The sequence below is a fragment of the Desulforhabdus amnigena genome (assembly GCF_027925305.1).
GTDB lineage: Bacteria > Desulfobacterota > Syntrophobacteria > Syntrophobacterales > Syntrophobacteraceae > Desulforhabdus > Desulforhabdus amnigena.
Genome location: NZ_BSDR01000001.1, coordinates 1,197,742 through 1,428,427, shown reverse-complemented (window position 1 = coordinate 1,428,427; position 230,686 = coordinate 1,197,742). Strand labels below are relative to the sequence as shown.

174 protein-coding genes, 3 tRNA genes, 1 other RNA gene, 4 pseudogenes and 1 riboswitch (2 of these 183 running past the window's edge) are annotated in these 230,686 nt (G+C 51.7%); of the genes and pseudogenes, 103 read left to right on the top strand and 79 right to left on the bottom strand.

The annotated features are described in order from the left end of the window. On the top strand, positions 1-508 hold the final stretch of the coding sequence (lnt, locus tag QMG16_RS06145) for an apolipoprotein N-acyltransferase (protein ID WP_281793015.1). 1,013 nt of this gene lie to the left of the window's left edge; 508 of the gene's 1,521 nt are visible here — the last part of the coding sequence; the start codon falls outside the window, past its left edge; its stop codon occupies positions 506-508. Between the two features lie 19 nt (positions 509-527). Beyond that, a protein-coding gene (gene prfB, locus QMG16_RS06140) for a peptide chain release factor 2 (RefSeq protein WP_373878659.1) occupies positions 528-1,659 on the top strand; the annotation gives its coding sequence in 2 pieces (ribosomal slippage) (positions 528-605 and positions 607-1,659; 1,131 coding nt in all). 128 nt (positions 1,660-1,787) lie between these two features. Here prfB and QMG16_RS06135 read toward each other — a convergent pair. Beyond that, positions 1,788-3,113 (bottom strand): ammonium transporter, encoded by a 1,326-nt coding sequence (locus QMG16_RS06135; protein WP_281793011.1) that lies wholly within the window; start codon positions 3,111-3,113, stop codon positions 1,788-1,790. Between the two features lie 805 nt (positions 3,114-3,918). On the opposite strand from QMG16_RS06135, the gene QMG16_RS06130 reads away from it, so the two are divergent. Continuing rightward, positions 3,919-4,257 carry a P-II family nitrogen regulator gene (locus tag QMG16_RS06130; RefSeq protein ID WP_281793010.1) on the top strand — a complete coding sequence of 113 codons (339 nt, stop codon included), beginning with the start codon at positions 3,919-3,921 and terminating at the stop codon, positions 4,255-4,257. Between the two features lie 154 nt (positions 4,258-4,411). Then, positions 4,412-5,677, top strand: coding sequence for an ammonium transporter (locus tag QMG16_RS06125; RefSeq protein WP_373878713.1), 1,266 nt, complete (start codon positions 4,412-4,414; stop codon positions 5,675-5,677). 148 nt (positions 5,678-5,825) lie between these two features. Here QMG16_RS06125 and QMG16_RS06120 read toward each other — a convergent pair whose 3' ends face one another. Genes QMG16_RS06120 through mutS form a run of 3 tightly spaced genes read right to left on the bottom strand, consistent with a single transcriptional unit; the run spans position 5,826 to position 12,366 of the window. Then, complete coding sequence (locus tag QMG16_RS06120; protein WP_281793006.1) at positions 5,826-7,868, bottom strand: ribonuclease catalytic domain-containing protein; 2,043 nt, start codon at positions 7,866-7,868, stop codon at positions 5,826-5,828. After that, positions 7,865-9,637, bottom strand: coding sequence for an N-acetylmuramoyl-L-alanine amidase (locus tag QMG16_RS06115; protein WP_281793004.1), 1,773 nt, complete (start codon positions 9,635-9,637; stop codon positions 7,865-7,867). The genes QMG16_RS06120 and QMG16_RS06115 overlap by 4 nt, the downstream gene beginning before the upstream one ends. An 11-nt stretch (positions 9,638-9,648) precedes the next feature. Further along, complete coding sequence (mutS, locus tag QMG16_RS06110; RefSeq protein ID WP_281793002.1) at positions 9,649-12,366, bottom strand: DNA mismatch repair protein MutS; 2,718 nt, start codon at positions 12,364-12,366, stop codon at positions 9,649-9,651. A 304-nt stretch (positions 12,367-12,670) separates the two neighbouring features. On the opposite strand from mutS, the gene uvrA reads away from it, so the two are divergent. The 8 genes from uvrA to QMG16_RS06070 all read left to right on the top strand — a co-directional run bounded on the left by uvrA (position 12,671) and on the right by QMG16_RS06070 (position 24,179). After that, entirely contained in the window at positions 12,671-18,484 is a 5,814-nt protein-coding gene (uvrA, locus tag QMG16_RS06105; protein WP_281793000.1) for an excinuclease ABC subunit UvrA, read from the top strand. 234 nt (positions 18,485-18,718) lie between these two features. Continuing rightward, positions 18,719-19,114, top strand: a complete 396-nt coding sequence (locus QMG16_RS06100; RefSeq protein ID WP_281792998.1) for a GNAT family N-acetyltransferase — start codon at positions 18,719-18,721, stop codon at positions 19,112-19,114. A 307-nt stretch (positions 19,115-19,421) separates the two neighbouring features. Further along, complete coding sequence (locus tag QMG16_RS06095; RefSeq protein ID WP_281792997.1) at positions 19,422-19,943, top strand: nitrous oxide reductase accessory protein NosL; 522 nt, start codon at positions 19,422-19,424, stop codon at positions 19,941-19,943. A 116-nt stretch (positions 19,944-20,059) separates the two neighbouring features. After that, positions 20,060-20,533, top strand: coding sequence for a nitrous oxide reductase accessory protein NosL (locus tag QMG16_RS06090; protein ID WP_281792995.1), 474 nt, complete (start codon positions 20,060-20,062; stop codon positions 20,531-20,533). Continuing rightward, entirely contained in the window at positions 20,533-20,841 is a 309-nt protein-coding gene (locus QMG16_RS06085; protein WP_281792994.1) for a hypothetical protein, read from the top strand. Before QMG16_RS06090 ends, QMG16_RS06085 begins: the two co-directional genes overlap by 1 nt. 4 nt (positions 20,842-20,845) lie before the next feature. Next, complete coding sequence (locus QMG16_RS06080) at positions 20,846-21,979, top strand: ABC transporter permease (RefSeq protein WP_281792993.1); 1,134 nt, start codon at positions 20,846-20,848, stop codon at positions 21,977-21,979. Between the two features lie 249 nt (positions 21,980-22,228). Continuing rightward, positions 22,229-22,912 carry an ABC transporter ATP-binding protein gene (locus QMG16_RS06075; RefSeq protein WP_281792992.1) on the top strand — a complete coding sequence of 228 codons (684 nt, stop codon included), beginning with the start codon at positions 22,229-22,231 and terminating at the stop codon, positions 22,910-22,912. Positions 22,913-23,180: 268 nt separating this feature from the next. After that, entirely contained in the window at positions 23,181-24,179 is a 999-nt protein-coding gene (locus tag QMG16_RS06070; protein ID WP_281792991.1) for a hypothetical protein, read from the top strand. Positions 24,180-24,315: 136 nt separating this feature from the next. On the opposite strand, the gene ffs is transcribed toward QMG16_RS06070, so the two are convergent. The 3 genes from ffs to QMG16_RS06055 form a co-directional block, all read right to left on the bottom strand. Further along, positions 24,316-24,573: signal recognition particle sRNA large type (gene ffs, locus QMG16_RS06065), an RNA gene on the bottom strand. Positions 24,574-24,706: 133 nt separating this feature from the next. After that, entirely contained in the window at positions 24,707-25,495 is a 789-nt protein-coding gene (locus QMG16_RS06060; RefSeq protein WP_281792990.1) for a hypothetical protein, read from the bottom strand. 7 nt (positions 25,496-25,502) lie between these two features. Further along, positions 25,503-26,171, bottom strand: coding sequence for an HAD family hydrolase (locus tag QMG16_RS06055; RefSeq protein ID WP_281792988.1), 669 nt, complete (start codon positions 26,169-26,171; stop codon positions 25,503-25,505). Positions 26,172-26,635: 464 nt separating this feature from the next. Between QMG16_RS06055 and nadB the strand changes: the two genes are divergently transcribed. Then, on the top strand, positions 26,636-28,315 hold the full coding sequence (gene nadB, locus QMG16_RS06050; protein WP_281792986.1) for an L-aspartate oxidase: 1,680 nt from the start codon (positions 26,636-26,638) through the stop codon (positions 28,313-28,315). Here the strand turns inward: nadB and QMG16_RS06045 are convergent. The 3 genes from QMG16_RS06045 to QMG16_RS06035 form a co-directional block, all read right to left on the bottom strand. Beyond that, positions 28,312-28,770: a hypothetical protein gene (locus tag QMG16_RS06045; protein WP_281792984.1), complete on the bottom strand. Its 459-nt coding sequence runs from the start codon at positions 28,768-28,770 to the stop codon at positions 28,312-28,314. The two genes, nadB and QMG16_RS06045, sit on opposite strands and share 4 nt — an antisense overlap. Positions 28,771-28,800: 30 nt before the next feature. After that, positions 28,801-29,610 (bottom strand): hypothetical protein, encoded by an 810-nt coding sequence (locus QMG16_RS06040; RefSeq protein ID WP_281792983.1) that lies wholly within the window; start codon positions 29,608-29,610, stop codon positions 28,801-28,803. A gap of 615 nt (positions 29,611-30,225) precedes the next feature. After that, entirely contained in the window at positions 30,226-30,987 is a 762-nt protein-coding gene (locus tag QMG16_RS06035; RefSeq protein ID WP_281792066.1) for an IS5 family transposase, read from the bottom strand. A gap of 94 nt (positions 30,988-31,081) precedes the next feature. Here QMG16_RS06035 and QMG16_RS06030 point away from each other — a divergent pair, with 94 nt between their 5' ends. Then, complete coding sequence (locus QMG16_RS06030) at positions 31,082-32,218, top strand: IS630 family transposase (protein WP_281792982.1); 1,137 nt, start codon at positions 31,082-31,084, stop codon at positions 32,216-32,218. A gap of 263 nt (positions 32,219-32,481) precedes the next feature. On the opposite strand, the gene QMG16_RS06025 is transcribed toward QMG16_RS06030, so the two are convergent. Beyond that, on the bottom strand, positions 32,482-33,267 hold the full coding sequence (locus tag QMG16_RS06025; protein WP_281792980.1) for an SPOR domain-containing protein: 786 nt from the start codon (positions 33,265-33,267) through the stop codon (positions 32,482-32,484). Between the two features lie 28 nt (positions 33,268-33,295). After that, entirely contained in the window at positions 33,296-34,978 is a 1,683-nt protein-coding gene (gene argS / locus QMG16_RS06020) for an arginine--tRNA ligase (RefSeq protein ID WP_281792978.1), read from the bottom strand. A 197-nt stretch (positions 34,979-35,175) separates the two neighbouring features. Here argS and QMG16_RS06015 point away from each other — a divergent pair, with 197 nt between their 5' ends. From QMG16_RS06015 to tgt, 3 genes are all read left to right on the top strand, one after another. Then, positions 35,176-35,406, top strand: coding sequence for a DUF2065 domain-containing protein (locus QMG16_RS06015; protein WP_281792976.1), 231 nt, complete (start codon positions 35,176-35,178; stop codon positions 35,404-35,406). Further along, complete coding sequence (gene queA / locus QMG16_RS06010; RefSeq protein WP_281792975.1) at positions 35,396-36,472, top strand: tRNA preQ1(34) S-adenosylmethionine ribosyltransferase-isomerase QueA; 1,077 nt, start codon at positions 35,396-35,398, stop codon at positions 36,470-36,472. Before QMG16_RS06015 ends, queA begins: the two co-directional genes overlap by 11 nt. Positions 36,473-36,548: 76 nt before the next feature. Then, complete coding sequence (gene tgt, locus QMG16_RS06005) at positions 36,549-37,667, top strand: tRNA guanosine(34) transglycosylase Tgt (RefSeq protein ID WP_373878658.1); 1,119 nt, start codon at positions 36,549-36,551, stop codon at positions 37,665-37,667. Positions 37,668-37,809: 142 nt separating this feature from the next. On the opposite strand, the gene QMG16_RS06000 is transcribed toward tgt, so the two are convergent. Continuing rightward, on the bottom strand, positions 37,810-38,466 hold the full coding sequence (locus QMG16_RS06000; RefSeq protein WP_281792973.1) for a hypothetical protein: 657 nt from the start codon (positions 38,464-38,466) through the stop codon (positions 37,810-37,812). Between the two features lie 589 nt (positions 38,467-39,055). Between QMG16_RS06000 and QMG16_RS05995 the strand changes: the two genes are divergently transcribed. After that, positions 39,056-39,265 (top strand): hypothetical protein, encoded by a 210-nt coding sequence (locus tag QMG16_RS05995; protein WP_281792972.1) that lies wholly within the window; start codon positions 39,056-39,058, stop codon positions 39,263-39,265. Between the two features lie 71 nt (positions 39,266-39,336). Here QMG16_RS05995 and QMG16_RS05990 read toward each other — a convergent pair whose 3' ends face one another. Then, positions 39,337-40,140 (bottom strand): crotonase/enoyl-CoA hydratase family protein, encoded by an 804-nt coding sequence (locus tag QMG16_RS05990; RefSeq protein WP_281792971.1) that lies wholly within the window; start codon positions 40,138-40,140, stop codon positions 39,337-39,339. An 854-nt stretch (positions 40,141-40,994) separates the two neighbouring features. On the opposite strand from QMG16_RS05990, the gene QMG16_RS05985 reads away from it, so the two are divergent. Together QMG16_RS05985 and QMG16_RS05980 are read left to right on the top strand one after the other, a co-directional pair. Beyond that, entirely contained in the window at positions 40,995-41,183 is a 189-nt protein-coding gene (locus QMG16_RS05985) for a CooT family nickel-binding protein (RefSeq protein ID WP_281792969.1), read from the top strand. A 117-nt stretch (positions 41,184-41,300) separates the two neighbouring features. Then, positions 41,301-41,612 (top strand): hypothetical protein, encoded by a 312-nt coding sequence (locus QMG16_RS05980; RefSeq protein WP_281792968.1) that lies wholly within the window; start codon positions 41,301-41,303, stop codon positions 41,610-41,612. A gap of 41 nt (positions 41,613-41,653) precedes the next feature. Here the strand turns inward: QMG16_RS05980 and QMG16_RS05975 are convergent, their stop codons facing one another. Continuing rightward, entirely contained in the window at positions 41,654-41,824 is a 171-nt protein-coding gene (locus QMG16_RS05975; protein WP_281792967.1) for a hypothetical protein, read from the bottom strand. A gap of 359 nt (positions 41,825-42,183) precedes the next feature. Here QMG16_RS05975 and QMG16_RS05970 point away from each other — a divergent pair, with 359 nt between their 5' ends. From QMG16_RS05970 to QMG16_RS05890, 17 genes are all read left to right on the top strand, one after another. After that, positions 42,184-43,470, top strand: a complete 1,287-nt coding sequence (locus QMG16_RS05970; RefSeq protein ID WP_281792965.1) for an ATP-dependent 6-phosphofructokinase — start codon at positions 42,184-42,186, stop codon at positions 43,468-43,470. Positions 43,471-43,595: 125 nt separating this feature from the next. Further along, on the top strand, positions 43,596-44,633 hold the full coding sequence (gene fbaA, locus QMG16_RS05965) for a class II fructose-bisphosphate aldolase (protein WP_281792963.1): 1,038 nt from the start codon (positions 43,596-43,598) through the stop codon (positions 44,631-44,633). 30 nt (positions 44,634-44,663) lie between these two features. Continuing rightward, positions 44,664-47,162, top strand: coding sequence for a glycogen/starch/alpha-glucan phosphorylase (locus QMG16_RS05960; RefSeq protein WP_281792961.1), 2,499 nt, complete (start codon positions 44,664-44,666; stop codon positions 47,160-47,162). 13 nt (positions 47,163-47,175) lie between these two features. Beyond that, a complete protein-coding gene (locus QMG16_RS05955; protein WP_281792959.1) occupies positions 47,176-49,299 on the top strand; it encodes a glycogen debranching protein in 2,124 nt (707 codons plus the stop codon). Next, the gene (locus QMG16_RS05950; RefSeq protein WP_281792957.1) at positions 49,296-49,739 is read left to right on the top strand and encodes a 4Fe-4S binding protein; all 444 of its coding nucleotides are present in this window, start codon (positions 49,296-49,298) and stop codon (positions 49,737-49,739) included. Before QMG16_RS05955 ends, QMG16_RS05950 begins: the two co-directional genes overlap by 4 nt. Beyond that, positions 49,736-51,490 carry an aldehyde ferredoxin oxidoreductase N-terminal domain-containing protein gene (locus QMG16_RS05945; protein ID WP_281792955.1) on the top strand — a complete coding sequence of 585 codons (1,755 nt, stop codon included), beginning with the start codon at positions 49,736-49,738 and terminating at the stop codon, positions 51,488-51,490. Before QMG16_RS05950 ends, QMG16_RS05945 begins: the two co-directional genes overlap by 4 nt. 32 nt (positions 51,491-51,522) lie before the next feature. After that, entirely contained in the window at positions 51,523-53,916 is a 2,394-nt protein-coding gene (locus QMG16_RS05940) for a mechanosensitive ion channel family protein (RefSeq protein WP_281792953.1), read from the top strand. 302 nt (positions 53,917-54,218) lie between these two features. After that, positions 54,219-56,942 (top strand): MGH1-like glycoside hydrolase domain-containing protein, encoded by a 2,724-nt coding sequence (locus tag QMG16_RS05935; protein WP_281792952.1) that lies wholly within the window; start codon positions 54,219-54,221, stop codon positions 56,940-56,942. 127 nt (positions 56,943-57,069) lie between these two features. Continuing rightward, positions 57,070-58,152 carry an AI-2E family transporter YdiK gene (ydiK, locus tag QMG16_RS05930; RefSeq protein WP_281792950.1) on the top strand — a complete coding sequence of 361 codons (1,083 nt, stop codon included), beginning with the start codon at positions 57,070-57,072 and terminating at the stop codon, positions 58,150-58,152. A 252-nt stretch (positions 58,153-58,404) separates the two neighbouring features. Further along, a complete protein-coding gene (locus QMG16_RS05925; RefSeq protein ID WP_281792948.1) occupies positions 58,405-59,877 on the top strand; it encodes an alpha-amylase family glycosyl hydrolase in 1,473 nt (490 codons plus the stop codon). A 170-nt stretch (positions 59,878-60,047) separates the two neighbouring features. After that, positions 60,048-61,133, top strand: coding sequence for a hypothetical protein (locus tag QMG16_RS05920; RefSeq protein WP_281792947.1), 1,086 nt, complete (start codon positions 60,048-60,050; stop codon positions 61,131-61,133). A gap of 25 nt (positions 61,134-61,158) precedes the next feature. Further along, complete coding sequence (locus QMG16_RS05915; RefSeq protein WP_281792945.1) at positions 61,159-62,403, top strand: cation:proton antiporter domain-containing protein; 1,245 nt, start codon at positions 61,159-61,161, stop codon at positions 62,401-62,403. 138 nt (positions 62,404-62,541) lie between these two features. After that, the gene (locus tag QMG16_RS05910) at positions 62,542-63,240 is read left to right on the top strand and encodes a potassium channel family protein (RefSeq protein ID WP_281792943.1); all 699 of its coding nucleotides are present in this window, start codon (positions 62,542-62,544) and stop codon (positions 63,238-63,240) included. A 436-nt stretch (positions 63,241-63,676) separates the two neighbouring features. Further along, a complete protein-coding gene (locus QMG16_RS05905; RefSeq protein WP_281792942.1) occupies positions 63,677-64,945 on the top strand; it encodes an efflux RND transporter periplasmic adaptor subunit in 1,269 nt (422 codons plus the stop codon). A gap of 5 nt (positions 64,946-64,950) precedes the next feature. Continuing rightward, entirely contained in the window at positions 64,951-68,118 is a 3,168-nt protein-coding gene (locus QMG16_RS05900) for an efflux RND transporter permease subunit (protein WP_281792941.1), read from the top strand. 2 nt (positions 68,119-68,120) lie between these two features. After that, positions 68,121-69,563, top strand: coding sequence for an efflux transporter outer membrane subunit (locus QMG16_RS05895; RefSeq protein ID WP_281792940.1), 1,443 nt, complete (start codon positions 68,121-68,123; stop codon positions 69,561-69,563). Between the two features lie 203 nt (positions 69,564-69,766). After that, positions 69,767-70,219 (top strand): EipA family protein, encoded by a 453-nt coding sequence (locus QMG16_RS05890; protein ID WP_281792938.1) that lies wholly within the window; start codon positions 69,767-69,769, stop codon positions 70,217-70,219. Between the two features lie 91 nt (positions 70,220-70,310). Here the strand turns inward: QMG16_RS05890 and QMG16_RS05885 are convergent, their stop codons facing one another. After that, complete coding sequence (locus tag QMG16_RS05885) at positions 70,311-71,987, bottom strand: DUF6909 family protein (protein WP_373878657.1); 1,677 nt, start codon at positions 71,985-71,987, stop codon at positions 70,311-70,313. 339 nt (positions 71,988-72,326) lie between these two features. On the opposite strand from QMG16_RS05885, the gene QMG16_RS05880 reads away from it, so the two are divergent. From QMG16_RS05880 to QMG16_RS05840, 9 genes are all read left to right on the top strand, one after another. After that, positions 72,327-74,837 carry an ATP-binding protein gene (locus QMG16_RS05880; protein ID WP_281792935.1) on the top strand — a complete coding sequence of 837 codons (2,511 nt, stop codon included), beginning with the start codon at positions 72,327-72,329 and terminating at the stop codon, positions 74,835-74,837. Further along, positions 74,834-75,460 carry a response regulator transcription factor gene (locus tag QMG16_RS05875; RefSeq protein WP_281792934.1) on the top strand — a complete coding sequence of 209 codons (627 nt, stop codon included), beginning with the start codon at positions 74,834-74,836 and terminating at the stop codon, positions 75,458-75,460. Before QMG16_RS05880 ends, QMG16_RS05875 begins: the two co-directional genes overlap by 4 nt. Before the next feature lie 320 nt (positions 75,461-75,780). Next, positions 75,781-76,179, top strand: coding sequence for a response regulator transcription factor (locus tag QMG16_RS05870; RefSeq protein ID WP_281792932.1), 399 nt, complete (start codon positions 75,781-75,783; stop codon positions 76,177-76,179). A 71-nt stretch (positions 76,180-76,250) separates the two neighbouring features. After that, positions 76,251-77,693 (top strand): patatin-like phospholipase family protein, encoded by a 1,443-nt coding sequence (locus QMG16_RS05865; protein WP_281792930.1) that lies wholly within the window; start codon positions 76,251-76,253, stop codon positions 77,691-77,693. A 435-nt stretch (positions 77,694-78,128) separates the two neighbouring features. Then, positions 78,129-78,800, top strand: coding sequence for a DUF3313 domain-containing protein (locus QMG16_RS05860; RefSeq protein ID WP_281792928.1), 672 nt, complete (start codon positions 78,129-78,131; stop codon positions 78,798-78,800). 244 nt (positions 78,801-79,044) lie between these two features. Continuing rightward, positions 79,045-79,860, top strand: coding sequence for a DUF2092 domain-containing protein (locus QMG16_RS05855; RefSeq protein ID WP_281792926.1), 816 nt, complete (start codon positions 79,045-79,047; stop codon positions 79,858-79,860). 102 nt (positions 79,861-79,962) lie between these two features. Beyond that, positions 79,963-80,190 carry a hypothetical protein gene (locus tag QMG16_RS05850; RefSeq protein ID WP_281792924.1) on the top strand — a complete coding sequence of 76 codons (228 nt, stop codon included), beginning with the start codon at positions 79,963-79,965 and terminating at the stop codon, positions 80,188-80,190. After that, entirely contained in the window at positions 80,160-80,729 is a 570-nt protein-coding gene (locus tag QMG16_RS05845) for a hypothetical protein (protein WP_281792922.1), read from the top strand. The genes QMG16_RS05850 and QMG16_RS05845 overlap by 31 nt, the downstream gene beginning before the upstream one ends. 75 nt (positions 80,730-80,804) lie before the next feature. Continuing rightward, the gene (locus QMG16_RS05840) at positions 80,805-80,975 is read left to right on the top strand and encodes a hypothetical protein (RefSeq protein ID WP_281792920.1); all 171 of its coding nucleotides are present in this window, start codon (positions 80,805-80,807) and stop codon (positions 80,973-80,975) included. A 686-nt stretch (positions 80,976-81,661) separates the two neighbouring features. Here QMG16_RS05840 and QMG16_RS05835 read toward each other — a convergent pair. From QMG16_RS05835 to QMG16_RS05805, 7 genes and pseudogenes are all read right to left on the bottom strand, one after another. Beyond that, positions 81,662-82,504: pseudogene (locus QMG16_RS05835) on the bottom strand (DMT family transporter); the annotation flags it as partial. A gap of 150 nt (positions 82,505-82,654) precedes the next feature. Continuing rightward, positions 82,655-82,936, bottom strand: a pseudogene (locus tag QMG16_RS05830) (integrase core domain-containing protein); the annotation flags it as partial. A 558-nt stretch (positions 82,937-83,494) separates the two neighbouring features. Beyond that, positions 83,495-83,593, bottom strand: a tRNA-Sec gene (locus QMG16_RS05825). Between the two features lie 182 nt (positions 83,594-83,775). Next, complete coding sequence (locus QMG16_RS05820; protein WP_281792918.1) at positions 83,776-84,921, bottom strand: DUF362 domain-containing protein; 1,146 nt, start codon at positions 84,919-84,921, stop codon at positions 83,776-83,778. A gap of 266 nt (positions 84,922-85,187) precedes the next feature. Beyond that, a complete protein-coding gene (locus QMG16_RS05815) occupies positions 85,188-85,865 on the bottom strand; it encodes a DUF1614 domain-containing protein (protein ID WP_281792916.1) in 678 nt (225 codons plus the stop codon). 17 nt (positions 85,866-85,882) lie between these two features. After that, positions 85,883-87,484, bottom strand: coding sequence for a phosphoenolpyruvate carboxykinase (ATP) (gene pckA / locus QMG16_RS05810; protein ID WP_281792914.1), 1,602 nt, complete (start codon positions 87,482-87,484; stop codon positions 85,883-85,885). A gap of 265 nt (positions 87,485-87,749) precedes the next feature. Further along, positions 87,750-88,355 (bottom strand): D-glycero-alpha-D-manno-heptose-1,7-bisphosphate 7-phosphatase, encoded by a 606-nt coding sequence (locus tag QMG16_RS05805; RefSeq protein WP_281792912.1) that lies wholly within the window; start codon positions 88,353-88,355, stop codon positions 87,750-87,752. Between the two features lie 347 nt (positions 88,356-88,702). On the opposite strand from QMG16_RS05805, the gene rnc reads away from it, so the two are divergent. The 3 genes from rnc to era all read left to right on the top strand — a co-directional run bounded on the left by rnc (position 88,703) and on the right by era (position 91,709). Then, on the top strand, positions 88,703-89,440 hold the full coding sequence (rnc, locus tag QMG16_RS05800; RefSeq protein WP_281792911.1) for a ribonuclease III: 738 nt from the start codon (positions 88,703-88,705) through the stop codon (positions 89,438-89,440). Next, complete coding sequence (locus QMG16_RS05795) at positions 89,437-90,603, top strand: elongator complex protein 3 (RefSeq protein ID WP_281792909.1); 1,167 nt, start codon at positions 89,437-89,439, stop codon at positions 90,601-90,603. The genes rnc and QMG16_RS05795 overlap by 4 nt, the downstream gene beginning before the upstream one ends. Before the next feature lie 185 nt (positions 90,604-90,788). Continuing rightward, a complete protein-coding gene (gene era, locus QMG16_RS05790) occupies positions 90,789-91,709 on the top strand; it encodes a GTPase Era (protein WP_281792907.1) in 921 nt (306 codons plus the stop codon). 17 nt (positions 91,710-91,726) lie between these two features. Here era and QMG16_RS05785 read toward each other — a convergent pair whose 3' ends face one another. The 5 genes from QMG16_RS05785 to QMG16_RS05765 all read right to left on the bottom strand — a co-directional run bounded on the left by QMG16_RS05785 (position 91,727) and on the right by QMG16_RS05765 (position 98,254). Then, a complete protein-coding gene (locus QMG16_RS05785) occupies positions 91,727-92,458 on the bottom strand; it encodes a lysophospholipid acyltransferase family protein (RefSeq protein WP_281792905.1) in 732 nt (243 codons plus the stop codon). A 272-nt stretch (positions 92,459-92,730) separates the two neighbouring features. Beyond that, complete coding sequence (locus QMG16_RS05780) at positions 92,731-95,493, bottom strand: DUF2339 domain-containing protein (protein WP_281792903.1); 2,763 nt, start codon at positions 95,491-95,493, stop codon at positions 92,731-92,733. Positions 95,494-95,574: 81 nt separating this feature from the next. Then, positions 95,575-96,393, bottom strand: coding sequence for a CheR family methyltransferase (locus QMG16_RS05775; RefSeq protein ID WP_281792901.1), 819 nt, complete (start codon positions 96,391-96,393; stop codon positions 95,575-95,577). A 173-nt stretch (positions 96,394-96,566) separates the two neighbouring features. Next, positions 96,567-97,331, bottom strand: coding sequence for an amidohydrolase family protein (locus QMG16_RS05770; protein ID WP_281792899.1), 765 nt, complete (start codon positions 97,329-97,331; stop codon positions 96,567-96,569). A gap of 47 nt (positions 97,332-97,378) precedes the next feature. Then, on the bottom strand, positions 97,379-98,254 hold the full coding sequence (locus QMG16_RS05765) for an alpha/beta fold hydrolase (protein WP_281792898.1): 876 nt from the start codon (positions 98,252-98,254) through the stop codon (positions 97,379-97,381). Between the two features lie 380 nt (positions 98,255-98,634). On the opposite strand from QMG16_RS05765, the gene QMG16_RS05760 reads away from it, so the two are divergent. After that, positions 98,635-98,844, top strand: coding sequence for a hypothetical protein (locus QMG16_RS05760; protein ID WP_281792896.1), 210 nt, complete (start codon positions 98,635-98,637; stop codon positions 98,842-98,844). 187 nt (positions 98,845-99,031) lie between these two features. Here QMG16_RS05760 and QMG16_RS05755 read toward each other — a convergent pair whose 3' ends face one another. The 3 genes from QMG16_RS05755 to QMG16_RS05745 all read right to left on the bottom strand — a co-directional run bounded on the left by QMG16_RS05755 (position 99,032) and on the right by QMG16_RS05745 (position 101,716). Continuing rightward, complete coding sequence (locus QMG16_RS05755) at positions 99,032-99,763, bottom strand: hypothetical protein (protein ID WP_281792894.1); 732 nt, start codon at positions 99,761-99,763, stop codon at positions 99,032-99,034. A 254-nt stretch (positions 99,764-100,017) separates the two neighbouring features. Beyond that, positions 100,018-100,398: a DNA-binding transcriptional response regulator gene (locus QMG16_RS05750; protein WP_281792893.1), complete on the bottom strand. Its 381-nt coding sequence runs from the start codon at positions 100,396-100,398 to the stop codon at positions 100,018-100,020. 991 nt (positions 100,399-101,389) lie between these two features. Beyond that, the gene (locus QMG16_RS05745) at positions 101,390-101,716 is read right to left on the bottom strand and encodes a hypothetical protein (protein WP_281792892.1); all 327 of its coding nucleotides are present in this window, start codon (positions 101,714-101,716) and stop codon (positions 101,390-101,392) included. 93 nt (positions 101,717-101,809) lie between these two features. Between QMG16_RS05745 and QMG16_RS05740 the strand changes: the two genes are divergently transcribed. Continuing rightward, the gene (locus QMG16_RS05740; protein WP_281792890.1) at positions 101,810-102,706 is read left to right on the top strand and encodes an SGNH/GDSL hydrolase family protein; all 897 of its coding nucleotides are present in this window, start codon (positions 101,810-101,812) and stop codon (positions 102,704-102,706) included. 368 nt (positions 102,707-103,074) lie between these two features. After that, positions 103,075-103,999 (top strand): annotated as a pseudogene (locus tag QMG16_RS05735) (IS110 family RNA-guided transposase); the annotation flags it as partial. 209 nt (positions 104,000-104,208) lie between these two features. Here QMG16_RS05735 and QMG16_RS05730 read toward each other — a convergent pair. Further along, a tRNA-Arg gene (locus QMG16_RS05730) sits at positions 104,209-104,285 on the bottom strand. A gap of 236 nt (positions 104,286-104,521) precedes the next feature. Here QMG16_RS05730 and murJ point away from each other — a divergent pair. From murJ to QMG16_RS05715, 3 genes are all read left to right on the top strand, one after another. Continuing rightward, positions 104,522-106,090, top strand: coding sequence for a murein biosynthesis integral membrane protein MurJ (gene murJ, locus QMG16_RS05725; protein ID WP_281792889.1), 1,569 nt, complete (start codon positions 104,522-104,524; stop codon positions 106,088-106,090). 280 nt (positions 106,091-106,370) lie between these two features. Then, on the top strand, positions 106,371-106,949 hold the full coding sequence (locus QMG16_RS05720; protein ID WP_281792887.1) for a hypothetical protein: 579 nt from the start codon (positions 106,371-106,373) through the stop codon (positions 106,947-106,949). Positions 106,950-107,385: 436 nt separating this feature from the next. After that, on the top strand, positions 107,386-107,859 hold the full coding sequence (locus QMG16_RS05715; protein ID WP_281792886.1) for a CBS domain-containing protein: 474 nt from the start codon (positions 107,386-107,388) through the stop codon (positions 107,857-107,859). A 170-nt stretch (positions 107,860-108,029) separates the two neighbouring features. On the opposite strand, the gene recJ is transcribed toward QMG16_RS05715, so the two are convergent. Next, positions 108,030-109,703: a single-stranded-DNA-specific exonuclease RecJ gene (recJ, locus tag QMG16_RS05710; RefSeq protein ID WP_281792885.1), complete on the bottom strand. Its 1,674-nt coding sequence runs from the start codon at positions 109,701-109,703 to the stop codon at positions 108,030-108,032. Between the two features lie 902 nt (positions 109,704-110,605). Here recJ and QMG16_RS05705 point away from each other — a divergent pair. From QMG16_RS05705 to QMG16_RS05655, 11 genes are all read left to right on the top strand, one after another. Then, positions 110,606-111,169, top strand: a complete 564-nt coding sequence (locus tag QMG16_RS05705; protein ID WP_281792883.1) for a class I SAM-dependent methyltransferase — start codon at positions 110,606-110,608, stop codon at positions 111,167-111,169. 192 nt (positions 111,170-111,361) lie between these two features. Continuing rightward, entirely contained in the window at positions 111,362-111,994 is a 633-nt protein-coding gene (locus QMG16_RS05700; protein ID WP_281792882.1) for a class I SAM-dependent methyltransferase, read from the top strand. A 162-nt stretch (positions 111,995-112,156) separates the two neighbouring features. Further along, complete coding sequence (gene atpD / locus QMG16_RS05695; protein ID WP_281792880.1) at positions 112,157-113,557, top strand: F0F1 ATP synthase subunit beta; 1,401 nt, start codon at positions 112,157-112,159, stop codon at positions 113,555-113,557. Then, entirely contained in the window at positions 113,554-113,934 is a 381-nt protein-coding gene (locus QMG16_RS05690; RefSeq protein ID WP_281792878.1) for a F0F1 ATP synthase subunit epsilon, read from the top strand. Before atpD ends, QMG16_RS05690 begins: the two co-directional genes overlap by 4 nt. Before the next feature lies 1 nt (position 113,935). After that, positions 113,936-114,253, top strand: a complete 318-nt coding sequence (locus QMG16_RS05685) for an AtpZ/AtpI family protein (protein ID WP_281792876.1) — start codon at positions 113,936-113,938, stop codon at positions 114,251-114,253. Between the two features lie 67 nt (positions 114,254-114,320). Further along, a complete protein-coding gene (locus QMG16_RS05680) occupies positions 114,321-114,581 on the top strand; it encodes an ATP synthase subunit I (protein WP_281792874.1) in 261 nt (86 codons plus the stop codon). A gap of 46 nt (positions 114,582-114,627) precedes the next feature. Next, on the top strand, positions 114,628-115,323 hold the full coding sequence (locus QMG16_RS05675) for a F0F1 ATP synthase subunit A (protein ID WP_281792873.1): 696 nt from the start codon (positions 114,628-114,630) through the stop codon (positions 115,321-115,323). A 59-nt stretch (positions 115,324-115,382) separates the two neighbouring features. Further along, positions 115,383-115,658 carry a F0F1 ATP synthase subunit C gene (locus QMG16_RS05670; protein ID WP_281792872.1) on the top strand — a complete coding sequence of 92 codons (276 nt, stop codon included), beginning with the start codon at positions 115,383-115,385 and terminating at the stop codon, positions 115,656-115,658. Positions 115,659-115,661: 3 nt separating this feature from the next. Beyond that, the gene (locus tag QMG16_RS05665) at positions 115,662-116,426 is read left to right on the top strand and encodes a F0F1 ATP synthase subunit B family protein (RefSeq protein ID WP_281792870.1); all 765 of its coding nucleotides are present in this window, start codon (positions 115,662-115,664) and stop codon (positions 116,424-116,426) included. Between the two features lie 131 nt (positions 116,427-116,557). Beyond that, positions 116,558-118,108, top strand: coding sequence for an alternate F1F0 ATPase, F1 subunit alpha (locus QMG16_RS05660; protein WP_281792868.1), 1,551 nt, complete (start codon positions 116,558-116,560; stop codon positions 118,106-118,108). Beyond that, a complete protein-coding gene (locus tag QMG16_RS05655; protein WP_281792866.1) occupies positions 118,095-118,985 on the top strand; it encodes a F0F1 ATP synthase subunit gamma in 891 nt (296 codons plus the stop codon). The genes QMG16_RS05660 and QMG16_RS05655 overlap by 14 nt, the downstream gene beginning before the upstream one ends. 763 nt (positions 118,986-119,748) lie before the next feature. On the opposite strand, the gene QMG16_RS05650 is transcribed toward QMG16_RS05655, so the two are convergent. Both QMG16_RS05650 and QMG16_RS05645 read right to left on the bottom strand, forming a co-directional pair. Next, a complete protein-coding gene (locus QMG16_RS05650; RefSeq protein ID WP_281792864.1) occupies positions 119,749-120,408 on the bottom strand; it encodes a response regulator in 660 nt (219 codons plus the stop codon). Further along, the gene (locus QMG16_RS05645) at positions 120,408-123,011 is read right to left on the bottom strand and encodes a PAS domain S-box protein (RefSeq protein ID WP_281792862.1); all 2,604 of its coding nucleotides are present in this window, start codon (positions 123,009-123,011) and stop codon (positions 120,408-120,410) included. Before QMG16_RS05645 ends, QMG16_RS05650 begins: the two co-directional genes overlap by 1 nt. Positions 123,012-123,521: 510 nt before the next feature. Between QMG16_RS05645 and QMG16_RS05640 the strand changes: the two genes are divergently transcribed. Further along, a complete protein-coding gene (locus QMG16_RS05640) occupies positions 123,522-124,700 on the top strand; it encodes an MFS transporter (protein ID WP_281792860.1) in 1,179 nt (392 codons plus the stop codon). A gap of 172 nt (positions 124,701-124,872) precedes the next feature. Here the strand turns inward: QMG16_RS05640 and QMG16_RS05635 are convergent, their stop codons facing one another. Further along, positions 124,873-125,196, bottom strand: coding sequence for a phasin family protein (locus tag QMG16_RS05635; protein WP_281792858.1), 324 nt, complete (start codon positions 125,194-125,196; stop codon positions 124,873-124,875). A gap of 279 nt (positions 125,197-125,475) precedes the next feature. Between QMG16_RS05635 and QMG16_RS19730 the strand changes: the two genes are divergently transcribed. From QMG16_RS19730 to QMG16_RS05625, 3 genes are all read left to right on the top strand, one after another. After that, positions 125,476-125,760 carry a transcriptional regulator gene (locus QMG16_RS19730; RefSeq protein WP_444979686.1) on the top strand — a complete coding sequence of 95 codons (285 nt, stop codon included), beginning with the start codon at positions 125,476-125,478 and terminating at the stop codon, positions 125,758-125,760. Positions 125,761-126,113: 353 nt separating this feature from the next. After that, the gene (locus QMG16_RS05630) at positions 126,114-126,686 is read left to right on the top strand and encodes a hypothetical protein (RefSeq protein ID WP_281792856.1); all 573 of its coding nucleotides are present in this window, start codon (positions 126,114-126,116) and stop codon (positions 126,684-126,686) included. A gap of 209 nt (positions 126,687-126,895) precedes the next feature. Beyond that, complete coding sequence (locus QMG16_RS05625; RefSeq protein ID WP_281792854.1) at positions 126,896-127,255, top strand: hypothetical protein; 360 nt, start codon at positions 126,896-126,898, stop codon at positions 127,253-127,255. Between the two features lie 49 nt (positions 127,256-127,304). Here QMG16_RS05625 and QMG16_RS05620 read toward each other — a convergent pair whose 3' ends face one another. The 5 genes from QMG16_RS05620 to QMG16_RS05600 form a co-directional block, all read right to left on the bottom strand. Beyond that, the gene (locus QMG16_RS05620) at positions 127,305-129,269 is read right to left on the bottom strand and encodes an OPT family oligopeptide transporter (RefSeq protein WP_281792852.1); all 1,965 of its coding nucleotides are present in this window, start codon (positions 129,267-129,269) and stop codon (positions 127,305-127,307) included. 312 nt (positions 129,270-129,581) lie between these two features. Continuing rightward, a complete protein-coding gene (locus QMG16_RS05615; RefSeq protein WP_281792850.1) occupies positions 129,582-131,561 on the bottom strand; it encodes a DUF6785 family protein in 1,980 nt (659 codons plus the stop codon). Positions 131,562-131,615: 54 nt separating this feature from the next. Continuing rightward, complete coding sequence (locus QMG16_RS05610) at positions 131,616-136,349, bottom strand: FtsX-like permease family protein (RefSeq protein WP_281792848.1); 4,734 nt, start codon at positions 136,347-136,349, stop codon at positions 131,616-131,618. A 5-nt stretch (positions 136,350-136,354) separates the two neighbouring features. Beyond that, entirely contained in the window at positions 136,355-137,089 is a 735-nt protein-coding gene (locus tag QMG16_RS05605) for an ABC transporter ATP-binding protein (protein ID WP_281792846.1), read from the bottom strand. A 294-nt stretch (positions 137,090-137,383) separates the two neighbouring features. Continuing rightward, positions 137,384-138,040 (bottom strand): ABC transporter permease, encoded by a 657-nt coding sequence (locus QMG16_RS05600; RefSeq protein WP_281792844.1) that lies wholly within the window; start codon positions 138,038-138,040, stop codon positions 137,384-137,386. A gap of 378 nt (positions 138,041-138,418) precedes the next feature. On the opposite strand from QMG16_RS05600, the gene QMG16_RS05595 reads away from it, so the two are divergent. After that, positions 138,419-141,904 (top strand): response regulator, encoded by a 3,486-nt coding sequence (locus QMG16_RS05595; RefSeq protein WP_281792842.1) that lies wholly within the window; start codon positions 138,419-138,421, stop codon positions 141,902-141,904. After that, positions 141,897-144,524 carry an EAL domain-containing protein gene (locus QMG16_RS05590; protein ID WP_281792840.1) on the top strand — a complete coding sequence of 876 codons (2,628 nt, stop codon included), beginning with the start codon at positions 141,897-141,899 and terminating at the stop codon, positions 144,522-144,524. Before QMG16_RS05595 ends, QMG16_RS05590 begins: the two co-directional genes overlap by 8 nt. A 58-nt stretch (positions 144,525-144,582) precedes the next feature. Here the strand turns inward: QMG16_RS05590 and cas6 are convergent, their stop codons facing one another. The 4 genes from cas6 to QMG16_RS05570 all read right to left on the bottom strand — a co-directional run bounded on the left by cas6 (position 144,583) and on the right by QMG16_RS05570 (position 151,518). Next, on the bottom strand, positions 144,583-145,620 hold the full coding sequence (gene cas6, locus QMG16_RS05585) for a type III-I CRISPR precrRNA processing endoribonuclease Cas6 (RefSeq protein WP_281792838.1): 1,038 nt from the start codon (positions 145,618-145,620) through the stop codon (positions 144,583-144,585). After that, entirely contained in the window at positions 145,580-146,464 is an 885-nt protein-coding gene (cas10i, locus tag QMG16_RS05580) for a type III-I CRISPR-associated protein Cas10i (RefSeq protein ID WP_281792836.1), read from the bottom strand. The genes cas6 and cas10i overlap by 41 nt, the downstream gene beginning before the upstream one ends. Next, positions 146,448-149,693 carry a type III-I CRISPR-associated gRAMP effector Cas7-11i gene (cas7-11i, locus tag QMG16_RS05575; protein WP_281792834.1) on the bottom strand — a complete coding sequence of 1,082 codons (3,246 nt, stop codon included), beginning with the start codon at positions 149,691-149,693 and terminating at the stop codon, positions 146,448-146,450. The genes cas10i and cas7-11i overlap by 17 nt, the downstream gene beginning before the upstream one ends. Positions 149,694-150,396: 703 nt before the next feature. After that, entirely contained in the window at positions 150,397-151,518 is a 1,122-nt protein-coding gene (locus QMG16_RS05570) for a glycosyltransferase family protein (protein WP_281797036.1), read from the bottom strand. 399 nt (positions 151,519-151,917) lie between these two features. Here QMG16_RS05570 and nifH point away from each other — a divergent pair, with 399 nt between their 5' ends. From nifH to nifB, 9 genes are all read left to right on the top strand, one after another. After that, complete coding sequence (gene nifH, locus QMG16_RS05565) at positions 151,918-152,742, top strand: nitrogenase iron protein (RefSeq protein ID WP_281792832.1); 825 nt, start codon at positions 151,918-151,920, stop codon at positions 152,740-152,742. Positions 152,743-152,783: 41 nt separating this feature from the next. Next, positions 152,784-153,140 carry a P-II family nitrogen regulator gene (locus QMG16_RS05560; protein WP_281792830.1) on the top strand — a complete coding sequence of 119 codons (357 nt, stop codon included), beginning with the start codon at positions 152,784-152,786 and terminating at the stop codon, positions 153,138-153,140. After that, positions 153,137-153,517: a P-II family nitrogen regulator gene (locus QMG16_RS05555; protein WP_281792828.1), complete on the top strand. Its 381-nt coding sequence runs from the start codon at positions 153,137-153,139 to the stop codon at positions 153,515-153,517. The genes QMG16_RS05560 and QMG16_RS05555 overlap by 4 nt, the downstream gene beginning before the upstream one ends. Before the next feature lie 31 nt (positions 153,518-153,548). Further along, the gene (nifD, locus tag QMG16_RS05550) at positions 153,549-155,210 is read left to right on the top strand and encodes a nitrogenase molybdenum-iron protein alpha chain (RefSeq protein WP_281792826.1); all 1,662 of its coding nucleotides are present in this window, start codon (positions 153,549-153,551) and stop codon (positions 155,208-155,210) included. 22 nt (positions 155,211-155,232) lie between these two features. Next, positions 155,233-156,609 carry a nitrogenase molybdenum-iron protein subunit beta gene (gene nifK / locus QMG16_RS05545; protein WP_281792824.1) on the top strand — a complete coding sequence of 459 codons (1,377 nt, stop codon included), beginning with the start codon at positions 155,233-155,235 and terminating at the stop codon, positions 156,607-156,609. 208 nt (positions 156,610-156,817) lie between these two features. Next, complete coding sequence (locus QMG16_RS05540) at positions 156,818-157,036, top strand: (2Fe-2S) ferredoxin domain-containing protein (RefSeq protein WP_281792822.1); 219 nt, start codon at positions 156,818-156,820, stop codon at positions 157,034-157,036. A gap of 167 nt (positions 157,037-157,203) precedes the next feature. Continuing rightward, a complete protein-coding gene (nifE, locus tag QMG16_RS05535) occupies positions 157,204-158,574 on the top strand; it encodes a nitrogenase iron-molybdenum cofactor biosynthesis protein NifE (protein ID WP_281792821.1) in 1,371 nt (456 codons plus the stop codon). A 76-nt stretch (positions 158,575-158,650) separates the two neighbouring features. Next, a complete protein-coding gene (locus tag QMG16_RS05530) occupies positions 158,651-160,021 on the top strand; it encodes a nitrogenase component 1 (RefSeq protein ID WP_281792820.1) in 1,371 nt (456 codons plus the stop codon). Between the two features lie 38 nt (positions 160,022-160,059). Beyond that, entirely contained in the window at positions 160,060-161,331 is a 1,272-nt protein-coding gene (gene nifB, locus QMG16_RS05525; protein WP_281792819.1) for a nitrogenase cofactor biosynthesis protein NifB, read from the top strand. 73 nt (positions 161,332-161,404) lie between these two features. Here the strand turns inward: nifB and selD are convergent, their stop codons facing one another. The 9 genes from selD to QMG16_RS05480 form a co-directional block, all read right to left on the bottom strand. After that, the gene (selD, locus tag QMG16_RS05520) at positions 161,405-162,451 is read right to left on the bottom strand and encodes a selenide, water dikinase SelD (RefSeq protein WP_281792817.1); all 1,047 of its coding nucleotides are present in this window, start codon (positions 162,449-162,451) and stop codon (positions 161,405-161,407) included. Positions 162,452-162,498: 47 nt separating this feature from the next. After that, entirely contained in the window at positions 162,499-163,122 is a 624-nt protein-coding gene (yedF, locus tag QMG16_RS05515) for a sulfurtransferase-like selenium metabolism protein YedF (RefSeq protein ID WP_281792815.1), read from the bottom strand. 193 nt (positions 163,123-163,315) lie between these two features. Further along, a complete protein-coding gene (locus QMG16_RS05510) occupies positions 163,316-163,744 on the bottom strand; it encodes a hydrogenase iron-sulfur subunit (RefSeq protein WP_281792814.1) in 429 nt (142 codons plus the stop codon). A gap of 54 nt (positions 163,745-163,798) precedes the next feature. Further along, positions 163,799-164,590, bottom strand: a complete 792-nt coding sequence (locus QMG16_RS05505) for a 4Fe-4S dicluster domain-containing protein (protein ID WP_281792813.1) — start codon at positions 164,588-164,590, stop codon at positions 163,799-163,801. A gap of 50 nt (positions 164,591-164,640) precedes the next feature. Continuing rightward, a complete protein-coding gene (locus tag QMG16_RS05500) occupies positions 164,641-165,084 on the bottom strand; it encodes a hydrogenase iron-sulfur subunit (RefSeq protein WP_281792811.1) in 444 nt (147 codons plus the stop codon). 70 nt (positions 165,085-165,154) lie between these two features. Then, positions 165,155-168,196 carry a CoB--CoM heterodisulfide reductase iron-sulfur subunit A family protein gene (locus QMG16_RS05495; RefSeq protein ID WP_281792809.1) on the bottom strand — a complete coding sequence of 1,014 codons (3,042 nt, stop codon included), beginning with the start codon at positions 168,194-168,196 and terminating at the stop codon, positions 165,155-165,157. Positions 168,197-168,209: 13 nt separating this feature from the next. Next, positions 168,210-169,649: an NADPH-dependent glutamate synthase gene (gene gltA / locus QMG16_RS05490; protein ID WP_281792808.1), complete on the bottom strand. Its 1,440-nt coding sequence runs from the start codon at positions 169,647-169,649 to the stop codon at positions 168,210-168,212. Between the two features lie 156 nt (positions 169,650-169,805). Then, complete coding sequence (locus QMG16_RS05485; RefSeq protein ID WP_281792807.1) at positions 169,806-170,651, bottom strand: sulfide/dihydroorotate dehydrogenase-like FAD/NAD-binding protein; 846 nt, start codon at positions 170,649-170,651, stop codon at positions 169,806-169,808. A 5-nt stretch (positions 170,652-170,656) separates the two neighbouring features. Continuing rightward, positions 170,657-173,362 carry a molybdopterin-dependent oxidoreductase gene (locus QMG16_RS05480; protein ID WP_281792805.1) on the bottom strand — a complete coding sequence of 902 codons (2,706 nt, stop codon included), beginning with the start codon at positions 173,360-173,362 and terminating at the stop codon, positions 170,657-170,659. A gap of 1,045 nt (positions 173,363-174,407) precedes the next feature. On the opposite strand from QMG16_RS05480, the gene QMG16_RS05475 reads away from it, so the two are divergent. Then, positions 174,408-176,000, top strand: a complete 1,593-nt coding sequence (locus tag QMG16_RS05475) for an FMN-binding glutamate synthase family protein (RefSeq protein ID WP_281792803.1) — start codon at positions 174,408-174,410, stop codon at positions 175,998-176,000. 286 nt (positions 176,001-176,286) lie between these two features. On the opposite strand, the gene QMG16_RS05470 is transcribed toward QMG16_RS05475, so the two are convergent. Beyond that, on the bottom strand, positions 176,287-176,427 hold the full coding sequence (locus QMG16_RS05470) for a hypothetical protein (protein WP_281792802.1): 141 nt from the start codon (positions 176,425-176,427) through the stop codon (positions 176,287-176,289). Positions 176,428-176,639: 212 nt separating this feature from the next. Here QMG16_RS05470 and QMG16_RS05465 point away from each other — a divergent pair, with 212 nt between their 5' ends. From QMG16_RS05465 to QMG16_RS05450, 4 genes are all read left to right on the top strand, one after another. Beyond that, positions 176,640-176,927 (top strand): hypothetical protein, encoded by a 288-nt coding sequence (locus QMG16_RS05465; protein ID WP_281792801.1) that lies wholly within the window; start codon positions 176,640-176,642, stop codon positions 176,925-176,927. A 603-nt stretch (positions 176,928-177,530) separates the two neighbouring features. Then, the gene (locus tag QMG16_RS05460; RefSeq protein ID WP_281792800.1) at positions 177,531-178,253 is read left to right on the top strand and encodes a superoxide dismutase; all 723 of its coding nucleotides are present in this window, start codon (positions 177,531-177,533) and stop codon (positions 178,251-178,253) included. Positions 178,254-178,346: 93 nt separating this feature from the next. After that, the gene (gene rfbB / locus QMG16_RS05455) at positions 178,347-179,423 is read left to right on the top strand and encodes a dTDP-glucose 4,6-dehydratase (protein WP_281792799.1); all 1,077 of its coding nucleotides are present in this window, start codon (positions 178,347-178,349) and stop codon (positions 179,421-179,423) included. Positions 179,424-179,518: 95 nt separating this feature from the next. Next, positions 179,519-180,328, top strand: coding sequence for a ZIP family metal transporter (locus tag QMG16_RS05450; RefSeq protein WP_373878712.1), 810 nt, complete (start codon positions 179,519-179,521; stop codon positions 180,326-180,328). A 160-nt stretch (positions 180,329-180,488) separates the two neighbouring features. Here QMG16_RS05450 and QMG16_RS05445 read toward each other — a convergent pair whose 3' ends face one another. The 10 genes from QMG16_RS05445 to QMG16_RS05400 form a co-directional block, all read right to left on the bottom strand. Continuing rightward, positions 180,489-181,292, bottom strand: coding sequence for a PEP-CTERM sorting domain-containing protein (locus QMG16_RS05445; protein WP_281792797.1), 804 nt, complete (start codon positions 181,290-181,292; stop codon positions 180,489-180,491). A gap of 324 nt (positions 181,293-181,616) precedes the next feature. Beyond that, on the bottom strand, positions 181,617-182,117 hold the full coding sequence (locus QMG16_RS05440) for a PilZ domain-containing protein (protein WP_281792795.1): 501 nt from the start codon (positions 182,115-182,117) through the stop codon (positions 181,617-181,619). 45 nt (positions 182,118-182,162) lie between these two features. Next, a riboswitch (cyclic di-GMP riboswitch) is annotated at positions 182,163-182,243 on the bottom strand. Positions 182,244-182,361: 118 nt separating this feature from the next. Further along, entirely contained in the window at positions 182,362-183,660 is a 1,299-nt protein-coding gene (locus tag QMG16_RS05435; RefSeq protein WP_281792793.1) for a helix-turn-helix domain-containing protein, read from the bottom strand. Positions 183,661-184,067: 407 nt separating this feature from the next. Next, a complete protein-coding gene (sfsA, locus tag QMG16_RS05430; RefSeq protein ID WP_281797035.1) occupies positions 184,068-184,745 on the bottom strand; it encodes a DNA/RNA nuclease SfsA in 678 nt (225 codons plus the stop codon). 302 nt (positions 184,746-185,047) lie between these two features. Next, complete coding sequence (locus QMG16_RS05425; protein WP_281792791.1) at positions 185,048-185,611, bottom strand: DUF4412 domain-containing protein; 564 nt, start codon at positions 185,609-185,611, stop codon at positions 185,048-185,050. A gap of 559 nt (positions 185,612-186,170) precedes the next feature. Beyond that, entirely contained in the window at positions 186,171-187,337 is a 1,167-nt protein-coding gene (locus QMG16_RS05420) for an iron-containing alcohol dehydrogenase (RefSeq protein ID WP_281792789.1), read from the bottom strand. 468 nt (positions 187,338-187,805) lie between these two features. Continuing rightward, the gene (locus QMG16_RS05415; protein ID WP_281792788.1) at positions 187,806-189,152 is read right to left on the bottom strand and encodes a sigma-54-dependent transcriptional regulator; all 1,347 of its coding nucleotides are present in this window, start codon (positions 189,150-189,152) and stop codon (positions 187,806-187,808) included. Positions 189,153-189,225: 73 nt separating this feature from the next. After that, positions 189,226-190,440, bottom strand: coding sequence for a two-component system sensor histidine kinase NtrB (locus QMG16_RS05410; RefSeq protein ID WP_281792786.1), 1,215 nt, complete (start codon positions 190,438-190,440; stop codon positions 189,226-189,228). Continuing rightward, complete coding sequence (locus QMG16_RS05405; protein ID WP_281792785.1) at positions 190,440-191,585, bottom strand: iron-containing alcohol dehydrogenase; 1,146 nt, start codon at positions 191,583-191,585, stop codon at positions 190,440-190,442. The genes QMG16_RS05410 and QMG16_RS05405 overlap by 1 nt, the downstream gene beginning before the upstream one ends. 483 nt (positions 191,586-192,068) lie before the next feature. Further along, complete coding sequence (locus tag QMG16_RS05400; RefSeq protein ID WP_281792784.1) at positions 192,069-193,805, bottom strand: aldehyde ferredoxin oxidoreductase family protein; 1,737 nt, start codon at positions 193,803-193,805, stop codon at positions 192,069-192,071. A 290-nt stretch (positions 193,806-194,095) separates the two neighbouring features. Between QMG16_RS05400 and QMG16_RS05395 the strand changes: the two genes are divergently transcribed. From QMG16_RS05395 to QMG16_RS05380, 4 genes are all read left to right on the top strand, one after another. Then, positions 194,096-194,428, top strand: a complete 333-nt coding sequence (locus QMG16_RS05395; RefSeq protein ID WP_281792783.1) for a DUF167 domain-containing protein — start codon at positions 194,096-194,098, stop codon at positions 194,426-194,428. A 105-nt stretch (positions 194,429-194,533) separates the two neighbouring features. Continuing rightward, entirely contained in the window at positions 194,534-195,709 is a 1,176-nt protein-coding gene (locus tag QMG16_RS05390; protein WP_281792780.1) for an acetyl-CoA C-acetyltransferase, read from the top strand. Between the two features lie 43 nt (positions 195,710-195,752). Beyond that, positions 195,753-196,604: a 3-hydroxybutyryl-CoA dehydrogenase gene (locus tag QMG16_RS05385; RefSeq protein WP_281792779.1), complete on the top strand. Its 852-nt coding sequence runs from the start codon at positions 195,753-195,755 to the stop codon at positions 196,602-196,604. Positions 196,605-196,616: 12 nt separating this feature from the next. Next, positions 196,617-197,765 (top strand): acyl-CoA dehydrogenase family protein, encoded by a 1,149-nt coding sequence (locus tag QMG16_RS05380; protein ID WP_281792778.1) that lies wholly within the window; start codon positions 196,617-196,619, stop codon positions 197,763-197,765. Positions 197,766-197,855: 90 nt separating this feature from the next. On the opposite strand, the gene QMG16_RS05375 is transcribed toward QMG16_RS05380, so the two are convergent. After that, positions 197,856-198,623: a 3',5'-cyclic-nucleotide phosphodiesterase gene (locus tag QMG16_RS05375; protein ID WP_281792776.1), complete on the bottom strand. Its 768-nt coding sequence runs from the start codon at positions 198,621-198,623 to the stop codon at positions 197,856-197,858. Between the two features lie 1,173 nt (positions 198,624-199,796). Between QMG16_RS05375 and QMG16_RS05370 the strand changes: the two genes are divergently transcribed. From QMG16_RS05370 to QMG16_RS05355, 4 genes are all read left to right on the top strand, one after another. Next, the gene (locus QMG16_RS05370; protein ID WP_281792774.1) at positions 199,797-200,204 is read left to right on the top strand and encodes a 4Fe-4S dicluster domain-containing protein; all 408 of its coding nucleotides are present in this window, start codon (positions 199,797-199,799) and stop codon (positions 200,202-200,204) included. A 9-nt stretch (positions 200,205-200,213) separates the two neighbouring features. Next, positions 200,214-201,092: a CoB--CoM heterodisulfide reductase iron-sulfur subunit B family protein gene (locus QMG16_RS05365; RefSeq protein ID WP_281792772.1), complete on the top strand. Its 879-nt coding sequence runs from the start codon at positions 200,214-200,216 to the stop codon at positions 201,090-201,092. A 96-nt stretch (positions 201,093-201,188) separates the two neighbouring features. Beyond that, a complete protein-coding gene (locus tag QMG16_RS05360; RefSeq protein ID WP_281792770.1) occupies positions 201,189-201,992 on the top strand; it encodes a 4Fe-4S dicluster domain-containing protein in 804 nt (267 codons plus the stop codon). Between the two features lie 79 nt (positions 201,993-202,071). Continuing rightward, the gene (locus QMG16_RS05355) at positions 202,072-203,745 is read left to right on the top strand and encodes an FAD-binding protein (protein ID WP_281792768.1); all 1,674 of its coding nucleotides are present in this window, start codon (positions 202,072-202,074) and stop codon (positions 203,743-203,745) included. Positions 203,746-203,859: 114 nt separating this feature from the next. Here QMG16_RS05355 and QMG16_RS05350 read toward each other — a convergent pair whose 3' ends face one another. After that, the gene (locus QMG16_RS05350; protein WP_281792766.1) at positions 203,860-204,312 is read right to left on the bottom strand and encodes a thioredoxin family protein; all 453 of its coding nucleotides are present in this window, start codon (positions 204,310-204,312) and stop codon (positions 203,860-203,862) included. Between the two features lie 22 nt (positions 204,313-204,334). After that, positions 204,335-204,616: pseudogene (locus tag QMG16_RS05345) on the bottom strand (AF1514 family protein). A 567-nt stretch (positions 204,617-205,183) separates the two neighbouring features. Here QMG16_RS05345 and QMG16_RS05340 point away from each other — a divergent pair. The 4 genes from QMG16_RS05340 (at position 205,184) to QMG16_RS05325 (ending at position 209,225) form a co-directional block, all read left to right on the top strand. Continuing rightward, a complete protein-coding gene (locus QMG16_RS05340) occupies positions 205,184-205,837 on the top strand; it encodes a DUF3786 domain-containing protein (protein ID WP_281792764.1) in 654 nt (217 codons plus the stop codon). A gap of 21 nt (positions 205,838-205,858) precedes the next feature. Beyond that, positions 205,859-206,644 (top strand): ATP-binding protein, encoded by a 786-nt coding sequence (locus tag QMG16_RS05335; RefSeq protein ID WP_281792762.1) that lies wholly within the window; start codon positions 205,859-205,861, stop codon positions 206,642-206,644. 23 nt (positions 206,645-206,667) lie between these two features. Then, positions 206,668-207,441, top strand: a complete 774-nt coding sequence (gene folE2 / locus QMG16_RS05330) for a GTP cyclohydrolase FolE2 (protein ID WP_281792761.1) — start codon at positions 206,668-206,670, stop codon at positions 207,439-207,441. 188 nt (positions 207,442-207,629) lie between these two features. Further along, positions 207,630-209,225: a bifunctional aminoglycoside phosphotransferase/ATP-binding protein gene (locus tag QMG16_RS05325; protein WP_281792759.1), complete on the top strand. Its 1,596-nt coding sequence runs from the start codon at positions 207,630-207,632 to the stop codon at positions 209,223-209,225. 83 nt (positions 209,226-209,308) lie between these two features. Here QMG16_RS05325 and QMG16_RS05320 read toward each other — a convergent pair whose 3' ends face one another. Next, positions 209,309-210,244, bottom strand: coding sequence for a D-alanine--D-alanine ligase family protein (locus tag QMG16_RS05320; protein WP_281792757.1), 936 nt, complete (start codon positions 210,242-210,244; stop codon positions 209,309-209,311). Continuing rightward, a complete protein-coding gene (locus QMG16_RS05315; protein ID WP_281792755.1) occupies positions 210,186-210,830 on the bottom strand; it encodes an HD domain-containing protein in 645 nt (214 codons plus the stop codon). The genes QMG16_RS05320 and QMG16_RS05315 overlap by 59 nt, the downstream gene beginning before the upstream one ends. An 869-nt stretch (positions 210,831-211,699) precedes the next feature. On the opposite strand from QMG16_RS05315, the gene dnaA reads away from it, so the two are divergent. After that, positions 211,700-213,055, top strand: coding sequence for a chromosomal replication initiator protein DnaA (dnaA, locus tag QMG16_RS05310; RefSeq protein WP_281792753.1), 1,356 nt, complete (start codon positions 211,700-211,702; stop codon positions 213,053-213,055). A gap of 216 nt (positions 213,056-213,271) precedes the next feature. Here dnaA and QMG16_RS05305 read toward each other — a convergent pair whose 3' ends face one another. Both QMG16_RS05305 and QMG16_RS05300 read right to left on the bottom strand, forming a co-directional pair. After that, positions 213,272-213,559, bottom strand: a complete 288-nt coding sequence (locus QMG16_RS05305; protein ID WP_281792751.1) for an integration host factor subunit alpha — start codon at positions 213,557-213,559, stop codon at positions 213,272-213,274. A 173-nt stretch (positions 213,560-213,732) separates the two neighbouring features. After that, positions 213,733-213,809, bottom strand: a tRNA-Met gene (locus tag QMG16_RS05300). 220 nt (positions 213,810-214,029) lie between these two features. Here QMG16_RS05300 and QMG16_RS05295 point away from each other — a divergent pair. The 3 genes from QMG16_RS05295 (at position 214,030) to QMG16_RS05285 (ending at position 215,932) form a co-directional block, all read left to right on the top strand. After that, positions 214,030-214,197 (top strand): hypothetical protein, encoded by a 168-nt coding sequence (locus tag QMG16_RS05295; RefSeq protein WP_281792749.1) that lies wholly within the window; start codon positions 214,030-214,032, stop codon positions 214,195-214,197. An 81-nt stretch (positions 214,198-214,278) separates the two neighbouring features. Then, positions 214,279-214,662 carry a 6-carboxytetrahydropterin synthase QueD gene (gene queD / locus QMG16_RS05290; RefSeq protein ID WP_281792747.1) on the top strand — a complete coding sequence of 128 codons (384 nt, stop codon included), beginning with the start codon at positions 214,279-214,281 and terminating at the stop codon, positions 214,660-214,662. 40 nt (positions 214,663-214,702) lie between these two features. Then, positions 214,703-215,932 carry a DUF2333 family protein gene (locus QMG16_RS05285; RefSeq protein ID WP_281792745.1) on the top strand — a complete coding sequence of 410 codons (1,230 nt, stop codon included), beginning with the start codon at positions 214,703-214,705 and terminating at the stop codon, positions 215,930-215,932. Between the two features lie 113 nt (positions 215,933-216,045). Here QMG16_RS05285 and QMG16_RS05280 read toward each other — a convergent pair whose 3' ends face one another. Continuing rightward, positions 216,046-217,881: a M48 family metallopeptidase gene (locus tag QMG16_RS05280; protein WP_281792743.1), complete on the bottom strand. Its 1,836-nt coding sequence runs from the start codon at positions 217,879-217,881 to the stop codon at positions 216,046-216,048. A 141-nt stretch (positions 217,882-218,022) separates the two neighbouring features. Here QMG16_RS05280 and tsaA point away from each other — a divergent pair, with 141 nt between their 5' ends. After that, on the top strand, positions 218,023-218,529 hold the full coding sequence (gene tsaA / locus QMG16_RS05275; protein WP_281792742.1) for a tRNA (N6-threonylcarbamoyladenosine(37)-N6)-methyltransferase TrmO: 507 nt from the start codon (positions 218,023-218,025) through the stop codon (positions 218,527-218,529). Between the two features lie 93 nt (positions 218,530-218,622). On the opposite strand, the gene QMG16_RS05270 is transcribed toward tsaA, so the two are convergent. The 6 genes from QMG16_RS05270 to QMG16_RS05245 all read right to left on the bottom strand — a co-directional run. Beyond that, positions 218,623-221,265: an ATP-binding protein gene (locus QMG16_RS05270; protein WP_281792741.1), complete on the bottom strand. Its 2,643-nt coding sequence runs from the start codon at positions 221,263-221,265 to the stop codon at positions 218,623-218,625. A 352-nt stretch (positions 221,266-221,617) separates the two neighbouring features. Next, positions 221,618-222,856, bottom strand: coding sequence for a coiled-coil domain-containing protein (locus QMG16_RS05265; protein ID WP_281792740.1), 1,239 nt, complete (start codon positions 222,854-222,856; stop codon positions 221,618-221,620). Positions 222,857-222,864: 8 nt separating this feature from the next. After that, entirely contained in the window at positions 222,865-224,430 is a 1,566-nt protein-coding gene (locus tag QMG16_RS05260; RefSeq protein WP_281792739.1) for a coiled-coil domain-containing protein, read from the bottom strand. Between the two features lie 122 nt (positions 224,431-224,552). Further along, a complete protein-coding gene (locus tag QMG16_RS05255; protein ID WP_281792738.1) occupies positions 224,553-226,028 on the bottom strand; it encodes a response regulator in 1,476 nt (491 codons plus the stop codon). Between the two features lie 60 nt (positions 226,029-226,088). Then, entirely contained in the window at positions 226,089-229,784 is a 3,696-nt protein-coding gene (locus tag QMG16_RS05250; protein ID WP_281792737.1) for a CHASE domain-containing protein, read from the bottom strand. A gap of 530 nt (positions 229,785-230,314) precedes the next feature. Further along, on the bottom strand, positions 230,315-230,686 hold the 3' end of the coding sequence (locus tag QMG16_RS05245) for a KpsF/GutQ family sugar-phosphate isomerase (RefSeq protein ID WP_373878711.1). It continues 648 nt past the right edge of the window; only the last 372 of its 1,020 coding nucleotides appear in the window; its start codon lies beyond the right edge, outside the window; it ends in the stop codon at positions 230,315-230,317.

The following is a 230,686-nucleotide window of genomic DNA, read 5'->3' as shown; positions in this document are numbered from 1 at the left end:
TGTTCCGCTCCAGAAGGTCTTGTTTTTTGTGAATCGGCTCGTTGAAGCTGCAGGAGATTTTGTGCCCGGCCATGACTCTGAGCCTCTTGTGGTGAATGGCAAGATGTTGGGGGTTTTGATCTGCTATGAAGGCATTTTCCCCGACCTGGCGCGGCGTACCGTGCAGGAGGGGGCGCTGTGTCTGGTTAATATCACCAACGATGCGTGGTATGGAAATACGGCTGCACCGTATCAGCACCTGGAGATAGAACGTTGGCGAACCATTGAGTTTCGGGTTCCCATGATTCGCGCAGCCAACACGGGAATCAGCACTGTATTTGATGCGACGGGAACGCCATGCGGCAAGATCCCCCTCAATGAGCAGGGCGAGTTGGTTTGCAGTGTGCGACCTGTGAGACAGGAAACTCTTTACGCCCAATGGGGCGATCTTTTTAGCTGGCTTTGTATATTGATCAGCATCGGCGGGTTACTGTACTCGAGTTGGAACCGGCACGTTCCAAGGAATTGAAATAAAGGAGGAGATTCAAATGAATATCGATAGTGGTGAAATCAAGGCGACCCTCAAGGACCTTTCCGAACGTTTTCACACCCTCGGGGGTTATCTTTGACATAGAAGCCAAACAAAAGCGCTTTTCTGAACTGGAAAGAATTCTCGCCAAACCTGGTTTCTGGGACAAACCGGAGGAGGGGAAGCCCATCCTGAAGGAACGTTCGGAAATCAACGCAATACTGCAGATCTGGCAGCAATTTTCGGAGGGATTGGAAGAGAGTGAACTGCTTCTGCAGATGGCTCTGGAAGAAAACGACGAGGAGACTTTCAAAGAAGTTTTCGAGAAGATTCAGGCCCTCAAGAAAAATATGAGGGATCTTGAACTCCAGCAGATGCTCAGTGATGAAAACGACGACAAGAACGCCATTGTCAGCATCAATGCGGGGGCAGGAGGGACTGAAGCGCAGGATTGGGCGGAAATGCTTCTTCGTATGTACCTGCGCTGGTGTGAGAAGAAGAATTTTTCCATTCAAATGGTCGATCTTCTGGAGGGGGAAGAGGCCGGGATCAAGAGCGCCACATTCACTGTGGCGGGCCCATACGCTTTCGGAATGCTCAAATCCGAATCTGGGATCCATCGGTTGGTGCGAATATCCCCCTTCGATGCGAGCGGCCGCCGTCATACATCCTTTGCCGCTGTTCTCGTCTATCCCGAAGTGGATGAAAAGATCGAGATCGACATCAAACCGTCGGACTTGAGGGTGGATACCTACCGGGCAAGCGGTGCCGGCGGACAGCATGTCAACAAAACCAGTTCGGCTGTCCGCATCACGCATTTGCCGACGGGAATTGTAGTCCAATGTCAAAACGAAAAATCACAGCATCGAAACCGTGATATCGCAATGAAAATCCTGCGATCCAGATTATACGAACGGGAACAGCACGCACAGCAGGAAAAACTTCAGGAGGCTCACGACAATTTGGATGAGATTTCCTGGGGGAGCCAGATCCGTTCTTACGTGATGCAGCCCTATCGGCTGGTCAAGGATCATCGTACGGGGTTCGAGAAGGGCAATGTGGAAGCGGTGATGGATGGTGATCTGGATGAATTTGTGGAAGCTTATCTCATGAACCTGATGAATTCGAGGGAGCGGACTTCTGCCGTCTGATCCTGTTTGTGAGTAGCGCCGCCTTTCTCATGGCGGCGCTACCGCATTGCCGCTAGGTTAAAAAGATTTGCCTTTGAAACAAAGAGCTTGCTGCCGTGGGTGACTCTATAGGATGGTTTCACAATCCCTTACAGATTGTAGCCCACCTCTCCGTGCAATTCACGATCCAGTCCGATGACTTCCTGGTCCTCATCCACCCTCAGTCCCATGATCTTATCCAGAATCCACGCCAGTGAATAGGTGAGAACATAACAATAGATCCCTACGGCGACCACCGCGAGCACCTGCACCTGCAATTGTCCGGGGTTTCCGCTCAAGAAACCCTGCCCCCCTACCGTAGCAAAAATACCGGTCGCGATGGGCCCCCAGACGCCGCCGACACCGTGAACCCCCACTACATCCAGAGAGTCGTCGTATCCCATTTTGAATTTCATTCTCACACCATAAAAGCAGAGCACTCCGGCTACCAGACCGATGAAAAGGGCGGCTGCGGGTGTCACAAAACCTGCTGCAGGAGTGATGGACCCTAGGCCGGCTACGATACCCGAAGCAAGCCCCAGAGCACTTGGTTTCCCCAACAGCCACCATTCCATCAGCATCCATGACGTTGCTGCGCTTGCACCGGCAATCATAGTGGTGGTGAAAGCGAGGGCCGCATTGGCGTTGGCGGCCAGAGCGCTCCCCGCGTTGAACCCGAACCAGCCGAACCAAAGCAATCCCACTCCCAGCACAGTCATGGCGAGGTTGTGGGGAACGAATTGTTCGCCGGGATATCCCTGCCTTTTGCCGATGAGGGCAACGATGGCCAGAGAAGAAACGCCTGCGGTGAGATGAACAACGATACCGCCGGCAAAGTCCATTACGCCCATTTTTGCAAGCCATCCTCCTCCCCAAACCCAATGTGCTACAGGGTTGTAGATGAGAAGAGACCACAAAAGGATAAATACCACATATGTGCTGAATTTCATCCGCTCCGCGATGGTCCCGCTGATGAGGGCGGGGGTGATGATGGCAAACATTCCCTGAAACATGATGAAAGCGTAGGTCGGAATGCTTCCCGTCACTGAATCCGGGCTTATACCTATGAGAAGGATCTTGCTGAAGTCTCCAATCCAGGCATTTCCGGTTCCAAAAGAAAGTGAATAGCCTCCCAGGACCCACAGAATTCCCACCACGGCGAGGGCGACCAGAGAATGCATGTGTGAGCTCAGCACATTCTTGGTCTGCACCATTCCACCATAAAAAAGAGCAAGGCCGGGAAGCATCAGCATCACGAGGGCTGAAGAGATCAGAATCCATACGGTGTCGGCAGGATTGGCCGATGGCGCATCGACAGCAAGGGCCGTTTTGCACCGCAGCAGCATCGCAAGGAAAAGAAGACCCGGAATGAATGTTTTATAAAACCGATGCATTGAGGTACATGCCGACCTGCCTTTTGACAGAACAAGAATCATGTTAGCTTTCTCCCTGCGAATAGAGTTGACAATTTCTAAAAGCTTTTTACTCGTCGCATGCCTTCAGCAAGTTGCATACCAATGAGAATTATAATTTTAAGTATTTAATATACATAAATATTATTGAACCTATTTGGTTCATGAGATCTTTAAAATGGAACATAAATGTCTGTTTTCTTTTTTTGAGCATATTATTATTGACAATTATGTCCTACAATTGGATTCTCAAAGAAAAGAGTGCACAAGTTGAGGCTTCATAAATTCGTAACGGTCTGCTTTTTTTGTATTCTTCTGTTTTACACTTTGGGATGCAGTGGAAAAAATGAAAGCTTTCGCTTTCCTTTATGGTGCAAAAATGTCCATCAAGTATCTTCCTTTGAAAAATTTCAAGGGTACAATCGCTTCAAAATTTTTTAGTGCATCAAATTAGATTAAACAAAAATGTAATCAATTTAGTCTGTGATCGTTTGAGATTACAATCTTGTCACCCCCTGCATCCTCTTTTTCATCGTGTTCACCGATTCGTTGGCTTCGAAAATAATATAATAAAAATAATATCTTAAACTTGTATGCTCTCTTTGCTTTCTCCCAGTTGGCACGGCCTTTGGTATTAAAGTCCTACGAGTTCATGTGCTGCAAAGATGATGACCTCACAATTTTGAATGAGATGAGTGTTCCCATTGTGCTCAAACAGAGAAGGGACATTCTGTGCGGCCACATCGGAAAAAGATTTTTTTAAGTAGAAATGTGAATAAACAAAAACGGACAAAATTGAATCCAACAGGAAGAATCAGGAGGACAGGCAATGGTAAAGATCGAGGCAATCATTAAACCCTTTCGCCTCAATGAAGTGCAGGAGGCTCTCGTAAACCTGGGCATCCAGGGTATGACTGTGACCGAAGTCAAAGGTTTCGGACGTCAGAAGGGGCATGTGGAGCTCTATCGCGGTGCTGAATATCAGGTCAATTTTGTTCCCAAACTCATGATCATGGTGGTAGTGGGTGACGAACAGGCGGAAAAAGCCGTTGCGGCGATTCAAAAGGCGGCTTGCACCGGTAAGATTGGAGATGGGAAGATTTTTGTGTCTCGCATCGAAGAAGCTATGAGGATTCGAACCAGCGAGACAGGTGCGGATGCCATTTAAGTGACTGAAGAGTCACACTCTCATCGATATCTTATACACTCATATCCTTATTAGAACGGCCAATATTTTGGAGGATACAATGTCCATGGAATTCTTACTCAATGCATTCAGGTCCAAATTCCTGCGCATTCCTCGGCGTCCCAGCAAATATCATCTGGCTTGGGGAATCGCGCTCGTATTGCTTTTAACCGAAGGCATGGCCCTGGCTGAAGAAGCCGCGGCGCCGGTATTGAGCGCTGGGGATACCGCCTGGGTTTTGACTTCATCGGCCCTCGTCATGCTCATGACTCCCGGCCTGGCGCTTTTCTATGCGGGCATGGTTCGCAAGAAAAATGTGCTGAGCACGAGCATGCATTCTTTTGTCGCTCTTGCGGTGATCGGTATTCAATGGGTGGTATTGGGTTATTCCCTCGCCTTCGGGGCCGGAAATACCTTCATCGGAGATTTGAGCATGCTCTTTCTTTCGGGGATCACGCCCGAATCCCTCAGCGGCACGATTCCCACCTATGTTTTCATGTGGTTCCAGGGAATGTTTGCCATCATCACGCCGGCACTCATCAGCGGTACCATCGCGGAACGGATGAAATTCAGCACATATGTGGTTTTTATTCTGCTCTGGGCGACTCTCGTTTACGATCCCGTTGCACACTGGGTTTGGGGCGGCGGCTGGATTCAAAAGATGGGAGCCCTGGACTTTGCCGGTGGAACGGTCGTCCACCTCTCTTCCGGGGCATCGGCGCTGGCCATGGCGTTTCTTTTGGGAAAAAGAAAGGGATTCCCCGGCGAAGATTTTGTCCCCCATAATCTGACCATGACGCTTCTAGGGGTTGGACTGCTCTGGTTCGGATGGTTCGGTTTCAATGCGGGAAGTGCTTTGGGAGCCAATGCGACCGCTGGTCTGGCGTTTACCACGACCATGATCGCTTCCGCCGCCGCAGGGTTTTCCTGGATGATGATGGAATGGATTTTTCACAAGAAACCCAGTGCACTGGGCTTGGGCTCCGGCGTTTTGGCCGGCCTGGTTGTGATCACGCCCGCCTGTGGTTTCGTAACACCTTTCTGGGCTATCGTGCTGGGCCTCATAGCGGGAGTTCTCTGCTACTATGGCATTCGCATCAAGGGGCTGGTCGGTTTTGATGACTCCCTGGACGTCGTCGGTATTCATGGCGTTGGTGGAGCCTTCGGGGCCATCGGAACGGGTATTTTTGCATCCATAGGAGGAAGCGGATGGATCGCCGGGGATCCCGCCATGGTGGGAAAACAATTCCTCAGCGTCCTGGTGGTTGCTGTTTATGCCTTCGTCGTGACTTATGTCATGGGATGGGTCCTGGATAAGATCATGGGCTTGCGGGCTGACGAAGAAGCAGAAGTAATGGGGCTTGACCGGGAGCTCCACGGAGAGGTCGGCTACACCCTCTAAAATTTACCCATTCCAGGGAAAGCGGAACCCCTGCTTCCCTGCCTTGTTACAGTGGCCCTTGCCGGCGTTTCTTGCCGGTAAGGGCCACTCTTTTGTTTGTATATACTTTTTTTTAGCGTCAACCTTCCCCACCCGAAATCACATATTCTCACCTGGCAAAATCGGGAAGCTGCACTCTTAGAATATCTTCGCGTGGATTCAGCCGTTCAATTTTCACTCGAAGCATTTCGCCCCGCTGAAGGCGGCCCTTCTCTTGAATGGGGACGTTTGTTTCAATCAGGAAATCGGGAATGAGCAAGTGGGCGAATCGTTCATTCATATCCAGCACCAATGCGTTCAGCGCCTGCAGGTCCTCCTGTTCCATGTACTTCAGAATCCAGTAGCGCGTCCACTTTCGCTGTATCAGGGAGATCTTGGCTTGCATCACTCCCAGCTTGGTGATGAGTTGACTCAGTTCCGTTTCCGTATAAAGGGGAGATTCGCTGACCATGAGGTGTTTGAGCTGCCTCTGAACCACCAGGTCGGAGTAGCGCCGGATAGGGGAAGTGGCGGTTGTGTAGGGGGACATTCCCAAACTGCAATGATCTCCGGGGGTCGTGTTCAGTTCAGCCCGTGCGAAAAGGCGCCTCTGCCTGTAGATTCGGAAGATTTCATGTTCACTCTGAGTGAAATCCGTTTCCGGTTTACACTCTGCCTGACTCCGATAAATGGATGGAATCCCGTGGGCTGCGAGGTGAGTCGCGGCCGCTCCATTGGCGGCGATCATCCACTCGGATACCAGGAGTTGACTGGGAGTCTCCTTTTCGTACCGGGAGACTTGAATCATTCCCATGGGGCTCACATAGACCTGGATTTCGGGCAGCGGGAGTATGACTGCTCCCCTTGCGAGACGCCGTTCCTTGAGTTTCACCGCCAGTTCATGGAGAGTTCGATAGGGTTCCTGCGAGACTTTTCCATTAGCCTCCTGGTAAGTCAATTGCTCCCGGACCCTCACGATGCTCGGAACAATTTCATAACCCTGCAGTGCTCCCTCTGAATCCACTTTCAGCAGAAAGCTCAGGGCGAGCCGGTCTTTTCCGGCACAGAGGCTGCAAATTCCTTCGGAGAGGGCCGTGGGCAGCATGGATATCCGTGCATCCGGCAGGTAGATGGAGCTGGCTCTTTCCTGTGCGTCCAGATCCAGAGGATCGCCCTGCGTGACGAATTCCGCTGCATCGGCTATGTGGATTCCCACCTGATAAAGGCCGTTTTCGAGCACTTCGAGACTCAGGGCATCGTCGTAATCGCGGGTTTGTGCACTGTCGATGGTAAAAGTATGAAGATGCCTCAAGTCCCGGCGCTGATTGACGTCCCACTGCGCAACGATGGCAGATTCAGCTCTCTCATTGGCCAGGTCTTCGACCTCTTTTGGAAATTCCGGAGAAATATTCTGTTCGAGGAGATACAGGTTCTCGTTTTCGTGCCAGATCCCCAGTCGTACGAGCAGACGAAAAGCCGATTGGGGCAGGGGAGGGATGTTCGCCCTTTTGAAGAGTTCTTTTATGAATGCATAAGAGGGGGATTCCTGGTTGAAGAGACAAAAGCTTTTCAAATCCTCGATGAGGCTGGTCCATTGCTCAATGGTATTGGAAGGAGTCCGGGTTTTTCGATTCCACAGGCTTTGCAGCCACTGAGAGCCTTTTTCGAGCTGCGCCTCTTTTTCTTCTTCGCGTTGTATTTCCAGGCGGCGCTGCTCCACCTTCTCCTGCGGACGAGGATAAAACTTTCCGTCCTTGAATTGAAAGAAAGTTTTGTCCTGGAGCAAAGCGCGCTGAGCAGCGGCCACGTGGTTTTCTGTGATGGCGTCGCTGAAGATGAATTCCGCCGAATCCCTTGGGTCGAATCCTTCCTCTTCCCCTTCCACAAGGGACCAAAATTCTTCGATGTCCACGTCGCGCATCAGGCTCTTGCGCAATGCCCCAATGGTAACGAGCTTTTGAATCAATTCATCGCGGCTCTGCTTCAGGTTGAGGGTTTGAGAGCTTACGTGAATCACGCGACTCTGTGCCAGGTTGATTTCCTTGTTTTGCTCGGTAAGGACGGTCAATCGGTGGGTCTTCGTTGCAAGGCAGACCCCACAGAGGATTTCTCTGGATTCGAAGAATTCAACAACGGAGCCTGCAACAATCTCCTGAGAGGGTTGCCGGCTCATGATGGGTCTCCCGCCTTGGCGAAACCTTTGATCTGCTGTATGTAGGATTGAATGCCAGAGCTGATGGCTATGGCCAGGTTTTCCTGAAAACGCTTGTCTCTCAAACGATTTTCCTCCCGTTCATTGGTAATGAATGCTGTTTCGATGAGTATACTGGGCATCTCCGCTCCAAGCAGCACGTAAAAGGGGGCCTGCTTTGTGCCCAGGTCTCGAATGCTTTCGTAGTTTGCCTTGAGCTTATCGACGACATGTTTTTGGACTTGCCGCGCTAGTTGTGCGGATTCGTTGAGTTTCGTGTTGAGCATGAGATCATGCAAAATGGTTTCGAGGTCGCTGACTTTTTTGGTGGATGTGGCATTTTCAAATGCAGCGACGCGGGCTGATTCCGCATCCTTGGACAAGTTCAGAAAATAGGTTTCCGTTCCATAGAGGTTTCTGTCTTCATGAGCATTGGTGTGGATGGAAACGAAAAGGTCTGCTTTTTTGGCATTGGCGATGGCGGTACGCTCTTCAAGGGAGAGGTAAACGTCCCGCGTGCGCGTGAGAATGACTTCACAGTCCGTGTTTTTCTCTAGAACGTGTTTGAGGGATTTGGCAATGGCCAGGGTGATGTCCTTTTCATGAATGCCGTTGGGACTGGTCGCCCCTTTGTCTTTTCCGCCATGTCCCGGATCCAGGACGATCCGTCGTACTTCCAGAGCCAGCTGCTTGGCCAAACTGGGCACAGATGGGTTGGTGGGGGGAGTGACCTGGGGTGGAGCGGGTCTGTCATTTTCCGAAACCTTGCCCCGTACGTCGACGATGACGCGAAAGGGATCCGACATGGAAAAGATACGGTAACTGTCGATGGCCTCGGTGTTCAGAACGACACGGGTTTGCCGGGAATTGTTCTGTTGCGCCCGTACATCCTGGAGAAAAGAGTCCATGATGGGGATCTTGGTTTTTATTTTTGGATTCACGATGCAGTTTTCAAGATCCACATAGATTTTTCCGGACTCGCGCTTTTTCGGGTCCGGCGGGATGGCAGTTTCCTTGAATTCGACGGGGTTGTCTATATAGAGGGCTACGCGGGTGTAATCGGGACCGGACCAATGCTTGATTTTTGTCAACCGGTTGATTTTGGGACAGGAAGGGGACGCAGAGGGTACCGATCCTGCTGGCTTTGCGGATACGGCGTTTTCTTTCGCTCTGGAAGCTTTATTGTTGTCCTTTGCCTCCTTTTTGGATTCCGACCCGGCGCAACCCAACTTCTGATTGAGGACGTTCAGTTTTTGAGCAGCCTTGGCCCGCATATCACTCTGGGGGTAGAAGAGTTCTATTTTTTTGAACTCGATGTAAGCCTGGGCTGGATCTTTTGATTCATAAAGGATTCCCGTCAGATACTGCGCGTCGTCGGCAAGAGCGCTCTGAGGGTATCTCGAAATCACCGAGCGGTACTTTTCAATGGCGGATTTCAGGTCAGCGGGGCTGTGGTTGATATCGTGAAGCTGATGATAGCAGCGAGCGATGAGGTAATATGTTCTATCCGCATATTTTTCACCGAAATCGACCTCCAGAAACTGCTGTAAATGCTGAATGCACTGGCGCAGCGCTTCGGACTTTTGCTCCTTTTGAGGAATCGCGAGAGCGGCCCGGTATTCATTGGATACATCCTGGTAATTTTGATCGATCGTCTCCGCCAATACGAGAGGCGGGAAAATGAAACCGGCAAGGATAAGGAACATGATCCCAACGCGAAAACTATCCCGAAAATGTTGCAATTTTTTCATTGTAAACCAAATCATCTTTTCTTGCTTATCTCTCTTAGAACCTGACCGGCCGTTTCATGGGGAGCAATCTTCTTCTCCGGCTCCATGCCGCCGTTTCGTATCTGCTCTTTGAGAGCATACAGTGTTTGCAGGGCGGTAAAAGGAGTCACATGATCGAGGTCCAGCGCCATGATCTGGTCCCGCAGCCATTGCAGGGATGGTTTGAAAAGGCTGAGCTGAATCGCCGTGTCTTCTTCCTTGAATCGTCGGCTCCTTCTTTGTTCCGGCCCCGGCCTCGGAACGAGAGATGTCTGCCCGCTTTCCAGACCCGCAAGGATTTCTTTGGCACGCTGGGTCACCTCCTGGGGCATGCCTGCCAGTTGAGCCACCTGGATACCATAGCTTCTGTTGGCCCCTCCAGGGAGCAGCTTGTGGAAAAAGAGGATCTCATTCTGCCAGTCTTTGATTGCCACGTTGAAATTTTTTACCCGCGGGCGGGTCTCCGACATGGCCGTGAGCTCATGGTAATGCGTGGCAAAAAGAGTCTTTATACCAACATCTTTGAAATCGTGCAAATGCTCTGCTACGGCCCATGCGATGCTCAAACCATCAAAGGTGCTCGTTCCCCTGCCGATTTCGTCCAAAATGATCAGACTCCTGGGGCTGGCCTGATGGAGAATGTTGGCGGTTTCCTGCATCTCCACCATGAAGGTGGAGCGTCCCCGGGCGAGGTCGTCCGATGCGCCCACGCGGGTAAATATCCTGTCTACGAGACCGATCCGGGCGGCTGAAGCCGGGATGAAACTCCCCACTTGAGCCATAAGGACTATGAGCGCCACCTGACGCAGGATAGTGGATTTTCCAGCCATATTGGGGCCGGTGAGGATAATGATCTGCTGTTTTTCCTGATCCAGGTGAATGTCGTTAGGAACGAAGCTGCCTTCCTGCAGGAACTGTTCGATAACGGGATGACGCCCGTCGCGTATGGAAATGACCTCTCCCCCGTCCAGGACCGGCCGGCAGTAGTCATTTTTAGCAGCCGCTTCCGCCAACGATGCCAGAGAGTCCAGCCGTGCCACATTCCCGGCCATGGACTGGATACGTTCGCTTTCCTGCACGATCGCCTGACGAAGCTCCACAAAAAGCTGCTGTTCCAGTTCCTGTCGCTTTTCATCCGCTTCCAGAACCTGCGTTTCAAAGGTCTTGAGCTCTTCGGTGATGAAGCGTTCTGCATTGACCAAGGTCTGCTTCCTGAAATAGTGAGAAGGGACCGCGGAGAGATTTGACTTGGAAAGCTCGATGTAATATCCGAAAACCTTATTGAACCGGACCTTGAGGGAGGAAATGCCCGTCTCTTGACGTTCCCTGGCCTCGTATTCAGCCATCCAGCTTTTGGCATCCCGGCTGAGGCGCACGTAATGATCGAGTTCCTGGTGAACTCCCTGCCGGATTACCCCTCCCGCAGCCAAAGTGAGGGGAGGCGGGTCGGTGAGAGTCGCCTCGAGGAGTTCCGCCACATCGCTCAGTTCATCCCATGATTGGTCGAGCTCTTGGAGCAGGGGACTGCGGCACGAGTGGAGCATCTTTTTCAAGGCGGGCAAAACCTGGAGGGACTTTTTCAAAGCCACCAGGTCGCGCGGTGTGGAGGTCCCCGTGCAGTTTCGACTGTTGAGTCTCTCTATATCGTTCATCCCCTCGAGACAATTCAAAATCTCCGTTCGAAGCTCGGCATGTTCTACAAGCTCCGCCACCGCTTCCTGCCTTGCTTTGATCCGGTCCAGATCCAGCAGGGGATAGCGCAGCCATTGTTGAAGCTTGCGGCCGCCCATAGAAGTGCGTGTTCGATCCAGAACGGAGAGAAGTGAACCCTGGCGTCCCTGAAAGCTTGAAGATTGGAAGACTTCCAGATTGCGTACGGTGGCTTCGTCCAGAATCATGTAGTCCGAGCGGCTGTAGGGAAGGAGCTTTCGTATGTGATCGCATTTTCCCAGGAGATTGGCTTGCATGTATGCAAGGATGGCCCCAGCCGCCTCGATCCCCTGTTCCATGTTCTGTATTCCGAATCCTTCCAGAGAATGAACCTGAAAATGTTCCACCAACCGCTCTTCGGAACGGTGTCTGTCGAAGTCTATCCGGTCGAGGGAGGTCAGGGTGAAATCCATTCTCCTCTGAAGCTGATGCACCCAGAGGGGATCTTCTCCGTCGGGGATCAGCAGCTCCCTGGGAGAAACTCGAAGGATCTCTTCCTGCAGCGCCTCTTCTGAATCGACTTCCACGACTCTGAATTCTGCCGTGGAAACATCGAGATAAGCGAGTCCGAAAACCATCGCGCGCTTTGACCTGGAGACGGCTGCAAGAAAGTTGGGCTTTTTGGCGGAAAGATTTTGACTTTCAAGGATGAGTCCGGGAGTGATGACCCGCGTCACTTCACGGCGAACCAGCCCTTTTGCCTTTTTGGGATCTTCGATCTGGTCGCAGATGGCGACCTTCCTTCCCGAGGCCACCAGCCTGGCCACGTATCCCTCGGCCGCATGATAGGGAACGCCGCACATGGGGATGGGATTTTCGGAATTCTTGTCGCGGGAAGTGAGGGCAATTTCAAGAATGGGAGCGGCTGTAACCGCATCGTCCATGAACATTTCATAGAAATCCCCCATGCGGTAGAGCAGCAAGGCATCGGGATACCGGGCCTTGATTTCCAGGTATTGCTGCATCATAGGGGTCGGTTTGGTGGTGGTCTCGTTTTTCATGAATTCCTTTGGATCTGAGTTAAAGAATCTTCATGCGTTTTTTGGATGATGTGAAGAATTCTTATCCGTTGCAAGGTGCAAGATCAAGGAATAGTTTCGTTCAGTAGGCAGTCGGATGTAGACGGCAAGGAAATGCTTGCTCGAATTCGTAAGCCTGCAAGCAATATTCTTTAACATTCACGGGATATCTTCCGGGAATCTTCCACCCGTTCCCAACGGGAAAGACATGAGTTAAATTGAAAAGCTCAAGAAGCGATGCCTGCCTGCTTACGGCGTATTTTTTTTCGGAATGGAGTCAGTAGAGTTGAATAACGATCGAATCATTCGTTTGCGTGGAGTCTGCCAGCACAACCTCAAAAACCTGAATCTGGATGTGCCTCTTTTTAAGCTGATCGCTGTGAGCGGAGTGAGCGGTTCCGGCAAGTCAAGCCTTGCACTTCACACGCTTTACGCCGAGGGGCAGAGGCGCTACGTCGAAACATTCTCCCCCTATGCCAGGCAGTTTTTGGAACGCATGGACCCGCCCGAAGCCGAGCTCATCGAGGGAATTCCCCCGAGCATCGCCATCGAATCGGGAACGGCCGTGCGCAGTTCGCGCTCCACCGTGGGGACCATCACGGAAATCAACGACTATCTCAAAGTGCTTTACGCGCGACTCGCCGTGCCCCATTGTCCTACCTGCCGGCAGCCGATCCTTCGGGACACGCCGGAAAGCATTTTTCAGCATCTGAAGAGTACTTCCGAGGGCAGTCGGGTGCTCATCACTTTTCCCTATACGCCCCCAGACTCGAAAGATTGGCCGCAACACCTCATTGCTGAAGGATTCATGCGTTTTTATTCTCAGGGGAAGACCCTGGACCTGGAGTCCTTGAAACCGGCCGAGATAAAATCGTTGAAGGGCCGTGAAATGCTGGTGGTCGTGGACAGACTTTCCTGGGGAAAGGCCGCGCAGGAGCGTGTGATGGACTCCCTTTCCACCGCTTTCAGAGCGGGGCGGGGGCGGCTGGCCGTCATTATCCTGCCCGACGAAGAACGATGGTTCAGCAGCGACCTCACCTGTGCCCATTGCCGAACGCGGACGGTGATTCCACCTCCCACCCCCAATCTTTTTTCCTTTAACAGCCCTCTCGGGGCATGTCCTCAATGCAAGGGTTTCGGCAGGACCATCGGTGTGGACATGAACCTGGTCATACCGGATGTAAAGAAATCCTTGCGTGATGGAGCCATCAAACCCTGGGGGACGGACCGGACGGAATACGAGGAATTGCTGGACTTTTGCCGCGCGGAAGGAATTTCCGTCGATGTCCCCTTTGAGGAGCTGGACGAAGAGTCGCGCCGGAAGATCGTTGCGGGAACGAAGGATTATTATGGTGTTCAAGGTTTCTTCGAATGGTTGGAGACCAAAACTTACAAAATGCACGTGCGTGTTTTCCTCTCCCGCTACCGGGCCTATGCGCCGTGCGAAGCCTGCGGGGGCACGAGGTATCAGGATGCGGCGCTTCTCTATCGCCTGCGGGGAGTGGATATAGGGACCCTGGGAGCCTGGTCCATAGAGCGCTGCCATGCTTTTTTCTCAAAGCCCTGGCCCGAACTGGAATCGGACCCGGCTGCAGCGCTTCTGGTGAGTGAAATCCAGAGCCGCCTCCAGTTCCTGCGTTCGGTGGGGCTGGAATACCTTTCCCTGGACCGGCAGTCCCGCACCCTTTCTGGGGGCGAAGTGCAGAGGGTGCACCTCACGCGCGCCCTGGGGTCGGCGCTGGTGAATGTGCTCTATGTGCTGGATGAGCCCAGCGTGGGGCTACATCCCAGGGATCAGAAGCGCCTCATGACCCAGCTGCACCGCCTGGTGCAACTGGGCAACAGCGTGGTGGTGGTGGAACACGATCCAGACATGATCCGGTTTTGCGATGAAGTGATCGATATCGGACCGGGCGGCGGAGAAAAGGGCGGGGAAGTCATCTATCAGGGCCCCCCCATGGGATTGGCCGCATGCGAACGCAGTCTCACGGGAGGATATCTGGGGGGGCGACTTGCCGTCGGTTCCTCTCGAAAACGCCGCTCGCCGGACTGGCGGAAAGCTCTTGTAGTCAAAGGGGCGAGCGAAAACAACCTGAAAAATATCACCGTCCGGTTTCCCCTGGGATTGCTCGTGGGAGTGAGCGGCGTGTCAGGCTCCGGGAAGAGCACGCTCATGGAAAAAACCCTCTATTACAACTGGCTGCGGTCCGTCGGCAAGCCTACCGACACTCCGGGCGCCTGTGAAGGTCTGGAGGGAACCGGGGAGATCGACGAAATGGTCCTGGTGGATCAGCAGCCCATCGGGCGGACTCCGCGAGCCAATCTTCTGACTTACACGCGGGTCCTGGATCCATTGCGAAAGCTTTTGGCTCAGACTCCCGAAGCTGCTGCGCGAGGCTATTCCGCTGCGCACTTCTCCTTCAACGTGCCCGGAGGCCGCTGTGAACTCTGCAAGGGCGAAGGGTTCGAACGTGTGGAAATGCAGTTCCTGGCGGATGTCTTCATCCGGTGTCCCCAGTGCGGGGGCCGCCGCTTTAAAGAGGAAATTCTCGACATTCGCATCCAGGGGCTTTCCATTGGCGACATTCTGGAATGCACCGCTCAGGAACTCCTGGAACGTTTCGCCGATCATGAACCCCTGGTGAAAGCGTTGGAACCCATTGTGGCCATCGGGCTGGACTATCTGCGGCTGGGCCAGCCTTTGAGCACCCTTTCCGGAGGAGAGGCCCAGCGGTTGAAGCTGGTCCACTACCTCGCATCCGGCAAAACCCGGTCCACGCAGAGAGGAAAGAGGAATCACAATCTTTTTCTTCTGGATGAACCCACCACGGGGCTGCATCCCCATGACATGCAAAAGCTGCTCGATGTGCTTCAGAGACTGGTGGATATGGGAAACACCGTGCTGGTTGTGGAGCACAACCTGGATTTGCTCCAGGCATGCGACTGGCTCATTGACCTGGGTCCCGAAGGCGGTGAGGGGGGAGGAACGGTGGTGGTGGAGGGGACGCCGGATGTGGTGTCGGTTCATCCCGAGAGCCGCACCGGCAAATTCTTGAAGCAGCGTTTTGAAGAAATTGGACCTTCCCGGGAATTTTCCGCAGGCCCCGCGATCTTCGATCGTTCTTCCAGCAAGCACGATCATGGAACGGAAATCGGTGAAGCTCATGAAACCTATCCTGAGGAGGTGATCCGCGTTCACGGCGTTGGAGAATCGTCCCTTTCCGTCGAGCCGTCTTGCATGGGACCGGCCCCTTCAAACAGTCCTTTTCCCGTATTTCCCGATTCCATCATTATCCGGGGAGCTCGTGAGCACAACCTTCAGTTGGAAGAAATTCGCATTCCCAGAGATGAGATGGTAGTTCTGACGGGTCTGAGCGGTTCCGGCAAATCCACACTTGCCTTCGATGTTTTGTTTGCCGAAGGGCAGCGCCGCTACCTGGAATGTCTTTCCAGTTATGTCCGGCAGTATTTCAAAATCCTGGAAAAGCCGGATGTGGACCAGATCCTGGGGTTGCCTCCCACCGTCGCCATCGAGCAACGGACAAGTCAGCTCAATCGGCGCTCCACGGTGGCCACCGTCACGGAAATTTATCATTTTCTGCGGCTTCTCTATTCCAAGCTGGGGCGCCAGCACTGCCCCGACTGCGGCCGGGAATTGACGGCTCTCACCTTCGATCAAATCCTTTCCATGGTGGAGGAGGAAGCCGCAGAAAGGGAAATCCGACTGGTGGCTCCCTTGATCCGGGGCCGAAAGGGCATCTACCGGGAACTTTTCCTGCGGTTGAAGAAGATGGGATTTGACGCGGTCCGTGTGGACGGAAAATGGCTTCCCCTGGAACCCCTGCCCGTTCTGGCCCGGCACCGGGAGCATGACATCGAGGTACTGGTCGCGGCAGTGGGGCCCTCGGAAGATCCCAGGGGCAAACTGGCTGAAAAAGTGAGGCAGGCTCTTGCTCTCGGGGGAGGCTCCCTGCACCTGGAAGGGGAGAGTCACAAGGTCTACAGCGAACATCTCTTTTGTGCCCATTGCCGGAAGGGACTGGCTCCTCTCGATCCCCGGCTCTTTTCCTTCAACAGCCGCCACGGAGCTTGTCCCCAATGCAATGGAATCGGCACGGACAGGCGTCTCAATCTGGAGAGGCTCCTGGGGCCGGAAGAGACTCCTCTGAAGGACGGACTTCTCAAGTTCCTCAGATCTTTTGTCTGGTGCAATGATTTCAAGGCCCCGGGGCGCAGGATGGAGCGGTACTGGATCGAAAACCTCGGGGTGGATCCCGAAAAGCCCCTTCGCGAGATCGACGCGAAGACGCGAAATGTCATGCTGAATGGAGATAAGGGAAAATCCCAGGGCCTTCTTGCCATGATTGCCGAAATGACGGAAATGGATAAGGCCCCCGGCGCGTTGGAACCTTTATATGATGATGTTCCCTGCTCTTCCTGCGGAGGAGAGCGCCTCAATGCCCAGGCCCGGTCCGTCCGGTTCAAGGGATGGACTCTCGGGAAACTGGTACGGCTCAGCATTTCCGATTTTCAGAAGCAATGGCAATCGTTCCTGTTTGAACCCCACGAATCACCCATTGCGGGGCCTATCACCAAAGAAATCCTGGACCGAATCGCTTTCCTGCGGGAAGTGGGGCTCGACTATCTCTCCCTGGACCGCTCGGGAGACACCCTCTCGGGCGGGGAAACCCAGCGCATCCGGTTGGCGGCTCAGCTGGGTTCCAATTTGCGGGGCATCTGCTACATCCTGGACGAACCGACCATCGGACTGCATCCCAGCGACAACAAGCGGCTGCTGACCAGTCTGCAGCAGCTCAAAGAGAAAGGGAACACCATCGTGGTGGTGGAGCACGACGCCGAAACCATGAAACGGGGAGATACCCTCATGGAATTGGGGCCCGAAGCGGGAAAGGGAGGCGGACGACTGGTGGCTCAGGGGGATTTTTCCGATTTGTGCGGCGATCAGCAGACGCTCACGGGGCAGTGGTTCGGGCATCCCCTGGAAGAGCTTTTCGAGATAAGCGGAAAAAATGTGCCCGGCAGCTCGGGATGGCTGGAGTTTTTCGGAGTAAAAGCGAGAAATCTTAAAAACGTACACGTGCGTATTCCCCTCGGCACCCTGACCTGCGTGACGGGAGTCTCGGGGGCCGGCAAGAGCACGCTGGTACACGAAGTGATCTATCATGGGCTTCTGGAACAGCTCGGAAGGCGGTATGCAGGAAAATCCGATGGTTGGGAGAGTATGGCGGGTTTCGAAGCGGTTCACCGCGTCCTCGAGGTGGATCACAATCCCATCGGGCGGACTCCAAGGTCCATTCCCGCAACCTATGTCGGGGTATGGGATGAAATCCGCAAGTTGTTCGCCATGCTCCCCGAAGCCAGGGCGCGAGGGTTTTCTCCAGGGCGTTTTTCATTCAATGTCAAGGGCGGACGCTGCGAAGATTGCAAAGGGCAGGGGGAGTCCCGGGTGGAGATGCATTTTCTGCCTGACGTCTTCGTGCCCTGCGAAACCTGCCGGGGATCGCGTTTCAATGCCGAAACCCTGAGTATCACCTACAGGGACAGGAATATTTCGGACGTCTTGTCCATGAGCGTCGAAGAAGCGGCCCAGTACTTCGAGGCTTATCCGAAGATTGCAAGGCCCTTGCAAATTTTGAGCGATCTCGGATTGGGATACCTGACACTGGGGCAGCCCAGCCCGACCCTTTCAGGGGGAGAGGCTCAAAGGATCAAGCTGGCGGGGGAACTGGGAAGCAACAGAATTCCCACCCTTTACATCCTGGATGAACCCACCACCGGTTTGCATCGCGCCGACGTGAAGCGACTCCTGGATGTGCTGCATGCCCTCACAAGGCGGGGGCACACCGTCGTGGTCATCGAACACAACATGGATCTCGTCTGGGCGAGTGATTATGTCATCGACATGGGGCCCGGCAGCGGGCAAAGCGGGGGGCAAATCGTTGCCGAGGGGACTCCGGAAGAGATCTTGAAAGATGCGGAACTCTCAGTTACGGCAAAAGCCCTGCTGCACTACGGAAGCCGGGAAGAGGCATTCTGCCCTTCAGTTCTGTCTTCCCTCGAGGGGGGCAGGGGGGTGTAGGTTTTTCAAAATGAGAATTGCTGTCGGCTTGCTTTCTTGTTTTCGATAACGGTAAGAGTTCCGGAAAAAAACAAGGGGAATGCTCGTAATAGAAGACGCAAATGCAAATATTGTTGGCATAAAAGTGCAGATAAGTGCATATATGAACAGTGAAGTGACATGCACTGGCGTTTGTAAGTTTTTCAACAGCCTGCTGATTCATGTTTGCGTGGCCGGTGGCAGCGGGGAGGAGGAATGATTCGAGTAGCAAAGCGTAAAGATGTTCCGGCAATTCGCGAACTGATGGAGTCAGAGCCAGGTTTTTGGCAGGGTGACTGGTCTGATGAGATTTTGGTCAAGGCTATCGGTACCGCAGCCGGTCTGGCGCTCGTATGGGAAGAGAACGCGCATATCCTCGGCTTTGCGTGTGCCCATGATCTCGGCTTTCGGGCATACCTCAGCGAACTGATTGTCGCGCCAACCGAAAAAGGGCGAGGCATCGGAAAGGGACTTCTGAAGCACATCGAGATGCAGCTCGCGGACCGAGGCGTTCACATCCTGATCGCTGATGTGTGGCATGACGCTGTGCCTTTCTACCGTGCCCTTGGATGGGAGCCTCCCGGTGTTGTCCTTCTCAGGCGCAAGCTATAGTCAGACGACCCGGAAAGCTCATATTTTGGCAGGGCCGGGTCATTGAAACCTTCTATTTTGCACTATGCACCATGGCAACATGTTCTGTTTTCTAGAGGATCACTATTTTCAATGTCCCTAACTCCCATGACCGGAACGTTCACAACGAAAAATGAAAAAGGCAAATAGATGCTGGCAATAGGGAAAGCGGGATGAACGTTGAGAGTGGAAAGGCTGCATTTTCGAACGAAAAAACCGCCTTGTGGCATCTCGTTTTCGATTCCAGGAGGGATACTTCGATTTTTACAAAAAGAAGGAGGACTTCGAAGTGAAAAAAGGAATTTTTGCTTTTTGCATTATGTTTGCGTTCTTTGTCACCAGTTCGGGAGCGTTCGCTGAAGAATCGGCCGACATCCAGATGTATCCCTCTTGCATACACTGTGGAATGGACCGAAAGATGTTCGCTCACAGCAGAATCTTCATAGAGTTTGATGATGGAACCACTCTCGGTACTTGCAGCGTTCATTGTGCGGCGATTGACCTGGCGGAAAAAATAGACAAAACTCCCCAATCGATTCAAGTGGGAGATTATAACACCAGGAAGCTCATCGATGCCGAAACCGCTTTCTGGGTCATCGGCGGGAACAAACCGGGGGTCATGACCAGGAATGCCAAATGGGCGTTCGCGACGAAAGAGGACGCTTTAAAATTCATCGAAGAAAACGGTGGCGTTCCGGCTTCTTTCGATGACGTAATGAAAGCGACCTACGAAGATATGTATTCGGATACGAAGATGATTCGCGAGAAGAGAAGAATGAGGAAGATGCAGATGGAACAGAAAAAGCAGTAGGGGGAAATCTCTGTGCCAGTGGAGATAACTTGCGGCAATGGTTCGGAAGCTGGGGTGGCTTTTCCGGGTGGCTTGCAAGATAAGGGCGAATCGCATTACGAAGGAAAGGAAAATCGGTGAAAATTTTATGGATCGTCGTTTTTGCTCTTCTGATGGCAGCTCCGGGTGGATTGGCCGGCGACATGAAGCCCATCACGCCCACCGAACGGGATAAATGCCCGGTTTGTGGGATGTTTGTTCACAAGTATCCCGATTTTGTCGCAGAGATCCTTTTCCAGGACGGGACTTATGCCATGTTCGATGGTGTCAAGGATATGCTCAAATATTACTTCCATATAGAGAAATACAACCCATCCAAAAAAAAGGCAGATATCGGAGCTCTCTACGTGACGGATTATTATTCTTTGAATCTGATCGACGCCTTCAAGGCTTGTTATGTCGTGGGAAGCGATATCTATGGCCCCATGGGCAAGGAACTGATCCCCTTTGAAAAGGAAGAGGATGCCCGGGAATTCATGGTGGATCATAGTGGTAAGGCACTGTATAAATTCGATGAAATCACCCATGATATCTTAAAGAGTCTGGACTGATGTTCGAAAGGAAGTCTCACGTCCTTTTTATCTTTTTCATAGTGAATTGCGTCTTGATGGGGCTGATGTTCGCTCATGCGTCCATCACGCAAAAAAAGAGCGCGCCTCTTTTCGACGAAAAGAGGGAACTGGTTGGGAAACTTCAGTTGACCGATTTGTGCCTTTTTACAGATGCGCGCTATACCCGCCATCCCACCATGGCCGACTTGAACACTCCGTTTCAGGATCATCCCCTCTCCTTCGAACACTTTCCGTCCGGTTCCGTAATGCCACTGCCTCCGCATTTGAAACACAAGAGTATTCGGTGAGAGCATGCCTTCTTTCGAAAAACAAAAATACATCATCGATTACACGCTTTCTTCCCTCCTGAGAAGAAAAGGCAAGAATATCTCGCTCTTGGTGGTCTATACCTTTGTCATATTCCTGGTGGCATCCGTAATGTTTCTTACGAATTCCATGAAGAGGGAAGCGGCCCTGGTTTTGACGGATACTCCCGAGATGGTCGTCCAAAGACTGGTCGCAGGCCGGCATGATCTGATACCCGTCAGCCATATGGACGCCATTAAAGAGATCAGAGGAGTTCAGTCCGTAAAATCCAGGCTCTGGGGTTATTACTACGATGCGACCAACGGCGCCAACTATACACTGGTTGTCAAGGAGGACATCCACGATACGCCCGGGTTGATCTCCGTTGGAAACGGCGTGGTGCGAAGCCTCCTTGTGAAGGAAAATAAAGCCATCCCTTTCAAGACTTATGACGGCTCGTATCTTTTTCTGAAGATCAAGGATGTTTTTTCAGCGGAATCGGAACTGGTCTCTTCCGACCTCATATTGATTTCAGAGGCCGATTTCAGAAAGATCTTCTCTCTGCCGGAAGGTATGGCCACGGATTTGGTCCTGACCGTGAGGAATACGCGCGAACTTCCTACCATTGCGACTAAAATCAAACAGCTTTTTCCGGACACGCGTCCCATACTGAGAGAGGAAATATCCAGGACCTACGATGCTGTTCTTGACTGGCGGGGAGGGCTCTTGATCGTCATTCTGTCCGGGGCCGCCTTTGCTTTCGTCATCCTGGCCTGGGACAAGGCGACAGGACTCAGTGCGGAGGAGAAAAGAGAGATCGGCACCTTGAAAGCATTAGGATGGGAAACCTCCGATATTCTGACCATGAAATTCTGGGAAGGGGTCTTGATATCTTCCTCCGCTTTTTCCCTTGGGATTTTATTGGCTTATGTTCATGTATTTTTCGGGTCTTTCATCCTTTTTGAATCCACTGTCAAGGGGTGGTCCACCCTTTATCCTCATTTTCGACTCACCCCCTTCATCAACTTGCACCATCTTTCATCCATGTTCTTCCTCACTGTCGTTCCCTATACGGTGACGACCATCATTCCCTCCTGGAGAGCGGCCACGATCGATCCGGATTCAGTGATGCGGGCATGAGATCGATGCCGGGGGATATGGAAACCGACCATGTGTGATCCATAATGCCCTGTACGGATAAAATCGGCTTCCTGGGAGCGCGGCTGTCCCGGCCGCATTTTACTGAAAGCCTGCGCGGGAATCCATCAAGTGAGAGGCCCCCTGAAGGGGGGAATCGAAGCAGGTTCGGCTCCCAAGCAGAGGAATTTTCAGACAGCCTCTGAAGCAAAGTTTTAATCCAGCCCACTCATCATAAAAGGGAAACATACTATGATTCACCTGAATGCCGTCAGGAAAGTGTTCAACGCGGGGAAACCCAACGAGTTTGTTGCGCTTCGAGGAATCACCATGTCTATTGATGCCCATCAGGTCATAGCTTTGACGGGACCGAGCGGGTCGGGAAAAACGACCCTTCTGAGCATCCTGGGGTGCATGGCAAGACCCTCCGCGGGACGCATTACGCTCATGGATAGGGAAATCACCAGCCTTCCTGAAAGGTTTCTCGCCGAGATCAGGCGCGGGACCTTTGGCTTCATCTTCCAGCAGTACAATCTTATCAAGGGGATCACGGTTCTTGAAAATGTCATGATACCCGCTTATCCCACAGGGGAACGCTATGCTTCTCTCAAGATTAGGGCACTGAAATTATTGGATATTTTTGGGCTGGTAAATAAATCAAGTTCTAAAATCGAATGGCTCTCGGGAGGGGAGGCACAGCGGGTGGCCATTTCAAGGGCGCTGATCAACGATCCGCCGGTGATCATCGCCGACGAACCGACAGCTCACCTGGATACGAAGCTTTCCAGGGAATTCATGGCAATCCTCGGTGATCTCAAGGAGGAAGGGAAAACCATCCTCATTGCGAGCCATGACCCCATCGTCCACGAAGCAGCCGTAGTAAACCGGGTCGTCGCCATGAGGGATGGAGAATTGGTCGATTCAAGACTTTCTTAACTTGACATTGTCAGATTTTATGTGAACCACGGGGAACAAGGAAATTTCATCCGAGAGTCTGTCTTTGCACCCTCTCTGTCTCAGTGATTAATATGACCATGTCGCAATTAAGAGCCTGTCCGAAAATTTATCCTTGGCGACGGAGAGCCCCCTTCAATTTCCTTCTCCGTGAGGGAGCTAAAGAGTGTTCCAAAATCCATTTGAAGTGTCCTGATAGGCTCTTGGCGTATTTTTTTTGAGAGAAAATGGCTTTTGAAAGGAATTTCTCATGGTGTTTCATGCTCCCATCCTGGGGCTTCTCATGGGTTCTTTTGGAGTCGGTCTCATGCTGCTTTACTCAGCGTTCCATGCGGTGCGGATCGTCAGGAATTGGGATATCCAAAGCGGCAGCGAACTTCAACTCAACCTCGAGAGAAGAACCTATCTCATCTCCTCATTGATCAGCCATTCTTTCGCTTTTCAGCTCTTTTCGTTCTTCCTGTTCATTTATACGGTCGACCGTCTGGCGCCTCTTTTTGTCGGAGCAATGTGCGCTGCGGGGTCTCTCAATGTCAATCGATGGGGGTATCCAACCATCATATTGAAAATATTTAATTTTATTCTTGCGGGCCTCTGGTTGGTGCTGAATTTTACGGACAACAGGGCGTACGACTATCCCCTCATTCGCAAGAAATATGCTTTACTGCTCTTCATCACCCCGTTCATCGTTGCAGAAACAATTCTGCAGGCGGCCTATTTCTTCGGTCTGCAGCCGAATATCATCACTTCCTGCTGCGGCACGCTTTTTACTTCCGATGCCGAAGGGGTGGTCTCGGGTATCATTGCTTTGCCTCCCCTCGCGGTTGAAACGGTTTATTACCTCTGCATGGCCATTACCATCGGTTTGGGAATTCACTTTTATAAAAGGGGAAAAGGGGCCTATACCTTTTCTTTCGTGGCCTTTTTGAACTTTCTGGCCGGCATAGCCTCCCTGATTTCTTTCATTGGCCTCTATTTTTATGAACTGCCCACACATCACTGTCCCTTCTGCCTCCTGCAAAAGGAGTATCTCTATGTGGGATATCCGCTCTATATCGCTTTTCTTGCGGGGGGGGTATCCGGGTTGGCGGTGGGAGTGATCGGTCCTTTTTCCACTATAGAGACTCTCAAGGGGGTGGTTCCATCCCTTCAACGCAGGTTGACGCTGGTTTCCCTGCTTTCCTACTCTGTTTCCCTGTTGATCGTGATTTACGGAGTCATGACATCGAACCTCACCCTGAGAGAATGAACCGTCGGATATCTCATCCTGGCAGGCAGAAGTATTTCAGGGTGACCCCTTGAAAAACAAAAGTTTTCTACTATGCGGTCGGCTGTTCTTGGCGAGAATGATAGGAAATCTGAAGGAAGGGATATAGAGTCCCTGGCCGTGCACCCTTTGTCGAACCGAGTGGAAATCAACCGCCCACCTTCTGGCATCTGATTAGAGTAGACCACGACACAGCCGGGGATACTTACCGCTGCTTCCTTCCGGACCTGACGGGGTTCATATTCGTCTGTTGCGCAGTGTCCAATCGACGCCAAAATTAGAAACGGCTGTACCAGCCCACGCCCTTCAAAGGGAATTCAGCCCCGCTAAGCGGATTTCGGGTTACAAGGCACCGCTAACTCCCCACCTAGCACGACCAAGGGCATTTTTGTGAATCAAAATGAGGTTTGTTAAGTAACACCTTTTGGCAAAAAAAGCAATCGGCATTGCTGTCTTCAGATATAAGGAAAGGAATCAAAAGCCTCCTCACAGGGTTCAGGGTTCCTGATCTACCTGTTTGTAGCGATGTGCGACCGGTCCAACAAAAAGCATTTGGAAGGTTCTACTCCGAGGAAATCCCGCAGAGTGGAGGTCGGGCCGCCCGAGGTAAGATGCCACCATCCACCCAGATAAACCGGATTTTTGGGAGAAAAGGCGCGCAATACATGGATGATCCGCATCGCCATGTGGTACTCTCTCTCGGCCCATAAAGGATCTTTTTCACTCTTTTGAAAAGTCGTTTCATAGAATATTGATGGAGAGGCATTTTTTTTCATGGAGCGTGCAGCCAGGTCATAAATAGTGGAAATGGATCGAGTGGTCGACGGTTGGGTGAGGAGTATGCAGAGGTTCCGGGGAGAGAGGAGTTCCGGCCAGGTAGCGATCCATTTGCGACTGAAAAGGGAATAATCCACCGGAAACACGCCGCTCAACCCTGTTTGGGCGTAAGATGCAGCAGCCCTGTATTCCATAGGTAAGCTGATCTGCCTCCTGATGGCCGCTACCTCCGGGTGCTGAAAGGCCTCGATCAGAGGAACGTTGGATTCTGCAGCCGCACTTCTGAGGTTCCGGGTCAGAGTCTTATGCAAATAGCGCTGGTGGCGTAAACGGTATCTCAGAGCATAAGGGCTGAGTTCGACAAGGATGCAATCGGGTTTTTCCCTTTCAAGAAATTCCCTGAGCCTTTTGAATCCCTGCGGATCATTATGAACGGTGCCGAGAAGAATGAGCCTGGAGAGATTTTCCTTGTTTTCCCGTACAGATTGAAGAATGCGCAGAGGTATCCCGCGTGCTTTCACTGTCTTTTTAACCTCCTGAAACGGGCCTTTGAGACAAGAGCACCGGCTGGAGTTCCTGAAAATGGTGGATATGCATATGCGCCTTGAGATTTTCGTTCTTGTATGCCACGAAAAAAACTCCGGTAGCTTCCGCTAGTGCCTCGTCCACCGCAGAATCTCCCACATAGAGGACCTGTGCCGGCGAAATTCGGAAAGTTTCAAGTATCTTTTCCATGGTTTCGGGATGCGGCTTCGGATAACGCACGTCCGACGCGGAAACCACGAGGTCGAAATATTTTTCAATATCGAAATGGGCCAGGAGTTCCCGCGTAGAGACCATTCTATTGGTGGCAAGAGCCGTCCTGAAGTTGGCTTTTGCCATTTCCAGAATTTCCACCAGGCCGGGTTCACGGCGCAGGTACGAATTGAAAGCCCCGAAATCGATTTGCCTGAGATAGACCCATGCCGCTTGGAAATCTTCTCCTTCTCCGAACAAATACTTCAGGGATTCCCGCACCGGGTACATGTGGATGAAATCTTCCTGTTCGTGACTGACCGGCGGACGCCCGAATCGCTCGAGGATGTGGCTGTAAAACTTGACATTGGCTTGTTTGGAATCGAAAAGCACACCATCACAATCGAATACGATGGCCTGGAGTGGAGCCGTGAATTGGAGCTTTTGAAAAACACGCTTCATGAACGGAATCCCTGAATTAGAATTTTCGGTTTATCTCACCTAGCTTGTTCAAATTTTAAATATACTTAGAACCTATCCAGAAACCACCTGTGGACTTTGCGACACCCCCCTTGGTCCCCCCTCGAGGGGGGAATTAAAGGGGGGTGTCCACTGCCGAGGTAGGTTTTTGGATAGGTTTTTATTATAAATGAAATGACATGGAATTTTTAGTCCCAGTCACGATCTTGCGTGAAAAAGTGGATGATGGGTTCCCTTGCCCTCGGTTACAACCTCGTTACAATAATGTGAAAGAGCGAAGTTTGAAGTCTTTACAAGCTCTTCCGTATGGAATAGAGTGACTTTCCGTCAATGAATCATCAGTATGGATCCTGGTTTTCAGCCATTCAGCGCCAGGGAAAATTAACCTTCACGGGGCGCTCCTTCCTGTGGGTGACGCCTTTCGTGTTCTCGATGGGAAGCTCATAATGAACTACCAGTTTGATTATCTCGTGATTGGAAGTGGCATCGCCGGACTTTCTTTTGCTCTCAAGGCAGCGCGCACCGGTACTGTCGCCATTGTAACCAAAAAGGACAAGCTGGAAACCAGCACCAACTATGCCCAGGGGGGAATTGCCTCGGTTCTGGGTCCGGATGACTCATTCCAGCTCCATATTCAGGATACGCTGACTGCCGGCGACGGACTCTGCCATGAGGACGTGGTCCAAATGGTTGTGCGATGTGGACCTGAACGGATCCAGGAACTCGTGGAAATGGGGGTCGCCTTCAACCGGGGGACCGTCAAAGCCGATGCATTCGACCTCGGCAGAGAGGGAGGGCATAGCCGCAATCGTATCGTCCATGCTCAAGACCTTACGGGACAGGCGGTGGAAAAGGTTCTCATCGCCAGGGCCGAAGAGAACCCCAACATCCATATCTTTGAAAACCACCTTGTCCTGGATCTTCTCATTCAACACCAATCCATCAGGTCGGGTTCCATTTCCATTCAACAGCAGGATATTTGCCGGGGAGCATATGTTCTGGAGAGTGAGACTCAGGAAATACACAGCTTTCTTGCCAATGCCGTCCTGCTCTGCACAGGAGGAGCCGGCAAGGTTTATCTCTATACGAGCAACCCGGATGTGGCTACGGGCGATGGGCTAGCCATTGCCTACCGGGCCGGCGCCCGCCTCGCAAATCTTGAGTTTGTCCAATTTCATCCCACCTGCCTCTATCATCCCCAGGCCAAGAATTTTCTGATTTCCGAAGCCGTTCGAGGGGAAGGGGGGCGATTGATCGACAAGCGCGGACGGGCTTTCATGCAGAACTATCATCCTCTCAAGGATTTGGCTTTCAGGGATATTGTCGCCCGGGCCATTGACACAGAAATGAAAAAGACGGGTGACGACTGTGTCTTCCTGGATATCAGCCACAAGGATGCAGACTTTCTGCGCCGGAGGTTCCCCAATATTTATCAAAAGTGTCTGTCTCTGGGGATCGATATTACCACTGATCCCATTCCGGTAGTTCCGGCGGCCCACTATATGTGCGGGGGGATTCTGACAGACAAGAAAGGCAGGAGCAGCATTGAAAGTCTCTATGCCATAGGGGAATGTGCCTGCACCGGGCTTCACGGGGCCAATCGACTGGCCAGTAATTCTTTGCTGGAAGCCATGGTGTACGGGCATGAAGCCGCCATGGATTGTGCCGGTCAGATCGATTCATGGCGTAAAAGAAAACTTCCCGAAATACCGGAATGCTTCGCCGGCAAGGGAAGCCAGAATGAACCCATGCTCAGCGAAATGGTTCTCATTGCACACAATTGGGATATCATTCGGCGGTTGATGTGGAACTACGTAGGGATCGTGCGAACAGACAAAAGACTGACTTTGGCTCAAAACCATATTGCCCAGATCCGCATGGAAATCCGGGAACATATGCCAAACATTCCCATCAATGCGGATTTGCTGGAATTGCAGAACCTGGCGCTAGTAGCGGACCTCATCATTCGGTGCGCCATTCAACGAAAAGAGAGCCGAGGACTGCACTACAACCTGGACCATCCTCTGAAGGACGACGAAAACTGGCTGAAAGACACTGTCGTCGTGCGGCGTGACGCAGAGGAATTCGTATGCGCCCTTCCCAGCAAAGAAGGGGCTGGTTCCTAATGGGCCGATGGCGGTTCGATCGTTTCCGCCTCCAGAACCGGTGAACTGGGGGGAGCTTCCAGAAGAGGGCGTTCGTTTTGTTCCACCCGCATGGTGAAGACCCCCCCCATGAAACTGATTTCGTAATTGCTGTTGGAGAGATTCACATTCCTGAATGCTTCCTTGAACTTCAGGAACTTCTGCTTTGCTTTGCGATAAACATAAACAATACCGGCTACCCCCAGCCCCAGAGTTCCCAGGTAAACCCACATGGGAGTCATGATCACCGTTCCGAATGCGGTGATCACCGCAACAAGTCCCAGTACGAAAAGAACCTGTGCCCCGATAATCAGGTAGAGATAGTAGATGCCCTGATTGATGGTTTTTTGTTCTGCTTCCCGCGGATCTTGCTGAGCCACATTTCCGCTTTCCTCCACGGGTTTCTGACGACCTTTAAACAAACGACGGAACCACATATGCAGTATTTCCTCTCCCGACGGGCGAATTTACCTGGGGTCTTGAATCTCATTCATTTGGTTCATTTGACTGGGCAACAGAGGCGGCGTTTCACGCTGCATGAGAAGCTGCTGTTCTACTCGATACTTTTCGAGATGCAGTTGATTTTCCAACATCTGCTTGGACAACTTGTAACGCAGGTAAATGATCCATGTGATGATCAGAGCCAAAAAAATGGAACTGCCGAGAAAGAACCATTTGTATTCCCGTATGGCTGTGATCGTAACTTTTGCGAAATCTCCCAGGAAATTGGGAACCATCCAAAGAAGAAGAACTCCCAGGACGACCAGGAATCCCAGGTGAAAAATGGAAATTCCATGAAAGGATTGAAATGAATGGAGGACGGATCCAAACCGGTTCTTCTTGAGATCCCCTGCCCCCTCACTGGATGGGTCCGGTTTTTCTTTTTCCTCGCCGTACAACAGGGACAAATAAACACGCACCAGAAAGGAAACCAGGAGGATCAACCCCACAGGAATGCCCACGGCAGCGGAAACCCAGGCGCGGAATGGAAAGGGCAAGGCCTCTGTCTCCAGGTTGACCTGGTAATTGGCCAGGGAACCAAAGTTGTTTTCGAAAACCAGTTTTTCGTAACTGGTAAGGGCCGTGCCGGCTGTTTCATAGACTTTCTTGCCGGCGGTGTCTGTGATGATCACACGGGATTTTTGTCCTGCCTGGCTGGCTGAGGCCATATAAATGAGCAATTCCAAAACAAGGAATGCCAAAACGCTTATGGTCAGGACGATCTTTTGATAACGCGTTCCCTCAAAAAGGTCTTGAAGACGTAATTTCTGTGACATGGCTCCCGATTCGCAAGTAGAACGAATAAAGTTATTGGGTGGACCTTACGGTCATTGCCTGAAACACTCAGTTCTGTCTCACTGAAAGCAGGCTGCCTGAAGCGCCTTAACGTATATACCTATTGCCTTGTAACGCTACCATCGGCCTTTACTGGAGTCAAATGAAAATGCCCCCCACCTTTCCATGGGTGTCTTCCAGACACCGCAATGGCTCGAAACGGCCACAGATCACATCTCTTTACACTGCTCTGCTTACCAACATGACAACGTTTGTAAAATACTAACCTCAACAACCTCAATTTTAAAGCCTATAAATAAATTTTACTCTCAAGGAATTGAATTTCATAGGATTAGCTTGAACCGAAGGGGAGAAAAACGGGCTAAATTGATCCACAGATCATGCAGATTGTACAGACTAATTGTACAGACTAAAGGGAGTAAGAACCTATCCAGAAACCACCTGTGGACTTTGCGACCCCCCCTTTAATTCCCCCCCTCGAGGGGGGAATTAAAGGGGGGGGCCCGCTGCCGAGGTAGGTTTTCGGATAGGCTCTAAGTACTCCAGCGCGATAATTACGCAACCAGATTTGTTCAACCCTAGGTTCTGTTGACATTTCACCTCAACCAGATGAGAGCTGCGACAAAGCCAAGAAAGCCCAAGAAGCTTCTGTCGAGCTTGTCGAATCTGGAGAAAATGCGTCTGAAATGTTTGATCTTGCTCATAAAGCACTCGATCAGATGTCGTTCGCGGTAGCGGCATTGGTCGTATTCGCGGGGCTCTTTGCGATTGGACCGGGGTGGAATCACAGCAGTAGCTCCAGATTGGGTGATCGCCTGGACGAAGGCATCCGAATCATAGCCCTTGTCTCCCAGTGCATGAGCGAAGGTGAAGCCCTCGATAAGAGCCGGTCCCTGTTCGATGTCACTCTTCTGACCGGGAGTGAGAATGAACCTCAGGGGATTTCCCAAGCCATCTACCGCTACGTGGATCTTGGTGGAAAAACCTCCTCGGCTGCGCCCGAGAGCCTGTGTCTCTTGTCCACCGGATCTTTTGAGGGCTCCGGCAGCACAGGGATGGGCACGAACAATGGTGCTGTCAAACATGAAGTTCTCCATATCGGGATCATCTATGAAGTGCTCGTGCATTCTGGAGAAGATACCCTTGTTACACCAGCGGGCGAATCGTTTATAGACACTGTTCCAGTTACCGAATTTCTCCGGGAGCAGTCTCCACTGAGCACCACTTCGTGTAATCCAAAGGAGTGCCTCAATGAAAAGACGGCAATCACCTTCTTCTCCTACGTAAACATCCACACAGGAGCGAAGGAATTGGAGGATCTTCAACCATGTTTCATCTTGTAGTAGTGCTGTTGACATCTATTAATTAGAACCCAAATGTCAACAGAACCTAAGAGGTTCCAGGCATGTTAAAATTAAATAAGAAGGCAACAAACAGGAGAGGAGTACAACCATGCCTGGACCTCAACACAAATACTGCATCTACATTCCTCCAGAGAAACGGAAAGTATTGAAACATCTGAGAGTGAGCTACACAAAACCCTATGCGGAGGTTGTAAGGGCTCGTATCCTCCTCCTATCGCATGAGCACCCGGAATGGAGCATCCGGCAGATCGCTGATGAAGTCGGATGCAGGCCATCCACCGTTAAGAAGTTCCGCAACAGATGGGTCAATGAAGGTAGCCTCAAAAACCACCCCCGACCCGGAGCCCCAAGAAAGCATCCTTCTGCCGTGAGGGCTCAGATCACCTTGTTGGCCTGTTCGAAACCGTGTGATCATGGCAAGCCATGGCAACGCTGGTCTGGAGAGAAGCTTTGTCAAGTCGCCAAAGAAAAAGGAATCGTCAGCCACATTGCCCCGAGCACTATTCGTCTTTGGCTGAAACAGGACAAGATCAAACCCTGGCAATATCATCTATGGCAAAAATCTCCTGATCCAAAATTCGTTGAGAAAGCGTCTCCAGTCCTGGATCTCTATGAGAACGCTCCCCAGTTGTTCCAGCAGGGTGAAGCTTCCGTTTGTATCGATGAGAAGACCTCCATTCAAGCAAGAAGACCTCTTCACGAGACCAAACCCGCCATAGCCGAACACCCCGTTCACGTGGCATCCCGATACAAACGGATGGGAGCATTACAGCTGTTTTGTGCTCTTATCGTCGCCAATGGAATCACCTTCGCCCGTACCTTCGCTCGCAAGCGCTTCGCGGAGTTCAAAACCTTTCTTCTGAGTTTCTTTTCTTCAGCCATTGTCAAGGGATTCAAGGTTATTGATCTCATTCTGGACAATGGCTCTACGCATGCACCCAAACAACTGGGCAAATGGATTGCTTCTCTCAACCTTTCTTTTAATGTTCGTATCTACTGGCTTCCCACATATGCCAGTTGGCTCGATCAGGTTGAGATCATCTTCAGTAAGGTTACAAGGGATGTACTCACTCCCAACGACTTCAACGACAAAAAGGAGCTTTCACAAATGCTTATGGGTTACTTTGATGAGCTCAACAGACATCCAAAACCCATAAAGTGGACCTATACGAAAACAAAGCTCGTGGCCAAGTTCGCTCCAAAATCCGTGCAAATGGCCGCGTAATTAGTGCGTTGGGGTACTAAGTCTCTCTTGAAATCCCCATTCGCCACGAAGGCACAGAGATTGCGAAGGAATTCCATCAGAATTCCAAAATCCTCTCGGTGCCCTCCGTGTCTCCGTGGTGAATAACGGGATATTAGAATCCGCCGACTCCCTAAATAAACTTCACCCAAGATAAAAATGTTTCTCAATCTGCGAAAATCTGCGGCTTGAACCATGTGCCGGTATTCGGCATTCGAGGTGGAACAAAACCCCGTCCTCACGGCTTAATTCGATTCGCGAATGACCAGGCCTTCCATGTGTTCCTTGCGGTTGAATTCGGTGGCAAAGCGCAGTGCTTCTTCACGGGTGGCGAAGGAACCCACCAGCACGCGATTCCACCGGCCGCTGTCGCTCAGATCAAGGGCTTCCATTCTTGAATCATACCCCTTGGCTTTGAGTTGATCCAGCAACCTCTGAGCGTTTTCCGGTTCACGCAGGGAAGCAATGAGGAGTGTAAAATGCTCCCCCGTGCTACCGGCTGGATTTGTCTCCTGAAACCCATTGGAAGAATCGGCCTTTTCGCCATTTGTAGTAGAAATTTCCTGCGCTGCATTTTGTGCCGATACATCAGGTTTTGACTTGGCGGCGGTAGCTTCCGAAGCCGACTCCCTGGCTGACGATTTGTTGGAGTCGGGAGAGTCTTTATGTATTTTGGACGAAGAAGAAGAGGGCTTTCCTCCGTCGGCCAGGTCCTGGTAGTACCTCAGTGATTCGAGCATTTTTCTCGGGTTTTCCCATGTTTCGGCGGCGTTTTCAGGCGGAGGAACCACCTCGCGCCCCAAGCCCATAAAACGAAGCAGGGCTGCCCGGTAGGAGCCGTCCTTCTTATCGACCAGCGGGAGTCCTCTTCCCACGAGGATGCCGAAAACGAACATCCACGTGAGAGTCAGAATCATCCCGAGGGAATAGAGAACCAACTGCGAGAAGCTCAGCTCAAACCGAAAGCGTCTGGCTTTCTTTTCAGCACCGTTTTCCCATGATTGATTGTCTTTCAGTCTGGATTGAACCATGAATCACATTTCCTGTGGGAGCTGTGCATCACATCTTCTGCGGTGCGGCGACTCCGAGGAGTTCCAAAGCATTTCGTATGACTTCGCGTACCGCTCCTGCCAGGTACAATCGGGCTTTGGTCAGTTCCATGTCCTCTCCCAGAATGCGGTTTCGATTGTAGTAACTGTGAAAGAGCGAAACCAGTTCATGGAGATAGTAGGGTATGAAATGAGGCTGCAACGCATTCGCACAGTTGGCCAGAACCGCGGGATATTCACCCAGAAGCTTCATGAGTTCCAGCTCCTGAGGCTCCATGAGGCGATCCAGATTGCAGAAGATATCTTGCGGTGAATCCTTCTCGATAATACCACGTTCCCTGGCCACTTCGAAAATACTGCAAAGCCTCGCGTGCGCGTATTGTACGTAATAGACCGGGTTGTCGTTGCTCTGCATTTTGGCTACGTCCAGGTCGAAATCAAGCTGACTGTCGGACCGGCGCGTGAGAAAAATGAATCGCGATGCATCTTTTCCCACTTCGTCCAGGACTTCGCGCAACGTGACGAATTCTCCGGATCTTGTAGACATGGCTACCGGCACACCACCTCGCAGAAGGTTGACCAGTTGTACGAGGATGATCTTGAGATCGCTCCGCTGACGGCCCATGGCCTCGATTCCCGCAAGCATCCTTTCGACATAACCGTGGTGATCGGCGCCCCAAATGTCGACCACGATATCGAAACCGCGGTTGAACTTGTTTTTGTGATAGGCCAGATCCGCCGCAAAGTAGGTGCTGATGCCGTTGGCGCGAATAACGACCCTGTCTTTTTCGTCTCCGAAAGCAGTACTCCGGAACCACTTGGCCCCTTCTTCTTCGTAGATGTATCCACGGGCCTCCAATTCTTCGATGGTGGTACGAATGGCGTCTTCGTCGTGGAGGCTCTGTTCGCTGAACCATTTGTCAATAGTGACACCGAAGATTTCCAGGTCTTCCTTGATTCCTGAAAGAATACGGTCTCCTGCATAGCGGGTAAAAACCGGGAGAACTTCATCCAGTGGAGCCAAGTGATATTTCCTGCCCACCTCTTCTGCAAACTCGCGGGCCAGATCGCGCATGTAGTCGCCCTGATAATGTCCCTCGGGAAACTCAATGGTTTCACCCATAACCTCCTGATAGCGATAGTAGAGGCTTCGGCCAAGGGTGTTCATCTGGTTGCCGGCGTCGTTGATGTAATATTCCCGCTCCACTTCGAAACCGCATGTTTTTAAAATGCGGGCCAGAACGTCTCCCGTTGCGGCTCCGCGTCCGTGCCCGATATGGAGAGGCCCCGTCGGATTGGCACTCACAAACTCCACCTGGACCTTTTTGCCTCGCCCAAAATCCTGATGTCCATAGGTTTGGGGATCACGGAAGATTTCTCTCAGGACTGCATGCCACGCGCGGGGCTGAACAAAAATATTGATAAAGCCCGGCCCTGCGATGTCAATCTTTTGGATGATTTGGTCCGTGTCTTTCAGATTATTGACGATCTGGTTCGCTATTTCCCTCGGGTTGCGTTTCAACTGACGCGTCAGGCTCAGAGCGACGTTTGTGGCGTAATCCCCATGCTGAGACGCTTTTGGAATATCCAATTCGATGCTTATACCGGTTGATGCGGTCTCTTCGGCTGCACCCAACAGGGGGGAGATCGCCTCGGCAAGCATTTCGATGATCCGGTTTCGAACAATGGTCATGAGTAGGGTTTCCTCCTTCTATTATCTATTTCAAGTTGCTCACGGTTATATATCACCCTTACGGGTGGTGCAAGTTTCTCGTGAGCCGAAAGATTACTGTGGGTAAGGGCGATAAGCGTGCCCCGATAAAATGCGGCCGTTGATTGATCTCTTTGCAACAAAACAAAAATATGCTAGGCCATCTGAGCACTGGATACATGGAAAAAATATTGGAGGGAAAATACGGGATGTCAGAGGGCTATTTTTTTACCGTTGCGGGACTCATCTGTTTCTTCGAGGGGCTGCCTTATTTTGCTTCTCCCGATCATTTGAAGGCCTGGCTGCTGAAGGTCTGTACCATGTCCAACCGGCACATTCGCATCCTGGGAGGAGCCATGATGGTTCTGGGACTTCTCCTGGTCTATTGGGGGAGACACCATGGGGGGTAATGGCGGCATCGCCTATCATCTTCGGGACTATTCCTACAATCTGCCCGAAGAATTGATCGCCCAAGTTCCGTCAAGCACCCGCGAAGCTTCACGCCTTCTGGTCCTGGACCGTTCCAGGGACGTGGTGGAACACCGCTGTTTCAACGAAGTCTCCCGCTATTTGCGGCCGGGCGACCTGCTTGTCGTCAACGACACCCGTGTCGTTCCGGCAAGGCTTCATGGAAACAAGGAAACAGGGGGAAGAGTCGAATTGCTGGTGCTTGATCCCTATAAGTCTCCCGAGCGGGGAGAGGCGGAAGGCTACAGATGTCTTGTCAAGGCGGCCAAGCGAACCAAACCGGGTAGCGTCATCGAGCTGGAGGGTGGAGAGCGGGCAAAAGTTCTTACGCCGTTGAATGAGGGCAAGGCGATGGTGCGCTTTCTCAGTTCCGAACCTCTTCTGACTCTTTTGGACCGCATCGGTGAGGTGCCCCTTCCACCCTACATCCGTCGTGATGATGGTATAGCTCCCGTGAATGATTCAGCCTCTTATCAGACGGTTTATGCCAGCAGTCCGGGAGCCGTGGCGGCCCCGACGGCCGGCCTTCATTTCAGCGATGCCATGCTGCAGGAACTGAAGGAAGGCGGAATCGAACAGGCCAGAGTGACGCTCCATGTGGGCTATGGAACTTTTGCTCCCATCCGCGTGGAGGATATCCGGGATCATGAGATGCATTCTGAATACGTGGAAGTGAGCCCCAAGGCGTCGGAACGCATCGGCAAGGCCAGAAAGGAAGGGCGTCGGGTTGTGGCTGTTGGAACCACCGTGGTGCGCACTCTGGAATGGGTTGCCTTGAAATGCGGCGCCCTGCGCCCCTATTCCGGGCTCTGCAACCACTATATCTATCCGGGATACCGGTTTCAAATGGTCGATGCCATGATCACCAACTTCCACCTGCCACAGTCGACCCTTCTGCTCCTGGTTTCGGCTTTCGCCGGTCGGGAAAGGATTTTGAAGGCTTATGGCGAAGCCATCGACAACCGGTATCGTTTTTTCAGCTATGGTGATGCCATGCTGATTCTTTGAGGCAGGCGGAGAATCCTTTCTGCCTCATCTGCTCATCCGCGGATATGCAAGTGATGGTGAAAGATTACAAAAGAGGATGCAAACAGTGGACTTTGAAGTCATTGCTCATGACCCTTCTTCCGGAGCACGGCGCGGAAGGTTTGTCACAAGCCACAGTACGGTGGAGACGCCTGTCTTCATGCCCGTGGGAACCCAGGCAACAGTGAAAAGCCTTTCTCCCGATGAACTGAAAGATCTCGGCGCCCGCATCATTCTCGGGAATACCTATCATCTCTATTTGAGGCCTGGATCGGAGCGGGTGAGCCGCCTGGGCGGTCTTCACTCCTTCATGGGCTGGGACGGTTCCATTTTGACGGACAGCGGCGGATTTCAGGTTTTCAGCCTGGCCAGGATCAACAAGATCGAAGAAGATGGGGTTGTGTTTCAGTCGCATATCGATGGTTCCCGCCACATGATCCGGCCCGAGACCTCCATGGAGATCCAGATGCATCTCGGTTCCGACATCGCCATGTGCTTCGATGAGTGTACCACTTATCCGGTGGCCTACGAATATGCCCGGGAATCCATGGAGCGGACGGTCCGATGGGCCCGGCGCTGCAAGGATGCACACACCCGTGAGGATCAGGCTCTCTTTGGCATCGTTCAAGGAAGTGTTTTCATGGATCTACGGGAAGCCTGCCTGGAAAAACTCGTGGAAATCGGTTTTGACGGATATGCTCTGGGGAGCCTCTCCGTCGGGGAAAGCAAGGAACAGATGCTCGAAGTTCTGGAAACCATGGCTCCACGACTCCCCGCATCCCACCCCCGCTACCTCATGGGCGTAGGAACTCCTGAAGATCTCGTGGAAGGGGTACGACTGGGGGTGGACATGTTTGACTGTGTCATGCCCACCCGCAACGCACGGAACGGAATGCTCTTCACCTCATGGGGCAGCATTCAGATCAAGAACAGCGGCTATGCCGAAGACCGGAATCCCATAGAACCCGGATGCACTTGTTACACCTGTCGGCACTTCTCGCGAGCCTATCTGCGCCATCTTTTCATGGCTCGGGAGCTTCTGGCCTATCGCCTCAATACCATTCACAATCTTCACTATTATCTGAATCTTATGGCCGGTATGCGAAAAGCCATCGAACAAGGCCGTTTTGAAGAATGGCGAAAGGAATTTTACGCAGTAAGAAGTGGAGACTACTAGCCCACAGTGCATGGAAAGCTTGGGATGTGTCGATCAATAAGCCGTGGTGTTCTAGGTTCCGGCCAAAAGCGTGCGGGAATGACGAGAGGCAGCTCGCAAAGTCATTCCCGCGAAGGCGCATCATCTATTTTCTATCCGGAGATCAAATGCCGCTGCGGGTAGATGCGACTTTGAAGAGAACCTGTTTTTCCTCGCCACACCAGTGTGTCTCGAGAAGCTTTTGCGGTTTGACTTTGCTGCCGTCGAGTTCGATTTCTTCACACCCTTCCCAGAAACTCTCCGCTTGTCCTTTGAAAAAATCCTGAAGCACCTTGCCGTCGATCCAGATGCCTTTTTCAAGAAAGCCACGGCCCAGTTCGTCAATGAGCAAATTGAAGAGCTTCAGTTTGAACATTGCTTCCCCTTCCGATGCACACTCTTCACCGGCTGTGTAGGTGATTTGTGAACGCAACGCGGCGTAGAAACCTCCGCGCCGCAATGTCGCGCCGACCAACCCCGGCATGGCTGCTGAAATCGCTATGGTGGCCCCATCCGCAGGGATGGCCCGTTCAATGTTGTCCACGGCTTTACCATCGATGAAAATGGTTTGGATCCTTTCTTCCAGGTATTCAGAGCTGATGCCGGGTTGTTGGCAAAGAAGACTCTTGAGACTGCATCCCCTCCGAGCCTTTACCATGAAACCCCGTTGGAGGAGTTGGAAGAAACGGGGAATGTATTCTTCCTGGAAAATAAGATTGAGGGTTTGATGTTGCAAAATATTTGAAGTGTTTTCTACTTGCGGTGTTCCGGAACCAGCCATGATATCATTTCCTTTTGAAGGTTCGTCGCTCTATTTTCTTCACGCAAAACTCTATGAAATATATTCCATCCCGTTTTCAAAACAACCTCTCGAAGTCGTTTTTTCTGTCATGTGCGGTATCAAAAGCATTTTATAAATAAAATCCAATAGTAAAATAAATAATGACAAAAATATGTGTTTGGTTGACAAATAATTGAAACGACTTACTGTTATTTACGAAAGGGCTTTCGGTAAAGGAGTAAGCCCATGAAAATGACGAGAATATTTACAACGATTGTAATGGCATGGTTGATGATTGCTGCAACCACAGTTCGGGTCAGTCCGATCAATCCGCAGGATCCGGTGAGGGGACCGACGAACAGTTCACCTCAAGTGCATATAGCTCCTAACGGTGATAGGGTCGGGCATTATCCTCCCTATTTCTATCCCGGCAATTAACCCCGGAGATGGATAGAGGGTTTGAGGAATGTGAACGGTACATCTGAGCGAGCGAAGTGTAGCTCACCGCCAAAAATAAGAAAGAAAAAGGGGTAAAAACGGGAATCTTGACCTGTTTTACCTTTTGTCACTTTATTGAGGAGGTAATGGAATGAAAAGCAAAGATACTTCGCCGATGGTGTGGGCGAAAGACAAGACCGGTCATAGGTACTTGTGTGAAGCCGGCTCCTTGAGCGATGTCAACACAGTGTATGAGGATGAAAAAGGGTTTTGTATAGACGATGATTCCCGCCTGGGATCCAGGAACCGGGTGCCCGGTGATGGCAAGATCAGGTTTGCAGAATCAGTCAGTCTGAACTGATAACTGAGTGTTTGTAACGAGGAGAACCGGGAAGGAGCATTAATCCTTTGGTTCTCCTTGTTTTTTGGTTTCTACTCCTTTCTGCGATTTTGATTCTGTCTGGAAATGAAAGCTTCCAGCGCCGTCCGATGTTCGGGAGTATGATGGCAGAGGGCTTGAAATGAAGCGGACAGTTCAAGAGTTTCCTCCAGGGTTTTGCCCTGTGCGAAATGGAAAAGCCGCTTGGTCATGCGCAAAGTGGCGGAGGGTTGCCTGGCAATTTCCGAGGCAATTTCCATGCAGCGTTCCAGGAGTTTTTCGTGCGGGGTCACTTCGGTCACAAGCCCGATGCGCAGGGCCTCATGGGCATCGATAATGCGGCAGGTGAAAGCAAGCTCGCAGGCCTTTGAAAAACCGACGATTCGAGGCAGGAAAAAAGCTCCCCCGTCTCCAGGGATCAAACCCAGTGAAGCGAAGGTTTCTCCGAAACGAGCCTTATCGCTTGCAATGCGTATGTCGCACATGCAGGAAAGATCGCAACCGGCGCCTATGGCCGGTCCGTTCACGGCGGCAATCGTCGGGACATCCAGACGGTGAAGCGCCAAGGGAATTCTCTGGATTCCCCTGCGATAGTTTTCCCGTATTTCCGACGGATTTCCTGAAAACATTCCTCCCTTCCTTTCCATATCCTTGATGTTGCCGCCGGCGGAAAAGGCGGGCCCTGCGCCGGTAAGAACAAGGACGGAGAAGCTAAAGTCACGCTGAACAACCTGGCAGGCATCCTCGATTTCTCCTATGATTCCCTCGTCTGTCAGTGCATTTCGAATGTCAGGCCGGTTCAATGTGAGAACTGCAATAGATCCTTTCCGTTCGAAAAGAATTTCTTGATACGCCATTTCATCGCTCCTCATATTTTTCCAAAAATTGAGAGATTTTCCTTTTAAAATATATCATTCTTTTAAACTATGGCCGTTCTTCATTTTTGGGTTTGTAGAGGGGTGCAAAATCATCGGAGAATAACCATGGTTCCTTCTCTGTGCAATATTTTTCATGTTTCGTTGTGACCGCTCCGGTCATGGAGGTTAAACAGGAAAAACCGCCGACGTAAGCCAGACCGATCATTTTTGCCGCTCCGAATGTAACTCGTGTACAGACTGTCTCTATTGGCATTTGAGTAAAAGTTACCGAGGATTGCCTGGATCCCAAGTCCCCCGACCTTACGAGGATCATCCAAAATGAGAATTGCCGGAATATCCGTCTCGTTCTTGACAGCCCGATCGTTGCGGGGTATTGAATACTTATAGACGATCTCGGGAATTTACTTTGCAGTAAGAAGCTGCAGTGGTTTTTTGATTCGGGATCAGTTTAAGCAAATAAAGCCAGGAAGGCTTTGACGGGGGAGTTATCCGTCGGTCGTTCCCGGCTTTTTTGTTTGTTCGGAACCAACTCCCGATGTCCCTTTTTATTTGACCAAGTGATCCTTTCTTCTTTCTGTCAAGGGGAGCCGTATGGATCTCCAGCCGAAGCATTGAGAGCGGTATTCTACGACGGGCTGAACTATATTCAAGGGATGGTAAGAATGGATTTCGACAATCGGTTTTGTCATTGTTATAAATGAATTTTGCAGGGGAATGCAGATTGGTGAAGTTCACTCTGGAAAAGCGGCATGTGTGTCCGGAAAAGGCCGAGCACGGTTAAGCCGCCAAAGGACGAAGTTTTTGGGACTGCTTTCTTTGAGGGAGGAGACGAAATGTGTGAAGCCAATGCATATCTGCTCAAGGGTGATCAGCAAGAACTCATCATGGAAAGTGTCGATATCCTCAGGCCGGAAGAGGGAAAGGTCTACATTCAGGATATTTTCGGTGGACAGCGATGGGTTGAAGGCAGAATAAAAGAAATGAATCTTGTCCAGCATCGAATTTTGCTGACTCAGGACTGATGTGACAAACGAGAAGCGGGACAGATCTCTCATGGAAGAATTCGCCCCGGCAATGGCGAGGCGGATGCATCGATGCATCCGCCTCTTCGGGTCATCCCCGGGACGTACAGAACCTAAATGTTAATGACCGTGAACATGGGGTTCTGCCTCATGGCCGGGATGGTCATGATCGTGAGGCCCGTGTTCCCCCGTGTGCTCATGATCATGTACCTGGGAAGCGCCGCCATGGGTGTGCTCATGGAGGTGTTCATGCAGGTGCTCATGAGCGTGGGAATGTGTGTGTTCATGAGTGTGAACCTTCCCGTCATGGGAATGCTCATGGGAATGCGTGTGCTCGTGTGTATGAGCATGCAGATGCTTGTGTTCGTGTTTTCCTTCCATGATAATCCTCCTTCTCCTAGTTCTTTAGGTTTTCGGTGCTCTTCATGAGCCCATTTAAGCCTATATGCTAAGCTGCAACCCAGGAATTGTCAATCATTACAGTTGATCTTTGTTGGTTCAATGGCACCGATGACGATAGTTTTTACGACGGATTGATTCAAATCAGAAGCATCCCGCCAGCGGGTTTTCCAGCTCTTGCCACCGCTTTCGGTGGTCAGCAGGCCTTGCCCTCCAGAATTTATGAATATGATCCATCCCATTTGGCTCATCAGGTTTTGTTGACCGCTCTGAATCTTTAACTATTGGACCAAAGTCCAATATCGATCCCCACATTGTTTTTGTATAAATTATAACGAGTTCTCCCGGAAGACGTCACCTGCCGGATCTTCAAACCCCGGCTGACACCGGAGCTTGCTACAAACGTTTTTTCGCTTGATCGACTTTTGTAGGCGTTCCACGCAGGGGGCCGGGATGTGCTGTGCAGACGTTGCAGTGCAATTTTCTAACGCCGTAGAAAGATAAGATGCCGGCCCTTGCGCTCCAGGAGGACCACCTTACTTGTTCAGTCTTTCGGTCTTAAAATTTGGACAGTCTACGAAGACGACCAAGGAGACGTGCTATGCAGGAAGGTAAGTTGGATCTTACTATATCCCGATTGGGCGAGTGTCGAATCCCGTCCCCCATGCCCGGTACGCATTTCGTCGACGACGAAGACCATGTGCTCTATGACAACAACCTGCGGAAAATCCAAGAGTATTTGAAGGCAAGCAAGACGCCGCCGTTCTTTGAAAAGGCCGGTCCCAGAGCCAAGATCTATTTCGATCCCGCCAAACTGAAATGTGGGATCGTGACGTGCGGCGGCCTCTGCCCTGGTTTGAATGATGTTATTCGGGCGATCGTGATGAGCCTTTTCCACCATTACGGAGTGCAGAACATATTTGGCTTCCCTTACGGATATGAGGGGCTCAGTTGTCGGCACAAGCACGTGCCCGTGGAGCTGACTCTAAATTCGGTGGCAAGGATCCATGAGCAGGGAGGAACGATCCTGGGTTCTTCCCGCGGACCTCAAGATGTCTCCGAAATGGTGGATACGCTGGAACGGATGAAGATAGGGATCCTCTTTACCATAGGAGGGGACGGCACCTTGCGGGGAGGACAGGCGATCGCGGAGGAAGCCGGGAAGCGCGGGCTGAAGATCGCCGTGATCGGAGTCCCCAAGACCATCGACAACGACATATCCTATGTGCAGAGGTCCTTCGGTTTTGAAACGGCTGTTACGGAGGCCGGAGCCGCAATAGTTTCAGCCCATACAGAGGCAAAAGGAGCGAGGAACGGTATTGGTCTGGTAAAGCTGATGGGACGCGAATCGGGCTTTATTGCAGCATTCGCTGCCCTAGCTTACAATGATGTGAACTACTGCTTGATTCCGGAGCTTCCATTTACGCTGAAGGGCTTTCTTGAGGCCCTTGAAAAGCGGTTGGACGAAAAAGGGCATGCCGTCATCGTGGTGGGAGAAGGGGCGGGCCAGGATCTCATGCAAAAGACGCAACAGCTGGACGCTTCAGGAAATATCCGCTTTGGAGATATCGGGAGCTTCCTGCGCGATCAGATCAATGCCCACTTCAAAGGACTCGGAAAAGAGATCAACCTCAAATACATCGATCCCAGTTACATCATACGGAGCGTGCCGGCCAATGCTCACGACTCGGCGTTCTGCCTGCTTCTCGGTCAAAACGCAGTGCATGCGGGCATGGCCGGGCGGACCAACATGGTGGTAGGCGACTGGGGTGGCGCATTCACCCATGTCCCCATCCCTATGGCTGTCTCCAAGCGAAAGAAGATCGATCCGGATGGAAGGTTGTGGAACATCGTCCTGGCGTCAACAGGCCAGCCGGCAAGGATGTGATCATCGCATGAGCGTGGAGGTCGGGAGCCAACATTGCTCTCGCTGTGCCCGCAGCCTTTCACGCCTCGGGCGCCGGCCGCATCGGCCGGATTGTTAACCGTGTTTCCCAGTGAACAGGAGGCCCTATGCCAATCGCTGATTATGAAACCTATTGCAAGATGCTCGATAGAGCCAGGGAAAACCACTTTGCCTATCCGGCGATCAACGTCAGCTCCCTCACTACCGCCAATGCCGTTTTAAAAGGACTGGCCGAGAGCCGAAGCGATGGAATCGTTCAGGTTTCGACAGGGGGAGCGGCTTTCGCCTCCGGGTCATCAGTGAAGGACATGGTGCTGGGGGCCATTTCCATAGCGGAGCATGTCCACAGGGTCGCCGACCGCTATGACATATACGTCGCTCTGCACACGGACCATTGCCAGGCCCAGCTGCTGGATAGTTTTCTCATCCCTCTTGTGGAGGAAACGGAGAGACGTCGGAAGGCCGGGCTTCCCAACCTTTTCAACAGTCACATGTTTGACGGAAGCGCTCTGCCCTTGAAGGAAAACCTGGACATTGCCGTTCCGCTTCTCGATCGCTGCCACCGAAACGACTTGATTTTAGAGGTCGAGGCCGGAGTGGTCGGCGGCGAGGAGGATGGAATCAAAGCGGAAGGCGCACCCGCCGAGAAGCTCTACACCACGCCTGAAGACATGCTGCAGGTCGCCCGACGTCTGGGAGCCGTCAAGGGATCACGGTTTCTTCTTGCCGCCACTTTCGGCAATGTTCACGGAGTTTATAAACCCGGACATGTGAAGCTTAAACCGTCTATCCTCAAAGATGGCCAGGATGCCGTTGAAAAAGAATATGGCAAGGATGCGAGGTTCTATCTCGTATTCCATGGCGGTTCCGGTTCGCTTCCGGAAGAGATTCATGAAGCCATCGATTACGGCGTCGTGAAGATGAACATCGACACGGACACCCAGTATGCCTTCACACGGGCCATAGTCGACCACATGTTCAAGAACTACGACGAAGTGCTCAAGGTAGACGGTGAAGTGGGCAACAAGAAGAAATATGATCCCCGGTCTTACCTTGCCATGGCTGAGGCGTCCATGGCCGAGAGGGTCAAAATGGCTGTGACCGCCCTCCGCGGGGTAGGCACCACCCTCTGTGCCGTGAAGTGATTTTCATCCAGAGCATCATGGAGCTGCAAAATGGTCAAGAGATTCGAAGCCAGGCAATCAGCAGCGGATGTTTGTGTCGGTGGTCGTTCAGACATGAGTCTTGAAGGCTTGAGGCGCACTTTTCGCGAACACGTCTTTTACACCCAGGGCCGCTTTCCAATGGGTGCCAGCAGGAACGATCTCTATATGGCTCTTGCCTACACGGTCAGGGATCAGCTTCTGCATCGCTGGATCAGGACCGTTGAGCAACTGGGGAGGGAGGACATCAAGATCGTCAGTTATCTCTCGGCTGAATTCCTTCTGGGTCCCCACTTGGAAAACAATCTGATCAACCTCGGCCTTTACGAGGATGTTCGAAGGACTGCTGAGGAAGAGGGGCTTGATATTCAGGTCCTATTCGACCAGGAGGAGGAGCCCGGGCTTGGCAATGGGGGGCTGGGCAGGCTGGCGGCGTGCTATCTCGATTCCCTTGCAACACTCGAGATCCCTGCCATGGGATATGGCATCCGCTACGAGTTCGGTATTTTCGACCAGGAAATCCGGGACGGCTGGCAGGTGGAGCACACGGACCAGTGGCTCCGACTGGGCAACCCCTGGGAGATCGCTCGACCGGAGATCACCTATCACGTGAATTTTGGGGGGCGCACCGAGCCCTATGAAGACGAGCAGGGCCGCTACCGGGTTCGATGGATTCCCTACAGGACCGTGAAGGGGGTCGCATACGACACTCCCATCCTGGGATACCGTGTGAATACCTGCAACCTGTTAAGGCTCTGGAAAGCCGAGGCGGTTGAATCCTTTGAGTTCGAGGCCTTCAATGTGGGGGACTACTATGGGGCCGTGGATCAGAAGATTTATTCGGAAAACATCACCAAGGTGCTCTACCCCAATGACGAACCCATCCAGGGCAAACAGTTGCGGCTTGAACAACAGTATTTTTTCGTTTCCTGTTCCCTCCAGGACATGGTGCGGATTTACAAACTGCTCGGAGGTGACCTGAGCCGGTTTTCCAGTCACTTCGCCATCCAGCTCAACGATACCCATCCCGCCATAGGCGTTGCCGAACTGATGCGTCTTCTCGTGGACGAAAACGGTATGGACTGGGAACCGGCATGGGAGGTCACGTGCAATACGTTCGGCTATACCAATCATACCCTTCTTCCGGAAGCCCTCGAAAAGTGGCCGGTTGACCTGTTCGCCGGACTTTTCCCCAGGCACATGGAAATCATTTACGAGATCAACCGGCGTTTCCTCGATGAGGTCAGGAATCGGTTCCCCGGGGACGAAGATCGGGTGGCCAGGATGTCCCTCATCGACGAGAGCGGTGAACGCTACGTGCGCATGGCGCATCTGGCCTGCGTCGGCAGCCATGCCGTCAACGGGGTGGCGGAGCTCCATACCCGCTTGCTCAAAGAAGAGGTTCTGCGCGATTTCTACGAGATGATGCCTGAAAAGTTCAACAACAAGACCAATGGGGTCACACCGCGCCGCTTTGTGGTTTTGAGCAATCCTGGACTCAGCCGGCTCATTACCGGAAAAATCGGTGAGACCTGGGTCAGCAGGCCGGAGGAGCTCAGGCGACTCGAGAAGTTTGTCGACGATCCCGCTTTTCGCGAGGAGTGGCGCCGGGTGAAGCTCGAGAATAAGAAAAATCTCGCCCGGCTGATCCGCGAACGCACCGGGATCGAAGTGGATCCTTCTTCGATGTTTGACATCCAGGTGAAACGTCTCCACGAGTACAAACGTCAGCATCTGAACGTTCTCCACATCATAGCCTTGTACAACCGGATCAAACAGGATCCCGCATATGATGTATGTCCCAGGACTTTCATCTTCGGGGGGAAAGCCGCTCCCGGGTATTTCATGGCCAAGCGGATCATCAAACTGATCAATTCCGTGGCCGATGTGGTCAACCATGATTCCGATGTGAACGGGCGGCTCAAGGTCGTCTTCTTTCCCGACTTCAATGTCAAGAACGCAAAATTCATCTATCCAGCCGCGGACTTGTCTGAACAGATTTCCACCGCCGGGAAAGAGGCCTCTGGAACGGGAAACATGAAGTTTTCCATGAATGGGGCTCTGACCATCGGAACCCTGGATGGGGCCAACGTCGAAATCAGGGAGGAAGTGGGTGCCGAGAACTTCTTCCTGTTCGGACTGACGGCTGAGGATGTGACCTCGCTTCAGAAGAACGGATACCAGCCCATGGAGTATTACCGGAGCAACCCGGAGCTCCAGGCGGTCATCGAACGCATCAGTTCGGGCTATTTTTCCAACGGCGACCAGGAACTGTTCAGCCCCCTGGTCGATTCGCTCCTTTTCCACGATACGTTCATGTTGTTGGCCGATTTCGGAGCCTATATGGATGCCCAAAGGCAGGTCGAAGAAGCCTATCGCGACCAAGAACGCTGGACCCGCATGTCCATCCTTAACGTTGCTCGCATGGGCAAGTTTTCCTCCGACCGGGCAATCCGTGAATATTGCAAGGACATCTGGAAGGTCGAACCCGTTCCTGTAACTTTGGAGTAATCGAGAAGAAGAAATGGGACCTTTGCGCGCAACGGATGAATGGCAACGAGTCGAGGGGGCTCCATGGCCGCTTGGGGCGAGCTGGGTGGAATTGGAGAAGGCGTATAATTTTGCCCTGTACTCGCGCAACGCCACGAGTGTCACTTTGCTGCTCTACACCGAGCGGGATCCCGTCTGCCCGGTCCACCACCGTGTTCTTGATCCCATCCTCAACAAGACCGGCCTGATATGGCATTGCCGAATACCAGAGGAAGAGCTTCGCGGCGCCACTCTCTATGCGTACCGGATCGACGGGCCTTACGACCCGTCCAACGGCCACCGTTTCGATGCTCGGAAGGTGCTCCTCGATCCCTTCGCGATTTCCGTCTATTTCCCGCCGCAATACAGCCGATCCTCAGCTTCAAGGCCGGGTTCCACCGATGGGATGGCGCCTCTCGGAAGGCTTTCCAGGGATCCAATGTCCTTCGACTGGAGCGGGCACTGCCGTCCTCGCCATACCCACGATCTCATCGTTTATGAGCTCCACGTGAAAGGGTTCACCGCAAGGCCCAACTCGGGTGTGAGCCCGGAAAAACGAGGGACCTTTGCCGGGCTGATGGAGAAGATCCCTTATCTCCAGGAGCTCGGAATTACCGTGGTGGAGCTCCTTCCCGTCCACCAGTTCGATCCACAGGAGGGCAATTACTGGGGTTACATGACGCTCAATTTTTTTTCACCCCACCATGACTACGCCTCGGGCGACCCGTACCGGGAATTCTGCACCATGGTGAAGGCTTTTCACACTGCTGGAATCGAGGTGTGGCTTGACGTGGTCTACAACCACACCAGCGAGGCCGGCGATGGTGGTCCGACCTACAGCTATCGCGGTATCGACAATAAAAGCTACTACTTTACCAGGCAGGATACCGGCGAGTATATCAACGACACCGGCTGTGGCAACACACTGAACTGCGCGCATCCCATCGTTCGGGCGCTTGTCCTGTCCAGTCTGCAACACTGGGCGGGGAAGATGCACGTGGACGGGTTCCGCTTCGATCTGGCCTCGATATTTGCGCGCGCACTCGATGGCTCCATGAACACCCTGGATCCGCCGCTGATCGGTGAAATCGGTCTGCTCGGGTATTTGCGTGACGTCAGGCTCGTCGCCGAGGCATGGGATATCGGCAGTTACCTGCTCGGTCGAAGCTTCCCCGGTCTCACGTGGCGGCAGTGGAACGGGAAATTCCGTGACGATATCCGCGCCTTTGTGAAGGGGGACGCGGGCATGATCGGGGCTCTGATGCAACGCCTGTACGGCAGTGACGACCTTTTTCCGGACGGTCCCGTGGAGGTTTACCGCCCCTACCAGAGCGTGAATTTCATTACCGCCCACGACGGTTTTTGCCTCTACGACCTGGTGGCGTACAACCAAAAGCATAACGAAGCCAACGGCCACAACAACACGGATGGAACAGACGACAACCTGAGCTGGAACTGCGGCTGGGAAGGCGATTCGGGGGCTTCCCGGGAAGTTATGGCATTGCGGAAGCAACAGATCAAAAACTTCTTTTGCCTGCTCATGCTCGCCAACGGCACACCCATGTTCTGCGCCGGTGATGAATTCATGAACACTCAGCAAGGGAATAACAACCCTTACAACCAGGACAACGAAATCACCTGGCTGGATTGGGATCTCCTCGAGCACAACCGGGATATGTTCCGCTTTTTCAGATGTATGATCGCATTCCGAAAGGCCCACCCGTCTATCGGGCGCGGTCGCTACTGGCGTGAAGATGTCCAGTGGTATGGAACAACCGGGAGAGTGGACTTTTCCTCCGACTCACGGTCTCTCGCCTACTTCCTGCGTGGGGAGAGGCTCGAAAACAGCGACCTTTATGTGATGATCAACGCCCATTGGGAGGACCTGGTTTTCACCATACGGGAAGGCCGGGCGGACCAGTGGCGCCGCGTTGTGGATACCAGCCTTTCAAGTCCCGATGACATTGCTGAGACAGGAAAGGGACATCCTCTCTCCAGTCTCCGGCATTTGGTGAAAGCCCGGTCGATCGTGGTGCTGGAGCGGTTAAATTCAGTCCGTTCGCGACGGCGAGCGGCGCATCCCCAAACAAAAGGACCAGATGTAAGGAGGCATGTATGAAAATACTCACGGCACCAAGAATGGAGCGGTGTATCGGTTGTCATTCGTGCTCCCTGGCTTGTGCCCGCCTCGTGCACAAGAACCTCTCATGGGATACGGCAGGAATCCGGATATCGTCATCCGGGGGCCTCTCCACGGGATTTGAAGCCAGAACCTGTCTTGCCTGCCTGCCTGCTCCATGTGCGGCGGCTTGCCCCACCGGTGCCTATTCACAGCGGAAAGGAGGAGGAGTAATCGTGAAAAAGAGCCTCTGCATCCGGTGCGGAGAGTGTGCCCGGGCCTGCCCGGTAGATGCTGTTTTTCTCGATTTTACGGGAGAGCCGTTCGTGTGTATTCACTGCGGGCGTTGTGTCCCATTCTGCCCGCATGACTGTCTCGAACTGATGGACGTGGGAGCTGGAGGAACGGAATACAACGACGCTCAGGAGGGTGCATCATGATCAGGGACCATTTCAGGATATTCTCAGTCGACCTTGCCACGGGGCGCGGCAGCATTGAAAACCTCGAGGGCCGGGATACCGTGGGGGGCGGGAGCGGGCTAGCGGCCATGCTCTTTGAGAAGTACGGGCTTTCGGACCGGCCGTGGGACGATCCCGAACAGCCGCTTATCTTCGCCATAGGCCCGCTCACCGGGTACTTTCCGCTCATGAGCAAGACCGTTTGCGCCTTCAAGTCTCCTTACCATGATCAGTACGCCGAAAGCCACGGCGGGGGGCGCTCCGCTCTCTCACTTCGGTTTGCGGACCTCGACGCACTGGTGATCCGGGGCAAGGCACCCACGCCCTCCTGCCTGTCAGTGGGCTCACGCCACCTGGATCTCAGGGACGTTCACTTCCTTTGGGGCATGGATCTAATCAAAACCGGCAAGATGCTCCGGCGCATGTATAAGGGGTCGGGGCACCGGAGTATCCTGAGAATCGGGCCGGCGGGCGAGAACCGCTCAGCCATGGCCTGTATCAACGTGGACACTTATCGCCATTTCGGAAGGCTCGGGTGCGGCGCGGTGATGGGTGCAAAGAACCTCAAGGGCATCGTGATCATGGGGGACGGTGCGTTCCCGCTTCCCGAGGGGAAAGAATATCCGAAGCTCTTTGCCGAGGTGCATCGGAAAATGACGGACACCGATATGATGGAAAAGTACCACAACTTCGGCACCCCCATCAACATGGCGGTCTTGAACGGCATCCACGCTCTCCCCATCCGGAACCTCCAGAAGACTAGCGACCCGGATATCGAAGGGATCACAGGTGAGACCTTTGCCCGGGACACTCTGCTGCGCAACGCAGCCTGTGCCGGCTGCCCCGTCGGATGCATTCACGTCGGATTTGTCCGGGAGCGGTTCAGAGAAGAGAACCGTTACCTCTATCGGCAGGTTTCCTACGACCATGAACCGATCTTTGCCGCTGGCGCGATGCTCCATGTGACCAATGCCTTCTCCGTGCTTGCTCTCCTCGATACGGTTGAGAGAGAGGGGCTCGATATCATGTCCGCCGGGGTCGCCCTGGCGTGGGCCACAGAGGCCCTTGAGAAAGGCATCATTTCGACTAAGGAGACCATCGTCCCCCTTAGGTTCGGTGATGAGACTGCCTACCGGGAAGCGTTCCAACACCTTGGTGCGTCTTCCAACGATTTTTACCGGATTCTCGGACAGGGGACCATGAAGGCCGCCGAGCACTACGGGGGAGCCGATTTCGCCTGTGTGCTCGGTCAGGAGATGGCAGGCTATGCCACCGGTGAGGTCTTTTTCGTCTCTCAGGCCCTTGGCCTTCGGCATTCTCATCTGGATACAGGCGGTTACTCTTACGATCAGAAAGATAAAGAACCGGATGTAGCCGGTGCGGTCCGGTTTCTGGTTGAAGACGAGCGGGCGAGAGTGCTTCTTACTTCCCTGGTGAGCTGCTTATTCGCCAGAGGCGTTTACAAAGAGCAGGTCATCTCCGATTGCCTGCGCTCCGTCGGCTATACGACGCTTTCCGACCGGATCGGCACTGTTTCCGGCGAGGTCCAGAAACTCCGATGGCGAATGCGTCTCCGCACGGGCTTCGATCCGCATACCGTTTCGATACCCAAACGTTTCCTCGAAGTCGAGACCTGGAGGGGGCGGATAGACGGGATTTACCTGAATGAGATCAAGGACGCCTACGCAGAAGCGATCCTGGCTCTTGCTCGCGATGAGTGTGAGACTTACTAATAATGAAGATAACTGCCAAGGGGAGTCAGAGTATGGCCTTCATGCCATGGAGGAAGATCGGATGCATTGTGTTTCTCGGAAGCCTTTTTTTCACGAGCGCTACCATCGGGTGGGCGCAAGGTTTTGGGAAGGTAAAGTCAAAGGCTCCGCCCAAGGAAGAAAAAATCCCTGCAAACCTCACCCCGGAACAGGTCGACGGCTACCTTGCCGGAATCAGCGACGAACAGGCCAGGCGGTTGCTTGCCGCTGAGCTCAAAGAAAAGGCAACCGAGAAAAGCAGCAAGGAATCCACGGAACAGGTGGTAGGGAAAGAGCCGGCACTTGTCCTCGGCTTCTTTGCGGCACAGAGTGATCTGGCCGCTCTTTCCGATCAACTTGGCAGGATTGTTGCCGGTGCTCATATGGCAGCGGAGACGGATGTATGGGAGAAACTCGTAGGAGGCAAAGGACTTGATGCATTCCTTACGGCCATGGCTTTGCTCGTCTTCATCATTCTCATGGGCTGGGCCGCGGAACGTGTTCTGCTGCGTAAGACCGAAAAACTCCGGAGCCAGTTGCTCGCAGGGATCCCACGCTTCGGGTGGGAGAAGGCGGGCGTCTTCCTTTCAAGGCTGGCACTGGACATTCTTGGGCTTGCTGTGTACGTGCTGGTCACTTTCCTGACGTATTTCATCATCTACGGGCAGAAACAAACCGCATATATTGTCTCAAGCGCTGTCGTTCTCACCTATTACTTCCGGATCGTTGAAATAACGGCTCGGGTGATTGCATCTCCCAAGGCCCCCGAACTGCGGCTGTTATTCATATCCGATTCCGATGCGCGGTTCCTCTACAATTGGATCATCTGGATAAGCGCATCCGTCATTCCGGGGTCCGCCCTGGCTCTGGCCCTGCAAAAATCCGGAGCAAACCGGGATTTGTTCCTGTTCGTCTATTCCACCGCCGGCCCCATCGTGAGCATCCTTCTCGCCGTGATGATCTGGCAGGTCCGGCATCGCGTGGCAATGGCGATTTGTCCGCTCGGAACCCCGGACTCCATTTCTGCGCAACTGCTTCGTCGAAGCTGCGCCAACTATTGGCACTATCCGGCGGTCTTCTTTGCACTGGCGGTCGGCGGATACTGGTGGGTGAGGGTTCTCACCTACGCCGACGCAACGATTCGCAAGCTCATCTTGAGCCTCTTCCTCGTTCCCCTCTGCATCGGCATGGATCAGTGGTTGCAGCAGATACTTACATGGTTGAGTGGAAAGCCTCGAGAGGTGATCGATCTCTCGACGCCGGATGAAAGTGCAGGTGCAGGGTCGGGAAAGTCGTTGGGAATGTCCTCGGATCGTCGTGACAAGAAATCGGGAAGAGACATGAGCATCTACTTCCCTGTGATTCGCAAGGCCTTTCGGGCGGTGCTCCTGATCTTCCTTTTCTTTGCGGCCCTTGAACTCTGGGGCATCGAGTTCGACTTCGGATGGATCTTCGCCAGAAACGTTCTTGGCGTCGTTATCGCGCTGGTTCTGGGGTTGATTGCCTGGGAAGTCGTGAAGGCCCGCATCGACCAGAGGATAAAAGAGGAAATTCCGTTTGAGAGCGATGAAGGCGAAGAGGGAGGCGCAGGAGGTTCAGGAGGTTCCCGCAGCGGCACACTCCTTTTGCTGCTTCGTAAATTCATTATGGCTTTCCTTTTTATCGTCATCGGTTTCAGTATCCTCGCCTCCCTTGGCGTGAACATCGCGCCTCTCCTTGCCGGTGCCGGGGTAGTAGGTCTTGCCATCGGCTTTGGATCCCAGACACTGGTGAAGGACATCATCGCCGGCGTCTTTTTTCTGATCGACGACGCCTTCCGGGTAGGAGACTACGTCGAGGCCGGTACCGCCAAGGGCACAGTGGAGCATATATCCCTCCGTTCCATCAGGCTCCGGCATCCGCGTGGGCAAATTTTCGTCGTCCCCTTCGGGGATCTCAAAATGGTGCAAAACTTCACCCGCGATTATATCATCGAAAAAATCGACATCCGGGTCCGTTTCGATACCGATCCCGACGCAATCCGCAAAATCATCAAGAAGATCAACAAGCAAATGAAGGAAGAAGAGTTCGGAAGCGTTTTGCTGAGCGACATCAAGTCGGTTGGGGTGCGGGCCATGGACGACTCCGCCATGATCATGCGTGTGAAATTCAAATGTATTCCCGGCGAGCAATTCATTCTCCGCCGCGAGGTCTTCCACCGGATCCAGAAAGCCTTCAAGGAAAAAGGAATCGAGTTCGCCCAGCGAAACGTGACCGTCTACCTGCCGCCGCAGCCTGCCTCCGGCCCTGAATCTTCTGGAGGACAGGGCACGTCCCTGGCGGCTGCCGGGGCTGCCGCCGCTGCTGCCATCGCTCAGGCTGAGGCCGAGGCGCTGGCTCAATCGACTGAAAAGAAAAAGCCTGAGTAGTCCCATTCGTTGCGAGCCTTCTATAGATTCTGGTGAACTGTCTGCCGTGCGGTCCGTTATCCGGGGAATCACTGTTCTGAGGTCAATGTTCATGAATTTTTACCGGGATGATAAAAAGATGGATTTTGCTCGAATCAGTGTAGTATAAGTTTTTTATTTCAATACCTTGGCGGTTGAAGCCTGCTGACTGCAGAGAATATCGTCGATCCTTTAACCGACCTGTGAAACAGTCCTTGAATCGAATTCCGGGAAAACGAGAGCGTGTGATTGGCCACCTGCTTTTGTTGAAAGGAGAGTACGCCATGACTGCAGAACACAAAAGACTTGAAGAGGCTCGGGATGAAAAGATTTCCTGGAAGAAGTGGGGACCCTACCTGAGCGAACGCCAGTGGGGAACGGTTCGCGAAGATTACAGTGACAATGGGGATGCCTGGAACTATTTCAGCCACGACCAGGCCCGCTCCCGTGCCTACCGCTGGGGTGAGGACGGCCTGGGGGGAATCTGCGACGACCACCAGGTGCTCTGTTTTGCTCTGGCCCTCTGGAACGGAAGGGACCCCATTCTCAAGGAACGGATGTTCGGGCTCACCAACAGCGAGGGGAATCACGGGGAAGACGTCAAGGAATACTATTTTTACCTCGACAGCACGCCCACACACTCTTACATGAAATTCCTCTACAAGTATCCCCAGCAGGCTTTTCCGTACTCGAACCTGGTGGAGACCAACCGCGGGCGCTCACGGCACGAGATGGAGTATGAGCTTCTCGACACGGGGGTCTTTGACGGCGACCGGTACTTCGATGTTTTCGTGGAGTATGCCAAGGCGGCTCCCGAGGACGTGTTGATCAAGATCACCGTCTGCAATCGCGGGCCCGATGCGGCTCCCATTCACGTTCTGCCTACCCTCTGGTTCCGCAACACCTGGTCTTGGTCGGACGGAGGCTCAAAGCCCGTTCTCCGTCGCATTGAAGGCGCAAAGCACAGTGTCATCCACGCTCACCACACCGACCCCCTCTTCCAGGAATCGCTCCAGGACTACACCCTTAGCTGTGAAGGGGAACCGACTCTTCTGTTCACGGAAAACGAGACAAACAACGAACGCCTTTTCGGGACACCCAATGCCGGTCCCTACGTGAAAGACGGGATCAATGACTATGTGCTTCACGGGAATCTGCAGGGGGTGAACCCGGAGCAGACGGGGACCAAGGCGTCCGCCCATTACGCTCTCAGCATCGGCGCCGGGGAGACAGCCGTCATCAGGTTGAGGTTTTCGGATGCGTCAATGAATCTGAAGGGCAGTCCCTTCGGAAAGTCCTTCGATGAAGTTTTTGCGGCCAGGCTTCGTGAGGCCGACGAATTCTACCGGTCCGTTACCCCTCCATCTGTCGGCGAAGACGAGGCCAACGTCATGCGCCAGGCCCTGGCCGGTATGCTCTGGACCAAGCAGTATTACTACTTCGATGCCGACAAATGGCTCGAAGATCACCATGCTCATCCCCTTCACGGTCATGCCCGCCAGCTCCGGAACCGGGAGTGGTTTCACATGGTCAACGACCACGTTATCTCCATGCCGGACAAGTGGGAATATCCCTGGTATGCCGCCTGGGACCTGGCGTTTCACACGATCGCTCTTTCGGTGGTCGATCCGGATTTCGCCAAGGACCAACTGAATCTCATGCTCCAGGAAGTCTACCTCCACCCAAGCGGCCAGATCCCCGCCTATGAGTGGAATTTCAGCGACGTGAACCCGCCGGTTCATGCATGGGCGACGCTCTTCCTTCACTCGACTGAGCAGGCCCTGCACGGCAAGGCGGACATCGATTTCCTGAAGCGTGCCTTTGCCAAGCTCATGCTGAACTTCACCTGGTGGGTGAACCGCAAGGACCGGTTCGGTAAAAATGTGTTTGAAGGCGGATTCCTGGGGCTCGATAACATCGGGGTTTTCGACCGGAGTGCGCCCCTGCCCACGGGAGGGTATCTTGAACAGGCCGACGGCACGGCCTGGATGGCCCTCTTTTGTCAGAACATGATCGAGTTGAGCGTCGAACTGGCTGCCCACGATCTGAGCTATCAGGATCTCTGTTCCAAGTTTGTTGAACACTTTGCCTGGATTGCTTCGGGAATAAACCGCATGGGGCAGGATGGTATGTGGGACGAAGAGGATGGATTCTATTACGACATCCTGAGACTTCCCGATGGGAGTGCTCAGCGGCTCAAGGTGCGCTCCATGGTGGGGCTCCTCCCCCTCTGTGCGACGACGGTTATCGAAGAGTGGCAGAGAAAGCAGGTGCCTCGTGTTACCGAGAGCTGGCTCAAGCGTGTCAAACGCATGCCGGAGCTTCTCGAGAGCTTGCACGCCACGGGGCCGGGCCATTGGGGTGTCGCGAATCGCGGCATTCTCGCTCTCGTAAACCAGGAAAGACTGCGGCGGATCCTCACCCGGATGCTCGATGAAAACGAATTCTTAAGTCCCTTCGGCATACGGGCTCTCTCCCGCTACCACATGGATCATCCTTACGTCTTTTCCGTGCACGGGGAGGAATACCGGGTCCAGTACCTGCCGGCGGAATCGGACAGCGGAATGTTCGGCGGAAATTCCAACTGGCGGGGACCCATCTGGATGCCCGTCAACGCTCTCATCATCAGGGCGCTTCTCTCCTACTATCTCTATTATGGGGACAATTTCAAGATCGAGTGCCCCACGGGTTCAGGAAAGATGATGAACCTCTTCGAGGTGAGCAAAGAGATCGCCAGCCGGCTTACCCGCATCTTCCTTCGGGATGAAAAAGGAAGACGACCGGTGTATGGGGGGACGGAGAAGTTCCAGAGCGATCCCCTCTGGCGAGACCATATCCTTTTCTATGAATACTTCCATGGTGACAATGGAGCGGGGCTCGGTGCGAGCCACCAGACCGGCTGGACGGGATTGGTTGCCAGGATGATCGAGCTTTTTGGCCGGCTCGATCCCCAGAAGGTCCTGGAGGCCGGCAAACGCGGGGCTTTTGTAGGCATCCAACGCCCCTGAAGCTGGGAGAAGTTTGCATCTCCTTCATTCACCGCCAGGTACATTCTGCGGTTCCTTCTTTTTGCCTGGTTTTGCTTTGCTTTGACGCAACGGCCGGATGGCGAGCACTTTTCGAAAGGAATTTCCCATGACCAAGCCCCGGGATGACATCACCCGTATCTTTCTCGCGGTGCTCTTCCTCGGAGCCCTGATCGGCACGTCGCTCTGGATTTTCAAACCGTTCCTGGGGGCTGCGATTTGGGCGGTGACGATCGTGACGGCGACCTGGCCGTTGATGATCTTAATCCAGGGCCGGCTCTGGGGACGGCGCTCATTGGCAGTGGCGGTGATGACTGTGGTCCTTCTCTGCGTCCTGGTGGTACCTCTCTGGTTGGCCATCAGCACCATTGTGTCCAACGCCGATCGGATAGCCGGGTGGGTCAGGTTTCTGTCCGAATTTGAGGTGCCGCCTCCGCCTGCCTGGGTGGGTAAGGTGCCTTTCCTTGGTTCTAACCTTATGGTGGCATGGGAAAAGGCTGCCGTGATGGGAATACAGGAGTTCATGAGGAAGCTGGCCCCATACGGGGGCAGCGCCATCCGGTGGTTCATCACGGAAGTGGGTGGCTTCGGGAGCCTGGTCCTGCAATTCCTCCTGACCGTGGTGTTTTCAGCACTTCTTTATGCCCGGGGTGAGCATGCGGCATCGAGGATGAGGCGTTTTGGACGCCGCTTAGCGGGAGCACGGGGGGAGAATATGATCCTTTTGGCTGGTCAAGCCGTGCGAGGCGTCGCTCTTGGAGTCGTTGTGACCGCCCTGGCTCAGTCGGTCCTGGGCGGTATAGGACTCGCCATCGCCGGAGTTCCTTTTGCCGCCATCCTCACGGCGTTGATATTCATGACGGCTATCGCCCAGGTCGGTCCGCTGCTCGTGATGATCCCTGCTGTGATCTGGCTCTACTGGACCGGCAGCACAGGCTGGGGCACACTTCTTCTCGTCTGGGCTCTGGTGGTCGGAACCATGGACAATTTTTTGCGCCCCGTTCTGATCAAAAAGGGTGCCGATCTTCCTCTGCTGTTGATTTTCTCCGGTGTGGTCGGCGGCCTGATCGCGTTTGGTCTGATAGGCATCTTCGTGGGCCCGGTGGTGCTCGCCGTAGGCCACACCTTGCTATCGGCATGGATTGATGAGGAAATCGTCGAAGGTGATTCGTCTCCCGAGCAAGAATCATGACAGGCTCTCAGACGAAAACCTCTCAGAGGATGTCCGAAAATTCCCCCCTTGATGGAGGTAGGGGGGTGTCAAGATTTCGTGAACCAGAAAAACACCCCCCTTGGCCCCTCCTCAAGGGGGGAATCGAAGCAGGTTCGGCTCCCAAGCAGAAGAATTTTCAGACAGCCTCTCAGAGTCAAAGTCCTTGCGTAGAAGAGAGAAAAGCGCAGTTTATGAACAAACTTTATCGAGGGATGGAAAGGAGGGTGCATCATGGGATCCTGGCCAAAACATCCGCTCATTTACGAGATCAACACCTGGGTCTGGCTTGACGAGCTCAGCCGGAGGGAGCGGCGTGCACTGACCCTCGCTTCGGTTCCCGATGCCGAGTGGGATCAAATCGCCGCTCTCGGTTTTGACGCCGTCTGGCTCATGGGGGTCTGGGAGCGCAGTCCCGAGGGCATCCGGATTTCCATGGCAAACGATGGACTTCTGGCCGACTTCAGGCGGGCTCTCCCCGACTTTACGGACCGAGACAACGTGGGTTCCCCTTATTGTGTGCGCCGCTACGAGGTCGATCCACACCTTGGAGGCCCCAAGGCTTTGGAATTGGCCCGAAAGAAGCTTGCTCAGCGGGGAATGCGCCTCATCCTCGATTTCGTGCCCAATCATGTGGCGCCCGATCACCCGTGGGTGGAAGAACAACCCGCATACTTCATCCTGGGGAACGAGGAGGATCTGAAGACCGATCCACGGTCCTTTGTTTCGCTTGCAGGAAGGATCTACGCCTGCGGCCGCGATCCGTATTTTCCCGCCTGGCCTGATGTGCTTCAGTTGAACGCGTTTGACAAGGGATTGCGCTCGGCCGTCATCGAAACCCTCTCCGGCATCGCCGAGCAATGTGACGGAGTGCGCTGCGATATGGCCATGCTCCTGATGAACTCCATTTTCGAGAGGACCTGGGGCAATCGTGCCGGATCCAGGCCCGAGGCCGACTACTGGTCCGAAATCATCCCCGCCGTCAAGAAGAGACAATCCGGGTTCCAATTCATCGCCGAAGCTTACTGGGACCTGGAATGGGAACTGCAGCAGCAGGGATTCGACTACTGCTACGACAAACGGCTCTACGACCGCCTGGAGCACGACCCTGCCGAGAGCGTGCGGCTGCACTTGTGTGCGGACCTCGCCTACCAGGAAAAACTGGTCCGCTTTATCGAGAACCATGATGAGCCCCGGGCTGCCGGCACATTCACGCCCGAAAAGCACCGGGCTGTGGCAGTGACGGTTCTGACGCTGCCGGGAGCCAGGTTGATCCATGAAGGGCAACTGGAGGGGAGGAAAGTGCGTCTGCCCGTCTTTTTAGCCCGGCGTCCGGAGGAGACGCCCGATGCCGCATTGCTTGCGTTCTACCGTCAGTTGCTCGATGCGTTGCGCAGGGGAGATTTCCTCCAGGGGGCTTGGAGCCTCTGTGAACGCACGGGCTGGCCGGACAATCCAGGCTACCTGAACCTGGTTTCCTGGTGCTGGCACAAGGGGGATTCGCGTTGTCTCATTGTAGTGAACCTCTCTGATGTGCCTTCGCAGGGGAATGTGAGGGTCCCGTGGGAGGATCTCAAAGGCAAAATGTGGCGGTTGAAAGACATTTTCACGACCGAAGTCTACGAGCGTGATGGAGAAGAGATGTACGGTCAGGGGCTTTACGTGGATCTTCCGGCCTGGGGATTCCATTTTCTGGAATGGCTGTAACGGAGTGAGTCGCTCTTGAAATCCCCATTCACCACGGAGCGGAAGCACAGAGATTACAGAGAAATTCCATAAGAATTCCAAAATCTTATCCATGTAATCCGTGTCTCCGTGGTGAATAACGGGATATTAGAATCCGCCAAAGATCTTTGCTGCGAAAGGAGCGCCGGGGGATGACTGTTAAGAAAAAGTTCAAAACGGCTGTTCTCATCAGCCTCCTTTTCTCTCTCATGGGGTGTGCGGGCGTCGGGCCGTACACCGTTGCTCGCGACCGGTTCGACTATACCTCCGCCATTTCCGATTCCTGGAAGGCTCAGATGCTGGTCAACATGGTCAAGCTCCGCTACGGGGATACTCCCACCTTCCTCGATGTTGCCTCGGTCATCAACCAGTATTCCGTCGAGAGCCAGGTAGACCTCCGACTGACCTGGGCAGATCCTATCACCGCCGGTCTAACAAATAGTCAGACCGCAGGGGGCGCTGCCCGCTACATTGATCGTCCTACCATCACTTACAGTCCGATTACAGGAGAGAAGTTCGCCCGGAGTCTCATGACCCCGATCCCTCCTGCAGCGATCCTGAGCCTGATCCAGGCCAATTACCCTGTCGATCTGGTGCTGAGACTCTGCGTTCATTCCATAAATGGGATCAGGAACCGCTACGGAGGTGCGGCACGGGCACGTCCCGCAGATCCCGAGTTCTACCCGCTGATCGAGAGACTTCGAAGGCTTCAGGTTTCAGGGGCCATCGGCCTGCGGGTTCAGAAAACGAACGAGAAGGAAGCTACGCTCATGACCTTCCGCAGTAAGCTGGATCAGGCTACCGAAGAGGACAGCCTTGCCGTAAGAAAGATGCTGGGTCTTGACGCCAAGGCACAGGAGTTTGCCGTCGTGTATGCATCTATAGCGAAAAACGACCGGGAATTGGCGATTCTGAGCCGCTCCATTCTCGAAATCATCGTCGATCTCGCCTCCTATATCGAGGTCCCTGATATCCACGTAGAGGAAAAGCGGGTCAACCCAACGAACATAGAAGAGGCTGACCCTGGTAGTCCTTTGATCCCCCTGATCCGAATTCACAGCTCCCGCGAAAAAATCACCGATGCGTTCGTCGCGGTGCCCTACCGTGATTACTGGTTCTGGATCGATGACCGGGACCTGCCATCCAAGCGCATGTTTTCCTTCCTCATGTTCATATTCACTCTTGTGGAAACGGGTGGCAAGGAGGGGGCGCCGATCGTGACGATCCCAGCGGGATAAAGTGCCGGCTTTGCAGGAGTGAACCATGCTCATCATGGCCATATTCGTTTTGCTGGTTTTTATCTACAGCCTGGTCTCCAGACGTCTGGAGCAGACCGTCTTCACTGCGCCCATCGTCTTTACCGCTGTAGGGATTCTGCTCGTTCGCGCCTTGCCTGTACTGGGCGAACTTGAAGCAGACCGGAAAACTTTTCTTTTGATCGCCGAAATTGGGCTGGTGCTGACTCTCTTTTCCGATGCCACCCGGATCAATCTCCAGGTTCTCAAGAGCAACGAGAGTTTGCCCGTCAGATTGCTGAGCATCGGTATGCTGCCGACTATCCTGCTTGGCGCGATCGGGGCGGTCATTATTTTCCCTCAACTGTCGCTCTGGGAAGCGAGTATCCTCGCAGCCATCCTCGCTCCGACCGACGCCGGCCTGGGGGAGGTGGTGGTGAGCAGTCCGCGGGTACCGGTGCGCATTCGACAGGCCCTCAGCGTGGAAGCCGGTCTCAACGATGGCTTGTCGGTTCCCTTCCTGATGTGCTTTATCGCCCTGGCCGAGGTGGGCACAGAGGGCGCGGGTGCTGTTTTGATGCGCTTCGTTATAGAGCAGCTCGGCTTCGGCGCTCTGGTCGGCGCACTGATCGGCCTGGCGGGTGGGTGGCTTTTGGGACTGGCGAAACGCAAGGAGTGGATGTCTGAGTCCTTACAGCCACTGGGGCTCGTGGCGCTGCCGATCCTTTGTGTGATAGGGAGCGAGCCCATCGGTGCGAGCATGTTCATCGCCGGCTATGTCGCCGGAATGGCCGTTCAGATCGGTTTCAGGGAGGCCGCGAAACAGAGCGTCGAGTTCACCGAAGGTTGGGGGCGGCTGCTTGATTTTTTTGTGTTCTTTCTTTTTGGCATGCTTACAGCCCGTGTATTGGAGCAATTCAGCATGCCACTCGTGGTTTATGCTGTCATGAGCCTGACAGTGGTGAGGATGCTTCCCGTGGCGATTGCCCTCATCGGGATGCGCCTGAGCATGGCCACAACGGTCTTCATGGGTTGGTTCGGCCCGCGGGGGCTGGCTTCCATCGTGCTCGGTCTGGTGTATTTGGAGCAGGAGTCGCATCTGCCGGGAGAATCCACGATCAGGTTGGCAGTGATGGCGGCGGTTTTACTGAGTATCTTCGCCCACGGGTTGAGTAGTTTGCCGGGGATCGGACTCTACGCCCGAAAGATCGCGACGCTGGATGCCACCGCACCTGAACATCTGGAGGTGGTCGCTCCCGAACCTTTTTCCTAGATCGGCGGCAGGGAGAGGTTCCGTTTCCTGAACATGAGTATGTTGTCGAATCGGATCCAGGGGAATGATGCTTCATCCACAATCGTTCTTCCGGCCGAAGGCGAAATGGGGCGATGACCACGAGGAGAACGATGACCAATGTCCATCATTCGCAGTCTGACGAATCGTTACAGCCGGCGACGTTTTGCGTGTCTCTTCTTTTCGTTGCTCATTACCATGGTGGCCGCGCCGGTGTTTGCGGCGAAGGGGCTCAGTACCAGATTTATGGAGGTCTTCCTGGCTCTCAACATCCTGGCGGCGGTTCTTATCACACTGTTCAGTTTCGGGACCTATGTAGGGCTGGGGCTTCTGGCGCTGGTTCTTGTTGCGAGGGGGGGGCATGCCCTGCTGGATTACGAACCGCTCCTTGCGACCAGCCAGGGAATCGGCGCAGTCATTTGCCTGGTATCCGTCTGTGTCATGCTTCGTTTCATACTGAGCGAGGGATCTGTCACCTCCGAGCGCATTTTTGCCGCCCTCGATTTGTACCTTATTCTCGGTGTCATGTGCGGGCTGCTCTTCTGCATCCTCGAGGAAGAGTGGCCCGGATCGTTTTCCTTTCAGAGTTTGCCTCTTGCTGAAAGCAGACAGAACCCGCTGGCACATACGATCTATTTCAGCTTCGTGACACTGGGAACGCTGGGCTATGGAGACATCATACCCGTCGGTGGCCCCGCTCGTGCGCTGGCCGTGGCCGAAGCCATAAGCGGTCAGATGTACCTGGTTGTGGTGGTGGCACGGTTGGTGAGTCTGTACAAAGGGGGAAGTTGTAGGAATGAAGGTAATGAACAGGGATGAAACCACCCGCGCATATACGAACCTGCAACCATAAAGAACAAAGCAGCGTTCCCGTCATCTCTGCTTTCACGTTCTGTCAGGCATATTGGACTAAGGTCCAATATTGTTTCCTCTGCTTTCCAGGTAATAGTCTTACCGTCAGCTGTGTCGTTGCGACTCTCTCAAAGTTCTCCAGGGTTGCAGTGCAATGTTTACTCTGGAATTTAGAAGCTATCTCAAAACGGTCCGAATACCCTTGATCGTCATTCCAGTGAAAACCGGAATCCAGGCATTCCCGATAGAGCTGGACCCTGGCTTCCGCCAAGGTGACGGTATGAGCGAATTTTGAAATAATTTCTTAATATTTGCATTCCTGTCCTTACCTTCGTTTGGGAAAATCAATCCTGTCTTTTTGGCATGTTAACTCTTTAAATCGGAACTGTTCAGGAGCGATCATATGCGAGAGGAAAAGCGGTTTGAAGTACAACCTTGGCGGAGTGAGCGCGGTCTGTTCCGGCTGTTTCCCGCAGGGAATGGCTTGCTCGGGATATTTCTGGCCGGTGTCTTGTTCGTTCTTGTTGGCGGGTTGGTGGGGAATGTGACGGCACAGACACCACCCGTTCCTGAAGTCGAGGTCGTGACCGTTACGCAAAAGGATGTACCCGTTTATTCCGAATGGGTTGGAACCACCGAGGGGCTGGTGAATGCGAAAATTCGGGCACAGGTGACGGGATATCTCTCCAGGCAGGCCTACAAAGAAGGCGCATCGGTGAAAAAGGGCGATCTTCTTTTCGAGATCGATCCACGGACGTTCAAAGCGGCATTGGACCAGGCCGAAGCCCAACTTGCGATAGCCAGGGCGAGATTGGGAAAAACCGAATTGGATGTCAAACGCTACCGGCCCCTCGCCAAGGAGAGCGCCATCAGTCAAGAGGAGCTCGATGACGCGGTCCAGGCCAATCTTGCCGCCAAGGCAGGAGTTCAGGCTGCGGAGGCAACCGTCGAACAGGCCAAACTGAATCTCAGTTTCACCAAGATCACTTCGCCCGTCGACGGCATTGCCGGCAGCGCCAACGCCCAGGTGGGCGATCTGGTCGGTCCGACCCAGACCGGGGATCTCACCACCGTTTCCACTGTGGATCCTATCAAGGTCTATTTCCCCATCAGCGAGCAGGAATATATGGCGTTGGCCCGGGATCTCGCCAAAACCGGGGCTAAGGCCGACATCGAACGCCCGAAGCTGGATCTTATCCTGGCAGATGGCAGCGTATATCCTTATAAAGGAGAGTTTTCCTTTGCCGAGAGGCAAGTGGACGTAAAGACCGGCACGATTCGTATTGCGGCTCTTTTCCCCAATCCCGGGGATATCCTGCGGCCGGGCCAGTTCGGTCGGGTACGCGCCGTTACCGACACTAAGAAAGGCGCCATCATGGTTCCTCAGAGGGCTGTCATGGAGCTTCAAGGGAGCTATCAGGTCGCGGTGGTGGGGCCGGAAAACAAGGTCAGCATTCGGTCCGTTAAAGCCGGCGAGCGTGTGGACAGCCTGTGGGTCATCACCAGCGGGCTGCAGCCGGGTGAACGTGTGATCGTGGAGGGGCTTCAGAAGGTCAAAGAGGGTATGCTGGTCAATCCCAAATCCGTGGAAGCTGAATCTACGCCCCAGTCGGTTTCGTCTCCCAAGCCCGAGGCAAAGCCTGTACCAACCCCAGCACCCAAGAAGGATTAGGACCCATGGCCAGATTCTTCATCAATCGCCCCATCGTGGCCATGGTGATTTCCATCCTGATGGTCATCATCGGCCTGGTGGCGATGTCGGTCCTGCCCATCGCGCAGTTTCCCAACATCGTTCCCCCGGAAATCCAGGTCAAAACCACCTACACCGGTGCCGACGCGATCACTGTCGAACAGTCCGTAGCGACCCCCATCGAGCAACAGATGTCCGGTGTGGACAACATGAACTACATGTATTCCCTCAACGCCAACAATGGGCAGATGACCCTTTACGTCAACTTTGACGTGAAGACCGACCCGAGCACGGATCAGATTCTGGCACAGATGCGCGAAGGGCAGGCCGAATCCCAATTGCCGTCGGACGTTCGTGACTATGGTGTTACGGTGCAAAAGTCCACTTCCGCTCCGCTCATCATGTTCGCTCTCTATTCACCCAACGGCACCTACGACGGCATCTTTCTTGCCAATTACTCTTACATCAACATCAACGACCAGATGACTCGCGTGCCGGGGATCGCCAGCGTTACGGTCTTTGGTGCGGGCCAGTATTCCATGCGTTTCTGGGTAAAACCCGACCAGCTCGCCAAGCTCAACATCACCATTCCCGAAATCGTCAAGGCCATCCAAACGCAGAACACCGTGAACCCCGCCGGCCAGATCGGCGCGGAGCCGGTGCCCCCGGGACAGGAATTCACCTATGCGGTCCGTGCCCAGGGCCGTTTGGAAAACGAGCGGGAGTTTGGTGAAATCATAGTACGGGCGCAGCCGGATGGGTCCTTCGTGCGCCTCAAAGACGTCGCCCGCATCGAATTGGGAGCCCAGACCTACAACCTTATCGGCCGCCTCAACGGCAAGCCGGCGGCCCTTGTGGCGCTCTACCAGCTGCCTGGGTCCAACGCCATTGAAGCTGCGGAGGGGGCGAAAAAGCTCATGGAGCGGCTTAAAGAGAGCTTTCCTCCGGATCTCGATTACGCGGTCGCCCTCGACACAACCCTGGCCGTCACCGAGGGTATGAAAGAGATCGAGCACACCCTTGTAGAAGCCCTGGTGCTGGTCATTATCGTGGTCTTCCTGTTCCTGCAGGGCTGGCGTGCCACCTTGATCCCTCTTTTGGCGGTGCCCGTGTCCCTGGTGGGTACTTTCGCCCTGTTTCCCCTGTTTGGTTTCTCCATCAATACCCTGTCGCTTTTCGGCCTGGTGCTCGCCATCGGCCTGGTGGTGGATGACGCCATCGTGGTGGTCGAAGCCGTCGAACATCACATCGAGCACGGAATGTCGCCCAAGGATGCTACTCTCAAAGCCATGGAAGAGGTATCCGGGCCTGTCATCGCCATCGCCATTATCCTTTCGGCCGTTTTTGTGCCGACAGCGTTCATCCCCGGCATCACGGGCCGCCTCTATCAGCAATTCGCGGTTACCATTGCCGTATCGGTGGTCATCTCCGCATTCAACGCTCTCACCCTGAGTCCCGCCCTGGCGTCATTGCTGCTGCGACCGAAAAAAGAGTCACGAGGCCCCCTGGCCATATTTTTTCGCTGGTTCAACAAGGTATTCGACCGCGCCACGGGAGGCTATGTCAGCACCTGTAGTCTGCTCATCCGCAAAAGTGTCGTATCGCTGCTGCTCCTCGCAGGCATCACCATGTTTGCGGGTTTTCTCGGCAAGGGAATCCCGACAAGCTTCCTGCCGGAAGAGGACCAGGGGTACATGTATGCGGGGGTGCAACTGCCCGATGCGGCATCACTGCAGCGCACCGACGAAATCATGAAGCAGGCTGAAGAGATTTTGAGCAAGACGCCTGGAGTGAAATATTATTCATCCATTGTCGGCTACAGCATGCTGAGCCAGGTGCAGAACACCTACAGCGGTTTTTTCTTCATCACCCTGGAGGATTGGGGAAAGCGCAAGAAGCCCGAGGAAAAGTACGAGGCCATCATGACCCATCTGAATCAGAAATTTCGTGACATTACCGGGGCCGTTGGCTTTGCCTTCTCGCCGCCGGCCATTCCGGGTATCGGTGCCTCCGGTGGAGTGACCTTCATCCTCGAGGATCGCGTGGGCAGGGACATCGGCTTCCTGGCCGAAAATGTGCAAAAATTCGTTGCCGCCGCCCGCGAACGCCCTGAGCTGGCAAGCGTCTCCACCACGTTTCGTCCCGTGGTGCCGCAGGTGTCCGTGGACGTGGACCGCGACAAGGTGTTGAAGCAGGGCGTGCCGCTCAAGGATGTTTACCAGACGCTCCAGTGTTTCATGGGTGGTATCTTTGTGAACTACTTCAACCGATTTGGCCGCCAGTGGCAGATTTACGTGCAGGCGGAGGGCGACTACCGCACCCGTGCCAGCGACATGGGGCAGTTTTTCGTGCGCAACAGCGCGGACAACATGGTGCCGCTCTCGGCCGTCACGGCCACAAACCCAACCGCGGGTCCTGAATTCACCATGCGCTACAACCTGTACCGCTCCGCCCAGATCAACGCCTCCGCCAAACCCGGCTTCAGCTCCGCCCAGGCCATGAAGGCGATGGAGGAGGTCTTCGCTCAGACCATGCCGCGCGAGATGGGCTTTGACTACCTGGGGATGAGCTACCAGGAAAAAAAGGCCCAGGAAGGCGTCTCACCGGCCGTCATCTTCGGTTTCTCGCTGCTTTGCGTCTTCCTGATTCTCGCCGCCCAGTATGAGAGCTGGAGCCTGCCGTTCAGCGTGCTGCTCGGCACGCCCATTGCCGTGGCCGGAGCGTTTATGGGTTTGTGGATCGGCAGTTTCGAAAACAACGTGTATGCACAAATCGGTCTGGTCATGCTCATAGGGCTTGCCGCGAAGAATGCCATTCTCATCGTGGAGTTCGCCAAGATGGGCTACGACCAGGGCAAACCGCTTGTGGAAGCGGCCCTGGAAGGCGCACGCCTGCGCCTTCGGCCCATCCTGATGACGTCCTTTGCATTCATCCTGGGATGCGTCCCGTTGGCCAGGGCCAGCGGCGCCGGGGCACTTTCCCGCCAGGTCATGGGGTTTGTCGTCATTGGCGGGATGATGATGGCGAGCTTCATTGCCATCTTTCTCATCCCGGTGACCTTCTATGTGGTCGAAAAGTTGTCTCATCGTGGCGTAAAGCATGAATCACCCCCAATGGATGAACCGACAACTCACGGTTCCGGTGGAGGGCACTAGCGATGGAAAGGCTTACAAAGCAACTGTCCCTCTGGATTCTCTTGTTTTTTTGCGTGTCCGGCTGTGCTCTCGGACCCAACTACAAACGCCCGGCCGTCAATGCTCCCGAGAACTTTCGGAGTGCCATGACACCGGCAGAGCAACATTCTCTTGCGGACCTCCCATGGTGGCAAATTTTCCAGGATGAGACCCTCCAGCGACTCATCACTGAAGCGCTCGAAAACAATTACGACCTGCGCGTGGCCGCGACTCGTGTCGAGCAGGCGCGCCAGATTGCCGCCCAGGCACGGGGGCAGTTTTTCCCCCAGATCGCTTACGATGGAATCGTTGCCAAGGGTAAGAACAGTTTCCTCACCACCCCCAGCCCCAATGGGGGCAGCACGGAGGATTCCGCTCTCCTTGGCCTGAATGTGTTCTGGGAAATGGATTTCTGGGGTCGAATCCGCCGCCTGAATGAAGCCGCCCGGGCACAATACCTGGCCACCGAAGAAGGCCGCCGGGGTGTTGTGGTTTCTCTTGTGAGCGCCGTGGCTCAAGCCTACTTCGAGCTGCTCGAACTCGATCTCGAACTGGAGATCAACAAAAAGACCACACAATCCTTTGAGGATACCTTAAAGATTTTCACCCAGCGGCTCGAGGGCGGGGTCGCGTCCAAGCTGGAAACATCCAGCGCCGAGGGTTTACTGGGTACGGCTGCGGCCAATGTTCCCGAAGTAGAACGCCTCATTGTACTTAAGGAAAACCAGATCAATGTCCTCCTGGGGCGCAATCCCGGTCCCGTCGAGCGCAACGCCACCTTGCTGGAACAGGTCAGTCCACCGGAAATTCCCGCCGGCCTGCCATCGGCATTGCTGGAACGGCGCCCGGATATCCGCCAGGCGGAACAGAATCTGCGGGCCGCCAATGCGCAGATCGGTGTCGCCATGACCAATTTTTTCCCCCAGATTGGCCTTACCTCACTGCTCGGCCAGGTCAGCCCGGAACTCTCCGCGTTCACATCCGGCACCTCCAACCTGTGGGCTGTCGCCGGTGCGATGACGGGTCCCCTCTTCCAGGGCGGCACGCTGATCGCCGAGTATCGGCAGGCGAAAGCGGCTTGGGAAGAAGCCAAACTGGTCTACGAACAAACGGCCCTGAATGCTTTCCAGGAAGTATCCAACGCTCTCATCTCCCGGCAGAAGCTCGCAGCGAGCCGTGCCGACCAGGCCCGCTCGGTGAAAGCCTATGAGGAGGCAGTCAAGGTTTCCATCAAGCGCTACGTGGCCGGGAAAGCGAGCTATTACGAGATCCTGCAGAACCAGCAAAACCTTTATCCGGCAGAGACGACCCTCGCCCGGACCGAGCTCAACCAGCTCCTTGCCGTCGTCCAGCTATACAAAGCCCTTGGCGGTGGCTGGCAGGAGACCGGAACCTTCACGACCTCTCAGAAGCATGCTGACGATTGAGCTCCGGGCGGAATAATTGCCCGCGGAAGCCAGGCAGGGTGCTTTTGCCCGAATACAACAAGCGCTTCAATGGTAGATGAAATCCTTAAGGTTTTAATCATCCATCGCTACCGGATGATTTGTTGGGGTGGGTGTTGCCCCTTTTCATTCCCATAGAAGGTTCCAACTTCGATATGGTGGTTGGGCCGGAAAGGAGAGATGCTATGCAAAGAGTCAGCTTACGTTGTTCAATAGTTTTTGTCGTTGTTGCAGCCTTCTTGGCGTTCGTTCCTGTGCCGGGTTTTACTGCAGAGGAACAAACGCCGGATGCCATAATCAACTTTGAGACCGGCAGTGTCGCAGCGGGTATTGGATTCAGTTGGGGCGGTGGAACCCTCAGTTACAAGGGAAAGTCTTACCCATTGAAAGTGGACGGAATGAGTGTTGGCAAAGTGGGTATCACCAAGGCAACCGCTACCGGCACAGTCTACAATCTCAAGAAGCTGGAAGACATCAACGGTAACTATGTGGGCGTTGGCGCAGGTGCTTCGCTGGGTGGTGGAGCTGGGGCCGTGACGATGAAAAATCAAAATGGCGTGGTGATTGAAGTGGTGGCGACCACAAAGGGATTGGGTATAACCCTGGGCAGTGGGGGGGTGAATATTAATCTCAAGTAATGAGTCACTCAGAAAGAGAGACTGCGGGCAGAAGGTCAAAGACCCGTGGTCTCCCACGCCCCTTGGAAGGTTCCAACGTCCTCGTCCGAGCCTACAAGATCTTCTCCAAAATACGCTTCGTAATCATGTAGGTCGGCTTGATCCCTTCAATTCCCAGACTGCCCGAAGCGAGGGTTTGACCGCTCTTGAGCGGGTTATCAGAGGCATAATAGGCATATCGGACTTTCACGTCTTTTGAGATGTGCTCACGGATCATGGCCGCATTGATGGCGCGGTGGTAGTGCCCGCCTTCCATTTCCAGACCTACGGCTTTCCAGCTCGTGGTTTTAAATGTTTCGAGCACATCCCGGTTCTGCAAAGAGGTTCCGAGCACCGTTATCATCGGACCCACAAAGACATCCTTGTAACCATCGAAATCTTCTTCCGTCAGATCATTATCTAGAATGTAATTGTGCGCGGAACCTTCGAGCACGTGGGCTGTGGGTATCATTATATCTCCCTTCTTTCCCCGCAGCGTTCCCGCCTTCCCCATAACGGATATGGAGCGAAGGTTCAGGTTCTTTTCCTCTCCCTCGATCATCATAGGCTGCAATAATGAATCAATCAGTTCAAAGGCCTGCGTTCCAAAAGCATAATCCATTACGAGAACAACCGGCTTTTCATCCTGCACAACTTCCACGTTGATTCGCAGATCGGGATGCAAACCCTCGAAATTCAGATTGGCAGTATCGATGATCTGACAATCGATATGCGCACCGCTTTTATCAGGGACCTCGTAAAAACCATGATTCCTGGCATATTCTCTGATTTCATCACTTCTATTCCGTAATTCCTGGACAAATGTGTAGAGATCCTGAGTAAATTTTTTATCTGTGCCGGTTCCAACCGCTGCGTATCCGTATAAAAGATTAACGACGCTGTGGAGATTTGAGCTTATTATATGCAACGGACGATTCTCTAAATTCAGTTTCAACAGTTTGTCCGTGATCCCGGCGGCCCATCTCTTTCCATACATTTGATGCAGGATAACGTGGCTCAAATCCGGTGTGAACTGGATCTCAACGTCAGCCTGATTATCAACTATGTATCCCATCCCGGTTCCGAGGCTGTGGATAATTTTAAACAGACCATTGCTGGCATTCATTTCTTTCTTGGATCTGTCAAAATATTCGTATGTGTCTTTCGTTTCGTGAAAAGTCCTGCCAAGAATGATACTCAAGTTCCAGATTGCGCGATTTAGATGTTCACTATCAAGCTCATCCTCGGTTTCCATGAACTTATCGAATTCCTTCCATTCCGTAGTCAAATTCCCTTCCTGGTCTCTCATTTTGCTGTGAATATTCTTTGCCTCGATGTACAAGAATGTCAGGTGCGTTAAGATGTCGTATATCTCACTAAAACCGCGTGTTATCACGAAGCACATTTCCTTCTCATTGATGCGATAAGAAGTTCTCCTGCGCTTCAGTGGTTGCAGCATTACAAATGGAGTGTCTCCCAAATCTTCTTCCGAGGTCATCACGAAACGGCAGCATTCTTCGATTCCCCGCGGCAGTCTGTCCATGACGTATTCTAGTCCCTTCAATTCTATGCTCTTGGGATCGTTCATGGTTCCATAGATTTCAGGGCTGAGGGTCTTCAGAGAATCCTGCAGAACCTGGCCGGAACGTCCCTCCATTTTGAAGCGACCGATCAGCAGGAGAGCATCGGCTGCAATTCTGAAATTACGAATCGCCAATCTTGCCGCATGTGATCTTGTTGTTTCTTCCATGAGTTAACCTCCGTGGAAACTCTTCACCTGTTTACCGCACACGCCCTATATACCCATTCTAAAAAAGAGGATTGCTCTTGATGATCTATCTGAATTTATTTTATAATAAAAAAATAGGGAAAAAAAACACAATTCCAATTTACCAGATTACTTATATATAGGTATGGTGAGCTGGAATATCCTACTCTGGTCCTACCCGGAAAGCATCTTATGAGACCCATGAGTCGCACGATAAAATCAGCCTTGTTTTTTGGGCTGTTGCTTTTCGCCATTCCTCACGACTCATCGGCGTCGGTACCCTCTAAGAGGATCCTGATCCTCTTCCCATATGAGAGCAATATGCCCGGGTTCGTCAGTTTTGATGCCGCTTTTCGATCAACATTGACGGACTCGAAGGATTACGAGTTCGAATTCTACGTCGAATGCATGGACCTGACCAGATTTCCGGACGAACTTTACCATGATAAGTTGATGGATCTATACCGTGAAAAATACTCAGGCCTTAAGATTGATCTCATTGTTGCCGACCTGCGCGCATCCCTCGAATTCTTGGCGGAATACGGTCCCGAATCCTTTCATAATATTCCTATAATTTACTACGAGCAGGACCCTAAGCTACTCGTTGATCCAATGCCTTTGCCCGTTGCGGCCGTGCTGGCGGGTGAACTGGATATGGCGGGTACTTTGACTTTGGCCATGCGCCTTCATCCGGATGTCCGCAGGGTTTTTGTCGTGACCGGAGCATCCCGGTATGATCAATCGTTGGAAGGCATGGCCAGGAAAGTCTTTCGTGGTTTCGAAAACCAGGTGGATCTCCAATATCTTTCCGGGCTCCCAATAGAGGAACTCCTCCACCGTGTTTCAACTCTCCCCGAACACTCCCTGGTGTTTTATATCTCTATTTTTCGAGATGGTACCGGAAGATCTTTCAAGTCCCCCGATGCCCTGGCCCTCATTTCCGGGCAGGCGAACGCACCGATTTACAGTGTTTCTGAAACGTACATCGGTTCAGGGATTGTGGGCGGTTCCCTGCTCAGTCACTCCGCCCAGGGAGCCAGGACGGGCCGGGTGGCGCTTCGCATACTCGCCGGGGAAAAGCCGGACAACATGAATTCTCTCGGGGAAAGTGGGAGTCAGTATATATTCGATGCGCGTCAACTCAAACGTTGGGGGATCCGAGAGGGGAATCTGCCTCAGGGCAGCGATGTGCGTTACAGGGATTTTTCCATATGGGACACATACCGTTGGCAGGCCGTTGGAATCGCTTCGATTCTAATCATCCAGACACTTCTCGTATCCAACTTTATCATCAGTCTTCGGAAGCGACGCCGGGCCGAACGTGCCCTTCGGAAAGCCGCTGACGAGTGGCGGACTACTTTTGACTCCATTCCGGATCTGATCATGGTCCTCGACAACGAATTGCGAATAGTCCAGGTCAATGCGGCCACTGTGCCGTTCCTTGGGTTCCCTATGGACAGAATCCTGGGCAAACGCTACTACGAGGCGATGTATGCAGCCGGCGCGCACCTTGATGATTGTCCTTTGTCAAGGATGTTGGAGACCAAAAGACATGAAGATGCGGTTCTTTATGATGAGAAAAGGGATGCGTGGCTCTTTGTCTCCGCTGACCCGGTCCTCGATGACAAAAAGGAAATCACGGGCGTCGTTTACACCGTCAAGAACGTCACCGAGTACAAACGTGCTCAAGAAGCCATAAAGGCTTCCGAAGAATTCAACCGGGCTGTTCTGGCGTCCCTGAAGAATTATGTTGCAATCCTGGACAAGAACGGGACGATCCTCGCCGTGAATGAGGCATGGGAGAAGTTTGCCCACCAACAAAGCGGCGTCACTTCGCTTGCTGGATTGGGTCCCGGAGTCAACTACCTGGAGGAGTGCCGGCGATCTATCCAATCGCCTGGGGATTTTGCCGCCCAGATCCTCGATGGCATCCAGTCTGTCCTGGACGGCAAGGGCGATACTTTCTCGCTCGAATATCCCTGTGATTCACCCTTGGAATCCCGATGGCTTTTGATGAAGGCGGTGCCCTTCAGGAATCCGGGTGGAGGTGTCGTGATCTCCATCACGGATATCAGCGGACGAAAAGCTGCCGAGTTGGAGGCCCAGTTGCGCAGGGAAGAGCTTGCCCACATCACACGGATCGTCACGGTGGGGGAGCTGGCCACGTCGCTGGCCCATGAAATCAACCAGCCTCTGACGGCTATCCTTTGCAACGCCGAAGCCGCGCAACGGTTCCTCTCCAGGGGTACTCCGGACCTGGACGAGATCCAAAAGATCCTTGATGACATCATCCAGGATGACAGGAGGGCCGGCGAGGTGATCCGGAGGATGCGGGCTCTTGTCAAGAAAGAGACTCCTCGCCGCGAAACGGTGGACCTGAACGATACTGTTCGCGAATCCATAGCGCTCGTTCGCAGCGCATCTTCTCTTGAAGGGTTTTCCCTCACGACTGAGCTGGATTCCGAACTGTCTACCGTGGAAGGTGATCGCGTGCAGTTGCAACAGGTCATTTTGAACTTGATGCTGAATGCGACCGCCGCCATGAGAGAGACCCCTCCGGCTCTGAGGAAACTGGTCATCAGGACAGCCGGGCAGGGCAGTCGGGCTGTCATGGTTTCCATCAGGGACACGGGCACCGGCATCCACAAGAAGGACATGGACCGCCTGTTCGAGCCTTTTTACACAACGAAAGCGGACGGCCTGGGAATGGGGTTGTCGATCAGCCGGACTATTGTCAGTGCCCACGGCGGGACGATAGGGGCTGAGAACAACCCGGAAGGCGGAGCCACCTTTTATTTTACCCTGCCGGTGGACCGGGGAGAGCAGCCGTGAGGGATCAAAGGTCCGTCGTATACGTAGTTGATGACGATCCATCCGTGTTGAAATCCCTGGAGCGGCTGCTTCGATCAGAAGGTTATGACGTCAAGACCTTCACTTCAGCCCTCGATTTCCTGGATTTCCAACACCCGGATGTGCCGGGTTGCCTCGTTCTCGACGTTAAAATGCCCGAACTGGGTGGTCTCGAATTGCAGGAGCGTCTGGCCGAGAAGGAAATTGCGTTTCCTATCATTTTCATTACCGGACATGGGACCGTTCCCATGAGCGTCCGGGCCATGAAAGCCGGCGCGGTTGATTTTCTTGAGAAGCCTTTTTTGGACAAGGACTTGCTGGATGTCGTTTCCAGGGCTGTCGCGGCGGACCGGCAAGCGAAACAGGAGCAAAGAGAACTGAGGAAGCTCCGTGAGCGGCTGAAAACTTTGACCCCACGTGAACATGAAGTCTTCGGGCTTGTCGTTACCGGCATGCTGAACAAGCAGATCGCTTACGATCTTGGAACCAGCGAAAAAACCATCAAGGTGCATCGTGCCCGCATCATGGAAAAACTGGGCGCCGGATCCCTGGCGGATCTTGTCCGTTTTGCCGAAAAATTGTGTATTCGTTCCCCAGAGATTTGACCTGCCGTATTGGACCAAAGTCCAATATTTCCCCCCCTTCAATTGCGTTAAAGTCCGAACACGTGGAGCATGTGTTGCTCCGCCCTGTCATTTTTTTCGCGGGGTTCTTCCCGCGGAGAGAAACACTTAGGGACTTTCGAAAAAATAATGAGCCTATTGGGGCCTTTCATCGTCATTCCGGCGAAAGCCGGAATCCAGGAAATTCGTTGTACGGCTAGATTCCGGCTTTCGCCGGAATGACGGGAGGGGATGATTTATTTTGTGAAAGTCCCTTATTTGACCAATCGCTCGGATAACTTCTCGGTAAAGGTGAGAGCCTCGTGGATGAGAAACCCTTGACTGTGCTTGTTGTGGATGATGATGAGTCGGTGCGAAGGGCTATGAAGAGGTTGCTCATGTCTAACGGGTATCAAGTTCTTACCTTCGAATCCGCCGAAAGCCTGCTGCAATCCAGTTTATCGTGGGACAAGGTCTGCCTCCTCCTGGATATCCGCCTTCCGACCCTATCGGGTCTTGAGCTGTATGCCCACCTTGCTTCCACCGGAGTCAATTGTCCGGTGATTTTCATGACTGCCCACGATGACTTACAGTGGATGGAAAGGGCTGAGGAAGCGGGGGCCGTCGCCTTCCTGCGAAAACCTTTTGGTGAGCAGTCCCTGCTCAGCGCCATTACCCTTGCCTGCAGCAGAAAGAAGGGGACGGATGCTCCCCCTGGCTGAGGAGCCGTTCTTTCCCGGGCAGGCTTCAGACCAACGCTGCGATACATTGCTCTCTCAAAAGGAGGTTTGGAATGCACTGGTCGTTTTGGGATACCTTGCCGGTCGGAGATACTTTTCCGAAAGAACTCAGACGTCTTCCAGCCTGTATCTTCTTGGTGGTTTTGCTTTTTGCCGCGGCCGGCTGCGCCCATTACCCCATAAACAGGGGATTGATGCAGTACGATCCCCAGGCGGGTTATCAGGCCAGAAACCTCAATGATGCTGAAGATGATAAGGAAGTGTTGATCTTACTCACCTTCTCCGGCGGGGGGACCCGGGCTGCCGCTTTTTCCTATGGTGTGCTTGAAACGCTGAGAGATATGGAGGTATCCATCCACGGTCGGAAGCAGCGTCTGCTGGATCAGGTGGACATGATTTCCGGTGTATCCGGGGGGAGCTTCACGGCAGCGTATTACGGTCTGTTCCGGGAGCGTATTTTTGAGGATTTCGAGAGTAAGTTCCTGAAAAAGAACATCCAGGGCGATCTCGCGAAGGCCACACTCTTCAATCCCTTCAATTGGGGAAAGCTCGCATCCCCGTATTATGACAGGAGTGATCTCGCCGCGGAATATTACGACAAGCACATCTTCGACGGCGGAACCTTCGGCGACATGCTCGCTCACAAGAAACCCATGATCGCCATCAACGCCACGGACATGGTTCATGGAACCCGGTTTACCTTCAACCAGGATTCATTCGATGTGATCTGCTCGGACTTGACCACTTTTCCGGTTGCCCGTGCATGTGCGGCGTCTTCAGCGGTGCCCATTGTCCTGACGCCGATTACCTTGCGCAACTATGCCGGCAAGTGTGGCTACGACATGCCCGAAGCCCTCGAACAGGCCATGCAGCCCCCCAGGGACATTTCCTCACGTCGTTTCGACCTTGCAAACAGCATGTTGCCTTTCCTGGATTCAAAAAAGAAACCCTTTATCCATCTGGTGGATGGAGGAGTTGCCGACAACCTGGGTCTTCGGGCCGTTCTGGAGCGGGTCACGCTGATGGGTGACCCCTGGACCACATTGAAATATGCCAACGTGGAAAACGTGCACAAGATCGTTTTCGTGGTCGTGAATGCCGAGACCGAAATCGATGATAAGTGGGATCGACGTGAAAAGATTCCTCCCTTCAGTGCCATGCTCGAATCGTACTCTTCTATAGCCATTGCCCGCTATAATGTGGAGACGGTGGCGCTTCTGAGGGAAAGCTTCGCCCGCTGGAGCGACGAGATTCGAAAGGGGCGCTGCGGGTCTGGGAAGGTCTCCGTGGAACCGGGCTCCTGCGGTGATATCGAATTTTACCTTGTGGAGGTGAATTTCGAAGCTTTGGACGATGAGGCCGAACGCAACTACTTCAAGAAGCTTCCCACCTCTTTCGTGTTGAAGCCTGAAGAAGTGGACAAACTTAAGGATGCTGCCCGTCGCATCCTCGCCAATTCCAGGGAATTCCAACAGCTGATGAAAGATTTGCAGTAAAATTGAAGGTCTGCGCAGTTCCCCGCAGACGGCGGGCGTCCGGATGGAGAAAAAGGTCATCCCTGGGGAAAATGCGTTCCGGGAATGGGGCGCATCTGGAGGGTAACCCTTAGTATTGGTCTTCGTAGTTACGCAGCCGTTTACCCATACGTTTTCGTAGGAGCGGCATCCTGCCGCGACAAGGTGTGCGGTTGCCGGTTTCTGTCACGGCTGGAAGTCATTCCTACAAAGAAGTGGCCACGTATTTACAATCTTCGGTACTTAGCGTCCCGAAGGAACATAGGCGGATCGTTACGGTAAGGGCGAGATACTCATGTGAAGTGGTTGACGAGTCACGGAAGGGAAAGACGGATGAGAACGGTGAGAAGAGATTGGTTGTGGATGCTGTTTGCTTCGGTCGTAGTAGTATGTTTCGGTCTTACTGGTTGCACATCGATGAAGGCGAAGCCTTCCGAAGGGGCGGGGTTCGTTCCCGTGCAGGAGATGACAAAGCGTGAGGACCTCCCTTTCCACAAAACATGGGTGAAGGCAGGGGTGGACTGGAAGAAGTACAAGACGCTGTACATCAAGGATGTCAATACTCAGTACCTGCTTGAGGCAGAATGGTGGCAGCAAAGTATGCGTCAGGATAAAATGGAAGCAGACGTGCAGGAGATTGCAACGTACATGAAACAGCAGTTTGAGACGGCTTTTCGAAACGATCCCCAGAACCGTTTTGAAGTAGTGGAATCTCCTGCAGCAGGTTCTCTCCTCCTGGAAATGGCCCTTACCGAATTGGTGCCGAGCAAGCCGGTCCTGGAGGCTCTGTCTATCGTCGCTCCCTATGGTTCCGGGATTGCGGTGCAGGCTGCGGCGAAGGAATCGGGTGCTAAGGGGACGGTCGCTTTTGAGGCGAAAATCGAGGATGCGGATACGGGTGAGGTTCTGGCCATGGCTGCGGACCGGGAGCAGGGGAAGGCCGCACCCATCAACCTGAGGGCACTTACCTGGTACAAGGAGGCGGAAGGTATCATTGATGAGTGGGCCGCTCAGTTTGTGCAGATCGCCAACAGGCGCCCGGGTGAGATCGTCAAGGATTCGAGTCCCTTCACCTTGAAGCCCTGGTAGCGACAAGAGCACTCGGCAGACCCCGGACGACAGTACACGACAGTACATTGCGGGTTAATCAAGCGCCTCGTTTCAGGGGATGTTGCACACTGGATGCAGCACTCATTTCATATAGATCGACTCTATCGGAAATCCGGCATCCGGCATCGATCACCAAAAGATACCTGATTTGTGCTGCGTCCCGGATCTGGTTGATTGTTGATGTGCGTTGGATAGGAGAACCCCTAAACTGCAGGAGGTTTGGATGAACTTACGAAAACTTTTTCAATTAGCGGTGTTCATGCTGAGTGCGTCTCTGTGCGCGGTCCCTGGATTCGCGGCGGAGGAACCGGTTTCGGGCGCTCCTGGCTCCCAGACTGATGCCAAGGCTGTGCTGACGAAGATGTGTGACTTTCTCGCCCAGGCGAAGCAATTCAGCGTCAGTATTCACGCCGGCTATGATGTGCTCCAGGAAACGGGTGAGAAGATAGAGTTCGGAGAACTTCGCAAACTTACCCTGGTTCGGCCTGACCGTATTCGAGTGGATGTCGAACGGAGCGATGGGGAAACGGGCCTCGTGTTGTTCGATGGACAAGAAATCACTGTTTTCAGTCCCAAAGACAAAGCATTTGCCAGAGCGGCCAAGCCCGGTGACGTGGATCACGCGATCTTCTATCTTCTCAACGATCTTCAGCTTCGGCTGCCTCTTGCCATGATGTTTGTCACCAGGCTGCCCTCGGAAATGGAACGCAGAGTGCGCTCAGTCGAAGTGGTGGAACAGGACACGATCATGGACGTCCCCTGCACTCACCTGGCGGCACGCACCGATGAGGTGGACTTTCAGGTTTGGATTCCATCACAGGGGGATCCACTGCCGCGACGCGTTGTGATCACTTACAAGAAGGCGATGGGACAGCCTCAGTTCAGAGCAAATCTCAGCGACTGGAATCTTTCCCCCAACCCACCCGAAGATTTCTTTGTCTTCACGCCTCCAGAAGGAGTTCAGCGGATTCCATTCCTCGCCGAGCTGGAAGTGGCCAAGCCTGATGTCAAAAAAGTGAAGAAGGGAGGCAAGCAATGAGATACGGCTCACTTCAAAAAATGATTTCTGTGGTTTCAATCCTCTTCTTTATACTGTTCATGATGGCCATCGAGGTCGAAGCCCGGGGAGGCGGGCGCGGCGGTGGCGGCCGTGCAGGGGGTGGGGGATTCTCTGGCGGTGGAAGCCGTGGGGGAGGTGGGGGCTTCTCCCGCTTCGGACCGGCCAGTGGCGGTGGCTTCTCCTCCAGATCCTCTGCGAGAACCCGCAGTCAGGGGTTCGGAGGTGCCGGCGGCGTGTCGATGTCACAGCGAGCCGGAGCACGCCAAGGTGGACAAACAATGGGTGCGCAGGAGCGCCGGGCAGGCATGACGGGGAGGTCCGGACAGCGCTCTGAGATGCGCATACAGGGCCAGGCACAGCGTACTGAACGGGCTCAGGGACGCGCAGATACCAGGCAGGCACGCCAGGATACACGTACCGAGAGGTCGGGAGAGCGAAGTGGCGTGCGCTCGGATCGCCAGGAGGGGAGGACTGAAAGGCAGGGAACCCGCCAGGAGCAACGCACTGAACGCCAGGGAACCCGCCAGGAACAACGCACAGACAGACAGGGACAGCGACAGACAGCAGTAAATGAGGCCTATGACAACCGGTATCATGATCATGACGACTGGGACGACGACTGGGACGACTACTGGGGAGCTGCAGCGGTCGGAGCAGCGGTTGCCGTCACGGCTTATGCCATTGGTACAACAATAACCGCTTCGGCCTTTGCCGCGCTTCCCTGTACGAGCACCACAATAGTGGCGGGTGGAGTCACCTACTATCAGTGCGGCACCACCTGGTACCAGCCGGCGTACTCTGGAGGTGGAGTCACCTATGTCGTCGTCAATCCTCCTGCCGGATACTGAGAGCTATGCCGGCAATGCTATCGCATGGTTGAAGGAATGGACAGGCTGGAGGTTTTGTCTCTCAGAAAGAAGGGCATGTCGATATTGGTCGGTGAGGCGGTAAAATCGACTCCAAGGCATGCAACGTCACTGACTCCGTCGCCTGAGGGTACGGAGCCGGTGACGTGCCACCTGAGATCGAAAGGAATCTACGCTGTCGGTGTTGCCGGGAACGGCATAGTCGTTTATGTGGCCCTGCACAACTAGAGGCAGGCTATTTGCTCATTTCCATCCCAGGAGGGCTCAGGCTGTATCGCTTAAACTCCAATTATTACAAGGACAAACTCTTCCGACAGGGAAAAAGGCGGTGCAGAGTGCCCCAGCTGCAAAACGGAGAAAGTGGCTGTGATTCGTACCCTTCCCTGGGAGGGGATATCCGGATCAGGTATCATCATTGTCGGAGCTACGGGATGCGTTTTAAGTGCATCGAGGAAGACGGCTTTTGAGAGATTCCGCATATCCGTCCTCTTAGAAAAAACCAATCTAACTTACCCTCAAGTTTTCCATCCATCCTGCCGATCACGCCTAACGTTGCTGATGCAATGAACCAGCGGAAATCATGGTTTTCTGTTAGGTTCTGTTGACATTTCACGTCCGAGCATCGTCTTGAAAGCTTGTTTGTGAAAGATTTTGGCGGATAGTCCATCAAAGATAAACACTCTGCTATCCAATTGAAAACACAGTCAATCCGTCAAATGTCAACAGAACCTAGTACAGTGAATCATAAGTAACTGTTGAAAATGGACCTTTCAAAGCAAGGTGCTTACGGGCTGATGTTTCTTACGGTTATTTCTGCATAGATGTACTCGTCGATCTTGAGGATCGGATGTTTGAAGACCGGCTCGTCCATCAGGATGCGTCGTGGTGAAGCGGTCGTTCAAAATCCGAATTTATCATTGCACCGGTCGGGATTGCCCGGACCTGATCATCGGCAGGAAGACAACCCCCAAAATAACCAGTCCACCAAGTAGGGTTCTCAGAGAGGGTACTTCCCCCATGAGCAGAAAGGAAAAAATTATCCCGTAAACGGGCTCCAGTCCCGTGGTTATACTGGCAGAGCGAGCTTTGATATGCTTCAGGCTGCCTATAAAAAGAGCGTGGGCAAGGGCCGTGCAGATTGTTCCGAGGACGAGTAAAAGCAGGATATCTCTTGCCGAAGGTAAGACTCCATCAAGGATTACGAATGGCAGATTAAACAGGGTCGCAAATCCGAGCTGGTAAAGGGTTATGGTCAGAAAAGGGTGTTTGTTGACATGCATGCGGTTCAGCACTGAGAGCACGGCAAAAGTAAAGCCGGATAGCACTCCCCAGAATATGCCCTGAGTTACATTGTTTGAAAAATCGAAAGAAGGAACGAGCATCGCGAGTCCAGCCGCAACTATAATTGAGACTGCCACATCGGATTTTTCCAGTTTTTCCCCGAACAGGAACGGTTCCATGAATGTGACAAAAATCGGGAAAGTTGAAAAAGTAAGAAGTCCGATCGCCACGGAGGACACTTTGATGGACTGAAAGAAGGTAAACCAATGGATTGCCAGAAGAAGCCCGGAAAGGCAGAGTGTGATGAGATCCGATCGCTTCCGAATGGCAAGGCTTCGGCCTGTTGCAATGAATCCGAACAGCAATGCGAGCGCGGCAAAGAAGGTCCTGCCGAAGGTTATGACTGCCGGACCCGCATTGATGAGCTTTCCAATCAGTCCCGCGAATCCGAACAGAAATACCGCAGAGTGTATCAGGATGAGACCGGGTCTTTGACCGAAGGTCGGCTCCGTTGTTGAGTTAGCGTGCATCTTCTTTGAGTTTCTGTTAAATACATGTACCTTAACCACGTTCATGATCTTCCCCCATTTTTCTGGAGAGGGGTCAAGCGGTCGATTGACCGCCTTCGACTCGAACTCGGCAGGGCTGAGATAGCCGAAAGTGGAATGGCGACGCTTCCGATTGTACCAGACCTCGATGTAGTGAAAGATATCGGCTCTGGCCTCTGCTCCTGTCCGATACCGCCGATCCTGCACCCATTCCCGCTTCAGTGTCGAGAAAAAGCCCTCCACCACGGCACTATCCCAGCAATTTCCTTTGCGGCTCATGCTGCACGTGATGCCGGCTTTCTTAAGCATCTGCTGATATTCTTTGCTCGCATACTGGCCGCCCCGATCGGAATGGTGAAGGGAAGACCAGCATTATAGTGGCGGTTTGTTAGACTGCCAAAGTGATTCATAACCCGACAGGACAATCGGGTTTTCGTTCCGTGCCATAGTTTACGACCCACCAGTTCCGGTGGGTCATAACGGGTGAGATTCACGACCCTTTATAGCGAAATGAGCAAAAGCCGGCCAAAACCGCACTGACACTCAAAGTGGTGTGGGACGTGTGTTTACCCCTACCAATGGTCGTGAATCGCACCCTGCAGAAAGTTGTACGATTGAATAGCGATGGTAAGAAATCACTTTTCGAACGAACCGTGATTCGAAAATGCGGAATGAAATGACTTGGCTTTAAAATGAGAATTCTGGAGAAAGAGGAATATGCCGAAGGGAGATAGCCTCTCACTCAATTAACCTTTCGGCTGACGAGTTGACAGCTTGTCGGAAAACTGCGTTATTAAAGGGCAGAAAGGGCATGGCGGACAAAAGTTGGGGATAGAGAGCCTGATGGGAAGTCCTGAACGAAAAACAATTCAATCCAGTTATCTGGAAGGGATAAGCTAACCTTTTGATTTTACTGGGTGGCGGAAGCGCATGGGAATCGAACCCACCTAGGAACGCCTTCACGCCCCTACACCGGATTTGAAGTCCGGGAGCCCCACCAGTGAGCTTGGCGCTTCCACCCGGTGAATGTACTCAATGGACTTCCTTTTGACAAGCCCTTTTTCTGAAGTGGTTTATTCCTGGCAAATGTGCACGGCTGTTTCAGTGTGATCTTGAAGATCTGTGCGGGATATTGGCGGGAAAGGATTGGAAAAGTTACAGGGAGGGCTCGCTCGCGAGCCCTCCGTATAGAGTGCTGTTTATAAGCGGATCAGTTCGTATGATTTGCTTCCCAATCCCACTTCTTCCGCATAATCCAGTTGATGCTGCCAATCGATGTGTGGGTAGACCGCTTTTACCTTGTCCGAGTCCTTGTATGGTGAATCCTTGATGCAGGATGAGTGAAGGGGGGGCTGAGCGTTCACCAGGTCCATGGATGCCTGGTCGATGGCCACGGGGTCTCTAGATGCGAGAATGCCAATGTCCGCCACAATGGGAGCGTCCGCATAGGAGTGGCAGTCGCAGGCGGGTGAGATCTGCGTCAGGAAGTTCACGAAAAGAGAGCGCTTTTCCTTTCCCTTGAGTGCCCCCACGGTGTATTCCACCATCCGCTCCATGAAACGGGGCAGGTCTGTTTTCCAGTTGATTCCAAGTGCTTCCTGAGGGCAAGAGTGGATGCAGCCGGCGCATCCCACGCAGAGCTTTTCGTCGATATGAATCACCTTCTTTGCTTCGGGGAAAGGACGGGGGGCATCCTCGGGGCGGTCCACCAGGCTCATGGCCCCGTGGGCACATTGTTCCATACACGTTCCGCAACCGATGCATTTCTTGACGTAGATTTCCGGGGCGACTTCGGAATGCTGAGCCATTTTTCCGCGCCGAGACGCTGCTCCCATACCCACATTCTTGATGGCGCCTCCGAATCCGGCAGCTTCATGGAGCTTGAAGTGCGCCAGCGAGATGAGTGTGTCCGCCTTCGCGATGGCGGATCCCACGTAGGCCTCATGGCAGAGTTTCAGGCCGAGAGGCACCACCACATCATCCCTGCCGTCGATTCCATCGGCAATGATGAGGGGAGCGTCCACGACAGAAGGGGAAAAACCGTTCAGAATGGCCGTGGTGAGGTGGTCCACGGCATTGCCGCGAGTTCCCACGTAGAGCGTATTGGCGTCTGTGAGGAAAGGTTTTCCCCCGGCCTGCTTGACGGCGTCCACAACAGGCCGCACCAGCAAGGGCCGAATGAAGGCGGTATTGCCCCGTTCCCCGAAATGGATTTTTATGGCTGTGAGCCCCCGCTTCTTGACGACCTTTTTCAGTCCTGCCTTTTCGATGAGATGGACAATTTTTTGCAAGAGACTCTGAGCATCCGTCGCTCTGAGATCCGTGAAGAATACCTGGCTGTTCATATCTTATCATTCCCTGAGTGTGAGGTTAGTATATGAAATTAACTCCCATGACTGAAACGGTCACAACGAAAAATGAAAAAGGCAAAGAGATGCAAGCCAATATGGAAAGCGGGAAACGCTCTTGAAAAGCGATGTTATCATGAGCCATGAGCTATGAACCATGAGCCTTTTTCATATAAAAGCATCCAATGAATGCTGCCAGTAAATACCGCAAGATTTTGTTGAGCACAATATGGATCCATGTCCATCCGGGTGCGGGACCGTCCTCATGACATGGACAATAGGACGGCGAGTATCCCGGTGAGGAAAATACCGTCAAAGGTGCCAGCTCCTCCTATAGAGGCGACGGGCGCTTTGAGATGCTTCAAGTCATCCAGATGGAGCAAATCCGCACCAATGAGGGTGCCCAGCGTCCCCGCCACATAGGCCGTGGGGGCGGCCCATTCTCCGTTGATGATCATGGCGGTGAGGGCTGCGGCGATCGGCGGGATGAACATGGGAGTGGCAATTCCGACCCCCGGAATGGGCCGAGCCAGCCGGTACACTATGAAAGTAACAACACCCAGGGCCAGGATCATTCGAAAGGGGTTTTCCGCGTGGGTCAAAAGATAGATCGAAAGACATGAAGGAATGACGGCCCCACCCACATTCACAGCAAGAATCATCTCGTGTCGGTTGCGCCAGCGTGGAGGACGAAAGCGCATTCCATAAAACGAGATCACCGGCCACTCTTCCGGTTCCTCTTCAATCCGGATTTTCCGGATGGGGATATTGACCATACTCCCCATAATGGAGAGGAAAAGCAGGGAAAACAGATATTCCGGAGGAATTCCCAAGCGGGTGAAGGCCAACGCGAAAAGGCCGAACTGCACGATGGCAAATGCCATGAACAGAAGAAAAAGGAAGATGAAAAGAAAAAATAAAAGAAATGGGGGATAGAACATGGGAGATCCTTTCTGTTTTAAATGAGAGCAAGGAGTTCCGGGTCCACCTGCGACTCGAATTGCTTGAAGTTGGTGCGGAACCGATTCCGGAGATCTTCCGCCTGCCGCTCATAGGCTTCCTTGTCTTTCCACGTATGAATGGGGTTCAGAACTTCCGACGGAACTCCTGGACATTGCCTGGGGATGGAAAGACCGAAATAGGGTTCCGTTTCAAATTCCACCTGTTGAAACCGGTCACCAAGAGCGGCATGGACCATCCTCCGCGTGTACTTTATGGAGATGCGGCTTCCGATGCCGAACCCTCCTCCAGTCCAGCCGGTGTTGATCAGCCAGCACGTGCTGCCATGTTCCTGAATTCTCCGGCCCAGCATGTCGGCGTAGACGATGGGGGGAAGGGGCATGAAGGGGGATCCGAAACAGGTGCTGAAGGTGGTCTGGGGTTCCACGATATCCGCTTCCGTTCCAGCCACTTTGGCAGTGTATCCGGAGAGGAAATGATACATGGCCTGGCGGGTGGTCAACTTCGAAATGGGCGGCAGCACACCAAAGGCGTCGCAAGTGAGCATGACAATGTGCCGGGGATGGGGCGCCAGTCCCGTTGGGGATGCATTCTCTATGAAACCGATGGGATAAGCGGCCCGGGTATTTTCTGTGATGGATGTATCGTAAAGATCGAGACGCCGGAATTTGGAATCGATCGCCACATTCTCCAGGACGGTACCGAATCGCCCGAGGGATTGATAAATCTGGGGTTCCGCTTCCGGGGATAGAAAAATCACCTTGGCGTAGCATCCTCCCTCGAAGTTGAAAATTCCATTTTCGCTCCACCCGTGCTCGTCGTCTCCCACGAGTTGACGTTCGGGGTCGGTGGAGAGCGCTGTCTTCCCGGTGCCCGAGAGTCCGAAAAAGATGGCGGATGAGCCGTCTTTTCCGATATTGGCCGAGCAGTGCATGGGGAGAACCCCTTTTTGAGGCAGCAGGTAATTCATGACCGTGAAGATGGACTTCTTGACCTCTCCTCCATAGCCGGTACCGCCGATAAGGATGAGGTTTTTCGTAAAATCCATCAGAATGAAAGCCCCTGAATGAGTATGATCCGTAACGGGATTGGCGGAAAAGTGAGGGGCCGAAATGAGGGTGAATTCCGGTTCGAAGGCAGCCAGCGCTTCAGGGTCGAGGATACGCAGGAACATGTTGCGCGCGAAAAGACTCTGCCATGCGTTTTCAGTGATGATGCGAATGGGCAGGTGGTACTTTTCGTCGGCGCCGGAATAGCAGTCCTGAACGAAAATGTCTCTGCCCTGGAGATAGGCCAGAAGACGCTGGTGGAGACGGTCGAAATGTTCAGGATCAAACGGGCGGTTCACTTCACCCCACCAGACCCTGTCGGCGGTTGATGCGTCCTTGACAATGAACTTATCATTGGGTGCCCTCCCCGTGAAACGGCCCGTGCGGACCACCAGGGGGCCCTGGTGAGCCAGTAGACCTTCCTTTCTCCGTACAGCCTGTTCATAGAGTTGGGCCGTGGTGGGGTTGTAAAAGACTCTCGTATAGTTCGAAATGCCCTGTTCTTCCACGGAGCATTTTCGCCTGGGATGAGCGGGGGTCAATGCCGACATCTTATGGTTCTCCTTTCTTTGCTGAATGAAGATCGAGAAATGACGGCAGCGCAGAGCAATGAGCATCGAGTGCGGTGAAGAATACGCAAGTATCTTGCCGTGTCCGGGAATGGACGGCTAACCTGTGGGCTTTCCTTTTCTGCCTCATGTGAAGAAATGTAGCGCTCGTGTTTGGAATTTTCGATCACGAAGCCGCTGTTTTCCGTATCGAGCTTTCACGCCGATACCGTCAATGCTGTTTTTTTGCTTATTTTCTGAATACATACTAATTTTTTTCCCCATAAATGTCCGTGACAGCCTGCACCAGATTGGTATAGGGGCCATGGTTGCCGAATTTCTTGTCTGAGCACTGGAAAGATTCGGGACCGGTGCGAGACTGCGCACCGTTTTCCGTTAATCGATTCAGCAGAATCCCCTCGCATCCGGCCTGCGAGGCTGCAAGAAGGTCCGTATGTCTATCACCGATCAGATGGGAATCGCCCAAAGGAATTCCATAGACTTTGCCCGCCGCCAGGATCATACCGGGAGAGGGTTTTCTGCAGTCACATTTCTCGTCAGGATGGTGGGGGCAGTAAAATGCAGCCAGAATCTCACCGCCCGCCTCTTCGATGCGTCGAATCATCCTGGTATGAATTTCCCAGAAATCCTTCCATCCTGTGATTCCTCGATTCAAAGCGGACTGATTGCTGATGAGGATCACATTGACGCAATGTTCCCGCAGCCATCGCAGGGCATCCAGAGCATCGGGATAGAAACGGTATTCCTTCCAATGTCTTATGTAGTCGGGTCGGTCCTCGTTGATGACGCCGTCGCGGTCCAGAAAAAGAAATCTTGAATGGGGTGCCTTGGGAAGATTGATCCAGCTCAACATGATGTTCCTTTTTATTATCAAAACATTGATGTCACAACCTGACAAGCGTTTCCGGGGAAGGCCGTTCGGCCTCATCTCTTCGGCTGTTTATTCGGTCTTGACATTCAAGGAAGTTCGGGAAAAAATTATTTGTTTAATGCGGCTCGTATAAATTTTTCGCAAGGGCCAGATCTTTAGAAAATGGGACGCAGCGGGAGCCTCCAGAACGCTGGCTTTTTCTATCTTGCAAATAATATATGTATTCTTAAAAACTAAAACAGGGGTCTCACCCGGCATATGCATCCTTTCGGGGACACTGGCCCGAACCGTTTCTTTGTGGTGAACGGTCGCTTTTAAGGTAACAAAAAGTGCTGAATCAAGCAAATGATCTTGAAGACTTGCAAGATGTGCTGAAATACCGCTTTAAGAATGTTCAACTCTTGCGGCAGGCTCTGGTGCATCGTTCTTATGTCCATGAAAATATTCAATTAAATCAGTCGGATAACGAAACGCTCGAGTTCCTGGGGGATGCGGTTTTGAGCCTCACTGTCAGCCATCTATTGCTGCAGAGGTTTCCCGATTACAATGAGGGGGATCTTTCGAGGATGCGCTCTTCCATCGTCAATGAAAGGGAGCTCGCTGGAATTGCAGCTCAATTGGATTTGGGGGAACACCTCCTTCTGGGAAAGGGCGAGGAATTGACGGGCGGGCGCCAGAAACCGTCCCTGCTTGCGGACAGCCTGGAAGCGCTCCTGGCAGCTATTTACCTGGACAGCGGCCTGGATGCGGTCATGGCAGTGGTCAAAAGGCTTTTCCATGCTTACCTGGATCTCGAACCGGAAGAACATCCCCTCAAGGCTTTGGACAAAGATTACAAGACGCAGCTTCAGGAGATCACCCAGTCGCGTTTCAAGCTCACCCCCGTTTATTACCTGGAGTATGAAGAAGGCCCGGACCATCTCAAAACCTTTTATATGAGTGTGGCGCTGGATGATAAAATCCTTGCCAGGGGCTCCGGTCGAAGCAAAAAAGAAGCGCAGCAGGTGGCTGCTCAAAAAGCTATTGAAATCATTGAAAAAATTTCTGGGACTTTTGACGATCTATGACCTCGACCTCCAGGAACAGGATCTACCCTGTTTTCCTTCCCCACGAAGGATGTCCTTTTCAGTGCGTCTATTGCAATCAGCATGCAGTGACGGATTCAAGCCTGAAAAAATCCAGCGACAAGGGCCTGCTCTCGCGTTTTGATGCATGCTTCGGTCGGCTGGTGGAGCATGCCGAAAGAAGCGGCATTCCCGGGGAGCTCGCTTTCTATGGGGGAACGTTCACCGCTTTGCCCGAAGAGGCCCTGAAGGGATTGCTGCAGCGGGTTTCTCTTTGGGTTGAGAAAGGCGTTTTTACCGGCATACGGTTTTCGACCCGTCCCGATGGAATTTCCCGGGAAGTGTGCGCCCTCCTGCGGGAATATCCCGTGCGAACGGTCGAACTGGGGGTCCAGAGTCTTTCCGATCAGGTTCTACAGGAAAGCCGAAGAGGATACAGCGCAAAAACCGTGGAAAACGCTGCCGCGCTGGTGCGGGCAAACGGATGGGAACTCGGTTTTCAGCTCATGCTCGGTCTGCCGGGAGACACCCGGGAGCGTTTTCTCGATTCCGTATCGAGGTCGGCTCTGCTCCGTCCCGATATGGTGCGCCTTTACCCGACCCTGGTGCTCGACAAAACGCTCCTGGCCAAATGGTACCGTGCAGGGTCTTACCAACCTCTGGACCTGGATGATGCCGTTGAATGGGCAGCAGATGCCTATGATATTTTTGGGGAGGCGCAAATTCCCATAGCCCGCATGGGTCTGCATGCCGACCCTGAACTGGAAAAACCTGGAAATATCCTGGGTGGGCCCTACCACCCCGCTTTCGGTTATCTCGTGAAGGTTCGGTGGTGGAGGAAACGGGTGGACCGCTATCTCGAAAAAGAGGTGCAGGCACACGGGGGAGTTTCGCTCATTCTGCACGTTTCTAGCCCCTGCTCGAGCGAAATGATTGGCCCACGGCGGTCGAATCTGCTGCACTGGCAGCGAAGATGGAACCTGGAACATGTGGAAGTGCAGGGAAATGATGCGATTCCGGCGGGATCATTCCACTCTGAGTGGGGCAGGAAAGCATCCGTTGGCGGAAGACGGCGAAGGAAAAGGGAATGGAACCCCGGAGAATATCCGGATGCCGGAATTGCCGTGAATCGCTGCGCGGACAGTGATAGCTTCCGGTTGGAATAAATAAAAGGGAAAAAGACTCGAGGATCGAGTCCTTAACTTGACATTGTCAGATTTCATTGGAACCACAGAGACACGGAGAACCAGAGATTTCATTTAAAGGTCTTTCTCCGTGCCCTCTGTGTCTCAGTGGTGAATGTGACAATGTCACATTAAGAGTTCCCATAGATTTGGAGGCGGAAAGAGTCATGACTCAAGATGGATCGGCCAAACCCTTCAGGTCAGGATATGTTGCACTTGTGGGGGCCCCGAATGTGGGAAAATCGACCCTTTTGAACCAAATGTTGAAGGAAAAGATCTCCATTACGGCGCCCAAACCACAGACTACGCGGAACCGCATCCGGGGAATCCTGACCACACCGGAATCGCAGGTCGTTTTTGTGGATACTCCCGGAATACACAGGGCCAGGGACCAGTTCAACAAAATGCTCGTAGACACGGCCCTTTCCACGTTGAGTGAAGTCGACATCATTTTTTTCCTCATCGAGGCTCCCGATGCGAATCGGGAAATCAATGCCTTCATTCTGGAAAATCTGGCCAAAGTGGATACCCCGGTCATTCTGGTCATCAACAAGATAGATCTGCTGCCAAACAAGCAGGCTCTGCTTCCCATCATGGCCGACTATCAGAAACGCTACCCATTCCATGCGATCGTGCCCGTTGCAGCTCTCTCGGGGGAGGGCATTCCGGCTCTTCAAGAGGAAATACTCGCGCTTCTTCCCGAAGGCCCGCGGTATTACCCGGAAGATTATCTGACCGATCAACCCGAGCGCTTTCTCGTGGCGGAACTGATCCGTGAGAAGATCTTTCATCTGGTGCACCAGGAAATTCCCTATGCCGTTGCCGTCGTGGTGGAGACGTTCAAGGAAGTTCCCGAGCGAAATCGTATCGATATTGAAGCCACCATTCACGTCGAAAAGGAGTCCCAGAAGGCGATCATTATTGGAAAGCAAGGGAAGATGCTGAAAGAAATCGGCCAAAAAGCGAGGGCCGATATCGAAGCCCTCCTGGCATGCCATGTTTACCTGGGGCTTTTTGTCCGGGTTCAAAAGAACTGGCGGAAGGATTTGCGTCTAGTGACGGAATTCGGCTACCGTTCAGAAAGCTAAAATGGATAATTCCAGTTTTACCGGGGCAGGGCGGCGAGCTCCCGGATCTGATTTTCCACTTCTTCCATCAATTCATTGATTTGCTTTTTCGAATACCTGGATGTATCGATGGGGCGGCCTACGTGGAATTCCGCGTGACAACCCACATGCAGGTCTGTGGTCTTGGCAGGAAGTACCTCATTGGCCCCCCGAATTCCAACGGGAACGATGGTTGCTCCTGTTTGGAGTGCGAGCATGAATCCCCCTTTCTTGAAAGGACCCAATTTGCCCGTCCTGGAACGCGTCCCCTCCGGAGCGACCCACAGAATGATCCCGCTTTCCATCTTCTTCCGGGCTTCCTGGAGATCTCGAAAGGCCTGGCGCCGGTTGTTCCGGTCAATGGAGATGAACTCGCCCGCAGCCATTCCCCGTCCCCAAATGGGAACTTCAAAAAGCTCTTTTTTGGTCAGCATGCGAATGCTCCCGGGCAGGGCCATGAAGGTGAGGGGAATATCATAAAGGCTGCTGTGATTGCTCATGATGACATAGCGACGGTTCGGCTCGAACCGGACCCCGTTGGGGTTGAAGACTTCGTAGGAAAGGTTCACGAATTCAAGAAGCTTTGAAGACCACCAGTGCAGGAGCTGGTCGCAGTGCCTGCGGCTGTAAGCGTTTCGGTATGCTCTGTAGATGACGATGACGGAGATCCAAAAAGTGATGAAAATGTTTTTCAAAATAATAACAAGAGCCTGAAATCTGCTCGCTTTCATTGGGTTTCCTCCGAAGTGCATGGATGCGAATGGAACGTGGACAAAGGGGAAGACTCCCCGGCACAAATCCTGCTTACCAGGATCTTCATGTTTGGGCTGCAGGAAAATGAAATGCCCTCAAGGAACTGGATAGCAGTGATGGGCGCAAGTATGCCGGAAAATGATGCATGCTGCAAGCTTGCAGGATGATTCATTCCTCTGCGAAACGACTTTCCTTATTATCTCCCAGTCCATTTGTCAAACGGTTGCAGGGACCATGGTCTGCAGGTCAACTAATTTTCCCGGTTTTGTCTATCCTCCTCCTTTGGTTTGTTGGGAGGAACGGGGGAGAAGTAGCCGGTAATCAAAAGCAGGATGCCCACCACAATAAAAGAAATGATACGCTCGACGGTACCGGTTTTTGACAGGTCGATAAGAAAGAGTTTCACCACGACCACTGCCAGCAATCCTCCTCCGGTGAGCCAGAAATTTCTGAGAGCGCGCCGTGTTGAAAAGACCATGATGATCAATGCCGTGAGAGTCCAGAAGATGGAAAGAGATGTCTGGAAAAGCATTGAGCGCTGCATGGCTTGGAAACTGAAGCCGACGCCCCCCCAATAGTGGATCGTACGCACGAGAACGGCGTTGAGCCACAAAAATATGGATGCTCCCCAGAGGCTGTGGATGAGGTATTTCGGAAGCCGTGTGCGTATCTTGAATAAGGGGGGCCATGCCAGGGAGCGTATCTTCAGGAGCCATATGAAAAGAGTCAGAAACACAAAGGCCACCGTGACATCCAGAGGATTCAGGAAGGGGATGTAGCTCAAGGGCCAGGGATCGCCACGGTTGAAAAGATTTGCAAGAACGGTCCACGCCCAGACATAAAGTGCAATGGGTCCGATACCCAGAGTGAGATAAATTTCCAGATGTTTCCCTACGGGCCAGGAGAGTTTTTCACCCCATCTGGAAGTGAAGAGCACAAGGAGTGATGGCGCCATGACCCATGCAATCGTTTTCCATGTTTCTGCACCGTCTATCCAGTGATTCATTTGCCAGATCATTTCCCATGTCGCAAGCAGGCCAAGGAGCCAAAGAGTGACCCCATGAAGGGGCAGGGTCACTTCCGGGTGCCATCCCTCGTTTCTTTTAAGAATCAGGTAGCATCCGGCCAATGCCAATGGCCAGGCCATCCAACCACTCTTTATAAACGGGTGGGATAGTTCTAAACTCATTGCGATGGCTGTCGTAAAGAGAACAATGGGAAGAGAGAGGGCAGGAATGCGCAAAAAGGGCCAAGCCAGCCTTCGTCTGAAATCATCGCAAATCATGCAGGAAAGGGCGAGAAAGACGATAGCTGCTCCAAACCTGTGTCCATGGGGAATATGCCGGTCGATTTCATTGAGCCCCCCACCAAACCACCAGAAAAGTCCCCATATGGCCATGGCAATGTCGAGACCAGATTCCCAGGTGCGGAGATTTGCTCTGTACCGGTTGAGACAGAAACCCGTGAAGAGTCCGGAGAAGCTTACGGTGAGACAACCCATATAAAAACCGTTGAGTATCGGCAGTTGGCCGGTGGCTCCGGCGAAGGCCTTGTAGAAGAGGAGTCCCGCAAAGAACTGCAGCAGCATTCCCGAGATGCGAGGGAGAATCCTCTTTTGCCGAACTCCGACCCAAACCATGGCGGCCCCTTCCAGGGCCCAGGCCGCAGACGTCCAACGGTTGTCGAGAGCAAGAGGGATGGTCAGAGTGGCAAAGGCCACCCCGATGGCGAGGAAGGATTCCGTCAGCATCCGCATGTATCTTGGATTTTTCCAGAAGAGGAAGGATGCTGTTGCGAGATAGAAAAAACCGAGGGCAAAAGCGCTCCAGGCAGCGCCGTATGCATACTGCCCGACCAGCAGTGTCTGCAGGGCGAAGGTGACGGCTGGAGTCCCGAAGACGAGGGTGCCGTCGACATAGCCCTTGAGTTCGGGCGGTTGGCGCAGAGCGAACAGCACGGCGACTGCGACGTAGAAGAGAAAAAACAAAAGGAGGAAGGGTTCTACGGATTCGAAGTATTGGGGCTGATAGGCGCGATAGCCCCAGGCTGTGCCCAGGCTGAAAGTGAAGACAAAACCCACGACGTTGACCATACGCCATGCCTTGAACCAGGCCATGCCGAAAATGCAGGCGTTCAGGAGCGCGTAATAGCTGAACAGGATGACATGACTCCCGTGGCCGGTAGAAGCGAGCACCGGCGCCAGGAAACCGCCTACTATGCCGAGAACGGCCAGTGCCCGAGAATCCTGAAGCACGGCCAGTGCTCCGGCCAGGCCGCCAACGGCGGCCAGAATGCCGAAAGCCAGGGGGGCGGGGAGGAGGGAATAAAGACGCAGGGCGGCAAAGACCGTGATATACATGACGCCGACCCCGCCTCCCTGGAGGACCATGGCGTAGGTCCGCCGGCGGGAACGCAGTCTCCACCCGACGATCAGGAGCCCGACGGCTCCGAGCGCCGTCGCCATGAGGCGCAGTTCAATGGAAAGCCAGTCGTTTTCTGCGGCATACTTGAGCAGAAAAGCGACACCGAAAAAAAGTATGAAGACTCCCACCTTGACGACGAGATTTTCTCCCGAGAGAAATCGCTGAAAAATCTGCCATGGAATCCGATTCGTCCCTCTTGGTGTTTTGCGGGAAGGGTAGGGGGCTATTCCGGGAGGAAGTTCTTCCTGACCCGTTTTGTGAGAGGGTGCCGGCTCGGTCTCCCATTCCTCCGGCTTTACGGAAAGCTCGTCTTCGGGGAGGGGCTTCAGGTCCGTCTCGGATGAGGGCTGTGCGGCTTGAAGCGGTGCTTCCTTCAGTGGAAAAGGTGCTGTTGTACCTAAAGGAGTCCAACCCTGGTCCAGTCTCGATCTCAAGTTCTGAACTTCAGCCTCGAGGTCTTTCAGGCGGCGGGTGATTTCTAGAAAACCGGCAAAAATATAGCCAATAGCTCCTCCAAGCGAGATGCCCAGGAGGACATTTCGCGCATTGGCGCCAATCAAAATTCCGAGAAGGGTAAAAAGGATTTTCATGACTTCCTCTTGCTGATATTTCCAATGCACCTTGTCCGGCTCATCTGAGGGTGGGGAAGAAGCCCGGATTGACTGCTCTTTTCAGATTTTCCCTCCAATGGGAAAAGTCGTTTTCAGGAAAATGGAGCGGTACAGGGGCGAACGTTTCAAAGGAAGATCCTCCGAAGGGATCTCTTCATTGTTCCCAATAACCAGATAACCGCCCCAGCGAAGGGCATCGGTCATTTTCACAAGAACCGGTAAGGAGATGGACGGTTCGTAATAAGTCAACAGATTGTTGCGGACAAAAATCAGGTCGAACGAATCCGTCGGGGGAGGGGCCGATAAAAAGTCTTGAATCTCCCAATAGATTCCGTTTTTCAATTCTTCTCTTATCTGGAAGCCTTCAGGATCGGGCAAGAAATAGAGATCCAGGAGTGCTGGGGGCACTTCTTTCAAGCTGCTGGTCGGGTAGATGCCCTGACGCGCTTTTTCCAGCACAACGGGATTGATGTCCGTTGCCCAGATTTCAAGGACTGGGAGCTCCAGCCTTTTTTTCTGTTCTTGATTCCAGACGATTTTCAGAGTGTACACTTCTTCTCCACAAGCGCAGCCGGCGCACCAGACCCGTACGCATGGAGGAGAAGCACTTGAGAGCTCCGGAATCATAAAGCCTGTGAGGACTTCCCACAGGTGGCGGTCCCGAAAAAATCGGCTGATGGAAACCGTGAGGAACTCTTTGGCTCGCTGCAATTCAGCCGGTCGATGCTCGAGAACCTGCAAATAGTCCTCGACCTCTCTACAGTTGAGTTCCTGCATGTGTCGGCTCAGCCTCTTTTTTACGCCCTTCCGCACCCTGCGATAGCCACGCATTGAAAGCTGGAAAAAATGCAGGATCTTCGTGAAGGAAGGATCATCCATTTTCCAATGACTCTTTGGGTCTCAACGTTTTGTTCCGCGTGATTCTTTAGGGAGTGAGTCGCTCTTGAAATCCTCATTTACCACGGAGATCATGGAGGAATCCCATAAGAATTCCATAATCTTCTCCGTGCCCTCCGTGGTGAATAACGGGATATTAGAATCCGCCAACTCCCTTATGGCTGATTGCTGTCTGAAAGAAGATTTCTCAGATTCTCGCTCGCAATGGCCCTTTTCACCTCGTCCGGGATGGGAAGGCGCATGATTTTTCGAAGCTCACTTTTGGGATCTCCAAATGGAAAGTCAGATCCGAACATGAGCTTTTCGTATCCGTATCGATTCAGATAATCCATGATTTCGGTCGGGGAAGCGAGGGCCGTATCGGCAAAAACATTCGCCCGTTCCCAGATCCCACGGGAGCGGAGCGTCTCGTATCCGCCGTTTAAAAAACCCAGGTGGGGTATGATGATCCGCACTCCGGCAGCCCATTCTTCGATGAAACGGATGGTGAATTTCAATTCTTCTTCCAGAACAACCGGCATCTTCCGCTTTCTGATTTCTTCGATGGCCTTCGCGCATCGAGGATCGTCGTAATGATAGTGCGGTTCCTCTTCATGACGGTGCCATTTGATTCCACGGTGCTGCGGGGATATGTTTTCGACGGCGAAGTCATTCCAGATAAAAAAGTACGGGATCACCTCAAAGTCCGGAGGGGCAAGGCTCAGCAGGTAATCGTTCGATTCTCGCCTTTTCTTTTGCCATTCGGGAGTATCTTCGAAATAGGGATCATAACGGTCATAGATCTCGATGACCGGGGAAAAGACTACAGCCCCTCCAATGCCGCTACCCCGTGCCTGGGAGCGGTAATCTTCAAGGGTTTGAGGCGGAAACCGGTCCTGGATACCACAATGGACATGCGAATCGATGATGGAATAATCCATTTGGCCGTTGTCCTTTCTTCAAAAGGGAAAGCGTTGTGGAAAACGTTTCATTCTTTCTCCTTCCACCACTCCTCGAATCTTTTGATAAAAGTTCGCAGGGCATTTTTTAGAAGGGTAGGGCGTTCCAGCCACGGATAATGGCCGACATTGGGCAGGGAGACAAATTCACCAAGGGGCAGCAAATTTGCGAGGCGGAGCGCACCTCTTGGGGGTCTGGGGTCGCCTGTGCCATGGACGATCAGGGTCGGCATGGTTAGATTTTTAATCCTTTTCTCGATGTTTTCCTGCTGAAGAAATTTTTCCCAATCTTCTGTGAGCAGCCTGTTGACCGAATAGTTCATACGGCAGGGAAAGTGAGGAAATCCGATGGCTGTAGCCGGATCTGCAAGGTCTGCCTTCAGCTTGAGCTGGAGGATCTCTTCTTGAATCGACTCACGGGTGGAGCTTGAGCTGTTCCTGTACAGGCATCGCAGTTTCTGCAGTTTTTCAAAGTCGGTAAATGACAATTTCGCTTCGCAGTTGCGCTCATATTCGACATTTTGAATTTCAAGGCCGTTGGTGGAGATGAGGATCAATCCTGCGACCCTGCCGGTATGACGCAGAGCGTATGCCAGTGCAAGGGATGCACCCCACGAATGGCCGGCAACAATCCAACGCTCATGGTTCCATGCGATGCGAAGGGCATCTAGGTCAGCCAGGTAAGTGTTCAAATCATAAGGCGGCGTTGCGTCGGATTTTCCACAGCCGCGTTGGTCGTAACGGTACACACGGGCAATATCTTCGATCATTTCAGCCACTGGAGCCAGGTTGTCACAGGCACCCGGTCCCCCGTGACACAAAACGAGGGGAACATATTCGCCCTGTTGCTCGGTCCAAAGTCGAATACCGTTTGCGTGGATATATTCCTTGCGCCATGCAAGCATAACGTTTCCTCGAGAGGATCGACGAAAACAGTACCTTTTCAGGATAAAATAATTCTGGAAGACGATAAAGGATAGAGTGACAGAAAATGGTCGTCTCCTATAATCCTTCTTTCAATTTATCCTACCCCAAACAATATTTCAGTCTGTGTGGGGACTTTGTGATCGCTCCAAATTATGCAGATCGATTCAACTGCCCGGGCAAAATATCTTCTCTATTTTTATCTGGTGTACATTGACGGAGACAGAAATAGAATTAGTTTTTATAGGTATAATAAAATGGATAGATGCTCAATAAACGGGCATCTATCCAGGTGTCGGGTTGGAAGCCGGGATTTTGTTGCGTTACTGTGAAGAACTTGGACAGAAGAAAGGAGACGATTATGGCAGATTTAAAAAGCATGCTGGAAAAAATTGGAGACCATATCGGTCAATCTCAAGGTTATGTAGAGCTCAAGGGATTAGATGCTGTTTACCGCTATTTGATTGATAAATACAGCTGGCGTCCGGATGAGGTCCGTAACCTGAGTTTGGAGGATTTGAAATTGTTGCTCGCGGGTTATGAAGAAAAGGCAACTACTGATTGGATCTAAGACAGACGGTCGTTTCCTGTATGTGAGATAGAAAAACCGGGCGGAAATCATAACGATACTCCCTGATCCGAGAAAACCGGTTCCCGACAATTGAGTGAAGAAGAATTGGTTTCTATCGATAAGCATATCTCTATGGGCGGGGCTCATTACTTATCTACGGATGATCCCATTCCATATCGTTTGGTCTCTAAATTTCATTTCTTATTCTTGTTATGGCATCGTAATAGACTTTATCTTTTATCGGGATATAGTCTCCCAGAGGTTTGTATCCAGCCAGTTCCTCGTCGGTGATGCCTTCCGTATCCTTGTAAAGATCCAAGCTGAAACGCTTCCTGTTTCCGATGAAAGCGAGAATGCCTTTATCAGCGCTTTCTATCATTCGTTCGAGCACCCGCCCGGTGAACTGATTTCTTTGCCAGATGGCTCGATCCATCTGATGGAAATGTTCGTCCGTTTGATAGGCGTGGATGAGTTCATAATCGAAGTCCCAGCCGGGGTAGGTCGGATATCTTCCCTTTATGAGTTTGATGGGGATGCGCATGAGGTCCACTGTGGCAGCGAAATCCATATTTGAAGTATACGGGTAAATTCCGATCTCCTCACCCGTTTCGGACAGAGGTTCCCGGAAGGAACCATCGACAAAATGGAGAGGGATGTTTTTGTAGCGTATTGCGTAAAGAATACCGGCGCAATTTCCTACCTCCAGATCCCTTTTGAGGAGAAATTGTTTTTGCTTCATTACAAATGCTTCGGTAAAAAGCTCTTTCGAGCACCGCATTTGAATCAGTGTGCTCATACTTATGGGGTTTTCATCCAAGGCAATGACGGAGGGTTTTTCTGACTCCAGGACTTGCAGAACATAGTCAAAAACATCTTGTCCTCTTGCCGTTCCGATACCTATGAACCTTTCGATTCCCATTTTTTCGCTTCCTCCTCTATCCGCAGGACAAGAGCTGCGGCTGCAGATTGATTGGATCTACGAGCACTCAGGATGAAAATTTCAACCAGTCGCTTACAGGGGCATTTCAAATATTCTACTCTCGCGGATGTCTTGGTTCCATGCTTTTCTTTACGGAAACGGGAAGATATATAAGAAACGTTGTCCCTATTCCCACCTCGGATTCTATTCCGATAACTCCACCATGATTCTTGATAATCGAATGATTGCGAGGCTTATTTTTTGCGATCCGTAATGTTTCTCACGAATGCAAGAGGTTCCTTATCGTAGTCTGTCCTATTTGAAGGATATACCTGACTTTTCACGACAAGCGGGTCGTCATGGCGTCCTTTGAAAAGTACAATTGGAACCTTGCAGCCATTCGTCTCCATCCCCTTTAAAAACTCATCTCCTTTCTTTTTTCCGGCAGCACAGTCAAGGATGCAAATATCAAAATCGCCATGCATCAACAATTCTAGTCCAGTACGGTAGTTACCCACCCACTCCAATTCGAATCTCTGGGGCAACGCATCCGACGGTAATTCCAGGGTGCGAGGAAAGTCGTCTTCATTTTCTGCGATGAGAAGAATCCTTGTCACCTGGCATTGTTTTCCCATAAGAGACTCCAAGTAGAGGAAAGGACCGGGCAAGAAGTTTAGAGACTTAGAGCCTATCCAAAAACCTACCTCGGCAGCGGACCCCCCCCTTGGTCCCCCCTCAAGGGGGGACCAAGGGGGGGGTCGCAAAGTCCACAGGTGGTTTCTGGATAGGTTCTTAATACCGCATTTGTATAGGGCGGAGAGAGTACCGTCAATCAGGAGATTCCTGATTTTGGATGAAATTCCATATTACGGTTGCCAAAAAATCAGGTGATTTTGCTTGGGAATTGAAAGCCTCTTTATGGTGTAAGATCTATAGGTACTTTGTTGAAACCTGGAGGTAAAGGCCACACGGAGGTCCGCCTACGGGTAGTAACCTGGCATCCCGGCAATTCCGGGATGAGTAAAGCCTATCAGCATGCCTTCCCGGTTCCAACAAACCACTGATTGGTCGCGGTCGGAACAAAGTTTTTCACCTTTAGCCCGGATCTACTTTTCAGTGAGATAGCCCTTGAAATACGTCGCGAAGAGAAGATTGGCTGACGCTTTAACTGTCTGCATATCCCGTTAATGCCTCGAGTCCCTGTCGTCTCCCCAGCCTCGTCTGTATCTCCAGTCACTATCGTATCGCTTATCTTTATACCGGATTTCTTTTGGGTAACGATCCCTGGGAAGATCTCTCCAGGGTCCGCGCCTTGACCGTGAGTAATACCACCGGTCATGATCGTAATAATAGTGGTAGCCATGGTAGGCATAGTACGGGCCCTCTAATTCCACAGCAAACGGGAGGGGCGGCGCTATGCCTATACTTGTACCATAGGGTGTCACGAACGCAGCGCAAGACACACATATAAACGATGCGAAAATAAGAATAAAAAGAAGTTTTTTCATATTATTTCCCCTTCAAACATCCGGTTTGTTATTTCCCTTAATTTTATTAACTATTTTATTGACTTTTCCAGCTTTGTTGGGAAGATTTGGGCAAGTTGGAAGCACATTCTCCTGTATTTTATTTATTATTTATACCCCGGAATCCAAGGATTTGAAAGAGCCTGGATTCCGGAGCCGGCAGCTTTTCGAACAGTTCTTTCATGGTTTCAAAAATCATAGTTCCTCGATAGGGATGCGGATCTTTTGAGACGAGGGCAGCAGGGAGGAGGTGAATAAATTTGGCTTTGCTCTCTTGGTGGGTTGAGATACAAGGATTTGAAACTACTTTGTTTTTTCTGTGGCTGGCCCTTTTTAAAACGACAAACTGTCCTTCTGGATAGAGTGTGCGCCCCGGCCCACCGAGGGAAAGAATTGCCAGAATGCAGATAATTGCTATCGTAGTCATGCAACTTCTGGTCATGGTTGGTCAGCTGTAAAAGCAATTTTAAATGGCGCTTCAGTGGCTCGTTCCATATGGGCCGAAAAAAGGAGAATCACCATGCGGAGAATTTCTTTTTTGGTCATCTGCTTCTGTCTACTTCTTTGGGTGCCTGTGGCATCTGGAGCGGTCAATCTCAGGGATGTCGTCACATTCGGCGACAGTCTCACCGACAACGATCTCCTCAGGTTTTATTCCGACAGTCCACAGAATATGTACGGAAGAGATCCCATGCATGCCGTTTTTCATAAGGCCTCCAGATCGGGGAGCGAACTGCGGAAATACGCCGTTGCCGGTTCTGAATCGGATGACCTCGAAGTTCAGGTAGATACATATGAAACTGGAGTGTTATTGGGGATTCAAGACAAAGCTACGCTCTTCAGCATCGAAATAGGAGGAAACGACATACGGAACAACATTGGTCGACTTTCCATTTACCCTCCGGGCGCAAGGAGCTCGGTCGACAGGGTTGTGAGCAGCATTATTTCAAACATCCGCAGTAGCTGGCGTGTGCTCAGGGCATCACACCCTCATGCCCGGTTCGTCATATGGACTCTCCCCGATATCACCCTGACACCAAGCCAGTGGGGAAAGCTCTCGGAGGTCGAAGCTGCAAACGTTCGTGCCCATATCCAGCGTGCAAATAAATACATACGCAGCCTGAGCAGCAATCCGTCCGTTGTTGTGCTTGATCTTTACAAGATAATGCGGCAGCTCATCGCTGATCCCCCCATATACTTCGGATACCAGCTCATACCTCCACCAAGTTATGGGGATTACGACAGCCTCTTTGCCGACCGGATCCACCCCACAGCCGTAAGCAATGCAATCATAGCCAACAAGATCATTTATCTCATGAACACCAAGTGGAAAGATTCTATCCCCTCCTATACTGAGCGGCAACTGGCAAAGCTGGCACGCATCCCGACGGTGAAAACCGCCACGGCGAGTGAGTAGAGTTCGTCGTGGCCTACCCTCAGAACGGCCGAAAGCTCCCGAGTTCCGGCACCTCGATCCGCTTTACCGGGGTGCCGGTCTTCGGCGTGCCCGTGACCTCGTCCAACGTTCATGCCGAGATGTTCGCGGCACCCCTGATGATGAAAGGTGGTATAAAGGGAGCTGGCGAGGGCGAGGTCGCGCAAGTGAATACGTGGCTTGGACCCAGTCAGCTAACGAGACCCCTTGTTTCGCATCGCACCCCGGATTGCTTCTATAGAGAGCGCACGGTAATAGGGCCACGGGTGCCGGGCACCCGCAGGTTGATTCGAAACATGTCCTCGCCATCTCAACATACATTTTACAGGAGGAGTCGAGGACATGGAACCGGTCGCAAAACGGATGTGGCCGACAGTCGCTGGCTGGCCATGCTGGCCCGTTGCGGCCTGCTTCGCGGGAGTTTCATTCCTCCAGAAGAACTGGGAAACCTCCGTCTGATTTCCCGTGAGAGACAGAAGCTGGTTGGGATGCTTGCCAGTGAAAAGAACAGGCTCCATGAAGTCCTTACGGATGGCGGAATACGTCTTTCCGTGGTGGTCAGTGATATTCACGGTCAAGCCGCCCGGCATATGATCGTTTGATCGAGGGCGGAACACCCCTGCAGGCGCTGGAGTTTGCCAACTCCAGGCTCAAAGCCACTCCCGAGGAGTTGCTCGACGCACTCGATGGTGATTTGACTCCCGCCCATCGATTCGTCCTGCGCGAAATCCTCCAGCACATCCGTGAGCTCGAGGCCCGTATCGCTCGATTCGACACCCAATTGCTGGCTGAACTGGAGTCTCACCGCTGGGCTCTGGACCTTCTCCAGACCATACCTGGAATCGATGCCGTGGGTGCGGCTATGTTGATCGTCGAGATCGGACTGGACATGGAGGCCTTCGGCTCCCCACAGCGTCTGGCCTCGTGGGCCGGGGTCTGCCCTGGCAATAACGAATCCGCCGGAAAGCGAAAAGCGGTCGCATTCGCAAGGGCAATCCATATGTACGACGACTGTTGTGCGAAATGGCTAATGCCGTACGTCGTACCAAAAGCATGTTCCAAAGCAAGTATTCGGGGCTTGTCATACGCCGGGGACACAAGCGCGCCATTATTGCTTTGGCTCATAAGATTCTGAAAATCGTTTTCATTCTGCTCAGTCGCAGGGTACCTTATCGAGATTCACAGGTGGATTACAAAGAGCTGATGGTTCAGCGCAATGCTCCTCGATGGATCGCTGCTTTGCGCCAGTACCACATGCTGCCCACTGCGATCTGAACAGACCTTACCACAACTCAGGTTTTTTTCAATCCGCCCAAAAGCGGAGATGGTGAGCTGTTCCCGAGAGCTCATAGTACTTTCACGGTAAGAAAGCGAAAAATCACCTCTTGGCGGGAACGGATGTGCGCAAAGATGAGATAAACTATAATGGATGTACACAACGAAAAAAGGGGAAACAGGCATAACCTGTAACCCCTTGAATTTTCTGGCGCGCCCAGGAGGATTCGAACCTCCGACCTACGGATTCGTAGTCCGGCACTCTATCCAGCTGAGCTATGGGCGCATCAACTGATGCGGCTTTATGTAGCAAAGTTTCCTTCCGGTGGCAAGAAGAAAAACTTGAAGATCTCTTGATTTTGGTGAATAAGTCTTTCTGCTTTCAAAAAAAGAGTTGAAAAACACACCGCAGAGGTGAAGATGTGGGAGGATTTTATGCTTGAGGTTTTCGGGGAAAATGGTTTGAATTCGATTCCCCAGTCAACTTGGACCACCAATCGATTACAGGAAATATGAGTCGATATGTCTTTTTTGAGTTGCCGTCAGCAAATGGGATGGGCCGCCCTGATCATGGGTATGAGTGTCTTGCTTTCGCGATTCATGGGTTTGTTTCGCGACAAGGTCATTTCCTTCCTTTTCGGAGCCACCAGTGAATCGGATATTTATTTTGCGGCTTTCGTCATTCCGGATTTTATCAACTATCTTTTGGCTGGAGCTTATTTTTCCATAACGCTCATTCCACTTCTTGCCGCTTATTTCGATGAGAGTGAAGAAGATGGCTGGCGTTTTTTTTCGACGGTTTTTACGTGGATTGCTCTGGTGATTACCCCCCTTACGGTCCTGGCGATCCTCCTGGCGCCCCATTTGGCCCATATAGCGGCGCCCGGTCTTCGGGGGGAATCAATGCTGCGCCTCGTCTATTTCCTGCGTATCATCATACCGGCGCAAATCTGTTTTCTATTGGGGTCCTGTTTGACGGCCATTCTCTATCTTCGGAAACAATTCTTCGTTCCAGCGCTGACTCCTCTGGTCTACAATTTTTTGATCATTCTGGGGGGGATTTTGCTTCGAAAAAGAGGCATGGAGGGCTTTTGCTGGGGGGTATTGGCGGGTGCTTTCCTTGGAAATCTGCTGCTCCCGTACCTGGCGGTAAAATGGGGTGATGGACTCCACCTCTATTTTTCCTTGCGCCACGAAGGGCTCAAGAAATTTTTTATCCTTGCCTTACCTCTCATGCTGGGGCAATCCATCGTCGTTTTGGATGAGCAGCTGGTGCGTATTTTCGGGTCACTGGTGGGAACAGGGGCTATCAGTTGGCTCAATTACGCACGGCGTATCATGCTCGTTCCCGTGGGAGTGGTGGCCCAGGCTGCGGGTGTGGCATCCTATCCCTTCCTGGCCGAACTGGTGGCAAAAGATGAACATTCACGATTTTATCAGACCCTGAGGACAGCGCTCCAGAGCGTCATGACTCTGCTCATTCCCCTTTCCATTTGGATGATAGTGGTTGCCGAACCGACCATCCGGCTCATTTTTCAGCAGGGACATTTCAGCGCATCGGATACTCTGCACACGGCCCGGTTGCTTCAAATCTCTCTCTTGGCCGTTTTTTGCTGGGGAATTCAGCAGATCCTGGGGCGTGCCTTTTATGCATGCCAGGACACCCTGACTCCTGCCGTTCTCGGAACGCTGGCGACTCTGGTTTCCATTCCTATCTTCTATTATCTGGCACGAACTCTGGATGCTACAGGAGTTGCACTGGCGAGTGTATCGTCTATGGTTTTTTATACCGCCCTGTTGTCTTTTTGGTGGTGGCATCGCTTCGGTGGTGAAACCTTTTCCGGGCTGGGAAAAGATCAATTCAAGGTCCTCGGTTTTTCACTTATTGCGGCAGTGCCCTCGGCCATCATTGTAAACTACGAACTTATCGACGGCGTGATCTACCCCTATTGGGCATCCCTCTTCGAAATCTCGGTCAGCGGTTTGTGCTTTGCTTGCTTGTTTGGACTGCTTTCCGGTTACTTTGCCCCTTCTCTTGTAAAGCCCTTTTTGCTCCGGACCGGTCGTCTCGGGGCCTGGCTTATACGCTGATTCGCTTACGAACCGCCGGCATGACGAAGCTTTGCCATCGCCTCCAAGGCTCAAGTTCTATCATTATGTGATCCTGTCAATTCTCGAAAACGAACTCAAGTATAGTAAATTGCGATGCCTCACCCCTTGAAATTGCGGGGGGGCTGTACTATGTTTTTCGAATATACGTTCAATATCATCTTCCTCTGCATCTCACAGTGACTCTTTCTACTGCTGAACCTCCGAGAGTACCTATGTTGGAATGAGTTTTTATACATTCACGATTAAGGAGAAATTTCAAATGGTTCCCCAGAGAAGAAAGAGGTCGGTTAAGGATTTTCTTCGCAAGAAAAACCAAGGCATGGATAATGCCTTTTCCCAATCAAAGGCTGGTGTGGAAAGAGGTGTGTTGGAATTGCCTTTGTATGGCAAAAGCTTGGGTGCCGAATATCGCAAAGAAATTATTTCTGCATATCTTGACATGTTGGAAAAATGTTCTTCCCCCGTGGAGCCTGAAACCTGCTTGCCGTTTTCCAAGAAAATTATCAGACAGGCAATTTTCGAAGAATTGGCCGAAAGTCCCGATGCAGAAAGCCGGGCTGGTCTTGAAGTTGCCTGCCTGCAATTGGAATCTTTTCTCCCTGAGCCTGAATACAGGGTGATTGAAGAATTCAAATTTGCGAGCATTCTTGCGCAAGAGATGGCAAAAAGTGGCAATCCCAAAGATATTATGATCTCTGCAGTTTTGCTCGGGCAGGCCATGGGAGAGCGTGCAGTTAAGATCGAAGAACAGATTTCAGAGAAAATCAGAAAAAGAATGAAGCAAATACATGAGATTCGGTTATCCCTTCTGGACCATCCTCTATCCTCTTCCTCTTGAATCAATTGGCTTTTGCCGTCAGATGCCGCCCGAACGATTTCCATAATGCACCAGGAAGCTCGCTCAGGGTTCCTTTGATTGCGAGATCACGCCAGTCGTTCAATCAATGGGCTTGCCATTCATGAAGTTCATTCAAACGGTTGTAAGGTCCTTTCCGTCTGAATGGAAAATTGCTTTCTTGAGATTCTGTAATCTGTTTCGAGGGGGACGATGGGATTTCCCTGTTTCGAATGGCAGCCTCACCTGTGTCGTCTTAAAGTGACGAAAGAGGAATGGTTCTTTACATAGATGTTTCCCATTGTCCTCTTTTCGAGTATTTTGTGGCGGCAACAGGAGCCAATAAAAGGAAAAGGACGTCTCAGGAGCTTTGGCGCCATGGCGTTCATTGATTTTGTCCGACGTTTACCATCTGATGGATTCACAGGAGAACAGGACCATGCTCACAGCCAAGGATATCATGACGACCGAGCTGATCACCGTATCGCCCGAAACGGAAATTGTTCAAGCGACGAAGATACTTTTGGAAAAAAGGATCAACGGTCTTCCAGTGGTGGATGAAGAGGGGAACCTGGTGGGATTGATTTGCCAAAGCGATCTCGTGGCTCAACAGAAAAAGGTGGCTTTGCCCTCTCTATTCACGTTGTTGGATGGACTGATTCCCCTGAGCGCACCCAAGAACTTTGAACAGGAAATCCGAAAAATTACGGCCACCACAGTAGCACAAGCCATGGTTCCCGATCCCGTTACAGTGACTTCGGAGACGACGCTGGAAGATATTGCCACATTGATGGTGGAGAAAAAATATCACACTCTTCCTGTTCTGGAGGAGGGCAAGCTTGTGGGAGTGATCGGGAAGGAAGATGTTTTGCGAACTATTTTGGGTTCTCCGCATGGTGCAAAAAACGACTGAAATGTGGAATGGAAAGTGGTTTTCGGCTCCATCTGTGTGTCTGTGCCTATGAGGATGAAGGAGGGGCTTTGGCCTGTAGAAAAAGCGGCCGGATGCCTCCGTCCGGCGGAAAAACCTCCGGTTTTTGCATATGAATTGAAGAAAGGGAGGCCTGCGGCGGTCATCATCTTTTAGTCTGGAAGAAAATGTCCCACGGCCTTCACATTCAAAACGGGTTTATTCGAATAGTCGTCCCATTCTGCCTGAAATACCAGGTCCAAGGGTGTGTCTTCCCGCCAATTCCCTTGGGCATACTCTTGGGCGCCTCTCCAAAAAGTACCTTCGATGCAATTGTTTAAAAGAAGGCGCAAGTGGTTTTGTTCCCTTCCAAAGACCTTCTTGACACTCAACCGGACACGGCGTGCCGCAAAAGTGGGGGTAGGGTTCCCCAGGCCGTGAGGTTCCAGCAGGGCCAATGCATCCAGGAGTTCCCTGGAAACGAGATCGAGATTGAGTTCCAGATCCACCCTGGCTTTGGGGACGAAAATATCCGGGGAATGCTCCTGAGCGACTGCCTCAAAACGCCTTGCAAATCTTTCCATCTGTTCCATGGAAACGGTCATTCCAGCAGCCATTTTATGTCCGCCCCATTTTATCAGGAATTCATCGCAATCCTTCAGGGCGGCATGAATATCAAAACCCGGAATGCTTCGAGCCGAACCACGGGCGATGCCTTCCTTTTCGTCCACAGAGAATACAATCGTGGGGCCGTAGTGAAATTCCTGCTGGATCCTCGATGCGACGATTCCGATAACTCCGGGGGCCCAGCCGGCATCGGCCATTACCATGGTTCGTCGGGGAGTGGAAATTTTTGCCAAGCGTTCTCTGATGCTCCTTAAGATAAGATCTTCGGCGTTTTGCCTCTGCGCATTGAGATGATTCAATTCCTGGGCAAGGCGGAGTATTTCTCCAGGGTGTTGTGAAACCAGCAGATCGAAGGCGATGCGTGCGTCCGCCATGCGCCCGGCTGCGTTTATTCTTGGCCCAAGGTAATAACCGACATGTCCCGCCGAGAGACTTTTTTTGCTGGCAAGCCCTGCGGTATCGGCAATTTTTTGTATTGGCAAATAGCTCTTCGCATTGATGGAGGAAAGACCGCTGCGGGCAAGGATGCGATTGCCTTCCACCAATGGAACCATGTCCGCCACAGTCCCGATAGCGGCGAGGGCCAGGTATTTGCCTCCCAGCGAAGGAGACCTGAAGGGATGGGAGAGGGCTCTGCGAAGCCTGGTCAAGAAGAGCAAAGTGAGGCCGGAGGAACAGAATTCTTTGAAGGTAGAGTGGCAGGTGGGTTGCTTGGGGTTGATGAGAACAGATGCGGGCGCAAGCCCTTTTTCAGGGACCTCGTGGTGATCGATGACAATACAATCGGCTCCCATCGACCTAATGTCCGTTACGGGTTTCGCATCCAGTGTGCCGCAATCCATGGCTACAAAGAGCCTGGCGTCCGGGTGAGCCTTCGCAATCCCTTTGGGGATGCCGTAGCCTTCTGAACGTTTTGGTATGGCCACCTCATAGTTCCGATAGCCTATGTCATTCAGAAAGAGAGCCATTTGCGCCAGAGAGGTGATCCCGTCGCAATCATAGTCACCGATCAGGACAATCTTATTTCCTGCCGAAAGGTGCCGTCCCATGAGTTGAGCGCCCCGGTTCATTCCACAGACTGTGAGGTAAGGTTCGAGGTCCTTGAGTGTGCCGTTCAAAAAAGAACTCGTGGCTTTTCTGTTCCTGAGGAGAATTTCCAGCACTTCTTGAACATTGGACGGTTTTGTCCTTTCCACAATCTGCCAATGGGGCCGTATCATCCGTATTTCCTTTGAACTTTCAGTCCGCCCGGTCGACCTGCCGTAAGCGGTTGCCGATAATTGGTGCGACATCGTTTCGAGAGCCGGGGATTCTGTATCAAATATCCGAATGAGGGGCAAGCAGGACCGTGAAGATATTTCCCGGCTTGCGTTCTCGAAGGGGTGGCTGCAGATCTGAATGGAATGGATAACGGCATGATAAGAATACACTTCTCAAGAAAAATCTGCTATAAGATCCGCAATTTGATGGCAACTGCCTCGCCGGTTTTCCTGTGCATTTGTTTTCAAATAATGAGAATGCAATTTCTATATCATTCAAATATTTTTCTAAACAATTAGTGGAACGTTTTTGGCTTTGCCAAAAGTTTTGCACTTTTTGAGCCGGAAGATTATTATGAGAATAAATTGAGAATACAAGTAAGCGAGATATATATTAAAGGCTTAGAGCCTATCCGAAAACCTACCTCGGCAGCGGACACCCCCTTTAATTCCCCCCTCGAGGGGGGAATTAAAGGGGGTGTCGCAAAGTCCACAGGTGGTTTCTGGATAGGTTCTTAGTCGGAAGATGCAGGAGATCCGGGAAATAGAGAGCGCTTTATTCAACAAAGACGATCAAAATTTAGAGGAAAATATTATTCAATAAACGTGAGGAGGGTGACGATCGTTTGGTTGGGTTCTCCACGATTATGTTGGAGGGGTGATAAAAGGGCAAGCAGGGGGAGATGACTCCACGATCGCTCGTCTTTTGCTGGATGGGAACAGATTTGGAATGAGTGGCCATGTGCGAAGAGGCTTTTGAAGACCTTTGTCCGGCCGGTTGATACAGATTGTAAGAGGTTTACCCCGTTATATCCCAAAGAAAGTCATTTACCATTAGGAGCTGTTCAAAAGGAGCTGTTCAAATGGACACGATTACCTATCTGAAAAATTTCATTAAGGATAAGAATATTGCTTCCATAACACCTACGTCCAACGTTGGGGTGAGAAAAGTTTGCAGTAAGATCAATTTCGAGAACACGGATCTGATCGTTGAATACGGGCCGGGAACGGGGGTTTTCTCCAATTATCTTCTAAAAAACATGAGAGACGATTCTCGGCTGATTCTCATCGAACGCAATAAAAACTTTGGCTCCATACTGAAAAGAACCATTCAAGACCCCCGCGTGGTCGTCGTGAATGACAGTGCCGAAAATGTATTGGAAACATTGCGATCCTACAAAGAATCCCAGGCGGATTATATCATTTCGGGCATTCCCTTCATCATGATCAAGGAGGACATGAAAAACAGGATCCTCTACAACACTCACCGGGCATTGAAAAAGGGTGGCAAGTTTCTCGTCTACCAAACCTGTTTCCAGGCCGACCATCATCTCAAAATCTACCTCGACCGTTTCTTTTCTTCCGTAGAAACCAAATACGAAATCAGGAACATTCCTCCTTTGCGTCTTTACGAGGCGATTAAATAGAATTCCATCTTCAGGGAGTGAGTCGCTCTTGAAATCTCCCTTTACCACGGAGGTACGGAGAGCACAGATAAGATTTTGGAATTTCTCTGTGATCTCCGTGCCTCCGTAGTGAATAACGAGATATCGGAATCCGCCAGCTTCCTTATTATGAAAAACTGAAAATGCTTCGAGAATTTGTAAGGAACTGACGGGATGCGATTTCTCGAATCAGAGGACGACTACAAATGGGTGGCTCCCATTTATGATCCGTTGATCAGCCCATTCATGCTCCCCATCAGACATGAAGTTTGCCGCATATCGCGACGTCTTGGCTTTCTCAATATTTTAGACCTTTGCAGCGGAACAGGCGAGCAATGCATTCTGCTGGATCAATGGGGGTTGCATGTCACAGGGGTGGATTCGTCTCCCGCAATGATCCGTATTGCCAAAAGCAAGAGTCCCGACACCATTGTGTACCATCATGAAGATGCCCGGCAGTTGCATTTCCCTGACCAGACTTTTGACTGTGTCATGTCCACTCTGGCTTTCCATGAAAAGGATCCGCTTTCCCGCAGGCAGATTATGAAGGAGGCGGGGCGAGTATTAATGCCCCACGGGAAGCTCTTGATCGTAGATTTTGTTTGTCCCGATGATTTGCTCTCGATGGTGAGCAATGCTTTTGTCCATTGGGTGGAATGGATGGGAGGCGCTGAACATTATAAGAACTTCAGGAACTTCATGAGAAACGGAGGGCTGATTGGCCTCTTGAAGGGGGAGGGCGTGCGTATTTCTCATCTTAAAAAATATCACATGGGAGCTACGGGATTGGCTCTCGGGGAGTTCTGACAAGGATACGGATGGGAAGTTTGCCTGATCCAGGCCCGCCTGATGTGATTCTGCAAACTTGGAGACTCTTTTTTTATGCTCCGCACGGGTTCTTTTTAAAATTATTCCATGGGGGCGGCAAAAAAGTGGGAATCTTAAAACTTCACGAGACTGGTGTAAACGATGTCCGAATCCCAAACCACAAACGATCCCACGTTCCGTGAAGGAAAAGTCCTGGGAGTGCGCAGCAGCGTGGTGGATGTTCATTTTCCAAGGGGGTTGCCGTCCCTCTACAGCATTCTCAAAGCCGGTCAAGATGGCCGGATTCTCATCGAAGTGATTTCTCATCTCAATTCCAAGACTATCCGTGGGATCGCACTGACACCGACTCAGGGACTTGCGAGAAATTCGGTGGTGGTCGATACGGGTATGCCGCTTCAGGTTCCCGTGGGAAGGGAACTGCTGGGCCGGGTGTTCAATGTTTTTGGGCAGACCATCGACAGAAAAGGGCCGGTCGCCGGAGAGGAATGGAGGTCCATTCATCGTCCTCCCGTCCCCCTCTACCGTCAGTCCGCCACATCGGAACTCTTTGAAACGGGAATCAAGGCGATTGACGTACTGGTGCCTCTTGAACGGGGGGGAAAGGCGGGGCTTTTCGGTGGGGCCGGCGTGGGGAAGACGGTCCTGATCGGCGAGATGATCCACAATATGGTCGGCAAGCATGAAGGGGTGAGCATTTTTTGCGGCATAGGGGAACGCAGCCGGGAAGGCGAGGAACTCTACCGTGAGATGAAAGAGGCCGGTGTTCTGGAGAATACGGTCATGATTTTCGGCCAGATGAATGAACCTCCGGGGGCCAGATTTCGCGTGGGGCATGCGGCTCTCACCATGGCTGAATACTTTCGGGATGATGCCAGGCAGGATGTGCTGCTCCTCATTGACAACATCTTCCGGTTCATCCAGGCGGGAGCGGAAGTGTCAGGGTTCATGGGGCGCCTTCCGTCTCGTCTCGGGTATCAACCCACTCTGGGGACGGAACTGGCCGAATTGGAAGAAAGAATCAGCAATACGGCCACGGGGGCCATAACTTCCGTTCAGGCGGTTTATGTGCCGGCTGATGATTTTACGGACCCGGCGGCAGTTCACACTTTCGGACACCTGTCCGCATCCATTGTTCTTTCCCGAAAGAGGGCGAGTGAGGGGCTTTACCCTGCCATCGATACCCTCAAGTCCGGGTCCAAAATGCTGGTTCCGCACGTGGTGGGTGAAAAACATTACAAAATCGCGCGGGAAGTGCGGAAAACACTCGCGGACTACGAGGACCTGAAGGATATTATCGCCATGCTGGGGATAGAAGAACTGTCACGGGAAGACCGTATGACGGTTTATCGCGCCCGCCGCCTGGAGCGCTTCTTGACACAACCCTTTTTTGTGACGGAACATTTTACGGGCTACGAGGGAAAGTTCGTCGGTCTGGAAGCTGCATTGGAAGGGTGCGAACGGATTTTGGACGATGAGTTCACAGACTATCCTGAAGGAAGCCTTTATATGATCGGCGAAATCAATGAAGTCAGGGAAAGATGAGACTCAAGGTTTTTCTTCCCACGGAAATCTTGGTCGATGAAGAAGTAACCAAGGTGATCGCCCGTGCGGAAAACGGGGCCTTCTGCCTCTTGCCGAGGCATATTGATTTTGTGACCGCCCTGGTTCCCGGTATCCTCATGTTTGTAAACGGGGAAGGGGAGGAAAATTTCATGGCGGTGGACGAGGGGACTCTGGTCAAGTGTGGCCGGGAGGTTCTCGTTTCTACCCGTAACGCTGTTTTGGGACCCGTCCTGGGCGGTTTGGAGCAGACTATTTATAAACAATTCCGCACGCTGGATGATCGTGAGAAGGCCGTTCAATCCGCCGTTGCCAAACTCGAAGCCAACCTCGTTCGACGCTTCATGGAATTGAAATAGCATGAAGACCAGGCCTTCCAAACATCCAGGGCGAGAAGAAATCCATGCGGAACTGGGGCGCAGGGTGGGGCGGGAGGAATCCCGCAAGTTGAAAGCAAGAAGAGAAAAGCGGCGGAGTGTCTGGTTTGGCTTGGGAATGTTCGGCCTTGTGGGGTGGTCGGTGGCCATACCGACTCTTGCCGGCATAGCCTTGGGGGTCTGGATCGATGTGACCTGGCCGAGCCGCTTTTCCTGGACCCTCATGCTGCTTTTTGTCGGAGTCGTACTGGGCTGTTTGAATGCATGGCTTTGGGTCAAGCGGGAAAGTGAGAAGGACTGATATCTGCCGGGTTTGGAAACCCGAATTGCTATGACTTCTATAGGAAGAAGGAGTGAATGTCTCTCGATTGGACTGGATATTTTCCTGTTTTTTTGCGGGGATGGGAATCGGCCTTTTCTACTTCGGCGGACTCTGGATGACCGTGAGCAGGATTCGTTCGGTGCGCCATCCGGCGGTTTTGTCCCTGGTCAGTTTTTGGGGACGCACTGTATTGAGTTTATGGGGGTTTTATCTCATTATGGATCGCAACTGGGTGAATCTTTTGGTCTGCCTGGCGGGATTCCTGCTCGCGCGATGGATCATGATAAGGCGTTTGCGTCCCGCATAAGGAACGGGCCGGTGTTTCCTTGTCCCTCCCGGAGAGGTTTCAATACATGCACATTACTCCTGACAGTATTGTCTACTGGCAAAGCGGTATGGCTTCTTTGAATGCCACCATCGTTTACACCTGGATCGTGATGGCGCTTTTGACCCTGATCTCCTGGCTGGTGACTCGAAGTCTATCCACAGGGCCCCAAATGTCCCGTTGGCAAAACTTTCTGGAAGTTCTCGTGACCGCGATACGGGACCAGATTCGAGATGTCGGTCAACAGAAGGCCAGGCAATATCTGCCTTTTATCGGAACGCTCTTTTTGTTTGTCGCGACTTCGAATCTCTTGTCCATCGTTCCCGGCTTCCGACCACCCACGGGATCCCTTTCGACGACAACGGCTCTGGCCATCTGCGTTTTTATTGCTGTCCCTCTATATGGAATTGCCGATAGCGGCTTCAAGGCCTATTTGAAGAATTATATTCGTCCGAGCGTCTTCATGCTTCCTTTCAATGTCATGGGCGAGTTGTCCCGGACTATCGCCCTGGCTGTCCGTCTTTTTGGAAATATCATGAGCGGAAGCATGCTCTCCGCCATCCTGCTTGCCCTCGCCCCGCTCTTTTTTCCCATTTTGATGCAACTGCTGGGGCTCCTGACCGGATTGATCCAGGCTTATATATTTTCTATTCTGGCCATGGTCTATATCGCTTCGGGAACCCGAGCTCACGAGGAACTGGAGTCGAGACGCGAAGAGAACTGATCCGGCCCGGGAATATGACCCGGTGCACGTCGTCACTTGTCGCAAGGGAGAAAAAGGTTATGGATAATGTGAGTATCATAGCGATGGTATCCATTTTCACGGCAGGCATCACCATGGCCATCGGTTCCATTGGGCCGGCGCTGGGGGAGGCAAGAGCGCTGTCGCAGGCTTTGAATGCCATTGCCCAGCAGCCGGACGAAGCCACCACCATCACGCGCACCCTTTTCGTGGGGATTGCCATGGTGGAATCGACGGGCATCTACTGCTTTGTGGTGTCAATGATTTTAATCTTCGCCAATCCTTTCTGGAATTACGTCACCAGGGCGGGAGGATGATCCGTGCTCATCGACTGGTTCACGGTGGTCGCCCAGATTGTCAATTTCCTGGTCCTCGTGGCTCTTCTCAAGCATTTTCTCTATGGACGCATCATCCGTGCAATGGAAGTGCGCGAAGAGAAAATCGCTTCCCGTTTGCAAGATGCGGAGGATGAGCGAAGGGAAGCGCTGCGTGAAGCTGAGGACTATCGCAGAAAGGCGAAGGAGCTGGAGGAAAGGCGCGAAGAGTTGCTTCTGATGGTCAAGGAGGAAGTCGAGGGGGAGAGGAAGAGACTCCTCCATGAGGCGCGTGCGGAAGTGAATGAATTCCAGCGAAAATGGCATGAAAACATACGCCAGGAAAAGGATGCGTTCCTTCTGGATTTGAAAAGGCGAGTCAGTGTGGAAGTGTGCCTTATGGCGCGGCACGTGCTGTCGAACTTGGCCAATAAGCAGCTGGAAAAGCAGATCATGGAGGTCTTCCTGGAGCGCCTTCTTTCCCATAATGAAGAAGAACTGAGGGTACTCAGAGAATCTTTCGGGCAATCCGGGGGAAGGGTCCTGATGCGAAGCTCGTTTGAGATTCCTGAGGAATCGCGGGCAAGAATGATGGAAGCTCTGAGAGATCGTATAGGTGAGGAGCTGGACTTTGAGTTTGAAGTGTCGGCGGATCTGATTTGCGGAATCGAACTGAGGGCAAACGCGCATAAGATTGGCTGGAATATGGAAAATTATCTCAAAACTCTCGAGGAGGATATTCTGAGAGTCATAGAGGAAGGTGCCGGCTGATGAAGATCATGCTGGTGGTTCGGCTGGAATGGTTGAGGGAGCCGTGAAAGAGAAGACAAAAACTCGAGGGTCCTGTGGCCCTTGTGCTTGCTTCGTTTGTTGACGCTACGCCGAAAAGCGGGATATCCGGGATGGATAGAGATCGATCGGAACTGGTCCGCGCGCTGGACGAAACATTCGATGCCTTTAACCGTGTCGTGGCCGAGACTCCACGGGATTTCAACCTTCAGGAAATCGGTGTCGTCAGGTATGTGGGACAAGGCATTGCACTGGTGGAAGGATTGCCCAGTGTGAAGTCGGAGGAACTGGTGCGTTTTCCTGGAGATATTCTGGGAATGGTGTTCAATATTGATCCTGGAGAAATCGGGGTCATTTTGCTGGACGAAAGCGATCGGCTCAAAGCGGGATTTGAAGTCCACAGGACGGGACGGGTCCTGGATGTTCCCGTGGGACCGGCGTTGTTGGGACGCGTAGTCGACGCCGCGGGGCGGGCGCTCGACAACCGGGGCACTCTTCGACTTTCCATGCGAAGACCTGTTGAACGGGAAGTTCCCGCCATAATGGACCGGGATCCCGTGACCGTTCCCCTGCAAACGGGAATCAAAGTGGTGGATGCACTCATTCCCATCGGGCGCGGACAGCGCGAACTCATTTTGGGAGATCGTCAAACGGGCAAGACGGCCATTGCGGTGGATACCATTATCAATCAAAAAGAGAGCGGAGTCATTTGCGTCTACTGTGCCATCGGGAAACGGAATTCCGCGGTGGCCAAGGTTATCGCCGATCTCAAAGAACATGGAGCCATGGAATATTCCATTGTTGTTGTGGCCACGGAGGATGATCCACCGGGGCTTCAGTTCACGACCCCCTACGCGGCGACGACCATGGCCGAGTATTTTTTGGAGGGAGGACGGGATGTGCTCATCGTCTACGACGATCTGACCCGGCACGCCCGGGCGTACCGTGAACTTTCTCTGCTGCTACGTCGCCCTCCCGGCAGGGAGGCATTCCCGGGAGACATTTTCTATATACACTCCCGCCTTCTGGAGCGTTCGACTCATTTGCGGAGAGAATTGGGCGGAGGTTCCCTGACCGCCCTTCCCATCGTCGAAACGGAGGCTCAGAACATTTCCGCGTATATTCCCACCAATATCATCTCCATCACGGATGGGCAGATCTATCTTTCTCCCGATCTTTTTCAAAAGGGGATTTTGCCCGCCGTGGATGTGGGTAAATCCGTTTCGAGGGTTGGGGGAAAGACGCAGCTTCCCGCTTATCGGGCCGTTGCCGGGGATTTACGGCTTTCCTATGCACAGTTCGAAGAACTGGAGGCTTTTGCACGTTTCGGCACGCGCCTCGATGAAGAGACAAGAAAACGTATCGATCGTGGGCGGCGTGTCCGGGAAATCCTGAAGCAAGCCCAGTACGACCCCATGGCCGTTCCGGAGCAGATCGCTCTTTTCCTGGCTGTAAACGAGGGGCTTCTGGATGAGACTGCCTTGGATGAAATCGACAGGGAAGAGAGGAAGATTAGGAGGCGGGTGAGGGATGCCCTGCCAGAGCTTTGGGTGGAGATCCTTGCGGGGAGGGAGTTGACGCATGGCGACCGGGAGGTGTTGATTCGTGCGGCGCGGGAGGCGCTTTCCCCGGCAAGTGAGGTCGTGCAAGGTGCAAACTATTGAATCTCTAAAAAAACAGATCGAAAGCGCCGAAGATCTGGAATCCATTGTACACACCATGAAGGCGCTGGCCGCTGTCAACATCCGGCAGTATGAAAGGGCTGTGGAGGCGCTCGCGGAATACATGCGCACCATCGAACTGGGGCTTCAGGCGGTTCTTCAAAAGCGGGTTAAAAAGAAAGGGCGTTCAGCTCCCCATGCCTCATCCCGCATAGGTGCCGTTGTCTTCGGATCGGACCAGGGAATGTGCGGTCAGCTCAACGATCAGATTGTCTCTCATACCTTTGCCACACTGGACAATATGAATCTGTCCAGGGATGGTCGATTTCTCCTGGCAGTGGGAGAGCGGACGAGGGTCCGGTTGGAGGATTTGGGCCTTGAGGTGCAGGAAACCTTTCCCGTCCCGGGATCCCCTGCCGGCATCACTGCTATGGTTCAGGAGATGCTGATCAAGATTGAAGAGTGGTACCTGGAAGTTGAATTGGATCGAATTCTTCTCTTTTTCAGCAAGCCACTTTCGGGCGCGTCCTACCGGCCTCAGACGGTGCACCTTCTTCCTCTAGATGAAAAATGGCTTCGCAAGCTAAAAGAAAAGCCATGGCCGACCCGCATTCTGCCAACTTTCACCATGGAATGGGATCCCCTCTTTTCATCTCTGGTGCGGCAGTATTTTTTTGTTTCCCTTTACAGTGCGTTCGCTCAGTCTCTTGCAAGTGAAAATGCAAGCCGGCTTGCATCCATGCAGGGTGCTGAAAAAAACATCAAAGAACGTCTGAACGAACTCGTACAGCAGTTCCACCGGTTGAGGCAGGAATCCATTACGGAGGAACTGCTGGACATTGTTTCGGGATTTGAAGCGCTCACCCACGGGAGGGGATAGGGAGTCTGTGGATATCCAGCAATTCTCATTTTGGGTATCTCTCGTGATATCGGCATCTTCGATCCCTCTCGATCCCCCTTCAAAGGGGAACTTTATCCTAAAAATTCTCCCCTCGACGAGGGTAGGGGGCAGGTTTTTCAAAATGAGAATCGCTGCTGATATTTTTTTCCCGACGGAAAGAGCCCGCCATGAAAAATCCCTGTGGTGTTCAGAAGCTTTATGTCGAGGGGAGGATGGAAAGAGTCATGCCTGGCATCGAGGTTGAATTTGGCGGGGACATGCATTGGAATCAATAGGTCTGGTAGTTGAGGAGGGACAGAGGGGTCCGATTTTTCTTGGCGGGAGACCGGACCCTCTGCTCTCTGGGAAATATAAGGCGTGGAATCTGGTTTGAACTTAATAAATTCCATTAAAAAGAAAAATGGCCGAGTATGCCTAATTTAATATAGGTAAAAACACCTATTTTTCACAAAGTTTCCCCTTTTCTTGATGCTATACGGCTGAAAAAATGGAAGTTTTCCCGATTGCGATGGATCTTCGGAAATGTCTTTTCAGCGATAACAATTTTCGACCTTGCAGATTCGTCTAGTTAGAAAACAGGTGAATCGGCAAAATCGTTCACCGATGTGCCGTTTTCATCGTTTGAGAGTGCCCCCCCGGAATGACAATTTATATGAAAAAAACGGTGAATCGGTGAATAGGCTGACCCGTTCGCCTATTTTTCATACCTCGTTGTGACACCTGGTGTCATGGAGATTGATCATCAGATGCCGAGCAATGTATATCCCTTGCGAATAGCGTACTTCACAAGATCGGTGCTTTTTTTTACATTCAATTTTTTCATTATGTTGGAGCGGTGATGTTGAACCGTTCGCACGCTCACACATAAGAGATCGGCAATTTCCTTGCTTGATTTCGCCTCGGCTATGAGTTTCAAAACCTCCCTTTCTCTCGTTGTCAGGGATTCCGTAAGGGGTTCGGGCTCCGAGCCCCGCGAAGACTGGGTGATCAGCTGAGACATTTGGCTGGAAAGAAGGGGGGAAATATAAACATTCCCATTTCGAATACTTTTGATGGCGGCGAGCAGCTCGGTGTCCGTATCTTCTTTCAATATGTATCCGTCAGCGCCCTCCGCGAGGGCATAATACAGATATTCCTTGTCCTTATGCATCGTTAAAATCAATACCTTGACGAGGGGGTGGTTTTTTTTGATTTCCCGGGTCGCTTCTATCCCCCGCAGATTGGGCATGGAAATGTCCAGGATGATCATGTCGGGCGGGGATTTTTTCAAAAATTTCAAAAGTTCGAAGCCATCCTTGACTTCTCCTATCACCTTAATGTCGGAAGTCTCTTCGATAATCCTCCTGACTCCATCTCGAAACATCATGTGATCGTCAGCCAGGATAACGAGGTAAGGGCGCATTATTCATTTCCTTTTTGTTCTATGGGGATGGTGAAAGTTATACGGGTTCCTTCCCCTTTCCTGCTCCAGATATCCAATGAGCCTCCCAGCATGCGAACGCGTTCATCCATGGCGGGAAGGCCCATGCCCTTCTCTATGGCTTTCTTACCGGAGTGTTCCTGCAGGCAAAAACCTTTTCCATTGTCTTCGATGGTGGATAGAATGACGCCATTTATTTTCTTTGCCACAATGATGACAGAAGTGGCTTCGGCATGTTTGACGATGTTCGTAAGGGATTCCTGGAAAATTCGATAGATTGCAATCTCCATCTCTTTTGAAAAAGGCTCTTTTAGCCCCGAAATGTCAAAGATGCATTTGATCTTGTGGTGTCTCCTGAAGTCCTCGAAGAGCCATCGAAGAGCCGCAGAAAGCCCCAGGTCTTCCAGGATGGAGGGACTCAAGTCGCGAGAAAGCCGGCGTACATTTTCAATGATTTCATCCACGTACTGAAGAGTTTCTTCGCAGTCGTTCCGCAGGTCTTCCTGCCCCTCCTTCAACTGTCTTTCTATCAGCCGCACTCTGAGTTTGAGTACCATGAGGGCCTGACCCAGTTCATCGTGCAATTCTTTGGAGATGCGCCTGCGTTCTTTTTCCTGTGCTGAAAGAAGCTGCATGGAGAGAGAACGCAGTTTGTTCTCGGATTCCCTCAAAGCCTCTTCCGCCTGCATTTTGGCAATGACCGTGCCCATTTCGCGACCGATGGTCTGAAAAGTCCTTTTTTCCTCCGGCGTGAAACTGCGTTTATTCTTTCCAAACAGATGAACCGCTCCGATACAGCGAGTACTTGCAAAAAGGGGAATCAAAACAAAGCATTTGAATCCCTTTTGGTCTGAGCTATCCGGCAGGATGTCCGAAAGACTGTCCAGGAAAAGGGGCTTTTTTCTTCTATTGTGCAGATCACCTATTCGCGTCCTGCATTTGGGACGATTCAGTTGAGCCAGGAACTCCTCGGACAGCCCTTTTTGATGATGCAACTCTGTGAACTTTCCTGCTTCATTGGGAAGATAAATTCCCCCTCCATCGAAATGCATCAAATGAATCGTAGAATCCAGAAACTTCTCCAGAAGGCATTTGAGGTCAGGAGATTTATTTCCCCAACCGATGATCCGGTTGAGAAGATGAATCCTTTTCGCCCGCGCCTTGGACAGCAGCTCGGCGCGCTTTCCCTTCGTGATATCCAAACCCACGGCCTGGTATTCCACCAGATTGGATTGATCGTCAAAGATGGCTCGATCTGTCCATCTCACCCAGTGTATTTCCCCATCTGGAGCAACAATCCGGTGTTCTATGACCGCAACCGGTTTTTCCGGGGTCAAACAGGAAATATGTTTTTTCAATTTCGAGTGATCCGCCTCGGGCAGGTGATGCCAAAACTTGCTTCCGATCAGCTCTTCTCGGGATTCCCGAAAATAACGGCAATATGCCTCATTGACAAAAGTCAGGGTTCCATCCTGTGAAAAACGTGAAATCAGTTCCGTCTGATCTTCCACAACGGCACGATAGCGTGCCTGACTGTAGCGTACCGCCTCTTCAGCTTGTTTCCGGTCGCTGACATCATCGAAAACAGCAACAATCTCCCCCGATGGAAGCTTGAAGACATAGGTTTCGACCCATCGGTTCATACCTTTTGTATCGTGGAAAGAAACGGGATGATGCTCCGGGGTTCCGCTTTCCCAGACTCTTTTGAACACCTCGGGGATTCCCATTTCCTTTATCCTGGGAAAAACTTCCAGCGGACTTTTACCGACTAAATCTTCTCTCTTTACTTGTACGATCTTTTCACCTGCACGGTTTATATCTCGAAATATGAAATGGTTCTTCCCTTCCAGGAAATCGAACACAACCGCACCACTACTCATATGATTGAAAAACTCCCGGAATCTGGCTTCGCTCGCTTTGAGCTTTTCCTCGGATAACCTGGATTCGGTGGTGTCGATGGCGTAGTGAAGAAAAGTATTCGTATCGATGGGAATCCACCATACCTGCCAGATGCATCCGAACAAACTGATATTTGCCAGATGAAAAGCTTTCTTCTTGTCCAGAGCTTTGGCTGCCAGACAAAACGAACATCTGGTTCCGCCGGGAGGGAGCTGCCCCATATTCTTTTCGATGTATTCCTTGTCGACCTGAGGGATATATTTGCCCTTCGCGAATTCTCGCCAACAGAGCCCCTCAATCTTTGCGCCCATCCGAAGAGCGAGTTGGTTGGCAGCCAGAATCGTGAGATCTTTGCGAATGAGCATGGCGGGATGAGGCAGGCTCTCCAGGAGCAGATGGGGCATCCTGGCGATCTCTGACGAAGTCTTTATGGCGTGCTCGTGTTCGGAGACCTGGAACTCTCCCGAATATTCCCCGGTGAAGAAGTCCCCATCGTTTTTTGAAGCTTCCAGTACGTCCGGTGAAATGCCTGCCTTGGTTTCTCCCCCGGCCGTAGCTCCTTTATGGGGCTTGTTTGGGGGGATACCGGTATTTTCGCAAACGGATGTTTCCGTTGCAGCCACTTTACGCCGCAGCTCGACCAATTCGCTGATGAGCTGCTTTTTTGTCTTGAATTCATCACGCATACCGCGCCCGTCAAAATCTGGAAGAAAAAAGGATGTTTTTCCCAATGGAAAAATCAGGTGATGAGTGTAAGCCTTCTGCATCTCGATCAAAATAGGGCAAAATGCTACACTAAAAAGCTACACAAGCGTTTAATCAATACAGCAGAAAAAGATCCTGCGCAAAGCTTTTTGCAGCAACTTAGAGTTTCCGTATGGGAAGTGCCTGTGTTATGTGTTCCTCTGAATCGCAGAAATTGTCTCAAAATTCGTTCATACCGTCACCCTGGCGGAAGTCAGGGTCCAGCTCTATCGGGAATGCCTAGATTCCAGTTTTCACCGGAATGACGATCAGGGGTATTCAGACCGTTTTGAGATAGTCTCTTGGGAGTGAGGGGCGGGAACGCTTAATAAGGGAACCTTCCGGTTTTTTCGCCCGTTTGAGGACGATCAGATAAGAATTTCAATAAATTGGCGGTCAAGCACTCATACTGATGGCCCTGGTTTTGAGAGAGAACTGCATCAAGAATTGATATGTTGTATACGCCTGCGTTTTTTGCCATGGCCATTGCCAACTTGTGCAATCTGGCCAGTTTTGGGACTTTTTTTCTTTTTCCACTGTTCATATCGAATCACGGTGGGGATCAGGCCGATATCGGTGTCGTCATGGGGGCCTTTGCTCTTTCATCAGTGTTTTGCCGTCCCTCGATTTCCGAGATGATTGACCGGATAGGACGGAAAAGGAGTTTTTCCATCGGTTCGGTGTGCATGAGTGTCTGCCCTCTGGTTTATGTTTTTTTTCGAGGAGACTTGCCGTCTTTCTACGTTCCTCTTCTACTGATCCGTCTCATTCACGGAGTGGGTTTCGCCATTTGTCTGACCGCCGCATTCACCTATGTGGCGGACCTCATTCCTCCGAGACGTCTCAACGAGGGGATCGGCATCTTTGGAGTTTCAGGACTTTTGGGGACGGCGGTAGGTCCCATCATAGCCGAGGCCACTTTACGCTACGCAGACTTTCAGACCCTGTTTCTTGTGGCGGCCGGCATGTCCACCGTTGGGTTCCTCATCCATTTTCCCCTTTCTGAAACCTATGTGCACGTTTCGAAGATTCGATCGGGTTCCTTTTTTTCCGTCTTGAAGATGAGACGCATATTTTTTGTCGCTATCCTCTCCCTTCTATTCGGTTTTGGTCTGGCTGCTTCAAACAACTTCATTTCACCATTTGCCCATGAAAAGGGATTGCGTTTCATTTCCCTTTTTTATGTCGCCTACTCTTCGGCAGCTATTCTAACAAGGTTGTTCGGCGGGAGGTTGGGGGATCGATTGGGGGAAAAGCGCATTATCCCCTATGCGCTGCTCATCATGGGAGCCGGGCTTTTTTCCCTGATCTTTCTGCAGGGGGATCTGATGCTGCTGGTTTCCGGGTTTATGGCTGGATGCGGACACGGTTTTCTCTACCCTTCTTTGAACGTGCTTGCCATTCGAGGAGAACCGCCCCATATCAAAGGGAAAATAACGGGGGTCTTCACCGGAAGCATCGACGCCGGCGTATTCGGGGGATCGATCGTGCTGGGCTGTATTGGCCAATGGATTGGATTTCCCAGCCTGTTCATGGCGGCCGGATTTGCCCTTTTGTTGGCTTTTGGAATATTCGAACTGGAAGTGTTGACCAATCGATATGAAATGATTTCTCTGAAAAAAGAGAAATAGAGCCAATAATGAAAAAGGTACAGCTCTTTTTTGGAATGGTGAGAGGAGTGCGCTCAAACAGGATGGTAGCGCCGCCTTCCATGGCGGCGCTACCATCCTGAATCATTAAAGATTATTCATGTCGTTCCAGGTGTAAAACCCGGCTTGTACTGCCGGATCAATCCTCACCGATTTACTTTTCTCTGATCTGAAGTTCTTCAACCGCTGAGAGCCGCTGTTCCAGGATTTCCACCTGCCTTTTGAGGTCTTCCAGATCCTTTTTTCTTGCAAATTCGAGGTTTTCTACCCATTTTTTCATTGTATCGGTGGTTTTGACATTGAATTCTTCCCACTGTTTCTCGCCGGTCTTAACCATTTCATCCGCCAGTTTCTGGGATTCCTCTGTTGAGATTTTCCCTTCTTCTACCAGTCGATGAGTGATCTCTTCGATTTTTTCCTTGGTCAGTACAACTGCTCCGATTCCAGCCAGGAAGCCTTTCTTGATTAATTCCAACATGCGGTATTACCTCCTCATAAAATAAGTGGGTCAGCCCTGATTATGTTTTTGTACATAGAAAATAGAATGGCCATGTGATAAGGCTGATGAAAATGTACTTTGCACAAATCCGAATCTAGTCACGAAGGCGCAGCAAAGCAAGTAACCCTAAAAAACGCCGCCGTGAAGATGGTATTGACATTTTGTTTGTGAGGGCCGCTTACATGAGCCCTTTATGTGTGTACTTGATATGGAAGAAAATGCAACGAGCATAGACCATTGAAGGAGAATCGGATTCCTATGGAAGAGACCATTCGACAACTGATGATAGATCTGTTGTCCCTTGGAGAATACACGCAAAGGGAACTGTCTCAACTCCTCAAAATTCGGGAAAAGGAAGTTGCTGATCATCTGGAACATATCAGCAGAACCGTTTCAGCACATAAAAAGAAATTGATTGTTGTTCCAGCGACTTGCCTGGAGTGCGGGTTCTCATTTGAAAACAGAAGGCGTTTTTCCAAACCCAGCCGCTGTCCTCGATGCAAAGGGGAACACTTGCAGGATCCCCGGTACAGGATCACATGAGCAGGAATTTCATTGTCTTTAATGAGGGACCATGCCTGTTTCAGGCACTTTATTTGCTAAACTGAAATAACGTATTAACTCTCATGAGCGGAACGGTCACAACGAAAAATGAAAAAGGCAAAGAGATGCAAGCCAATATGGGAAGCGGGAAACGCTCTTGAAAAGCGATGTTATCATGAGCCATGAGCCATGAGCTATGAACCATGAGCCTTTTTTCATATAAAAAGGAGTCATTTCGTTTCGCCTTGTTGGGAAGTATGCTCACAATGAGTGAGCATTGCACGATGATCAAAAGTCGCAATTTTATCCGAGCAGAGTATAGTTTGAATCATCGATGACTTGAAGGAGGAAAAATGAGAAGAATCTGGTTGTTAGCTTTGTTTTTTGGGGCTTTCTGTTTGCTGGGAAGCGGAATCGCATTGGCTCAATACAATGATTATCAGAAAAAAATTATGGATCAACAGCGCAGGATCGATCAGGGAATAGCATCGGGACGTTTGACTCGCGGAGAGGCAAATCTTCTGCAGGATAACCTGAATGTCATAAAAATGAAATTGTCCCGTTATAAAGCTGATGGGCGTTTGGGGGCGAGGGAAAGGACGGAGCTTGATAGTTTGCTCGACCGAAATAGTGCGATGATCTATAAGGAGAAACACGATATATCCGGTTTTTACGATTCCGAATTTCAAAAGAGAATAGAGGATCAGCAACGGAAGATCGATCAGGGGATTATGTCCGGGAGCCTCACTCGCAGTGAGGCCGACACGTTGCAGGATAATCTCAACTGGATCAAGATGAGGTTTTCCAAATTGAGAAGTGACGGAATGCTTAATTTCCAGGAAAGAGAGCGGCTCGACAGGATGCTCGACCAAAACAACGCTATGATCTATAAGAACAAACACAATCTTCCCAGGCGCATTTATTGATGGTCTCGCAAGAAGCCCCTAAAGGCGTTATCTCATCATTCCGGCGAAAGCTGGAATCCAATGTTTTTAGTGACTTACAAAACTCTTGCCCCCCGGTTTTCACCGAGGTGACGACTTTTTATAAGTCCATCATTGATATCCGTTTGAAATGGTGTATCGCAGGGTTAGGCTTTTTTTTATGACTTATGAGAACATAAGGAGTAACGCCTATGGCGCTGAAGATATTCGTGACGGTACTGGCTTTGGCCCTCTTCAGTCTTACGGCATGTACCGTGGTTGAAAGAGGTCCGGTAGTTCGTGAGAGGCCGGCGCCCGCTTATGTTTCGAATATTCAGGTTCAGATCGATAATCAGCAGAGGAGAATCGACGAGGGCATTGCTTCAGGCAGCTTGACTCCATCCGAAGCGAATGTAGTTCAAGATAACCTGAACTGGATACGGAACCGATATGCTCGAATGAGATCGGATGGCTTGCTCACCCCGGCGGAAGAACGCAAACTTGAAAGAATGCTCAGAGAGAACAGCGATATGATCTACAAAAGAAAACACAACTTCCGCCGGCTTTATTGAAAACGATGTCAAGCGGGGCTGTACACTTTTAATATAACGGTCGCATTCCTCAATACGCCAGGCTTCCCAGGGAACGCATGATGAGAGTGAACCCCATGGCGAGCATGCCCATGAGTCCCATTCCACATGAAAAGCCGGCCAGGAGGACCGGTGCATATTGTCGCCAGGCAACTCCATATTTTTTCATGAAATAGTAGCGGCCCAGCAATGCCCCGATGATTTCAAGGAAAATGCCGTGGGGTGTGGATTGACCGAGCCCCCGGGTAACGCCGTAGATGAGCATGACGGGAAGCTTCAGGCTTGCCAGTGCCCAATAAGTGAGGATTCCAAGCCCCATGCCCAGGGCGACATAGTCGATATTGAGTGCATGGAAGAAAGGTGAATCTCCCTCCAGGGTGGCGCTCTGAAGGAGTAAAGTATTCAAGGCCTGCAAATGCCAGAGTTCCTGCGCATAGGGATACTGGTTGGAAGGTATGGGGGCCAGGCGCCAGATATACTGGGAAAAGAGGAGGCTGGCGATGAGCACTACCGGGATAACCAGAATTTCAGCCTTGATGATGCTCCTGAAGCTGGTGCCGGTCAGTTCGATTTCTCGCCATCGCTGGGTGGCTTTTCCATAATTGTGGAAAGGGATCGGGGCATACCATATTCCTATTCCGGTGTATCCAAAGAATTTTGAAGCTGCGATGAAACTTGCTTCCCTCACCATGGGAAGGCTTACAAACTGACCCGCAATGCCTTCCATTCGCGCGGAGACATAGGAAATGATGGGAGTATAGATGAATCCATACGCCACGAGAAAAATCCATGGAAATCCCGGCACCAGCCATGAGGAGAAAATGATGTAGGCTGTTGTGGAGGCTATATAAATGCCGATGGCAATCCAGATACTGAAGTCTCCCCGGCCCGGAGGAGGGGTAAAGAGCACTTTGAAACGTTCTTTAAGGGTTCCCTGGAGCTTCTGGCGAAAGCTGAAAAAAACGTGAAAGATACCGATTGCAGCTATGGCCAGACCCAGGCCTATGCCAAAACTCATATAAAAATCGAAGTTGTTGGCAAAAACCGTATCCACGGTTCCCATGCCCTTGTGCCAGCGGTGCAGAATGCCGTGCTCATAGAGAATGGGATTGGCTATAAGCGTGATAAGAAACCCGATCCCTCCTCCAATGACCGCCCAGAAGGGGAGGACCATGCCGATGAAAAGAAGGCCAAGGTCCAGTTGGATTCCAGTGGCCACTGCAGGAAGGAAACCTTCGGTCACGTGAGTGAGTTCGATCCAGGGAATGGGAAAAAGATGAATGGGTTCCGATAGGATGACGCCCGATGCTGCGGGAAGAAGCACATAGAGGGTTCCAAAGGCAAGGCCTATCATGGCTCCGATGGAAAAAACACGCCATTTCCAGCTTGTTTCGGCTCGATCCGCCGATTCGGCAAGTGCCATGTTCCCGAGTGCGCCCACTGGGGCCATGGGAAAGGGGAGTTTTTCCACATCCGAAGTGAGCCTGTAAAGCGCATAGCCCAGACCGAAGTGATCCACAGCCGAGATGATTTCGAATCCTATCATCAGAAGAATGGGGACCATCCAGTCTTTGTGGAAAAACGTCCGATCCAAAAGGGCTTCGGAGCCGGGAGGAGGAGCGATCCACGTGGGGATGAACTGGGTGAGCCCCAACATTCTCGCCGCTTCGGATTGAACAAGATATTGATTCCAGAGAAGGCCTGAAAAGGGTGAAGCCATGGCTGCGCCTGCCATGTAATAGAGTACGAATATTTCCTGCTGTCGCAATCGGGTGTACGAACGCTTAGCAATTTCGGCAAAAATAATGATCGTGACCCATCGGGCAGCAGGGCCCACTCCCGTACCGATCACCAGTCCGAGATACATGGAACCGGGCATCATCAGAAATCCGATGAAAAGAGCCCCAATGATGGATTTCCAGCCGAAGCCCTCTTCAAACTTTTCAGGGGATTTTAAAAGATCTCGATATTCCTTGAGTTCTTTATCTTCGTACATCCTCAGACCTTTCCCGAATGGTTCATGGCTGATGGTTGATGGAATAAAGCGAGTGCGTACTTGCGCCCTTTTCGTCTTTTCCGTGAAAGCGCATTGGTGCCAGGTTAAGGATTTGTTGTGTTTATCCCATCCCGAGCGATAACTTGCAGGGAATGGAGGTTTGATCTCCTGTTCATCATCTGAGAGCCTTACTCCATGCCGCTTTCTTAGCCTGACGCCACTATACCTTCGCGGGAGTGACGGGCGTGAATGCTGGAAAAATGTGACTGAGTGCCCATCAACCATCAGCTATGAGCCATCAGCTATGAACCACTACAATGGCAGGACGTGATAGCTGATGGAGGCAAAAAACCCAACCACCAACCAGATGACGGCCATAACCATGTCACCTACGATCAACCCGAAAAAAAGACCTCTCACTTCTTTGAAATGCCTCACTCCTCCATATCTCAAAACCAGGGTGTTGCAGAGCCATCCGATGAAAAAACCAAACCAGAGAATCTGCATAGCCGAACTGTATGTTGTGAGATATCCGATGGGGTGTAGAGGCCACCATATGAAGTGATGATATCCAAATACCAACAGCGCCATGACCACGGCACCGATCGTGCAAAAAACCATGCTCCAGTTCTTGTATTCCTCCGGGTGAGTCAGAAGCTGTGCGGCGTTTTCATGGATCCTTCGGGCCGTCTCGACTGCCCAGTCGTCGGGCAGGGTGTTGATACCGTACTTGTAGTAGAGACTGAGCATGGCCGCAAAGGAGATAATGAGTCCGAGGAGAATAGACCAGATAATCCCCCAGAGGAATCGTTTTTTGGGGCTGCTTCCATTGGAGAGTTTGGAGGAATGGAAAAGAGACGGCATAAGGGATTCCCTCATGTCCAGAAAGGCGACCTTTTGGACCACGAGGGAGAGGTAGAGAGTGAGGGGCGAAAGAATACGGGTGTTCAAAAAGGCAAGAAATCCATCGGAGGGAGCCAGAGCCAGAGTGAAGTAGGGAAGGCCGCCCTGGCAAACAAGTCTTGCGACCACCAACTGGATCATGAAGCAAACCGCCAGAAACAAAATGGTAGGCAGAAGGTCCATCCCGAAGAAATTCATCCAGGCAATGAGGCCGATGATGCCTCCCATAAAAAGAAAAAAAGCTGGGCGTGGGCCGAGAAAACCATGAAACCCTTCGGCAACATCGCTCTTTTGAAAGATGCCTCGCAAAACCATTCGAAGATGGTCCCTGGCAAGCCAGACAATGAAGAAAAAGAAGACGGCAAAAGCTCCCATCATTTGCATTTCCTCAACGCGGGAAAGCACCGGGCCGAAAGTGGTGCCGAGGGCTGCGGCAGGAAGCCGCCAGCCAATAAACTGCAGCAGGCCCGGTAAGAATCCCCCCATGATGAAGAATGCCCAGAAACTGAAGGAGACCTGCTTGGAGGCGAGGAAGGCAAAACCGATGAATGCCGGATAGATATAAATCTTGGCCTTATAAAATCCTGAAAGGAGCCCTTCCTTGGGGATGTAGGGCTGAGCGAGTATGAGAGTCGGTATTTGAGGGACCTCCGGGTAATAGGTATGTAAGCCGTTGAAGAGATGCAGGATGACGGGAATGCTGAATCCAACGATGAAGTGTTTCTGGGAAAAAAATTTCCACAGACTTCCCCGTTCCACCGTTTCGCCCATCATTTCCAGGACTCGAAGGAGCGGGAAGTTCATTTTTTCGTTTTCGATCCATTGGTGTGAGAAGAGCCCCACCATTCCAATGAAGGAGGCATACAGGAGGAGGACAAAAAGCCCCCACCAGAGCATGGGGAGAGCCCATGCATTCCAGGGGATGCGGGAGAGGATTTCCCACCAACTCATATCCAGCGCTCCATCCATTCCGCTGTAAAGCGTAGCGATCAGCTTTGAATCGGCGGGAAAAAGCGAAGGAGGTGCCAGAGGGGTGAGAATGTCCCCCACGTTGCCCGATGTCGTCGTGAACCATTTGGGAGTGGTGATATTGATGATAAAAGTCCGCATGAGTCCCGTATAGGCAATACCGGAAGCCGTGGTGATCATGCACCAGATGAGAAGCAGTTCTTGAAAATGGAAGGACCAGCTCTTTTTTACAACCCCCAGGAGCGGATTGATGGCCAGCAGAAGCAAGATCATGCAGGCAAAAGAAGCTAGAGGGAAATGGCCTCCAGCCAGCGGACTGTTCAAAAGCTTGACGTTATTATAGGGCGTGAATGCACAAACCAGCGACACAAGAACGAGGCCGACCATGAGGGCGGGCAAACGTACGGGAGACTCTCGCATACAGGATATTCCTCAGAGTGCAGTGTGCTGAATGGACATCGATTCCTATGGCCTCTAAGCACTGAAGGCCGATTTGGCTTCCTGATCCATGAGACGCCATAGGAGCATTTGTTTTCGAAGGGCCTTGATGAAATTCTTGTTGGCCCTCATCCATGCAGATTGTTCACCCGAAAGGCGAATCATTCGAATGGAAATTTCCAAATAACCCGGGTTTTCCGTCGATGGGCAGCAATGGAGCTGAATTCTCTGTTTGATGCCGAAATCAAAAGGAGCCAGCCATACGTTGGTTCGAATCATCGTGCAAACCGGGAGCGGCAATTCGCCTGGCCTTACCACGGGTGCGTCTTCGTCCAGGCTGACCTCGTCCACGGCAAAAACCCCATGAGTGATGTCTTCGTGGGCGATATAGAAAGCGTGGAGAAATCCTATGATCCCTTTTTCTTCCTCATGCTTCAACAGGAAAGGAAGATTCATGACAATGGTGTCCCCATCGGGTTCCGGAAGTGACCAGGAACGCTCCACATCGGGCATGGCGATTTCTGCAGCCATTCGTGCCGGGTAGAGAGCGGCCAGGAAAACCACGGAAAACACCAGAAACATGCATGCCACGCTTGCAAGTGAAGAATAATTGAAGGTCAGGGCGGAAAACAAAGCGGTATTGCCGAGGTACTTGGCGCTCATCTGCGCGAGGATGTAGCCGATTACGGTTGAGAGAACCGCGAGGGAAAGCGCTTCCACGATGAAGAGAAATCCCACATGAGTGGGGGCCAGTCCGACGGAAGTATAGGTTGAAATTTCCCTCTGCCGCTCGTGAACGTGGCCGATCATGGTGTTGAGGGTGATGAAGATGACAATCAGGATGGGTACGAACAGGTTGGTTACCCCCTGATATCTCACAGTGTTGCTCGCACTTTGAAACCAGGCGCCGTTGTCGCCCACAAAAAGCGGGAAGGTCAGCCAGGAGGAAAGCTGGTCGGCAATATCCGTGGGACTGGTTTCGGAATGGGGAAGGATGGTAACGGTCCTGAGCGTTCCTCCGTAATAGATACAGTCCTGAAAGGGGATGATGATGGTTGTGTCGGCGTTGGCAAATCGGAATCGCTCCGATTGAGGCAGCATTTCTTCTCCCGATTGCATCGCTTCGATTTCCACCTCGGAGAGTTCTTCGCTCTGGCTCCTTTCCATGTATGCCGGCGTAATGGGATTTTGGTCAAGGTCTTTTAGCGCTTCCAGTTGATTGCCGTCAAAGTAACCAATAACCCTGAATCTATCTCCAAAAAGACTGATTTCGATATCCAGGTCTTTTTGAGGATCGAGCTTCAGCTTTTCGGCTATGGTGAGAGACATTAGAAGCGCCTGTGTTTCCCGGGGCATGAACCAGCGGCCATAAAGCACAAGATCCTGAAACGGTTTGGGTGGAGTGTGCCCGACTCCCAGTACTCCCTCGACCGTGGCATTTGCATCCAAATGTTGAATTCGGGCGATGGTTCGGTCAGAGCTGTTGGAAGGTTCGATCCATCCTTTGGGCCACACCGCCGCCTCTGTATCGAAACTGGTCTGCATATCCTGCAGGGTGAGCAGCGTGAGGGGGAGTCGATACTGATGGCGGATGAGAACTCCCCGGTAGGGGTCTGTGGGGGCAATACGAGTGCGTGTGGTCGTGTGAATGCTCTTCACATTGGTAAAGGACATGACCGTAAAAGTCAGGATGATCAGAGTAATGCACGTCAGGCCCGTTCGAAGTTTTCTTCGGTTGAGGTTGGAGACTCCAATGGAAAACCCCGCTCCAAATGCCTGCCATTTGCTCACCTGAGGGGTCGCAGGGTGCGATCCTCCCATGAGAGAATGCTGGTTTGCCATTTCCTGTTCGAACCTCATGAAAATGATCCATGAAACCAAAATGGAAAGACCCACGATGAAAAAGGCGATGATGACCACCATGGGGCTGTAGGTAAGATAAAAAGCGGGATGCAAGGCCCTGATGATGAAGATCGTCATTACGAGAATCAGAAAAAAAGCTATGATTTGTTGATAGATGCTGCGGAAGCAAAAAAGATACCGCTCCATGCAATAGGCAAAGGGTACAAAGAGGGCGATGAAAAACATGACGCCCGTCAGAACATCCCTTTGGGTGCTTTCGATTTCTCCATAGACGACATCGAGTTTGGCCCAGGCGGAGTGCACTTTTTGCCAGAGGGGCCCGTATGAAGTATTCTGAAGATCCGCCTTGGATTCTTCCAACTGCTGAACTGATGTGGAATAGAGCGTCTGAAGATATCGATTGGTGATTCCGTGCTTGAAAAGGTTTTCAAGCCGCTCTCCCAAAAGAAGTTTCAGATCTCTTGCCACCTGGTAGGGCGGAAAAAACAGGATGGGAGGACTTCCTATGAGGAAACCCTTTCCCGTCGGGTTTTCCTCCGTGCTGTTGAGGAGAAAAAAGTCCTTGCTGAGCAGGGATTCGGACAGAATGAGTTTGAATCGTGTTCCTTTTTCGAGGAAAAGGGAGATGGCCTTGGTGTCCCGCCCGTCTATTCTGGAATACCAGTAGCGAAGGGGAGTGGCCTCAGTGGCTGCGTCCAGGAGCTGAACTTTGGTGAGATAACCCAGGTTTCTGGGATTGAATACCCCTACCACGTCCGTCTGCAGACAGTGGAACATGACCAGAGATGTGCTCGCCAGGTCGCTCTTCACTTTGATCCGGTAATTGATCTTTCCGGTCTGTGCCTTGTCCGCAGTCCAGGCGACCCGACCCGTCTTGGGATCCAGACCGTAGGGTTCGAGAATGAGTTTTTCCAGCGACACCCGTTTGTTGGCCAGTCCCGGGATAAAGAAAGTGCCATCCTGAAACACCATGGCCCTGAAAATGGAATCCCCCTGCAAAACAGAGATGATGGTGTCCGGTGCGGGCTGGTCGGGAAAGAGCTCTCCCTGCCGAATAAACTTGGCCTGCCCTTCCAGGCTGGCTAAGCCGCGGACTCCCTCTTCCGACATGGTATGGAGACCCGGATAAGAGAGAAGTTCCTGGAACAAGGGAGCCAGAAAACGTGACAGGATTTCAACATTTTTTTTGTTGACCCGGTCCAGCGTGTCCTGAGGGGTGGTCCAGCATGTGCGATAGTCGTCGAGGGTCATGAGGGAAACAGCGGGCAAACCGGCCAACGCTCCCACATCGCAACAGGGATGATTTATGGAAGAAGATTTGCCGAAGCCGCCCTCCGGCGAACCCCCTCGAGTCGTATCTCTAATGATGTTGGGAAGCCCTGTGTTTTCAGCAACTCTGGAACCCAGCAGGTTCAACAGGTTGACGAGCCTGCCTGCCCTCATCATTCTCCGAACGGTTTCTCGAACAGGGTAAGTGTCCCCCAGTTCTACCAGACCGATGGTGGAAGAGTGGGAGGAGAGGTAGAGGCTTAAAAAGAAAACGGGCTTATATTCGTCTATGATGTTCCTGAGAGCGATGGTGGATTTGAGGACATCACGTCTGTTTTTCAATTCCTTCCGATATTTTTTGAGGTCCGGGACCGCTTCCTTTACGAGTTGTAGGGCAAGGATGCGCTGGTCCGACGTCATTTCACTCATTTCAGAAAGCCAGGAGAGACGGCGGTATGCTCTCGCCGCTTCTATGTCTTCCTGAACATCCTCCTGAGAAAGCATCTTGCGGTATTGAACCTCCCTGGTGAGAGCATCCGCCTTGTCCCTGGCCTTTTCAAGGGTAAGATTCCAGAGAAGTTCTTGTTCCTGAAGTTCCTGCACGGAGAAAGGGTCTGATCTTCGCAAAATGTCCAACTGCTGATCCACTTCTTTCTTTTTTGTCTGCAGTTGTTTGCTGTCCTTTCTCAGAAGTTTCTTTCGGGTGGTAACGGACCAGATGAACTGCCTCATACCGGCGAGACTTTGCCCGTTTCCGGTAGTGGCGAGGAAAAGAACTGTCCGATCGGGCGGATTTTGGGCCAGATGCTGCGCCAGAGTCAGCAGGACGGCGATGGAGGTGGCTTCATCGGCTCCAGGCGCAAGGCCGAGGATCGGCGAGGATGCATCGTAAAAAGCGTCCAAAACGATCAATTCTTTGCTGAGCTTGGGGTCTTTTCCCGGAACAAAGCCATAGCAATTGCGAACCATCTTGTTTTCCCACCGGGCTTCGGACTTGACGACGGCTTCAACTTTCTTTTCTATGGCAAGGGCTTTGAGCTTTTCTGCTGTTTCATGAGAAACCCAATACCGGGGAAATGCAATGGGAGTGGGAGTGTTTTTCTCACGATACTCTCCGGCGTTCGCATTTTCTTCACCGAGATAGATGAGGGCGTGAGCGCCGAGCATGGAGGCGTTGATCCAGTTGCCGTAGGAAGCCATATCCATAAGCACGATGCTGCCCTTAATTTCTTTTCCGTTGAGATCGTTGAGGTTTCCTTCTCCAACGTACACGAGAGGGCCCCGCAGGCCCTCTTCCTGAGTCCTGGGAAGGTAGGCCATGTTGGGTCCCCAAGGATAGACCTGCACTTTTTCGCCCGAGACTTCCAGGGATGCAGAAACGACTTCGGCAATGGGAGTCAGAAACTTCTGGACTCCCACATTCGAAAGTCCGGCTTCTTCGAAAGACTTCAAAATATAATCTGCAGCCTCCTCACTGCCGGGACTTCCCGTCGAACGGTCGGTGATGCTTGCGAAAAAAGAGAGATCATCCATAACCTGCCGGGCGCGGGCGTCCGATGCTGCTCCCATCGTCAGAAAAAGAAGCGCGTAAACCAGCACAAGGGGCGAGCTGTGAAATTTTTTCCATTTCCTGTGCATGATTGTCAAGCCACCTCCCCCACGGAGATCTTCAATTTCTCACGTTCTTCGACCCGGTCGATCTGCCCGTCACGAATCCATACGACCCTATCGGAAACATTCAACATCTTGATATCATGTGTAGCGGAGATGATGGTCACGTTTCGCTCGGTCGAAAGCTGTTTCAGGAGGGTGATGATTTCTTCGCCGGTTGTGAGATCGAGGTTTCCGGTGGGTTCATCTGCCAGGATAATTGCGGGGTCATTGGCTAGAGCCCGGGCTACGGCCACCCGTTGCTGTTGTCCCCCGGAAAGTTCGGACGGCTTGTGATTGTAGCGTTCAGCGAGCCCCACCATTTTCAGGAGATTCATTCCCTTTTCGAGGTATTCGTCCCGGTTCATGCCTGCAAAAATCATGGGCAATGTTACGTTCTCGATAGCTGTCATCACCTGAATGAGATTGAACGTCTGAAAAATATATCCGATCTTCCGGCACCGAAGCCACGCCAGTTCGTAAGCGTCCAGTTGAGCCACATCCACCTCGTCGATAAAGACACGGCCGGTGGTCGGTTTGTCGAGAGCTCCGATCATGTTGAAAAGAGTGGATTTCCCGGAGCCGGAAGGACCCATGATGGAAAGGTATTCACCGGCCTTGATGGCAAAATTGATTCCTTTCAATGCCTCGACCTGGATGTTTCCCATCCTGAAGACCTTCGTCACATCGGAAAGTCTAACCACATTATGTACAATTTCCCTTTCCATACTTTGACCTCTGGGAACCTTTAGGAATGACGCTTCATGCGGCATTGTCACATTAACCACGGAGACACGGAGAACACAAAGATTTCATTTGAAAGTCTTTCCCTGTGCCCTCTGTGTCTCCGTGGTTCAAATGAAATTTGATAATGTCAAGTTAATAACGCTTCATGAATTAGAGAAAAGTCGTGCAGCAGGAAGAAAGGCGGCTCCAAACATTCTGTAATGCTGTTGATATACTGTGAACGGGTTGAAACCTTAAAAAAGTCGGGATCTCACCCCCGCGAAGTATATCCGAAGTTATTGCTCGGTTCTCAAAGCCTCGGCGGGTTGCATTCTTGCAGCCACGAGAGCGGGATAGATGACTCCAAGTAAAGAGAGGAAATCTGCGAGAATCACCCCCCAGCCGATAGTTTTTAACATTGCCCCAAAAGGCCACCAGCGAAAGGCCGCCCATCCCGCCTTAAACGAGATGGACACGGTGGCTACGATGATACCCAGTATGCTTCCGGAAAAACCTCCAAGAAGGCCCTGGTAAATCGCCTCGAACACAAAAATGCGGACGACGAAACTGTCCAGGGCACCGAGGCACTTGAATGTGCCGATTTCTCGAAACCGCTCGGTAACGGCCATGAGCTGCGCATTGACGATTCCCACGACGCAGACCATGAGTGAGAGAATGGCGAGCCATGTGTCTTTGGGGCTGGTGCCGAAGCGACCACCCGTGAGTTCATAGCCACTGGCAAGAATGCTTTCCTGAAGAGAGCCGTCAGCATGGGGCCAAATAGAGTTGAGAATCTCGTAGCCCGACCGTATATAGGTGACAAAGGCAACGGCAAGGGTGAGGGTGAGGGTAGTGATGAGGGTTCGAAAGAAACGTACCCGTATGGAATTGAAAGAGATCTTTATCACCTGAGTCCAGGGCAGGACGACTTGTCTTTGTACGGACTTTGGCACTGGTATCCACCCTTGCGAGTAAAACGACCACTTGCAGTAAAGTCATAGGGGCGAGAAAAGATAAAATGCGGTCTTTCCCGCCCGGTTTGGGTTTGTTCCGCATGATGTTTTGTTCGCGCCGGTCATCCCCTATGCGCATCAGGATTCGGACCGAAATGAAATATGCAAAATCGGATATTTTGAATCAGGGAAGAACAAATTAAATATTAATGGCTGTTTCTCATTTTTTCAACCCAAACGGTTTTTTCATGGAGCAACGCAAAAAAGATTCAAGTTTGGAAAGGAATAGCGCGATATTCAAAACGGTTGAGTAAACCCTCCACGAATGTTTTTACAATGAGCATATCTTCCAATGAACTTTGAGATCAGGAACAAGAGATGAATCTTCGAAAAAAAACGCTCCTCACTGTCGCGTTTACCAACGGCCTTCTTGTGGCGGTTCTCTACGCAGCTTCTCAGTTCATTATCCTGCATGGATTTTCCATACTGGAAAGAAGGTACAGCGAACAGAATGTGCAGCGGGTTCAGGAGCAGATCTCTGAAAGTGTCGCCACGCTGAACAGTAAGACCGGCGACTGGGCGAACTGGGACGACAGCTATGATTTCATGGAAAGTGAGGACCCTGAATTCATCAAAACCAATATGCCCGACAAGTCCTTCGTGGAACTCAAAGTCAATCTCATCGCGTTCGTCCATCCTTCGGGCCGCATGGTTTTCGGGAAGGCTTTCGACCTGGAGGAAGAAAAGGAGGTTCCCTTTCCTGGGAGCCTTACGGAACACTTTTTTTCCGGAGGTCTTCTTTTGCAGCATACTGATGCCAAAAGCAGTCACAACGGTCTTCTCCTTCTTCCCGAAGGGCCGCTCCTCATCAGCTCCCGCCCCATTCTCGACAGTGCTGGTAAAGGCCCCATCCGCGGAACCCTTATGATGGGACGGTATCTGGATGGTGCCGAGTTGAAACGGATTGCGCAGCGAACCCACCTGGAATTGCAGATCGATGATAGCCGGATGGTCGATGATGCATCTTCCATATGGCAGAGGCTTTTGAGGGAAGATAACGGCATCCTCGTGGTGACTTCGGGGGTGGATGACATCGCGGGATACATGCTGTTGAAAGATATCTACCAGAAGCCCGCACTGACGGTGCGGGTGGGCATGCCCCGGGATATCTATAGGCAGGGCCGTACAAGCGTGAACTATTTCATCCTGTTTCTTCTGGCAGCGGGGCTGGTTTTTTGTGCCGTCGTCTTCTTTGCCTTGGAAAAAACGGTTCTTCTGCCTTTGAGGCGTCTCAGCACCGATGTGGATGCCATTGCAGCCAAGGGGGAACTCTCGGACCGGGTGGTCTTTTCGGGGAAAGACGAGCTCTCCCGCCTTGGCGGTAAGATCAACGATATGCTGGAATCCCTGGAAAAATCCCAGAGCCAACTTCGCACCAGCGAGGCGCGCTACCGGGCCATCGTGGAAGACCAGACGGAAATGATCTGCCGGTTTCTCCAGGATGGGACGCTCACTTTTGTCAACGAAGCCTATTGCCGCTGTTTCGGCAGGAGCCCGGAACAACTGGTGGGGAAAAATTTTACCTCTTTTGTTGACGAACAGGATCGGGAGATCGTGGAAAGTCATTTGAATTCCTTTGGCCCTGCGAATCCTTCCGGGACTTGTGAATATCGTGCTTTGAGCTTGGAGGGTGGAACAAGATGGCACCAGTGGACCATCCGGATGATTCTCGATGAAGAAGGCCATTTCAAAGAATTCCAGTCGGTGGGTAGGGACATCACCGAGCGAAAGCGGGCGGAAGAGGAACTCTTGAAAGCCAAGGAGGAAGCCGAGGCCGCCAACCGTGCCAAATCGGACTTCCTGGCGCGCATGAGCCATGAAATCCGCACCCCCATGAACGGCGTGCTCGGCATGGCAGATCTGCTGCTCTCGACTAGCCTCAGCAAGGAGCAGCGCCGTTTTGTCAATACCGTCCGTTTTTCTGGAGAAACCCTCCTTGCCCTCCTCAATGACATCCTGGATCTTTCGAAAATAGAGGTGGGCAAACTGGAATTGGATCAAACGGATTTCAACCTGCACGAAACCGTGTACGATATCACGGACCTCCTGGCGGAATCGGCACATAAAAAGCAGATCGAACTGGCATGTTACATATCTTCCGATATCCCAATTTATCTGAGGGGTGACCCTCACCGGTTGAGACAGATCCTCACCAACCTGCTGGGCAACGCCATTAAATTTACGGATAGGGGGGAAGTCGTCATTCGGGTGGAAAAAGAGGAGGAAACCGACGGGAAGGTTTTCCTCCGCTTTGAGGTGAGCGATACAGGAATCGGCATACCGAGGGAAGCTCAGGAGCACATCTTTGAAACCTTTTCCCAGGCTGATGGGTCTACCACAAGAAGGTACGGAGGATCGGGCCTCGGGCTCGCCATTGTAAAGCAGCTCAGTACGATGATGGGAGGGGGCGCGGGAGTCAGCAGCGAACCCGGTCGGGGATCTACCTTCTGGTTTACGGCCTGCCTTGAGAGTTCCTCCCTCGAGGATGCGTCCGTGTTCCAGTGCGCTCCGGAGTTTTCGGAGTTGCATGTGTTGATTGTCGATGACAACGCTACCAACCGCAGCATTCTGAAACATCAACTGGACCAGGCAGGAATCAGGAATGATGAGGTGAAGAGCGGACCCGAGGCACTCAAATTCCTGCGTAACGCCGCCGAGCGGGGCGCTCTCTGTGACGTGGTGCTGCTCGATATGATGATGCCCGGCATGAATGGCCTGGAGCTGGCGCAATCCATCAAGGCCGATCCCTCCCTGTCGGGACTGAGGCTCATCATGCTCGCCTCCGGCGGCTCCGAGGGTGATTCGGAGAAATTCCTTCAAACGGGTATCGAAGCCTATCTGACCAAGCCCGTCCGCCAGTCTCAGCTCTATACCTGTCTTGCTGCTGTAATGAATAGTGACGGGGCGGAGCCTTCAGCGGATGGAGAAGGGAGCAGCTGCCAACCGGCGAGTGAATGTGCACTTGAGGGGCTCGTTCTTCTTGCCGAGGACAACCTGGTCAACCAGGAAGTCAGCAGGGGAATGATCGAGCGCCTGGGATGTCGGGTGCATGTTGTCGAAAATGGGTTGGAGGCCCTTCGGGCGTTGGAAGCACACTCTTATGATCTTCTCTTTATGGATTGCCAGATGCCCGAAATGGATGGGTATGAGGCGACTCGCAGGATCAGGGAAAATGAAGCCCTGAAACAGTCGGGAAACGGAAAGTTTCGCCCCCTCCCCATTGTCGCTTTGACGGCTCACGCCATGGACGGGGAAAAAGACCATTGCCTTTCCGCAGGGATGGATGACTATTTGAGCAAACCCTTCACGATGCAACAGTTGCGAGGGGTAATGGAGAAGTGGCTGCCGAGGCCGGTAAGTGAGGATTCTTCTCCTGAGAAAGCAGCTCCGTTGGGGGACGTTTCATCCTCGGATGCTCCTCCCGTAGATGCGGAATCCCTCTCTGGACTTTTGAACCAGAGAATGCTTGACAACATCCGCGCCCTCGAACAGGGGGGTACGCCCGGCATTTTGAAAAAAATCATCGACGTGTACCTTTCCAGTACTCCGGCCCAGCTCGATCTTCTGGAAGAAGCCGCTTCCCGAGAAAGTGCGGCGGAAATTCGAAACATCGCTCACAGCCTGAAATCTTCAAGCGCCAATCTGGGAGCGACCGCTCTTGCCGAAAAGTGCAAGGAACTCGAGGCCATGGCACGCAATGGCGAGGTGGAAGGGGCGGTCCCTCTGGTGGACATTATCAAGAAAGAATTCAAGAAGGCAAAGTTGGCCCTGGAAAATGAAATGACGAGGGATGCCCATGAATGATCTCTCCCCGGACATGGAAAAAGCCTCGGTTCTGGTGGTAGATGATGAGCTGACCATGCGTTTTTTGCTGCGGGAGGCTCTTCAGCAGGGCGGCTTTTCTGTGGAGGAAGCCGCCAATGGGCAGGAGGCCCTTGCCCGGTTCAAATCTTCGAAGCCGATGATCGTGCTGCTGGATGTCATGATGCCTGTAATGGATGGATTCGAAGCATGTGCGGCCATTCGAAAGATGCCTGCCGGGGAACATGTCCCCATCCTCATGGTGACCGGGATGGATGATATTGAATCCATCAATCGTGCCTACGAAGCCGGCGCCACGGACTTTGTCACGAAACCCATCAACTGGATCATATTGAGTGAACGGGTGCGCTACATGCTGCGGGCGAGCCAGGCCGTTGAACAGCTCCGCAGAAGTGAGGCGAGCCTGGCCGAGGCCCAGCGCATCGCCCGCCTGGGGAGCTGGAAGCTCGATGCAAGGAGGAACGAGTTCCACTGTTCGAATGAAACGGGCAGGATCTGCTGCCTGCCGGAGGGCGAGCTTGTTCTTCGCTATGAGGATTTCCTGAGCCGGGTGCACCCCGATGACAGGGACGCCGTCTGCAAATTTTTCAATTCCGCCTTGTACCATGGGAAGTCCGCCAATTTCGATCATCGCATCCTTCTACCCGATGGAAGGGAACGCATCGTTTTTCAGAATGTGGCCGTAGTTTCCAATGAAGGCGGAACCGCTGTGGAAGTTACGGGAACCATACAGGATATCACCGAGCGCAAACAGGCGGAGCTTCTGGAAGCCGCACGAAACAGAGTGCTCGAGATGGTCATCGGCAGCCACTCCCTCAAGGATATCCTTGCGCAACTTGTTGAAATGGTGGAGAGCCAGAGAAACGACGCCCTCTGTTCAGTTTCCCTTTTGCGCGGAAAACAGCTCTTTATAGGATCTGCCCGGGGATTTTGCGAGGATTTTGTCAAGAACATGGACGGACTGGAAATTGGCCCCAGGACGGGATGCTGCGGGTCAGCGGCCTATTTCGGCCAGCCCGCAGTGGCTGCGGATATTGAAAAAAGTCCTCTATGGGAAAAATATCAACACTTGGCCGTAGCGCATGGACTCAGATCCTGTCTCTCCGTGCCGATCCTTTCAGGAAAGGGTCAGACCTTTGGCACGGTCGCCCTCTATTACCATAGACCGCATCGTCCGGCGGATTCGGATTTCAGACTCCTGGAGATGGCGAGCAAACTGGCGGCCATCGCCCTGGAACAAAGGCAGTTGGCCGAGCGGCTGGCGCATCAGGCGCATCACGATGCTCTCACAGGGCTCCCCAACCGGGTCTTGATTGCCGACCGTCTGGAACATGCTCTCAACCGGACCATGCGCTACGGCGGCAAAATCGGTCTGCTCTACATCGATCTGGACCGTTTCAAACATATCAACGATTCCCTGGGGCATCATATAGGGGACCAACTGCTGAAAGAGGTGGCTGAGCGACTGGAGAATTGCACGAGAAAAAGCGATACCCTGGCGCGCATGGGGGGAGATGAGTTCATGGTGGTTCTGGCCGATATCCGTGAGAGGGGGGATGCTGCGAGAACGGCACAAAGAATTCTGGACACCATGGAGAAACCGTTCATTCTGCAGGGCCGCAAACTTCACATTGGGGCAAGCATCGGCATCAGCATTTCGCCCGATGACGGACAGGATGCGACGACTCTCCAAAGAAGTGCCGATATCGCCATGTACCATGCCAAGAATCACGGAGGAAACCGCTACCGGTATTTTACTGAAGATATGAATGCCGTGGTTATCGAGCGACTGGAGATCGAAAACGAATTGCGAAAGGCCATAGAACGCAACGAATTTGAACTTCATTATCAGCCGCAGTACGAACTGCCGGAAAGGAAAATGATCGGCGTCGAAGCCCTCATTCGCTGGAATCATCCGGAAATCGGCCGCCTTCCTCCCGAGAGGTTCATTCATATCGCTGAAGAAACCGGACTGATCGTTCCCATCGGCAACTGGGTGTTGCGGGAAGCGTGTAGGACCAATGCGGATTGGCAGAGGCAGGGCTTTGACCCCTTCAGGGTTGCCGTCAATGTGTCGGTGGTGCAGTTCATGGAATCCGATTTTGTTCAGCAGGTGTCTCTGATCCTCGAAGAGACGGGACTTGAACCCCGCTGGCTCGAACTGGAGCTGACGGAGAGCATTTTCATGAAGGACCACAAGAGGGTGGGGATGCAGCTGACGGAGCTTCGTAACTTAGGAGTGACCATAGCCATCGATGATTTCGGGAATGGTTACTCGTCCATGTCTTACCTGCAGAGGCTTCCGGTGGATTGCTTGAAAATCGATCAATCCTTCATCCAAGATCTGGAAAATCGAAAAAGTGATTCGGAACGTTCAAAAACACTCATCAAAGCTTTCGTCAATCTGGCAAGCAATCTGGGGGTGAAACTCCTGGCTGAGGGAGTGGAGACTCAGGAACAATCTCAGGTTTTGAATGAAATGGGATGCAGGCTGGGGCAGGGCTTCCTTTACAACTTCCCAATGACGGCGGATGAAATTGAATCGATCTGCAAAAAAGAGAACCGCTCACTCAACCTCGGGATGAATGAGCAAAGGGGCTGACGTGCTTGTTTGCTGTATTTTTCATGTCCATCCTCCCCCATGCCGAATGTAAGCCCGTTTACGCCAATGTGAATGTCCCACATCCGAAATGGGTGTATTTGCCGATATGAAGTATGGATGCCAATTCAAGGCATGGGATGATCTCTTTTGGAAGAGGGCCAAAGACATGTTTTCCTGTCCACTGCCCTGGACATCCCTTCGAGACGTTTTTTAGGTCCTTGAAAAGCAAAGGCGTTTGAATTACCTGTTCAAAGGCTTCTTGTAGAATGAGCCTCCATTCATCATCGAGAATATCTTGTGGATAACCGGCTGTTTTGCGTCTCCCCTGGAGCAACGAACTCAAACGTGATGCCAGTGCTTCCAAAATAGCTTTCATGACGGGGCTCCGGCCCTCTGGAATATCTCCCTGATCATCGGCATGGCCTGGTTCCTTCTCCTTGGCAATGCCTTCGAGTTCAAAGGGTGTGAGCCATATCAGTTGTCTGAAAGCACTCTCAACGTGAGAGCCAAACGTCAACCCTTCAGCCCATTGAGACGCGCTTGGCTGGGGTCGGAGGTCCAGTCGCCCGTCACTCACTATGGGATCCCAGCATGATCCTCGAGCTGCGTAGACTGCATGAATGTCGAATCTTCCCCAGATCCTGTTTGGTCGGTTCCACCTTTCATCCGAAGTGTAGCCAGCTTCTTCCATTGCCGGAAGGATCGTTTCCAAAAAAAAGCCGTGATCCGCGGCATCCCCCAAAAGTTTCAATTCCCAGAAAATCAGCTCTCCAAATCCATAAGTCGTTTTTCCGGGATACTCAAAGAGCACGGCATCAATGGGCCATGATACATCAGGGAAAACCGTTGATTGGAGCGGTTTTTCGCCTTTCACGGGATGTGCATCGAAATATTTATTCAACGAGGATAAGGCCTTTTGCCATCGAGCAGCTTCCCGGCTGGGAAGGCGGTTGGAGATGATCGTACCAATAACATGAGACAACTCGACGGCAAAGCACTCCGGCAGCGTTACCAGAGAGCTGTTGACCCGCCATGTTACGAGATAACGAATCAGTTTAATCTGCTTGAATGAGTTGTACGTAGTCGAGAAGCTCATAGAATACTTTGATCCGGTTCTTTGGCCATTGTCTCATTTTCCATGCCGTCAACATGTCCCTGGCTCGCTGTTCCAACCTTCCCAAAAATCTTCCCCAGTAAAACTGGGATTCTTGCTTATCTCGAATGCTCAGCAAGTCACGGAATTCCTGTTGTTCTTCCGGACGGAGCAAGGCACGGAATATTTCCGCCATTTCCAGCAGCTTCAAGAAATCCGAGAGATCAAAGGTCAGCATTCCCTTCAGATCGCGCAGGCGAGGGTTGAGCAGTTGATAGGGAGCCGAGTAAAAACGAATGTGCATCTGCCCCATGGGCAGGTAAAGATCCCGGTGGACGGCCCTGCACAGAATATCTCCCATACAGGTCCTCGTTCCCGCTCCGGTGGTCGGAAATATCTGTAAAATTCCACGAAGATCGAATCCGTAGTAAATGGTGAGATCCTGAAGCCAGGGTCTCAATTCCCGGCGATCCATCACAATAAGAAAATGGTTGGCGTCATGGATATAGGAGCCGAGCAGATGCTTGTTTCGGTTTTTACCTTCCCATTGAAGTATTTCTGTGGGCAATTGATTGAAGAATCCCCAGAGAATTGCCGCATGACGGGATGCTGTGGACAGGCCATGGACTCGCTGAAGGATTTCGCTGCAATCCTTACAATAAGGCTCCCCGGCATCTATGCGGGGATAGATCCAGCACCGCTGGCAGGGTCCCTCCGTTGCGGAGTGAGGAGCCCCTATTTCCGTGCGGGTCAATGGAAAATCAGGATTTTCGGAAAGGTATCTCAAGGTGGCCAAAAGTTCAGCACCAGTCCTGCTGCGGCGCAACCAGTCAAATCCGTTGAGCATCTAACGCCTTCCGCAGTTCGGAGTGATGGTGAATCACTTTAGGATTGATCCATTCTTCGAGGCTTATGGGTAACTGCCCGGCTTGATCCCTCTTTCCCTTTCCTGAATACCGATCTGCCCAATCCGTAAGAAAGCTCTCTGGCAGGAGCTTCAAGCGCAGACTGCCAAACCCGAGATAGCGGCCCTTTCCCATTTTGTGGGCAAGGCCCTGTTCCAATGCTATGCACCAGAGCAGCCTTTGAAGCTCCTCTTTTTCCAGATTCCAGAAACGGAGGGTAAAGCGGCACAGCCCACCGGGTAGAATGGCCTTGATGTAGTCGGCTCTTGGAGTATCCGGCTTGAAATCATCCAGTTTTATCACACAGGGTGCGAGGGGCGCGTGAGGAAAGATCCTCCAGCTTCCGGCGATATGCAGAACCGATGCCTGCTGCTTGGGAATCTTTTTCCATTGGCCATCGACATAATGCCACATTCCGTAAGGGTACGGCACCTTGAACCAGGCGGTTTCCGCTTTCTTGAACAGAGCGAAATCGAAGGAGAGCCTTGCCATGATGGCCTGGTTCGGGCCGCTTCCTACCCAGCCAAACAGGCTATCCGTAGGATTGAGCCGACTGATGTCGTGGCTGGCCTTGCTCGAATCGCTTGCAATGGTGTAGATGTGTCGAATCATTCCCCTGATGCTCTTGCTCGGCAGGGCGTAGAGCCTGGAGGGGGCCCTGAGGGATGCTTCCGGGGGGGACATGGAAAAAGGCTCCCAGCCATTGATGACGCCCTCGAGGGGATCATCCGGAACGTGCACAAAGGACGGCTCTCCGCTTTCCTTGATGCTGAGAGGAGTCAGGACCTCCCCTTGTATGGAAAGAACACCGCAATAACCACCGAATGCGCTATGAGAAATGAAGCCCTGTTTCGATCTCGGGGGAGGCTGAACGTCCTTCTTCCCTTTCGGAGCGAGAGGGGCAATGTGCAATGCCTCTTTTGCGGCTTCATCCTTGAGATTGAGGCTGTACCATATTCCGTCGCGAGCGTGAGTTTGCTTCCCGAATAACTTTTTTCCTACGGAGTCTTCCTGGGGCGGTGCTCCTGTAATCCAGTGAATATTCCTGATTGTGCCTTTGACCCAGCCAAAGCCGCATGTTTTTTCTCCGCCCAATGGGATATCGCCCTTCCGGAAGTCCTCGAGCAAATGAGTCAAGATGGAAAATGCCTCCATGTCCTGCTCGCTCAGATTCTGAATATCCAACCGAAGATTGAACGAGAGGTCTTTTCCGAAGGCGAAAAGATAATCCGCTTTGGCTTCTTCGGTAGGACCGCCCGTTGCGGGATCCATTTTCACGCCATCCATGGAGCACCACGAACGGCCAGGAACGAGTGCATCTGTGAGATACGCATCGGAAAAATAGACCAACCCTCTTTGCCCCTGCTCTCCAAACAGCCGATTTAAAATGGATGTCGTTCCAGCCGAGTCCCCCCGCAGGGTCTTCAGCAGTTGGGATGCACGTTTCCTGAAGGCGCCTTTGACGGTACTCCCAGGAATGTAGATCTCCCACATACTCTGTTCCTGGGCGGACGGAGCCCAGGAGAGCATCCTCATAAAAACCGTGTCATAGGGTTTACCGTATTTCCTGGAGATTTCACGGTTGGATACTCCTCCGGACCTGAAGTCGGTGTTGTAGGGCTGAGAGAGTTCCTGGCGGGTATGATCGCGGTAGCCTTCGAGGAGTGCAATCAGGTTCTTATCGTTGATAATGCTCTTGTTCAAATTTTTGGAATTGAGCATATGGCGAAATTGCACGCGCTGGTGGGATTCGAGGAATTCCTTCCACGTCGAAGAGCGGATACCTTGAGGGGTATAGTCCGGGCTTAGCCATTGCCACTCCTCGATTTTTCCCTCTCTGAGCATGTTCTTGATGTGAAGGTGCTCTTCCCGGACGGCAATCTCTTCATCGATCCAGCTATCGCTTTGAATCAACCGTATCTGTTGATCCACCTGCTGGAAGAACCCTGGAAGGATTTTGGCACACTCCTGGGACAAAATGGATGCAAGAGCCGTTTCATCCTGAATAGCGCCTGCAAGACGATCCCCTGATGCTCTGTCAAAACCCAGTCCCTCAGCTATTTGGGACCATGCTTCAGAATCGAACCGTTTGCCTTTTTTGCGCTCATGAGCAAGGACATCGAGTACGCGTTTGGCCATGTTGGCCTTGGCTCCTAGCTCTTGCTTGACGGCCGCCTCCACTGCTTCCTTGCTCTGGAAATGGCGGTCCGCCAAAGGCAGTATCCGCTCCATCAGCTTTTGGGACAAGGCGTATTTTCCTTTTCCCAATTTTTCCACGGCTGCGGAGGGCAAAAACCAGGTTTCTTCTTCCCTGCTCGATTGCTCCATCAGCCAAACAGCCAGGATTCTTGGAAAAAACTCGCTGAACTTCTTTTTCCAGTTCTCCGGGCTGAGAACAGGCCCGCCTATGGTTGTCTCCAGCCTCTTGCGGATCGGCTGGGGAATATCTCGCATCGCTTCTATGAGCTGTCGTCCGTCAATGGCGGCAAAAGCGGGTTTAGAGGGATCGATCTTCCCCCAGGGCCATCCAACCAGGACTGGAGTTTCCAACTTAAAGGAAAGGGATATCGTCAGGTGGTTTGCCTGGGGAGAAACAGAGGGCGGGGATTCACCAGGCGAGAAGGGCAGCTCCATTTCAAGCCGGCAACGCCCCAGCCCTTTGCTCTTTCCTGCTCCGAACCAGAAACGCCCTTCCTTGAGTTCCTGGAGCACAAAGAACAGCCTGCTCCTATTCTCATCCCGTTTCAGAACCGAATCGTTCACCGTCATGGCGAAATCGAAAGCCGCGTTTTTATACAGAGTTTCCATTTTGTAGTTCGCATTGGCTTCGGCCGCCCATCGATCCTCGTTCAACTTGATACCCATGCGTATGTCGAAGAGGTGATCTCTGGAGTAGCTTTTCTCCTGAAGGCTACAATGAACTTTAGTAATCAATCCTTCAGGTATCGATGAGCCATACAGCCTGAACCACAGTTGATTGAGCAGCCCTGTATTTTTCCCGCTGCGCGATCTGCCGATGAATGCATCCATGAGAGCTTCGGCGGTTCCTTCTATCTCACCGGCCAGAGACACCAGCCGTTGGGTCCCGTCTCCATCTCGTGTAAAAAGAGTTTTTCTCGCATTCCCTCTGTAGATTGGGGACTCGGCAAAAAGCTTTCCTTTCAGGATCATGCTTTTCTCCTTTCGTTCAGGGCGCTGGAATGGCTTCTGTACCGATTCGGATAATGAGGTCGGAAGTTATTTGGCAGCACGTAAAAGATGTCGCTGAAGACATATAGGAGGCAAACCACTATTTGAATCTTTTCAGCCCCTCATTGACTGCATCCAGATTGAATGCTTCCGGGTCGAAGCTGCCGCCTGTCCATTCGATCATACTCCCGTGCTCAGGATGTCCTGAGTCTTGAATCACCGTCTCTATTCAAGGCGTTAGAGGATGTCTGAAAATTTCCCCCTTGAGGGGGGTAGGGGGTGTCAAGATTTCGCGAACCAGAAAAACACCCCCCCCCTCAAAGGGGGGAATCGAAGCAGGTTCGGCTCCCAAGCAGAAGAATTTTCAGACAGCCTCTTAGAGCCGAACCCCTTTGGGATTTGCTCAAATATAGAGCTTGCCATTGAAGGCAAAATGAGAGTTTTCTCCAAGAGGAATAGCCAAACGTTCCCGATCGGTATTTCTGAGATTATCCGATGATGAAGCAGACAAAACCTGTTTACCTCCGCACACCTGTAATCTATTACCATTGTCTGGCGGATGGTGCAAGTAACAGGATAGCAGGAAGCGGTGAGTGGCATGCGAGTGATTATATCTCGGCAGCTGCTCTGGCGGATTAAGGAAAACCGGAGTATTCCAGGATAAGTGCAAAAAAGGCTCCTCACTTTAACTCTGGTTTCGACAATATCTATCGATGAATACAGCCGTGTTCGTTTTGCCGGAAAGGTTCAGGCGTCCTCTGCGTGTTGAATACTTCGCCCGCAATTCTGAAAGGATACATTGAGCGAGCGGTTGCACGGCCAAGGATGGTATGACTTTGAGTTGCCCCAGCTTCTCCAGTTTTTGTGCGCGCAGGGCTTGTTCACGGTTTTGCGGAAAGGGGTAGACCAGAGCCCGGACTCCGGTGCTGAGAATATCCATGCAGGTGTTGTAGCCTGCCATGCTGATGGAAAGGTCCGCATGGGCCAATTCCGACAGGAAGTCCAAAGAAAAAGGGAGCAATTGAATGTCGGCATCGCCCGCCGCCAGATCGGTCAAATTCTTTCGATCCGAGGCTTCCATGAAAGGCCCTACAAAAACTCTGAGGTGAAGGTCTTCATCGGCCAGCATTTGAACCGCTTTTATGGCCGAACTGAGAAGTTCGATTCCCACTCTTCCTCCCCCACTGCTCACCACAATGATTTTTCCCCTGTGTGCTTCCACCTGGACAGGAGCATCCCTCACGATGAATCCAGTGTAGAAGATTGGAATTTTAATTTCACCGATGCGTTCGAAACTCTCTTCCAGGGGGATGAGTTCGGGATCGGAATGCACCAAAAGCAGATCGAAGTAGCGGTTCAGGATATCGAGAACCCCTTTTTCATACGCCGCCTGATCTTTCTTTTCCACCAGGATGTCACGCAAACTGCATACAACCCTTGTGGACGGTCTCTGTTCGTGGATTTTATCCAGCAGCGGAATCAATTCAAATCGGAACTGTTTGCGTCCAAAAGGGAAAAGTTCGGTAACGAGCACGTCGGGGGAAAATTCTGTGAAGGCATCCATGAGCATCTGCTTGCGCCCGGTTTTGATTTCTTCAAGGGTTCCTTCATGAATTTCAAGAGTCTTGAAGTCTGCGTCCATCATGATGGGCGGAAGGATGAACCTTTTTACGTGGCGAGGAGGAACAAAGCCGGGCAAGGGATCTCCCCCCTCGACGAAGAGAACCTCATGTTCATGCAAAGCCTTTGCGACCTCCATGCTTCTGAAAAAATGTCCGATTCCCAGAACGTGCTGGCTGTAAAGCATGATTTTCACTGGTTTGTCTACCCCGTGAGTGAAGTGATAGGAAAGTGCTCTTTGGGAGGTTTCCGAGTAGCAGGTCCTCTGAAGATAGTCAAGAAGTTCTCAAAGAGTTTTTTTCACTTCAATTTTTCAGACCGCTGAAGTCCCTTTCCCAACGGGTCAAGGTGTGGACGTTTATCCTTGAACCGTTACCCATCTATAAAATCTCACAATTATGTAAGAGCTACGTATACAATTTTGTAGCTATTTTATAGTGAATTTCCAGATTTTGCCCAAAGGGTACTTTTTGTTAAAGTGCATAAATTCATACACTTATATCCTTATTCATGCTCGATTGGGAATGATGGCACACTCGCTGCTCTATAGGCAGTCAACTCAACTTGAATGAAAAGGAGAAACAGCATGAGAAAGATCGCAATCTACGGCAAGGGCGGAATCGGAAAGTCTACCACGACTCAAAATACAGTAGCTGGTCTGGCGGAAATGGGACGAAAGGTCATGGTAGTGGGCTGTGACCCCAAGGCGGATTCAACCCGGCTGCTCCTGGGCGGGCTTTCCCAAAACACGGTGCTCGATACCCTTCGAGCCGAAGGTGAAGATGTCGAACTGGAAGATATCCGTAAGATAGGTTTCAGCGGAACCATCTGTGTGGAATCGGGCGGTCCGGAACCCGGTGTCGGATGCGCCGGCCGCGGGATCATCACCTCCATCAACCTCCTGGAACAGCTCGGTGCCTACGCCGACAGTGAGAAGCTGGATTACGTTTTCTACGATGTACTGGGGGACGTTGTGTGCGGTGGGTTTGCCATGCCCATCCGGGAAGGCAAGGCGCAGGAAATCTACATCGTTGTATCCGGTGAAATGATGGCCATGTATGCGGCCAACAATATCTGCAAGGGTATCGTGAAATTTGCGGAAGCGGGCGGCGTCAGGCTGGGGGGGCTCATCTGCAACAGCCGCAAAGTGGACAATGAACAGGAGATGATCGAAGCGTTCGCCAAGAAATTGGGAACCCAGATGATTCACTTCGTTCCCCGGGAGAATATGGTTCAGCGAGCCGAAATCAACAGAAAAACCGTAATCGCTTTCGATCCCGCTCACCCGCAGGCGGATGAATACAGGACACTGGCCAAGAAGATCGAAGACAACCAGATGCACGTGATCCCCAAACCCATGCACACAGACGAGCTGGAAAAGCTTCTCATTGAATACGGGCTGGCGGGCTGAGAACAGTAAGAGACCAACGAGAGAATAGATAGGAGACTCCCATGTTGATGATCAGATCCATCGTAAGACCTGAAAAGGTAGATAATGTTCTTGCCGCTCTTATGGAGGCAGGATTTCCAGCGGTAACCAAGGTTTCAGTTGTGGGACGCGGCAAGCAACGAGGTATCAAAATCGGAGAGATCACCTACGACGAAATTCCAAAAGAGCTGTTGCTGACCGTCGTGAAGGATTCGGACAAGGACTTCGTCATCAAGACGGTGATGAAAGCGGCCAGAACGGGAGAAAAGGGCGCTTTTGGTGACGGGAAGATATTCATCACTCCCGTCGAGGAAGTCTACACCATCAGCTCCGGAATCAAAGAGACGCCTTCTGGCGAACCCGAAGAGGTGAAGATATGAAAGAAGTCATGGCGATCGTTCGTATGAACATGATGAACCAGACCAAACGGGCACTTTCCGAAGCCGGCATCTCTTCCATGACGGCCAAGGAAGTCCTGGGTCGGGGCAAGGGCCTGGTGGATTACAAGCTGCTGGAAGGCGCGGAAAAGGGGTACGAGGAAGCTGTTGCACAGCTCGGGCAGAGCCAGCGCCTCATACCCAAAAGGCTCATTCTCGTTGTCGTGCCCGATAAGCTGGTTTCCAAGGTGGTCAAAACCATCGTCAAGGTCAATAAGACCGGTAAGTCCGGAGATGGAAAGATCTTTGTCATGCCGGCGATGAACTCTTTCAGCGTAAGGACCGGTGAGAGCGGCGACAGCGTTCTGGATGAAGTGTAGAGCCGGCAATTTTGATAGGGGAGAAGACGCAATGTCCTCGATATGCGATGAAAAAATAAACTTTGAAGATGTGTGTGACCGCATTGATCCGGAAGAGCTCAAAAAGGAGATTCTGGAGAAATATCCGACCAAGGTGGCTCGCAAACGCGCCAAACAAATCGTAGTCAATAGAATCGCGACGTGCAATGAGGTCCAGGAAATCGGGGCCAACGTGAGAACCATTCCGGGCATCATCACTCAGCGCGGCTGCACCTACGCGGGGTGCAAAGGGGTTATCATGGGGCCGACCCGTGACATCGTGAACATCACTCACGGTCCCATCGGCTGCGGTTTCTACAGCTGGCTCACCCGTAGAAACCAGACCAAACCTCCCACGGAAAACGATGAAAACTTCATGACCTACTGCTTTTCAACAGACATGCAGGACAAGGATATCGTCTTCGGGGGTGAAAAAAAGCTGAGAGCGGCCATTCAGGAGGCTTACGACCTCTTCAAACCCAAGGCGATCAGCATCTTTTCCACGTGTCCGGTAGGCCTCATCGGCGATGACGTCCATTCGGTGGCTCGCGATATGAAGGAAAAACTGGGCATCAACATTTTTGCCTTCAGCTGTGAGGGCTACAAGGGGGTGAGCCAGTCGGCGGGCCACCACATCGCCAACAACGGGATTTTTACTCACGTTGTCGGGCTCGACGATACGGTAAAAGAGGGAAAGTACAAGATCAATCTCCTCGGGGAATACAACATCGGTGGGGATGCTTTTGAAATCGATCGCATCCTGAAAAAATGCGGCATCACCCTCATTTCCACCTTCAGCGGAAACTCGAGTTACGACCAGTTTGCCAATGCGCACACGGCGGACCTCAATACCATCATGTGTCACCGTTCAATCAATTATGTTGCTGAAATGATGGAGGAAAAATTTGGCATACCCTGGATCAAAATCAACTTCATCGGTTCTGAAGCGACGGCGAAATCCCTCAGGAAGATCGCCCAATACTTCCAGGACCAGGAACTCATCGACCGGGTGGAAGAGGTCATTGCCGAAGAGATGCCGGAAATCCTCAAGGTTCGAGGGGAGGTTCGACCCCGGTGTGAAGGGAAGACGGCCATGCTCTTTGTAGGGGGGTCCCGCGCCCATCATTACCAGGAACTCTTTAAAGAGATCGGGATGAAGACCATTTCCGCCGGATATGAATTTGCACACAGGGATGACTATGAAGGCCGAGAAGTTATACCAACCATCAAGGTCGATGCGGATAGCCGAAATATTGAGGAGCTTGAAATCACACAAGATCCCGATAGATACCGCCCGCGAAAGAGCTCTGAAGAGTTGGAGCGGCTCAAGGCGGAAGGGTTTAAATTCAAGGATTATGATGGAATGATGCGGGAGATGGACAGTGAGACCCTGGTCATCGATGACATCAGCCAGTACGAAACGGAAAAGCTCATTGAAGTGTTCAAGCCTGCCATCTTTTGCGCGGGCATCAAGGAAAAATATGCCGTACAAAAACATGGAATCCCGCTGAAGCAGCTTCACAGCTACGATTACGGCGGGCCCTATGCGGGATTCAAGGGTGCCATCAACTTTTACAGAGAAATCGATCGCATGGTGAACAGCAAGGTTTGGAGCTACCTCAAGGCCCCGTGGCAGAAGAGTCCGGAACTCTCCGCGAAATATGCGTGCGATTAGAATAAGAGGAAGGATCAGGCTTATGTTGCTCAGACACACACCCAAAGAAATCAGAGAACGCAGCGCCTTGACCATCAATCCGGCCAAGACCTGTCAGCCCATCGGCGCCATGTATGCGGCCCTGGGGATTCACGGCTGTCTTCCTCACAGCCACGGTTCGCAGGGGTGCTGCGCCTACCACCGCAGCACCCTCACCCGGCATTACAAAGAGCCTGTCATGGCGGCTACCAGTTCATTCACGGAAGGATCGTCGGTCTTCGGCGGGCAGGCCAACCTGGTGCAGGCCATTGACAACATTTTCACCATTTACGAACCGGAAGTGATTGCGGTCCACACCACGTGCCTTTCCGAGACCATCGGGGATGATATCCCTCAGATCACCCGCAAGGCCGAAGCGGACGGCAAGATTCCCAAAGGCAAGTATGTCATTCATGCCAACACACCGAGCTATGTGGGGTCTCATGTGACCGGTTTTTCCAACATGACGAAAGCCATGGTGGACTACTTCGCGGTATCTACGGGGAAAAAAGAAGACTGCATCAATATCGTTCCGGGATACGTCGAACCTGCGGATATGGAAGAAATCAAACGAATCGCCGGTGAACTGGGGGTGCGGACCATCCTTTTCCCCGATACATCCAATGTTCTCAACCGTCCCCAGACGGGAAAGTTCGAAATGTTCCCGAGGGGCGGAGTTACCGTCGAATCGCTGGTCAAGACCGGAGACAGCAAGGCTACCATCGCTCTCGGGCACCTGGCTTCGGGGCCTGCAGCCCGGGCCCTCGACACCAAGTGCAAGGTGCCCTGCGAAATCCTGGACCTCCCCATAGGGCTCAGTGCAACGGACCGGTTCGTGGATGTTCTCAGAAAACTTGCAGGAGTACACGTGCCGGATTCCATCAACCTGGAAAGGGGACAGCTTCTGGATGTCATTGCCGACATGCACCAGTACTTCTACGGGAAAAAGGTGGCCCTGGTGGGAGACCCCGATCAGCTGATCTCTCTTACAGAGTTCCTGGTCTCCATCGACATGATGCCCATTTATGTGGTGACGGGGACTCCGGGCAAGAAGTTCGAATCCAGGATCAATGAGATCACGAAGGATGTGCCTCACGAAGTGAAGGTGAGAGCCGAAGGCGACATGTTCCTACTGCATCAGTGGATCAAGAATGAACCGGTAGATCTCATGATAGGAAACACCTATCTGAAGTACATTTCACGCGACGAGGACATACCCTTCGTTCGATTCGGTTTCCCCATCCTCGACCGCATCGGGCACAGCTATTTCCCTACGGTCGGCTACAGGGGCGGATTGCGCCTTCTCGAAAAGATTCTGGATGCCCTTCTGGATCGTCAGGACAGGGATTCATCGGAAGAGGGCTTTGAACTGGTGATGTAGATGAATCTTTTGGAAACAATGGGTTCTGTGAGGGGCAGAGGTTCGATAAGAGTGCCTTTTGCGAAAAGGAACAATTGAATTCTCTGCCGAAGCGGAGAGGAAACCCCTCAAGAGGAAACATGACATGCAAAAACCGGATTACCACATATTTGTATGTGCCAGCTTCAGGGGCACCGAAGCCAAGGGAAAATGTATCAAAAAGAATTCTATGAATCTGATTCCATACTTTGAAGAAGAACTTGCAGATCGCGGTATGAATGCGATGGTCACCACCACCGGATGTTTGAAGCTGTGCGAGGAAGGACCCGTTGTCATCGTCTATCCCCAGGGATACTGGTACAGGGGCGTAGTCGATGAAGATGCTGTGGATGCCATTCTCGATGCTCTCGAGGAGGACGAACCGGCAACCGAATATCTTCTCGCATAGCCTCGACCATGAAAGGATACAGTGCAGCGAATCGGGAGTGTTCGGATTCCATGGCGAAGAACAACCCGTGACACCTGAAGTTGGAGAGAGCCTTGGGACCCGAATGCACTCACCGATGTACCGAGCGACGGGCAGAAGTCAAAAAGCCGCGGGAAAAGAGGAAAGTCATGAGTACTGAAAATGTTGTCATCTTCAAGGAACGAAAAGACCAAATACACAGAAAGGGAAAAGAACCCTTCGAGATTTCCTGCAACAAAGAAAGCCTGGCAGGAGCTGTCAGCCAGAGGGCTTGTGTGTTCTGCGGTTCCCGGGTGGTGCTCTATCCCATAGCGGACGCTCTGCATCTGGTGCACGGACCCATCGGCTGTGCTGCCTACACATGGGACATTCGGGGAGCGCTCTCCTCGGGACCGACTCTTCACCGTCTGAGTTTTTCCACGGACTTACAGGAAAAGGACGTCATTTTCGGTGGTGAAGCCAAGCTCTACAGGGCTCTCGTGGAATTGATCGACCGTCACAGTCCCAAGGCGGCCTTTGTGTACTCGACCTGCATCGTGGGAATCATCGGGGACGATCTGGAGTCCGTATGCAAGCGGGTGAGCCAGGAAAAAGGAATTCCCGTCATTCCCGTGCAGTCGGAAGGGTTCAAGGGCAACAAGCGTGAAGGCTACCATGCCGCGTGCAGCGCCATGTTTCGACTCATTGGAACGGGCGATACGACGGGAATATCGCCTCTCAGCGTGAACATCCTGGGGGATTTCAACCTGGCGGGTGAAATCTGGATCATCCGCGATTATTTCAAGCGCATGGGCATTGAAACGGTTGCCAACATCACGGGGGACGGACGGGTGGAGGAGATCCGCCGGGCTCACGGGGCCGCTCTGAACGTGGTCCAGTGTTCGGGTGCGACCATGGACCTGGCGAAAATGATGAAGGATGCTTACGGCATTCCTTTTCAAAGGGTTTCCTATTTCGGAGTGGAAGACATGGCCGAATCTCTCTATACCGTGGCCCGGTTTTTCAGCGGAAAGGACCCGGAAATCATGGGGAGGACCCGGGAACTCGTCAAGGAAGAGCTCTCCGTGCTCTACCCCCAGTTACAGAAGTACCGAGAGGCCCTCGAGGGGAAAAAGGCCGCCATCTATGTGGGGGGCGCCTTCAAGGCCTTTTCTCTGGTCAAGGCGTTTCGCATCCTGGGCATGAAAGTGGTGCTGGTGGGTTCTCAGACCGGCACGGAAGAAGATTACCAGGAACTGCATGAGATCACCGATGATGGAACGATCATCGTAGACGATTCAAACCCCCTGGAGCTCTCTTCGTTCCTCAAGGAAAAAGAAGTCGATGTCTTCGTGGGGGGAGTGAAGGAAAGGCCTATCGCATACAAGCTGGGCGTGGGCTTTTGTGATCATAACCATGAGCGCAAGGAACCCCTGGAAGGTTTCGTTGGAATGCTCAATTTTGCCAAAGAGGTTTACATCTCCGCAGTAAGTCCCGTGTGGCGGTTTGTTCCCAGGAAGACCGGAAGAAAATACCACTGAAACGGAAAACATCTTCAAATTCGAAGCAACCCTTGTATGCCGCCATCCGGCGCTTCCGGAAAGAGAGGTCAAAGCGATGAAACGATCCACTTCGCCCTATGTATCCACCACAAACGCCTGCAAGCTTTGCAAGCCGATGGGGGCATGTCTTGCCTTTCGTGGAATCGAAGGAGCCGTTCCCTTCCTGCATGGATCTCAGGGATGCGCAACCTATATGAGGCGCTACATCATCAGCCATTACCGGGAACCCATGGACATTGCATCCTCGTCTCTGGGGGAGAAACATGCGGTCTATGGCGGGGAAGCGAACCTGAAGCAGGGGCTGCAGAATGTAATGGCCAAATATGGAGCAGATCTCATCGGTATCGCCACAACCTGCCTTACTGAAACCATAGGTGACGATGTGCCCATGATCGTGCGGGCCTTTCGCAAGGAAATGGCCGAGACGCATCAAAACGATGATCTCCCGTCCCTGGTGAACGTCTCGACACCCAGCTATTCGGGGACGCACATGGAAGGTTTTCACGCGGCGGTAAAATCCGTGGTGGACCAGTTGGCCGGATTGGAGGAGAAGACGGACGCCGTCAATGTTTTGCCCGGTTTTGTCTCTCCGGCGGACATCCGGTATCTCAAGGAAATTATGGAGGACTTCGGGCTTCCGCCGATTGTTCTACCCGATATTTCAGAAACATTGGATGGCCCGGCTGCGGAAGAGTATGAAAAGATTCCCTTGGGAGGGACTCCCATTGCTCACATCAAGAATATGGGAGGCTCCCGGGCCACGATTGAATTCGGAAGAACCCTCGCCCGTGAAACCACGGCAGGGCGACTCCTGGAGGACCGTTTTGGAGTGAAGCTCCACGGACTGGGTATGCCCATGGGGTTGCGCGAAACGGATCGCTTTTTTGAAGCACTGGAAGAGATTTCAGGTTCCCCCACGCTCATAAAGCACGCCTCGGAACGGGGGCGGCTCATCGATGCTTACGTGGATGGCCACAAGTACCTTAGCGAGAAACGGGCGGTCATTTACGGTGAAGAGGATCTCGTGGTCGGATTGACCTCCTTTCTCGTCGAGATCGGCATCAAACCGGTTCTCTGTGCGTCGGGCGGGCGCAGCGGGCACTTCCGGGAAGCCATCGAACAGGTTACGGGAGAGATCCTTTCGGAAACTCCCATTGTGAAAGAAGGGGTGGACTTCTACGAAATCGCCGAAGAAGTGGAAGCCCTCTCGCCTGAGCTCCTCGTAGGGCACAGCAAAGGATATCACCTGGCAAAGAAATGGAATATCCCCCTGGTTCGGGTGGGATTTCCCATTCACGACCGCTTCGGAGGACAGAGAATCCTTCACCTGGGTTACCGGGGAGCGCAGAACCTGCTCGACCGTATTGTGAATGCTCTCATTGAAAAGAAACAGATGGATTCGTCTGTGGGCTATGGCTACATGTAAAAAGAGTCGTGGCTGAAAAATAGAAAAGGATAGGGACCATGACAACTACGCTGAATCTCGATCGACACCCCTGTTTCAATGTTGAGGTCAAAGGAAAATGCGGCCGGGTCCACCTTCCCGTAGCTCCGCAGTGCAATATCAAATGCAACTACTGTAACCGCAAATATGACTGTGTGAACGAGAGCCGGCCAGGGGTCACCAGTGCTGTTCTCTCTCCTGTCCAGGCTGTCGAATATATGGAAAAAGTGCTTGAAAAAGAACCCCGTATCACTGTCGCCGGAATCGCCGGGCCGGGAGATCCTTTCGCCAATGCGTTCGAGACGGTCGAAACCATGCGTTTGATCCGGGAGAAATTTCCTGAAATGCTTCTCTGTTTGGCCACTAATGGATTGAACCTTGCTCCCTATGTGGATGAACTGGCCAGGATCGGCGTTTCCCACGTGACGGTCACCGTCAATGCCGTGGATCCTGAAATCGGTCAGAAAATTTACAGCTGGGTGCGGGACGGAAAAGTGATTTACCGGGGGCTTCGCGCTGCAGAACTCCTGCTGGAACGTCAGTTGGAAGCCATCAAAGCGCTAAAAGCCAAAGGCATGGTGGTCAAGGTCAACACGATCGTGATGCCTGGAATCAACGATCACCATATCGAAGAAGTGGCGAAAAAGATGGCCGAGATCGAAGTGGATGTCCTCAACTGTATGCCCCTCTATCCCAATGCGGATACGGTCTTTGAATCGGTGCACGAACCGAGCCGGGAGCAAATGGTTGAAATACGTAAAAAGGCCGAGGAATATCTGCCCCAGATGCGTCACTGTACCCGGTGCCGCGCGGATGCGGTGGGACTTCTCGGTGAAGACAAAAGCGACGCGTTTCGCGGCTGCCTTTCCGCATGCGCGACTTCCCTGCCTTCCTCTGAAGCGAGGCCCTACGTTGCCGTAGCGACGATCGAGGGACTTCTGGTCAATCAGCATTTGGGGGAAGCCGCCCGTTTCCAGATCTGGAAAAAGAGTGAAGAAGGATTTGAAAAGGTTGCAGAACGGAAGGCCCCTCCCTCTGGGGGAGGCCCGAAGAGATGGGAGGAACTGGCAAGAGTCTTACAGGACTGCCGCGCCGTGCTCGTGAGCGGAATAGGGGAACACCCGAGGAAGATACTCACGAAAACGGGGGTGCTCCCGGTGGAAATGAGCGGTTTCATTGAAATGGGACTGGAGGCGGTTTTCAACGGCCGGAACCTTTCGGAATTCAAAGTCAGGCGAAGCGGCGGGTGCACGAAGGGGCAGGGGTGCCAGGGAGATGGAAGCGGTTGCTAGAATTGGATGTCCGGACAAAGGCTCTGGGGGGAACCCGGCGGCAGGCTGTATTCAAGTGCCACCGGTATCTCCCTCAAATAAGGTCAATCGTTCCTTTTCCTGTACCTGTGACATGTCCGACGACCGCAGCACTGGAGACTCCGCGGTTCCTGAGGTCCTGCACCAGTTTCTGCGATTCACTTTCGGGAAGTGAAATGAGAAGGCCTCCCGATGTCTGTGCATCGGAGAGCAGGTCCAGCAGGGCGGGGTCGATGGTTTGGATCTGCCTGACCTGGTGTGCACAGAAATTCCGGTTGGCATAGCTTCCCGCCGGGACCAAACCCATTTGAAGGTTATGCAGGACTTCGGTGAGCAGGGGCACCTTCTTGACGTCCAGGGTGATGGAGACCTTGCTGCCGACAGCCATTTCGAGCGCATGTCCCAGTAACCCGAAACCGGTGATGTCCGTGCAGGCATGCACCGTGTACGCACTCATGGCTTCCGCCGCAGTCTTGTTCAATGTCGCCATGACCTCGATGGCTTCCCTTTCTGCTTCATCGGAAACCAGCCCCGCTTTGATGGCGGTTGCCAGGATTCCCGTACCGAGAGGTTTGGTGAGGATCAAGGCATCTCCCACCTGTGCCCTGCTATTGGCCAGGACCTTTTGAGGGTGCACCAGCCCTGTGACTGAAAGCCCGAATTTGATTTCCGGGTCTTCAACGCTGTGCCCCCCCACCAGAACCGCTCCTGCTTCATGAACTTTTTCCAACCCGCCCCTGAGAATCTCTCCCAGGATCTTCTTGTCCATCTTCTTGACCGGAAAGCACACGATATTCATGGCCGTGAGAGGACGGCCCCCCATGGCATAGACGTCACTTAGAGCGTTGGCGGCGGCGATCCTCCCAAAGTCGTAGGGGTCGTTCACCACCGGAGTGATGAAATCGATGGTCTGGACCAGAGCCGTTTCCTCTGTCAAACGGTAAACTCCGGCATCATCGGAAGTTTCCCGCCCCACCAGCAGGTTGGGATCTTTTTCGAGAGGCAGATTTTCGAGAATTTCAGCCAGGTCCCCCGGACCTATTTTGGCAGCTCAACCAGCTGCACGTACTGTTTTGGCCAGTTCCACCCGAGAATGTGTCATGAGTCACCCCTAAAATTCAAAAGTGTATGGAATATGTTTTCAACGCATCAGGTGAAGCTAATGACTTTATCCGCCAGCTGCAAAGCCGTGACGATATCCAGCATGTTGGTCGTCTCTCCGACCTTCTTTTTTTCCAAGAGTTCGAAATGATTCAAACAGGTTCCACAAACGAGGATATAGACCCCCGATTTTTCCAGTTCCTGAAGAATGGGCAGGGATTCGGAACCTTCCACTGTTAATTTGACTCCTCCGTTCAGAAAGATCAAGCGCCAAAGTTCAGAGCCCATTTCCTTCAGGGTGCCGACGAAATTTATGAGAAGCTTCCGGCCCAGCGTGTCGTCCCCACTTCCCATGCATTCCGTACCGACAAGCACCGCAATTTTGCGTTCCTCGTTCTTCCTGGTCTGCTTGGGCTCTTCCGGTTCCGGCGTTATTTCACGTGCCGATGTTTCGAGGGCTTTTGATCCTGCAACTTCAAAAGATCCTTCGTGTTCGGAAACAGTCACTGTATAACCCATGCGTTCCAGAAATCGTCCCACATTTTCCCTGGCTGCGGCATTGTCCACCAAAATGTTCACCTGAGTGATATCGCCGCTTTCTATTGTCTCTTTGGTCTTTAGAACAGGATGAGGACAGGCCAACCCACGGCAGTCCAGCTTTTTCTCCGCCATTTGAAGTGCGCTCCCGCTGTGTGTTCGAAGTCTTAGAAGAAGCAATGATGAGTTTTTCCTGCATTACCCTTTCATCTTCCAGTACATTGAAATTTTATTCAATATCACAGTCGATGGTTCATGTCTTGGATCTTTGAAGACAATGCGGCGACTGTACCTTGCAAGTTTTAAAGAAAATTGGAGAGCAGACAGTTCAACCCGCTTCTGCCTTGCGAAGTGGAGAGGGACCCAGAATCTTCAGTTTTTCAATAAAACCCTTTATTGCCATTACAAATTCTGGGGCCTCCGCGGAAGAAACCCAAGTTGAACTCAGCCTTTCTCCGTCAACGCCCGAGAAAGTGAGCAGTTGCCTTAAGAACCGTACACGTTTATTTGCCGAATGATTGCCATACAGATAATGGCAATCGCCGAGATGACAACCGCCGACGAAGACTCCATCCACCCCTTCCTGGAAGGCTCGCAGGATGTGGTGCGGAGAAACACTTGCCGTACACATGACTCTGATGATCCGAATGTTTGTCGGATATTGCATTCGACTGACCCCAGCCAGGTCAGCAGCGGCGTATGCTCACCAGGTGCAGAGGAAGCAAAGAATGACAGGCTCAAAATGGGGATGTGTCATTTCCATTCCTTTCGTATGCGTTCACTGTAATAACCGGCTCAAGCTCAACAGGAACTAGCGGGGCCCCGCCGGAAGAAGCATTTCATCCCCCAGGAAAGAGAAAGGGGATTTGCCGTCGGCTGTGCCGGGCTTGTAACCGAAAATCTCTTCCACCAGCAGATTGACCTCTTTGTAGAGGGACCTCAGAGGAATCTTGGCCGGACAGACCTCTTCGCACAAGCCGCAGTCGATGCAGCGCCCTCCCATGTGAATGGCGCGAACCAGATGAAAAGACGCATCCGGAGGCAGTTTGGCCTGCGGAATGAGTTCATCGTGTTGCAGAGTGCATTCCGTGCAAAAGCATACGGGACAGACATCTCTGCAACCGTAGCATTTGATGCAGCGGTTCAGGTGTGAAAGCCACCATTGCTGTCTTTCATCCATTTTCATGGCCTGCAATGCTTTTACTTTCCTGCTCTCTCCCGCAGGTGCCGCCGGCTCACCATAGTCAAGCCGGTCGGGGTAAGGTTTCCAGCATTCACAATACTCCGCCAGTTCCCGGGTGCAGGCCTGCCCTAGCGCGACCACCCTTTCCGGCTGAAGCTGGTTCCACTTGAAGAGTTCATTGAGGCCCCTTTCTTCACACCCGCGCACAAGGACACCGTAGGTTTTTTCGGGATTCTTGCGCGCCTGTGCCAGGAGCATCTTGAGGATAGGATAACGTGCCCGGGTTGTTTTCCATGGTTCCAGTTCCTCCATGTTTTCTCTGGTGAAAAGCCAGGGAAATGGGAACCCGTGCATGGTCTTGTAGGCCCAGAAACCATCTACTCGACCTTCTTCCAGAAGCTTCTTTATTTTCGTATTCATAGGACTCATATCCTGCGAAGGTGGGTTTATTGTCCGTTAGAAAAAAGCGTTCAAGCCGTGGCTGCAGTCCCAGGAACGGCTTCAAAGGATGGGGCGGGGCCAAGGCTTCGGATCTTTTCCGTAAAATCTCTTACGACCTCTGCGAATTTGATTCCTTCAGCGGCTGAGATCCATTCCAGGCGAAGCCTCTCGGGATTGTAGCCGGCAAATTTGAGCAACCCTTCCAGAAATTTCACCCGTTTGACGGTCATGTAGTTTCCCTTCAGGTAATGGCAGTCCCCAATGTGGCATCCTGCCACCAGCACTCCATCCGCTCCCTTCTGAAAGGCGTGCAGGAGATGATGGGGAGAAACGCTGCCCGAACACATGACCCGGATGACTCTGATATTTGGAGGATATTGCAGGCGGCTCACTCCTGCCAGATCAGCCCCTGCATAGCTGCACCAGTTACAGAGAAATGCGAGAATCCTGGGTTCAAAGTTTATTATTTCCACGATAGCACCCCTTTTTCCAAGTATTGAATAACGGACATCGACGGCCTCAGCCTTAGTCCGCCTTGCATTTTCATGCGCAAAGAGCTTCATCTATCTGGCGATAGAGCTGTAGATGGCTGAACCCGAGAAGAGAAACGGCTTCGGAAGGACAGGTTGCCGCACAGGTGCCGCAGCCCTTGCAGAGAGCCTGGTTCACTTCACATTTAGCTTCCTGTTCCAGGTAGCTGATGGCTCCGAAAGGACAGCATTCCATGCAGGCCCGGCAGCCTATGCATTTGTCCTTTTGTATGAGAGCGACTACGCCCCCCGCCGCGATAAAATCCCTCGCCAAAACAGTGGATGCTCTCGATGCAGCGGCCTTGGCCTGTGCGATGCACTCTTCCGTTGGTTTGGGCCAGTGAGCCAACCCCGCTACATAAACGCCCTCGGTGGCAAAATCCACGGGCCGAAGTTTCATGTGGGCTTCCAGAAAGAAACCCTCCGGGTTCAAAGGCACCTTGAACATTTTTGCCAGCGGTTCCACTTCCCGTGTGACGATGGCGCTGGCGAGAGTCAAAACATCCGGCTTCAGGACGATGTCCTTTTGAAGAATGGGGTCGAATACGGTTATCTTCAACTGATTTCCTGCCAGTTCCACCTGCGGCTTCCGTTCCGGATCGAATCGAATGAAAAGGATCCCCTTTTTCCGTGCCTCTTTGTAGATGTTTTCTCGCAGACCATACGTGCGAATATCCCGGTAGAGAATATATACATCTGCGCCGGGGTTGAGTTCCTTGATGCGGATAGCGTTTTCAATGCTGTGACTGCAGCACACCCTGCTGCAATATGGGCGTTCCGGTTCCCTAGATCCCACACATTGTATGAAGACGGCTGAACGGGCATTGACGACGGACTCATGCCGCTCACGAATGGCACGGTCCATGTCGAGATTGAGAAAAATCCGGTCGCTCTTTCCGTAGCCATATTCAGTGGGCTGGTAAGAATGAGCTCCTACCGCAATGATGGCAACACCGTGCTGTACGGTTTCAGCCCGGTCTCCCACCTCCAGTGTTGTGTTGAAATTGCCTACGAATCCGGTGACTTCTTTCAATGTCGCCTTGGTTCGTACAGAAATCTGAGGATGATTTTGTACGCTTTGAATGAGCTCCTCGAGATAAGGTGCTATGGGTTCTCCAGTCCAGGCAGAAAGAAGCTTGCGGGCATGTCCGCCCAGTTCCGCATTCTTTTCCACCAGCGTGACGGGATATCCCTGGCCGGCAAGGGCTAAAGCCGCCTCCATGCCGGCAACTCCCCCGCCGATGACCAGTCCGCTTTTATTGATCGGCAGTCGAACTTCATCAAGAGGCTGCTGAAGGCTGACCTTGGCCACCGCCATGCGAACGAGGTCCTTGGCTTTTTCAGTGGCTGCTTCGGGAAAGTCGCGATGCACCCATGAATCCTGGTCTCGAATGTTGGCCAGTTCAAAGAGGTATTTGTTGAGTCCTGCTTCCTGGATGGTCTGCTGAAAGAGAGGTTCATGAGTCCGGGGCGAGCAGGACGCCACCACAATGCGGTTGAGCTTGTTTTCCCGAATGGCTTCCTTCATGCGGTCCTGGGTATCCTGCGAGCAGGTGAAGAGATTCTCATCCATATAGACGACGTGGGGAAGGGTCTTCGCGTATTCCTTGACGGCAGGCACATCCACCACGGAGCCGATATTGATGCCGCATTGACAGACAAAGACGCCGATGCGGGGAGAGACGATTTCACTCCGATCCACTTCTTCGGGAGGTTCGGTCTTGGTTATGGCTGTGCCGCGAACGGCTGAAAGAAGGGCTGATGTTTCAGCCGCCGCCGCCGAAGCTTCCATGACGGACTGGGGAATGTCCTTCGGACCTTGAAAGGCGCCGCATACAAAAATTCCCGGACGGGATGTGGTGACAGGTGAAAAAGGTGAAGTTGCAGCAAACCTTCCGTTGTTGATTTCAATACCCAGGCGCTCTGCAAGTTCCATCACTTCAGGAGAGGTTTCCAGGCCCACCGAGAGAACTATGAGATCGTACTCTTCCTCGCGGAGGCTTCCGTTGTCTTCGGTAAAACGGAGCATGAGGTTTTTCGATCCATGGACCTCCTCGATGGAATGCACACGGGAACGGATGAACCGAACACCGTGTTCCTCCCTGGCCCGGTCATAATACTTTTCGAAGTCTTTTCCGGATGTTCTCATGTCCATGAAAAAAATGGCCGCATCCAGGGGATGATGACTGTGTTCTTTAGCGATGACCGCTTCCTTGATGGCGTACATACAGCAAACGGCAGAGCAGTAGCTGTTGTCACACCGGTTTATGTCGCGTGAACCCACGCATTGGAGCCAGGCAATGCGCCTGGGTGCGCTCTTATCCGAGGGCCGCACCAGATCTCCACCCGATGGGCCTGAGGGGGAGAGAATCCTCTCGAACTCCATGGCGGTAATCACGTTGGGGAAGTGTGCATAATTATAGGTGTCGAAGATTTTGGGATCAAAAGGCTTGAAACCAGGGGCAAGGATAATGCTTCCCACATTCAGGGTGAAAAACATGTCCTTGTCGTCGAAGTTGACCGCCCCGGCGGGGCAGATCTTTTCGCAGGCCCGACATTTGCCTTTTTCAAAGTAGATACAGTGGTCTTTGTCGATGGCGTATTTCAGGGGAACAGCCTGTGGATATTTGACGTAAGCCGCTTTGCGTTTGCTCAGACCCAGGTTGTACTCGTCGGGAACCTTGCGGGGGCATTTTTCGGCACAGGCGCTGCAAGCGATACATTTGGTCATATCGATGAAACGGGGCCTTTGATGCAGCTTCACATTGAAGTTCCCGGCTTCCCCTTCCACTTCCAGGATATCGGTCAGTGTGAGGATTTCGATATTGGGATGCCGTCCACATTCCACCAGTTTCGGAGAAAGAATGCACATGGAACAGTCATTGGTGGGGAAAGTCTTGTCCAGAGCGCTCATGACTCCGCCGATGGCCTCACTGTTTTCGACCATATAGACAAAATAGCCTGTGTCAGCGAGATCCAGAGCCGCTTGCACACCTGCAATCCCTCCACCGACGATCATAGCTGATCCGACCAGATTTCGAGATGTTACTGACATACGTTCACCTCTTCTACTGACTGAGAAATTCATGCATGGCAGATGCGGCGCGCCGGCCTTCTCCCATGGCGCTGATGACCGTTGCCCCGCCGGAAACGATATCGCCTCCAGCCCATACGCGGGCTTTGGATGTTTTACCTCGCTCATCCGTCACCACCGTTCCCCACCGGGATGTTTCCAGGTCGGGAGTAGTGGAAGAGATGAGCGGATTGGGAGAGGTTCCAAGGGAGACGATCACCGTATCCACGTCCATGGTATATTCACTTCCCTCAATGGGCACGGGCCGCCTGCGACCGCTCGCATCGGGTTCTCCCAGTTTCATGCGGATGAGTTCCATCGCTGAAACATTGTTCCGTCCATCGCTGATAAAACCGGTGGGATTGCAGAGGAAATGAAAGTGGATGCCTTCCTCCTCGGCATTTTCCACCTCTTCGAGACGGGCGGGCATCTCCTGACGGGTGCGTCGGTAGACAACGTAAACTTCCTGTGCTCCCAGCCGGACCGCACAGCGTGCCGAATCCATGGCGACGTTTCCGCCTCCTATGACCGCGACTTTTTTGCCCATTTTCACAGGAGTGGCGTATTCCGGATAGAGGTAGGCTTTCATGAGGTTGGTGCGGGTGAGAAATTCGTTGGCGGAATAGACCATGTTCAGATTTTCCCCCGGCACCCGCAGAAACTGTGGAAGACCAGCCCCGGTAGCCAGGTAGACGGCATGATACTTGGTGTTCAGCAGTTCATCCAGACTGTAGTTGATGCCGATTACGGTATCCAGTTGAATGTCAACTCCCAGGGATGCGACGTACTGCACTTCACGCTGAACAATCTCCTTCGGGAGACGAAATTCCGGAATCCCGTACATGAGAACGCCCCCGGCGACATGAAGCGCTTCGAACATGGTGACCTGGTGTCCCCGAATGGCCAGATCCGAAGCGACTGTAAGGCCCGAAGGGCCGGTGCCGACAACCGCCACGCACTTACCCGTGGAGGGGGCGATCTCCGGTGTGGATACCGCTCCTTGAGATCGTTCCCAGTCGGCAATGAACCTTTCGAGACGTCCGATAGCGACAGGTGCGCCTTTTTTGTTAAGCGTGCAGGAATTTTCACACTGCAGTTCCTGAGGGCAGACGCGTCCGCAGATGCCGGGAAGCGATGTCTTGGCCTTGAGCACCCGTGATGCGGCCTCGATGTTTCCATCCTGCAGGTGCTTGATGAAATCAGGAATGTCGATGTTTACAGGGCATCCCTGCTGGCAGTTGCGCTTTTTGCATTGGATGCAGCGCGAGGCTTCTTCCATGGCCATTTCATAAGTATAGCCCGTAGCCACTTCGTCAAAGTTGCGCCGTCGGTCCTCGGGTTCCTGCTTGGGCATTTCAACCCGGTTCAGATTCATCCTGCCTTTCTTTTTTTCGGTTTCTTCCCGGGATGGACCTGGATCTTTTGTTTCGGTCATGATTCTAACTCCTTATACATGAAAGGACGGACCGGGTTTCCTTGATCGACTTTCTCGTGTCGCGCAAGAATCCGCCCTGCCTTTTCACGGTTTGTTTGAGCGATCAGATCATGCAGGGTGAGGTGCAGCAATGGATCCTACGTGCTGGGTCTCCTGCTACCACTGGGAACACCCGCGGCATTGGAAGCTTTGCTGCAGAACGCTCTCATCGGCATAAGTGCAGCGCCGCGCCATGAGTACATCCCAGCCGTCCACTTCATGGCCGTCGAATTCGGGGCCGTGCACGCAGGCAAACCGGTTGTTTCCCTTGACACTCAGACGGCAGGCGCCGCACATCCCCGTACCGTCCACCATGAGCGGTGTGAGGTGCACCATGGTTTTGATGGCATAAGGGCGGGTCATTTCGCTGATCACTCGCATGAGACAGAGCGAACCCATAACGATGACTCGATGGATGGGGTTCTGAGGATGATTCGCAAGGAGTTTTCGCAGGAGCCGGGTGGCGCTGACCGTCATGTCTTCGCCGGGCGTTCCGATGGCAAGCACCAGGCGGTCGCTGACCTCTTCCAGCTCTGCACAGCCGAAGGCGCGTTCCCGGTCCGGGGCTTGCAGGATGGTGGTGATGCGGTTTTCCTTTTCTTTAAGAGCTTTCAGCACAGGCAGAATGGCGGACGCTCCATACCCGCTGGCGACAGCCAGAACGTGCCCGTAATGGTCGATCTCTGCGGGTTTTCCCAGAGGTCCGACAAAATGAGCCAGCTGGTCTCCCGGTTTGAGACTTCCCAGTCGACAGGTAGTCTTACCCACCTCGATATAGACAAAATCCACTGTTCCTTTGGATGCATCCCATCCGCTGATGGTAAAGGGAACTCGTTCCCCTTTTTCATCAACGATAAGAATGACGAATTGACCGGGTTTTGATTTTTCTGCGACGATGGGCGCTTTGACGCTCATCCTGTGGACTTTTGGCGCCAACTCTTCATGTGCGACGATGGGGAACATAGGGGCTACCTCTTTTCTACTTTGGCGGCAAAGAATTTGCCCGCGATATTTGGATCTTTCAGCTGATTCAAAATCATCTCCTGAGGAAGAGCGATCATTTTGCCCGGCAGGAGCGGGTTCATTGCGAGGTTCCCCTCCCATTCGCCGGTATGCGTGATGACTCGAACGGTATCATCTGGCAGGAGTCCACGCGTGAAGGCATCTGCCGGGTTCATTTGGACGACCCCCTTTGTGCTGAGCAACGCTGTCGACTCTTTTGCCAGAAGAGGACCGAGAAAATATGCATTCAGCTGTTCGCTGGAAACCAGGCTGAAAGGGTAGTCTTTATCCGGGGTCTCTTCGGGGAGCTGGGGTGGGGGAGGGGCCCACGAAACCCACGAGGGAGCAGCTTCTGCAAAGAGAGTGGATGTTCCGGGATGATCCGGATGAGGGCAGGGCCATTGAACAGCCTTCCTTTCCCCTCTCATGCCGCTATAATACGGCACCTTTTCCCGGATTTCATTGAACACATCTTCGGCGTTCGAATATTCAAAACCGGAAACTTCCATTCTGCCGGCTATTTCCGACAATACCCATTGCAGGGATCTGGCCTCTCCCGGGGGAGAAAGAATCGCTTCGACCCGTTGCACTCTCCGCTCACCGTTTGTGAGCGTTCCCCCTTTTTCCAGGACAGCCGCCATAGGCAGAACAACATGGGCTGAGGCCTCTTCTTCCTGCCGCTTCTGATGGCAGGACACGACATTTTGAATGACTACAAACTCGGCTTTTTTCACGTACGGCGTGAGAAAATCCATCCAGCTTCCGTCATAGTCTTCCAATGCGACATAAAGCGCCTTGATCTTTCCTGAATCGACGGCCTGTAGGATTTCCTCAGGTGAAACAAAGGCGGAATCCTTCTGTGCCGCCTGGCCGGGAAGCAGGTGAGAAACCACACCCATGTCCCAGGCGCCCTGAAGGTTTCCATTGCCGTAAAGTGGAGCAATCCCTCCACCCGCATTTCCGACGCTTCCGGTGATTCTAGAGAGGCTGACAAGGGCCTGGACAGTTTCAGGAACATTGCAGGATTCCAATAAGCCCTTTCCATAGAGGATGCCCAGAGGCTTGCCGGTGCCCAGGAGGCAAGAGGCTTCCAGGAGTTTTTCCTGCGGGATTCCTGTCATCCGTGACACCGCTTCCGGATGATATGCATCAAGGCTTTGTTTCAGGTTCTCCAGTTCCGAAGGATCCATCTCCTTCAGAGCCGGGAGATCGGGATTTTCCTTGATTACGAGATACAGGAGTCCTGAAAGAAGCGAGAGTTCTGTCCCCGGATAGTAGTGCATGGGGAGGTCGGCATAATGAGCGATGGCTCCATCGCAGGGGTTAGCGACGATCAGCTTGGTACCATTGAGGACCGCTCTCCGCATGTGGGTCCCCGCGACAGGATGATCGGCAGGCGGGTTGAACCCTATCGCCAGGAGGCATCCCGCCTGGTTCATTTCCCCCAAGCTATTCGTCGCTGCCGCCATACCGAAATTCCTGCGAAGGACTTCATGCGCCTTACCGTGGTTCTGTGGCGCCAAACAACCGATGAAGCCGGTTTTCAGAACTTCCCGGGCGAACTTCTGCAAGAGATACAACTCTTCGTTTGTTGCTCGCCCGTCCGTGAGTACTGCCGTTTCTCCCGGGCCATACTCCTTGAATTTCCCGGCCATGGATTCCAGCGCGGCATCCCAGGTGGTCTCCCGGAGGCTGCCGTTTTCGCGCAAGAGGGGTTTTTTCAAACGGCCCGGTTGCTGAAGGTATCCTTTCAGAAGGAACCTCCCCTGTATACAGGCCTGCCCCAAATTGCTCGGGCCATTGGAGTCCGGCCGTACCTGGACGATGTGTCCTGTTTCCGTCAGTTCAAACCTCATCCGGCATCCTGCACTGCAGACGGGACAGATGGATGTCTTCCACGTGCGAGGCATTTCTTTCCGGTAGAGATCCAACACTATGTTTGTCAGGTTTTCGCATGTCTGGAATATCTGTTCCTGCGGTTCTCCCTGATACGTTTTCAGGTTTTCCCTCAACGCTCCTACGGGGCAGACGTCCACACAGGCTCCGCAAAACTGGCAGCCCACATCTTCCAGAGGGCGGTCGAAGGGGGTTGCCACTTCCTGGCGTCCCGCCTTTTCCCGGAAGACTATCGCCCCGGCGCCCCGCACCTCGTGACAGATGCGCACACACCTGCCACAGCGGACGCAAAGACTCGTGTCCCGCTCGAAGTAGGCTCCTCCCGCTTTGAGCGGAGGACGTTTTCCCGTGGGAGGAGGATAGGGAAAATCGATTCCTAGGCTGGAAACCAGTTGTTGAAGTTCACAAGTACCGTTGCGCGGGCATCCCAGACATTCCCTGGGATGGTCCTGAAGAATCAGACTCAGCATTTCCCTTCGGAAGTCCTGAACCTTGGGGGTACTTGTCTCGATGCGCATCCCCTCAGCAACGGGGGTCGAACACGCTGCGGGGAGTCCGCGGTAACCATCGATTTCGACGGCACAGAGCCGGCACGAACCGCTGGCCTTGAGCGATGGATGATAGCACAGACGGGGGATATGGATTCCTGCCGCATCTGCGGCTTCCATAATCGTCTGCCCGGGTTTCGCCTCCACCTCGTGAGCATTGATCCATAATTTAATGGTACTCATCATCACCTCTAATTTTTCAGGTTGAATGCCGTTTGGTGCCTTCATAAAAAAATATTCCGTATTTTACGAACCGGGAAAGCGGCCACAGCAGAACCTCTTCATTATGAAAATGATTCCATCATCAAAAGCGAAACACTTACTGAATTGGAGATTTGTTTCAGAGGGTGAAACGAACCGGGGAAATCTTGGGAATCGTGGGTAGAAGAGTTTGACCTGCAGCAGCGTCCTACATCATGGGTCCGGTCACGTCTCGGCATGCCTAAAGAAAGGCGCATGAGCCGGACTGAAAGAGGGATGAAACCGGGAGAGTTGGAAATAAAGGAATGGGGGATGTATCTTTCTGCCTGGCCCGTTGCCTACCTAACACGGGTAGCATAAAAAATACTGTTTCAGGTGAAGCCCGTAAAAAGATACATTTATTGCCCCTTATGAGGATAGGTGGATGATTGAATGGTAAAATAAAAGGTAGTATTTCAATTTGTCAAATAGGAATTTTCGATAATTTTTTGACAAAAAATATGAAAAAATCAATCCAAAACATGCCAGCCAGGATGATTACTTCTGCCGGGTAGTACCAGAATGTGCATTCTCTCCAATATGCGCCATCATAGAAAGCGTGGTATGCAATGCGTTTGGGAGAGTGAATTCTGATTTATAGAGGTAACCTTCATCTAAACTTAAAAGCGCATCCTGAGTGATTGAAAGGCTGAAAGAAATTAACTATATAAAAATAATAATTATATATGCTTGTATGATTTTTTTCTCTCGATCTCTCCAAATCATCGTCCATAATTTAAAATTTCTTGACAAAAACAGTAAGTATAGCTAATAGGTTGGTTCGGTTTCCATAAGTATAGCTAATACTAAGGTGAAATCTATAGTGGAAGTTAAATTAGGTTTTATCTCTTCAAGGCGTGCGATGAGCAGGAAATCGGCAACTGCATTGCTGCGTAAGAAGAAACATCTTTGTGAACATACGAAAAAGTGTGTCAGTTTGGCCCCACAAGAAGAGTGGTCCATCACTTCACCACTTCCGTGGTTCAGCAGTGACCAGAGGAACCCATTTTTTATGTAAAGGGAGTAAAGTAAGATGAACTTGTCCAAGCCCAATTCCAATGACGCCACATTGACTTTCAATCGTTCCAAAAGCGTAGTTCCAATGAGCGGGCTCTGTTCCCGTTGTATCGACGGATGCCGTGGAAACTGTGAAGTATTCAGATCGACCTTCAGAGGCCGCGAAGTAATCTATCCGGGGCCTTTTGGACAAGTTACAGCGGGAGCAGACAAAGATTATCCCGTGGACTATTCTCACTTGAATATTCAAGGCTACGCATTGGGGGCCAATGGCCTTCCCGAGGGAGTCGAAGCGGGTCCTGATACGGCTGTATTTCCCGCTGTGAACACGGAAACGGAATATGGATGGGATATAAAAGTAAAGATGAAAGCTCCCATCTTTACGGGTGCTCTGGGTTCTACTGAAATTGCACGGAAAAACTGGGAACACTTTGCCATCGGTGCCGCGATCAGTGGTGTGACCCTGGTGTGTGGTGAAAATGTCTGTGGAATCGATCCCGGTCTGGAACTCAATAGCAGCAACAAGATTACTAAATCGCCCGAGATGGACCGCCGTGTCGAAGTTTACAAGCGTTACCACAGTGGATATGGAGAGCTCCTTGTCCAGATGAACGTTGAAGATACACGACTCGGAGTAGCGGAATATGTCATCGACAAGCACGGTCTTCAAACGATCGAACTCAAATGGGGACAAGGTGCGAAATGCATCGGTGGTGAAATCAAGGTTCCCAGCCTTGAACGTGCTCAAGAATTGAAGAAAAGGGGATATATCGTCACACCGGATCCTACCGATCCCGTGGTGCAGGCTGCCTATAAGGAAGGGGCGATCAAGGAATTCGAACGTCACAGCCGGCTGGGTTTTGTGAGCGAAGAGGGCTTCCTTGCCGAAGTCGAAAGACTGCGAAAACTGGGATTCAAGAGAATTACTCTGAAGACCGGGGCATATAGCCTGCGTGAGCTCGCTATGGCTATCAAGTGGGGAGCCAAGGCGAAAATCGATCTCCTGACCATTGACGGTGCTCCCGGCGGGACGGGAATGAGCCCCTGGAGAATGATGGAAGAGTGGGGAATTCCCAGCATTTATATCCATTCTGCTGCCTATGATTTCTGTTCAAAACTCACTGCAAAAGGCGAGAAGGTACCCGACATCGCATTTGCAGGCGGTTTCTCCAGCGAAGACGGCGTGTTCAAGGCCCTTGCCATGGGTGCTCCCTTTGTAAAGGCTGTTTGTATGGGGCGCGCTCTCATGATCCCCGGGATGGTCGGCAAAAACATCGCTGAATGGATGTCCAAAAACGATCTTCCCAAGACGGTCAGTGTCTACGGTTCGACTGTGGAAGAGATTTTTGTGAACTATGAAGCTGTTAAAGACATTGTTGGAAACGAAGAAATCAAGAATATCCCTCTGGGTGCCATCGGAATATTCAGCTATTCAGACAAAATCAAAGTGGGTCTGCAACAGCTGATGGCCGGTTGCCGTTGCTTCAATCTCAAAGCCATAACCCGTAAGGAGCTCATGTCCCTCACGGATGAGTGCACCAAGGTGACCGGCATTCCGTATGTTATGGATGCATACAGAGCAGAAGCCGAAGCTATTCTGAACAGTTGAATCGCTTCAGTCTGACTCTGTTTTATGGTGCGTATTGAAGGAGACCCGAGTCAATCGGCAATGAACGGGTTTTCCGATCTTGCGCTTCTTGATTTTTCATCGAAATAAAGAAAAAGGGGGTGGCTACCCAGCATCCCCTTTTCTGTTGTAAAGCAGAAGCGCTTTCTCCATTCCTGTGACAGGACCACAATCTTCATGCCCGATTTTTCGAAAAATCTCACCTTTAAGTGATAAAAAACATCAAGTATTTAAAATTATTATTAATTTAATCTCATCCGGTTGCTGTTCAATATTGTGATGAAGCAGCCATACGCTCGCTCTCATCATAGATCAGAAATTGCTGGGCGAAACCCGATATAAAAAACTCTTCTCGTTGGGTTTCGCCTTGAGAGGCGCGATTTGCAATTCCCATGTGTTGCGTGTTCAATTCAACCTTCCTGGATATGGCTGTGAAATTGTGGTGGCTCAGCACTGAATGGCAGAATAGAGTTTGTCTACACAACCGCTTTCGAACATTCCCGCATTGATTTTGTGGGGGTGTTTGATTAACATACTTCTTAAATTTTTATTCTCTGGCTTTAGGGATCTAAAGGAGATTCCTATGTTTTTGCGAGGATTCAATGTGGAGAAAAATAAAATATGGATCGATTTTTCAAACCCTTTTTCTGGCTTTTAACCTCTTTATTATGCATCGGCTGCGCTCACACAGAGCCATCCACCTGTAACCTGGCAGATCAGCAGGCCTACCTTGCTGCCGTTTCCGAGGTAGAGACGCGCGGCACTGAAGGAGGTTCTTCTTCCATTGAAATACCGGAGGTATCTCACGACTTTGGAGTTGTGGATAAAGATGGAGATTATGTACATGAATTCATAGTGAAAAACAGAGGAACAAGGGTTTTGCACATCAAAAAAGTTCTGCCGGGCTGAGGTTCCTCCGTTGCCCGATATGACCGGGCGATCCCTCCCGGAGGCGAGGGAAGTATCGTTTTGAGATTGAATCCGAAAAGTTGTATTGGCACTACCAAAAAGACCGCTCTTGTTACCACTGATGATCCGAATAAGAGCTACTTTATGTTGACGGTGATTGGAAAATCAAGTTTCTGAGTGAAATACTACTCCAATCGGGTTTCATCCTCTTGAATAAGAGGGGAATCCGATTGGGGTAGCAAGCAGCATTTTCTTTCAGTCCAGTGCATTTATACTCTTTCAGTCCTTTTATCTTCTTTGAATGTATGAAATTTTTGCTGCGGGATTTTCTCTTTGCGCGAAGGATTGATTTTCCTGTTCAGGCCGTTGAGTTTTCTCTCTCAATGACGTTTTTCCTAAATTTTCCTCTCGTGATGAGCCAGGATAATATATTATGGCGTCAGTAGGCTGCAAAATCTTCCTTCATGGGGGACGTTTGCACCGTAGGACTTCGCTGCGAACAGAATTTTCATGATTGGAGTACGTCTTCGGCTTTTAAAAAAAATCGTTGCTTTTGGGAGAGTCTGCCATCAAAGACACAATACCAAAGAAGGGAGCCGAGCTATGGAAAGAAAAAAGGATGGATTTTGTGAGGAGCGGCGCTCCTTTTTAAAAGGGGCCGTTGTGGGGACAACTCTTCTGGCAGCGGAATTTTTTCCATTGGGCTCAATAGCTAGGGCCACCAATGAAAAAACTCTCATCAAGCTTCCCCCCCTTCCGTATGGGCAAAATGCCCTGGCACCATACATTTCTTCCGGAACCGTAGCCTTTCACTATAACTTCCACCACCAAGGCTATGTGGACAAAGTCAACAAACTCGTTCAGGGGACCTCTATGGCGGGTGTTTCTCTGGAGGATATCGTGAAAGAGACCCAGGGCAAAGCGGACAAGTCTGACTTGTTCAACAATGCAGCTCAGGTTTGGAATCATAATTTTTACTGGAAAAGTATGAAACCCGGTGGAGGAGGCGTTCCGTCAGGAGGTCTGGCTAAGAAGATCGAAGCATCCTTCGGCAGTTTCGAAAAGTTCCGAGAGTCTTTTGCCAATGCAGCAGGGAGCCTGTTCGGCAGCGGCTGGGTTTGGCTGGTCAAAGCAGACGATTCTCTAAAAGTCGTCCAGACGTTGAATGCCGACACTCTTATCGTTCACGGCATGCTTCCCCTCGCAACATTGGATGTTTGGGAACATGCCTATTACCTCGACTATCAGAATCGACGCAAGGATTATATCAATCTTTTCCTGGATCATCTGATCAACTGGGATTTTGTTTCAAGGAATCTGAGTTAGTCTTGCAGGCATTCTGAGTTTTGTGCACTGAACGCATGTTGGAGCCGTTTTTTGCGGCTGTGAACAAAAGGAATATCGGAGCTGAGCAGGGGCATGAATACATGGCTTATAACCGGAGGGGCTGGTTTTATCGGAAGCAACTTCGTGCTTTTTGAGAAACGCAGGACCAGGGTGCGCATCGTCAATTTGGACCGTCTGACCTATGCGGGCAATTTGATGAACTTGGAATCCCTTGAAGATGATCCGGACCATATCTTTGTCCACGGGGATATTCAAGACCGGGACCTGGTCAGGGATCTGCTGCGAAAATACCGACCCGGTGCTGTCTTGAATTTTGCAGCCGAGACTCACGTGGACCGTTCGATCATTGGGCCTGACAATTTTGTTCAAACCAATATCGTAGGAACATTTCACCTTCTGGAGGAATCCTACCGATTTTGGAAAGACCTTCCAGCGGAAGAACGGGAGGCTTTCCGCTTTCTGCATGTTTCGACGGATGAGGTATATGGTTCCCTGGGGCCCAAGGATCGTCCATTCAATGAAAAGACACCTTACGCTCCAAACAGCCCTTATTCTGCGTCCAAGGCTGCCAGTGACCATCTTGTAAGAGCCTACTTCCATACCTATGGTTTTCCTGCAATCACTACCAACTGTTCCAATAATTATGGGCCGCGTCAATTCCCGGAAAAGCTTATACCTTTGATGATTTTGAACGGCATTGCAGGAAAACCTTTGCCCATCTACGGCGATGGTCAGAATATACGAGACTGGCTTTTTGTTGAAGATCATTGCAGTGCGCTACGTTTGGTGATGGAGAAAGGACGTATCGGAGAGGTCTACAACATAGGCGGTTCCTGTGAGAAAACCAACATCCAGGTAGTAACGGCGATTTGCGGGATTTTGGATGAAATGTTTCCCGACAGCCCCTATTTGCCTCATCGATCTCTCATAACTCACGTCAAAGACCGTCCGGGGCATGACCGGCGTTATGCCGTCGATTCCTCCAAGATACATACAGAATTGGGGTGGACACCCAAAGAGACTTTTGAGACCGGAATCAGGAAAACCGTCCAATGGTATCTTGAAAATCCCAGTTGGGTACAGTCCGTCCAATCCGGAGCTTATCGCGAGTGGATTCGAAAGCATTACTGGTCGCAGGAAGAGGTTTGAAACGGAGTAAAAAAAGATCTGCTCAATAACTCCATGAGACTGCGAGTTGAAGCTTCCTGATAAACGTGGAAAAAGAAATCGAGCTTATGGTTTTTATTGAAACATTCAAAGAACTTAATCCTGTAGCACAAGCCCTGTGCGCAACCGGTTTCACGTGGTTTGTGACCGCTCTTGGCGCTGCCACCGTATTTAGTTCGAAAAAGATCAAACAAAAACTTCTGGACGGGATGCTGGGATTTGCCGGCGGAGTCATGATTGCTGCCAGTTTTTGGTCCCTTCTTGCGCCCGCACTTGAAATGGGAGAAGGCGGGTCTTTTCCGGCGTGGGTTCCCGCCTCTGTCGGATTTCTAACCGGAGGTCTTTTCTTACGAATCATCGATAGAATTCTTCCGCATTTGCATATCGGTTTGCCCATTGAAGAAGCGGAAGGGATTCACACCAGGTGGAAGAAGTCTATTTTGCTGGTGCTTGCCATCACTCTTCACAATATACCGGAAGGTCTGGCAGTAGGGGTTGCGTTTGGAGCCGCTGCAGCACACCATCCTGGTGCCAGCCTTTCCGGTGCGGTTGCATTGGCCCTTGGAATCGGGTTGCAGAATTTTCCCGAAGGAATGGCGGTTTCCATGCCATTGCGCCGCGAAGGGATATCTGCGGCCAAAAGCTTCTGGTATGGACAACTTTCAGGGATGGTTGAACCCGCTGCAGGGGTTCTCGGAGCTGCGGTCGTGGTTTCTTCTCAGGCTATTTTGCCTTATGCCTTGAGTTTTGCTGCGGGAGCCATGATTTTTGTGGTCGTGGAAGAAGTGATTCCTGAATCCCAGCAGAGCGGATATGCGGATTTCGCAACTCTCTGTTGTATGCTGGGTTTTACGGTCATGATGATCCTGGATGTGGCTTTGGGCTGAACCGCCTCCGACCGATATCGACGACAAGCGATTCCGGGAACCCTGAAGATGACGAATTCCGAGAACTTTGCGAGAGGCATTCAATCGCCGTATTGCAAAAGACCGCTTTTGCTTGTTTCGACCCACCTTATGAGATGAGGCTGCGATCCCTCGGGGGGTCCTATTGCCTGGAAAGCTTTTTCTTTCTGCTCACTCCTGCTAGAACCAGCAGCCCGGTTCCCACTAACATGAGGGTGCCCGGTTCAGGGATTGGCATCGAAGATTTGCCCATCAAATTGTCAATGCCCAATCGCGTGGTGAAGTGAGAGGTGAAGGAGCTTCCCATGGGAAGAAAACTGAGATCCACAGTGGCTGCGTAGTGCTTACCTCCTTTGAATCCTCCCGCTTCGAGATCGGATAGGCCCTCCCAGTAATAAATAGTTCCATGAGCAATAGCCGTGTCTCCTGGAGTTTTCTTGAATCGCCAGGCGTTCGATACGGCATTTCGAGGAGTTGAAACCAGGGATGTGTAACTGCGGCGGTTGAGTTCGTAGACCGTGTAGGTCATCTTTGCATAGTTCATATCGAGTACGTAATCATAGCCGAATGAATTGCGGCTAATCCGTCCCCACCCGCTGCGTTGAATGTCGGATCCATACCTTGCATCCCCTGTCACATCGATGAAAATATCTCCAGCACGTAACCTTCTGTGTGCATTCTTGAAGTCAAATCCTGCGACAATGGATAAATTCGATCCGTTCAAAAGGAATCCTTCGAGATCCCTTCTCTGCCAATTATTCCATTTCTTATTGCCCGGTTCCACCTCCTGGTCTTCGTGAGTTCCACCGCATCTGCCTGCCCTCAACCCCATTTGATCCCATATGGTCACATCTACGCCAAAGGGTATGGCATTTGCTATTCCCATTCCCCAAAGCCATAAAAAATATAAAACTGCGGAAGCGGATATCAGGTTTCCTTTTAACATCTCTGCCTCCTTTCCACTACCGGAACACCTCGTAGTAAGCACTGTGCACTTTCAAATATTTGTTCTTTGGGCTTTTCCCCAATTCATCCAACGTTAAAATCACGAGAAATTGCCGGAGAGATGTTGTTTTCATTGGATCTATTTGTTTCTTTATTTCATTGATTTATCGTGACTGTTCCGGACAAATAATACTATTACATCATAATTCTTATAAATCTAAATGCAATACATATATTTTAAAAAAATACCATACTCTTTTTTTAATATCAGAATTATAGGATTTGTATTCCATTTATATTCAAGATTTCAATCTGCTGGCGAAATCTAAAACAAGCAGGTTCTGAGCTTTTCAGCCGTGTTTTCGCTCAAATCTCTAAAAGTTGCGCCAACCTGAATCTGATTGCCGTCGTCCATTATGCGACGAGCATCGCAATCGAGACGTATCGTTTCAGAGACATTGGGAAGTTGAAAAGAAAGTTCAAAATTGGGCAACTGGCCAACGGAAGTGATCTTGAATTCGGAACCCTTAGGGTAAGTGACCAATACCCCACCCATGGAAATGTCCAGGATTACGCCAGGCAGCGGGTCTAACCGGGTACCGTTCTTCAAGTGAGTCAGCGCGGAAAGAGTGATTTCTTTTCGAGGGTATTTGCGTCTTTCCTCCGTGAAGTTCTCTCTGAGGGAAAAGCCTTCCTTTGTCAGATAATCTATAATGATCTTATCCAACAGGGAAGCAACCGTACGGCATTCACGATCGGCCGCCTTTCTCAATGCTTCCCGGACCCTTTTGTTCATTCTCATGCTGTAAATGACATCTTTTTTCAAGGTCGTCCCCTTCGTTCTTAGAGGAAAAGAACCATGTTGCCCTGCCCAGGCAACCCGGCTGTCTCTAAGAGAAAGAGACCCTAGGCTTTCCGTCCCCGCCTCACGGAGGGTTTGGCTTTGTCTCGAGCTCGGAATTAAATTCGCCAATAGATATCTTATACGTAATACAAGCAAATTTTTGAAGAAGAATCTTATCCTCTACAACTGTTTTTATAAAGCCATCGGCAGAACATGCTCTCAGCGGTCACTTGATTTTAATCCAAAGGAGTTTCGCTGTGTTGGGACCAGGATTTTTCCACTGACTGGGCATTTCGGAAGTAAGGTAGATAACATCTCCTGAGCGAAGATTGTAAGCCGCTTTTTCAAGCTTTATCTGTAATTTTCCTGAGAGGACATATCCAATTTCTTCGCCTTTATGAATGAAAAAATGTGCAGAAATACTTTTTCCTGGTGGAATTTCAATAAGATAAGGTTGAGCCTTGGGGTCGAAGTCAATTGGGGTCAAGAGTCGTGCGAAAACGTTTCCTTCTGGAAGTTCGGGTATTTTAATTTCCACAGCCTCTGAAGATGGAAAAATGATCCTCTTTTTGACTTCCGTCCTTTCCTGGAAAAAAGCGCTCACGTCCACAGAGAGCACTTCGGCCATTTTCAGCAGAGCTGGCAGGGACGGATAAATCAAGTTGCTTTCGATCTGAGAAATGGTGCTCGGTGTGACCCCCACTAATTTAGAAAGCTCCGTCTGAGAAAGACCTCTCCGTGTGCGAAGTTCCTTGAGACGCAACCCGAGATCGATGCCTCCGGTGGTGCGTTTTTCTTCGTCAAAAGTGACGGTGAGATCTTTTGCCCAGTAGCTGTGTGGCTTATGCAGGTTATCCATATCGCGCTTTTCGGCCTTGAGGACCGTGAGAGAAGTGGTACCCCTTTTGATTCCGAGTTCAATGACGACCTGAGCGATCTGGCTGATATTTGCGCGAAGGCGCGGGGAATGGGCTTTTTTCTCCATAATCCAGTAGGCAACAGTGTTCAACTCATACAGCCGAGGGCAGGAGTGGGAATAAAAATTCAAAATGGATTCCTCTCCACCCCAGACCTCCTGCATTCCGGTAATACTCTCGAATACGAAGCGTACATCCCCCTTCATAGTGCCATGGACCCCGTAGAGAACATCCATGACCTCTTCTGTTCGGCGTGGCTCCTCCACTCTGATGATGCGGCATGGAAATTCGGCATCAGACTCTTCGTAGAATTTTAGAAAAATGGAAGATTTCGCACCCTTACCACAGGTAAAACAATCCAGTATGGTGAGGTTAGGGTTGTCCGCCAGAGGGCCAAGTTTTTCCAGGAGATTCTTGGGGGAGCGGTCGAAGCTGACATAAATCAGAGGCTTGCTCTGGATTTGTGATGCCTGGATGAAATTGAGACAGAATACAGAGGCGAGGCTGCCTGAATCGTCGTGCCATACGACATTGTCGCCTATGAAAAGGCCGCCCAATATGCGATCCAGTTGGCTGACGCCGGAGGTGATGCGAAGTCTTTCTGACATGTTTGCTGTCCTTGAGGTGGTACATGATATATAGCTATTGAATGAATTTTCCCTTATGGCGGATTCATGCAATTGGTGAGTGCCTTGCCGCATGGCCGATGCGCAAACCAAAGATAAGAATTCCTTCAGAATCAGGGTCAAATCAACAAAATCAGACTCCATGGTGAAGCGCTTTATGCCTCATCGTTCATGAAGTTCTTTCATTTATGCCCAATTTCGAGTTTGAATGTCAATGAATGTAATGACATTGTCTCATTTAATTTCCTGATTATTCAATCTAAATCTCCCTTTAAGGATTCAATGCGATGGTCTGGGCGCATTTTTGCTTTCGTTAAAATTAAAAACTACTTCGGTGAGACGAGGAGGGGCCGGACAAATTCAGCACCCCACTTCGGGAAGGAAAATCGTCATCGATGAAAATTCAATAGGGGAAGACGGGGGCCGAGTCCAATACCTTTGGTTGAGATGACGGCTTTGTATGGCCACATCTCGACTCCGGTCTGTTGAGCTTGGCGGAAAAGTTCGGCAAAAGAAGGATCAATGAAGTCTGCAGGTGCGAAACAGTGCGCATCGGCCCTCTGAATCAGGTAGAAACAGGCGGTCCGATGGCCCTGGGATGCGAGCGTCATCAGTTCTGAGAGATGCTTTTGCCCACGGACCGTAACTGCATCAGGGAAATAGGCTACATCCCCCTCCACCAGAGTGACGTTTTTGCTCTCGATCCAAAGCGTACCGAGAGGACCATGGAGAAAAGCGTCCATACGGCTCTGTCCATACTTCTTTTCGCTCTTGAATGTACTGTAGCCTGTAGTTTCCCGCATTAGGCCGGATTGCCAGGCGCATTTGAGAAACCTGTTGGGCACCGAAGTGTTCACTCCCACCCATAAACCGTCTACTTTTATGAGCTCCAATGTATAGGGCAATCGGCGACCCCGACGTTGGGCAGGAGAAATCAAGACCTCTGCCCCTGGTTTCAAAAGCCCCATCATGCTTCCGGAGTTGTTCGTATGGACCCAGATGCGGTCTTTTCCTGTGTCCACTTCAACCAAAAAACGCTTTTCACGCCGGCAGAATGTGGCTCGAATGGTTCCGTGCGGATACGTGATCAGGGGTGAGTGTATTTCAGCCAGAGATGAATTCCTTCGTATGGGATTCTCTTCATCATCAATTGCTTCGCTTTAGAAGGTCCCGCTGATGGGATGTTTCCTTTCGATGGTTTCGAGAGTTTTGTACCTTACAACGTTCCTGATGTGTGCCGGCAGGGATCGAGGATGTGGGGGGCAGAACCGGCCGGCCGCTCCCCAACCCTTTTCGTAAATTGAAACTCCTCGATATTTGTGAACGAGAATCGAGTCATATCCCAAGATACGGACTCTTTTTCCATATTCTATTGGGAGACTTCTTTATCCTCGTCCATCGTGGGCACCGATATCTTTTCATAACCTTCGGGCAACTCAAACAAAGAATCTTCAAGGGAGCCGTCTCTAATGTTCTTGTATTCCACAATGGTTTCCGAATCTTCAACTTTTACAGGAAATGAATGTTTGGTGGAAATCCAGATACTTGTTTTTTCACCCTCTTCATCGATTTCGTATTTCTTGCAGGGTACCCCAGCGGCATTTTCTTCTTTGAGGAATTTTGCTTTTTCCTGCTTTTCCAGTGACCATTCTTCGAAAAGATTTTCCTCGTCTTCGTAGGGCATTTCTATATACTTCTTCTCTTCCGGGTCAATCATCCATGAGACCTTCTTGTCAGGCCGCACGATGACAATCTGTTTTTCCCCCTCCTCCATTGCTTCCTGTCTCATTTTATTGCCTTTGACGTAAACCTTTGCTGTCATGGGCGCTTCCCCCTTGGGCTGAAAAACCATATCGGCAGAAAATTCAGCCGCCAGTGCGGGAGCCGAAATAAGAACGATGCAGAAAGCCACTGCAACCATGAATCTCATCATTTTTCCAATCTTTAATCGTCTCATCTCTAAACCTCTCTCTGAAGAACCCTAGATCACCTTGAAGCCCCAGCCTCACATATGTTGAAGTTGAATGGATTTGCTCCATTCAGGTCAAAGAATAGAATTCCGAAATATTTGATTCTGAAATCTATTCTCAGCTTTTGAGAAAAGATTATCCTCTAAAAAGGTGCGAAAGGAAACGATGAAAAAACATTCGAGTGGCCTCTTGGATTGAATGCACTTTTGGATAGCAAAACTTAATAGGTTGGGGCAGCATTCGTGTCAATGCATTTGAGTTGCATGGCCGGATATTTGGAAGGATTCAAATAATGAGGAGAGGGGGGATCCTCGGCTTGGAGGAAATGGGGAGTCCGGGAAAGCAAGAACCAATTGCTCCGAAAAAACGAATCCTGAAAGTTTCAAGGGTGTTCATGCTTCGGGAAAAACGCAAATTTTTCAAAAAAGCGGTGATCCACAACGCCTTTTTCCATAGGCAGGGAAGGGGAATTCCAAAAAAAAAGAGGAGGCCTAAGCCCCCCCTTTTGGCTCTGGCGGTCTGTTACAGAGCGTTCCTGTAAATTTCAATCACGTCTTCAAGAGTGGGACAACGGGGATTGGTCAAACCACAGGCGTCTTTCTGAGCATTTTCCGCCATAATGGGGAGATCCTCTTTCTGTACGCCGAGTTCCCTCAGCCCGCCCGGAATGCCCACATCTGCCGAGAGGGTCTTGATGGCTTCAAGTGCTTTTTCCGCTGCAGCACGCTGTGAGAGTCCATCCACGACTTCACCCATGGCTTTGGCGATGTCTACGAAGCGTCCGACCTTGGCTATCATGTTGAACCGTTCCACGTGGGGAAGCAAGATGGCGTTGCAAACGCCATGGGGCAGGTCATAGAAGCCGCCCAACTGGTGAGCCATTGCGTGAACGTGGCCGAGGCTGGCATTGTTGAAGGCCATTCCAGCCAGATATTCGGCATAAGCCATGTTGTCCCGCGCAACCATATCACCCCCATGTGCCACTGCGGCGCGCAGGTTTTTGGCGATCAACTCGATGGCCTTGAGTGCACAGGCGTCCGTGACTGGGGTTGCGATGGTGGAAACGTAGGCTTCTATAGCATGTGTTAATGCGTCCATACCGGTAGCTGCCGTGAGTCCGGGAGGCATTCCCGCCATCAACAGGGGGTCGTTGATGGCCACGTTGGGAGTGACTCTCCAATCAACGATGGCCATTTTTACTTTCCGGCTGGTATCGGTGATGATGCAAAAGCGGGTCATTTCACTTCCCGTTCCCGCTGTCGTGTTCACGGCAATAAAGGGCGGCATGGGTTTGCCGGACTTGTTCACTCCCTCATAATCACGAATGTGCCCGCCATTGCTGGCCACGACGCCGATGCCCTTGCCGCAGTCATGGGAGCTGCCGCCACCGATCGAAATGATCATATCGCAGCCGTTGTCTTTGAAAATCTTCAAACCATCGTGAACATTCGTATCCGTGGGGTTCGGAATGGTTTCATCGAAAACAACGCAATCAACGCCTGCGTCCTTCTTGATGATATCCACGATTTGCTGGCTTATACCGGCCCGCGTGATGCCCTTATCCGTACAGATGAAAGGTTTGGTGCCACCCAACGTTTTGACCTGTTCCCCCACTTGCTTGTGTGCTCCAATGCCCATCAAGGTAACGGTGGGAATATAGAATCCAAATACTTGCTCTCCTACGGCCATGTGAAACTCCTTTTCTTTGCTGGTAATACTTCAAGGTTAGGGACCATCTTCCGACTGCCTGACGAATTCCATCTCGTGACAGTCCAGATACACAAACTACTTCCGATAACGATACCAAGTTGCAATCATTGAACGGCGCGCGGGAGCGGGAGAAACGTTGGAACATCAACATCTCAAAATCAGCCTGGATGTAACTCAGTCGTTGTGCTTCTATATAAGCAAAAGGTGGGCCAAACAGAATTATCTATAAATAGCAATAGGATAATGAATGGTTTGTTAGCTTTGAAGGATGCACCTGCATTCTTTTGGCCCGCGGAAGGGTCATTTTGAGAAAACGAACGGGAGAAAATTAAAAATTAGCATAAAAAATAGGTACTTAAAGTAACGTGTTATAATGATACAGTGAAATGCAGAAATTGAGTCAAAAGGATACATTGTGTTTCGATTGACATAAAGAGCTGGGGCAGTTTATTCCAAACCATACTCTTTTAATTTCCGGTACAAGGTTTTTCTGCTGATTCCCAGGAGATCCGCAGCCTGTGAACGATTTCCTGCTGCATGTTCCATAACCTGCTGAATGTGACGCTTCTCAATGTCCCTCAGGCTCAAAAAGGAGCTATTCGTTGTTGAGGTAGGCTCTTGCTCGGCTATCTCACGGGGAAGGGCCTGAGCGGTAATTACCCCATTTTCTGAAAGAATGGTGCCCCTTTCCATTACATTGCGCAACTCCCGCACGTTCCCGGGCCAATGGTATGCGAGCAAATGCTCCATGACATTTTTGGATATACGGTAGGGAGACTTTCCAACGCTCAACTGTCCCAGGAAATATTCCACCAGCAAAGGAATGTCTTCCTTACGCTGGCGCAGGGGGGGAAGATCCAGTTGAAACACGTTGATTCGATGGAAAAGAGCTTCGTGAAAACGCCCCGCTTTCACTTCTTCCACCAGGTTGCGGTTGGTGGCAAAGAGAAAACGTACGTCTACCTGTCGTTCCTGTTTGTCGCCAACTCTGCGGTAGGTTTGGTTTTCAAGAACGCGCAGAAGGGATGCCTGAACTTCAAGGGGAAGTTCTCCGATCTCATCTAAAAAGAGCGTACCCAGGTGAGCAAGAGCGAGAAGTCCCTCCTGTGATTCGGTTGCGCCGGTAAACGCCCCCTTGCAGTAGCCGAAGAGTTCGCTGCGGATGAGTTCCTTTTGCATGGTGCCGCAGTTCTTGATAATGAGCGGATGATCGTTCCTTTTGCTTGCAGAATGTATAGCCCTTGCAACGACGTCCTTTCCTGCACCGCTCTCCCCCGTGATCAAAACCGGCACATCCGTGGGGGCCACTTTGCTGATGAGGTACTGGATGTGCTGGATGGCCAGGGAAGATCCGATAAAACGGGGAGAGGATTGATCGCTCTGGGTATGCCGTAAAAGGCGGTTTTCCCGCTGGAGGCGAACGCGCTGATAGGCTTTTTCGATGACCAATTCGAGACGGTCGAGGGCAAATGGCTTGGTGATATAATCATATGCCCCGATCTTCATTGCTTCGACGGCACTGTCGATATTGCCGTGACCCGTGATGAGAATGACTTCAACATCGGGCAAGGTTTCTCTCAACCGCTCCAGAAGTTCCAATCCATCGGCGTCAGGCAGGCGAATGTCGAGCACGATGACGTCAAACTGTTGTTGACGGATCAAATCGAATGCCTCGTGGGCACTCCCTGCAGTGCGCACAGTTCTTCGCATATCGGAGAATTCCTTCTCCGCCAATCTCCTGATGGATTCTTCGTCATCGATCAATAAAATTCGAATGGGGTCAAAAATAGTCATGAGCGATTTTCTCTGTTTTACCTGAAAATTGATGGCAAATTACAGGTGTGGACCGTCAGATCATGCAGCCTGGCTAAACGACTAAAACAAGAGGGGTAGATGGTTCAGTCGGCAGTCGCACAAGAAAGGTCGAGCCTTTCTCGACTTCGCTGCAGACTAAAATTTCTCCACCGTGATTTTGAATAATATTATAACACGTCGACAGTCCGATACCGATGCCCTTGCCAGCCGGTTTGGTGGTAAAGAAGGGTTCGAAAAGCTTGTCAAGATTTTCTGATGGAATACCACAGCCGTTGTCTTCCACGGCCAGCCCCACCCATTGGTCGTTCGTTGAAAACGTGCGCAGGATAACGGTCCCCCTTCCCTGAGTTGCATCCAGCGCGTTGAAAAGCAAGTTGAGCACCACCTGCTTCAATTGTGACGCATCCGCCTGGATGAATGGAAGAGGTTCCTGAAGTTCCTGGCGCACATGTCCTTCTGGATAATACTTCAGGTGATTTTGAAGTAGCTTGAGTGTGTCCCGGACCACCATGTTGAGATTTACGGAACGAAAGTCGTTGGATTTCGGGCGGCCAAAATCCAGGAGATTCTGAACGATACCCTGGCAACGGCGGCATTCTTTAAGGATGATATTGATATATTCGTCGAAATCTTCAGCGAGATCTTTGTCTACTTGTTCTTTCAGTTTTGGCAACCGACGTTTCAATCCCTCGGCAAACCCCGAAATGGCGGTCAATGGGTTGTTGATCTCATGGGCAACGCCTGCAGCCAGGGCGCCAACAGTCGCCATTTGCTGGGCCTGGTAATATTTCGCCTGGTATTCCTTTTCGAGGGTAACATCACGCTTCAGCAGCAAAATATGACAGGGATTCCCCTCAGAATTTCGAAGGGGAGATGCCGTGATCTCAAAATGGCGGTTCTTGCCCCCTACGGAGAAAATATCGAGCTGTCTGCATACGCGGTTCGTGTCGAGCGCGATGACCACGGGGCAGGAGGAACATCGCTCCTTCTGCTGCCGGAAGACCTCGAAACAATATTTTCCAACAGGCTGCGTTTCCTTAAAGATATCGTAGTAAACGTGATTGACCGACGTGATGCGGAAATCGAGGGTAAGAATGGCCATCACATCTGTTATGCCGTCCAGTATTCCCTGAATATGGCGTCGCTTGAGTTCCAGTTTGAGATTGGAAGCCTGTAATTCCGCTACCTTTTCCTGGACCTCTCTGAAGAACCCCAGTTTGGCGTACTCGATGCCGATCAAATCATCCAAAGTCGGTTTTTCGCTCATCACCAGGCCTCCTCACAAATATGCATGAGATCCTCCCAACTCGCCTGGCGGGGATTGGTCAGCAGGCAAACATCGTTGGCCGCCATTTTTGCAAGTTCCGGCAGTTGTGAGCGGTTCTGAACGACATCTTCAAGATGTACGGGAACTCCAAAGGAATGGCAAAATGCTTCGATCTTCTCGATGCCAGCTACCGCCGTTTCTCTATCCGTTTTCAAACGCTTACCGAGAAAGACTTCACCAATGGCGGCGATCTTTTCCGTACAGGCCGGAAGGTTGTAACGCATGACGTGCGGAAGCAAGATGGGATGGACCAATCCATGCAGGGTATCGAACATTCCCCCGAGGGAGTGAGCAAGTGCGTGTTCCGCACCCAGACCGGCGTTGCTGAAAGCCATTCCGGCAGCGGTGCTCGCAATACTCAACTGCTCCAGGCTCTCCAGGGAATGTGTGTCAATTGCCGATCTTATGTTCTTCATAATCAATTGAATGGCTTGCATGGATTGCAGTTCCGTAAAAGGCGAAGCGATTTTGGATACGAAGGATTCAATCGCGTGACACAGGGCATCGACAGCGGCGGCTATAATGAGTTCTTCGCTTTTAGTCTGCAAGACCAAGGGATCTATAATGGAAATGTTGGGAACGAGAGTCCGGCTGATTATGGACATTTTCACCTGCCGCTCCACATCCGTGATGATGGAAAACTGTGAAATATCGGAACCACTCCCCGCTGTTGACGGAATGAATACCATGGGGGGAAGGGGACGATGAATGCGGTTGGCTCCTTCGTAGTCCTGAATCCGTCCACCGTTGCTTGCCACAAGCGCAATTCCTTTGGCAGCGTCCATTGGACTTCCTCCACCCAGGGCAATAATGACATCTGCTTCCTCTTCGAGATAGTATTTTGCCCCGGCATGAGTTTGATAGTCCCGTGGGTTTGAGGAGATATCGGAATAATAAATCCAGCGGAGTTTCTCTCTCTCCAGGATTTCGATGACGCGTCTGACCCAACCCGCATCTTCCAGACCCCTGTCACTCACTAAAAAGACTTTTTCACCCCCAAGCTGCCGGGCACAGAGGCCGGTATAGCTGAGGCTTCCACGTCCAAAAATGATTTCAGGAATGGAAAATTTATGTACATTGTTCATGAATGATTGCCTTCTTGATCAAAATGATAGAGAGGGGCGAGAAAAATAGACGAAAATTTTATAAAATCCCATAACCAGAACGGTCACGGCGAAAGATGAAAAAAAGGCAAAGAGATGGAAGGCAAGAGGGAAAGCGGGAAACGCTACTGAAAAACGACGTCAGCATGAGCCATGAGCTATGAACCATGAGCCTTTTTTTCATATGAATTGTCATTCCGGAGCGGTACCCTGCATGATGAAATAAGCCCTCGGAAGTCTATTTTCTATGTAACGTGCACGTTTCCTTCTTAAATAACCGTAAAGAAATTCTGAGGAAAGAAGAAATTCGAATTTTCTTGGCGGGCACTATCTCGGGAGAGGAAAGGGCTTGATGGGGGACGGTGGCGGGAAGGCAATCCTTGCAGGGCGTGTCCCATGGGGGGGCCGAAAAAATCTCCCCCATGGGTGAATCATTTCATTGTAAAGGGCTGTCAATGAAATGGGCTACCAATTGAAGACCTGGTCGAGCTCTTCATCTTTGACACCAAAAGTGACATTGTGAGGCGCTACGGGTTGGGTGGTGAAGAAGCGGGGCAGGCGGTCATGTTGTGCGGTAAACCCAGCCTGAGTGTTGAAAGCCCGTTCCGTCTTGAGGATCTGTTTGCCCAGTGCTGTCACGTCGTCGCCTGTGAGGTTGAGCCCGTAGAAGGCGTTGATCATGTCGAGCATGGCCTGGAAGGTTTCAGGCTGGTCCAGAAGGGCAAAGGCGATGAAAAGGCACATGCCGGTGGAATCAATGGCGGCAGTGGCGATCTGCAGGTTGCGCGAGAGTTCCACCTGACCTTCCGGTTTGAGGGGATCGACATCGCCTCCCACCTTGAGGATATTGGTGGCTACGGCATAGCCCGCCGTGTGGTCGGCTCCCATGGGGCTTGTGGCGTAAGTGACTCCGATGCCCTGCACCGCACGGGGGTCATAGGCGGGAAGAGCTTGGTTTTTCACCACGGGAACCCGCTCTACTCCAAAGACCTTGCCCGCAACGGCGGCTCCACTGCCCAGGATACGCCCTAAAGGAGTGCCTTTGCCCACCTGGTGCATCAGGTCGATGGCCCCCTTGGAATCTCCGAATTTGATCAGGCCGGCATCCATGGCCACCCCGATGGTGACTCCCATCTCGATGGTGTCAAGGCCGTAGTTGTCATCGAGAAAATCCATCATGGCGATGTCATCGAGATCGCAGATGCCGCAGTTGCCGCCGTGAGCCCAGACGGTCTCGTATTCGGGTTGTTTGGTGAGAAAATGGCCGTCCTTGTCGTTATAAATCCCCGAACACCGAATGACGCATCCCCGGTGACAACCGTGGGTAGCCAGTCCTCCGCGGGCGGTCTCGGTTTCGGCCTGGGTTTCCCCGCTGATCTTGTGAGCGCCGTCGAAGCGGCCCTGCTTGAAATTATAGGTGGGGTATCCACCCGCTTCGTTCAAGATGTTGGTAAGAATGTTGGTACCGTAGGCGGGAAGACCCTGTCCCGTGACGGCATGACCTCTCAAGCCCGCCACAAATTTCTTGTTGGCTTCCTTGAATTTTTCAGGGTCTTTCGGGGAGCGCATCTTCATGCCCGTGTCGTCGAGCACGATGACCTTGATGCCCTTGGAACCCATGACGGCTCCAAGCCCTCCGCGGCCGGCATGGCGTGTGGGTCTGAGCTCGGGATCGGTGCAGGCGATGGATGCGGCGCACATTTTCATTTCACCCGCCGTCCCTATGGAGATGCAGGCGATCTGGTCTCCGTACTCTTTCTTCATCCTTTCGATGAGATCGTAGTTGGGAAGCATTTTGAGGCTGTTGTCTTTTTCGATTTTGACGCCGTCTTTGTTGATGAAAATCTTGTAGAGATCGTCGGTTTCAGGTTTTCCTTCAAGGACAATGGCTGCATAGCCAAGGCGGGCCAGCACCTGAGCCGGTTGTCCACCCGCGTTGGCTTCCTTGATGCCCCCCGTAAGGGGGCTCTTGGCCCCTATGGACAGGCGGCCCGACATAGCCCCTGTGGTTCCGCTGAGTAAGCCCGGCGCAATGACCAGCTTGTTCTCGGCCCCCAATGCATGGCAAAGGGGAGGAACTTCTTTGTAAACCAGGGTTGAAGTGAGAGCCCTTCCCCCCATGCCGGCATATGCTCCCACCGGCTCCTCTTTGGCCCTAGGACCGCCTTGCGCTCCAGTGTCGATGCGTAATATTTTGTCCATCGCTAACCTCCTGTCCCCTTTAATGCCAGAAAATGTTTCAGTTCACATCCTGCCCGTGTCTTTGAAGAATGCCATGGTTTCGGATAGTTCAAATCATTCAAGTCAAGCATAGACTGTCGACTTTTCTTCTAAGAACATATTCCAATTAGCTTGTAAATATATCAATTTTGGCACAATATTTTTGGGACTCATTGTAAAACTTTGACGATGCAACCTCCATGGTGCAAAATCTATTTCCCGTGCAAATCGAAACGCACTTCAAAAAAGCGCAGTGCAATGGAAAGAGGCTTATGAATTCTTTGCCATTTATACACCAAAAGCTTGATGGAACTGTTCTGGATATTTATGTACAGCCGAAAGCCGCCAGGAATGAACTGGTCGGAATACACCAGGGAAGCTTGAAGGTGCGATTGACGGCTCCACCCGTGGAAGGGGAAGCGAACAAGGAATGCATCAAGTTCCTGGCCAAGCTACTGAATGTCTCCAAATCCGATCTGGAAATCATTCAGGGGCATAAGTCCCGTCAGAAGAGTATCTTGATCCGCGGTATTTCATCTGAAGTTCTTGAGTCGATTTTACATGAAAAGGGTGTAGTTCAGGGGACTGCAGCCGGGAAAGTTTGATGTAATGATATTTTTTTTGTAAAAGGCGACACCTTTTGATAAAAGGGTTTTTCAGCATTTTCGAAGAATATAAGAGGCAAACGCATACTTTGAAAGGGAGCAAACATGCGAGAAGCGGTTATTGTGAGTGCGGTGCGGACTCCACTGGGGAGCTTCAACGGCTCTCTCACCGGAATTGGAGCCACAAAATTGGGTGCGATCGTCATGGAAGAAGCCATTCGCAGGGCTGGGATCGGCAAGGAAGAAGTCAACGAAGCGATCATGGGGATGGTGCTTCCTTGCGGGTATGGACAGAATCCTGCAAAGCAGGCGACAGTCCAGGCCGGGATGCCATGGGAAGTGGAATGCATCACGGTCAATAAAGTATGCGGTTCCGGATTGAAATCCGTAATGTTGGCAGCTCAGGCCATTCAGGTGGGTGACGCGGACATAGTGGTTGCCGGCGGCATGGAAAGTATGAGTATGGCTCCTTTTTACCTGGACAAGGCTCGCTTTGGATATCGTATGGGAGATGGAACCATTCGGGATCACATGGTTCACGATGGCCTTTGGGATATTGTAAATGATTTTCATATGGGCATTTCCAACGAGCTCTGTTCCGAACGATACAATGTTTCACGTGAGGACCAGGATCGTTATGCGGCCGAATCTTACCGACGGGCGCTTGTCGCCATACAAGAGGGAAGATTCAAGGATGAAATCGTTCCCGTGCCTCTCCCGCAGCGCAAAGGGGACCCTGTTCTCTTCTCGCAGGACGAGTGTCCCAAGGAAACTCCTTACGAGGTGCTCTCCAAAATGAGGCCGGCTTTCAAGAAGGACGGCTTGACCACTGCTGGAAACGCCTCCATCATCAGTGACGGGGCTGCTGCCGTTGTCGTTATGGCGCGTGAAAAGGCCGAAGCATTGGGCTGTAAGATCCTGGCAACCATTGGCGCTCAGGCCTCTGCCGGTATCGATATGAAATATGTTCTGGTAGCTCCCATATGGGCGGTTCCCAAGTGCCTGAAAAAGGAAGGCCTCGGGCTGGAAGATGTGGATCTTTATGAAATCAACGAGGCTTTCAGCGGTTCTACGGTGGCGGTCCTGCGCGAACTGAAGCTGGACCCCGCCAAGGTGAATGTCAATGGTGGAAGCGTGGCCCTCGGGCATCCCATTGGAGCAAGTGGTTGCAGATTGCTTGTGACGTTGCTCTATGAAATGATGCGACAGGACAAAAAAGTTGGTTTGGTCTCCCTCTGCCTTGGTGGTGGAGAGGCAGTTGCTATGCTGGTCAGACGATAGAGGTGGTTTAACTTTGAAATGCATGGAAGGAGATAAGGTGCAGATGGAAGTGAAAACGTTTGGAGTGATTGGTGCCGGACAAATGGGAAACGGGATCGCTCAGGTAGCCGCCATGAGCGGGCTTCAGGTCATCATGAACGATATCAAGGAGGAGTTCGTACAGCGTGGTCTGAACAATATCACCGGCATTCTTTCCAAGAATGTGGAGAAGGGCAAAATGACTGCAGAGGAAAAGTCTGCGGTTCTGGGGCGCATCAAAACCAGTGTGAACCTTCAGGATCTTGAAGCGGCCGATTATGTTGTGGAAGCCGCCACAGAGAATCAACCCATCAAGTTCAAAATCTTTCAGGACCTGGACAAGATCTGCAGTCCTGAGACCATCCTTGCCAGCAACACCTCTTCGATTCCCATCGGCCGTATCGCCGCCCAAACCAAACGTCCAGAAAAGGTCATCGGCATGCACTTCATGAATCCCGTGCCGGTTATGAAGCTGGTGGAAGTGATTCGTGGTCTTGCCACTTCAGATGAAACGTTCAAAGTGACATGGGACCTTTCCATCAAGTTCGGCAAAACTCCGGCGGAATCCAGTGATTTTCCGGGTTTTATCGCCAACCGTATTCTCATGCCCATGATCAACGAGGCCGTTTATGCTCTCTATCACGGCGTCGGCACCCCCGAAGCCATCGATACCGTCATGAAGCTTGGAATGAACCATCCCATGGGGCCCCTTACGCTGGCAGATCTCATCGGCCTGGACACCTGCCTTGCCATCATGGAAACCCTCTATGAAGGTTTCTGTGACTCCAAATATCGCCCGTGTCCTCTCCTGCGTAAGTATGTTGAGGCGGGATGGCTTGGGAGAAAGTCTGGACGCGGATTCTACGAATATAAATAAAATGGGGTGCATATGGATTTTGAACTGACTGAAGAACAAAAAATCATTCAAGATACAGCTGCAAAATTCGCCAAGCGTGAACTGGAACCCGTTGCAGCCGAACTGGACCAGACGAAGAATCGCGAGATCCTCAAGGCAAACCTTCGAAAGCTCGCCGAATTGGGCTTCATGGGGCTGAATGTCGATCCCGCGTATGGCGGAACGGGCGCAGGGGTTGTTTCTTTTTCCCTGGCGATGACGGAGCTGGGCCGTGCCTGTGCTTCTACGGCGGTGACCACATCCGTTACCAACATGGTTGCAGAAGTCATTCAGGTGGTGGGGACGGAAGAGCAGAAGCAAAAATATATTCCCCCCCTCTGTAGTGGTGAATGGGCCGCCGGCAGCTTCGGACTCACTGAAACCTGCGCCGGCTCCGACCCGGCCTCCATGCGTACATCCGCCGTTCTGGATGGCGATGAATACGTTCTGAACGGCGGCAAGATCTTCATCACCAGTGCGGAATATGCCGGTGTTTTTGTCGTGTGGGCCGTAACGGACAAGGAAGTGAAAAAAGGGAAGGGTATCACCGCCTTCCTCGTGGAACCCTCCTTTCCCGGCTTTATCGTGGGAAAAGACGAGAAGAAGATGGGGCAGCATGCCTCTTCCACGAACGAACTGCGTTTCGAAAACTGCCGTGTTCCCAAAGAAAACGTGCTCGGAAAGGTGAACGACGGTTTTCGCATCGCGGTTTCCGAACTGGCCGGAGGACGTATCGGCATCGGGTCCATGGCTCTGGGCATCGGACTTGCCGCGATGGATTGCGCCACCGCTTACGCCAAGGAGAGAATCCAGTTCGATAAACCGATCTCCAATCTTCAGGCCATTCAATGGATGATCGCCGACAACTATACCCGCCTCGAAGCGTCCCAGTTGTTGCTGCTCCGTGCGGCCAGCTTGAAGGATCAAAAGAAGCCTTACGCCAAAGAAGCTTCCATGGCCAAAGTGTATGCAACGGAATCCGCCAACAAGGCCTGCTACGATGCGCTGCAGATTCTGGGCGGCTATGGGTACACGGCCGATTTCCCCGTAGAGCGCTTTACACGGGATGTTCGAATCACTTCGATCTATGAAGGGACGAGCGAAATTCAACGTCTCATCATCGCGCGAGACCTGCTGAAATAACAGATCCCGCTCCGGACTGCCCCGCCTTTTTCAAACCACTGGTTTCGAATGAGGCGGGTTTTTTTGTGTCCCTTGAAAATCATATGAAGATCATACATAAAGGAGCATGTTGTCTTTGAGGAGAACAATAGGCGGTGCGTCTACTGTGGCGAGTTGTTTTTCTATGAGGTGCTTGTAATGAAGCTTTAAATGGCTGATGTAAATTCTTGCCGGCAGGACGGGCATCTTTTGGATCTCTCCTTTGAGGAGGGAAGGGGTTAAATGTCCTGAAACCCTCGCAAGCTCTTCCAATTCGTCGGGAAAGGAAACCTCGGTGATCAAGGCTTTGACGTTGTGTTTGCGCATGCGCGTCCAGATTTTTTCCGTAGGTCCCGTATCTCCCGTATAGAGAACCGCATTTCCCTCCGGATCTTCAATCATATAGCCATAGGCCGGGACCGAGTGATGGACTGGTGTCGAGTAGATTCTATATCCATGCACTTCAATGAAATTTCGCGTTGAGATTTCCTGATACCTCATAACAGGTGCATCATGTTTTGGAAGACGGCTGAAGTCGGGCCAGATCCTGTTGTTGAACAGATGTTTTTTCAGATCCTTCAAAACCTCTTTACCACTGAGGATGGTCAGAGCGCATGCCTGATTTGTGGAAACGATATTATCGACCAGGAATGGAATGCCTTTGATATGGTCCAGATGGGCATGTGTCAGGAAAATGTGAGTGATTTTGCATTGTGAGTCCCTGTCCAGGGAAAGAGAAATAGTTCCTGCATCCATCAGGAGAAATTCATCCACCAGAAAAGCAGGGGAATTGTGTCCCGGAACTTCGGAACCGGATGCACCGAGCACTCTGATTTTCATAATGTCTTTCTTTTATTTTAACCGATAAAATGATGAATTTTTCGTTTCCTGCCGTTATGGCTGGCGTTCTTCGTCCGGAGAGGAATTGTAAAGATTTTTCAAGAATTTTAAACTGAAACTTTTTATCGGCCTTTTTGAGTGCGAGATGATTCCAAATGGATGAAAAGCTGAGGTTTTTACCTTTAAAGCAAGATCCGTTTTATGCTGATGAAAAAATTTGACAAAACATAAGGGAATATAATAAAAACCAAACTTGAATTGGATTTCCCAAGCTCTCATGTTCATTCTGATGTTGACAGCTCGGTCTGTTAGAGGTCTTTAACTATCTGATGCGCTTCACAATCCAAGCGGAGTGACCCAGGTTTGATGTTGCTGTTCGGCTTAATTCCAAATTTTTGCGTTGATTTTTTCAACGTGCCGTTTTGGGTTACATGCTTTGAGAACCGAGGAGTAGTTTCCTCCCTCTTGATTCTTCCGCCTTTTTTTCCCTGTAGTTCGAATAAGCCCCCTTTTAAAAATCGGTTTGAACTTTGGAATGTGATGCGCAATGGGTTTTCCCGTTGCTGGAAATCCCTGTTGTATGATTGGAGATGCGCGTCCGGTCAGTTCATTTAAAATGCATCCGGTTTGTCGGGGCGGTCGGTAACTCGGACGGACTCATGCAGGAAAAAAGGGAGGCGCAGATGAAGACTCGTGGAAGAAATCACAAGGATTGGTTGAAACAGATTTGTTAAGACAAGTCGCGGAAAGGGTTGTGTGGGAGATTGCCCATTGGGTGGTATGTGGTTTCGATGAGCCCCTTGGAATGGCGGGGGAAAGATTTACGACTGATTCTTGTCTTCAAATATGTGTTGGGTTATGTGTAGCGGAAAAGACTTCGTGAAGATTATAACTCTCGAACTATTGCCGGTGATTGAAGGGATGGCGTTGCGCCCGACATGTAGATATATGCAACATGAAGGGGTTGGATTTTGTTCGTCGGTCTGCAAAGTAAGGTATCACGTGGTTGATTTTCATTCAGAAGCGGATTCTCTGTCCTGAAGATGGCTGTGTTGGATGAAGTTTCTGGCAAAGAGAATGAAGTGCAAGGAAGTTTCTGGATGTGAGTTGGCCGGTTGATAAGAGCCGGTGAGAGGTTCTTATCGAAAACATTTTTACGAAACGAGGGAAACCATGCCGATTGAAATTTCAGAGAAAACCATCAAGCGTGACTTCATCGAGAAAGTCATCAAACTCAGCGGGCAGGACATCAACATGTGCTTTCAGTGTGGCACCTGCGGTGGCGCATGCCCCATGTCCGACAAGGTGGATGTTGTTCCGCGCAAGATCATGCGAATGACACAGCTTGGTTTGGAAGATGCCGTTATGGATGCCAAGAGTTATTGGATGTGTGCTTCTTGCCATTCCTGTACTGTGAATTGCCCGAGAGGCATTGACATTGCCAAAGTCATGGAGGCTATCCGGCTTCTGACCCTTAGGAAAAACGTCAATATGTATGAACCTTCGAAGCTTGACGCCGAGACGGTCCGCGATTTGCCCCAGATTGCTATGGTCAGCTGCTTCAGAAAATTGACAAGTTAGAGGAGTGATATGAAAGTCAGCTATTATCCAGGATGTACCCTGAAGACGAAAGCGAAAAACTTGGAGGACGCTGCAGTCGCCTCAATGGCCGCCCTCGGTGTGGATTTTGAGGAGTTGACCCGTTGGAACTGCTGTGGCGCCGTTCACTCTCTCGCTGACGACGATCTCATTCACCAAGTGGCTCCTGTGCGTGACCTGGTTCGCGCACTGGAACAGGGGAGCGACACGGTCGTTACTCTCTGCTCGATGTGCTACAACACCCTTGCGCGGGCAAATTTGCTGATGAGGCAAGATGAGGTGAAGAGGAAGACAATCAACGACTTCATGAACGAAGAGAGGGATTACAACGGGGAAGTGGAAGTAGTTCATTTCCTGAACTTCCTGCGCGACCAGGTCGGTTGGGATAAGGTGCGCGCAGCCGTGAAAGTTCCTCTCAATGGCCTGAAGGTGGCTATGTATTACGGCTGTACTCTGGTGCGTCCCCGCAATGTAGCCATCGAACCCATAGGCGATACGAAGATCATGGGGGAGTTTCTTGAAGCCATCGGTGCAACACCCATAGATTTCGCGGATGCCACCACTTGCTGCGGTTCTTATCAGATTCTGGCCAATCCCGATGCAGCCAACGACGTGAGTGGTCAGATTCTCAATTCCGCTCTAAATGCGGGCGCAGAAGCCGTGGTGCTCAGCTGTCCTCTCTGTGAATTCAACCTTTCCAAGAAGCAGCCTGAGGTCATAGCCAAAAAGAAGCTTTCCAAAGAAGTTCCTGTTTACTACTTCACTCAATTGCTCGCCATGGCGTTGGGTCTGGGGAATGAGGCCTGCCGATTTGACCTCAACAGCAAGTGCTCATCGGAATTTCTTAAGACTAAAAATTTCCCCGTTTGAAAAGACGCTGTCGGATGAGGTTCACTCAGAACAGCCGAGGGGTTGATCTTGACGATCATATGAAGTTACTAACAGTTTTTCTCAGGAGAATTGAATATGTCGCATCATGAAAGCAGTGAATCCAAGCCAAAAAAGAAAGTACAGGTTGCAACGGGCGACCGGGCCATTCTCCCCGAAGGGGCGAAGACCATTCCAGTCTATATCATGGGAAAGAAGTACGAAGTTCCCGAGACTCTGACCATCATGAAAGCTATGGAATATGCCGGCTTCAAGTTCCTGAGGGGTGCCGGCTGCCGTGGTGGTATTTGCGGTGCCTGCCCTACCGTATATCGCAAGCCCGGCGACTACAAGCTGCATTTTGGTCTTGCCTGCCAGACGGTCGTAGAGCCCAACATGTACCTGGCTCAGATTCCTTTCTATCCCGCAAACCGCGCAGCCTACAAAATTGAAGATCTCGAGCCTACCCCCGAGACGATCTATGCACTTTATCCCGAGCTGTTCCGTTGTGTGGCTTGTAACAACTGTACCAAGGCATGCCCTATGGGGGTGGATGTATTGGGTTATATCTCCGCTTTAAAGCAGGGGGATATTGCCAAAGCCGCAGAACTTTCCTTCGACTGCATCCAGTGCGGCATGTGCGCCAGCCGTTGCATGGGTGAACTGCCCCAGTACCACATCGCCCAGCTGGCCCGCCGCATGTACGGAAAATATATCATGCCCAAGGCCGAGCACCTTGCCAAGCGGGTCAAAGAGATCGAATCGGGCAAGTATGACGATCTGCTGAAGCAGCTTCAGACCATGAGCCATGAAGAGCTGGAAAAGCGCTATAAAGAAAGGGAACGTGAACCGGATATGGCTCCCAACGGAACCTGGATGCCTGCAAGCGATCCGTATCTTTGATCCCACGTTTTGTAGAGACTGCTGATAGACTTTAAAAAGACAAATATTAAAATTTGTTAGGGAGTATGAGGAGAATACTATGGGTTACACTCCGGAAATGAAAGAGTTGATCAAGAGGGTTGAAGCCACTCGGCCCGCACGTCTGGAAAGAGCGCGCCGCGGCGAGAACTACCCTGCATTGACCTTGGAAGAGCGGGCTGTTGTTCTTGAGAAATTCCATCCCGACTATCAGAAGGAAGGCCGTCGCCCTGTAAGAACGGGTGCTGATAAGGGCCTGGTATTGCCTGAAGAAGTCGCTTCCATGCTGGAATCCCGTTCCATGCTTCGCCCTGAAAATGTCGACCTTTCACATGCGGATTTCGAAACAGACGTCCTGATCATCGGTGGCGGCGGTGCAGGGACCTCTGCAGCACTTTTAGCCGCCGATGCGGGTGTTCGCGTCATCATGACCACCAAGCTGCGTCACGGGGATGCCAATACCATGATGGCTGAAGGTGGTATTCAGGCTGCAGTGCAGGAAGCCGATTCCCCCTATTACCATTATATGGATACCATCGGTGGCGGCCACTTCACCAACCAGCCCGACCTGGTGGCCGCTTTGGCTCATGATGCCCCCCTTTCCATCGCCTGGCTGGAAAGCCTCGGCATGATGTTCAACAAGTTCCCCGATGGCCGCCTCATGTCCCGCCATTTCGGCGGTTCCAGCCGTAAGCGTATGAATTCGGCCGGTGACATGACAGGTGCTGAAATCATGCGCGTGTTGAGGGATGAAGCCCGTAACCGTGGGGATCAGATCACGATCCTTGAATTCACTCCCGCCGTTGAATTGATCCTGGACGAAGACGGAAAGTGTGCGGGCGCGATTCTCTACAACATGGAAACCCGCGAGTTCTTTATTGCCAAGGCCAAGGCCACCATCATCGCGACGGGTGGAAACGGCCGACTGCACATCAAGGGATTTGCGTGTACCAACCATTACGGCGCCACCATGGATGGTGTCGTTCTAGCTTACCGCGCAGGTGTCGGGACGACATGCCTCTTTTCCACCCAGTATCACCCCACGGGTGTAGCCTATCCCGAACAGAACGTCGGTCTGCTCATCACGGAAAAAGTCCGCGGTCTGGGTGCCCACGTGCTCAACATCGACGGCGAGCAATTCTGCTTCCCCCTTGAACCTCGCGACGTTGAATCCGCTGAATTGATCAAGGAAGCCATTGAAGTGGGCAAGGCTGTTTTGACTCCTACCGGACGTTACGGCCTGTGGCTGGATTCGCCCATGATCGACATGCTTCACGGAGAGGGGACGGTTCGCCGCGAACTTCCCGCCAAGTTCATTCAGTTCGAACGCCACGGCATCGACATCAGCAAGGAACCGATGCTCGTTTATCCCACACTCCACTATCAGAACGGTGGTATCGCCATCAACGCAGACTGCGAAACCTCTATCCCCGGTCTCTACAGCGCCGGCGAATGTACCGGCGGTCTGCACGGTGAAAACCGCCTGATGGGCAACAGCCTTCAGGATGTTATCACTTTCGGTCGCCGTTCCGGTGTCGCTGCCGCCAAGTATGTAAAGAACGGTGTTGAATTGAAGAAGCTGACGCTGGATCATGTGGTGAAGTACGAGAAGGAACTTGCCGAAGCAGGTATCGAGAACCCCATGGTAGCGCCCATTCTGCTGCCGGATTACTCGACCGATGAAGTTGCCGCACGTCGCCTTCTGGAAGTTCAGGGCAAGCTGGAAGCCGAATAAGTTCCATCGCTAAGAGTACATAAGAGTCTTTATTGAAGAAATCCTTGGGGTACCCTGATGTTGGAGGGTACCCCGTTTTTTTGCATTTTCGTTTGTCGCGCGGGCAAGTCCGGCTCAAAGGAGTACACGCAAGCGCCGATCCAATTCCATTTTGGGAAGCGCTCCCACAATGCGGTCGACCTGCCTTCCCCTTTTCATCAGGATGAGGGTGGGCACGCTTTGTACTGTATAGTTGCCTCCGGAGATGGGATTCCGATCCAGGTGAATTTTAGCGAACTTGATGCGGCCGGAATATTCCCGAGCCAATGCATTGAAATCCGGCATCAACCTTTGGCAGTACCCGCACCAGGGCTGCCAGAAAAATACGACGACCGGTCCCGGAAAACCGAGGACCTCACTGTTGAAGCTTTGGTCGGTCACCTCTACAGGATCCTCCGGGTAGCGGGCTGAAAGAGTAAGCGGATGGTGGCATTTACCGCAAGTTGCGCGATCTTTCAGCCGATTTTTGGGAATGCGGTTCTTGGCTCCACAATGAGTGCAACCGACAATAACGCTTTCCTGGTTCATTGCTTCAAAACCTTTACCTTTCTCAAAATGCGTCCGATAGATCTTTATAGACGAACACATATTCTTCATCATTGATGCTGATGATGATTTTCCCGCCGCGATTTTCAGCATAAACGAGCCAACCTGGCTTTTTTGCATCGCATCATTCGACTTTGGGGGAAAATTCCGCTTTCCGCTTGTCGAACCACGCCAAAAGCATGGAGAACGGGGCCATTTCATGAGCCTTCCGGTCGGCTATTCTTCGGGCGGCTTCAAAATCGAGCCATTCACTTTGGATGTGAAGGTTTATTGGATCCTTCAGCATTGCTTTGGTGAGTTCAACGCAACCGCTCATAAATCATATCTCCTCTATTTCCCTGAAAATTGAAAGAAAGCTATCACTGGCAAAACTTCTTCAATGCGATCAAGAGCAATACTTGTAAGCCGTTCATATACTCCGCACGCCTGAGAATTGAACCTTCTGTCAGAGGGGGGCCTCGCCGTGACTATCTTTAATCGCTGTAAGAACGCCACTTCTACAAGAGTGCGTACACCAACCATTGCATAATCACCGGATCACGGGATTTCAAGGAACGGGACATCTGGAAGAACGAACCGGAAACGTTCCGGGGGAACTATATGTTGATTTATATGACGGCTGAAACATATAATGAAAAAAAACGGCATTTCAGAGCCAAAGTTTTGTTGCCGGCACTGAGAGCGAATATTTTTCGACCGATCCAGACAGTGGTGGTGAGGGGGAAAGATGATGTCAAGGTATGCTCGAACATGTGCCTCTGCAGTTGCAGTTTATCTGGTTTTGTGGAGCCCTGCAGTGAGAACGCGGATGAGCTGGGTTCGTACTCAAGATTGAAAAGAGAGGGGGAATCGGGTGGCTCGAATAGACGATTATAAGGAATCCTTTCGGCTTGCAGCATTGGAGCTCAAGAAATCAAACCTGACGGATCTGGCGAAAGCTTCTGAAGTGGATATCGCGGCTTCCGATAACGGAGTTGTAGGGTTGAAGCTTTCATTTCTCGGGACTCCGATAATCGTTCAGGTGGGTGAGTCGGTGGATGTGGTCAGAGACGGGCAGGAGGGAGAAGTTCCCTTACCGGAAAAGATCCTCATTTGTCACTATCTCCTTCATGCGACGGGGAAGCCGGCGACGGGGGAGCTCATCACGTTTCGTCAGATTCCGGATGGTCATTTTTATTTCGACGCCTTTCAGCGAAGGGCACGAGACCCGTTTCTCGCCACGTTTGGTAAAGATGCGGATCTCTTTCGGACGTGTGCGCAAAGGCTTGGAGGTTTCCCCGTAGAAACGGGTGATGTGGGAATGGCGTTCCAGGTGTTTCCCCGGATTGCCCTTCAAATCGTTCTCTGGGAGGGGGATGAAGAATTTGAACCGGAAGCGAGTATATTGTTTGATTCAGCGATTCAGAACGAATTGGCTGTGGAAGATATTGCCGTGGTGAGCGGGATGGTTGTCTATCGTCTCATGGGCATTGCCCGGGGTTTGCAAGCTGCGGCTCTCTTCAAATAAATTCCAGTGGAGGATAAGACATTGAAAATTGCAGTCAGTGGTAAAGGCGGAGTTGGGAAAACCACTCTTTCCGCTTTCTTGGTGAAATGGTTTGCAGGTCAAGGAAACACCGTGCTCGCCATTGATGCCGATCCCGATGCCAATCTGGGACATGGTCTCGGCATCAAAGATGCGTCCAATATTGTTCCCATCGCCAAAATGAAAGAGCTTGTGGCTGAGCGGACAGGATCCGTTCCCGGGAGCTTTGGAGGATTTTTCAAATTGAATCCCCAGGTAGATGACCTTCCTGAAAAGCTGGCGGTGCCCAGCGGTGAGCGCATTCGTCTCATGGTGATGGGCGGCGTGAAAAAAGGGGGAACGGGTTGTGTTTGCCCTGAGAGCGTTCTTTTGAAAAATCTGGTTCAACACCTGATTCTCAGACGCGACGAAATCGTCGTCATGGATATGGAGGCTGGAATCGAGCACCTCGGCCGCGGGACTTCCAAGGCGGTGAATTGCCTCATTATCGTTGTGGAACCGGGACGACGCAGCATTGAGACTGCCCTCAGGATAAAAGATCTGGGTTTGGATATCGGGCTCACGAATATTGGTCTGGTGGGGAATAAAATCAGGGGAGAAAAAGATCGAGAATTTTTGACCAGGAGTTTGCCGGACTATCGGTTCCTTGGGTTTATCCCATATGACGATCAGCTGATCGAAGCGGACCTCAAGGGAATCTTTCCCGAGGATCTGAAAGAGGAAACCCGTGCCAGTCTTGAAGAAATTGCAGAAAATCTGCAAAAAATCAGGACGGTTGCTGCATCTTAAGAATAGCATACATGAGGGATTCCATGATCGATGTGCAAAATCAGATGGATCACAGGAACATCAGGGTCGATAAGGTCGGAGTCAAGGATATCCGTTACCCTCTTACGGTAATGGATAAGAATAACGGGGCGCAGCATACCGTAGCGTGCATCAATATGTACGTAAATCTGCCTCGTGAGTTCAAAGGCACTCACATGAGCCGGTTTATTGAAATATTGAATGAATTCCACGGCAACCTGGACATTCGTGAGGTTTCCATGATTCTTGAAGAAATGCAGTCGAAGCTTCAGGCTGAATCGGCCCACCTCGAGATCAGTTTTCCATACTTCATCAAGAAACTCTCACCCATTACGGCCACGGCAGGGCTCATGGAATATGGCTGCCGTGTGGCGGCCTGCCGGGACCAGAACGATGACTGTGACCTGGTTCTCGAAGTAAACGTTCCCATCACCACCGTTTGCCCTTGTTCCAAGGAGATCAGCATTCATGGGGCTCACAACCAAAGAGGGATGGTACGTCTCGCTGTCCGCTTCAAACGATTCATGTGGATCGAAGACCTTGTCCAACTGGTTGAATACTGTGCATCCTGCGAAGTGTATTCCGTTCTGAAACGGCCCGATGAAAAATACGTTACAGAAAGAGCCTACGAGAATCCCAAATTTGTGGAAGACGTCGTGCGTGATGTCGCCAAGGCATTGAAGAAAGACGCCAATGTTTTGTGGTTTAAGGTAGATGTGGAAAATTTTGAATCTATTCATAATCATAGCGCTTACGCATGCATCGAACGGCACAAATGAAACTATCGCGGAGGTGATGAAATTCGGGACGCCTCGTTCCAATTCTCCATCTGAACTTCTCTAAGATCCTACTCTATTTGGCGTGTTGTTGTATTCTACTCACCGGTTTTGAATATGTCTCGTCTTAAGCGTTCCCGAGTTTGCCCATATTTTTGAATCCGCACCCGGGGTGAGCCCTTATGGAGGCAATGCAGCATTTTGAAAGACTCTGCCAGGCAATGGCAGATCCTGCACTCTATCCGCATCCGGTTTCCTGCCTGGAGCGTCGAGATACTCATATATCTGCAGTGTTCCTGACAGGACCATGGGTCTATAAGCTGAAAAAACCGGTGGATTTCGGTTTTCTGGATTTTCGGACCCTCGATGCCCGTCGACATTTCTGCCATCAGGAAGTGATTCTCAATCAGCGACTCAGCCGTGGCGTTTATGAAGGGGTGGTTCCGATCCGCGAGGATCCGCAGGGCCGGATTTCCTTGGGGGGAGATGGAAAGACGGTGGAATATGCTGTCAAAATGAAGCAGCTTCAAGACGATGACAATCTGCACATGCTTCTGCAAAAGGGGTTGGTTCATCCGGAGGAAATGGAAAGGTTGGGGCGCCACCTTGCGGAATTTTACGACCGATGTGATCGGAATGTCACGATAGATCATTTTGGCCATACGGAAGTGATCGCCATCAATATGGAAGAAAATTTCCGGCAGATCGAACCCTACGTTGATGATGTGATCCAACGGGAGCCCTGGGAGTTCATCCGACAGGCCAGCCGTGCTTTTTTCGAGAATTGGGCGGACCTTTTCTCTGGGCGTGTGCGTGAGGGGCGCATTCGCGACGGTCACGGGGACTTGCGCGCTGAACACATCTATTTTTCCGATGGCATTCAAATCATAGATTGCATTGAATTCAACGATCGCTTTCGATATGGAGATGTCGTTTGTGACCTGGCTTTTCTATACATGGACATGGAGAATCTCGGTCATCCGGAAATGAGCCGGATTTTTCTGGCTGCCTATGCCAAGGAGGCCAATGATCCCGGCCTTTATGCGCTCCTTGATTTTTATGCAGCCTACCGTGCCGTCGTAAAGCTGAAAGTTGCCTGTCTTGGCCTCCCCTCCAGGGGAGAAAGATCGGAAAAACATGCAGCGGCGTTGAAACAGGCGGATGCCTACCTGAACCTGGCCTATCGTTACGCCATCCGCTTCAGTCGTCCGACTCTATGGGTCTTTTGCGGCCTTCCCGCGACGGGGAAATCGTCTCTGGCCTTGCAGGTTTCGAAGGCGCTGGAGATTGCGGTTTTCCAGTCGGATCGCATTCGGAAAGAAGAAGGCGTGGAGCATCTCCCTAAGGCGGAAGTTGTACCGTTTGCCCAGGGAGCCTATCGGCCCGAGCTACGTCAGAGGATTTATGCGAAAATGCTTTTCAGAGCCCAGGAAGAGCTCAAGAAGGGACATTCCGTCATCCTCGATGCTTCCTATTCGCATCGTAAATGGAGAGAAGATGTCAAGCAGCTGGCTGCGGATCTCGACACCAACGTCCTCTTCATAGAATGTACGTGTAGTGAGGAGACGATGCGGGAAAGATTGAAAGGCCGCGAATCGCGTCCGGGACTGTCCGATGCCCGTCTGCAGCATCTCCCGGAAATGGTTGCAAGCTTTGAACCGCTGGAGGAAGCACCTCCGGAGAGCCTTATACAGGTTCGGACGGAGGCTCCCTTTTTCGAGACCTTCATGTCGGTTCTCTCCAAGGCCTATGAGCTCAAGTGCCTTCAGGTGAACAACATCTTGTGACTCGCTTTTCGAAAAAAAAAACAGGTGGAAATTTGCTGGAATCCGCTGAACGGTTCAGGATTCCAAAATCCAGATCCTAAAAGCTACTTCTCCAGCGCCAATTCAATCAGTTTGTCAAGCAGGTTGGAAAAAGAAATGCCCGCAACGGCTGCCGCCTGTGGGAACAGGCTGGTTTGGGTCATGCCCGGAATGGTATTGGTTTCGAGGATATAGATCTCCTCGCCGTCGATGATCATGTCGGTTCTGCTGTATCCTCTGCAGAAGAGAGCCCGGTGGGCGCGTTTGGCTAGTTCCTGCGCTCTGGCAGTGAGTTCCGGAGATATGCGGGCCGGGCAGATTTCCCTGGATGCTCCGGGAGTATATTTGGCTTTATAATCGAAAAACTCATACCCTTCTCCGGGAATGATTTCGATCAAAGGAAGGGCCTGAAGTTCATCGTTCCCGAGAACGCCACCCGTTACTTCGATTCCCCGGATAAATTTTTCGACCAGACAACGACGATCGTAACCCCATGCATCCTGCAATGCTTTGGGCAGCTGGTCTTCCGTCCTGACAATGCTCAAACCGATGCTAGACCCCTCATGCTCCGGTTTTATGACCAGAGGGAGCCCCAGGCGGTTCAACACATCTTCAATGTTTTCCGGGTGGTTCCTGTCCAATATGGCGTATGGAGCGGTCGGTAGCCCGGCCTGCCCGTAAAGCTCTTTGCTCAATATTTTATTGATGGCGACGGCACTTCCAAGAACACCACTGCCCTGATAGGGGACGCCGAGGGATTCGAGAAACCCCTGTATCGTTCCATCTTCACCCAGTCTTCCATGCAAAATGATGAGCGCGACATCAATGCTTCCGGCATCTTGGGCAAGGCGCGGCAAGTCGTCTCGGGGATCGTAGCGGGAAATATCATAACGATCCTTATCGAGTGCTTGAAAAACCTGTTCTCCGCTCTTTAGGGAAACCTCACGCTCGGCGGATTTGCCACCGGCCAATAACGCCACTTTCAATTTTTTCCCAGTCATAATGCTCCGATTCAATCCCTGCATGATTTTGTGGAGAAAGGCTCATCAACTCTCTCCCCCCAGGGTCTATGGGGAGTTGTGCGAAAATCTTTTTCTCCAACGCCAAATAGAGTCCAAGCTTGCTCCAGATTCGATCCTTGTGTTCCTGTGTTTTCCCGTAACGGTCCATCAGATCGCAAAACCGGTCTTCCAGTGAGACGATCTGATCATGTTTTACCCGTTTGTCGGAATAATTTACGATCAATGATTCGGTTATGGGGCCTATGAGGCGATCCGCCTCCATGCTGGCATGTTCTTTCACAATGGGCGAAATCTGCATATATCCCAGGTCATCGAGCATCTTGGCCCCCAGTTCGCTGTGACTTTCACCGGTAACGAGGCTGGGAGCCTTGGCGATATCGTGCAATAGGGCGGATGCCTGCAGCAGGTCGAGGTCCAGACCGGGGTTTTGGACCTTCAACAGACGACCCAGGTACAAAGAAATTTCAGCGACCATCAAACTGTGTCTCTGAATATGAGGAGGCATGCCGATCTGTCTTATGAGCCTGAAGCACTGATCGCGCGTTGGGGTTGCTAGCGTGTACATTGTAATCCTTCGCTTTCCAGGGTGAACTTTTTCATCCAAACCTGCATAAGGATATTTCAAAGAAAAGATACCTGGCAAGAGAAAGAATGAAAAAATGTAAATTAACTTCCTATGGCCGGAACGGTCATAACGAAAAATGAAAAAAAGGCAAAGAGATGCCGGGCAATAGGGGAAGCGGGAAACGCTCTTGAAAAGCGATGTTATCATGAACCATGAGCCTTTTTCATATGAAGATCGCGCACAGTGTCGGCAAGGATTCAGGGAGAAAAAAATATTGGTGGAAGGCGAATATGGAAAAGCCCACCCAATTCAAGATACTTATCTTCATCTTCCAGGATTTGGGAAGCCCTTGGGATGATTTTATGAGAAAAGCGAAGAAAACAGAAGTTTGAGATATCCCATTTTGGAGAACATTAAGCGCAAGAGAATATAAGTCCATGAAAATAAAAAGTAAATCAGATCAAAAAAAAGCACTCTACTCTCAATACCTTATGACATTTTAGAGTCTAACATCCATTCATTGTGGTGAATTTTTGGAATTAAGTCTCCTTCTTCGATCTTCCTTCAAACTCGTCAGATCAACTTTGACCGGATTCAAATTCTTGGTTATGTAACACGCGTGACTTTCGGAAGTGGATAAAAGACTTTCATTTGGGATTTACGACAGCCTCAACTATTTCTGCTTCAAATTCAATTGGTTAAAACTGTTAAGTCCTTCCTTTAAGGTATAGAGAACATAAAGAGTGCTCTCTGAGGGTGTTCTTTTGCCTTCGATTCTCTATTGTGTGGACGAACAGAACAGAATTTGCGGAAAACCTTTTAGACATCTCTTTCATTTTTCTCGGAGAGAGAAGGGAATTCAATTCATTATGGTCCAAGAGTGGCAAGAGATTAAAAAGAAAATCCAGAAGACCCTTTCAAAAGGTCAATACGATCTCTGGGTGTCTACCATCGATCCCCTGAGCATCGAAGGGGGCTGTTTGGTCCTGGGATGTCGAAATCGATTCCACATAGAATGGGTGCGCGAAAAGCTTGAAAGAAAACTCCTCGAGATCGCTGAAAAGCAGTTACCCCAGGTTCGAAGACTGGAATATCAGATTGTTCGGGAAAACCAGCTGGAATTGGAGAAAATCGAGGAAGAAAAGGATGGACCCAAACAGATCTCCTTTCATGACTTGATCAAGCGTTCGGGTCCCGCCTTTAATCCCCGCTTCACTTTCGACCAGTTTGTAGTGGGCAACTGCAATCATTTTGCTTATGCGGCCTCCATGGCGATGGCCACCAGCCGGCAGCAGTACCATCAATCTCTTTATCTTTTGGCGGACACCGGCTTGGGAAAGAGTCATCTGTCTCATGCGGTGGGCAATTTATTCCTTCAGCAAAAGCCGGACCTCCGTGTGCAGTATGTGACGGCCGAGCAGTTTGCCAATGAAATGATTTTTTCCCTCAAGCACGGCAGTATTGAAGCCTTCAAGAACAAGTTCCGTAAAGGATGCGATGTTCTTCTGCTGGAAAAGGTTGAGTTCCTGAGCGGGAAGGAAAAGGTTCAGAGCGAACTGGTCTATACCTTGGACGAACTGATGGACAGGGGAAAGAAGGTCCTTTGTACGGGTAACGCCTACCCCAAGGATATTCCCAAACTGAGCATAGAGCTTCAGTCCCGATTGAGTGGAATCCTTATGACTCCTATCGAACATCCCGATTTCAGGACCAGGATCGAGATCATCAAGCGTAAAGCGAAGACGGAGAATGTTCGTCTCCCCATGGAGGTTGTCGAGTTTTTGGCAGAGCGAATCAGTGGAGACATTCGCCAGATTGAAAGCTGCCTCGTGGGCATGATGGCCAAAAGTAATATCTTGGGCATCCCGATTTCGATGCAGTTGGCTCAGGAAGTCACACAGACCATGCTGAACCATCTGCCCAAGATCACCGTGGAGCACATTCAGAAAATCATCTGTGCGAGCTTTCAGATCTCCATGGAAGAATTGAAATCTTCAATACGGAAAAAAGAAATCGCTATGGCGAGGAAGATTGGAATGTACCTGAGTCGGCAGTATACGACCGAGTCTCTGGTTGCCATTGGAAAATCGTTCAACCGGAGTCATAGTTCGGTTCTGTACGCAGTGAACGGATTGAGTAAACAGATTGAAGAGAAAAACAATAAGATGAAACGCCAGGTGGAATATATCAGCAGGCGCCTAGAAACGAGCTGCCTCACCGTTTAAGGAAGATTCTTTGACAGGATTGAAAAACTTGGTTCCTCATAACAAAAAAGCCCCTGCATCATTATGAGGGGCTCGACAGTCGAAGTGAAAAAACTTGCCGGAAGAACGCAAAAAACAAGAACATGAATATTTGTACATTATAGAGGAACAAACCTTGCCGCAAGCATGGCTTTGCCTTCATCACCGGGCACTTCATGGATAGCGGAACACCCTCCATCATTTTCCTGCATTGATTCTTTCGCGTAAAACTCCAGAGCATTTGAAGGTAACGACTTTACGAGGCGAAAGCATGATGGGATCTCCTGTCTGGGGATTTCGGCCGCGACGCTGGTTTTTTTCTTTTACGCTGAACTTACCGAAGCCGCTGATGAGGACATCCTCACCGGACTCAAGGGTTTGCTTGACGATTTCAAAAAGCGTTTCAATAATTTGAGCCGATTCGGTCTTGGTAAAAATATTTTTTGCGAACAAGTTTTCGACTATATGCGCTTTCGTTAGTGTCATTTTGTATCCCTTTCTTTCCGTGTTGCCGAATCATGAAGAATGAAACGTCTTGAAATATACATATTGTTCGAGCTTTCCAGCATTAAGTATATAAATATTAAAGAATAATAGGCCATATTGCAATAAAAAAATGGGGCTCCACGCCCGGCATGGAGACCCCGATTGATTTCGTTTGGTGGCGGTGCAGGGCTTCGAACCCCGGACACTACGGATATGAGCCGTATGCTCTGACCACCTGAGCTACACCGCCTCTGAGCAGGGAGATATGTAAAAGAAAAATCGATCTCAGTCAATAGCAAAATCAACATTTTTCTGCATAAAACCTCTCGTATTGATCCGAGGGATTACAATTGACAAAAAAATACCTTTCAGTTAAATGTGGGTAACTCATTGAAGGAAAGGGCTTTTTGCTGTTTTTGGGATCGGAAGAACTTCAGGATTCCCCATCTGACTGAATGAACCGGATTCAAATGACTTTCGGACTGAGTACTGGTCTTCGTAATTACGCAGCCGTTTACCCCTACGTTTTCGTAGGAGCGGCATCCTGCCGCGACAAGGTGTGCGGTTGCCGGTTGCTGTCACGGCTGGAAGCTGTTCCTACAAAGAAGTGGCCACGTATTTACAATTTTCAGTACTAAGGGAGTTGCTTGCAAACCGGAAACGGCCACGCAGGAAAAGTTTGTCCATGAAAACAAAGAGATTCACAAGGAGAATCTGTTTTGAAAAAAGGGACTTATGAAGTCAAGATCATAACTGATTTTGCTGCGGCTCATCAGTTGAGAAACTTTCGCGGCAAGTGTGAAAATCTTCATGGCCATAATTGGAAAGTGGAAGTCGTCCTGCGTGGCGTTGAGCTTGAAGAATGTGGGGTTCTGGTGGATTTTGGCGAAGTGAAGCAAGCTACACGTGAAATTCTCTCTTCGCTGGACCATCTTTACTTAAATGATCTTCCCTTCTTTAAAGAACGTAATCCATCTTCCGAAAATATTGCCCGTTATCTATTTGAACAACTTTCTGAAAAGCTGGATAATGAGAAGCGTTGGCTTTACAGGGTATCGGCTTGGGAATCTGCCGACGCTTGCGCAACTTACATGTCTGAGTAAACTGAAGCGACTGACGGAAAATAGAAAAGGAGTGGGTATAATGGGCGTTCTGGATGAGCGGGCAGGTGGCCTTCGGAGGCGATTGGGACTACTGAGGTGTAGGCATCTTTGGTTGGTTCATTTGTTGGTCTTGTTCGTGGTGTTCGGCGGTGTTGCCTGTGGCTGGGGAGGTCGGCAACAGGGAGTAGATGCACAGCAAGAGGGGAATGGCGAAAACCAATCTATGGGAAAAGAGGCGCAAGGTTTTTTTGCGTCCCTGCCACAGCAAGGGGAATTTCTGTTGGCCTCCATTTCGAACAAAGGTGTGGCCTACGCGGCGGTCAATCCGACAGGGGAAGAGTCGCATGCCGCAAACGCACCGACTCCCAAGCAGGAATTACATCAGGAATCTCAAGTCCAACCTGCTGCTCCTATGGTGCCTGGTCATACTCCAAGCGAGCTCGATACCCTGAAAAGAGAAGAGGAACGCACCCCCAAGCCTGAACCGGTTGTGGCTGAACATGCCGAACATGGACCCCGGCTTCCTGAGATTTCCCCCATTCCCGGCGTTACTTTTGTCGAAACGATGATCAATCTCATGGAACATGAATTGAACGGACGTTTTTGGGGATGGCGTCCCAATGATATTTTCATTGGTCAATTTACGGATGACATCAACCAATATCAATTGGGAGTGTTGGAGGCGATGCGGTTCACGACACTCCGTCTCAAGGACAGTTTGACTCGCATGGGGGATGCCGACGCTTATGATCCGGACCTGGAACAGGCTCTCAACCTTTTCATGAATCGCGCGACCAGCTTCTGGTTTCCCTCAGCCGAAAGTTCTTACAGCGAAGCCGTGGATCACCTGAAGAACTTCCTGGTAAAACTCAAGACGGGAAAGCGCAGCTTCTACTATCGCAAGGATACGATTATTTCGTTGCTTGCGACCTATAAAGATCTTCTCGGCAATGTGAATAAGACTCTCATTGTTTCTCCCGTAAGTTTCTTCAAGGCAGACGATTATTTTTATTATGCCAAGGGGGTTTCACATGTCTTTTATGAAATTTTGCGCGTCTCTCGTGTCGGATTTCAGAACCAGTTGGCATCCACACTTTATGGCCTCGATGTAATGGACGAAATCATTCATGAGCTGTATCGGGTCGAAGAGATGAGTCCTTGGATCGTTCTTGATTCCGACCTGGATGGCTTTTTTGCCAACCATCGTGCGAATATCAATGCCCCCTTGAGCGAGGCCACTCATATGATGGGGGTTCTCACACAGTTCTAAATGCTGAAAATTGTGATTCCACGACTATAAATCCTTGTTCCCACGCAGAAGCGTGGGAACAAGGGAATAGAGTCATGGCCTCTTTTATATTTTGCGCCTTTTAAACCCGCCTCTCAATCTCTTCTTTCAAGGCTTTTTTGCAACGCATCCTGAAATTTCAGCTGCTGCCCCAGGAAATATGCTTCGTTTTTGGGGTGCTTTTCGATAGCGCTCTCGATAGCCTGCAAGGCCTCCCGATAACGACCGTTGGCAAAATATGCCTCAGCCAGCGTGTCCAGCACTTGAGGTGCGGGGTCCAGCGCTTTTGCTGCAAGGGCCAACTCAAGGGCCTTTCGAGGTTGGAAATGCGGTGGGGGGGCTGTGACGTAAAGCCAGGCCAAATTGTTCATCGTTGTCGCATCATTCGGTTCCATCTCCAGGGCTTTTTCGAGTGAGAGTTTTGCCTCTTCGAATCGGCCCTTTTCCAGGAGCAGTCCGCCATAGGCTGCGAGGAGTTCCGGGTTGTCCGGTTTTCGCCTGATTTCATCCTTGATCATGTTGAGCTGCAATTCCGTGTTCCAGTTTTTCACCAGTGAAGTGCTTTCAATGCGTTCCGTCCAAAAAATCAAGCTCGCCACCAAAAAGAGAAAGACCACTGCCGTGCCGTAAAGCTTTTTGTGATGTCTTCTGACAAGAGATGCATCTTCGTAGGAATTCAGGAGGAAATCGATGCGCTGGCGAATACTGTAATGGTGCCAACTGGGAAGGTCCCGGATCTGACCGCTGTAATACGCTATTTTCTCAAAGGCTGAGATGAGGGTATAGGGGTGCCCGATCAACTGCATGGCGTAAATATCTGCCTGGCGTTCGCTGTTTCTAAGAAAAAAGCCGAAAATATATCGAAAATAGATGACCAGAAGGAGAACCAGTGGAATACTGTAAACGATGGAAAAGAGTGTGAGATGCATGTTGTCCGGGGTTAGGGCCCACTCCAGGAGTGTTCCATTTTGAAGGAGCAGAAGAAGAATGACGTCGTTCAAAGAGTAAGTCAAAACGGAGTAGCAGATGAAAAAGCAGAGGTAGAAAAGAAGATGAAAGCGGCGGACGTGTCCCATTTCATGAGCCACGACGGCTTTCAATTCATCGACGGTAAGCAGGGAGAGAAGGCCTTGGGTGATAAGGATATAGCGCCATCCGGGAAGTATACCCATGATGCCTGCCGTGAGCATTTCACCTCCGAAAAGAGGCCATTGAACAAAATTGCCGATTCTGAAATGATTTTTATCGATGAAGTCTTGCAGTTCTTTTCGAGTGGATGTTTCGGGTAGTGGGGTGCACCCCCAGAGGCGGACCACCACGAAAGGTCCGAAAAGAATGAAGCAGAGCAGAACAAACCCCAGTGAAATGAACTGCCCTACTTCCGATTTCAACAGAGCCGGTCCCTGGATGGCCTCCATGAGGTCCAGAATCAATGAAAGGAAGAGCCAGGGGACAAGTATGGCGGAGTTGAAAGAAAGATGTCCTTTTAAAAATCCTGCAATTCCTATGTCCGAATGGTGAATATGCTTGTAAATCGGATAGCTGAAAAACCATATGACTGCCAGGTGTACCAGGTAAAGAATCAAACCGAGGGTTCCTGAAAGTGCCAGCGATGTATCAAAACCTGGCAGAGCCCGAAAATAGAACTTGATGTTCAGCATGTAAACAAAGAAGATGAGCAGCACAAGCGCCAGGATGGAAAGACGCGCCTCCAGCTGATGTTGCCGGTGAGTCAGAACCGATGTGGGGATGTTTTGCCACATGGCGTATTGAAGCCGACGGAAGGCGGTGCGGCAAATCATTACGTAGACGAGAAAGATGCCTATTCCCGCCAGGAAGGTCGGCGCAGGCGGAAGATAGGGTTGATTGCCCGGTTGCTGGATGGTGAAAAGCATCAAGGCAATGATGAAATAGATGAGCTGGCTGTACATGAGGTCGTTGTCCTGGGGGTCATTGGTTACTTATATCGGTTATTGAGAACGTGTCCCAAAAACTTCCTCACCCCTTTAAGATGAAAGGTTCCAGGACAGGCTTTAATGATTTCTCTCAAGCGTGCAAAGGAAATTCAGCAAATGAAAAAAATAATCTTTTCTCCCATTGGAATTATCCGGTCCCCGTTCAATAGTGTCAAGGGGACACCTATTCAACCCGCGGCGGCAAGTGGCATACCAGGAACAATCGAGCTGGATGAAAAATATAGGGCTGGGCTCAGGGATATTGAAGGCTTCTCCCACCTCATTCTTTTATATCATTTTCACCTATCGGAAAGTTATGATCTTTTGGTGAAGCCTTTCCTGGACAATCAGCTCCATGGGCTCTTTTCCACGCGAGCGCCGCGTCGGCCCAATCCCATAGGACTGTCGGTGGTCAGGCTGATGGGTGTCGAGGGAAACCTGCTGCATGTGATGGATGTGGATATAGTGGACGGAACTCCACTTCTGGACGTCAAACCCTATGTTATGGAATTTGACGTGAGGCAAACTCAAACACAGGGGTGGATTACCGGAAAAGCTCAAAATTTGAAGGAAATCCGTGCAGATGATCGATTCGAAGAGAAGAAAGGTAGTTCATTACTTTGAGCGATAATGAGCTGAGAAAAGATACATTACCACACACAGTAAGAAATTTTCTTTTGTAGGGTGCACATCGCGAAAGCAAAAAACGGCCAAGTGCTACAGAGTTGATTTAGTCTTTTTGCACTGGTCCAAAACGTGACGGACAGCCCTGGCCATATCGTTCAGAAGAAAAGGCTTGAGGACAATCTCCCGTATGCCTGAGGCTGCCGCTTTCCCCTGAGTGAGGGTATCGCTGAATCCGGTGCAAAGTATAATGGGGATATCCGGGCGGATCTTCAAGATTTCCCTGGCGAGCACCATGCCCGTCATCTGCGGCATTGTCCGGTCGGTAAGGACCAAATCGAACCTGCCCGGATTGGCACGAAAAGCTTCCAGCGCTTCAATGCTGCTCGTCCTGTTGACAACCTCGTACCCAAGGTGTTTCAGCATCTTTTCCGCGACCTGCCCCAACGCCGCTTCATCGTCTACAAGCAGAATACATTCTTTTCCTGTAGGAATTGGTTCAAGGGGCATTTCTCCATCATGTTTCCCTTTGTCTTTCAAGGCGGGAAAAAACACATGGAAGCTGCTTCCTTTCCCCGGTTCGCTTTCAACGGTAATGGCCCCCCCATGATTTTTGACGATGCCGTGAACCACGGCAAGGCCCATACCGGTTCCCACACCTGCTTCTTTGGTGGTGAAATAGGGTTCGAAGATCCGGTCCATGATCTTCGGATCTATTCCACAGCCAGTATCGCTTACCGTCAGTTCCAGGTAATAGCCCTGGTTCAGTTCTAAAGGCCTGGCCGAATCTTCCTGTTCCCACTGAATCCTGGACAGATTCACATCGATAATGCCTGCCTGATCCCCAATGGCATGGCTCGCATTGGTACAGAGGTTCATCAAAACCTGGTGAATCTGGCTCGGGTAACCGAGGATCAAATCCTCGCTTTCCGAAGCTTGTATATTCCAACGAATGTCAATGATTGAAGGGAGTGTGGCTCGAAGCATTTTCAAGGCTTCCTTGACAAGGGAGCTGACCCTCAGTGGTATCAGTTCTTCTTCCCTTTGACGACTGAAAGTAAGAATTTGCTGTACCAATTCTTTCGCCCGATAGACGGCTTTGCGGATGCATTCGAGTTGTTCCATCTCTCGACTCCCCTCGAGCATGTCGAGCATGGTTAGATCCGTGTATCCACTTATGATTCCAAGAATGTTGTTGAAGTCGTGGGCGATTCCTCCGGCCAGTGTACCAATGGCCTCCATTTTCTGTGCCTGGCGAAGCTGGGTTTCAAGTTTGACCTTTTCCTCCTGCGCCAGCATGCGCTCGGTAACATCTTCAACCACCTCTATAGCGGCCAACACGTTGCCTGCCTGATCCTTGATAGGAGAAGAGATGATTTTGTAGCGCATGATCTGATTACCTCGTGGCGTTTCTGTAATAGCTTCATGGACTAAGCCGTCTCTTATAGTCTGAGCGGTAGGGCAATAAGAGCAGACGCCTTCTCTGAGCGGGTCGTTGTAAGCCTGATAGCAAAGAGGCCGGGTTGTGGGATCCAGCCCGGGATACCATTGCCTCATCTGATTGTTGATGGCGAGGATTTCCATTTTGATGCTGATAAGCGACACCCCCATGGTGATGTTGTCCACCACGCTCCGATATATTTCTTCCGACTTCCTGCGTTCAGCCTTGTGAAATTCAAGCGACTCTGCTATTTGATCGAAGGCGCGCGCCAGTTGACCGAGCTCCCCTCGTCCGTAGGAGACCCCGGTGCGGACGGTAAGATTGCCGTCTGCGAGCCCCTTTGCTGCGACAAGCAACGCACTCACCTGTCGCACAATGAAAAGGTCCCCACCGAACCATGCCGCCACAAGGGCCAATAGTGCGACCGTTCCCAATAAAGCGAGATTGAAAATCAGTTCTTGTTGGCCCTCGGCAAAGGCGAGCTGTTCGGGGAAGCCGACGACCACATGTACGCTGCCTGATCCAAAAGCAAGCGATGTGAATCCATAGAAACACGGTATGCCATCCAGGCCGGGAGCTTCCATCACTCCCTCGCCTTCGGCCAAAACGGCCTTGACAAGGGACGTTTCTGGCATGGATCTGCCGACAAATTCCTTCTGATCAGGATAGCGGACCAGGATGGTGCCATTGCGGTCAACTATGGTGAATTTCGTGTCGGCAGGAAGGCTGCTTTCGGCGATGAACCGGCTGAGCCAATTCAGATCCAATCCAGCGCCGACGATGGCTTTCAGCCGGCCGGTATCATCTAGGACGGGATGGGTGAGGACAATGGTGGCCTTGTCGGAGATACGACCCTTTTGATATTCACCGACAACGAAACCGCGGGATTGCACGAGGCGTTGGAACCACGGGCGATCGGCAAGGTTGACCGGTTGAGCAAGGGGAGGAGCACTGGCGAATACATCGCCATCGGGTTTGGCGACCGCAAAACCTGTGTAGCCTTCCGATTCTTTCAGCAGATTGGCACACACTGCTGAACAGGCAACTGGATTGTGCTGCCGGACTTCGGGCAGCTGCGAGAGGGTAAAAAGAATCTGCCGCGTATCCGCAATCAGGCGCCTTTGGACGTCCGATATGCTCCGGGCCAGTTCCAGCGCGCGTTCCTGAGCAAGAGAAATGCTCGGGCTGCGTTGTTCCATGCCAAGATCAAGCATGAGTCCCAGTGCCGGGAGAACGGCAAAGAGAACGAGAAAAATCAGCCGTATACGTAAGCTTCCAAAAGCAAACCGTTTCATGGCTTATCCTTATGTCTGTTTGCCGGGTGTCTCCAAATGTAGCACTCAATCCAAAAAATGACGAAACACAATACAGCAATTCTCATTTTGAAAAACCTACCCCCCCCCTGCCCCCCTCAAGGGAGAATTTTTAAGATAAAATCCCCCTTTGAAGGGGGATCGGGGGGATGTCGGAAATGCCAGTATCATGAGAGACATCCAAAATGAGAATTGCTGAACACAACAGGCGAGTCATTGATTACCGAAATGAAATTTGCCCGCCGACCTGTACTCTCTTGAATAAAGGGCGTTTCAGGTGAGCTTTTGCCTCCCGTGTAACTCTCAGGCAACCTATCCCCATGCATTCAAACAGTCATTTCAGGGTAGGAATAAAAACCTTTTCGACCGCTCTTTTGAGTGAATCATACTCGTTTCTCATTTCCGTCAGTTTCCAGTGCAGGTCATGGTTAACTGCGAGTGCATCCTGGTACTTGGACCAGATTTGATTTTTCTCGTTGTTCAAAGCCTTACATTGTGACTCGGCTCTTCTCAGTAAATCAGTCCAACGCCTCTCACGAGTGTCAAGTTCCGCTTTCAGATCGTGATTTTCTCTGATAAGTGCCGTTTTTTCGCGGGCTTGTGCCTGAAGACACTTTTTCTCGTCTTGCTGGTAACGAGAGAACTGATCCTGGATCCGGTTTTCCATGAAAATCTGCTTGTATTCATTCCTTTTTTTTATCTGAGCTCTGATCAGTGGTCTAAGCGAAGGTTCAGCAGCGAAGTACTCGATTTCTTCTTCCCTGGTGTTGTGCGTGAGTTCCAGAAGTTGATTTTCCATCTTGAGAGCTTCAATGACCTGGTTTGGGTCCCCTTTCCCCTTTTTCTCAATGAAGTCACCCAGGCACTGCTTCGCTTCTTTCATTTTATGAAGGCGGATGTTTTCTTCGCTCAGTCTCTCAAAAGACTCCATCAGGTCGTTTTCACAGTCGGCAGGAGTTATCATGCCTTCCAGTTGGGCATCTTTTTCTTCGATGAAAGCATGAAGACGTGCGTTTTTTTCAACCAGTTTCTGGACGACATCCAAAGAAGTGGGCGGGAGATATTTCTGGAGTTGGCCGAGCAATTGGGATTTCTGTCGGAGCTCGGTCTTGAGTTTGCGGTTCTCTTCGACCAGCTTTTCTATGGTGGAAAGAAACTTTTGCTGCTTTGAATCATTTTCTATTAATGATCGAATCAGTCTGGCCTGGTGCTCGATCTTTGAAACGAGTGAACCGTTCTTTAGTTTCAGACTTTGAACCATTTCCTGATAAGGCATCAAAACTTTCAGTTTCTTTTCAGTCAGGGCTAATTTCAATCTTGCTTCTCTGAGCTTCTCTTTAAGAAGTCCGATTTCGGTCTTGAACGAAAGTTCCCTATCGGGCTGCAGATTTGCCTGCATGTACTTCGTGTGTAAATTTTCTATCCGCTCATTCAGTTCGTCGTTTTGGTTACGAAGGTCTTGTACTTCCGGGCAACCTTCCTTGATTTTGCGGGGGCTTCCATCGCTAAAGAAACAACGTTCCAGAAGATTCACCAACCTGGAAATCAACTTCTTGTTTTCCTTATTGAACATAGTCATTCTCATAGAGACTTACCAAAAAGGTTCTCATATTCGTTGATCAGGAGGGTGTGTTCAGCACGCAGCCTGTTCAGCTTCTGGTTCACCTCGCGGTTTTCAACAAGCAGGGCTTCATATTTGCTGGAAACAGCCGAGTATTCCTTTTTCAGGGACTTGTATTGAACTTCTAACGGTCTAAGGGAATTGACAAGCTTTTGAAAATATTCCAGCTCGGTTTTCATTTGCCTTGCGTGCCGGGCCAATGCCGCACTGTCGGAAATCTGCCCCTTGAGTTCGTCCCGTTCCTGTTCAAGGCGGCGTACGATTTCATCCTTGTATCCGCTCTCCTTCTTCAACTGCGCATTTTCCCCCTTCAGCTTCATGATCACCCTCATCATAGGACGATTGGAGGTGCTTGTGGAAAGGACTTTGACCTGTTCTTTCTTGACCCGCAACAGATGTTTCAATTCTTCGTTTTCCTTCTTCAAAAGCTCGGTGAGCGCTTTCTGATCGGACGCACCCGGATTCCCCGCTTCCATCCATTCAGAAACAGACCCCTTCGCCGCGACAAGGCTCTTCAAATGAATGTTTTCATCCTCCAATGTTTCATAACTTTCCTGCAGGCTCTTCGGGGGTCTTTCCATTTCCAGGACTTCCAGCCGGGACACGTTATCGTTCAGCTCGTTCATCAGGCGCACGCGCTCATCCATCAATCCCTTGACCAACCCCTTGGCAGGTGAATCGTCCTGAAGTTGCTCGTAGAATTTGTCGAGCAGGCTGGATTGTCTTTCAATGGCCGCTTTTAGCTGTTCGTTTTCATCGTCGAGCGTTTTGATCTTCGAGATGAATTCCTGTTGTTCGGGTTGGTTTGCGGTAATGGACGCCAGCAACCCTCTCTGGTGTTCCACCTTGGACGTGAGGAGGCTATTTTTTGCCCACAAGCTCCGGATTTTTTCCTGTGCCGCCGCCAGCTGCTCCCTGCTCTTTTTGTAAGCCTGCAAATACGACTTGAACTGCGCTACGCGCTTTTTCAAGTAATCACATTCCTGTTCGAGCTCCAACTCCCTCTCGGAGATAACGCCGCTCTTCACATACCGGGAATGGAGGGCTTGAATTTGTTTTTTCAAGTTTTTGTTCTCATTGAAAAGTTTCTTGGCATCCAGGCTTTTCCCTTCGGATTCGGAAGGCTCTGGATTTGCCAGCATGGCATTCAGTTTTGTCTTGAGCGTATCGATCGCTTGAGAGGATGCCTGACTTAGGAGACCGGTCTCCCGTATGCCGAGAAACTTGAAGAGTAAAACCTCATGCATATACAGGAGCAGTTCCTGGGAAGAATGTACTTCTTCGAGGCGGGTGATCACTTCAGGTTCAAATTCGAGGGCGTTCTTGAGTTTAGTAAGCTTTTCCGCAATCGCTGAAGTCTTGGGCGAGACAACATCAGGAGACGCCGTGAGCATGTCGGAACTATTTTTTGCTTCTGCCGAGGATGGCTTTTTGATTTGCTGCCGGGCTGTTTCAACCGGTAGTTCCGCCCCGCGCCATCGCTTTATGAGATGATCGAACCATCTCAGCTTCCGCTTTTCCGCCATATCGAGTCCCTCTCTCTTTTTTCGTAAAGATTGTATTGGGATCACGGATCTCTTCCATTTCTCCAACCTTAAGATAAATGGTTAATGAAAAACTCCAAGGTAGCCTGTGCATCTACATCTGATTATCCTTCGGTAATGTCCCTGATTCTGCCAATGCTGCGCTTCAGAATATCACCAGCCATGAAAAGTTTGGCCGTACGCTCCTCCAGCAGTTTTTCGAGCTGATCCCGAGCCTCGCGAAGTTCCTCTTCGATTTGTTTGCGCATGGAAATTTCCTTCTCGAGCAGAACATTCGCCGTCCGGATTTCATTCATCGCTCTCTTTAAATCGCTCAGGTCCATCGCCACACAAAGACTGCCCGTGGTGATGTTGCTTTCGTCTTTCAGGAGGCTGATGCTCACTTCAAAGGGGGCAATGGTCCCGTCTTTTCGCTTCAAGTCGATTTCATAGCGGCTCACGTGCCCCTCTTGCCGTAAGCGGGTCAGCATCACTTCAAGAGCATCCTTATCGGGGTAGAGTTCAAAAACCCGCTTTTCTTTCAATTCATCGAGAGTATAGCCAAAGAGGGCCGTTGCGGATTTATTCCATTTTACCGACCGTCCGTGGCGGTCGACAATCCCAATGGCGGCAACAGAGTTGTCAAATACATCCTCGAGATATTCCGTTGTCTTCTTGAGTTCCTTTTCCAACGATATGCGTTGAATGGCCAGCGCATAAAGGGCGGCGAGCCGTTCAATCATCGCGAGGTCCCTTTCTTCATAGTCTCGTCTCGAATCGGCCACGGCCACCTGACCCAGCAGCCTTCCATTCAGCATTGCCGGAGCCGAAAGAAACCTGTGGGTGGAGAAATCTTCCGAAGAGACACCAGTGGCGTGGGGGGCTTCATGAGGGGTATTCACCAGGATGGTTTTTCCTTCCTGCAAGACGCATTCGCTTGATTTTTTGAAATGTTTCAAAATGTTGGAATCTTTTTCCCCCGCCCGGCATCCTTTGTACGCCTCTTCGCTCATGGAAGGAGTCATCAGGTATCCCGTCTTCTGATCGATGTACCCCGTGTAGCCGATGGAACTCTCCGTCAGGCGTTTGGCATAATCCAGCACCAGCCGACCGGTCTCATCGATGGAATCGGAAGAGATGAGCTGCCTGGAGAGTTCGGCAAACAATGTGCTGACCCTTGTTTCCTCAGACAATTTTTCGTTGGCCTGCTGCAGCTGCTGCAAGATGTTCCGCTCTCTTTCGATCCGCTCTATTTTTGCTTTGAGCTTTCCCATTTCAAAAGGCTTGCTGATGAAATCCGTGGCGCCACCGGCAATGATGTCGCTGTAGGAGTAATCGGCAGCATGGCCTGTAATGATGATGAATTTGAGATCGGGGGATATCTTCAAAGCTTCTCGCATCAATTCAATACCATCCTTGCCCGGCATCCTTATGTCGGAAATCACCATATCGAATTCCGTGTTCCTGATCTTGTCCAAGGCTTCAGATGCATTCGCAGCCAATTCACATTTGTAGCCAATCTTTTCGAGCATGAGCTGCAACATTTTCCGGTATTTTTCCTCGTCGTCCACGACGAGAATGTGTGTGACGGATGAGTTCATCGATTGCTCCTTGTGAATCTTCCCTGAACCGAAATGGATACCTTGCTGGACCCGCAGGCGCTAATCTTCCAGCGCCTTGCGGACTTTTTCCGCCAGGGACTTCATTGAAAATGGCTTCTGGATGAAGTTCACACCTTTTTCCAGGACGCCCCGGTGGGCGATCACATCGGCCGTGTAGCCCGACATGTACAGAACCTTCATGTTCGGTTGAATCGGCTTGAGCTTCTTTGCCAATTCCCGTCCATTCATTTCCGGCATCACCACGTCCGTGATCAGGAGATGAACGGGTCCCGAGTATTCCCCGGCTAGGAGGCGCATCGCAGTTTGCGGGGTTCCGGCGCAAAGCACCGCATACCCCAGCCGTTGGAGCATCTCCTTGGCGAGCTCCAGCATCGCCTTTTCGTCCTCCACGAGGAGCACGGTTTCCGTGCCTCTATGCGGCGCTGCCGCCTCGCTTTCCACCGCGGCATCAATGCGCCCGGCCTTGAACCGGGGCAGGTAAATCTTGAAAGTCGTCCCTTTTTCGGGCTCGCTGTAAACGTTGATGCAGCCGCCGTTCTGCTTGACGATTCCGAACACGGTCGAAAGACCCAAACCGGTCCCCTTGCCCAGTTCCTTGGTGGTGAAAAAGGGCTCGAAAATTTTGGTCAGCATCTCCCTCTCCATGCCGCAGCCGTCGTCGCTCACCGCCAGCCGCACATACTCTCCGGGAATGCATTCCGCATGGACGGCGCAATAAGCCGGATCGAGCTTCACATTGTCCGTCTCGATGGTGATTTTCCCCGCCCCGGCAATGGCATCGCGGGCGTTGACCACCAGGTTGGCCAGGATCTGGTCGATCTGGGAGGGATCGATCTTGACTTCCCAGAGTTCATGGCCCGGTATCCACGCCAGTTCGATGTCCTCACCAATAATCCGACGGAACATCTTGAGCATCCCCGAGAGAGTGTCGTTCAGGTTGAGTACCACGGGGCTGACCGTTTGCCTGCGGGCGAAGGCCAGCAAATGGCGCACAAGGTCGGCAGAACGGTTCGCGGCGGACATTACTTCTTCCAGATGGTTACGGACCGAGTCTTGCCCGGTCAGTTCCATCAATGCCAATTCGGTATATCCCTGGATCACCCCGAGCATGTTGTTGAAGTCGTGGGCCACACCGCCTGCAAGCCTTCCTACAGCCTCCATTTTCTGGGCTTGGTGAAACTGCGCCTCTAGTTTCTTGAACTCCGCTTCCGCCTCTTTTTGTGCAGTGATATCGGTCCATGCGCCTACAACTTCCTTGGCGTCACCGCTATTATCCTTCGTGATCTGAAGTTGGTCGTTTATCCAGAGTATGCTGCCGTCCTTGCGAAGAAAACGGTATTCGTGGGTAAGGTTTCCCTTTTCAAACAAGTGGGTCGTGTTTTTCAAAACCTCTTCACGGTCTCCAGGATGCAGATGCATGGCCCACCAGCCTGGCTCCAGAGCTTCTTCCACTGTATACCCCAGTATCTCCTGGATGTTTTCGCTAACCCATGTGGACTGTATGCCATCGCCCTCTATTTTGAGGGCGTAGGTGATAATCGGGCTGATAGACAGGTAATGCTGAAGGCGACCCGCCAGTTCCAGTACAGCTTCTTCGGCCCGTTTGCGCTCGGTTATATTGAAAAGGACAAAGGCAAACCGGCCCTCACCCATGGGATACGCGTTGATGCTGTAGTAGCGCTGCGCCGGTTCAAGAAACAGTTCAAAAGCGACGGCTTCTCCGCCCATGGCAACTTTGCCAAACATTTGGAGAAGGCCCGTGTTCTCGATGCCGGGGCGAACCTGCGTGGCCCGTTTGCCCAGGATATCCGCAACGCGCAGCCCAGTGTGCTTTTCAAACGCCGCGTTGGCATGAAGGTAAATGTAGTCCACGGGGTTCCCGTGTTCGTCTGGAACGATCTCGCAGAGGGCTATACCGCTTAAGGCGTTTTCAAACAGGTCCCGGAACTGTTTTTCACGCTCATCGACCTCTGCGGTGCGCGCCTTCACCTGGGATTCCAGATACGCCTGGCGATTGCGCAGGAAGCCGACGAACAATGTGAGTACAATAGTCATGAACAGTCCTGCACATCCGCCCATCCAGCCCTGCCTCAGGGGATGCAAGGCGTAAAACTCGGAAGTCGGGTGGTAGACAAGCGCGAATGCGCGGCCGAACGCGAATACTGGAAATATTTGGGTAAGAGGGGATCGGTGGAGATAATCCTCGTCCACGATGGCAGGACGGTTGCTAGCGCGTTCATACGGGTAAGTGGCCAGAAGCGTAGGCCCCTGCGGGCCCATCAAGTCCAACAGGCACACATCCATGAAGGATACTTCCGCGGCGAACCGCGTCAACTCAACTTTGAGAATGTCTTGCAGACGCAGAATCCCCGCGGCGAAACCGCGAAGAGGCCGCCCCGGTCCAGCACCGTTTCGAGCTTTGCCGGAGTGAGTCTCCTGGGCGAAAACGGGCTGCATGACGAGCATGCCGGGCCCTTCAACGCCGTCGGGGAGCATGGAGATGGGATTTACAGCCGTCGGCAGGCCCGTGGCAACGGCTTTATCGATCGCCGCCCGATGCAGCGGTTCCGACCCCATGTCAAATCCCACATCCTTTTTGTTATCGATCCAGGGCACCACATAACGGACAGGGAAGTAGACTGTGCGTCTCAAAGGCCGGCACTGATCCCCCTGCGCCGTCTTTTCCCAGATCGGGAAATCCACGAACTCCTCGCTCTGGACTTCGGCCTCGAACCGCGCCCTCTCTTTCTCCGGCACGAGAGCAACCCATTGGTATCCCTCGACGGTCGATGACCTTGCCAGGGGCTCAGCGAAAGTGGCGAACTCCTGTCTGTCTATGTGTTGGCTGGCTTCGCAAAAACGCGCGATGGACGCAAGGTCCTCCCGGATTCCACGGAACACGCTCTGAATCGCCTCCATCCTGGAATCGCTATATTCGACAAAAATCCTCGCCTGTTCCCGTTGCTCCGCCTCGCGCAGCAGGCATGTTGTCACGGCCGTCAGGGTGAGACCGAGCACGCCGATCAAAACGGTCTCCATGTGCCTGAGCGGCAGAGCATGCGCCATGATAAGCCGGTTGCGCCAGTAGATGCCTCCCGCGACGAGCAGAATCAGCAAAAGGATGAGAAAAGTGATCAGCTCCGGGCCCCGGCGGGCAGCGTTGACGGCAGCCTGCCAGTCATCGGCCGGGATATCCATACCGACCACCATGAGCACCTCGCCGGTGCGCGGGTCGAAGACGGGGGCCAGGGCCGAGACGAAGGTCCCGAATTCGTCCGTCATAGGTCCTATCGTCACCGGCTTGCCTTTGGCGAATACCTCATAGTTCTCCGGTGCCGGTTTCTGATGTACAGTCCCCGGCGAGCTCGCCATGGGATCGTCACCGGCGTAGTTCTCGGGCCCGAAGAGCAGGGCGCCATTGCGCAGGGCCATGCTGTAGATGCCGCGCTGGGGAATCAAGCGCCCATAGGCGGTCATCTGCTCGCGGAGGCGCTCATATGCCGGTGAACCTTTGTCCGCCTCCGTGAAGGTGAGCTTTCTCGCCAGGTCGGGGTTGATGGCGCGGGAAATTTGTACCACTTGCCGGAGCAGTCGAGCACGCAAATCGGCATCCGCATTCCCGGCGCGCCATTCGGCGCAGAACCGGCCAAGCCCTGCCAGCAGCGCAGCCGCCGCCAGCAAGGGGATCCATAGTTTGATACGTGTGTTCCTTGTGCGTTCAAAGGTATGTCTCATGAGGTCGTTCTACTGCGAAGCACCAAGATTGCTGAATGGGTGAATCGGTCGGCTTATTCACCTATTCCAATTATGACCAATCTTCAATTAAGCACCCGGACAAAATTTTTTAACAAAACAAACTACTTAAATTGATTTCCCCCTCGATGGTGGCAGGGAGGGTAAAGCTCGAAAAATATCCCCTTCAGTCCCCCTTTGAAGGGGGACTGTTTTAAAAAAGTTCTGCATGAATTCAATAACCATTGCATGTTGGACTCCAAGGTTCTGACAGAACATTTGTCTGCCTTCCTCGAGGTCCATGGTGATTGCCTTCACCTGCGGCATTCCGTGTGCCGGTCAGGGGAGAGAGACAGGTCAGCCACGATAACAATCGGCAGGTGATTGTAAATAGTTGAGCCCTTATGGGTAAATTTATTCTTCTGAGGGTTGATGAGGGGATGAGAGGCTTTTTTCTTCATATTTCGTTTGCAAAGTGGATGCAAGGGAGAGACGCGAAAATAGGAAAGATTGATTGTTTGTGTCCTTTTGCTTTAAAGGACTTCAGCATTTCCTCGTTGTTCCGACTGCCGCGTGAAACGAATTCTGCCTTTTCCAAGGAGATCGTGCAAATGCAGGATCCCCTGCAGACCCCCTTCGGAGTCTACGACAGGCATGACGGTGATTAGATGCTGTTCCATCATTTCCAGCGCATCCGCCACGGAATGATCTGCCGAAATGGATCGGGGGTTGGGGGTCATGATCTCTTGAATCGTTTTTTTGCTGAGATCAGTGTATGTGTTGAGGCTTCGGCGTAGATCACCATCAGTGAAAATTCCCAGGAGTTTGCCCGTGCTGCTTACAATGAGGGTCGCCCCGAGTCCTTTGTCGCTCATTTCCCTCAGCGCTTCGGGAACATGGGCCGT

Bases quoted from the DNA above. Each gene is read 5' to 3' on its own strand.
- QMG16_RS06015 (WP_281792976.1), top strand. From the start codon at position 35,176: ATGGAAAAAATATTGGAGGGAAAATACGGGATGTCAGAGGGCTATTTT.
- QMG16_RS05745 (WP_281792892.1), bottom strand. From the start codon at position 101,716: ATGACTACGATAGCAATTATCTGCATTCTGGCAATTCTTTCCCTCGGT.
- QMG16_RS05770 (WP_281792899.1), bottom strand. From the start codon at position 97,331: ATGGATTATTCCATCATCGATTCGCATGTCCATTGTGGTATCCAGGAC.
- QMG16_RS05840 (WP_281792920.1), top strand. From the start codon at position 80,805: ATGTCGATATTGGTCGGTGAGGCGGTAAAATCGACTCCAAGGCATGCA.
- era (WP_281792907.1), top strand. From the start codon at position 90,789: ATGACTCAAGATGGATCGGCCAAACCCTTCAGGTCAGGATATGTTGCA.
- QMG16_RS05920 (WP_281792947.1), top strand. From the start codon at position 60,048: ATGACTGTTAAGAAAAAGTTCAAAACGGCTGTTCTCATCAGCCTCCTT.
- cas6 (WP_281792838.1), bottom strand. From the start codon at position 145,620: ATGAGCTTCTCGACTACGTACAACTCATTCAAGCAGATTAAACTGATT.
- QMG16_RS06100 (WP_281792998.1), top strand. From the start codon at position 18,719: ATGATTCGAGTAGCAAAGCGTAAAGATGTTCCGGCAATTCGCGAACTG.
- ydiK (WP_281792950.1), top strand. From the start codon at position 57,070: ATGACCAAGCCCCGGGATGACATCACCCGTATCTTTCTCGCGGTGCTC.
- QMG16_RS05985 (WP_281792969.1), top strand. From the start codon at position 40,995: ATGTGTGAAGCCAATGCATATCTGCTCAAGGGTGATCAGCAAGAACTC.
- QMG16_RS05785 (WP_281792905.1), bottom strand. From the start codon at position 92,458: ATGAAAGCGAGCAGATTTCAGGCTCTTGTTATTATTTTGAAAAACATT.
- QMG16_RS05265 (WP_281792740.1), bottom strand. From the start codon at position 222,856: ATGTTCAATAAGGAAAACAAGAAGTTGATTTCCAGGTTGGTGAATCTT.
- QMG16_RS05285 (WP_281792745.1), top strand. From the start codon at position 214,703: ATGGGCGTTCTGGATGAGCGGGCAGGTGGCCTTCGGAGGCGATTGGGA.
- QMG16_RS05305 (WP_281792751.1), bottom strand. From the start codon at position 213,559: ATGACACTAACGAAAGCGCATATAGTCGAAAACTTGTTCGCAAAAAAT.
- QMG16_RS05900 (WP_281792941.1), top strand. From the start codon at position 64,951: ATGGCCAGATTCTTCATCAATCGCCCCATCGTGGCCATGGTGATTTCC.
- QMG16_RS05375 (WP_281792776.1), bottom strand. From the start codon at position 198,623: ATGAAAATCAGAGTGCTCGGTGCATCCGGTTCCGAAGTTCCGGGACAC.
- QMG16_RS05360 (WP_281792770.1), top strand. From the start codon at position 201,189: ATGTCGCATCATGAAAGCAGTGAATCCAAGCCAAAAAAGAAAGTACAG.
- QMG16_RS05415 (WP_281792788.1), bottom strand. From the start codon at position 189,152: ATGACTATTTTTGACCCCATTCGAATTTTATTGATCGATGACGAAGAA.
- nifD (WP_281792826.1), top strand. From the start codon at position 153,549: ATGTCCTCGATATGCGATGAAAAAATAAACTTTGAAGATGTGTGTGAC.
- fbaA (WP_281792963.1), top strand. From the start codon at position 43,596: ATGCCAATCGCTGATTATGAAACCTATTGCAAGATGCTCGATAGAGCC.
- QMG16_RS05960 (WP_281792961.1), top strand. From the start codon at position 44,664: ATGGTCAAGAGATTCGAAGCCAGGCAATCAGCAGCGGATGTTTGTGTC.
- tsaA (WP_281792742.1), top strand. From the start codon at position 218,023: ATGAAAAAAATAATCTTTTCTCCCATTGGAATTATCCGGTCCCCGTTC.
- QMG16_RS05755 (WP_281792894.1), bottom strand. From the start codon at position 99,763: ATGGGAATCGAAAGGTTCATAGGTATCGGAACGGCAAGAGGACAAGAT.
- QMG16_RS06045 (WP_281792984.1), bottom strand. From the start codon at position 28,770: ATGTGGTTCCGTCGTTTGTTTAAAGGTCGTCAGAAACCCGTGGAGGAA.
- QMG16_RS05660 (WP_281792868.1), top strand. From the start codon at position 116,558: ATGGATAGAGATCGATCGGAACTGGTCCGCGCGCTGGACGAAACATTC.
- QMG16_RS05615 (WP_281792850.1), bottom strand. From the start codon at position 131,561: ATGCGAGAGTCTCCCGTACGTTTGCCCGCCCTCATGGTCGGCCTCGTT.
- QMG16_RS05860 (WP_281792928.1), top strand. From the start codon at position 78,129: ATGAAGGCGAAGCCTTCCGAAGGGGCGGGGTTCGTTCCCGTGCAGGAG.
- QMG16_RS05650 (WP_281792864.1), bottom strand. From the start codon at position 120,408: ATGCGCCCTTACCTCGTTATCCTGGCTGACGATCACATGATGTTTCGA.
- cas10i (WP_281792836.1), bottom strand. From the start codon at position 146,464: ATGCTCAACGGATTTGACTGGTTGCGCCGCAGCAGGACTGGTGCTGAA.
- QMG16_RS05935 (WP_281792952.1), top strand. From the start codon at position 54,219: ATGACTGCAGAACACAAAAGACTTGAAGAGGCTCGGGATGAAAAGATT.
- tgt (WP_373878658.1), top strand. From the start codon at position 36,549: ATGCAAACAGTGGACTTTGAAGTCATTGCTCATGACCCTTCTTCCGGA.
- QMG16_RS05325 (WP_281792759.1), top strand. From the start codon at position 207,630: ATGCAGCATTTTGAAAGACTCTGCCAGGCAATGGCAGATCCTGCACTC.
- QMG16_RS06085 (WP_281792994.1), top strand. From the start codon at position 20,533: ATGTTCGAAAGGAAGTCTCACGTCCTTTTTATCTTTTTCATAGTGAAT.
- QMG16_RS05815 (WP_281792916.1), bottom strand. From the start codon at position 85,865: ATGTTCTATCCCCCATTTCTTTTATTTTTTCTTTTCATCTTCCTTTTT.
- QMG16_RS05685 (WP_281792876.1), top strand. From the start codon at position 113,936: ATGAAGACCAGGCCTTCCAAACATCCAGGGCGAGAAGAAATCCATGCG.
- QMG16_RS05915 (WP_281792945.1), top strand. From the start codon at position 61,159: ATGCTCATCATGGCCATATTCGTTTTGCTGGTTTTTATCTACAGCCTG.
- QMG16_RS05405 (WP_281792785.1), bottom strand. From the start codon at position 191,585: ATGAACAATGTACATAAATTTTCCATTCCTGAAATCATTTTTGGACGT.
- QMG16_RS06075 (WP_281792992.1), top strand. From the start codon at position 22,229: ATGATTCACCTGAATGCCGTCAGGAAAGTGTTCAACGCGGGGAAACCC.
- QMG16_RS05690 (WP_281792878.1), top strand. From the start codon at position 113,554: ATGAGACTCAAGGTTTTTCTTCCCACGGAAATCTTGGTCGATGAAGAA.
- QMG16_RS06000 (WP_281792973.1), bottom strand. From the start codon at position 38,466: ATGGCTGGTTCCGGAACACCGCAAGTAGAAAACACTTCAAATATTTTG.
- QMG16_RS05715 (WP_281792886.1), top strand. From the start codon at position 107,386: ATGCTCACAGCCAAGGATATCATGACGACCGAGCTGATCACCGTATCG.
- QMG16_RS05630 (WP_281792856.1), top strand. From the start codon at position 126,114: ATGAGAAGAATCTGGTTGTTAGCTTTGTTTTTTGGGGCTTTCTGTTTG.
- nadB (WP_281792986.1), top strand. From the start codon at position 26,636: ATGAACTACCAGTTTGATTATCTCGTGATTGGAAGTGGCATCGCCGGA.
- QMG16_RS05390 (WP_281792780.1), top strand. From the start codon at position 194,534: ATGCGAGAAGCGGTTATTGTGAGTGCGGTGCGGACTCCACTGGGGAGC.
- QMG16_RS05555 (WP_281792828.1), top strand. From the start codon at position 153,137: ATGAAAGAAGTCATGGCGATCGTTCGTATGAACATGATGAACCAGACC.
- atpD (WP_281792880.1), top strand. From the start codon at position 112,157: ATGTCCGAATCCCAAACCACAAACGATCCCACGTTCCGTGAAGGAAAA.
- QMG16_RS05705 (WP_281792883.1), top strand. From the start codon at position 110,606: ATGGACACGATTACCTATCTGAAAAATTTCATTAAGGATAAGAATATT.
- pckA (WP_281792914.1), bottom strand. From the start codon at position 87,484: ATGTCGGCATTGACCCCCGCTCATCCCAGGCGAAAATGCTCCGTGGAA.
- QMG16_RS05890 (WP_281792938.1), top strand. From the start codon at position 69,767: ATGCAAAGAGTCAGCTTACGTTGTTCAATAGTTTTTGTCGTTGTTGCA.
- murJ (WP_281792889.1), top strand. From the start codon at position 104,522: ATGTCTTTTTTGAGTTGCCGTCAGCAAATGGGATGGGCCGCCCTGATC.
- QMG16_RS05270 (WP_281792741.1), bottom strand. From the start codon at position 221,265: ATGAAACGGTTTGCTTTTGGAAGCTTACGTATACGGCTGATTTTTCTC.
- QMG16_RS05740 (WP_281792890.1), top strand. From the start codon at position 101,810: ATGCGGAGAATTTCTTTTTTGGTCATCTGCTTCTGTCTACTTCTTTGG.
- folE2 (WP_281792761.1), top strand. From the start codon at position 206,668: ATGATCGATGTGCAAAATCAGATGGATCACAGGAACATCAGGGTCGAT.
- QMG16_RS06080 (WP_281792993.1), top strand. From the start codon at position 20,846: ATGCCTTCTTTCGAAAAACAAAAATACATCATCGATTACACGCTTTCT.
- QMG16_RS05620 (WP_281792852.1), bottom strand. From the start codon at position 129,269: ATGTACGAAGATAAAGAACTCAAGGAATATCGAGATCTTTTAAAATCC.
- cas7-11i (WP_281792834.1), bottom strand. From the start codon at position 149,693: ATGATCCTGAAAGGAAAGCTTTTTGCCGAGTCCCCAATCTACAGAGGG.
- QMG16_RS05485 (WP_281792807.1), bottom strand. From the start codon at position 170,651: ATGTTCCCCATCGTCGCACATGAAGAGTTGGCGCCAAAAGTCCACAGG.
- QMG16_RS06025 (WP_281792980.1), bottom strand. From the start codon at position 33,267: ATGGTTCAATCCAGACTGAAAGACAATCAATCATGGGAAAACGGTGCT.
- gltA (WP_281792808.1), bottom strand. From the start codon at position 169,649: ATGACCGAAACAAAAGATCCAGGTCCATCCCGGGAAGAAACCGAAAAA.
- QMG16_RS05750 (WP_281792893.1), bottom strand. From the start codon at position 100,398: ATGGGAAAACAATGCCAGGTGACAAGGATTCTTCTCATCGCAGAAAAT.
- QMG16_RS05400 (WP_281792784.1), bottom strand. From the start codon at position 193,805: ATGGACAAAATATTACGCATCGACACTGGAGCGCAAGGCGGTCCTAGG.
- QMG16_RS05780 (WP_281792903.1), bottom strand. From the start codon at position 95,493: ATGAAAATCCTTTTTACCCTTCTCGGAATTTTGATTGGCGCCAATGCG.
- QMG16_RS06115 (WP_281793004.1), bottom strand. From the start codon at position 9,637: ATGAAAAAATTGCAACATTTTCGGGATAGTTTTCGCGTTGGGATCATG.
- QMG16_RS05980 (WP_281792968.1), top strand. From the start codon at position 41,301: ATGTTAATGACCGTGAACATGGGGTTCTGCCTCATGGCCGGGATGGTC.
- QMG16_RS05475 (WP_281792803.1), top strand. From the start codon at position 174,408: ATGAACTTGTCCAAGCCCAATTCCAATGACGCCACATTGACTTTCAAT.
- rfbB (WP_281792799.1), top strand. From the start codon at position 178,347: ATGAATACATGGCTTATAACCGGAGGGGCTGGTTTTATCGGAAGCAAC.
- queA (WP_281792975.1), top strand. From the start codon at position 35,396: ATGGGGGGTAATGGCGGCATCGCCTATCATCTTCGGGACTATTCCTAC.
- QMG16_RS05975 (WP_281792967.1), bottom strand. From the start codon at position 41,824: ATGGGATGGATCATATTCATAAATTCTGGAGGGCAAGGCCTGCTGACC.
- QMG16_RS05670 (WP_281792872.1), top strand. From the start codon at position 115,383: ATGGATAATGTGAGTATCATAGCGATGGTATCCATTTTCACGGCAGGC.
- QMG16_RS05320 (WP_281792757.1), bottom strand. From the start codon at position 210,244: ATGACTGGGAAAAAATTGAAAGTGGCGTTATTGGCCGGTGGCAAATCC.
- QMG16_RS05260 (WP_281792739.1), bottom strand. From the start codon at position 224,430: ATGGCGGAAAAGCGGAAGCTGAGATGGTTCGATCATCTCATAAAGCGA.
- QMG16_RS05950 (WP_281792957.1), top strand. From the start codon at position 49,296: ATGAAAATACTCACGGCACCAAGAATGGAGCGGTGTATCGGTTGTCAT.
- QMG16_RS05460 (WP_281792800.1), top strand. From the start codon at position 177,531: ATGGAAAGAAAAAAGGATGGATTTTGTGAGGAGCGGCGCTCCTTTTTA.
- QMG16_RS05540 (WP_281792822.1), top strand. From the start codon at position 156,818: ATGAATCTGATTCCATACTTTGAAGAAGAACTTGCAGATCGCGGTATG.
- QMG16_RS05465 (WP_281792801.1), top strand. From the start codon at position 176,640: ATGGATCGATTTTTCAAACCCTTTTTCTGGCTTTTAACCTCTTTATTA.
- QMG16_RS05505 (WP_281792813.1), bottom strand. From the start codon at position 164,590: ATGAATACGAAAATAAAGAAGCTTCTGGAAGAAGGTCGAGTAGATGGT.
- QMG16_RS05945 (WP_281792955.1), top strand. From the start codon at position 49,736: ATGATCAGGGACCATTTCAGGATATTCTCAGTCGACCTTGCCACGGGG.
- QMG16_RS05605 (WP_281792846.1), bottom strand. From the start codon at position 137,089: ATGGAAAGGGAAATTGTACATAATGTGGTTAGACTTTCCGATGTGACG.
- QMG16_RS05820 (WP_281792918.1), bottom strand. From the start codon at position 84,921: ATGAACAGCCAGGTATTCTTCACGGATCTCAGAGCGACGGATGCTCAG.
- QMG16_RS05880 (WP_281792935.1), top strand. From the start codon at position 72,327: ATGCCCGGGTTCGTCAGTTTTGATGCCGCTTTTCGATCAACATTGACG.
- nifK (WP_281792824.1), top strand. From the start codon at position 155,233: ATGTTGCTCAGACACACACCCAAAGAAATCAGAGAACGCAGCGCCTTG.
- yedF (WP_281792815.1), bottom strand. From the start codon at position 163,122: ATGGCGGAGAAAAAGCTGGACTGCCGTGGGTTGGCCTGTCCTCATCCT.
- QMG16_RS05885 (WP_373878657.1), bottom strand. From the start codon at position 71,987: ATGGAAGAAACAACAAGATCACATGCGGCAAGATTGGCGATTCGTAAT.
- QMG16_RS05805 (WP_281792912.1), bottom strand. From the start codon at position 88,355: ATGTTGAGCTGGATCAATCTTCCCAAGGCACCCCATTCAAGATTTCTT.
- QMG16_RS05425 (WP_281792791.1), bottom strand. From the start codon at position 185,611: ATGATGAGATTCATGGTTGCAGTGGCTTTCTGCATCGTTCTTATTTCG.
- QMG16_RS05675 (WP_281792873.1), top strand. From the start codon at position 114,628: ATGCACATTACTCCTGACAGTATTGTCTACTGGCAAAGCGGTATGGCT.
- QMG16_RS06055 (WP_281792988.1), bottom strand. From the start codon at position 26,171: ATGAAGCGTGTTTTTCAAAAGCTCCAATTCACGGCTCCACTCCAGGCC.
- QMG16_RS06120 (WP_281793006.1), bottom strand. From the start codon at position 7,868: ATGAGCCGGCAACCCTCTCAGGAGATTGTTGCAGGCTCCGTTGTTGAA.
- QMG16_RS05610 (WP_281792848.1), bottom strand. From the start codon at position 136,349: ATGCACAGGAAATGGAAAAAATTTCACAGCTCGCCCCTTGTGCTGGTT.
- dnaA (WP_281792753.1), top strand. From the start codon at position 211,700: ATGGTCCAAGAGTGGCAAGAGATTAAAAAGAAAATCCAGAAGACCCTT.
- QMG16_RS05495 (WP_281792809.1), bottom strand. From the start codon at position 168,196: ATGTCAGTAACATCTCGAAATCTGGTCGGATCAGCTATGATCGTCGGT.
- QMG16_RS05420 (WP_281792789.1), bottom strand. From the start codon at position 187,337: ATGGCCGTAGGAGAGCAAGTATTTGGATTCTATATTCCCACCGTTACC.
- nifH (WP_281792832.1), top strand. From the start codon at position 151,918: ATGAGAAAGATCGCAATCTACGGCAAGGGCGGAATCGGAAAGTCTACC.
- QMG16_RS05895 (WP_281792940.1), top strand. From the start codon at position 68,121: ATGGAAAGGCTTACAAAGCAACTGTCCCTCTGGATTCTCTTGTTTTTT.
- QMG16_RS05250 (WP_281792737.1), bottom strand. From the start codon at position 229,784: ATGAGACATACCTTTGAACGCACAAGGAACACACGTATCAAACTATGG.
- QMG16_RS05530 (WP_281792820.1), top strand. From the start codon at position 158,651: ATGAAACGATCCACTTCGCCCTATGTATCCACCACAAACGCCTGCAAG.
- QMG16_RS06070 (WP_281792991.1), top strand. From the start codon at position 23,181: ATGGTGTTTCATGCTCCCATCCTGGGGCTTCTCATGGGTTCTTTTGGA.
- QMG16_RS05700 (WP_281792882.1), top strand. From the start codon at position 111,362: ATGCGATTTCTCGAATCAGAGGACGACTACAAATGGGTGGCTCCCATT.
- QMG16_RS19730 (WP_444979686.1), top strand. From the start codon at position 125,476: ATGGAAGAGACCATTCGACAACTGATGATAGATCTGTTGTCCCTTGGA.
- QMG16_RS05255 (WP_281792738.1), bottom strand. From the start codon at position 226,028: ATGAACTCATCCGTCACACACATTCTCGTCGTGGACGACGAGGAAAAA.
- QMG16_RS05315 (WP_281792755.1), bottom strand. From the start codon at position 210,830: ATGTACACGCTAGCAACCCCAACGCGCGATCAGTGCTTCAGGCTCATA.
- QMG16_RS05570 (WP_281797036.1), bottom strand. From the start codon at position 151,518: ATGCTTTACAGCCAGCACGTTCTGGGAATCGGACATTTTTTCAGAAGC.
- QMG16_RS05855 (WP_281792926.1), top strand. From the start codon at position 79,045: ATGAACTTACGAAAACTTTTTCAATTAGCGGTGTTCATGCTGAGTGCG.
- QMG16_RS05380 (WP_281792778.1), top strand. From the start codon at position 196,617: ATGGATTTTGAACTGACTGAAGAACAAAAAATCATTCAAGATACAGCT.
- QMG16_RS06030 (WP_281792982.1), top strand. From the start codon at position 31,082: ATGCCTGGACCTCAACACAAATACTGCATCTACATTCCTCCAGAGAAA.
- QMG16_RS05625 (WP_281792854.1), top strand. From the start codon at position 126,896: ATGGCGCTGAAGATATTCGTGACGGTACTGGCTTTGGCCCTCTTCAGT.
- nifE (WP_281792821.1), top strand. From the start codon at position 157,204: ATGAGTACTGAAAATGTTGTCATCTTCAAGGAACGAAAAGACCAAATA.
- QMG16_RS05990 (WP_281792971.1), bottom strand. From the start codon at position 40,140: ATGGCGTATCAAGAAATTCTTTTCGAACGGAAAGGATCTATTGCAGTT.
- QMG16_RS05910 (WP_281792943.1), top strand. From the start codon at position 62,542: ATGTCCATCATTCGCAGTCTGACGAATCGTTACAGCCGGCGACGTTTT.
- QMG16_RS05845 (WP_281792922.1), top strand. From the start codon at position 80,160: ATGGGTGCGCAGGAGCGCCGGGCAGGCATGACGGGGAGGTCCGGACAG.
- QMG16_RS05385 (WP_281792779.1), top strand. From the start codon at position 195,753: ATGGAAGTGAAAACGTTTGGAGTGATTGGTGCCGGACAAATGGGAAAC.
- QMG16_RS05435 (WP_281792793.1), bottom strand. From the start codon at position 183,660: ATGTCAGAAAGACTTCGCATCACCTCCGGCGTCAGCCAACTGGATCGC.
- QMG16_RS05760 (WP_281792896.1), top strand. From the start codon at position 98,635: ATGGCAGATTTAAAAAGCATGCTGGAAAAAATTGGAGACCATATCGGT.
- QMG16_RS06130 (WP_281793010.1), top strand. From the start codon at position 3,919: ATGGTAAAGATCGAGGCAATCATTAAACCCTTTCGCCTCAATGAAGTG.
- QMG16_RS05765 (WP_281792898.1), bottom strand. From the start codon at position 98,254: ATGCTTGCATGGCGCAAGGAATATATCCACGCAAACGGTATTCGACTT.
- QMG16_RS05370 (WP_281792774.1), top strand. From the start codon at position 199,797: ATGCCGATTGAAATTTCAGAGAAAACCATCAAGCGTGACTTCATCGAG.
- QMG16_RS05295 (WP_281792749.1), top strand. From the start codon at position 214,030: ATGACTTTCGGACTGAGTACTGGTCTTCGTAATTACGCAGCCGTTTAC.
- QMG16_RS05720 (WP_281792887.1), top strand. From the start codon at position 106,371: ATGGTTCCCCAGAGAAGAAAGAGGTCGGTTAAGGATTTTCTTCGCAAG.
- QMG16_RS05940 (WP_281792953.1), top strand. From the start codon at position 51,523: ATGGCCTTCATGCCATGGAGGAAGATCGGATGCATTGTGTTTCTCGGA.
- QMG16_RS05925 (WP_281792948.1), top strand. From the start codon at position 58,405: ATGGGATCCTGGCCAAAACATCCGCTCATTTACGAGATCAACACCTGG.
- QMG16_RS06040 (WP_281792983.1), bottom strand. From the start codon at position 29,610: ATGTCACAGAAATTACGTCTTCAAGACCTTTTTGAGGGAACGCGTTAT.
- mutS (WP_281793002.1), bottom strand. From the start codon at position 12,366: ATGAAAAACGAGACCACCACCAAACCGACCCCTATGATGCAGCAATAC.
- QMG16_RS05365 (WP_281792772.1), top strand. From the start codon at position 200,214: ATGAAAGTCAGCTATTATCCAGGATGTACCCTGAAGACGAAAGCGAAA.
- QMG16_RS05445 (WP_281792797.1), bottom strand. From the start codon at position 181,292: ATGTTAAAAGGAAACCTGATATCCGCTTCCGCAGTTTTATATTTTTTA.
- QMG16_RS05635 (WP_281792858.1), bottom strand. From the start codon at position 125,196: ATGTTGGAATTAATCAAGAAAGGCTTCCTGGCTGGAATCGGAGCAGTT.
- QMG16_RS05280 (WP_281792743.1), bottom strand. From the start codon at position 217,881: ATGTACAGCCAGCTCATCTATTTCATCATTGCCTTGATGCTTTTCACC.
- QMG16_RS05795 (WP_281792909.1), top strand. From the start codon at position 89,437: ATGACCTCGACCTCCAGGAACAGGATCTACCCTGTTTTCCTTCCCCAC.
- QMG16_RS05395 (WP_281792783.1), top strand. From the start codon at position 194,096: ATGAATTCTTTGCCATTTATACACCAAAAGCTTGATGGAACTGTTCTG.
- QMG16_RS05645 (WP_281792862.1), bottom strand. From the start codon at position 123,011: ATGCGTGATGAATTCAAGACAAAAAAGCAGCTCATCAGCGAATTGGTC.
- recJ (WP_281792885.1), bottom strand. From the start codon at position 109,703: ATGATACGGCCCCATTGGCAGATTGTGGAAAGGACAAAACCGTCCAAT.
- QMG16_RS05350 (WP_281792766.1), bottom strand. From the start codon at position 204,312: ATGAACCAGGAAAGCGTTATTGTCGGTTGCACTCATTGTGGAGCCAAG.
- QMG16_RS05595 (WP_281792842.1), top strand. From the start codon at position 138,419: ATGAATCTTCGAAAAAAAACGCTCCTCACTGTCGCGTTTACCAACGGC.
- QMG16_RS05640 (WP_281792860.1), top strand. From the start codon at position 123,522: ATGTTGTATACGCCTGCGTTTTTTGCCATGGCCATTGCCAACTTGTGC.
- argS (WP_281792978.1), bottom strand. From the start codon at position 34,978: ATGACCATTGTTCGAAACCGGATCATCGAAATGCTTGCCGAGGCGATC.
- QMG16_RS05560 (WP_281792830.1), top strand. From the start codon at position 152,784: ATGTTGATGATCAGATCCATCGTAAGACCTGAAAAGGTAGATAATGTT.
- QMG16_RS05355 (WP_281792768.1), top strand. From the start codon at position 202,072: ATGGGTTACACTCCGGAAATGAAAGAGTTGATCAAGAGGGTTGAAGCC.
- QMG16_RS05970 (WP_281792965.1), top strand. From the start codon at position 42,184: ATGCAGGAAGGTAAGTTGGATCTTACTATATCCCGATTGGGCGAGTGT.
- QMG16_RS05410 (WP_281792786.1), bottom strand. From the start codon at position 190,440: ATGAGCGAAAAACCGACTTTGGATGATTTGATCGGCATCGAGTACGCC.
- QMG16_RS05480 (WP_281792805.1), bottom strand. From the start codon at position 173,362: ATGAAGGCACCAAACGGCATTCAACCTGAAAAATTAGAGGTGATGATG.
- QMG16_RS05955 (WP_281792959.1), top strand. From the start codon at position 47,176: ATGGGACCTTTGCGCGCAACGGATGAATGGCAACGAGTCGAGGGGGCT.
- QMG16_RS05995 (WP_281792972.1), top strand. From the start codon at position 39,056: ATGAAAAGCAAAGATACTTCGCCGATGGTGTGGGCGAAAGACAAGACC.
- QMG16_RS05905 (WP_281792942.1), top strand. From the start codon at position 63,677: ATGCGAGAGGAAAAGCGGTTTGAAGTACAACCTTGGCGGAGTGAGCGC.
- nifB (WP_281792819.1), top strand. From the start codon at position 160,060: ATGACAACTACGCTGAATCTCGATCGACACCCCTGTTTCAATGTTGAG.
- QMG16_RS05775 (WP_281792901.1), bottom strand. From the start codon at position 96,393: ATGGATGATCCTTCCTTCACGAAGATCCTGCATTTTTTCCAGCTTTCA.
- QMG16_RS05590 (WP_281792840.1), top strand. From the start codon at position 141,897: ATGAATGATCTCTCCCCGGACATGGAAAAAGCCTCGGTTCTGGTGGTA.
- QMG16_RS05865 (WP_281792930.1), top strand. From the start codon at position 76,251: ATGCACTGGTCGTTTTGGGATACCTTGCCGGTCGGAGATACTTTTCCG.
- QMG16_RS06135 (WP_281793011.1), bottom strand. From the start codon at position 3,113: ATGATTCTTGTTCTGTCAAAAGGCAGGTCGGCATGTACCTCAATGCAT.
- QMG16_RS06035 (WP_281792066.1), bottom strand. From the start codon at position 30,987: ATGTCAACAGCACTACTACAAGATGAAACATGGTTGAAGATCCTCCAA.